Raw genomic sequence first — 230,686 nt, 5'->3', positions numbered from 1 at the left:
GAAACTTCAATTCGACAGGGATTTTATATGGTGTAATTGCCGGAATTGATGCTTGGAAGGATGCAGGATTATCATTGGAAATTAACGAAGAACCGGATTGGGACAGCGGAACTATTTTTGGAACAGGAACTTCCGGAATTGATAAATTTCGCGAAAGCATTTATAAAATAGATGATTTACAAACGAGAAGACTGGGAAGTACAGCCGTAGCGCAAACAATGAATAGTGGTGTGAGTGCGTATCTGGGTGGAAAATTAGGACTTGGAAATCAAGTCTCTACTAATTCTTCGGCCTGCACGACTGGCACCGAAAGTATTTTAATGGCGTATGAACGCATCAAATCAGGGCAGGCAAAACGTATTTTAGCCGGAAGTACCAGTGATTCCGGCCCGTATATTTGGGGCGGATTTGATGCTATGAAGGTATGTACTTTTAAACATAATGAAACACCAAAACAGGGTTCTAGACCAATGAGCACAGCTGCTTCCGGATTTGTTCCCGGAAGCGGAGCAGGTGCTTTGGTCTTAGAAGATTTAGAAAGTGCGATTGCACGTGGCGCACGAATTTATGCGGAAGTTTTAGGTGGAAATATCAATTCAGGAGGGCAGCGCGGTTTAGGAACCATGACTGCACCAAATCCGGTTGCGGTGCAAAGATGCATTCAAAATGCTTTGACAAATGCCGGAATTTTAGCCAGTGAAATTGACGCAATCAACGGTCATCTGACAGCCACTTCCAAAGATAGTCTTGAAATTCAGAATTGGAGTGAGGCTTTAAATCGAAAAGGAATTGATTTTCCATACATCAATTCTTTAAAGTCGATGGTTGGACATTGTTTAAGTGGCGCCGGTAGTATTGAAAGCGTGGCTTCGGTACTGCAATTGCATCACGGATTTATTTTCCCGAATATCAATTGTGCCGATTTGAATCCAGAAATAACAGCACTAATTGATGAATCAAGAGTTCCACGACAACGACTTGATATAGAAATAAATACATTAGCAAAAGCCAGTTTTGGTTTTGGTGATGTGAATGGGTGTGTAATTTTTAAAAAATTTAAAAATTTAAAAAATGAACCGTAAATTCCCCAATTTGTGGTAATTTTTTTGGCGTTAGAAAACGAAATGTACTTAAGTGCTGTAAAATCAATATTAATTATGAACAAACAAGAAACTATTCAGGAGCTAAAAGCCATTGTAAAACCATATATTCTGAATCAAGAAGCTTTTGACTCACTCACTGAAGATACGGATTTCATCAATGATTTAAAGATAAACTCCGCTAATTTAGTAGATGTTATTTTGGATATAGAGGAAAAATATAATATTTTGATTGATAACGAATCAATGGAACGCATGATAAATGTAAAAGCAGCTATGGCTATTATTGAAACCAAATTAGCTGAAAAAAGTAGTGAATCACCAGAAAAATGATAGGAAATGACCTTGTCGATTTGGCTTTAGCCAAAAAAGAAAGCAATTGGCAACGTAACCGCTTTTTAGATAAAATATTTACTAAAAACGAACAGCTGTTAATTTCTAATGCCGTAAATCCAGAAGTAATGGTTTGGAATTTATGGTCCAGAAAAGAGGCGGCTTATAAAATCTACAATAGGGAAACAGGAATTCGAGGTTTTTTTCCTTTGCAACTGGAATGTTTTTACGAAAACACAACATTAGGAACTGTTTGTATAAAAGGAAAAATATATTTTACCCAAACTAAAATAGATCAGGATTGCATTCATACCATTGCTGTTGCCGGGAAAGAGTATTTCAAAAAAATTGAAAACTTGAATTCCGCCGATGCTATCTTTAAAAAAAATGGAATTCCTTACCGTATTGATGCGCATTCAAAAATGAAGAAACCCGTTTCCATCAGCCATCACGGTCGTTTTTGGAAAGGAATAACCCTATGATTTTTTTGCAAAAAGCACTTTTTTTTTCATACAATAGGGCGAGATTTATAAACAATGGTTACATTTGAACCTGTTGCAATTTTAAAAACAACAAAAAGTATCTTTTATAACGTATAGCAATTTATATTTAATGCAAATCATTCATAAAATAGACGATTTTCTATTTACGCTTTTCCCGAAATTAGTCGGGGGGGGGGTAATTCATTATTAATCAGTGAATTAGAATCGTATTATACTTTTGGTTCTTTTGCCCCAAAAGTTTCCATTACTGAGGATTGGGTTACCATAACCATTGACACTTCGGCAATCCTGCTTCAAGAAAATGATTTCCGCAAAACGGTAGTCCTTTGTGAAAAAGGAAACTATCAAGAAGCAAAACCCATTTTACAAAATCTTATCGAGAACAATCCTACCAATTCGGAATTCCATCGAATTATGGGACAAATCCTGTCTGATCAAGGTCATCAGGATGCAGCGATAAATAGTCTGATTGATGCATTGCGCTGGGATTCTAAGAATCATTGGGCGTTGCTGATGATGGGAAATATTTTTGCTAAGTTCAAGAATGATATTCCTACGGCAATGTTGTACTATGATCAGGCTTTGGTGGTGAATCCAAAAGATGCTATTACAATGAATAACATTGGAGCAAACCTTATGCAACAAGGGAAGTTGGATGAATCCAAAAAATATTTTTTGGAAGCTATAAAAATAAATGATCACTATCCAAATACTCATTTTGCTCTTGGAATGTTAGCCGAAATTCAAAATGATTTAGAATCCGCTTTTGACAGTACTTTGAAAGCTATAAAATGCAATTCAAATAAAGATATACTGTACAAGAATTCAGTAAATCAGGCTTTTGATGTTGCGAATAAAATTATTTCTAACACTGATGGGAATTCGCTTTTTGCAGAATACAAGCATCAATTAGAATTTGATTGCGGAAAAGAAATTGATGTTCTAGTAGATTCTGAAATTCCAACGGCAGCCAAGATTGAGTTTGCTGAAAACTACAATCGGATTAAGCACATCGTTCGGTATAAACCCAATTATCCTGCCGTAGCACACTTGGTTCTGCACGAATTAGCACATCTTGATTTTGTAATTCAAGCGAGAAAACGGGGATTAAATCAGCTTTTTACGGCTACTCCACAAAACAGAGCTGTTTTTTTGAAAACGGTACAACCTACTATTGCCAAGTTGCATGGAATGAATATTCCAGAGCAATCGATTACTCAATTCTGTACTGGTTTATTTGACGGGTTAAATTTGCAAGCCTACAATACTCCAATAGATTTATTCATTGAGGATTTTATATACAACGAATTTCCCCAATTGAGATCGTATCAATTTCTGTCGCTTTACGCTTTGATTCAAGAAGGCTTGAAAGCCGTAACTGATGTGACTGTTATTGAACTTTCGCCTGCAACACTACTTTCTAAATCTAAGATTTACAACTTGGTAAATGCCTTACAGTTTAAAGCATTATTTGGTTTAGATTTTATAAACGATTTTAATGCCACTCCAGCCGAATTACGCAAAGCCGAAGATTTTTATGCTGAATTTCTCGAATACAAAGACAATCGTAAACCTGCCGAAGAATATGAATTGGTACAACATTGGGCCGAAGATTTACAGATTGACTCTTATTTTGAATTGGAAAATGAGGACGAATACCGCAAACGATCTGATGTAGATACTTTTATTGAAAAATTAGAAAAAGATCCTTTTGGTCTACACGACGATACTGCTTTCAAAGAGAAGGAAATGGAACAGTTTCTCAAAAACCAAGAACATATTGGGACTAATATGGCAGTCACGATGTTTATGGTTGATGCTTTGCAGTATTTTAAGGATGTACCGCTAGAGGAAGTCAAGAAAATAGCCTTTGAAATCGCAATGCAAGGGACACAAGGTTTTGACCCAAATCAAAAAAACTACATCGTAGGTAGCATTCCAAACAAACGGTTTTCGGGTTATCACATTTTAGCATATTATTATGTGAGTTGGATGTTAGCTGTTCCTGAAATGGTTTCTCAGTTGCAATTGCCTTTTGAAGAGGAATATAAAGTAGCATTGACACTTTTTAAATCGAAATAAAATGAATGATATTCCGAGCATTATTCAAGAATTAATAAAATTTAGAAATGAAAGAGATTGGGAACAATTTCATAATTCGAAAGATTTGGCTTTAGCTCTATCTATTGAAGCAGCGGAATTAAATGAATTGTTTCTGTGGAAAAAAGCAGAAGATGTAAATATTGATAAGCTAAAACAAGAATTGGCAGATGTTTTTGCATACGCTTTTTTGTTAGCCGAAAAATACAATTTAGATGTAAAAGAAATTGTACTTCAAAAGATTACGCAAAATGCAGCTAACTATCCAATAGATAAAGCAAAAGGGAACGCAACCAAATATGATGAATTATGATGCAATCATTTGAATTGTCTATTGAGGTTTCTGAACAATATGATTTTAATAAAGATTCATTGCCTAAAATAGCTCAAAATCCTTGGGTAAAAAATCAATGGCCTTTGGTTTACTTTATACAAAATGAAACTAAACGAATTGCCTATGTAGGAGAATCAACAAATGCTTCTAGTAGAATCAAAAATCACCTGGCAAATCCAAAAAAAGCAGATGCATTTACAAAAATTTCAATAATTGGGAGTGATAAATTCAATAAATCAGCAACTCTTGATATTGAATCAAACTTGATTCAATACATCACTTCTGAAGGAACTTACGAACTTCAAAATGGAAATTACGGTTTAGTCAATCATAATTATTACCAACAAGATTTGTACAAAGATCTTTTTAAAGAAATTTGGAAAAAACTAATTGATAAAAAGATAGTTAGCAAGTCACTGGAAGATGTTGAGAATTCAGAACTTTTTAAATATTCCCCTTATAAATCTTTAAATGAAGATCAATATAGTTCTGTTCTTCAAATTCTTGATGGATTGTGTATCAAAAAATCCAATAGAATTTTTATAAAAGGGAGTGCTGGAACTGGAAAAACAATTTTGGCTACTTATTTAATTAAATTACTTAATTCAGATATTTCGGATGCTAATTTTGAAGATTTTAGTGATGAAGAGCTCAAGGAGATCAATTTCATTATTGCTTTTCAAAATAAATATCCAAAAGCAAAAATTGGATTGGTTATCGCCATGACTTCTTTAAGAGAATCATTACAAAATGTTTTCAAAAAAATTCCTGGTTTAAAAGCGTCTATGGTTTTAAATCCATCGGATACCTTTAAACTCAATGACAAATATGATTTATTAATAGTAGACGAAGCGCATCGGTTACGGCAATATAAAAATATAAGTTGGATGGGAGCCTTCCGGAAAAATAATCAAAAATTAGGATTAGATGACACCGGAACAGAGCTAGACTGGATAATTGCGAATAGTAAGAATCAAATTTTCTTTTATGATTCAGCGCAATCAGTAAAACCTTCCGATATAAATGAGGATCAATTTACCAGACTTTTGAATCAAGATGATACTTTGAAAATCGAGTTAACGTCTCAGATGAGAGTTAAAGGCGGAAATGATTATATTCGTTTTGTAGATCAATTACTTCATGTAAATCGCTTGGAGAAAACTATTTATTCACCAAATGAGTATGAGTTAATTGTTTTTGATTCTTTAAAAGATCTTTATAGCGAACTTGCAAAGAAGGAAGAAATAAATGGGTTGTGTCGTTTAGTTGCTGGATATTCTTGGCCTTGGTTATCCGAAAAAGATAAAACTGTAATGGATATTGAAATTGATGGTTTACAATTTCAATGGAATCAAACCCCTAAGGACTGGGTTAATTCACCAAATGCTTTTAAAGAAGTTGGCTGTATTCATACGACACAAGGATATGATTTAAATTATACAGGAGTTATTTTTGGGAAAGAAATAATTTTCAATGAATTCACACAAGAAATTGAAATTAATCCGAAGTTGTATTTTGATAAAAATGGAAAAAAAGGGATCTCAAATAAAGATGATCTTAAGGCTTACGTAATAAATATATACAAAACTATAATGTATCGAGGAATCAGAGGTACTTATGTTTATGCTTGTGATACTTCTTTAAGAAACTATTTAAAAAAGCATATTGATGTTTATAAAAAAGATTTTCCGTTCAGAATCGTACCTTTTGAGGAGGTAAAACCGTTTGTGAATTCAGTTCCATTAGTAAATATTTCAGCTGCAGCAGGTTCATTTAGCGATTTACAAGTTCATTCTGATTTTGAATGGGTCGAGTTACCCTTTAATACTTCAGTAAAAGAAGGCTATTTTGTATGTAAAGTAGTGGGCGAATCGATGAATAAAATAATTCCTAATGGCTCCTACTGTTTGTTTAAAAAAGATAGTGGTGGCAGTAGAGAAGGAAAAATTGTTTTAGTTGAAAGCACTGGCATACAAGACGCAGATTTTGGTTCAGGATATACAGTAAAAGAATATCATAGTCAAAAGAATATTGGTACTGAAAATTGGAGGCATGAATCCATATCGTTGAAACCATTATCTTTTGAATCAGAATATGAAAATATAGTATTAGATTCAGACAATTTAGTTGATTTTAGAGTTAAGGGAATTTTTATTTCGGTATTGTCTTAAATTTTTAAATAGTAAAGTTTAATTCCTCCAAAATGCGCTAAAAGGACAAAATTGAAATGCTATAAATGGAGCTACATATGTGATTTCCCCTTCGTCGGAATGACAATACTTTATAGAAATAGAGGCAAACCTAGTAATAATAAGGTGTTTAAAATCAATTGTATGCAATATAGCAACCAAAATTTAAATCACTTAATCCCCAGTCTTGATTTTAATTTCAAAAACAACAAAGCGGTTTTATAAGCATCCTCAGCAGCTGAATTCCGTTCACTTACCGGAATATTATAAGCCGCACAAAGTTCCTCCAGAGAAAATTGTTTGTCATTGATATCAAGTAGTTTTCTGTGCATGACATCAATATCCAGTGCCTCATTTTTTAATCTGCCGCAGTCTAGTCTTTCCAAGGCCGCATTGATCATTTCCACATCAAAATCAATGTGATGCCCAACTAAAATGGAGTTCCCAATAAATTCAATGAATAATTTTATGGCATCTGCTTCTCCTAATTTTTTCATTTTACTTTCTACCAAAAACGTATTAGAAAGTCCATTATCATGAAAAAATTTATACTGTAATAAAACAGCTTCAAAGTTATCACCTATGACAATACTATTATCAATTACTGAAAAAGAGCCTATTGATAAAATAACATCTTTATCTGGATTCAAACCAGAAGTTTCTGTTGATACCACCACAAAGCGGGATGACTTTTTCTCAAATTTAGAAAGATAGGTTTTCCAAAAATCAGGATATTCTTTATTAATCTTTTTTATCCAGTCTAACATAATTATGAAAATTGAGTAAGTTGAAATTTACTTTTTATTAATTCTTCCAGTTCTCTCATAGGGAGTAAAGCATTTTTCAGTTTTTCTCGGTCAATTTTTGATAATTCCTCCAAATTTATAAATTGGCCTGAATCATCATTTTTTAACCCTTCTAAGGTTCGGAATTTTGATAAAGTCAAAAAGGCTTCGGCACAATTGAGATAAATTTCAGCATGTTTGGGATCCGTAATTGATAATTGTTTGAATCGTTGAAACGTATTGTTAATTCCTCGGATGTCGAAACTCAAAGTAAACAAACGGGCGCCATCAATCAATGGCATTAAAGCCTTAGTTTTAATATCAAATTTATCTTTATTTCTACCTTCTTCTTCGACATTGAATTTTTTGAAAAAACTAAGTGGAGCGTTTTTTCTTAAGGCATCATTTCCTAAGAAATCAAAAAATAACGTATTGTTTTTGGCATTTTTGAAGACTACATTACTTATCGCATCTTCAATTTTTTGCTCTCCAAAAATAATTTCATAATCAAAGAAAATACTGCTCAAATCAGTGCTGTTCTCACCGGGAGTATTCATCCAGCTGTCATATTGTTTGATCCAGTCCGTCAATGATTTACACCAAAGCATAGTACTTCCCATGTGACCATTTGGACAGAATTCATAGCCGATTTTTTCTAGAGTGGCTGTGGTTTTTTTTCCAAGTTTAAGAAAATAGTCTTTTACGTCACGATATTTATCAGCAGCCACATCTTCAAAAATCAAAATACTATCTTGATCCGTTAATAAAAGCTGTTCTTTTCGTCCTTGACTGCCAATACTTAACCATGCAAAACGGGCAGGAGGGGAACCTAAATCCAAAATGGATAATTCCACCGAGCGTTTAATGACTGCCAAATTAATTTCGCTGGCAATATTAAAAACGTGTGATAGCGGAATATTTTTAGAAATTGAAGTCTGAATCAGATCTGTTAATCGTTCCCGTATTTGTTTTAGTTCTTTTGGTGATTGACACCGTTTGATTTCTTTTATTAAAACTCCGGGATTATTAGCTTGAGCCACAATCAAATCGTGCTCAGAAATGATTCCTTTCACACTGGATTTATCCGTTCCATCCTGAGTTACACACAAATGAGTCACATTGTGTTTTAGCATCAGTAACTGCGCTTCTGCCAGAGAAACGTTTTCAACCACCGTGATAACAGGGGAGGACATAATTTTATCTACTGTAACGGTTACTGGATATCTGCCGGTAGCAATTTTTGATCGCATATCCGCATCAGTAATAATGCCCAAAGGGATAGTATTATCACATACGAGGATATTGTTTTTTAACGATTCGGTCATTATTTGAGCCACGTCTTTTACAATTGCTGTACTGGTCGTTTTTAAGGGAGCTGTATTATAGGCTAGCGATTGAAAATATTGCATTTCAGATTGCTGATCCGAATAGAATACATTATCAGAAATTAATTTTCCAATTAAATTTTCTTTATCTTTTGGATTTCGGGTGTTTACGGCAAAACTTTCTAATAAAAAGTTTAAAACTTCAGAATTATTAGCTACAAAAGGCCTGAAAGTAGCAATGGGAATAGCATAAACAATGCTTTCTTCTCTTGCTTTGGCCGTCATCATATAATTATTTTTGGCAAAAAAGGGACGCAGGCCAAAAATATCGCCTTCGGTACATTTATTTAATAGCGTTTCCTCAGCATCTGCTATGACCGATAAATTGATAACACCGGAAGCCACCACATAAAAACTGTCATGCAAAAGATCATTTATTTGAAATAATGTTTTGTGTTTTTCTAAATTTACAACGCGAATATTTGCTGCTATTTCAGATAATTCTTCAAAAGTTAAGTAGTTAAACGGTGGGTATGCTTTTAAAAAGTCAGCAATGTGCTCAGCAATTGAATTCATAATTTATGGAATAAATAAGTATCGATTGTAAAAATAACAAATTTAAAAATTATAACACCGCCATTATTGTGGCAAAACAATTAAATTATAAAATCCTTAATCTTTTCATAAAATAAGTATGGATTTAAAGGAATTAAAAGCTACTTGTTTTACTTTTATACGATAACTAAAACATTTTAAATCATGAAATTATTTAGAAAAATGCATTTTTCGTTTATTGCCTTATTAATTGTAAATTGTATAGCTGCTCAAGGAAAACCTACCAGCAGCAAAGAAGTAGCCACAGGGAAAATTAATGGTGCTACAATTACCCTCAATTATGGGAGTCCATCAGTCAACGGAAGAGAAATTTGGGGAAAATTAGTTCCGTTTAATAAAGTTTGGCGTGCCGGAGCAAATGACGCAACAACATTTGAAACAGATAAAGAGTTGACAATTGAAGGTACTAAATTGCCAGCCGGTAAATACTCTTTTTTTGTTATACCAAATGAAAAAGAATGCGTGCTTATTTTTAATAAAGAAGCCAAACAGTGGGGAGCATATAAGTATAAAGAAAAAGAAGACCAACTACGTATTACCGTTAAGCAAGAAGTTGCTGCTTCAGCTGCTGAAAAATTAGTTTATACGATCCGTGCTAATACTGTTGTTTTGAGCTGGGGCAATTGGAATATACCTTTTTCTGTAAAATAAAATGTGACTAAGTAATAACCATGGTATAATGTCGTATTTTAAAATCAGGATAAAATTATGTAACAATATGATTTAAAGCTATTTTACTTAAAGTTAATTCTTTTGACTTTACGACTTTTAAACTTTCGACTTACTTAAGTGTAACTAATCCCAATTAATTATTCCAGTCATGAAGTACCTGAGTTACCCTGGATTTCTATTTAATTACAAAAAAAATGATGTAATTCGTGGCATACTTTTTTAGAAATAATTTTTTAATAAATTTAGTACGATTTGCGGATTGTCACGAAATAAGTAATAACTATGGTATAATGTCGTATTTTAAAATCAGGATAAAATTATGTAATAATATGATTTAAAGCTGTTTTACTTAAAGTTAATTCTTTTGACTTTACGACTTTTAAACTTTCGACTTACTTAGAATTACTTTTAAATAGGAGGCTGTCTCAAAAAGACAGCCTCTTTTTTTTATAAAAAATTTTCTAAAATGTTTAAATTAAGTTTTTCTTAATGTAATTGAAACTGGTTACAGCAGATTCTATTGGATTTGGTTTGTAGTTAGATTCGTGTTCCAAAAAGAAACGTTTCAGTCCGGCACGTTCCGCCTGAGCAAAAATTCCCTTGAAATCTATTGTTCCTGTGCCAATTTCTGCATTCCAATCCGGATTTACTTTATCCATATCTTTTACGTGCCACATTTTGAAACGTCCCGGATATTTTTTGAATAATTCCAATGGATCATGTCCAGCACGAATTACCCAGTATAAATCCATTTCAAAATCAACCAAGTTTTTATCCGTTTCGTTTAATAAAATTTCATATCCATTCGTTGAACCGAATTTAGTAAATTCGAAATCGTGATTGTGATACGCTAATTTTAAACCTCCAGCTTTACAAAGCTCACCCACTTTATTAATTTGTAAGGCTAATTTTTTATAGGCATCACCAGTAGTTCCGCGCAATTCTGAAACGATGTAAGGTACTGTTACATATTCACTTCCTAAATAGTTGGCTGTTTCAACATAGGATTGTACAAGATCAGTTGAACCGTCTTTGATCATCGAATTAAAATCAAAATGATTACTCGTGGCTTTTAGACCATTATCATCTAATATTGATTTAAAATCGCGGACCGAAGTTCCAAAAAAGCCATTGTCTACTGAATAACCAAAAGTTTCTACTTCAGTAAATCCAGCTTTTCCAACTTGTGCTAAAACACCTTTAACATCTTTGGGTAACGTATCACGCAGTGTCCATAATTGAATCCCAATGGCTCTTTTTTTAGAGTCAAAAGCAAATGAAGGAGCAATTGCTAATGCACCTAATGCTAAACCAGCATTAATTAAAAATTCTCTTCTTTTTATCATGGGTTATTTTTTAGAGTAGTTAAATATCACAAATTGCTATGGCCTGTTTCAATGAAGCCAGTTTGTCCGGGTTTTTAGGTACAAATTCTTGACCCACAAATCCCTTAAAACCAGTTTTTGCAATTGCTTTCATAATTGCAGTGTAATTTAGTTCCTGAGTATCATCAATTTCATTTCGTCCCGGAACGCCGGCGGTATGATAATGTGTAATGTAGTGATGGTTGTCTCTTATGTTTCTAATCACATCTCCTTCATCAATTTGCATGTGATAAATATCGTAAAGCAATTTGAAATTCTCAGAGTTCAAACGTTTCGCTAATTCCACTCCCCAAGATGTTCGGTCACATTGGTAATCTTTATGATCAATTTTGCTGTTTAGTAATTCCATTACTAAAATCACATTATGCTTTTCAGCCAATGGAATTAGTTTTTGCAAACCAACAATACAATTGTTCCAACCTTCTTCATCTGTTTTGCCTCTTCGGCTTCCGCTAAAACAAATCAGATTTTTATAACCGGCTTTTGCCACCAGTGGAATCATTTCCATATAATTTTTCAAGAGTGTCTCATGAAATTTAATATCATTAAAACCATCCAATAAATTAATTTCTGCACCGTTGCACATTGTGGAAACAAGATCATATTTCTTCAATGTTGACCAATCTTTAGGACCTACTAAATCAATCCCGGTAATCCCTATCTTTTTGGATTCAATGCAAAGCGTATCTAAATCTATGTCATTAAAACACCACCGAGAAACGGAGTGATTTATATTTCCTTTCAATTTACCCAATGGTGTTGCTGTTTCCTTTTTTGGCATAGCCAAAGCAGAAAATCCAGCAGGAATTCCCATCGCAACTGTTCCGGCTACTATTCCTTTTATGGCAGATCTTCTATTTAAATTAGCACTCATTTTTAATTTTTATACAGCAGAAGTGGATTCTTCTCCTTTGTTTTTTTCATTAAATAAAAGTGCAAAAAGTAAGAATACAGCAAACGCAATTCCAGCAGGAATAATCCACACCATTTGCCAGTTTACAGCCCCATCTGCCATTTTATAATTGTCCGTTATCCATCCTGCAACTGCAAAACCAATTAACATACCAACTCCGTAAGTGGCTAAAGTTATTAAACCCTGAGCAGCACTTTTGTATTTTTCTCCCGCTTTTGAATTGGTGTAAATTTGACCCGAAACGAAAAAGAAATCATAACAGATACCGTGCAGCGCAATACCTATAATAAGCATAAAGCTTAAATCATTTCCATTGCCATAAGCGAATAAAACATAACGAATTGCCCATGCTAACATCCCGATTAAGATCGTTTTTTTGAAACCAAAACGGGTAAAAAATACAGGAATCAATAATAAGAATAATGCTTCGGATATTTGACCTATTGCCATTTTTCCAGTAGGATTTTCAACGCCTGATTCTGTCAAAAATGGATGTGCATTTTGGTAATAAAAGGCAAGAGGTATACAAATCAGGATTGACGATATAAAAAAGATGGCGAAGTTTTTATCTTTCAGCAATTTTAAAGCATCAAGACCTATGATATCTCCAATTTTTATTTTTTCTTCACTTACTTTTGGTGGTGTTTTTGGTAAAGAAAAACTGAATATACCTAAAATTAAAGCGGCTATTTCTGCTAAAAGGAAGGTGTTTTTAAGAAATCCTTGAGAAATTGCTTCCGCAGTATCCCAATGAAAAACAAAACTAATAGCTAATCCTGCAATAACCCATCCTATAGTTCCCCAAACTCTAATGTTGGCAAACTCTTTTTCCGGATCTTTCATTTGGTTAAAAGCTACTGAATTCACTAATGCTAATGTTGGCATGTATAAAATCATATAACTCAAAACGTAAGTATAAAACATTCCGACTTCTTCTGATTGATACATTTGATACATCAAAAATGCACCTGCGAGATGAAGTATTCCTAAAATTTTCTCCGCATTAAAATAACGGTCAGCGATCAAACCTATAATAAAAGGAGCAATAATTGCACCCCAAGATTGTGTAGAAAAAATGGCTGCAACAACTGGTCCTTCTGCATCTGAAAAATTAAATTTTAAAAATGTTCCCAATGTTACAAACCATGCGCCCCAGATAAAAAATTCTAGGAACATCATTATGGATAATTTAATTCGGATGGTACTATTCATTAGTCAGTGGTTTTTTATTTTTTGGTTTTGGTTGTTTTTTTATTTTTTAGAGATCAATTACATACCCGCTTCACATCCGGTTGTAATTTTCATAGTATTCCATTCTTTGATCATAATGTTTCTGAACCATACATTATCTCCATGATCTTGTAGTGCAATTTTACCTTTTTTGAATGCAGCAAAACCTGGCCAAGTAGCAAATTTACTTCCGGCTACCAATGTTTTAAAATTAGCATCCCAAAGCGTAGTTTCAACTACTTTTACGCCATTCAATAACATTGTCAGTTTTCCAAATTTACATACTATGTCAACAGAATTCCATTCTCCTACTGGTTTTACTGGTTCTGAGGTGCTTTTTATTAAATCATATAAATCACCTGAACGGTGTTTTTCAATTTTTCCGTCAGAATGACCGTCATTGTCCAATACTTGCATTTCCAGACCCGTTTCATAAGTATTTTTGAATTTTGTTAAATCCTCGTTTACATAAAAAATAATACCGCTATTGGCATTTTCCGCGACTTTCCATTCTAGTTTTAGATGAAAATTCTCGTATACTGCATTAGTTACCAAATCGCCTCCTTGACCGTTTTGGGCAGCTGTAGGATCAAAATGCAACACACCCTCTTCCGCTTTCCAACCGGAACCAGCTGTTGTTTTTCCGTAACTGTGCCATCCCGTTGTGGATTGTCCGTCAAATATGGATTTAAATCCTTTTGGTATGGGCGCTTGCTGTGCATTTGCGGTTTGAATCAGTATCATAACAAGTAATGAAGTACAAATATTTTTAATCATTTTTGAATTTTTGAATTAATAATTAATCTTGCTTATAAAGTTAAAGCTTTCCAACCTTGACGATAATCCCGTTTCACAAATTGGTTCACTTCATCAAAATTTGTAATTCTCATGGCATCATTATCCCATAATAATTTTGCGGAACGTCCTGGGTACACTTCTTCTCCAAGCTCTTCTCGCATCACATCGTATCCTCTGATCGCAAGATTTGCCATCAATAAAGCTTCAGTTAAAGGACCGGCAATTTCAAAAGGAGAACTTAATTCTTTTTTTCCATAACCAGCAATAGCGGCTTCAATCCACTGCTTGTAATGTCCTCCTGAACCATCGATCACTCTTGCATATTTTTGAGCAACTTGTAGATTTTCATTTTTGCTTAGAGGAAGCAAACGTGGATTTAAACCGTAGGTATCACACATCATTTTTCCTTTTGTTCCTGTGAATAAGGTACCATTTCCACCGTCTCCAAAAATTTCATTCGAACCTAATTCGGAAGGTCTTTCCGGCTGAATTCCACCATCCATCCAGTGTACTGCAACGTCACCGTTTGTTTTCTCCGTTTTTGGAAAAGTTAAGGTAACATGACTGGAGGGAGGACAACTCTCAGGAAAATATCCTCTTTGAAACTCATCTACATATACTGAACCTACACTACATTGAACATCTTTAGCATATTTTAAATTTAATACACTAAAAGGTGCTTCTAACAAGTGACAGCCCATATCGCCTAATGCACCTGTTCCATAATCCCACCAACCGCGCCAGTTAAAGGGCACTAATTTATTTACATACTCTTTGTAAGGAGCTGTTCCCAACCATAAATCCCAATCTAATTCTTTTGGAATATCCGCTTTATTAGCAGACCAAGGAATCCCTTGAGGCCAAACCGGACGGTCTGTCCAAGCATGAATCGTGTGAACATCGCCTATTAAACCTGCTTCATACCATTCTTTCATTATTCTGGTACCATCATTCGAGGCACCTTGATTTCCCATTTGGGTTACCACTTTATATTTTGTAGCAGCTTGTGTCAAAATTCGAGCTTCGTAAATATCATGTGCCATAGGTTTTTGAACATACACATGTTTTCCTAATTGCATAGCAGCAAGTGCTTGAATAGCATGATTATGATCTGGAGTTGAAACTGAAACGGCATCGAAATTTTTATGTTCTTTGTCTAACATTTCACGCCAATCGGTATAAAATTTAGCTTTAGGAAATGCATTTACACTTGCAGCTGCTCTTCTGGTATCTACATCACATAAAAACGATATATCCGCTTTTCCACTTCTGGCAAACATACTGACATCAAATTTACCTTGTCCACCAACACCAATACTGGCTATTGATAAACGATCACTTGGCGCAACAAATCCTCTTCCTAGAACGTGACGGGGAACAATCATAAAAGCTGCTGCAGCTATAGCGGTTGTTTTTATAAAATCACGACGGTTATTTGTAATTTTATCTTCTTCTTTTTGTTTCATTATTTTAATCCAGTTTAGTTTATAGCAAAAAATTGTGTAACATCATGATTTTATTTTCGACATTCTAGAATTATATTGACTCTTTAAAAGCGCCTTTTAATTTACTTTTTTAAGGATAAAATATACTTTGCCATAGAATTTGCCTCATTCTTTTTCAGTGAAGCATGCGCAGACATGGGAATTGAACCCCAAACCCCAGAGCCACCTTTTATTATTTTACCGGATAAATAGGCAACATTTTTATCATTTAAAGCATATTTTTTAGCAATGTCTAAGTAGGAGGGACCAATTAGTTTTTTGTCTAATTTATGACATCCGATGCAATCGGATTTAGCTATTAATTTTTCTCCTTCAGAGGTTTGAACAACAAGGTTTGATTGCGCAGTAGTTTCAATATATTTTTCTTCTGAATTATCATTAGAAAATGAGGTTAAACTAATTAGTGCAACCCCAAAAAAGAAATATTTTAATTTCATTTTATTGTATTTAAGTTTTTATAATCCTAAGTTTTTTTTGTTAAAAGCCAGATTTGTTTCTACTGCAGCAAAATCATCAAATGCTTTATCAGTAACTTTTATAATATGATTTTTTATAAATTCAGCACCTTCACGCGCTCCATCTTCCTGATTTTTAATGCAGCATTCCCATTCCATTACTGCCCATCCTTTGAAATCATATTGGGCTAGTTTGCTGAATATCGTTTTAAAATCAATCTGACCATCGCCTAGAGAACGATACCGTCCGGCACGATTTGCCCAGCTTTGGTAGCCTCCAAAAGTACCTTGCTTTCCTGTAGGATTAAACTCGGCATCCTTTACGTGAAATGCTTTAATCCGTTCATGATAAAAATCGATATATTGGATGTAATCTAATTGTTGTAAAACAAAATGCGATGGATCGTACAACAAGCAAGCTCTGGAGTGATTATTCACCGCTTTCAAAAACATTTCATAGGTTTCCCCATCAAATAAATCTTCTCCGGGATGAATTTCGTAACAAAGGTCAACACCATTTTGATCAAACTCATTTAAAATGGGCAACCAGCGTTTAGCCAATTCGGCAAAACCATCTTCCACTAAACCCGGAGGTCGTTGTGGCCAAGGATGAAAATACTGCCAAAGTAGAGAACCACTAAAAGTGGCATGTGCATTTAACCCTAAATTTTGAGATGCTTTAGCCGCATATTTCAATTGTTGCACAGCCCATTCTTGCCTTGCTTTAGGATTTCCATGTACATTTACTGGTGCAAATGCATCAAAAAAGTCATCATAAGCAGGATGAACAGCCACTAACTGCCCTTGTAAATGGGTTGATAATTCAGTGATTTCTAGTCCGTAAGAAGCAATTGTTCCTTTTAGTTCATCCGCATAGGTTTTACTTTCTGCCGCTTTTTGTAAATCAATAAAACGGGTATCTAATGTTGGCATTTGAATCCCTTTAAAGCCTAAATCAGCAGCCCATTTACAAATCCCATCTAAGGAATTAAAAGGAGCTTTATCATCAATAAACTGTGCTAAAAAGACCGCAGGCCCTTGAATTGTTGTCATAATATTTGGTATATAAGAGGTCTACGAATTCCTAATAAATTACAAAACGTAGGGAGTCCATTTTTTATCCGATTGTGATGATGCGACTACGTTATCTATAAATGCCATTCCTCTCACTCCATCTTCAACAGAAGGAAAGTCTAACATTTCAGGAGTAGGTGTTGTACCATCTAATTTGCAGTTGAGGGTTAAAGCAAAGTTGCGATAAATATTAGCAAATGCTTCTAAATAACCTTCTGGATGTCCGCCTGGAGTTCTACAATTGTGTGTTGCAAATGAAGATAAATGTGCATAATTGGATCCAGCTCTTAAAACCTGAGTTGGTTCATCTAACCACCTAACCGTTAAAGTGTTTGGATCATGTTGAAACCATTCGATTCCACCTTTTTCGCCATAAACTCTGATTTTTAAAGCGTTTTCTTCTCCAGCTGCTACTTGTGATGCTATTAAAACGCCTTTAGCACCATTGTCAAATTTCAATAGTACAGCTCCATCATCGTCCATTATGCGGCCTTCAACTAATGTGTTTAATTCTGCACAAACATCGGTAATTTTAGCTCCGGTGATATATTCGGCTAAATGAGAGGCGTGCGTACCAATATCTCCCATTACAGAACTTTTTCCGGATTTTTTAGGATCTGTTCGCCATGCAGCTTGTGCGTTTCCCTCTCTTTCGGATAGTGTACTTAACCATCCTTGGGGATATTCTACTAAAACTTTTCTAATTTTACCCAATTTTCCTTCGCTGACCATAGCTTTCGCTTGTTTGACCATTGGATACCCGGAGTACGTATGTGTTAAACAAAGTAGTAATCCTGTCTCTTCTACTTTTTGTTTCAATAGTTTTGCTTCTTCCAATGAAAAAGTCATTGGTTTTTCAATTACTACATTAAAACCATGCTCCAAAGCCATCATTGCAGGTGCAAAATGGGCAAAATTTGGAGTAACAATAGTAACAAAATCGATTCTTTCGTCAGCAGGTAAAGCCGCTTCCGCTTTAATCATTTCGTCATACGTTAAATATGTTCTTGATTCCGGAAGAAACAAGGCTTTACCAGATGCAATTGCGGTTTCTGGTTTTATACTTAATGCACCACACTTTAATTCAATTAGTCCATCCATATTGGCGGCTAAGCGGTGAATTGCACCTATAAAAGCATCTTGACCACCACCGACCATTCCCATTCTTAATTTTCTCATAATGATGAACCTAAATATTTCCTTTTTTTAATTCTTTTACTGCATAATCGCAGGCACGAGCCGTCAAAGCCATAAATGTTAATGATGGATTTTGACACGCAATAGAAGGCATACAAGAACCATCGGTAACAAATACATTACTAACTTCGTGCAATTGATTCCATTTATTTAAAACGGAATCCTTGGGGTCATTACCCATTCTGGCAGTACCCATTTCGTGTATAGCCATTCCAGGATAACAATCGTTATCATAGGTTTGCACATTTTTGATTCCAGATGCTTCCAGCATTTCTGCGGCATCATTCATCATATCTTCCCGCATTTTTGCTTCATTTTCTTTGTATTCACAATCAATAGCTAAAACTGGTTGTCCCCATTTGTCTTTTTTGCTATGATCGATGTACACTTTGTTTTCGTAATACGGCAGCATTTCTCCAAAACCACCTAATCCCATACTCCAGGAATCAGCAGGTAATGACATAGTCGATTTAAAGTTTTCACCAAAAGCCAATTCGGCAACTTCTTTATGCCAAGATCCTCTGCTGGCACCTCCTTGGTACCCAAAACCTCTTAAATAATCTCGTTTATCACCACCTACATTCTGATATCTTGGAATATAAATACCATTAGCTCTTCTTCCGTACGTGTATTTATCTTCAAAACCTTCAGCTGTTCCTTCTGCACCACAACGGAAATGATGGTCCATAAGATTATGGCCTAATTGTCCGCTGGCATTACCCATTCCATTCGGATGCGCTTCTGAAGTTGAATTTAATAAAAGGAATGTTGATCCTAAGGTGGATGCGTTTACAAAAACAATTTTAGCATAAAACTCCATGGTTTCATTTGTTTCTGCATCAATAACCATAACACCCTTTGCTTTTTTAGTGTCTTTATCATAAATAATATGATTCACAATAGAGTAGGGTCTCACGGTCAATCTATTGGTTGCCATTGCAGCAGGTAGTGTAGAAGATTGGGTGCTAAAATAGGCGCCAAATGGACAGCCTCGACTGCATAAATTTCTGTACTGACAGCTGCCACGCCCTTTGTGGGGTACAGTTAAGTTAGCAGTACGACCAATTGTAAGAATACGGGTTTTATTATAATGTTTTTCTAATCTTTCTTTAACTGATTTTTCAACACAATTTAAATCCATTGGAGGCAAAAATTTACCATCCGGTAATAGGGGCCAATTTTCAGCTTGCCCACTTATTCCTGCGAATTTCTCTACATAATCATACCACTTGGTAAGGTCTTTATATCGAATAGGCCAGTCATTTCCATGACCATCTTTGGCATTATCTTCAAAATTATGGTCACTAAAACGGTAACTTTGACGGCCCCACATTAAAGATTTTCCACCCACATGAAATCCTCTGTACCAATCAAAACGTTTGTCTTCTGTATAGGGACATTCCAAGTCATTCACCCACCATTTTTCGGTAGCTTCATTGTATGGATAATCTCTTGTTTGAACAGGATGGGTTCTTTTTTGTTCTTCGGTAAGCTTGCCAGCGCGTTCAAATTCCCATGGTGCTTTCATGGCCGATTCATAATCTTTGATGTGCTCAATATTCATTCCGCGTTCTAACATCAAAACTTTTAATCCTTTTTCGGTAAGTTCTTTTGCAGCCCAACCACCACTAATTCCAGATCCTACAACAATAGCATCATACGTATTTTCCTCTTTCAAATTGGTATTTATATTCACGGGTAGTATTTTTTATTTAATAAAATAGTTTATAACAAAAGGTTCTAGTAACAATTAGTTGGTTGCCCAAGCTTTTTGTCCGGGTTTGTAGTCTGCACTACCATCGTAGCGTCCCGGAACTGGAAGGTATTCGCGTGCTTGTGTACAACCTATTTCTGAAGAATAATAGCCAAGAAGAGTTAAATCTCTAGCAATCAAAAAGAATGAAGGTGCTTTATCAGTTGCAATTGCCTCATCTCGTAATGAAGTCATTAATTGCTGACGCTCTTCAACTGACATTGATAAGAAATTCTTATTGAAATCTTTAACGCATTTTGCTTGCATTTCCTGCATCCCGGAAGCAAAAATTTCTTGCATTTTTGCAGGATAACATTCTCTAATAATCATTGGAATAAAAGCACCCAATCCTGCAGCTTTTGCTCCTGCCGAAGAGGCTGTAGTAGGTATAATGATATCGGCAAATTCAGCCAAAATTTCTTCATCTGCAGCAGAAAAAGACACGCTATTTTTTTCTTTTTCAGGCAAAGTAAAACTTTCAAATAAAACGCCCATTGTTGTTGCTGAGATTGCGCTTCCCATCAAAAATGCAACGCTTTTAAGTGCTTCTCTTCTATTCATTTGCTAATTATTAAAATTATTGATTCTTCTTAATTTATTATAACATTACAATAATAAAGAAAAAAAAAACAGGTTAATTTTTTTTATGTTAAAATATTGAATAATTCCATATTTTTCAAATTATTAAGGGAATCACTTTCAAAAATTCATTAAACAGCAGTTGGAATCAATTAAATCAAGAAAAAAAAAATGTTTGAAGAAGCAAAAAAGAATAAAAAACGATTTTTAAATTATTTTTAATGTAAAATTAACAAGGTTTTAATTATAAAATATAACTGTATTTTCTTTTCACACCATTTCAATGTGTTAAAATGACGGTATTACTTAAATAACCATTCAAATAATCTACTATATATTTCCTGTTTTGTAGTAAAAAAGAAGTTTTTATATTTTAAAAATAGGAAGTAATTTAAATGTGCAACCCGCTAAAAAATGGAATTTTTTGAATGTTACAAAATGGAAGTATTATCTACCTTTCAAATAAACCTAAAGTGCCACCAACCCAATCTTTATCTTTATTGAATTTCACGCCAATCATCTCGCCACGGCTTAAGCGGACTAAGTTGCAGAGTAGAGTAGGTACGGCATCACCTTTTTTCCAAACACACAAGATTCGGACTTCAGCTTTTACTTTCCCTTCAGGAGCGTGTACAATAGGAAGATAATTTACTTTTTTTTGAAGAATATATAATTCTTTATCTACAACGGCTTCAATATCTTTTTTTGTGACATGAAAAATAACGCCCGTTCCTGAAAAAGAAAAAAGCGGTTTCAAAACATAGTTTTCTAAATCCTGAGGAATTACTGCCAAGTCACTCAATAGTGTCGTTTCAATACAATATTTTCCTTTTAAGAAAGGTAAAATAAATTTACTGATTCTGAAAAACCAGTTAGGATGTCCCGCCCATTCCACATCCAAATCATCTGAAAAACTAAAATTAAGTCTTAAATCTGTTCTCAAATCCAATTCATCAAAAATAACCCGATTGTAAATTCTTTTTACCAATATTTCATTGCCTGTTGCATTTTTGTAAAACAGTTGTTTTCCTTTTTTTATGAGTTCAGTAACACAAACTATAGGGATGCCAATGTCTCTTTTGCAGTAATAAAAATCAATCTTGGTATTTTGTTTTTCGGGTTCTATTTCAAGAAGAATAACATTTTCTTTTGGATGATAGTTGCAAATCACTTCTTCTAAAATAGTAAGATATTCCTGTGGTTCAATAGCATTAATAAATGGAGTTAATTCGTTAAGAAATGGATAATGATTTTTAAATTTTTCGTACAAATGCATTTGATAATTGTACAAAGAGGGGAATCCCTGTACTTCAATTAGTTTTGGAATAAGTACTCCGTCTTCTTCACAAATTCCAAAATCAATTGCTAAAAAGGTAGTATGTTCATCCTCATTAGGAACAGTATTATTTAGCTCTAATGATTTATTTGTAAGTGATTTAAAGTCGTTTTTCTGAATGAAAGCTATAACATCATTACAGCCTTCAATCAATTGTGCTTTAAGCTCCTTCGAAATAAAAAAGGGGGTTTCGCCTAACCGGAAAGTAGGCAGGTAATTAAAATCGGAAGCAATATCATCTTTGAATTCCTGATATTTTTTTTCTGTAAATTGAGTATTAAATAACTTCCGATATTTTGAAATCATTTTGAAATCGTATTAATTAGAAAGTGTCTTCTTTGTTTTTAGCAAGTCATTAATTGCTATTCGAAGGAAATTAGGAATCAAAGTTTCATTAGTTCTGTATATTTTATCATCATCTAATAAATCCTCCAGCATGTTTCTGAACTTCTTTTTTCCTTTCATATTCTTAATCTTTTCCTTTGCTTCTTTATTTCTTAAATGAGAAACAAAACTAATGGGATCCGCTTCCGGGTGAAATTGAGTACCCACAAAATAATCGGTAAAACGCACGGCCATAATTGCGCGTTCGTATTGTACATGATCCCTAATTTTCTCTAATGAAATAATTTTGGCTCCTTTTTTCGCAAAAATACTTAACTTGGGTTGAACCACTTGATAGTCTCTGGAATCTATCGCATAAAAAGGGTCTCCTAATCCCTCGAACAAGGGATCCACAAGTCCTTCTTTGGTTTTATGAATGGTCATCACCCCAAAAGAAGTGTCATTTCGTTTGGTAACCGTAGCCAATCCAAAATGCAAACACGCCATTTGAAAAGAATGACAAATGAACAAAACATGTTTTTTAATACTATTTTCAGTATTCCATTTATTCAAGGAATCGATAAATTCATAGTATTTTACATCCCAGTTTCCATCACCACTTAAGGGATTTCCGGGTCCTCCAGTTGAAATATAAATGTCAAATTTATTCTTGTCCGGCAATTCACATTTTACCCGAACATCAAATATTTCAAAACTAACAACGGGACTAAACCTATTGACAACATCAATAATACATCGCATTCCCTGGTTGGGTTCACCATTGTACATGTCCAGAAGGGCTATTTTTATAATTTTATTAGACATACTTTTTTTTAAAAAACAATGAACAAAGGTACTTTATATTTTATAATCCTTTCGTAAATTCTCCTGTTATGAAGTCAACCACACAGGAAAGATCGCCCGTTTCTTGAAAAATAGCCAGTTGCTTATCAGCACCGGTACCGTTTTTTAAAATTTCATGGACATAATTTATATCAGCACGACTTCCTAATTCATCCACCACATCATCAATGAAATCAAGCAGTTCCAGAATAAGCATTTTTGTTTCTACTTCTTTTTGCAAACCAAAATCGATCATACTATTCTCAATTCCGTAACGTGCCGCCCGAAATTTATTTTCTTTTATCAAAGCCAGTCGATACACATTAAAGCTAGTATTGTTCATGTTCAATTTGTAGAGTTTAGCTACAATTGCCTGAATAATAGCAACAATGCAAATGGTTTCATCCACTGTCAATGACATATCACAAATCCTGAATTCAATCGTATTGTAAAAAGGATGCAACCGTAAATCCCACCAGATTTTCTTTGGATTATCGATGCAATTAGTCTTTATTAATGTATCCAAATAATTCTCATACGAACTCACCGAATCAAAATATTCCGGCAAACCTGTCCTTGGAAACTTGTCAAAAACTTTCGTTCTAAAGGACTTATAACCTGTTTTTCTTCCCTCCCAAAAAGGAGAGTTCGTTGAAAGCGCAAAAATATGCGGCAAAAAATATGTGGCCTGATTCATTAATTGCAAGCCAATCTCCCGATTTTCAATTCCTACATGACAATGCATTCCAAAAATTAAATTTGAACGCGCTGCATCTTGCAATTCATTGACAATATCGTGATAGCGAGGATCATCAGTTATCGGTTGATCCTGCCATTTCGAGAAAGGATGCGTCCCGGCACCACCCACAATAAGATCTTGTTTGTCCGCTAATTCAACGATTTTAGAACGTAAAAACCGAATCTCATTTTTGGCATCATTCACATTATTGCAAATATTGGTACCCACTTCGACCACAGATTGATGCATTTCAGCCTTTACCTGCTCATTCAAAATGATCTTCGCACCATCTACAATTTTGGATAAATGCGACCGTAAATCTCTGGTTACAGGATCTATAATTTGATATTCTTCTTCTACACCGAGGGTGAAAACAGGTAATTTCTTTAACATAATTATTGTTTTAGTGTTCAGTCGCAGTCAAAGTTTACAGTCTGTTTACTGAATACTGTGACTGAAAACTATTTTACTGCATCTTTCATAAATGTTCCCCAAGTCAAATTCATCTTTCCGGATTTCTGTTTTTTTGCAGCAGCAATTGCCATTTTTGCAGCTTCCTCTACAACCCACTCAAAGTTTTCTGCACCTACCGAAGTTAATTCAGCATCTGGTGCTGGATTTCCAAAATCTATCGCATAGGGAATACCATCACGGACTGCAAATTCAACCGTATTAAAATCATAACCCAATCCTTTGCAAAGACGTAAAGTATAATCCTTAATAGTAGCTAATAATTTTTTATCCACAGGCGGCCCATCAAGTACATAACGCAAATGATGCGGATTTCTGGGTTCGTATTGCATAATCCTAACGGCTTTGCAACCCAAACAATAGACTCTGAAATACTCTGTAAAAACAATTTCTTCCTGTAGCATCATCACCAGTTGCCCCGTTTCCTTATGTTTCTCCCAAAATTCTTCGACATTTTCTAATCGATACACATTTTTCCAGCCACCTCCGGCATAGGGTTTCATATAAGCTGGAAAACCAATATAATGAAAAATTTCTTCCCAATCCATTGGGTATTTTAGGTTTCGGAATGATTTTCCAGTCGTATCCGTAGGATGTTCCGCCGATGGGAGAAGTACCGTATTAGGTAACGGAACTCCCAAAGTATCGGCCAATGAATTATTAAAAAATTTATCATCAGCACTCCACCAAAAAGGATTGTTGATCACATTCGTCCCTGTTAAAGCAGCATTTTTCAAATATGCACGATAGAAAGGGACATCTTGCGAAATGCGATCAATAATTACGGCATATTCTCCGTCTTGATTTTGAACTACTTTATCAATAACCACAGCTTCAGCTATGATTTCTTTTTCGTTTTTTGAATTGACACGATCTATGAAGGCTTGTGGAAATGTATCTTCCATTCCAAATAAAATTCCAATTTTTTTCATCTTGATATGTTTATAATTTTAAAAAAATTTTATTCTGGATAAATAATGTGGAAACATTTCGGTCCATACCGGCCAGTCGTGTTTTCGTTCCTGACGAATATCCAACCAATGATGAATGTTTCTATCGCTCAACACTTTACTTAGTTTTAAATTTGCATCAAAACAAATATCCCAATTAGACGTCCCAAGCACAATATCCATTTTCCATAATTCCGGATCATTAAGTCCATGTAAATAATCTTCCGGGCTGTTGTAAAACACATCATCGTCATGAAAACCATCCATAAAACTCTTGATATTAAAAGCGCCACTCATAGAAAACAAATGACTTACATAACCAGGATGTCTAAAAGCAAAATTTGCCGCATGATACCCGCCAAAACTGCAACCGGCAAGAGCCACTCTGCCTGAGGAGGTATTGTTCTTTATTTTTTCAACGATTTCGTGACAAATCATTTTATCGTACCTGACGTGGTTTTCTATACGATTTATAGGATATATATTTTTATTGTAAAAACTGTCTTTATCAATGCTATCAGGACAAAATATTTGGATCAAACCTTGTTCCAGATACCATTTTGCAGAATCAATCAATCCCATATCTTTATTTTCATGGTAACTCCCCATAGAAGTAGGAAATACAATTACAGGATATCCGGCATGTCCAAAAACCAACATTTCTATCGCTCTATTTAAATTAGGGGAATGCCATTTGAAATACTCTTCCTTCATGAAATTAGTTTTAACAATTATAATGAAAAAAATAACACAAAAATCAGATAAAATTATACTTAACCCATATTTATTATAAAAAAGATTAGGATTAATAAATTGGATCTAAATGGTAAAATTTGGATGAATAAAGAGCCGTTTTTTAAATTATAAACAACAAGGCAACGTGTTTTAAAAGCTCTATATTTTTAATTATAAGGTTTTTAGACCTAAAATAAGCCTTAGGATCTTTCCTATAATTACTATTTGATTAGAGAACCCTAAATTTCTAAAATAAGGAAGAAATAGCGCTAGTTGCTTTTATTAATTTCATACAGTGATACATGACTTTTTAATCGTTCTACAAGCATGCTCATCATTCTTTTATTGATATTGGAGGAGTTTTGTACATAAGCAGCATATTCATCGGCTGTAAATAAACCAATGATCATTCCTTTCAGAGAATTTCTAAACTTGATGTCTTTCTGGATTGCATTTTCCATGACGGATACTTTTTTATCAAGTGTATAACTGTAGAAATCAATTTTATTTTTGTTGACATAATTGAGGAAGGATGCTGCAAATAAGTCATTTTGCAACTTTAGAATGGGGCGTAACACCTCATTTTGAAATGATTCTTCTGTTGTGGATTGTGTGGTTACGGAACCTATTGTTTGTCCTCGGAATTCTTTTAAAAAAGTATCGCGTTCGTTCATGATTTTTTCTTTAAAAATAGAGAAAATAGCCGTAAGAAAAGTTTAATTTTACATTTATAAAGAAAAAATATGAAATTTCACACTAGAAAATGGGTAAAACCCGAAGATCTAAATCCTAACGGAACTTTATTTGGCGGTAAATTATTAGCTTGGATTGATGAAGAATTGGCTTTGTATACCATAATTCAATTAGAAAATACCAGAATCGTAACCAAATACATGTCGGAAATCAATTTTCGAAGTTCGGCCAGACAAGGTGATATTGTCGAAATTGGAATTGATGTTTTAAAATTTGGCACAACCTCACTCACGCTGAAATGCGAGGCACGAAATATGATGACACGCGAGACAATCATTACAATTGATCACACCACAATGGTTAACTTAGATGCGGATGGAAAACCTAAGGCACATGGAAAAACAGCAATTGAATATGTGAAAAACAGATTATTAATTTGATACGAAGTGCATTTATACTTTTTAAGTAAAAAAATTAAACCTGAGATTCACTTTCTGCAGTTGTTTCAAAAATTTCTAAATCAAAATATTTTATGGAAGCAATGATGTGATCAAATATATCCGACATGATGTATTCATAGTTTTCAAATCGCTTGTCATGTGAAAACGCATAAACCTCAAGCGGTACACCATGGGAAGTTGATTGTAACTGACGGCAAAGCATCAACATGTCTTTGTTTAATCCTGGATAATTGAACAGGTATTCCGTGATGTATTTTCGAAATAAACCTAAGTTTGTCAAATTTCGCCCATTAATAGCAATGGATTTGTCAATTTTATGTTTAGAATTATAGTCGTCTATTTCTAATTTTCGACTGTCAATATAATCCGATATTAGATGAATTTTTTTTAAATCATTTAATTCTGCTTCCTCTAAAAACCGAATGCTGCTTGTTTTTATCAGAATGTGTCTTTTGATGCGTCGGCCATCTGAATTCAGCATTCCGCGCCAGTTTTGAAACGAATCTGAACTCAAACTATAGGTTGGAATTGTGGTTGTGGTATTATCGAAATTTCGAACTTTTACCGTTGCCAGATTGATCTCGATGACATCTCCATCGGCACCAAATTTATCCATCGTAATCCAGTCGCCAATTCGAACCATATCGTTTATGGATACTTGAACACTAGATACAAAACCTAAAATGGTATCTCGGAATATTAATATGATTACCGCTGAAACGGCTCCTAAAATAGTTAAAAGCTCTTTTTTATCAATCTCAAATAATTTTGAAATGATTAATGTAATTCCAATTACCCACAACATAATCATGATTACCTGAATGAAACTGTCAATAGGTTTGTCGCTGTATCTTGGTTTTAGTTTTAAATAATCACGTAACGCATTGAAAATAGTTCGTATAATCCATAAAATCAGAATGATGATGTAGATTCCAACCAATTTCCCAAAAAAGCCTTCCCAATATTCAAATCGATCTAAAATTATTGGAACAGATTTGTAAATAAACAATAGTGGAATTAAATGTGCAATGTATTTAGCCGTTTTGTTAGTTACCAGCAAATCATCAAATTTGGTTTTGGTTTTTTGGGCAATAACGGCCATAATAGTAACTAAAACAAGTCTAAAAATTACGTAGATGACATACGCCAATACACACAAAACAATAATGTTCAGCACCAAGCTAAAATAAGAAGCCAGACTGTTCCCTAAGCCCCATTTCCTGAGTACTAGATATAGAAAAGTGAATATTTTTTCTATTAATTTATACATTTCGCAAGTATTTCTTTTCTATGTAAAAAGTCCCAAAAGGAGGAATTGACGCAATACAAATGATAAAATACTTTTTAAAATTCCACTTTTCACTAAACTTTAAAATTGTTGCCAAGATAATGTAAGCAGTAAATAATACGCCGTGAGCCATTCCAATGTGTTTGACATAAATAGGATCATTAAAAATGTATTTCATTGGCATAGCAAAGAAAAATAACAATAAGGCGGATATACCTTCTACTATTGCTGTAACCTTAAAAATCTTAAGCATTTATTTTTTTTTAAGTGATAATTGACAAAATTAAGGATTATCATTGATTTACCACGCATTGATTCCTAAAGTAAATTACTTTTGTAATCTTAAACTTTGATAATGAGCAAACGCGATTTAAAAAAATATGTAGCCGAATTGAATAAAGAACAACTCGAAGAGCAAATACTCGAATTGTACGAGAAATTCAGTTCTGTAAAAGTCTATTATGATTTTGTTTTTAATCCAAAAGAAGAAACGCTTTTGAAGGAATGCAAACTCAAAATTTCCAATGAATATTATCCTCTGAAAAAATCCGGAAGGCGTAGCAAACCTAAAACGAGGCGTTCCGTTGCCCAAAAATACATTAAGCACTTTACGCTTTTGGGAGTAGATCCTTTTGTAATTGCGGATGTAATGCTTTACAATATTGAAATAGCACAAACATTCTCATCAGAACAGGATATAAAGCAAGAATTATTTTTCAAAAGCATGTACAATTCCTTTCAGCAAGCCGTTGTTTTCTTGATTGCAAATGGAATACTTACTGATTTTAAACCCAGAATTAGTGCCATACACACTGAAACTATTTTGCAAAAATGGTACAATGAACCAGAATTTAATGCCATTTTAGAACGATTAGAATATTAAATCCTCACATAATTCAAATTTATTTAATCATTCCGTTTATTTTTAATAAAAATTGATACTTAAACTGTTTTTTAGGCGTATTTTTGCAAAAACCCAACAATAAGCAATGTCCCAAAACACTTTAGAAATAGAAATAGAAGACAAAAAAGAACTTTATGCGTACCAAAAAGGCGATATAGATGCCATCTTTGAGCGCATTGATAATGCACCGCCACAACACCATTTGTTATACCAATTGCCCACCGGTGGTGGAAAAACAGTGGTTTTTTCTGAAATTGTGCGCCGTTATTTATCGCAACATGATAAAAAAGTAGTTGTTTTGACCCACAGAATTGAGTTGTGCAAGCAAACCTCAAAAATGTTGAAAGGTTTTGATGTGAAAAACAAAATTATCAACAGTAAAGTAAAAGAACTTCCGGATCAAAACGATTATTCCTGTTTTGTAGCCATGGTGGAAACTTTAAAAAACCGAATCAACGATGAAAAACTGCATTTAGATAATGTAGGATTGGTAATCATTGATGAGGCACATTACAATTCCTTTCGTAAATTATTGAGCTCTTTCAAAAATGCTTTTATTTTAGGGGTAACCGCAACACCTTTAAGCTCAAATATCAAATTGCCAATGCATGAAAGCTACGATGAATTAATCGTAGGAGACACCATTAGTTCCTTGATTACAAATGGCTTTCTGGCCAAAGCAGTTACCTATAGCTATGATGTGGGTCTGACCTCCCTGAAAGTAGGGATCAATGGCGATTATACCGTAAAATCATCTGATGATTTGTACACCAATATGGCCATGCAGGAAAAGTTATTGCATGCCTACACGGAGAAATCATTAGGCAAGAAAACCTTGATTTTCAATAACGGAATCAACACCTCCTTATATGTATACGAAACGTTTAGAGAAGCCGGTTATGCCATTCGCCATTTAGACAACACCAGTAATAACGAGGAAAGAAAAGATATTTTACATTGGTTCAAGCATACACCTGATGCCATATTGACATCAGTGGGAATTCTTACTACCGGTTTTGATGAGCCTACCGTAGAGACCATAATCCTGAACAGAGCAACAAAATCGTTGACCTTATATTACCAAATGATCGGTCGTGGTTCCAGAAAATTACCTAACAAAGACATTTTCAATGTGATCGATTTAGGGAATAACGCCGCCCGATTTGGCCTGTGGAGTGAGCCGGTAAACTGGCAGCATATCTTTAAATCTCCGGAGTTTTACCTGGAAAACTTACGAGACGATACAGAAATAGAATTGTATTTTAAATACAGCATGCCACCGGAATTACGCGCTAAATTTACTAAAACAGAAGTAGTAACCTTTGATGTGGATGAAGAACACAAACTCATTATCAAACAAAATTTACGTTCCAAAGTAGTGCTAGAAAAATCCCTAGAGCAACATGCCGCCATGTGTGTGGATAATTCTGAAACCTTACAAGAAGCAAAAGCGCTGGGAAAAGAACTGGATGATGACATTGATTGTCGCATCAAGCGCTATTCAAAATGTTTGAGCCAGTGCAGTAAAAATTACCGCGAATGGCTAGTAGATGATTACAAATTGAAACTGGTATTATTGACCGGGAAAAAATACCGGGAAAAAATCATGAACGAACCGGATGAAGAGTAATATTTATTTTTCAAGGAGCTAATCCCGCTATTCGTTTCAATCTTTTATTTTTAAAGAAAAAATAAAAGGATTTTCACTGCTATCGGGGCTAAAATTACCGTTACAAAACAACTATTTTTTATAAAATATAAAATTCAAAAAAAATGCCAAAACAATTCTCTGATTTAGGAATTTCAGCACCAATAGTAAAAGCGATTACCGAATTGAAAATTGTTGTACCAACAGAAATTCAGCTAAAAACGATTCCGTTACTTTTGTCAAATACAACGGATATAGTTGGACTTGCTAAAACCGGTACCGGAAAAACAGCTGCTTTTGGATTGCCAATTTTACAATTAATAGATGTAAAATCACCTTTGATTCAAGCAGTAATTCTTGCGCCAACTCGGGAATTAGGCCAACAAATATTTAAAAATTTAGAGTCTTTTGCCACCTTTTTGCCTGAAGTTTCCATTGCAGCAACATGCGGAGGAATTCCAATCAAACCGCAAATAGAACGCCTTGCAACACCTACACATATTGTAGTGGCAACGCCCGGAAGATTAATTGATTTAATTCAGCGCAAAGCCATAAACTTAAAAGAAACCAGATTCCTCGTGCTCGATGAAGCCGATGAAATGGTGACTATATTAAAAGAAGGCTTAGATGAAATTATTGCTGAATTGCCAGCAGCGCATAAGACTTTTTTATTCTCGGCCACCATGCCCGGAAGCATAAAACAATTGATTCAAAACTATTTGAATAAAAACGTGGTACATGTCAGTGCCAATATGGAAACAGTAGGTAATCAAGGAATTGATCATCAATACATTGTGGTAAATCCTATTGAAAAACTGGACGTTTTGATGCATTTTCTGAATTCTAAAGAGGGTGAACGCGGTATCATTTTTTGTAAAACAAAAGCAGCAGTCAATAAATTAGCTAAAAACTTGGCTATCAATAGGTTTTCTTCTGGTGCATTACACGGAAGTTTATCGCAGGGAATTAGAGACCGAATCATGGAGCAATTCCGCGAAGGACATATCAATATATTAGTCGCAACAGATTTAGCAGCAAGAGGAATTGATGTAAAAGAAATTTCTTATGTAGTCAATTATCATTTGCCTGATGTGTATGAAGCATACGTACATCGTAGCGGTAGAACTGCAAGAGCAGGAGCAAAGGGACTTTCATTGACGGTATTGCAGCCGGAAGAAGTAGTTGAAATTGCTGAATTCGAAAAAGAATTGGGAATACAATTCAAAGAATTCAAAAAACCAACTCTTGCCAGTATTGAAGAAAATAATACGTTGTTATGGGCGAAGCAAATCTTCAAGACAAAACCCAATCATGACATCGCTACAGAATTAAAAGATAAAATAAAAACAGTTTTTCATCATTTGACGAAAGACGAACTAATAGAAAAGGTCCTGGCCAATCACTTGCTTCAAGCAAAAAATGAAGTCCTTTCAAAAACGGAGAAACCAATAAAAAAACAAAAAAGAATGAATTAATTCATTCTTTTTCATAAACTGTTAATGAGCTATTACAATTTCATCACCTGAAGTTGTAATGGTTTTTTTTATGTTTCGTTTTCCGATAATTAAAATAATCAATGCCAGTATTGTTGATGTTGTCATAATCAAAACCATTGGTAACATAGAGCTTTTTACAAAAACACCAACCGCAAAAGAGGCCAAAGCACCTAATCCCAATTGAATCGCACCCATCAAGGCAGACGCGCTTCCTGCATTTCTTGAAAAAGGAGCAAGAGTCAGTCCTGCTGTATTAGGATTAGAGATTCCTAAACACGCCAAGAATAAAAACAGCATGGCAATTGTTTCATACAAACCTAAAAGATCATTGATTGCTAATGTCAGAAATAAAACACTGATTACCGACTGTGTAATTAAGGCCCCAAAAATCATTTGTTCACTGGTAAATTTCCGTAATAAAAAAGAATTAAGCTGACTGGCGCTTATAAAACTCAAAGACATAAAGGCAAAAATCCAGCCATACGTTGTACCATCTACTTTGAAAATATCCATAAATAAAATAGGAGAGGCTGCTACATACGTGAATAAACCAGAAAAAGCGATTGCTCCTGTAAACGCATAGGTGTAAAATTGAGGCACTTTAACAATGCGTATAAAATTAGAAATAATTGGTTTTGGCTTTAATGAAATAGAAGTGTCCGGTTTGAAAGTATTAGGCAAAACAATTTGAGCCGCTACAAGAATTACAATTCCCATGCACATCAGTATAAAAAATACAGTATGCCAACCGTAATAAGTAGTAACATAACCGCCTACAGTGGGTGCCAGCATTGGTGAAAGCCCTACAACCAACATCAATAAAGAAAAGACTTTAGGTATCTCTTTTACAGGAAATAAATCCCGAACCATTGACACTGAGGCTACCGTAGCAGCACAGCTCCCAACAGCCTGAATGAATCTCAGCCCTATAAAAGTATCAATATCAGTGACAAATGCGCAGCCCAAAGAGGCTAATATGTAAACCAATAATCCAATAAAGAGCGGTTTTTTTCGGCCAAAACGATCTAATAACGGACCATAAAGTAATTGTCCAGCAGAAATTCCAATAAAATAACTGGATAATGTCATGGACACATTGGCAACAGAAGTATTCAAATCTTTAGCAATTCCGGCAAAACCAGGTAAATACATATCAATTGAAAATGGGCCAAGTGCGGTAAGAGAACCTAAAATGAGGATTAATTTAATGTATTTTTTTTTGTTCATTTCGGTATTATTCATTGAAGTCGCAATTTTTAATTTTTTGCAAAGGTAAATAATTAAGATGCGAATCAAACCACTTTGCACACTAATGTGATCTATGATAATGGACAAAGAGCTGCTAAATAAAATAAATTTAGCACTGTCATTGACCAGTAATGTGATAAAAGCAGAGTCAATACAATTTCTATAATTATACTTTAAAAACCAGCAATACTCCTGATAGAAATAATAGTCCTAAAATGATTCTTTTTATAAGCGCTTCATTAAGTTTTAAATAGACTTTTTTGCCCAAAAATAAAGCAAGAATAAGAAAAGGCACAACATAGAGGGAATTGTAAATTTGGTTCATAGTAATCACGCCACCTAAAACCAAAACAGGCATTCGCATCAGCGTAACCAGGCCTAAAGTACCAAACATGGTAGCCCTAAATGTCTTTATATCGTTAGTTTCATTCTGAACAATTATTACATATAAAGGACCTCCGGTAGAAAATAAACCAGAGAAGAAACCTCCTAGAAAACCCAAAAAGTGTTTCGTTTTTTTTAAAATCACTACTTTTTTTTTGACACGAAGACTATTTAATACAAATAGGATAATAAAAACACCCAACGCCTGCTTTAAGATCAGAGGTTTTCCATAAACTAGAACCACTATTCCGGTAAGCACTCCAAAAAAGGAAGAAAAAGCAATTTTTTTTAATAAGCTTTTGTCTATATGTTCCCATTCTTTATACACATAAATAGGAGAGGAGACCAAATAAAAAATAGAAAGATACGAAACTGCTTCAGATAAAGGCATGACTAACAACAAGAAAGGTAAAGCTATTAAAGCACCGCCGAAACCGATCATAGTTTGAATAAAAAATCCTGTGAAAATTCCAATTGTAAGTAGTAATAAAGTGTTATCCATGGTTCAAAAGTACTATTAGCACTATAAATATCTAAATTTAATCCATCAATAAACAAGTAATTTTCCGTTAAAAAGTTGTAATTTTAAGCATTTAAAACTTTTTTAATGGTTGATACTCTAGATTTAAAAATAATAAAGCAATTAGAAATAAACTCAAGAGCTTCCTATGTAGAAATTGGGAAACAAATTGGACTTTCACCTTCTTCCGTAAGAGAACGCATTCAAAAACTGGAGGATGCTGCTATTATACAGGGATATAAACTTCAGCTGAACAACCAAAAACTGGGATTTGGATTAGAGGTTTTTATTCTGTTCAAGTTATTTAGTGGAAAACTACAGCTGTTTTGTGATCAGCTGAAAGATTTTCCAGAGATAAATGAGGTTTTTAGAATTACTGGACCCCAAAACATTATTATGAACGTCGTTCTAGTTGATCAAATGCACCTACAACAATTTATTGATCGGCTTTTAGTTTATGGAGAGCCTACAACTCACTTGATTTTATCTGATTTAAATAAATAATATAGGATCGTCTGTTTCTTAAATCAAAAATTATTCCGTTACTATTAATAGTTTAGTTTTACGTTAGCTGCCAAAACCAAGGTAAAGCGTCGTAACACAAAGAAATACTTTAAAACCATTAAAATGGCCTATATTTAGATTAAAACAGCATAAATTATAACAAAATAATGTGATTTTAAGCTTTTGAGACGTATTTCTCTGAAATCGGAAATGGTGTCAGCCAATCGTAAAATTATTTATAGCAAAAGACTGTAAAAATGAATATCCTTCATGTTAAATAATTTAAGGAAGGATTGTAATCGTTTAATGTAACTAAACAGTGTAATTTTTTTGTCTAAATGTAGTGTGTCTTTTTTGCGCTATAATTTATAGTATGGAATATAATACGTCCAACAAGTTGTTAACAACTTTATCAACAAAAAACATAAACTGCAGTTTTCAGAAACGCAAAAAAAATAAAGAACATAAAAAAACCCCGTTTTATTGGGGTTCATTTATTTTACTTGTCTAATCCTTTATAAGGATTTTCATTATAAACCTCTTTACCATTTTTATACATTTCAATAAAATTTTTATTCTTTCCTTTTATCGAAAAATCAACTTTATAAACATCAGAACCAAGAACATAAAACGAACCTTTATTTATTAAATTTCCATTACCTAAGTTATACACAAATTGATAGTCCAATCTTTTATTATCAGACTGTAAAACAATCAAATAATCATCACAATCAATAGGTGAACGGTCATACTCGACATAACTCTCAGCCACTTCATTAGTTTCAGTATAAATGTTATTAACCATTTTAGGAATAGAGAAATCAGGATAATAACGATTTACCAATGCAAAAAAAGTAGATTGTTCTAAAGTTAAAGGTTCAAGAGTTGTGAAAAAAGTTTTCTTTTCTTGAGAATAAGAAAAACCAGTAAATAAAAGCAGCAACAATGTAATTTTCTTCATAATAATGATTTTTATAGGTTAAAGATTTATAAATACAAATTCAAAGATAGTGCCAAATTTAACATAACATTATAAATATTCCTACAGAGAATTAATAATATACCATAAAAAAAAACCTTTGTAACTTAATACAAAGGTTTATCTATTATAAATTTATCAAAATATTGTCTACCAAGATAAACACCCGTTTTCCGATTGTACACGTTTATGTAATGATAATCAAAACCTTCTTTCTCTAAAAGCTTATGAAGGTAATAAATAGACTTCATAAATTTATACTCTAAAGGATGCCTTGTTTTATCTTTATGAAAAACCCAACAAAGATAAGGTGTAGGTGTGTTATTTGCCATTATTGAAAATAATTTTTATATTAACTTATTTCACTCCCCCAACTATCTTATTAAACCTATAACCTTGAATTAAAGCACCAGCTAATGAAGAAACTTCTACATTATTAAATAAAATATATTGATTAATAGGCATATCAAACCAAGTCCCTAACACAGGCTCAGTAACCCGACAAACACCAAAAACTAACCTACCATAAAATAAAGTTTCACCTAAACTGCCACCATTGGGAAAAATAACACTAAAAGTATTGATAATAGGATCATTGTTTAAACCATCAATACAATAATCCTTTAAAAAAAGATACTCATTATTTTTAACATCTTGATTTTTATTTGGCAAAAAACCATCTTTTTGAAAACTCACGTATTTATTACTATAAGACATAACAACTACTTGCTCACTGTTCAAAAAAGAATTATCAGAAATTGAACCCAAATCAACAACGTTTGAATTAAGAAAAGATAACATATTAATATTATCAAAATTTTCAAATCCAATTCCATAACGTTGAATATTGTTCTGAAAAACAGCAAGTAAAAAAAAATCTTCATTAATTCCCGATACTTCAAAAGTAGTAATTTCCCCATCATCATAAAAAACAACTGATTTCGCTTTTACAATTCCGCTACGTGAAACGTACTGTACATAATTATTTAATTCTGGACTATTCATATTGTTTTATTTAAATAATGGAAGTTTTGTTTTGTACTCATTGTCTAATAATTCCTTTACATCATCGTTTAAATTGCGCCTAGTTAAAAAATAATAACACTTTGTTACTAAATCCCGACTTGATACATAATTAATTTTTTTTAATTCATTATATGCTTTTTCGTCATTTTCAGTCCATCCTTTTGGACTCCAAAAAGAAGAATCAAAAAAACCTACTTCTTTTGTTCTTACATTAGTTCCTAAATGAAAAGCTACATTTCGTGCAATATCTTGTAAATCAATTCTTGAAGTAATTGCATTCAAGCCTACTAGCTGAGTAATTGGATTTTCGTTTTGTGCCTGATATAGCTTTTCTTCTTCTTGTTGATTATTAACGGTTATACTTGTATTCGCATCTTTCAAATATCTTATCAAAAAAGGAACAACTAAAAACAAGCCCAGTATAACATACCAATAATCTTTTAATATTTGCAAAAAGCCCCCATTTTGAGAGCCGTTTTGCGTAGTTCTTTGCCTTTGCATAATTTTATTTTCGGGTTTTATTCCAAATAATTACTAGAGCTAAAAGACCCAAACCGATAAGAACAACTTTTTTATTATCCTCATAAAACTTTTTTAATTTATCTAACATGATTTTATTTTTTAATTTATTTAACGTTTTTTTCTCCCGTTTTTTATAGTGCTACGGTAAGCACTGTATAAAAAAAAAGAAATAAGGGAATAATTATAATATTATATTTCAACTTATTTTTTGAATTTATTACAACTCCATTAACTTCTTTTCTATTAATAATATCAATAGCGTCTAAAATATCTGAATCGACAATTAAAGAACCATCTTTACCATTTTCATGGGTTATAATAGCCCTCGAAATTTTAAGCAAAAACAAGAAATCAACTTCTTTTATTACAGAATCGGGATTAACACCAAGAGCAGAAGAAACAACACTAACATATTTATTCGTATCATTTTCAAAACTTGGAGCATACTCGGATATCAATTTTCTAACGGTATTTTTACCCTTTCCAATATCCCCAATTATATCAATTATCATTGCACGAATACCAAATTTAACCTCTTTAAATTGCTCAAATCTACCGTCTGTATTTTGCGACTTTAGTACTTTACCAGTCCAATTATCAGAAGTTATAACCAAATTACCCGGATTATTATTCCGAACACCCCTACTTAAATCTTTCCTACCTAAAAAACTACTCATCGTTTTTCAACGTTTTCAAAGTTTCCTTTGGTTTTTCACCATCAAAATCAATTTTTTCTAATTCCTGAGAAACTACCTCAATACCCTTAATGATAGCCATAACAACTGCGGAATATTTGACAATAAGCCCAATAATCCCAATAATACCTTTTAATTTATTCATTTTTTTCTTTTTTTAGTCTGCGTTTCTCAAAATGTTCTTTAAGCAAATCCAAACCCTCATGTAATATAAGGGGAAGAAATTTTAATAATAATTTTAACATCTTATTTATTTAAGAATGTACCTGAATAACCCCCATTTTTTGCTTTTGGATTGATAACCATTGCCATAGAATCAATAACAACCTTACCGCTTTTTTCTTCCATAGTTCCCCAATGAAATGAATTTGCGCCCGTTTTAGTGTTAGTCATTGTAACCGCTACACTACCAAACCATCCTTTATCTCCCAATTTACTTTTTGAAGTTGTAACGCATCTGATAGAAATTAATTCACCTTTAGAAAGTCTCCAACCACTGGTTAAATGTTGCTCTACCCCAGCATTAGGACCCGTTTTAGGAAAGTATTTTGTATGCTTTGCACCTGAATGTTTTACAATAGGTCTCTGAGGTGAATTATAATTCCCTCGAGAATTATTATTTCCCGAATAATTAGGACGATACGAGTCCGTATTTTGATTTTTATAATTTGACATTAGTTAAATAGATTTTTGATGTTTAATATAACATCAGTTATTTTTTTTAAGATTATAACAATCGAATCAATAATGAAGATTATCAAATAAATTCGACTGTTATTTTTTGGTTTTTCAGATTGCAATTATTAACGTCTTCTTGTATTTTTCTTTTTAGAAAAAACAAACTTCCAAAGAAGAAAGACGCTCAAAACCGATAAAAAACCAATAATCCAATTTTTGTATTTAAACCATTGCGACTGAATCCAAAGTTTAGACATAAAGGAATTTGCATCCTGAACAACAGGAATAGAAGCAACGGAATTTATAACATTAGTCCTATAGCTTGAATCTTGACTTTTTAAAATATCTTGTATTGGCTCAGGAATAGTATAACCAGAAGGAACTAATGTAGTATCAACTAATGATAAACCCTTTTTGGGGTCGCTTGTTGTAGCTACTCTTACAACATCCTCGCCAATTGCGGTAAAATTACCCGTAACACCTCTTACTAAATTTTTGAGGGAAACCACTCTTTTAAGTTTGCTCCCAATGCTTTTAAAGAATCCCATTTTATTCTACGTTTTTAACCGTTCTTACAACGAAATTAATAACCGCCCCTTGTGATTTGTTAATCTCTATCGAGTCAACACCTAATAACGGTAAACTCAAACGACTAGAAACGCCCTGAGAAACAGCCGTCCCATTGATTGCCTGAATGGGATCTATATCCCTAGATAAAGATTGCAGTTCAAACGGGAGATATTTAACAATTTGCCCATTAACGAATTTATAAGATAAATCACTAATTGAGGAATGAACCGTCATAATTGCCAAGTCAAAACCTAAAACATCAACTTTTTTACTGAATTCTTCACTAGCAACAGTTTTTTGTTCAAAATGGTATAATTGATTTGTTAAAGTTGGTTCTTCAATTCCGTACAAGTCATAAGTTTTAAGAGCGATTAAATCCTCTAAAACAATTTTAATACTTTCCTTTTCTGCTAAGAAAATACCACCATCAACAGCCAACTCACAAACAGCTATTGTCTCATAGATTGAATCTGATTGCGTAGCCTCTCCACCAAATGTACTGGCTAGTATAAAATCAACTAAAAGAACTTTATTAGCTAAAATCACATTAGAGCCGTTCCCCCTTTCAATATAAACACTTATTTTCTCAGTCGTTAATGCATCTAAGGCAAGACCATCAACAGCAATTATCAAAGAACCGATTGATTTTGTTATTGTAATCTCATCACTTTTTGTAACACCCGTAATACTTTTAATTTTCATTTTCTTTATTTTATATTAATATTCGTTTTATTCGAATACAAAGGTTTATGAAAAATGAAAAATGGATTAACGATTTTTAACGATTATTGACTAATTTTAATCATTATTAACGATTTTAAGGCAATATTCCGTATTTAATCAAGTCGGAAATCATTAAATAATTTCTTTTCAATTCCAAACTATCCAAAATGATTTGGTACTCTTTTCTTGCAGTATTATAACTAACTTCAAGCAGATACATTAATTGTGTTTTTGTTACTTTTTGACTAGTGTTTCGTGTATTCATACGTTATAAAAATAAAAATTGATGTTCAATAAAAAGGGAAGTATCAAAATAATTTATCAACTTTTCTTTTGACCTAAATTCGTGCAGATAAAAATGTAATTTGTTTTTAAACCAAAATAGGAGGGGTTTCTCAGTAGTCATATCCATATCCTCAAGCAATAAATTTAAAGCCACGATATAAGATATATCTTGATTATTACAGTAATATTCACGAAATAAAGATTTCGCTAAACGTTTTTTTATAGTAGTACTAGAAAGGACTATCTTTTTTAAGCGCTTAATTATCGGAATATTTTTTGAAATTTCAGATTGTAATTTTTCGAAATCAAAAAGAGGAACTAATTTTTCTTTATTAATTTGGCTTTTACCCGTATTTTCTCTTAATTCAAAGAAGCCTTTGGTAGCTATTTTTAGTAATTCGTATAAATTAGCTTTATCAAAGATACCCCAAGTAATAGACTGAGTAACATTATAATCTGCTTTTGAATGTTCATTTAATCCACGAAAAAAAGCAGAATTCAATTGATATTCAAAACGCCAAACATTATCGTTTTTTAAACCATTATTTTTATAGTATTCATTTATATACGGTTTTTCAGTTAGCTGAAGTGAAAGTGTTTTATTATAGCATCTTATAATTTTATCACTGGTTCTTTTACCCAATTGAAAGCCGTTAAGTATGGATTTGCCTTTAAAAGTCTCAAAATAAGATTGTAAATTTTTAGGTCTACCCGATATAAGATAATTACCATCAACGATATTATTATACAAATTTCGATACTGATAATTACTATCAGATTTATCAAGGCAAATATCAAGCCTATTAGTAGACTTCCACAAGTAATTCGTTTCATTACAGAATTGCATTAAGATATTTTTTAAAACTTCATTTGAAAGAGTATAAAAAAGGTTATTTTCTATCTGTAAATGCGCTAAATTTTCGCTAATAATACTAGAGCGAGGTTTACTCATAAATGTTCCAACTTTTAAATTTTGAAAATATAAATCAGAACGTATTTCAAAAATTGAAGTACCATAATCATAAGGCTTGAATCTGAATTCCGAAGCTTCGGGAAACTCCCCAAACAGATTACCATCGAGAGAAAGGATTAAATAATCAATATTTATAAGAGTAGTTTTTAAATTGTTAGTTTTTATTTTTGTTTTAATTTGGTGACGTTCTTTGTATGAAATCATCTTTTTTTAGTAGGTTTGGGTGAATTGGTTGCCGTTATACCCCACGGCAACAAGAAAAAAAATATAAGGACTTATTAAAACAGCTTATCAAACATTGAAAAATGAAGTTTTGATAAGTCATTAACTGTTAATCTATTTTTTGCAATAGATTCAATTATTTCTTTATCCATCATATGTAAATCAGTTTTTAAAGTTTCTGATTGAGTAAGAAAAATAAATTTTAACTTCTCATCAACTTGCTTAATCTCCCGAAGTATAAAGCCGTATTTATATTTAATTTGCTCAATATCAACAGTTTCAACAGGATATTTAGTATATTCTTTCAAATCAAGCGTTACACTAGCAATTTGAAAAAGTAAATTTTCTCTTTTTTGGGTTAATTCGTTAATTGTACACATAATTAAGCAGTTAAAAGGTTGTGTTTTAATAATTTAAGAAGTAGCGCTTTATCCGAAGCTTCAAACGGATTACAATAAAAAATAAATTCGTGAATTAACCGATTTTGACAAACCAAAAAACAATCCTTTTTTATCTCGATTGTAACACCTAATTTCGCACCACGTACACGAACGTGTAACATTCGAAAATTTGAATGTTCAGTTTTACAAAAAGGTCTTATTTTTTTTAGGAATGTTTTAGGTTTAAATGGTGTATCACGCATTTTTAAAACCAAGTCCAAAAGAAGGACATAATTTTCGAGAGAATCTCTTTTGATAGACATAATTTATTTGTTAGTAAGTAATACCACAAATGAACTATAATTTATATTATGTAAAATAGATTTTTTAATTATAATATAAACATAGTGTGCTTTAGAGATAAAAAAAACATCACCCAATCAAAGCCCTCTTTACCCTCTTTCTTTATTTTTATCTTTTTACAAAACAAAACGATATGTATAAAATCTTGGGCCAACTCAACAAAATCATTTTACAGAGTTTCACCAAACAGGGATTGGATTTGGCTAAAGCCAAGAAATTGCAAATCGCGATTATTGCTTTAAGTATTACGTAATCACACGAACCTTAAATTAGTATGTAATTGCTACAAAAATTTCATTTCCTTTGATTTTTGTCCTTCCATTCAAGAAAGCTAATTCCATCAGGAAATTGCATTGCACGATTTCACCACCTAATTGTTCCACCAATTCACAAACTGCTCTTGCGGTTCCTCCGGTTGCCAATACATCATCGTGAATCAGAATTCGGTCTCCTTTTTGAATTGCATCAATATGGATTTCTAAAGTATCGGTTCCATATTCTAAATCATACGTTGCTGAAATAGTTTCGTAAGGCAACTTGTTCGGCTTACGAACCGGAATAAAACCAACATTTAATTCTTGTGCAATCAACATTCCAAAGAAAAATCCACGACTTTCTACTCCTATTACCTTGTCAATTTTTTTATCTTTCAAGGATTCAACCAGTATTTCAAGACATTTATTCCTTGCTTCGGGATTAATTAGTAACGGAGTGATGTCTTTAAACAAAATTCCTTCTTTAGGAAATCCCTGAATATCACGTATATACTTTTTTAATGGCATATTTTTTTGTTTTTTTACAATTTTAGACTTGCAAATTACACATTTATACTTATATTTGCACCCGCTAAGACGCCTTAATTAAGACATCAATAGCAAAAAAAGGCCTTGTGGCGCAACTGAATAGCGCACTTGATTACGGCTCAAGAGGTTACTGGTTTGAATCCAGTCAAGGTCACGAAATATGAAAGTAGTCAACTTTCGAAGATACTAAAACCCCTGTAAATAGGGGTTTTTTCTTTTTTATCCCTACAATCTTTTATCATCTTTTATCATTTTTGTTACCCCCATTCTTACCCCTTTTGTAAATATATCTTTTAATGTTTAAAAACGGGAAAATTTTACGTGAAATCTTTATTCCATAAAATAGGGTCTGTTTTACTAAAAATCTTATATACTTTAAAACAGCTCGTTTTTACTTGAAATCTATATTCCCTGAAATAAGGTCTGTTTTACTAAAAATCCAATGTACTTTAAAACAGGTCAATTTTACTTAAAATCTTTATTTCGTAAAATAAGGTCTGTTTTACTAATAATCTGATTTACTTTAAAACAGGTAGTTTTTACTTAAAATCTTTATTCCATAAAATAAGGTCTGTTTTACTAATAATCTGATTTATTTATAAAAAGAGGAAAATCTAACATGAAATCTAAATTCTTCTAAAAAGAGGGTACATTTTACTAACACTTGTTTTTATTTCCCCAAAAAAAAAGAATATTTTACTGTAAATCGTTTTTTTGTAATTCGTTGGAAGCTAAAAAATTATGTTAAAGTTTTAAATACAAAACACTGTATAACTGATACTTAAGTTAATTATTTTATTTTTTTGTAATAATTTTCTTATTACTTTTATTCAAAAATTATGGCTACTGCCTATAATATAAGAAAAGAAAAATCATGATAAAACAAAATTTTACTGTAAAAGCAATTCTGCGAACGGATAAAAGAAAAATGGATGGAACATGTCCCGTGAACTATCGAATAACAATTAATTCTGTAGTCTTAAAATTAACATCTGGAGAATATTCCGAAGAATCAGATTGGAATGCTAAGGACGGCTTTTTTAAAGGTTCTAAATCAAGTATTCAAAATAGTCTGTTGGATAACGAAATGTGCCGAATTAAAGACTATCTAAGAGAGCAAAGGTCTATCGGAACTAATTTGGATATTCAGCTTGTAAAATCATTCTATTCCACAAAAGATAGCGATGACTTTTTCGAGTTCTACGACAAATTCTGCGAAAAAAAATTTACCGAATTGAGTGAAGGAACCCAATACCATTACGTTTTATTGCGAAAACGTCTAAAGCAATTAAATAAGGAAATTAAGGTAAGCCAAATTAATTTAAATTTCATAGAAAAATTTGATACTTTTTTAATTAAAAAATTTAATACTGGAAACCCTGGTAGATGGAGCAGACACAAAAATCTAAAAGCAGTTCTTGGTAATGCTTTAAAAAGCAATATTATTAAAAAAAATCCTTATGATGAATTCAAATTAACCCAAGAAGAAACTAAAATTGAGTATTTAATTAGAGCTGAGCTAATGTTAATTGAAAAAATTAGATTTAGTAGTTTCACCAGAGGAGAGGGACTTAATATCACTAGAGACATGTTTCTCTTTTCTTGTTACACAGGTTTAAGATATTCGGACGTAATTGGTCTTACTAAAAAAGATATTATAAACGGAGAAAGCATTTCTATGAGAATGCAGAAGACCCAAAATTTGGTGCAAGTTCCACTTACAGATAAGGCAAAGATGATATTAAAAAAGTATAACAATTCAGGTAAAGATGATATTTTTCCTAAACGATGTAACGTAACAGTTAATAGAGATTTAAAAATTATTGCTTCTTTGTGTAAAATAAAGAAAAAAGTACATTTTCATGTTGGTCGACATACCTTTGCTTCTACTTTAGCTAATGAAAATGTAAGCTCTTTTATAATAATGAAGTTGTTAGGCCATAAAGATATCAAAATGACACAAAGATATGTTGATAATAGTCTTGACGACATATCAAAAATGCTAAATACCATTAAAGCGTTTAAGAAAAATCCTTGAAGAACTCCTCAGGAGTAATTTTGTGGATTTCGAGAAGTTTGAAAAAGGTTGCTAATGTTATGTTACTGCCTTTTTCTACTCTCCAATATTGAACTCTATTTATTTCTTTATCGTAAGCAAAAATTTCTTGGCTATTATAACCTGAATCTATTCTAAGTTGCCTAAATTTTTGCGCAACTTTTTTTAATTCGGGCGATATTGTTTCTCTTGAATCTTTCATTTTTATAATGCTAAATTCTAAAAATTCTGCATTAAAGGTTACTGCATTAAATTAACCGCATATAGTTAATTTTTATATATTTGTTTTTATTTAACATTTTTAAATACACTAAAATTGAAAACTACATTTAATTGGGAAGGATTTTTAATCGCTTTAGTAGTCTTGTTTGTCGCTATACTATTAATAATAGTTTACACTATTCCAGTTAAAATGGCTAATAAAAGAGGTCGAAGTGGATTAGGTTGGTTTCTGTTTTCTTTCTTTTTTTCTCCACTTCTTGGTATGCTATTTTTAGCACTTTTAGGAGAAACTGATGATAGAAGACGTGAGAGAATAGAAGAAGACGAAGAGTTTAGAAATCAAACTCTAAATAAATCCATCAGCGAGATGAAAAAATGCACCCAATGTGCTGAACTAATAAAAAAAGACGCAATTGTTTGTAGATATTGTGGGACTGTAAAACCTAATGCAATCCAAGCAAATTCTGAAATTAGTTCCCTTGAAGAGTGGAAAAAAAACAATCCAAACGGAAGTCCAAATGAGTATTATAGCTTTTTGAAAAAAAAAGAAACTGTAATTCGTTCCATAGACAATTTAGGATTAAAAGAAAAAAAATCCTTTTATATTGACCCGATGATCAAATTATTTATCGCTTGTATGGTAATAATTGCGATTTTTAAATATGAATACATTGGGGAGAAAATTAGTCAAACCATAACATTTATTGCGGAAAAAACAAATATGGTAGAAGACCCTGACGGATTCAATAAAACATTTTTCTTCACTAGAGATTCTGAACTAGCATACATTAAAGAGTACGTGAAGTATGAATTCATTTTGATGCTTAAACATAAAAATTCTAAGTCTAATGATAAGGCAAGCGATGATTTAATTAATACAACCTTTTTAGTTTTAGTTGAAAACATGGCAAATCTAGCTACAGAAAAAGAAATGAACGAAGTTATAAGACTAAATTTGAGTATAAGTCAAGTCAAAAAGAAATTTAAAGAATTTAAAAAGAGTCAAGAGGCTGAATCAAATGAAAATGTTAATGCTAGTGCAAAACAATCTGTAACTAAAAGTTATGCAGAAAAAGTAAACTCTGCTGAACGTTATTATAACGGGCTAGGAAAATTAGAAACCTTAGATAAAATAATTTCGGACTGTTATATGCAGAATAGTAAGACTGACTTACCAGAGTATTCCGTAAGAGGTTCTATGTATCTTGATAAGGAAAAGAAGACAGTTACTGGGGAATTTAACATAATGACTGAGGTAGTAGAAGAAAATTTTAATAACACTGAAAAAGTTTTCACTATTATTTCTTGGACTTATTTTGTAAAAGACGAGGGGGGAAATAAAATTTTCATCTCCAAATACCCTATGATAACACACGCTAAGGATTTAAATGATGCACAGGATATCATTGATTTAGTAACACAAGATTCTAAAGATATAGTGGCTAAAAAATTAGGCAAAATTTCAGAAGAAGTTGAATTTCATGAGGGATATTCTAGTGGAGGATGTTAATAATTAAATAAAAAAAATAAAATGAAAAAACTTTTACTAGGAGCTATACTAACATTTAGCGTGATAAGTTGCACCGATTCAACTACGGATTCAGATTTGGTTACGGATTCAACCGTAGAATCTTTCGAAATTCATACAAAAGGATTAAAAGGCTGGCACGTAAAATTAGACGGGACAATTATCGACACCTACACCGAAGCGGATTTAATTCAATATTTCAAATATGTAAAAGGTTCTAAAAAATTTAGCGAATTTGAGATGCGATCAACAGGCTGGGACGAATTTATATCAGATATTGAAAAAATGGAAGGCAAGAGATTTTTCTTAACATACACGGAGCCAGCCAATGCAGATGGAGACCCTAATAATGCGAATATAGCATCTAAAGAGATATTTGATTTTACAAAAGCGGGGGTAGTTGTTAGAGAATTTGTAAACACAAAAGATAACTACAGCGATATAAAATATGAAATTGGGTCAAAAGATTTTGTCGAATTTTACTATTAAAAGAAATAATATAATTCAGTCTTTAACACTATGTAAATAACTCATAAAAAAAATAATTTTAACAATCGCCCTCATCCTCTATTTTGGAAATGCTAATTCTCAAATAAATAATCTATCGGATTTATTGCAAGTTTCAGGACTTTCAGTATATGGCTTAACTGAAAACTTACAAGGGCAATGGGAAATAAAAAGACCGACCGAGGACTACTCTAAAGATGGAAAAACAATAATCGGTAAATATACATACCTATATTCTGAAAATGCTAGGAATCAAAAAATACAAAGAGTAATAACTATGGCTACGGATTCCGATTTCAAATCTGAAAGAACTAATTTTGTTTGTAATGATAAGGAGTTATTGAAACGCATTATAAAGAATTTACCATCTTGGGGGTTTGAAATAAAACGAAGTAAGCCACATATGACGATTTATCACGATGGTAATAGTACTATTGGTATTACTGATGATTCTTATTCACAAGAACCTGTAGCTAAAGGATATTATAAAATATCGGTTTTCATACACTAATTTAATGGGTTAATTATTTGAACGAAATAATTGCTCTTTTGAAATTCTACAGTAAATTAAAAAAAAAACTTAAGTTCTTAAAAATAATTTATCCTCCTGATTTTTCCCAAACCTCCAATCGGAGGTTTTTTTATTCCCAAAAAACAAGAATGTTTTACTTAAAATTAAATTTTCCTAAAAACTTAAAACACTAACAATCTGATGATTAAAAAATAATTATTCAGTAATTGTATTTTAGAGCTATAACATTAGTAAAAGAGTGTTATGCAAAGTTCAAAAAAAGAAGAATTGTTAGCTGAAAAATTGATAAATTCGATTTCTAAATTGTTAGTAAAAAATTTAATCCGATCTGGAAATTTTATTTCAGAGAATGAATTAATAGACCGAATTGCGGAAAGAGTGTTTGAATTGCAAAACGAGGTAGCGAAAAAAGAGTGTGAATTACACACCTCCAAAGAGATTTGTATAATTTATAAGATTAGTCCAGCAACCTTGGAAAGATGGATTAGAAAAGGCTTAAAATACGAAAGCACTGGAGTCAAATCGAAAAGGTACTTTACAATAAAAAATATTGAAATTTTTAAAACAAAAAAACGATGATTGATAATATTCGATTCAATTTTAAATTTAAACCTGATGAAAATTGGTTAAGTAACCAAAAGATAAATCTATCCTTAAGAGAAGAATGGTCTAGCGGGAAGGGAAAAGGATTTACAGGAAAATTATTTTTGAATAATAGTGCAAAAAAACTAGAAAATGGTAAATCTAAACCTTACCTGCTAATTCAAATTAAACTTTTGGAAAATGATGAACTAAGAATTGTTATTAGTAATAGTTTAAGAAAATGGTTTTTTGATAAAGAAGTTATTGGAGATTTTAATAAAACTGAGTTTGAAAAGTGTTTAAATATTATTTCGGAAAAGTTAGAAGTACCCGAAGACATTTTGTTAGGCGCTAAAGTAACAAGAGCTGAGTATGGAGCCAATTTGGGTATGAGGGAAAAATACCGATGCTTTTTTGCATGCATACACTCCCACGATGATTTAAAAAAGAAATGCATATATGGGAACGAAACTATAGAATTTAAAGGTGAAAACAGAAGTGTTATATTTTATGATAAAATAACTGAACAAAAAGGAAAAACTTTTTCTGCTAAAAACGAAAAAAAAATAAATAATGTAAAATTATTACTTCGTTATGAAATAAAAGTAAAAAAAATGAGTGGAGCTCCAGAAAAACCTTTGATGGAATATTTATCAAAAATCATCGAGAATTGGGATTCAATTTTAGATTCATGGGTTATAGAATTAGAAAAAATAACTTTTGTAAAAAGTATGAATTCTAAAGTTTATGATTATCTCAAAAATGCTAAAATAAAGCCCATAACCCAGTACCTAGTCTATTTAGGTATGGAAAGTCTTGGGTTAGAAAAATGGAGGTTAATATTATCTGATCGAATGTACTCAAAAACAAGAAAAACTGCGATGAAGGCTCAGACCGATATTTATAATGATTTTAAATCCAAAATCGGCGAAGAAGATTTTGAAGTTATTTTTAAAGGAACGGTTAAAAATAGAGCGGATTATTTAAAAGCTTAACTATTTGTTTATATAATAGTAGTATTCTATACCCTAAATAAGGGATAGAACTAAATGACTATACTAACTGATATAAGACCTAAATAGCTTTAGGCGTCAGAGCCATATAAATTGTAATGCTAAAGCCATATAGAATCTGTATATACACAAGTAGGAACTTATATACACTTGAAGTCATTACGGATTTGACGAATTATATTGATTTCAGTTGGTTTACGGCTTGTTTATTATATTTGAGTATAAGATTAAGTGTAAGTAGATTTTGAATGCTTAGAATTGAGCTAACAATCCCGCATTACTTGATAATGGATTAATAAATAATATTGTAACCTAAAATAATGTACTATGTTTGAATATCAATTTACTGTTCCTATGAAAAGAGAACTATTAAATCCCCAAATTAAAAGGTTTGTAAATTCTCAAGAAGTGTACTATGAATATATTGAAACCAAAGATGGCTTTTCTTATTCGCTAGAATTTAGTACAGATATAAAAGTTAATAATTTTAAAAGAGAGTTGAATGAAAGATTTCCTAATATTTATTTATAAATAAACTTTCGATTCTCTTTAATGGCTTTCAAATAACATTTGTTTTTCTAGAGATAAAAGCTTTAAAATTACCCCTATAATTACCCCCGTCAAAAATAAATTGCTCTCATAGCCTATAATCTGTGGGCTTGCCGAGGTTTCGTTATAATCCAGTCAAGGTCACTTCAAAAATCCTTAAACATACTGATAATCAGTGGTTTAAGGATTTTTTACTTATAAATTTGTAGGGTTTTTGTATTATGGCTTTTTGAAGTTGGTGCCTATAGATTTGTAACTTCTTGGGAAACACAAAAATTTATGGTAAATCGGCAACTATTTTGCCAAAAATTTAAATCTTATAAAATATCTAAACTTCCTTTGCCTTCTCTAACTACAACTGGCTCATCACCCGATAAATCAATAATGGTGGATCCTATATTGTCTCCATAACCTCCATCAATAACTAAATCAACCAGGTTTTGCCATTTCTCAAAAATTAGTTCCGGATCCGTGGTATATTCTATCACATCATCTTCATCATGAATTGAGGTAGAAACAATAGGATTCCCTAATACTTTAACTATTTCTAGAGCAATCGCATTGTCTGGAACCCGAATTCCAACGGTTGTTTTCTTTTTAAATTCTTTAGGCAAGCTATTATTTCCAGGTAAAATAAAAGTATACGGCCCTGGCAACGCTCTTTTTAATAATTTGAAAGTTGCTGTGTCTATCTGCCTCACATAATCCGATATGTTGCTTAGATCATGGCAAACAAAAGAAAAATTAGCTTTATCCAGCTTTACTCCTTTTATTCTCGCTATGCGTTCCAATGCTTTGGTATTGGTAATATCACAACCCAAACCATAAACAGTATCCGTGGGATAGATCACTAAACCACCTTCTTTTAAAACCTTAACTACTTTGGCAATTGCTGCTTCATTAGGTTTGTCTTCGTATATTTTTATAAATTGAGCCATTTTTTTTAGTTTTTCATCCAATAATATCCAGTTTAGCAAAACGCAACAGTAATTTCTTTATTCCGCCTACTTCAAATTTGATTTCGGCTTTTTTGTCGGCTCCCACTCCTTCAAGGTTTAACACTTCGCCTTTCCCAAAACGTTCGTGCATCACTATATTACCAGCAACCAGTTTATTATCGAATAAATTAGCACTTCCTGAAGCAGCATTATTACTAACAGGTTTCAATTTACGAATATTTATATCCGATTTAGGTTCATTATCTGTATTATATTTGGTCGGCGAGGTTCCGTTAGCTGGTTTTGCCAGACGCAATCTAGATTTATCTACATCGCCAAAAATATCGCTGTCAATCATTGGTTTATACCTGTAATTATTTTCAGGAGGTGTAATGTATTCCAGATATTGACTGTCGATTTCCTCAATAAAACGCGACGGTTCACTATCAGTCAATTTTCCCCAACGGTATCGTGATTGTGCATAAGTCAAATACGCCTGATGCTCCGCACGGGTCAAAGCCACATAAAACAAGCGGCGTTCTTCTTCTAGTTCGCTTCTCGTACTCATACTCATGGCACTCGGGAACAAATCTTCTTCCATTCCCACTACAAAAACATGAGGAAATTCTAATCCTTTAGCTAAGTGAATGGTCATCAACGCCACGCGGTCTTCATCACTGGTGTCTTTGTCTAAATCAGTTGCCAGAGCCACATCTTCCATAAATTCAGACAAAGCGCCACGAGCTCCATCCACTTCTTTTTGGCCATCTGTAAAATCCTTAATACCGTTTAGTAATTCCTCAATATTCTGAATTTTAGCCATTCCTTCCGGTGTAGCATCTTTTTTTAATTCCTGAATTAATCCTGTTTTTTTGGCAACATGATCCGCTAAATAAAACGCATCCTGATTTTCATTTATAGCCTGAAAACTCTGAATCATCGTAACAAAATCTAATAGTTTTTGCTTGGTTCCGGAATTCAGTTTTAAATCAATTCGCTCTATGTTTTGCATCACTTCAAACATCGAACGTTTGTAGTGATTGGCTGCAATGGTTAGTTTTTCGATTGTTGTATTCCCAATCCCACGTGCCGGATAATTAATTACCCGAACTAAAGCTTCTTCATCTTTTGGATTAATAACCAATCGTAAATAACACAAAACATCCTTGACTTCTTTTCTTTGATAGAAAGAAAGTCCACCATAAATCCGGTACGGAATATCTCTTTTTCTAAGCGCATCTTCCATAGCCCGGGATTGTGCATTGGTCCGGTACAAAATGGCAAACGCACCGTTAGGCATTTGATTTTGCATTTTTTGCTCCCAAATCGTACTGGCTACAAAACGGCCTTCTTCGTTGTCTGTTAAACTGCGGTGAACCTTTATTTTGGGACCAAAATCATTGGCGGTCCAAACGATTTTGTCCAGTTTTACTTTATTTTTATCAATAATAGTGTTTGCTGCTTCAACAATATTCTTTGTCGAACGGTAATTTTGTTCTAGTCTGAAGGTTTTTACGCCTTCATAATCTTTCTGGAAATTCAGTATATTATTGATGTTTGCACCACGAAACGCATAAATACTTTGTGCATCATCGCCGACCACACAAATATTCTGAAATTTATCGGATAAAGCCCGAACAATAAGATATTGCGAGTGATTTGTATCTTGGTACTCATCTACCAAAATATAGCGAAAACGGTTTTGATATTTGGCCAGAACTTCCGGAAAACGAGTCAGTAATTCATTGGTTTTTAATAACAAATCATCAAAATCCATGGCGCCTGCTTTAAAACATCGGTCCACATAATTTTGATAAATTTCGCCCATTCGAGGTTTTTTAGACATTGCATCCGCTTCTTGCAAATCAGGATCATTAAAATATGCTTTTACCGTAATCAAACTGTTTTTGAAATTTGAAATTCGGCTTAAAACCTGTTTGGGTTTGTACACATCACGATCCAGTTGCATTTCCTTGATTATTCCGGAAATGGCACGCAATGAATCCTGAGAATCATATATGGTAAAGTTTGAAGGATAACCAAGATGTTCGGCTTCTGAGCGTAAAATTCGAGCAAAAACCGAGTGAAATGTTCCCATCCAAAGATTTTTTGCCTCTCCGGCTCCCACGATATCCGAAATTCTTTTTTTCATTTCTCGGGCCGCTTTATTGGTAAAAGTAAGCGATAAGATACTAAACGCATCAACACCCTGACTCATCAAATAAGCAATTCTGATAGTCAACACCCTCGTTTTACCGGAACCTGCACCCGCAATAATTATCATGGGTCCGTCTTTTTGCAAAACGGGTTCACGTTGGGCTTCATTAAGTTGATCGATATATTTGTGCATGGAAATTTTTAAGTTTTATTATGCAAAAATAGCGATTTTGAATGAGGTTTTCAGTACCAAAAAACAACAATTGGCTAATTCATTTTGCGACTCTTCTTAATAAGATATTCTTGTATTTATTATCTCAAAAATACATCGTACGCAAAACGGATTAAAGTCCCAACAACTACAACTAGAAAAAAAATCCGAATAAAACTATTTCCCTTGTTAATGGCTATTTTTGCTCCAATCCATCCGCCTAACGCATTGCTGGCAGCCATGGGTAGTGCAATTGCCCAAATAATTTTTCCTTTTAAAATAAACAAACATATAGAACCAAAGTTTGTCGCCAGATTCACCATTTTCGCATTTGCGGAAGCGTGCAAAAAATCGAAACCCATAATGGCAATAAAAGCCACAACCAAAAAACTTCCGGTTCCCGGTCCGATAAATCCATCATATAAACCAACTACAAAACTGATTCCGATAGCATTACAAATTTGAGTTCTTGAGGAATGATTTTTTTCAATATGTTGTCCAAAATTTTTCTTGGCGTACGTGTAAACAACTAAAAAAGAAAGAACCACCAATAATAACGGTTTCATGAAATCATTGCTCACATACGTCAATAAAGTAGAACCCAAAAATGCCGATGGAAAGGCCAAAAGCATCATAATCGACAATAGTTTCCAGTTCATATCTACCTTTTTTAGATATTGATATGCTGCAAAGGAAGTACCACTAAAAGCAGGAACTTTCAAGGTTCCAATTACGGTTGCAACAGGAAGATTCGGTAATAAAACCAATCCCATAGGCGTTTGTATTAATCCGCCACCTCCAACAATTGCATCAATAAATCCAGCAGCAAAGGCCGCAATACAAAGTAAAGCCAAAACGTAAGTCTCCATCATAGTATTCAATTAAAATATTCTTGTTACGAACAACAAAAATAGCATTCGGTTTCATTTATTGCTATTAAATAGAAATTGATTTATACTCAAAAAAGTATATTTTTGCTAAATAATTTTCACATCAAAATGGATTCTACAAAAATCATAGAAATTCTGGGCTACACAATACCTTCACTAATTACTGGAGGTGTTGCTTATTATTTATTTAACGCTTATTTCAAAGACCAACAAAATACAAGACGCTGGTTATTACAAAAAGACGCTCAAAAAGACTTATTGCCTCTGCGCTTGCAGGCTTATGAGCGTATGGCTTTGTTTATGGAACGGATCAATCCTTCAAAACTTTTAGTTCGAATTACCCCTCTTTCAGAAGATAAAAACGAGTATCGCAATTTTGTAATTGCACAAATCGAACAAGAGTATGAACACAATTTAGCACAGCAAATCTACATTTCGGATGAGTGTTGGTCCATTATTGTTACAGCCAAAAATGCAACCATTCAAATGATTCGTTTGGCAACAACTAATGAAAGAGTAAAAGACGCAAATAGTTTGCGGGAAATTATCATTGAAGATTTATTAGAGAAACCTTCTCCAAGCACTGCAGCATTGGCTTATATTAAAAACGAAGTGGGACAATTGTGGTAAGAGTTATTTTATATCACTCATAATTTCACTTTTAGTCAATGCGTATTCGTAACCTTGTTTCCACCATTTTTTCATTTCTGTTTTGTTAAAAAAAAGCGCATTATCAGTCAAATGCGTTGGAGTATAATAAAAATTTATGGTTACATTATTATTCTTTGCTGCCAATAGACCAATGGCAATGTCCTTTTTCTTTACCTGTTCGAGAACAGTCCCAAATAAATTTACCAATAAAGAGAAAGGGTTTCTACTGATAATTTTTTTACTAATTTGGGTTTCTGTTTGCAAGATAATGACATCAATTTCTGTTGCTCCTCGATTTATGGCTTCTCGAATTGGTACTAAATTGGTAAATCCACCATCGCCATAATCACTTCCTTTTTTATTAACCAAACTCATGAAGGGAAGATAATTACATGAAATCCAGATCCAATCACAAAACTCAGAATATTCAAAATCTTTAATTGACTTGTACTCCACTTCATTAGTGCTCAAATTGGAAACGGTAATGATAACATCTTTGCTCCCGGCTTTTAATTCTTTAAACTCTTCACGAGTAATGGATTTTCGAATTAATTTTCTCAAACTATGACTTTCTCCAAAAGTCTTACTCCCTCTGATGAGATTGATTAGTACATTAAAATGGTTTATCGAAATAACAAATACCCCATTTTTATTTTTTACAAAAAAAGGACGTCTACTAAAAATACTGGACTGATTTACAGAGGTAAAAATTTCTTTTATTTTTTCAATTTTATTTAAAGCCAAATGAGGAATCAGCAAACTTCCAGTTGAAGTTCCGACGAAAAGATCATATTTATCGGCTTCTTTTTCTAAAAGAAATTCTGCTACCCCGCCTGCAAATGCTCCTTTACTACCACCCCCTGAAATGACTAATGCTTTCATCTATTTTATATTGAAATAATAAATCTTATATTATTATCTCGTTAAAGTAATTAAAAAATCAATCTTTTCAATTGAAATTGCTCCTTTTCAATCAAATTTGGTAAAATCCTTTCGAATGAAAGCTGCATTTCTTTGTTTTTTAGCAAGGTTCTAATGTTGTCTCTCGCAAATTTTGAAAACTGCCACATTTGATGTGTTGATGCATTGATCAAGTTTTTCAAAACCGTGTCGTTTATTATTCCAAAAGTAAGAAGATTTTCCAAAGCATTTTGGCGTGTTGTCGCTTCATAAATTGAAGAAGAATAATTCACCAATTCCGTGATTAAATCCGTTTTGTCTGATGCATAATCTGGACTTGACAAGGCTAAGCTAAGCCACAAGGTTTTAAGATTATAATCATTAAAACCAATCCAGTCTTTGGATTTATCCAAATAAAGAGAGCGATATTCGGGGAAATTATTCCATAAATGATACAACGCTATTTCTTGGGTTTGATAGGAATGATCATCGAGTAAAGTCTCATATTGCAAACGGAAATCTTCGGGTATTTTAGTCAAAGTACTAGCTACTGCCTGACGCACTTGGAGATTTTCAGTTGTTAAAGCCAATGCCAGAAGTTCTTTTTTATCTTCCCATTTTTCATTTTTTAATTGATTTAAAATAACTTCTTTTACCAAAAAATAGACGTCAGATTGCATTGTTTTTTCAAGAAAATCCTTTTTCTCTGACAACGGTTTGTTTTTTAATTTATCGACTTCAAACAACGCCTGAATTGATTTATTTTTAAGCAATAAACTATTGGCTTGTTGTGTATTGAAAGCAGTAGTTTCAAGCCATACTTCACTAAATTTATCTAAATCATAACTTGATACTTTTTTGATTTCAGCAAAAAAATCTGTTGTATTCACATTTTGAAATGCATTTTTTTCCAAATAACTTTTTACCGCTTTTTTAAACGCCTTATCCCCTATTTCTTTGTGTAAAACAAAAAGTGCCCAAGCTCCTTTTTGATAAAAAGTCAATGAACTGGCTTTGGCATTCAAAACCGGAATGCTATCCGTTCTGGAAGCGTATTTTAATTGTGATGCCGACTCATATAATTTGGAATAAAAATAATCTTCTCCATAGATTTCCTTTTCGGCCAGCAACGCATAATAGGTCGCAAAACCTTCTTGTAACCAATGATGCTTGCTGCTTTCGGCCGTGACTAAATTCCCAAACCACTGATGCGCTAATTCATGCGCATTGACATTCGTGTAACTTCTGTCTTCAAAACCTGTAGAATCCACCACATAACGCATGTTGAAAAGCGTTGCTGATGTATTTTCCATTCCGGCATACAAGAAATCTCGAACAGGTGCTTGTTTGTAAATTTCCCAAGGATACTTCACTCCTATTTCCTTTTCTAAGAAATCAAACATTTTTTTAGAGTTGCGATAGGTTGGTTCAAATTTGGAAACGTCTTTTAGTGCCAAATACATTTCTAAAGGAATTCCAGAATTTGATTTCTCGATTTTTTTTTCAAATTTACCGATAGTAAGCATCAATAAATACGAACTCATTGGTTTCTGCATTTGGTATTGCCAAACCGAAAGTCCATCAAATCCAGATTTAAATCTCAAAGTTCCATTTGAAATTACCTGATACTCTTTTTTGAATATAATATTCAAATTGAAAACCACTTTTTCATTGACATCATCAAAACTCGGAAACCAATGACTGGTATATTTTCCTTGTCCTTGCGTCCAAATTTGTAAATTATCATTTGCTTCTGAACCCACGAAATACATCGTTTGTTTTGGCTTTGCCAAATACTGAAAAGTCAGGTTGTTTTTTCCATTTGTGAATGGAAATATAATTTGTAATTGTGTCTCAGTATTGCGAAAATTAATCGGTTTTCCGTTCAGTTTTACATCTGAAAATTCTATGTTTTGTGCATCAATTTTAATCGTGTCAATGGATTTCAAAACGTCAAAAATATAATCAACATCACCTGAAACTATTTTTTCAATTGGATTTACGGCAATTTTCCCTAAAACCGATTTAAAATCAACAAATTGGGTTTGTTGGGCAAATGTAAACGTGCAAATAAAAAAGAATAGGTATTTCATTATGATACATTTAATACTGTAATTTTCAAAGTTACGAAGGTTTCGCAAACTAAACCGCCAAATTTTGTAAGTTTGACTCCAGAAAAAACATGAAAATACATTGAAAAAGATAGCACTATTTAACTGGAGCAGCGGTAAAGATTCGGCTCTCGCCTTGTACAAAACATTACAAAATCCCGAAATTGAAATTGCTTGTTTACTCACAAGTGTAAACCAACAATATCAGCGTATTTCAATGCACGGTGTAAGAGTTGGATTATTGCAGCAACAAGCCGAAAGTATTGGATTACCGCTTGAAATTATGCTAATTCCCGAAATGCCCACGATGGAAGTCTACGAAAAGGTAATGCGCGAAACATTGGCAAAACTTAAAAACCAAGGTGTAACCCATTCTATTTTCGGAGATATTTTCCTAGAAGATTTACGTAAATATCGCGAAGATAAATTAGCCGAAATAGATTTTGAGGGGATTTTTCCGCTGTGGAAAATTCCGACTCTCGAACTCATTCAAGAATTTATAGGCTTAGGCTTTAAAACGATTGTAGTTTGTGTAAACGAACGATTTTTAAATAAAAGCTTTGTTGGTCGTGTTATCGACCAAGATTTCATCAATGATTTACCTGAAAATGTAGACGTTTGTGGCGAAAACGGCGAATTTCATACTTTTACTTTTGATGGACCTATTTTTTCCAAACCAATTGATTTCGAAATAGGAGAAGTTGTATACCGAAAATACGAAAAACCAGAAAAAGAAGATTCCTCGGATACCGCTTGCGACACGAGTGCTTCAGATGCATTTGATTTTGGGTTTTGGTATTGTGATCTGGTTGAAAAATAATCTATTTAATGGCTAATAAATTCAGTACTTTAGGATAGGCTTCATTTTTATAATTAAGGTTTTTAAAAAAAAAGTACCAAAAATTTTTAACTCCTGAGATCTCTTTCGCAAAAATGCTTCATAATCCTAAATTTAACCGCATCAAAATGTTCAATAAGCACTTATTAATTTACTTTTTTAACTAAAAGCGTAAAATAATATTTGACATCGTTTACACAGATATTCTTGAGATGATTCTTTTTGTAAAAGGTTGCGTCAAATTATAAATATTTTATTTCTAAAGTTAAAAATAGATTCTGAAACATCCTTGTTTTGACTCTAAAAAAATACCGCTAATTCGCAAATTTCAAATGGATGATAACATTTGAAAATTAGCGAATTAGCGGTTATACTAGATTTTAAAGTCTTATTATCTTTCCTCGTAAAGTTTCAGTAATTGCGTCACAGTATTCCAATTGCGGATTGTTGCAATAACGTTTAGCTTCTTCTCGATGTATTTTTGGTCGAATCGGGTTTTTCCGGCGCCAACAGCATATTTTATAAAAATTCTGCTGCCGTCAATACTGGCTTCATCCGGTTTGAACTGACTTATTCTCAAATCATTCATACCGCTACTTTGTAACGTAGTCGAAATAAAAGCCACATATAATTTCTTAGTATCAATATCTTTTTCCTTCAAGAAAGGATTGTTCTTGAAACATGCTTCTAAATCTGCAGAGCTAATGACTACAACCGGCACTTCATGACCAAAAGCCTTGAAAATTTCCTGCTTTATTTTGAATCCAACAGCAGCTGAACTTTCTTCTTCTGTATCTACAAAAACATTGCCCGATTGAATATACGTTTGTACATTTTGAAAACCAATGGCTTCCAAAGTTGTTTTTAGCGCCTCCATTTTTATCATACTGTGACCGGAAACATTTATGCCACGGAGTAATGCGAGATGAGTTGTCATTTATTACTTTTTTTTACGAAGGTATTGCGTTTGGTGTTAATTTCACAATTAAGTTAAGTTTTAACTTTACATTTTTAATAAAGCATTTTAGAATCAATTACACTTTCCAAATTTCCAAACAAAAAACTATCTTCGCACTATGCAACAAAACCTCCTACTCACTCCCATCGAATACTTGAAAGGCGTTGGTCCCAATCGGGGCGAATTGCTACGTAAGGAATTGGGAATTTATAAGTACGTGGATTTGGTTAATTTTTTTCCAAATAGATACATAGACAGAACGCGCTATTACAAGATTAACGAACTGCAAAATAATAGTGCCGAAGTTCAGATTATCGGTAAAATCATCAACATCAAAACTGTAGAATTTGGCAAAAACCAAAAACGATTGGTAGCGACTTTTGTAGATGATACAGGACAAATGGAACTCGTTTGGTTTCAAGGTCACAAATGGATTCGGGAGAGTTTAAAGCTCAATGAAATGTGTGTTATTTTTGGGAAATGCACCTCTTTTGGAAATGCGTTTAACATGGCGCATCCCGAAATTGAATTGATGACAGAGCATGAACAAAGTCTGCGTTCAGCGATGCAACCCGTGTATCCTTCGACAGAAACTTTGACTAATCGCGGAATTTCAAACCGGGTGATTAATAAACTGATGCAGCAATTGTTTCTGGAAACACAAGCGTTATTCACGGAAACTTTACCGGATTATTTGATTAACGAATTGAAGCTGATTCCTAAAAAAGCGGCTTTATTCAACATTCATTTTCCAAAAAGTGCTGATGTTTTAGCTAAAGCGAAATTCCGATTAATATTCGAAGAATTGTTCTTTATCCAATTGCAATTAATCACGAAGAATCTCATCCGAAAACATAAAATAAAAGGACATCCGTTTACAACTGTAGGCGAAAACTTCAATGATTTTTATCAGCATCATTTGCCTTTTCAACTGACAAATGCTCAAAAAAGAGTGATAAAGGAAATCCGAACCGATATGGGAAGCAACGCCCAAATGAACCGATTGCTGCAAGGCGATGTAGGTTCCGGAAAAACAATTGTGGCTTTTATGAGCATGCTTTTGGCGCTTGATAATGGCTTCCAAGCCTGCTTGATGGCACCAACAGAAATCCTCGCCAATCAGCATTTTATCGGTTTATCCGAATTGGCCGAAACTTTAAATATAAATATCCGAATCCTAACAGGTTCTACCAAAATAGCTCAACGCCGAATTATCCATGAAGAACTGGAAAACGGTACGTTACATATCCTTATCGGAACGCATGCTTTACTAGAAGATAAAGTAAAATTCAAGAATTTAGGACTGGCTGTAATTGATGAGCAACATCGTTTTGGCGTAGAGCAACGCTCTAAATTATGGAAGAAAAATGTGATTCCGCCACACGTTCTGGTAATGACCGCCACGCCTATTCCCCGCACTTTGGCGATGAGTTTGTATGGCGATTTAGACATTTCAGTAATTGATGAACTGCCTCCGGGACGAAAACCGATTCAGACCGTACATCGTTTTGACAGCAACCGTTTGAAGGTTTGGAAATTCCTTCGGGACGAAATCGCTTTGGGTCGCCAAATCTATATAGTGTATCCGCTCATCCAGGAATCGGAGAAAATGGATTTCAAGGATTTAATGGACGGTTACGAAAGTGTTTCCAGAGATTTCCCATTGCCACAGTATTCGATTTCAATTTTGCACGGAAAGATGAAACCAGCGGAAAAGGATGCAGAAATGAAACGCTTTTCAGAAGGGAAAACTAATATTATGGTTGCGACAACTGTAATTGAAGTTGGCGTGAATGTTCCTAATGCCAGCGTGATGATTATTGAAAGTGCGGAACGTTTTGGATTGTCGCAACTCCATCAGCTTCGAGGTCGCGTGGGTCGTGGTGCGGAGCAAAGTTATTGCATCCTGATGACAAGTCACAAATTGAGTTCTGACAGTAAAACCCGAATGGAAACGATGGTGCAAACAAACGATGGTTTCGAAATTGCGGAAGTCGACTTGAAGCTTCGTGGTCCGGGTGATTTGATGGGAACCCAACAAAGCGGCGTACTGAATCTTCAAATTGCCGATTTAGTTCGAGACAGAGATACTTTGGCTTTAGCCAGAAATTATGCTTTAAAACTTCTGAAAGAAGATGCAGGGATGCAAAAACCGGAGCATACCGCTTTGAGAGTTGTTTTCTTAGAAATGACAAAAAAGAAAAACATCTGGAATTATATTAGCTAACCTAAATTCTTATTTTGAGAATAATGTTCAACTTTTGTTTTTGATTAAAACTAAAACGGCGAGAAGTTGATATTTTATCTTGCTAACGTAATTTTTGATCGTATGTACTTTTGAATTTAGTTTCGTTAAATACTATTTTTTCTATTATCAATTAAACCATTTCCGTTTTTTGTAGTCCTACAATCTAATGAGTTTCTGAAAACATTTTTTTTAATGCTATATTTCTAAAATATTTAGAATTCAGAAACGTATTTTTTACGGACAAGACATTTGTATGTACAAACGTTAAATAAAAATTAACACCTCAATTAATTCATTTCTAAAACCTAAATTTGTCTTTAACTAAAAAAACTGAGACCTAATCTTACTTAATAACTATGAAAATTAAATACCTAGTTTATGCCTTGCTAACAATTGGAATCATTGGATTTATTGGTTACCGAATAAAAGAAAACAAAAGTAAAAGTGGCGATTCAAAAGATCAATCAGGAAACATCAAATCAATGAATGTCAGTGGAATTATTGTAGAGCCACAAACGTTTGATAATAATTTATCGCTATCTGGTTCTATTGAAGCCAATGAACAGGTTGAAATCCGGAGTGAAGTTTCAGGAATTGTTGAACGAATTTATTTTAAGGAAGGAAGTAGCGTTAGCAAAGGTCAAGTACTTTTTAAAGTGAATGATTTAGAGTTAAGAGCCCAATTGAGACAAGCATCTACTCGAGAAGGATTAGCTTCAGAAAATGCAAGAAGAGCACAATTATTACTTCAAAAAGAAGCCATTAGCCAGGAAGAATATGATTTAGCCCGAGCGGATCTAAAATCAGCAGAAGCCCAAACTCAGTTGATTCAAGTTCAAATTGCCAAAACATCTGTACGAGCGCCCTTCTCAGGAAAAATTGGTTTGCGTTCTATTTCTCCGGGGATTTATATTACACCTTCCATGTTGATTGCAAATCTTGTGAACACCAGCAAGCTAAAAATAACTTTTTCGATTCCTGAAAAATATGCTACACAAATTAAGAAAAACACCTCTTTACACTTTACAGTAGCCGGATCTAATAAAAAATATAGCGCTATGATTTATGCTATTGAGCCAAGAGTGTCTGTAGCTACCAGAACCATACAAGTACGAGCATTAGCAGAAAACAAAGACGGTAACTTATTACCGGGACTTTTTGCCGATGTAGAAATGCCTTTGAATATTATCAAAGATGCGATCTTAGTCCCAACAGAAGCGATCATTCCGGTTCAAAACGGTAAAAAAGTTTTTATTTCCAGTGGAGGAAAAGCAAAGCAAGTGATGGTCGAAACCGCCACCAGAACGGATGCTTCCATCTTAGTACTTTCAGGACTTAAGGCGGGTGATACTTTATTGACCAGTGGTATTATGTCCTTAAAAAATGATGTTCCTGTAAAAGTAACTGTCGCTAAAAATAATATTTAAGGTCAATACCCTTAAAATTAAATCCCTTTGTTTATTGGGATTAAAAACTAAATTAAAACAATGAGTTTATCAACTTTAAGTATCAAAAGACCTGTATTAACTATAGTAATGAACCTTTCCATTGTGTTATTTGGAATAATTGGATATAGTTTTTTGGGAGTCCGGGAATTTCCTTCTATTGATCCTGCGCAAATTTCGATTCGAACCAATTATGCCGGAGCAAATGCGGATATTATTGAGTCACAAATTACCGAGCCTATAGAAAAAGCAATCAATTCTATTGAAGGAATTCGAAATATTACTTCGTCGAGTACCCAAGGAAACAGCAGCATAACCATTGAATTTAATTTAGGTAAGGATCTTGAAGCTGCCGCAAATGATGTCCGGGATAAAGTATCTCAGGCAGTACGAAATTTGCCAGAAGACATTGATTCCCCTCCTGTTGTCTCTAAAGCAGATGCCGATAGTCGTGCTATTATTTCGATGACAGTTCAAAGTGATTCCAGAAATTCCCTAGAATTAAGTGATTATGCTGAAAATGTTATTGCCCAAAGATTAGAAACAATCCCAGGAGTCAGTGGAGTTCAAATTTGGGGACAACAGAGATTTGCCATGCGTTTATGGATTGATCCTGTCAAATTAGCCGCTTACGGATGTTCCGTAGCCGAAGTTAGAGATGCCTTAAATCAACAAAATGTAGAACTCCCTTCTGGAAAAATAACGGGCAATAATACGGAATTAACAGTAAAAACAGTTGGAAATTTATCTACAGCCGAAGAGTTCAATAATATTATCATTCGTTCCGAAGGAGCAAAAACGGTTCTTTTTAGTGATATAGGTACAGCGGTTTTAGGACCTGAAAATCTGGAAACAAAAATGACGCAATCCGGTTTACCGTTAGTAGGTGTAGCTATAGTTCCGCTTCCTGGTGCAAATTATTTAGATATTTCTAAAGAATTCTACAAAGAATATGATAAATTAAAAAAGGATTTACCCAAAGATATTAAATTAAACATTGTTATTGACAGCACTATTTTTGTAAAAAAATCCGTTATTGAAGTGGCTGAAACCTTATTAATTTCTATCATTCTGGTAATTCTGATCATTTATTTATTCTTTAGAGATTGGGCTATTGCCATTAGACCCTTAATTGACATACCGGTTTCGCTAATTGCAACGTTCTTCATCATGTATCTTTTTGGTTTCTCGATAAATGTACTGACTTTATTAGCTATTGTTCTTGCTACAGGGCTGGTCGTTGATGATGGAATTGTTGTCACGGAAAATATTTTTAAGAAGGTCGAAGAAGGGATGTCTCCAATTGAGGCAGCTATAAAAGGCTCTAATGAGATCTTTTTTGCTGTAATCTCGATTTCAATTACTTTAGCAGCCGTATTTTTACCGGTAATTTTTCTGGAAGGATTTGTTGGGCGGCTATTTCGGGAGTTTGGCGTCGTCATAGGAGCCGCAGTATTAATTTCGGCTTTTGTCTCATTAACATTAACACCTATGTTAAATGCCTATTTGATGAAAGGCGGGGAACAAAAAAAATCAAAATTCTATATTTATTCGGAACCATTTTACCAAAGATTGAATAGTGGTTATGCCAGTGCGTTAAGTACTTTTATGAAACGAAAATGGATCAGTTTTCCCATTCTTATAGCTTGTTTTGGATTAATATATGTATTTTTTAATTTATTGCAAAAAGAAACTGCTCCTTACGATGACCGTAGTGCTCTTGTCATGAGAATGACAACTCCTGAGGGTTCGTCCTACGAATACACGGACCGCTTTATGCAAGAATTATCACAATTAGTAGATGATTCTATTCCGGAAAAAGAGGTTGCTTTGGTAATTACATCACCGGGATGGGGTTCCTCCTCTGTAAATAGTGGAATGATTCGACTGGCACTCTCAGAAACAGGGGAACGAGAAAAATCTCAAAAGGAAATTGCAGAAAAATTAAACCGATTAACAAAAAAATATCCCGAAATTAAGACTTCAGTTATTGAAGAACCTACTATTGCAGTAAACAGACGTGGAGGTCTACCGATTGAATACATTATTCAGGCACCTAATTTTAAACAATTAGAAAAAAAGATTCCTGAATTTATGGATGAGGCTGCCAAAAACCCTACGTTTTCGGTTACCGATGTAAACCTAAAATTTAACAAACCCGAAATCAATGTTACTATTGATCGGGAAAAAGCGAAAAGTTTAGGTATATCTGTTATGGATATTGCACAAACCTTACAACTATCTTTGAGCGGACAGCGTTTTGGTTATTTTATGCGCAATGGAAAACAATATCAGGTCATTGGACAATTTGAACAAGAAGATCGATCCAAACCTTTGGATCTAACTTCTATGTATGTAAAAAATAGTAGTGGAGAATTAATCCAAATGGATAATGTTGTTAGTATTCAAGAACAGAGCAATCCGCCACAATTGTACCACAATAACCGATACATGTCAGCCACTGTAACTGCCGGATTAGCACCGGGAAAAAGTATCAGTGATGGAATTGATGCCATGAATGAAATTAAAGCGAAAGTACTTGACGACACTTTTACCACTGATTTAGGGGGCGAATCCAGGGATTATGTAGAGAGTAGTTCTAATACCTCTTTTGCTTTTGGATTGGCTTTACTGTTAATATTTTTGATTCTGGCAGCACAATTTGAGAGTTTTATCGATCCTTTAATTATTATTTTGACAGTTCCAATGGCTGTTGCAGGTGCTTTATTCTCCCTTTGGTTGTTTGATCAGACGTGGAATATTTTCAGCCAAATTGGAACGGTAATGCTTATTGGATTAGTCACGAAGAATGGGATTTTGATAGTTGAGTTTGCCAATAAACTGAGAGAAGAAGGAAAACCAAAACTGGAGGCTATTTTAGAAGCTTCTGAATCCAGACTTCGTCCTATTTTAATGACTAGTTTAGCTATTTCATTGGGAGCTTTGCCTATTGCCTTATCTTTAGGAGAAGCATCTACCAGTAGAATTGGAATGGGAGTTGTCATTGTTGGCGGAACAATTTTCTCTTTAATTCTAACTTTATTTGTAATCCCTGCCATGTACTTAATGTGGTCTAAAGCTCGAAAACATTATCCTGAATTTGATCATATTGAAGAATATGAAAAAGAAGTTCAATAATTTGAACGGAGCTACAAATGACAAGGATTTATCTGTGATAAAAAAAACAATTATGACAAACACTAAAATACTCTTTCGCAGTTTAATTTTAATTTTCTTTTGTATTTTAAATACCCAAGCACAAGAAGTGCTAACATTGGAAAGCGCCATAAAGATAGCTTTGGAAAACAATTACGAAATAAAAATTGCAGCCAATAATTTAAAAATAGAAAAAACAAACGTAGCGGTTGGAAATGCAGGAATGCTACCCACCGTAACAGCTTCTGTAGTGGACAATAACAGCGTTCAAAATAGTTCCCAAACCAGGCAAGACGGAGCAGAAACGAAATTAGACAATGCTAAAAATAACAGTTTGAGTTATGGTGTAGGTCTGAACTGGACCATTTTTGACGGATTCCGAATGTTTGCCCGAATGAACCAGCTCAAAGAGTTACAAAAACTTGGGGAAGCCCAATTAAAGCTGACCTTAATTACTAAAATTAGTGACGTAAATGCTGCTTATTATGATTTAGTGCAGCAACAACAACAATTGGCCGCTTTGGATACGACAATTGTTATTTCAAATCAGCGATTAATTTTGGCACAAAACCGATTTACAATCGGAAAAGCATCTAAATTAGAGGTTTTGAATGCTCAGGTAGATTTAAATACTGACCAAGTCGCACTTTTAAGACAAAAAGAACTCTATGCTAACAGCAAAATCCTGCTGAATCAAATTATGGCCAGAGATCTTAAAATTAATTTTAAAGTAATCGATGTACTTGCAGTAGACCGACTGTTATTTCTTCCGGAACTTACTGTGCTGGCCGAAAAGCAAAATCCACAATTAGAAGCTCAGATCATCAATAAAAGAGTAGCTGAATTGCAATTGAAGCAAATCAAAGCAGGACGTTATCCTACAATCAGAGTTAATACGGCCTATAACTTTTCAGAAAGTCAATCCAGTCTTGGTTTCGTCACACAATCGCAATCCAGAGGTTTTAATTATGGCTTTACAGCAACATTAAACCTGTTTGATGGCTTTTCTCAAAATAGAAATGAAAAAATAGCGAAAATTCAAATTGAAAATTCCAAAACATCAATTCAGCAACAAAATTTGATCCTAAATGCTCAATTGGCAACCTCCTATCAAACCTATTTGACCAATTTAGAATTGATAACATTAGAAGAAAAAAATCAAGCAATAGCCCAACAGAATTTGACTATAACTTTAGATAAATTTCGCATTGGAACCATTACCACTCTAGAATTCAGAACCGCACAATTGAATTATGTTAATGCAAAGGTTCGCTATAGTAACGCCCAATTTCAAGGCAAATTATCTGAAATTGCACTTCGAGAATTGGCGGGAAATCTTATTTTTTAATTTGACAATAATTCACAATTTTGTTCTTTTTTCCATGGCTCAATTTTCAAATTTTAAGGGCAAAACGAATGGTAGTTTACAGTAAAAATTTTGATTCCTTATTTAGAACCAGAAAGTTCATTTTAGTTTATTTTTGCAAATAAAAAATCTGAATGACTTCGTATAACCCTAAAGATTGGATTAGTTTTATTTTCCATTTAAGCAAAGCCGATACTTTTCGGAAATTGATACCAATGATGCTACTTATTGGTGTTTATTCCGGTATAATAGGGTATTTGGAAATTGAATATTGGCATTTGCCGGATAACAGTCCCGTAAAAAACATTTCAATAATGCACGGAATGTTGGGTTTTGTAATTTCATTATTATTAGCCTACCGAACCAATACAGCTTATGATCGCTGGTGGGAAGGAAGAAAATTATGGGGATCATTGGTAAATAACAGTCGTAATTTATCTATTAAATTGTCTGCAATGTTGCAGGACGAAAAAGATCGTAATTTCTTTCGCAAAATAATTCCCGGGTATGCCTCAATTTTACACAAACATTTAAACGACCGTGACACCAGCCTGCAACTTTTTGACGATTTGGATTTAGACATTGATCATCAGAAACACAAGCCTAATCAGGTCGCAAAAATGATGTTTCAAAAAATCAATGATTTGTATGTTTCTAAAAAAATAACAGGCGACCAACTCTTGATTTTAAATACTGAAGTTCATTCGTTTACTGATATTTGTGGTGCTTGTGAACGTATAAAAAACACTCCTATCCCCTATTCATACAGTGCTTTTATCAAAAAATTTATTTTTATTTATGTACTGACTTTGCCTTTTGGATACGTGTTCAGTTTGGGATATTATGTAATTCCGGTTGTGGTATTTATCTTTTATGTTTTAGCAAGTTTAGAGCTGATTGCCGAAGAAATTGAAGACCCTTTTGGCATGGATGCCAATGATCTGCCCACTAAAAAAATGGCGGAAAACATAAAAAAACACGTCGAAGAATTAATTTAAATATTCCATAAATAGCACTAAAATTTAAGTTATTTACTTTAAATTTAGACTTTTCCTTTTTTAAAGTTTAAATTTATGAATAGTAATCGTACCTTCATCAACCCACCACATTTATCAAACGAGAAATCGTTAAAAACATTAGTGGAGAACCGAACGGTTTACTCTTTGAACCATTGCGAACTAAATCTTTTTGAAACTTATGAATCATCGGCATTAGTCCCTCTAAAATTTAATGATTTTGTAGTGACTAGCATGCTCAGAGGTAAAAAAGTGATGCATCTTTTTGATGATCCGAGCTTTGTGTACTTACCAGGAGAAACAGTAGTGATTCCCTCAAATGTAGAAATGAAAATTGATTTCCCGGAGGCTACAAGAAAAAATCCAACACAGTGTTTGGCTTTGGCCATAGAGCAAACTAAGATTATAGATACCTTACAGTTTTTGAACGAACGGTATCCTAAAGACGGAAACGACCAATTTTGGCAATTAAACGACCAAAATTATTTTTTCTACAACAATGTAGAACTGGCAGCTACCATTAATAAATTAATCAAAGAATGCATGAGTATTTAATTGGTGCAACAAACTTTCCCCCAATATAATTATCATATTTTGCCTTAAATTCTGGTCTTTGTGCTACGTTATCCATATTGTTATCTGTTTATATTTTATCAAAAATAGTTACCTATTTCTCTTTAGAATAGCACAATTCATTCAAGTAATAGCATTAAATTTAAATATGTGTTTTTTTAACCTAATTTTATTGTTTAATTCACATATAATTATATTTAAGATTCCTTTATCTGTATTTTTGGTACGTAGTCAATCCATATAAATGAGTTGTAAAAAACCAAAAAAATTGTTTCTTACTCCAAACTGCAATCCTTATATTTGCAGTCTCATTAAAATTAAAAGATGAAAATATCTTACAACTGGTTAAAACAATTTATTAAAATAGACTGGAAATCCGAAGAAACTGCAGCATTACTAACTGATTTAGGGTTAGAAGTAGAAATTGTTGATAAATACCAATCCGTAAAAGGCGGATTAGAAGGCATTGTTGTAGGACACGTGCTTACGTGCATCCAACATCCGGATGCTGACCGATTAAAAATTACCACAGTCGATTTAGGAAATGGCGTTCCTGTACAGATTGTATGTGGTGCCACTAATGTTGCTGCAGGACAAAAAGTGCCGGTTGCTACTATTGGAACCACATTATATGACGCCTCGGGAATTGCTTTTATAATAAAAAAAGGAAAAATTCGCGGACAGGAAAGTCACGGAATGATTTGTGCAGAAGATGAACTAGGACTAGGCGATAGCCATGACGGAATTATGATACTGGACGATGCTTTAGCAGCAGGAACTCCTGCATCCACCGTTTTTAAAATTGAAAATGACGAAGTTTTCGAAATTGGATTGACACCCAATCGTGCTGATGCCATGAGCCATTTGGGAACTGCTCGGGATTTGAGAGCAGGAATGCTGCAAAGCGGTGTCAATGTAGAACTGATCACCCCTTCGGTAAGTAATTTTAGAGTAGATAAAAGAACCTTAAAAATTGATATTGATGTCAAAGAGTCTAAACTGGCTCCTAGATATTGTGGTGTAACCATTTCTGGTATAGAGGTAAAACCATCACCAGCTTGGTTGCAAAACCGATTGAAAGCTATTGGAATCAATCCTAAAAATAATATTGTAGATGTAACCAATTATGTTTTACATGAGCTGGGTCAACCACTTCATGCCTTTGATGCTGCAAAAATTAATGGAAAGATACTCGTACAAACACTTCCTACCGGAACTAAATTCATTACTCTTGATGATGTAGAAAGAACCTTACACGAAGAAGATTTAATGATTTGTGATGAAAAAGGACCTTTATGTATTGCCGGTGTTTTTGGCGGAAAAAAATCAGGAGTAGGTGAACATACCAATTCTATTTTTCTGGAAAGTGCTTATTTTAATCCCGTAAGTATTCGTAAAACAGCGAAAAGACATCAATTGAATACGGATGCTTCCTTTCGATTTGAAAGAGGAATTGACCCAACCATTACCGCATACGCCCTAAAAAGAGCAGCTCTATTAATACAAGAAGTAGCAGGAGGCGAAATAACATCTGATGTTGTGGATATGTACCCAAAAAAATTGGAAGACTTTTCAGTGTTTTTAAATTTTAGTAAAGTCGCTAAAATAATTGGTCAGGAATTACCAAAAGATACGATCAAACAAATCTTAGCGTCATTAGAAATTAAAATCAATAGTGTTTCTGACGCAGGTTTAGGTTTAACCATTCCGGCTTACCGGGTTGATGTACAAAGAGAAATTGATGTAATTGAAGAAATATTAAGGGTTTACGGTTACAATAACATTAAATTTTCAAAAAAATTGAATGCTACTGTTTCTAATTCTCCCAGAAACGAAGACTATAAGATACAAAATCTGATTGCCACACAATTAAATTCTCAAGGATTTAATGAGATGATGGCTAATTCGCTGACGACCGCTTCTTATGTAGCGCTGAGTGAAATACTTAAAGAAGAACATAACGTAACAATGCTGAATCCGTTAAGTGCTGATTTATCAACAATGCGACAATCCCTGTTATTCTCCGGATTAGAGGCTGTTTCCTATAATATTAATCGTAAAAATTCCGATTTAAAATTATTTGAATTTGGAAAATCATACCACAACTATCTTGCTGGTTATGAAGAGAAAAAACATTTGACTTTATTTCTTTCCGGAAACAGAAATCAAGAAAATTGGACTAACGCTCAAAAACCCTCTGATTTCTTTTTGTTCAAAGGCTATGTCCATGGGATCCTTTCAAGATTAGGGATTCAAAAAACACAAAATTTACCTGTTACATCTGATATTTTTTCTGAAGGAATTGCAATTGGATGTCACAAAGATACTTTGGTAGAATTTGGGGTGGTAAAAAAATCAATATTGAAGCATTTTGGAATCAAACAAGAAGTATTTTTTGCAGATTTTAATTGGGCTCTAATTTTAAAATTAATTTCTGCGAAGATAAAATATACCGAGATTCCAAAATATCCGGAAGTGCGCAGGGATTTGGCTTTGCTTATAGATCAAAACATAACTTATGAAAGTATTTATAACATTGCACGTCAGACAGAAAAAACACTTTTAAAAGACATTAATTTATTTGATGTATATCAAGGTCAAAATCTTCCTGAAGGGAAAAAATCATACGCTTTAAGTTTCGCTATCCAAGACTGTTCTAAAACACTGACGGATGCGCAAATTGACAAAATTATGAGCAAGTTGCAAAATAATTTTATAACTGAACTCGGAGCCACTTTGAGATAAGTTCAATTTTATCTAAGTAAAATATAATCCCGATGCTAAAAAACTTAGTATCGGGGTTTTTTTATAACAAAAAAGCCCTGCAAATTGCGAGGGCTCTTAAGACTAACAAAATATCAACCTCTAATCAAAAATTATTGTTTAGGTAATACAACTGCATCAATAACGTGAATCACACCATTAGATTGGTTCACATCAGCAATTGTTACTTTAGATTTTCCTCCATTTTCATCCGAGATATATAAATCTTTACCTTTCATCCAAGCAGTTAAGTTTCCGCCACTAACTGTTTTTAAGGTTGCTTTTCCTTTTCCCATTTTAATTGCTTTAGCAATATCTGAAGCATTCATTTTTCCAGCTACAACATGGTACGTAAGTATTGTTTGTAACATCTTTAAGTTTTCTGGTTTTAACAATGTAGTTACAGTTCCTGCTGGTAAATTATCAAACGCAGCATTTGTTGGGGCAAAAACGGTGAATGGTCCTGTACTTTGTAATGTTTCAACTAAACCAGCTGCTGTTACAGCTGCAACTAAAGTAGTATGGTCTTTAGAGTTTACCGCATTTTCAACAATATTTTTAGTTGGATACATCGCAGCTCCTCCAACCATTACACTTTTTTGAGCGAAAGATGTAGCTCCAAATACTAATGTCATTAATGCAATTGATAAAAATTTTCTAGTTTTCATATTTTTTTTTTTAAAGTTATATAAAAGCATTTACGCACTATTATTACTTTTGGTTTTAAAAAAATAAAAATATTTTTCAAAATATTGATTTTCAAATAATTATATTTTTTTAATAGTGTTATGAAAATGAAACGAAGTAAAATAGCCCAGATGGCAGCAAGTATCCTTTTTATGGTGCTACCCAAAGTTATTTTTTAAAAATTAGTACTGCACAATAAAAAGATACTGCGAACAGCGGGACGATTGTGGATGGTGAACTTATATGTTATGCTCCTTAAAAAGGAAGCAAAAAAAAGCCCCACATTACTGTGGAGCTTTCTATTTTCAAAAAATCAAGAAATTATTTTTTCTCTGACTTTTCCATTTTAGCTTTTAATGCTGCTAATACATCATTACTATCACCTAAAGTTGATGCCGAAGCATTGTTTGTAGATGCTGAAGATGATGTGTTTTCAGTAGCTGCTTTCACATTTTTCTCTTCTTCTTCACGGAAGATAGCAGTGTGAGAGGCAACTACTCTTTTGAATTCTTTGTTGAATTCGATAACTTTGAAATCAGCTGTTTCGCCTTTTTTCAATTTCTTTCCGTCTTCTTTTTCAAGGTGACGTGTAGGAATGAAAGCAACGATATCATCACCAAATTCTACAGTAGCTCCTTTGTCAACAATTTCAGAGATTTCACCGTTATGGATTGTTCCAACTGCAAATGAATCTTCATATTGATCCCAAGGATTAGCAGTAGTTTGTTTGTGACCTAAAGATAATTTACGTCCATCAACATCTAATTCTAATACTACTACATCAAGTTTTTCACCAACATTTACAAATTCAGATGGGTGTTTGATTTTCTTTGTCCAAGATAGGTCTGAGATGTAAATCAATCCATCAATTCCTTCTTCTAGTTCTACGAAAATACCAAAGTTTGTAAAGTTTCTAACGATACCTGAATGTTTAGAACCTACAGGATATTTAGAAGTGATATCAGTCCAAGGATCTTGAGACAATTGTTTGATACCTAATGACATTTTACGGTCATCTCTGTCTAATGTTAAGATAACTGCTTCAACAATATCTCCTACTTTTACGAAATCTTGAGCAGAACGTAAATGAGTAGACCAAGACATTTCAGAAACGTGGATTAAACCTTCAACACCTTCAGCCACTTCAATAAATGCACCGTAATCAGCGATTACAACTACTTTACCTTTTACTTTGTCTCCAATTGCTAATTTAGCATCCAGAGCATCCCAAGGGTGAGCGTTTAATTGTTTCAATCCTAATTGAATTCTTGTTTTTTCGTCATCGAAATCAAGGATTACAACATTTAATTTTTGGTCTAATTCCAATACTTCAGATGGGTGGTTGATTCTTGACCAAGAAAGGTCAGTAATGTGAATCAATCCATCAACTCCACCTAAGTCAATAAAGACACCATAAGAAGTAATGTTTTTAACAACACCTTCTAATACTTGTCCTTTTTGCAATTGACCGATGATTTCTTTTTTCTGGATTTCGATATCCGCTTCAATAAGCGCTTTATGAGAAACAACAACATTTTTGAATTCGTGGTTGATTTTTACCACTTTGAATTCCATCATTTTGTTTACATATACATCGTAGTCTCTAATTGGTTTAACATCAATTTGAGATCCTGGTAAAAACGCTTCAATTCCGAAAACGTCAACGATCATACCACCTTTAGTTCTGCATTTTACAAAACCATTAACGATTTCTCCTGTTTCGTTAGCCGAAATAACTCTATCCCATGATTTGATAGTACGTGCTTTTCTGTGAGACAATACTAATTGACCTGTTTTATCCTCACGGATGTCAATTAATACTTCAACAGTATCACCTACTTTTAAGCTTGGGTTGTAACGGAATTCGTTCAATGAAATAACACCTTCCGATTTTGCGTTGATATCAACAATAACGTCTCTATCTGTAATTCTAACAACTGTTCCATCTACTACTTCTTCTTGATCCGTAGCGATAAATGTTTTTGAAACTAGTTCTTCAAATTCTAATAAGTTTTTTTGATCCACTGCATCAATACCTTCTTCAAAGTTGTGCCAGTTAAAATTTGCTAAAAACTCTTCTTGTGATTTTACTTGTTCAGACATGCTGATTGAAAATTTGTATTCTGTATTCTCTCGAGTTTCTTAATGTGCTAGAAAACAACAGAAGTTGTTTGTATAATTAAGTAATACCTAAAGGAAACTCTTATTCACCAAAAGGACTGCAAAAGTAACACATTTATCTTAATTTGCAAAATAATTTAAATGCGATAATGTCTTGGTTTTTAGGAGCAGTACGTTTTGGGGTTTTTATGACGATTACTCCCGCTTTCCGCTATATCTTTTATACAGTATCCAGCCTTTTGAAGGCTGGATACTGTATAAAAGGATGCCGCTTCACTCGGGGCTAGTTATGTAAATATTTGATTACCAGCATAAAAAAACCGATAGCTATTTTTAGTTATCGGTTTTTTTTATTTTTCTTTCCTTTCTAATGACTTACATTTTCAAAATCTACAGGATTGTGTTTGTGCTTGAATAAAACGGCAAAAGCCAAGGCAATTATCAGTGCATACATAGCAAAAGCCAACCAAATGGTATGCCAGTCTTTCATAAAAATGGCTTTACTAAACAATCCATCAGCCGTAATTGTATTCCCTTGAGCAGTCACAAATTCTAACATCTTTGAATTTGTCGTTTCTGTTTCCAGAAAACCAGCCAAATCTGTAGTATTATTAAATGATTTTGTAAAGTATTTATCAATAGCCCATCCCGAAGTAAAACTTCCTAAAACCGCTCCAAAACCATTGGTCATCATCATAAACAATCCTTGTGCCGAAGAACGATTTTTTGGATCTGTGGTGGTTTCAACAAATAATGATCCTGATATATTAAAGAAATCAAATGCCATTCCGTATACCACACAGGACATAATAATCATCCACAACCCGTCTGTAGGATTGCCGTAAGCAAATAATCCAAAACGCAATACCCAAGCCAGCATACTGATCAACATCACTTGTTTGATACCAAAACGTCTTAGAAAAAAAGGAATCGCAAGAATAAATAAAGTCTCCGATATTTGAGAAATCGACATGATAATAGTTGAATATTCCACTACGAAAGAATCAGCATATTTTGGAAAATGTTTGAATTCATCCAAGAAAACATCTCCGTACGCATTTGTTAATTGTAAAGCGCCTCCTAAAAACATGGAGAAAACAAAGAACAAAGCCATTTTATAATCTGCGAATAACTTAAAGGATTCTAATCCTAGTGTTTCCATCACAGAAGCATTCTCTTTAGACAAGCGCTGCGGTTTACATTTGGGTAACGTAAAAGAGTAAATTCCCAAAAGTACCGCTGCTAAACCTGCAATATAAAATTGATATTCCGTTGCTTTATTTCCGGTCAAATTAGTGATCCACATAGCAACAATAAAACCGATTGTTCCCCAAACCCGTATTGGAGGGAAATTTTTGATTACATCTTTATTGTTTAATTTTAGAGCCGTGTAAGAAATTGAGTTACTCAAAGCAATCGTTGGCATATAAAAACACATTGCTAAAAGCATACTATAAATAAAGGTTTCCGGAGTAGTAACTTGTGGGATAAAAAATAATACTGCAGCATACAAAATATGAAGAATTCCATATAATTTCTCAGCATTTACCCATCGATCAGCAATAATTCCGGTTAGTGTCGGCATAAATAAAGAAGCAATTCCCATAGTTCCAAAAACCAATCCAAATTGAGTTCCTTCCCAATTCTTGGTGCCAAACCAATAATTTGCAATGGTAATCAACCAAGCTCCCCAAACAAAAAACTGAAGAAAACTCATTATTACCAATCTATTTTTAATTCCCATGCGATGAATTGTTTTTTTTATTTTAAAAAATTTACAAGGCGTAAATCTACTATTAAAAATTAAATCTGCAACTAATTATATCGTTTTAGTAATTTCATTTACTAATTCTAAAACAAGCTCAAATTGCTCTTTACGATTTAAATGTGAATTGTCAATTTCTATAGCATCATCGGCCATTATCAAGGGAGAATCTTCCCGGTGAGTATCAATATAATCCCGCTCTTCTACATTTTTGAGAACTTTTTCATACGTGATACTATCGCCCTTTTGAACTAACTCGTCATAGCGTCTTTTTGCTCTTGTGCTTGCACTGGCGGTCATGAATATTTTAAGCTCGGCATCCGGAAAAACAACGGTACCTATATCTCTGCCGTCCATAACAATTGCTTTGTCTTTTCCCATTTCTTTTTGCTGTTCGACTAATTTACTGCGAACCTCAGAAACTTCGGCTACTTTACTGACAAAACTAGACACTTCAATCGTTCTGATTTCAGTTTCGACATTCACATCATTCAAATACATTTCGGCAAAACCCAAATCAGTATTGAATTTAAACTGCAACTTAATATTTGACAAACTATTAATCAATGCTTGTTTATCAAAAAAAGTGGCGTTAACATATCCTTTTTGCATCGCAAAAAAAGTAACGGCACGATACATTGCTCCGGTATCTACAAATACATATCCAAAATGATTTGCGAGTTGTTTGGCTAAAGTACTTTTTCCGGTTGATGAAAAACCGTCAATCGCAATGGTGATTTTTTTGTTCAAAATGTAAAATTTAAAGTTCAATGTTATATCAAAATCATTCTTGAAAATTAATTGTCAATCCAAAAAGGCTTGTATTTCCTGCTAAGGTATATCTTGAATATGAATAATTAAATTTAAGTTTATTTAATTTAAGTCCAAAACCCAATGAAATTCCTGAAAAATTACGTTTCTCGACAATACGTAATTCTTCGGCTCGTCTAAAATTATATCCCAATCGCAAATTAAGGGCTCTTTTAGGAAAAAGCTCTACTCCCATAATTACATGACGCAAAGCATTATTTACAAATGACACCTTCTCTTCGGTTGATTCTCCATTAAATGAAGATGTAGCTCTAGCTGGATTTGAAAAAGCAATATTCCATTGCTGTAAATTCTCTAAAGTAAGATGCCAGCGAATAGGGACATTTTCTAATTCCTGTGACACTCCTGCGATTATTTCTAGTGGCAGTTTTTCATTTGTACCATTATACGTTGAAAACTGTGTGCCTATATTTCGAATGGCCAAAGCCCAATTGACATCATTTTTTTCATCAATAAAAAGAGCGCCTATATCTAACGCACCACCAAAAGAATTATAAATGTCTAAATTTGAAGAAATCAATTTAGCGCTCGCACCAATATGAATATTCGTATAGGGAATATTATAGGCATACCCGAAAGAAAGCGCTATTTCACTTCCAGTAAATGCTGCCGTAGGCTGGCCATTTTCATCAAATCCTTCAAAATTACCATAATTTACATAATTTATACCCGCCTGAAAGGTCTGTAAATGACGATCGTATGTATACGCGTACGAAGCAGTTCCATAAGTCACTTCATTAAAGTAGCTCCCGTAATTCAAAGCCAGATGATTGTCCATTTCTGCATTTATAGTAGCCGGATTAAAATGGACCTGATTGACATCCTCATCATAAATTGTAATCACTTTCCCGCCTAAAGCTGCCTGTCTTGGTGAGGTCACTAAATTTAAAAACTGATAGGTGTACTTCCCTCCTATTTGACTGTAAGACACAGCACAAACAAAAATAAAAGAGTACAGATATAGTTTTTTTAGCATGCTTTAAATTGGAGTTTGTATAAGTAAAACGCAACTGCGAAGATAAAATTATAAATACAATAAATGGCAACTTTAAAACTGGTAATTACAAATAAAAAAATCCAAATTCCTTTGCTTGAAAATCAAGTTTTAGAAGTTGGATTTTAAATTTAGAATTTGTTTTATTACAAATCCTTAGCGTTTTTAACCTTTTGATCAGTTAGAGCATATTTCAATACTTCGCTCATTTCTTTTACATAATGAAAAGAAAGTCCTTCCAGATATTCAGGTTTTATTTCATCAATATCACTCTTATTTTCATGACACAGAATAATTTCTTTAATATTGGCTCTTTTTGCAGCCAAAATCTTTTCTTTGATTCCGCCTACTGGCAACACTTTCCCACGTAAAGTAATTTCTCCTGTCATGGCTAGGTTTTTCTTCACTCGTTTTTGTGTAAATAACGAAACTAAGGACGTCAGCATTGCAATTCCTGCACTTGGTCCGTCTTTTGGAGTGGCTCCTTCCGGAACGTGTAAGTGAATGTTATATTTAGAAAGCAGCTCTGAATCCAATCCTAAAAATGATGCATTGGCCTTGATATATTCTAAAGCAATGGTGGCAGATTCTTTCATTACTGTACCCAAGTTTCCGGTAATTGTCATGGTTCCTTTTCCTGGGGAAAGCAACGATTCTATAAACAAAATATCACCGCCAACAGAGGTCCAGGCCAAACCAGTTACTACTCCGGCAACATCATTATTCTCGTATTTATCTCTTTCTAGCCTTGGAACACCTAGCGTTTTTATGATATCGTCATCCGTTACTTTTTTATTATACGCTTCCTCCATTGCAACGGATTTTGCTGCGTTACGGATTACTTGAGCAATTTTAGCTTCTAGGCCACGAACTCCGGATTCACGTGTGTATCCTTCGACAATTTTTTCTAATTGTTTTTTACCAATAGTTAAATCTTTGGTTGTCAAACCATGTTCTTTCAATTGTCTTGGAAACAAATGCTGACGTGCAATTTCTACCTTTTCTTCAATCGTATAGCCTGACATTTTGATGATTTCCATTCTGTCTTTCAACGCAGGTTGAATCGCAGCCATATTATTCGATGTAGCAATAAACATCACTTTAGACAAATCATATCCCATTTCAAGGAAATTATCATAAAAAGAATTGTTTTGTTCCGGATCTAAAACTTCCAATAATGCTGATGACGGATCACCTTGGTTGCTGTTTGATAATTTATCGATTTCATCCAAAACAAAAACAGGATTTGAGGTTCCGGCTTTTTTCAAGCTTTGGATAATTCGTCCAGGCATGGCACCTATATACGTTTTTCTATGTCCGCGAATTTCCGCTTCATCACGCAACCCACCAAGAGAAATTCTAACATATTTTCGGCCTAAAGCTTCTGCAATAGAGCGTCCAATAGATGTTTTTCCAACTCCGGGAGGTCCTGTCAAGCAAATAATTGGGGATTTCATATCATTTCGCAATTTTAAAACTGCCAAATGTTCTATCATTCTTTTCTTAACATCTTCAAGACCAAAATGATCTCTATCTAATATTTTCTGTGCTCTTTTTAAATCGAATTTATCATTAGAATATTCGTTCCAAGGCAATTCCAAAAACAACTCCAGATAGTTTCTTTGAATACCAAAATCAGGCGCTTGGGGATTCATGCGACGCATTTTAGACAATTCCTTATCAAAATGTTTTTTGGTTTTCTCGTCCCATTTTTTGGTCAAGGACTTCTGTAACATTTCGTCCATTTCCTCTTCCTGAGAAACGCCACCTAATTCTTCCTGAATGGTTTTCATTTGCTGGTGCAGGAAATATTCACGCTGTTGTTGGTCTAAATCAAACCGAACTTTAGACTGAATATCATTTTTTAATTCGAGTTTTTGCAACTCAATATTCATGTAGCGAAGTGTTTCTAAAGCCCTTTCTTTCAATTCATTAATCGCCAATAAATCTTGTTTTTCTTTAACTGTCAAATTCATATTCGAAGTCACAAAGTTGACTAAAAACGATTGGCTTTCAATATTCTTGATCGCAAAAGTAGCTTCACTGGGAATGTTTGGACTTTCTTTTATAATCTGAATCGCTAATTCTTTGATTGAATCCAGAATGGCAACAAATTCAGTATCGTTTTTCTTAGGTCTTTTCTCTGGAACTTCCTTGATTTTTGCAGTAATATAAGATGTTTCATCAATAACAGTCTCAATCTCAAAACGTTTTTTACCTTGAAGAATTACCGTTATATTCCCGTCAGGCATTTTCAGTACACGTAAAATACGGGCTACCGTACCTATTTTATGAATATCTGCTTTGGTTGGGTCTTCATCTTCCTCATTGATTTGAGCAACAACTCCAATAGTTTTCCCTGCAGCGTTAGCGTCATTGATCAATTTAATCGATTTATCGCGTCCCGCAGTAATTGGTATTACAACTCCTGGAAATAAAACCATATTCCGCAAGGGCAATATAGCCAATAATTCAGGTAAAGCCTCATTGTTCATTTCCTCCTCGTCTTCGGGAGTCAAAAGTGGAATTAAATCTGCTTCCGAATCAAATTCCTGAAGTGACAGATTGTCAATAGTAAGTATTTTATGATTTGACATATATTTATTTAAGTCTTTTTGTCATTAAAAATTTTCATTTGCCAAGTAAATATATGATATCATAGTATTAATTTAAATAAAATCGTTGTATGACACTAATAATTTGTACAACCCTAAAAGAGACAATCATTATGCCAAAGTAAAAGCAAATTAATTTTATCTTCCTACAAATAATTCGAAAGATATATCTTTCTTTTTTTTTTAGCTTTTTTCAACACTTGATTCGCATGGGTAAATATTACCTATGAAATGTCTTTGATAAATAGGAGGAAGTGTTAGTTTTTGATTCAGTCAGACTGCTAAAAAATTTTTCAAATAAAAAAAGGACAAAGAAGAATTTTTCTTCCTTGTCCCTTATGGTGGGCAATGAGGGGTTCGAACCCCCGACCCCCTCGGTGTAAACGAGGTGCTCTGAACCAGCTGAGCTAATTGCCCTAAACAATGTAGATATTTTCATATCCTTATTGCGAGTGCAAATATACAGCTAGAAATCGTATCTGCAAGCAAAAAAGTAAAAAAAATCAATAAAATAGTGACTCAGTTTTCTTTCGTGCTCTATAATAGCACTTTATCTTTGTAATGAAAAACTAGTATTTTTTTGTATTCATTCGCTATAGTCTTACATTTGCGACATAAACAATAGATAATGGCCAGGTTCAAAGAAAACGATTTACCAAAATCAAAAATTACTGCAAGTTCACTCCAAAAAGCAACTGTAATATTTCAATATGCAGGAAATCACCGATGGAAATTTTATGTAGGATTAGTTTTTTTATTATTCACTGGAGCGACTGCTCTTGCTTTTCCTAAGTTGATGGGAATGCTAATTGATTGTGTGAAAAACAAAGATAATACTCAAGCTAACATGATTGCGGGTGGTTTAATTGTAATCTTATTTCTTCAGTCCATTTTTTCGTTTTTTAGATTGTATTTATTTGTCAATTTTACGGAGAATACTTTAGCTAATCTACGATTATCACTGTACAGCAATTTGGTAAAACTACCTATGTCTTTCTTCTCGCAAAAGCGTGTTGGCGAATTAAACAGTAGAATCAGTTCAGATATTACCCAGATACAAGATACTTTAACATCTACTATAGCCGAATTCTTAAGACAATTCATTTTAATTATTGGTGGCGTTCTTTTATTGGCCAATGAAAGCATCAAATTGACATTATTGATGTTGTCCGTAGTGCCGCTAGTGGCTGTTGCTGCGGTTATTTTTGGGCGATTCATCAGGAAATATTCAAAAAATGTTCAAGATAAAGTGGCCGAAAGTCAAGTAATTGTTGAAGAAACCATGCAAGGCATCAGTATTGTTAAGGCTTTTGCCAATGAGTGGTACGAAATTGCCCGTTACAACGGAAAAATAAAAGAAGTGGTTGCAATTGCCATCAAAGGCGGGAAATACCGAGGGTATTTTGCTTCATTCATTATTTTCTGTCTTTTTGGAGCTATTGTTGCCGTAGTTTGGTTTGGTGTTCGATTGAGTATTAGCGGAGAAATGAGCGTTGGCCAATTGATTTCGTTTGTGTTGTATTCTACATTTGTAGGTGCTTCTTTTGGCGGAATTGCGGAACTATATGCCCAAATCCAAAAAGCGATTGGCGCAACCGAACGTGTTTTTGAATTATTAGATGAAACTCCTGAAAAAATTAATTCGGTGCGTGATCCGGCTGCAATTGAAAAAATAAAAGGCAATGTCACTTTCAAGAATGTAGCGTTCAGTTACCATTCCAGAAAAGAAATTAAAGTATTAAAAGACGTTAGTTTTACCGCTAATTTTGGTCAAAAAATTGCTATTGTCGGACCAAGCGGAACCGGAAAATCTACTATTGCTTCCCTGTTATTGCGTTTTTATACGATTGACGAAGGAGAAATATTGGTTGACGGAAAAAATATTTATGATTTTGATTTAGAAAGTCTTCGTGGAAACATGAGTATTGTACCGCAAGACGTAATATTATTTGGCGGAACCATCAGAGAGAATATTGCTTATGGAAATCCCAATGCTACCGAAGAAGAAATTGTTACTGCTTCAAAACAAGCCAATGCCTATAATTTTATCGAAAGTTTCCCTGAAAAATTTGAAACAATTGTGGGAGAAAGAGGTATTAAACTTTCCGGCGGACAACGCCAACGTATTGCCATAGCCCGAGCATTATTGAAAAATCCAAGTATTTTAATTCTGGATGAAGCCACATCATCATTAGATAGTGAAAGTGAAAAACTAGTTCAGGAAGCCCTAGAGATTTTAATGCAAGGAAGAACTAGTATTATAATAGCGCACCGCCTATCGACGATTCGCAGTGCGGATCAAATTTTGGTCTTGGATAAAGGAAAAATCACAGAACAAGGAACACATCAGGAATTAATCGCTCTAGAAAATGGGATTTATAAAAATTTAAGTAATCTGCAGTTTAGCAATTTTTAGATTTCATAAATTTGACATTAAAAAACTCCATTCAATAAGCTGAATGGAGTTTTTTATTAAAATTTTTTATAAATTCTAATATAACTGAATACTAAAATCTGATCACTGACCACTTTCCTACTTCCCTTTTCTTCGATTGCGTTCTGCTTTTATCATTTCTAATTCACGACTCGTTTGTCCCGCTACGGAAGTATTTTCTTCCGCACGACGAATTAAGTACGGCATCACATCTTTAACTGGACCAAAAGGCAAATATTTAGCAACATTATAGCCATTAGCGGCCATATTGTAGCTGATATTATCGCTCATACCATACAATTGTCCAAACCAGATTCTGTCATCATTAGTTTTTATTCCTTTCTCCGTCATTAATTCCATTAGCGTATAAGTACTGGACTCATTATGGGTACCTGCAAAAACAGACATTACCTCTAAATGATCCGTCATATAGCGCACAGCACCATCATAATTTTCATCCGTAGCTTCTTTTGAAGCGCAAATTGGTGATGGATATCCTTTTTCAGCAGCCCGAACAATTTCCTTTTCCATGTACGCACCACGAACCAATTTCATTCCGATAAAAAAACCTTCTTTTATAGCCTGTTCATGTAATTTTTTCAAGTAATCCAAACGATCCCAACGGTACATTTGCAACGTATTGAAAACAATGGTTTTTTCTTTATTGTATTTGCGCATCATTTCGGTCACTAAATCATCAGCCGCATCTTGCATCCAACTTTCTTCACCGTCTATCAAAAGAGCAACATTTTTAGAATGAGCATCTTTACAAACTAAATCAAAACGAGCCATCACTCTATTCCATTCTGCCTGTTCTTCTGGAGTCAATGTTTGTTTTTCGCCCAATTTCTCATATAATTCAAAACGTCCAAAACCGGTTGGTTTAAAAACGGCAAAAGGAATGGCTTGGCGTTCTCTGGCAAATTCAATAGTTTTCAAGGTCATTTCAAGCGCGGCATCAAATTGATCTTCGGCTTCTTTTCCTTCTACAGAATAATCCAAAACAGAGGAAACTCCTTTGGTATACATTTTATCTACCACCGAAAGACAGTCCACTTCATTTATCCCACCACAAAAATGGTCAAAAACCGTAGCGCGAATCAAACCTTCAACAGGAAGATTGGCTTTAAGGGCAAAATTTGTAACCGCAGTTCCAATACGTACCAGAGGCTGATTAGCAATCATTTTGAAAAGAAAATAAGCTCTGTCAAGTTCCGTATCACTTTTTAATGAAAAGGCAACTTGAGTATTATTGAATATTTTTTCCATTATTTGTTAGATTTTTGTACAAATATAGACAGAGTTTTGAATATTATTTAGCAAAAAATGCCTTATTTTGCGGTTCCAATTAATCCATACAGATGCAATCAATTCAAGCCAACAGTTACCCGATACATTTTAACGAAAAAGGATATGAAGCAATAAACCTTCATTTAAAAGAAAATAAATACTCTAACCTATTTATTATTGTTGACAGCAATACTAATGAGTTTTGTCTGCCCCATTTTCTTCCTGTTCTGGAAACTGATCTTATAATTGAAATCATTGAATTTGATTGTGGGGAAGAAAATAAAAATATTGAGACTTGCGTCCAAATATGGAAAGTACTCACGGAACTTGGGGCTGACAGAAAAAGCCTTATCATTAACTTAGGCGGTGGCGTTGTCACTGATTTAGGTGGTTTTGTAGCATCAACCTTCAAACGCGGTGTTGATTTTATTCACGTTCCAACCACTTTACTCGCAATGGTCGATGCTTCTGTAGGTGGCAAAAACGGGGTGGATTTAGGAAATTTAAAAAACCAAATCGGTGTTATTAATGTGCCTAAAATGGTGCTTATTGATACTCAATATTTAGAAACAGTACCACAAAACGAAATGCGTTCCGGTCTTGCCGAAATGCTGAAACACGGTTTGATTTATGATAAAGAATATTGGGAGCAATTTTTAGATTTAAAGACTATAGATTTTGCTGATTTTGATGTATTAATTTACCGTTCAGTCGAGATAAAAAATGAAATTGTGCTGCAAGATCCAACCGAAAAAAATATCCGAAAAGCGTTGAATTTTGGTCACACACTGGGTCATGCCATTGAAAGTTATTTTTTGGAAAATGATAACAAAACAACTTTATTGCACGGTGAAGCCATAGCCGTTGGGATGATATTAGAGAGTTACCTTTCACTACATAAAAAACTGATCAATATAGAAGAATATTCTCAGATAAAATCCAGTATAAAGGCTATCTATACCGACATCGTTTTTGAAGAAAATGATATCAAACCAATCTTAGAATTACTGATTCACGACAAAAAAAACGAATATGGAAACATCCAGTTCGCATTGATAGAAGGTATCGGAAAAATAAAAATCAATCAAATGGTTGAAAATGAATTAATTCTTAAAGCCTTTCAGGATTATAAATCTTAATTATTTTTTATAAAAAGGATTGCATTGCGTATATAATATTTTTTACATTTGCAGTAATGAAAAAAAGTCAAAACAAACAAAATTATAGTTGTAATAAAACCCGAAACAATATCTCTTTTCTAAGAATATTGAAACGTTTTTATTCTATCAAAGGAAACTTTAGTTTTGATGTTTTTCAATACATGAAAGCAGATCACGAAAAACTTCAGATTATCTATGCAAATATTCGGGTTTGAATTATGGGTTTCTTTATTTTACAATATTTTAATCTATAAATTTATGACATCTAATGAATACAAAATATTCTGATTTAATCAATCAAACCTACTATTTTCCACAGGAAGAATTTACTTTAAACAAAGACAACCTTCAGTTTCATAATATCGATTTAATGAAATTGGTAGAACAATATGGCACTCCATTAAAATTCACCTACTTACCTCAAATTTCCAACAACATTAACAAAGCCAAAAGCTGGTTTCGTAAATCGATGGAGAAAAACAAATACGAGGCAAAATATTACTACTGCTATTGTACTAAAAGTTCTCATTTTGAATTTGTAATGAATGAAGCCTTTAAAAATAACATTCATATTGAAACGTCATCTGCTTTTGATATCAATATTGTTGAGAACTTACTGGCAAACGGAAAAATTAATAAAAGCACCTATGTGATATGCAATGGCTTTAAGAGAGATCAGTATATTGAAAATATAGCCCGAATAATAAATAATGGACATAAAAATGCAATTCCAATTATTGATAATTATGAAGAGCTTGATCTTTTACAAGAACAAATAAAAGGGAAATTCAAAATTGGAATTCGTATTGCTGCTGAGGAAGAACCTAAATTTGAGTTTTACACGTCAAGATTAGGAATAGGGTATAAAAACATTGTCAATTTTTACAAAAAACAAATTCAGGAAAATAAAAAATTGGAACTAAAAATGTTGCACTTTTTTATCAATACAGGAATAAATGATAATGCCTATTACTGGAATGAATTAGTAAAATGTATCAAAGTTTATATTGCATTAAAAAAAGAGTGCCCTACACTTGATGGACTGAATATTGGCGGTGGTTTTCCGATCAAAAATTCATTAGCATTCGAGTACGATTATCAATATATGATTGACGAAATTATCAATCAAATCAAAATTGCCTGCGATGAAGCCGAGGTTGAGGTTCCAAATATTTTCACTGAATTCGGGTCCTTCACAGTAGGAGAAAGTGGCGGTGCAATATACCAGATATTGTATCAAAAACAACAAAATGACAGAGAAAAGTGGAACATGATTGATTCCTCTTTCATCACAACGCTACCGGACACTTGGGCTATAAACAAACGTTTTATCATGCTGGCTGTGAATCGCTGGAATGAAACTTACGAAAGAGTTTTATTAGGAGGAATGACATGCGACAGCGATGATTATTACAACTCTGAGCAAAATATGAACGCAATCTATCTCCCCAAATACAACAAAGAAAAACCGTTATACATAGGATTTTTCAATACTGGGGCTTATCAGGAAACGATTGGCGGATACGGTGGCTTGCATCACTGTTTGATTCCGCAACCCAAACACATATTAATAGACAGAGACGAAAATGGTATTTTAGCTACTGAGGTTTTCTCCGAACAACAAACTTCCGACGATGTTTTGAAAATATTAGGGTACGACAAAAAATAAATAACAATTATTCAATATAAAAATTCGTTAAATTTGAAATACTAATTTTAACGAATTGATTTCTAAGTATTTAAATAAATAAAAATGAGCAAAGGACCAATCAGTCAGTTTATAGAAAAGCATTATTTGCATTTCAACTCTGCATCTTTAGTTGACGCCGCTAAGGCATATGAAGAACAATTAACCAATGGTGCAAAAATGATGGTGAGCATGGCTGGAGCTATGAGTACTGCCGAGATTGGTAAGATTTTTTCTGAAATTATTCGTCAGGACAAAGTGCATATTATTTCGTGTACTGGTGCAAATCTCGAAGAAGACGTGATGAATCTAGTCGCTCATTCTCATTATGAAAGAGTTCCTAATTACCGTGATTTGACTCCACAGGACGAATGGGATTTATTAGAAAGAGGATTAAATCGTGTAACTGATACTTGTATCCCGGAGCATGAAGCTTTCCGTCGTTTGCAAAAACACATTTACAAAATATGGAAAGATGCAGATGATAAAGGCGAAAGATATTTTCCGCATGAGTTTATGTACAAAATGTTGCTTTCAGGTGTTCTTGAAGAATATTATGAAATTGACCTAAAAGACAGCTGGATGTATGCAGCCGCTGAGAAAAATTTGCCTATCATTGTACCGGGATGGGAAGATAGTACCATGGGAAATATATTTGCATCCTATGTAATAAAAGGAGATTTAAAAGCTTCAACAATGAAATCCGGTATCGAATATATGGTCTTCTTGTCTGATTGGTATCCTAAAAACAGTACAAATGGTGTAGGTTTCTTTCAAATTGGTGGTGGTATTGCTGGAGACTTTCCAATATGTGTAGTACCAATGTTATACCAAGATATGGAAATGCATGACATTCCTTTCTGGAGTTATTTCTGTCAGATTTCAGATTCAACAACCAGTTACGGTTCGTATTCTGGAGCGGTGCCAAATGAAAAAATTACGTGGGGTAAATTAGACATTAAAACCCCTAAGTTCATTATTGAGTCCGATGCTACCATTGTAGCTCCTTTAATTTTCGCTTATTTATTAGATTTATAGAATATTTTATGAAAAGAGTAATTGTAGATTACGCCAAACTTACCAATGAAATTTTAAACCTATTGGTTGATAAATTTCCAGATGGTTATGATGATTCAAATATTATTAGTTTTAGAAACGCTAAAAACGAATTAGTTGAAGCAGTTGAAGTACGAACTGAAGATACCATTTATTTAGTAAAAGTGAGCACAAAACTGGCTGATAGAATTGAAAATTATGATGAAGATGATGAAATAATCATCGATGAAGTTGTTGAACCAATTAAAGGGCTTGATTTAGAGGACGATATGGATGATGATGACGAGGATGATGCTAATGATAAACCAGATACTGATTCAGGAGATGATGATGAAGATGCAGACGAAAAAGATTTTTCAGATGATGACGATGACGATGAAGAGGATTAATTAATCCCTTCTCAAATATATTTATTAAAAGGAACTCATTCACGAGTTCCTTTTTTTATAACTTTAGACTTCTAAATATACGCCAAAATGACTAATCAAATTTTATATGCCAAACTCAAAGAAAACTTTGGTTTTGAAAAATTTCGCCCAAACCAGGAAGAGATAATAAATTGTGTACTTTCCGGACAGGATACATTGGCAATTATGCCTACAGGTGGAGGAAAATCAATTTGTTTTCAATTGCCCGCATTGGTTTTTCCGGGAATTACAATCGTAATTTCTCCACTGATTGCTTTGATGAAAGATCAAGTAGATAGTCTGAAAGCAAATGGTATTGAAGCCTGTTTCATCAACAGTAGCCAAACTGAAAATGAACGTCAGTTTTATATCGAAAGGTTAAAATCGAATGTGATTAAATTAGTGTATATCGCTCCGGAAAGCCTGTCGTTTCTGGATAATCTTTTCAATAGTTTGACCATAAGTTTAATTGCTATTGATGAAGCACATTGCATTTCAGCTTGGGGACATGATTTTCGTCCTGCATATACTAATTTAGGATACCTCAAAAAGCGCTTCCCTTCTACTCCAATATTAGCTTTAACTGCAACGGCTGATAATGCTACACGTAAAGATATTAGCCAACAATTAAATTTGATAAATCCAAAAATATTTGTTGCTTCTTTTGATCGAAAAAATTTAAGTTTAGAAGTGCGTCCCGCTTTGGACAGAGTCAAACAAATTATAGATTTCATCCTAGAAAAGCCCAATGAATCGGGAATTATCTACTGTTTAAGCAGAAAAACAACAGAAGAATTGGCTGAAAAACTACAAAAAACAGGCGTGAATGCCAAAGCGTATCACGCAGGTTTAGACACGAAAATTCGTTCTAAAACACAAGATGAATTTATCAATGATGATTGCCAGGTGATTTGTGCTACCATTGCTTTTGGAATGGGAATTGACAAATCTAATGTACGCTGGGTCATTCATTATAACTTACCTAAAAATATTGAAGGCTATTATCAGGAAATTGGTCGTGCCGGTCGCGATGGATTACCATCAGAAACGGTATTATTCGAAAGTTATGGTGATCTGATTCAGTTGCAAAAATTTGCCTCTCAAGGTTTGAATGCTGAAGTGCAACTGGCCAAATTAGAACGAATGAAACAATATGCCGATGCGTTGAGTTGTCGCAGAAAAATATTGCTTTCCTATTTTGGCGAACTTGTCACAGAGAATTGTGGAAACTGTGATATTTGTAAAAATCCACCACTTTTTTTTGATGGAACGGTCATCGCTCAAAAAGCTTTATCGGCAATTATTCGGTTGAAGGAAATAGAACCATTACCAGTAATCATTGACTTTTTACGCGGTTCAAAAAATGCATATATTTATGAAAAAGAATACCAAAACCTGAAAACATACAGTGTTGGTGCTAATTTATCATGGTATGACTGGAATCAATATTTGATACAATTGATCAATTTGGGCTATTGTGAAATTGCTTTTCACCAGCAAAACAAAATCAAATTGACAGCGTTTGCAAAAAAAGTATTATTTGAAGGTGAGAAAGTACAACTGACCACAGTTCAAAAAATCAATATCGACAAGCAAGAAATTAAACAAACCAAATCCGTTGCAAATTCACTTTTTGAAACTTTACGTAAACTACGGTACGAAATTTCTAAGGAAGAATCTGTACCGGCTTATGTGATTTTCAGTGATGCGGCTTTACGCCAAATGGAAATTGAAAGACCGATGAGCGAAACAGAATTATTGGCAATTGACGGCGTTGGTAAAGCAAAACTAGAAAAATATGGCGATGCTTTTATAAAAGTTATCCAAGATTTCCAGAAAGCAAAAGGTGCTAAAAAGAAAAAAGAAGCCACAACCTACAAAGAAACATTAGAACTTTATACTACCGGATTCTCTGTAGAGGAAATTGCCCAAAAAAGAAAATTAGGTTTAAGTACAATTATGTCTCATTTAGCAAAACTGTATGTTGATGGAGCTAATATAGATTTGGATTCGCTTATCTCAAAAGAAGAAGTTTCTCAAATTGCTGAAGCGCAAATAAAACTGGAATCACCAAATGCCTTAAAACCTTATTTTGATTATTTTGAAGAAAAAATAGACTACGGAAAAATCCGGTTAGCATTAGCCATACTCGAAAAAGAAAAAGCTATACTTTAAACCTTAATATGATACAATCCTTTCTGGATTTTGTAAATTCTGAAACTGAAATATTCCCATCAAAAACCAAGAAGAAACTGATTTTGAAACATTGTTTAAAGAATTTCCCGGCATCACAAAAATTATTTTTAACGGAAAAGAAAGTCATAAATACTTTCTAAAAAAATTTGGTCAAATAAAAGGCATCACATATTATATGATGCCTTCCACAAATCCTGTAAATACTATGTCTTTTGAAAACAAGTTGAAAATTTGGTCAACTTGTTTTCAATAATTTATTAAGTACCTTTCTTCAAAAACTTTTTGATGGTGTTTTTGATGTCCAATCATAATAAAACCTATGGCTCGAACTGAAACAGCAGTATTTGAGGCAGTTCCAATTCTCTTTAATTGCTCTTCAGATAAACTTTTGAAAAGAAATAAATTCGAATGTCGCACTGCTGAAAATTCAGTTAGTAAATCTTGAATACTTCTATTGGCAGCTTCAGTATTATTTACATAATCATTTTCATCAAAACCAGGCAAAGCTGTTTGGTCATTTCTTGAAATTCGCAACGCACGATAGGCAAATATGCGCTCCGTATCAATTACATGCTGAATAATTTCCTTGATATTCCACTTCCCTTGCGCATATCTATAATCAAATTTATCCATTGGAATGTTTTGAATAAAATGGATAAAATCATGTAATGAAATTTCTAATTCTTCCATCAAATTTACGTCTCCCAAAGCATTTATATACGGAGTATAAAAAGAGGCATATTCGTTTTCGGGTAATTGAGTTGACTTCATATTTTATCGTTTAAGCGGAGTTTCTACTGGCATTAGTATTTCCAAAAAGGGAACGGGTTACAATTTTTTCGTATACTTGTATCAAAGCTTCGTCAGGGGTATTTTCTTTATTTAATTCATTGATACGCAATAAAGCATATTGTTGTATTGTTAATAGTGGCAGTACTATACGTTCTCTTATTTGAATTGATGCTTTACCATCTGGATAATTTTCCATAAGCTCTTTATGACCTGCAATTTTCAAAAGTAATCTTTTTGTTTCTAAAAATTCATCATAAATAATTTGCCAAAATGTTCCAAATTCAGGATCTTTTCTCATGTAAGCAGTCAATGGGAAAAATGATTTGGCCAATGACATCATACTGTTTTCTAATAAGGTTTTAACAAACAACGAATTATCGTATAAATCCTGAACTTTATCCCACTGATTTGTATCTTCAAAATGTTTTAAAGCTGTACCTACACCAAAAAACCCGGGTACATTTTGCTTCAATTGGCTCCAAGAACCTACAAAAGGAATCGCTCGTAAATCAGCAAAATCTAAATGTTCTGATTTACTTCTTTTAGAAGGACGACTTCCTATGTTTGTTTTAGCATAATATTTCAACGTACTCATCTGCTCTAAATAAGGAATAAATTTTGGATGATTTTTAAAGCTTAAATATTTCTCATATCCTAAACCAGCTAATTGATCCATTATGTTTTTTTCGTCCAAAGTCAATTCATTTTGACCTTTGCTGAAAACCTGATTGGTTACTCCGGCACTCAATAAATTTTCTAAATTGTAGCGACAGGAATCCAAAGTCCCAAAATTAGAACTAATCGTTTGACCTTGTACAGTAACCTGAATTTCGTTATTTTCAATATTAGGCCCCAATGAAGCATAGAACCTATGTGTTTTCCCTCCGCCACGCGCTGGTGGACCGCCTCGACCATCAAAGAAAATTACTTTTACACCATATTTTCTGGAAATTGCAGTAAGTTCTTCTTTGGCCTTGTAAATACTCCAATTCGCCATCAAATATCCTCCGTCTTTTGTACCGTCAGAAAAACCAAGCATGATGGTTTGCTTATTATCTCTGTTCGTTAAATGTTTTGCATAACCAGGATTAGTATATAATTTTTCCATGATAGCATGTGCATTTTGCAAATCATTAACCGATTCAAAAAGCGGAATAATATCAACGGGAGGATTTTCCCAATTGCTCAAACGAAATAACGCAAAGGTCTCCATCACATTAAGTGCACTTTCATTATTACTGATAATGTAACGGTTAGCGCCAAATTCTCCGTTTTTTTCCTGAATTGTTTTTATCGTTTGAATGGATTCGATTGTCAAACGCGACATTTCATTTGAAAACACAGTAGCATCAAGATTCCCACTTACATTTGATAAAATCGTAAACTTTTCTTTTTCTGTTAATTCAAAATAATTTTTCGGAAAAACAGAGGGATTTGTTTTTAAATAAAAATCCACTATATCTTTGAACACAGCATCATGAATTTTACTGTTCTGACGTATGTCTAATGACGCAAAATGAAATCCAAATAAATTTACTTTTATTAATAGCGCGTCCAATTCATCTAAATATAACGATTGATGCTGATCGATAATTATTTGTTTAATTTTATTTAATTGTGATTTGAATTCATCCAAAGTAATGAAAATTTCTCCTGTAGAATAAAATACAGACCTATAAAGTTTTTGTTCTAATTCAGTCACTAAAGTATCTACACCAGAGAAGGTTAGTTTTCTTTTTAAATTTCTAATTTCGATATAATAACACTTCAATATAGAAGTTCGCAAACGTTCCGCTACTTTCAGCGTTATTTCAGTAGTCACAAATGGATTTCCATCACGGTCGCCGCCTGGCCAAAATCCAAGTTTAATCAAAGGATTCTTTATGGAGTTGCCGTTAAAAATGTTTTTTTGCAAATACTGCACGATCTCGCCTGAAGTTTGATAAAAAACATTTTCAAGATACCAGATCAAACTTACTGCTTCGTCAAAAGGATTTGGTTTTTCGTTTTGAATAAAAGGCGTTTTTCCTAATTGAGCCAGTAACTGTTTGATTTCAAGCAAGTTATTTTTCCGAATCGCTTCGGTCAAATCAGTAATTATCCCAAGAACTGCTCCCGGATAAAATTGCGTAGGATGCGCCGTCAAAACTGTCCTTACATTGAAATCTTCCAGAAAATCAATCAATTCCTCTTCCTTGTCTTTTGCATCTGATTTTTCTTTGATATCTCTTAAAGATCCTCGTCCTTCCATATTATTAACAACTGGAAAAGCAGCATCTTCAATAGCATCAAACAAAACAATTTGGCGTTCGATATATTGAATAAAACGAAACATAATATCGATTTTTTCTGTTTCTGAAGGATCATGTAAATACCTTTTGGCAAAAAAATCAAAAATTTCTTTTGGAGTTTCTTGCTTTTTAAATCCTGTATCACAAATATCTGCAAACAAAGGAAGTAAAGCACCCGTATTATCTATGGAGTGAAATGGCAATGTTATAAAAACACTATTATAAATGTGATATTTAGAGAGGACATCTTGATTAAAACGTTCAAGTTTGGGTAGTGTGTACATAATTTTGTTGTAGTTGGTTGTTGGTTTAGTTAATTTTTCATAAAAAAACCTCAAGAACTAACTTGAGGTTATATTTATAATATAGTGCATTCAAGAGTAATTACATATTTTTGAAAATAGTATGCATCAAACGCTTCTTATCATTTATACTTTCCTCAAGGGAAATCATTGTTTCGGTTCTATAAACACCATCAATATCATCAATCATAAAGATCACATCTTTAGCATGCTTGGTATCTTTTGCTCTAATTTTACAAAAAATATTAAATTTTCCAGTGGTGACTGAAGCTACTGTTACAAAAGGAATTTCGTTGATACGCTCCAAAACAAACTTCGTTTGAGACGTATTATTTAGAAAAACACCAACATAAGCAATAAAAGAATAGCCTAATTTATCATAATCAAGCACTAATGAGGATCCCATGATAATACCGGCATCTTCCATTTTTTTCACTCTAACATGCACAGTTCCTGCTGAAATCAATAATTTTTTTGCAATATCCGTAAATGGAACTCTTGTGTTGTCTATCAACATATCTAAAATCTGGTGATCTACTTCATCTAAACGAAACTTACTCATAATTCTTTAATTAATATTATTAATTACTATAACAAAGTATAAAAATATACATAAAAACAACAAAAAGACGTAAATATTATATTTTTATCATTCCGTTAACAAATTTCACGTTATTATCTAAATAAAAATCAGCTTTTTGATTTAATTTAGGAATATCATTATAACCATCTTTGTATAAAGCTCCTTTAGCATCATATTCGAAATGACCAAAATAATCCTCTAAATCGCCTATTTGTGAAACATAGGCATTAAAACAGACCTGATTTTCAATTAACTCTTCTTTGTATTGTGCTGCAAAATTGGTGATAATTTCGATACCATCATAATTTATTTTGATGTTTTTATACATAAAATCATAAAAAACGACTTTATTCTGAGAAATACTCAAATATTTGTCAATTCCATTATCAACTATAACGTTTTCGGAGAGTATCCTAAAACTTGAAATTAAACTCATAAAAACGTATTTTCGTGTTTCTTCCCTTTGATAATCATTCTCAAAATGACCCGCTTCAAACAATAAAGTGGGCACTCCTAAAAACTGAAACGTGTCTCCAATGCAATTTATATTAAACGAATCATCAAAACGCCCAATCTGATTGGGAAGATAACGCTGTAGATCCTCATTTATTCCGGCAATCAAGTTGATCGCTTTCAACCTAGATTCATTTATATCTCGATTTTCATTATAGGAAGGTGCTAAAAAAGATACTGTTGCAGGTTTCCCGGTATCATCTACACCAAAAATAGTACGCTGATCATGCAAGTTAAAACAATAATCAGGCTCAAAGGAATCAAAAGCTGCCCTTAACAGCTTGCTTTCTGGTTGTGTCAGCGCTTGCGAATCGCGATTTAAATCAACTTTATTGGCGTTTTCTCTTGTGTATAATGTTGCACCGTCAGGATTCAACATCGGAATGGTGTAAAAAGTAAAGAAGTCTAATAATTGGTGTGCTAATGCAGAACCACTATGCAGTACATTAAAAAAATCGAATAGCGCTTTTGTAGTTGTACTTTCATTTCCGTGCATTTGGGACCACAGAAAAATTCTCGTTTTTCCTTTTCCAATTTCATACGAATAAATAGATTTTCCAAGAACTGATTTTCCTATAATTTGAAGTTGATTGTTCGTGTTTAATTTTTGCAACAAAGGCTCGATTGATGTTAAAGTGACGTACCGTCCACGAACGGATTCTTCCTTAAACTGATCGAATAATTCTTCTAAATTCATACCATTTTATTTGATTTACAAAAGTAAACATCTTTGCATTTACATTTGTAAACATTCAAAACAAAGAATATTTCAATACTGTAAACACTTTTCGCCAGTTAAACCAGGTAGAAAATCCGGCAAATGTTAACAATTGTTATAAATTTATTTTATAATAATTAGAATTTTGTTTATCAATTAATTATGTGTATTTATTAAAAGTATAACTTTAGTTTATTAGACTTTTAAAATACTATTTATACCTTTAATTTTGATACGTAAGCTTCTTTTGATTACATTTGTAACTAGTTAATTTTTACATTAATTTACAATGGTAAACATAGAAGATTTTATAAAAAGATTAGAGATTATACTGGACTACTACAATTTGAATGCCTCTTCTTTTGCAGATAAAATTGGTGTGCAACGCTCCAGCCTGTCTCACCTGCTTTCTGGGAGAAACAAACCAAGCTTGGATTTTATACTTAAAATTTTAGATGTTTTTCCTGATGTTGATTTGTATTGGATTCTGAATGGAAAAGGAACCTTTCCAAAAAATGCGGAAGAGTTTAACACTAGAGAAAGAATTATTAATCAGGTCTCTGAACAAAATATCCCTGCTCTGGCCAGTGATCAAATAATCTCTGAAAATTTATTTTCTGAACTAAAAAATACTGTTTTGATTCCTGCATTGGAAACTAAAAAAAGTGATCCAATAAATAGTCCTGGTGAAGCGGTTGCTTCTGAAATTGACACCATTGTTATCTTTTATAAAAATGGCTCTTTCAAGAGTTATGTTCCAAATTAAATAAATAACCCCAATTCTGATTTTAGAATTGGGGTTATCGATTAAAAAAGCATTTTTGAAAACAAAAATCTATTTTCTTAAGACAAAAATTGACGTTACACCCGCTTCCGCTCTCGCATTTACGGGAGCAAAATCACCCGAACCAACAGGAAAACTATACGTTAGTACTTGTCCTCCTGCATTTAATCTTTCAGCAACATATATGTTTTTTGTAACACTGTCATAAGCCACAGCCACAGGATTGCCTAAAAGTGAATTAGAACCATAAATCCGTACTTGATTCGTTACTGCAATTGTTCCCGCAGCAGCAGTTGAAGCGAAAACAGTTGAGAAATTTTTAATTATAATTAATCCACCATCAGTGGCTGAAGCAGCACTGGCAAATAATTTGACTATTGGTGTTGTAGTTAATAAATTGGTAAGCGTAATTTTCCCGGAGGTATTACTGGATGTCATCAAATTTAATTCTGCCGGGCTAGTATCAGAATCATTATTATTGTATCAAGCGAAAAATAAAACTAAAAATGCGGTACTAATAACCAAATGTTTCATGTTGTATATTTTAGAGTTTTAATACACTTACGAGAAATCAATTATATGGTTTTAACATTTTTTAAGTTTTTTTAAGAGTTATTCAAATGAGTATCCCTGTTCTGGAATTTTACCCTTGACTCCTATAAAATGTTTTTTCAAAACGGTTATATCGGCCTCAATATCTCCCGAAGGAAAAATAGGATTTCCTAAATTAATTTCTTTTTTTCCAAAATCAAATGCAATAGGAATTACAGGAACCTTTGCTTTTAAAGCAATGTAATAAAATCCTGTTTTAAGTTTGCTAATCTTTTTACGGGTTCCTTCCGGAGCTACTGCCAGACGAAAAACCTTTTTTCTTTGAAAAATAGCTGCAATAGAATCCACTTTATTCAACCCTCCTGTCCTATCAAGCGGTTCTCCACCCATGTATCTAAAATAAAATCCCAAAGGAAAACGAAACAATTCCTTTTTGCCTACCCAATTCATTTGTAAACCGGTTATTGCTCGGATAAAAACCCCTAAATAAAAATCATGAGCGCTGGTATGTGGCATTATCATCATGACACATTTCGTGATATTTGGATCAATACTACCCACTACTTTCCAACCCATTAGTCTGGAAAATATCCATTTGTATAATTGTTTCTTCATTCTTGCTTTCTTTCGTACAAAATAAATAATTAATATCTTATTTTTGGGTAAATCTATCATTAATGCTAAAAAAAATATTCAGCTACGTAATTCCTTTAACTATTTATCAAACTAAATCGGCTTTGAGCAAATCGATTGAGGTGACTTGGGCAAATGGGGAACTGGTCATGGATTCGCAAAACACAAATTATTCCTATGGCAGTTTGCAACGGATTCTGAGGTTAGGCTTAAAAAACATTGGATACAAAAAAATTGTGCCCATGGAGCATATTTTAGTTTTAGGTGTTGCTGGTGGAAGTGTCATCAAAACATTGGTAGAAGAAATAAAATACAAAGGAAAAATTACCGGTGTTGAAATTGATCCTGAAATAATTACAATAGCCAATGCCTATTTTGACTTGGATAAAACAAAAAATCTTACAATTGTAATTGAGGATGCTTTTGCATTTGTGTTAAAAACCCCTACTAAATACGATTTGATTATCATTGATATTTTCCAGGACACTACAATGCCTAATTTTTTATTTGAACCTTTTTTTACCAATAGGGTTTGCTCGCTTTTAAAAAGTCATGGTTTTATTCTTTTTAATACGATGTTATTAGATGAAAATCAAAATCAAAGAAATAAAAAATATGTAACTGAGTTTTACAAAAATCAATTTAAAATTAGAACTATTCCAAGAGTTGAAGTTCATAACGAACTTATTGTCATCGAGAAAATTGCCTAATCAAAACGGTTTTTCAGCTCTGAATTTTTAACATTTCCCTAGCTTTTTCTAGATCTTCTGGGGTATCAATACCAATACCAATGTGAGTAGTTTCGATCATTTTAATGCGTTTCCCAAATTCAAGATAACGCAATTGCTCTAGTTTTTCAGATGCTTCTAATGATTGCATGGGCAAACTATAAAAATCCAATAATGCTTGTTTTCTAAACGCATAAACACCAATATGTTGCAGGTACCGTACGCCTACATTTTTCGCTCTTGGATACGGAATAACCGATCGGGAGAAGTACAAGGCAAATCCGTTTTGATCCACCACAACTTTTACATTATTGGGATTATTAATCTCTGCTTCATTCGTGATTTCGCGCATCAACGACGCTAAATCTACTTTTTTATCCAAATCATTTCTAAAAATTTCAATCACTTTAGCTAAAGGTTCCGCATCAATAAAAGGCTCATCTCCTTGTACATTGACTACAATATCAACATCCAGATTTTCTATTGCTTCTGCAATTCGATCACTTCCGGATTCGTGTTCTTTGATGCTTCGAATAACGTTTCCTCCGTGAGTACGTATTTCGTCATAAATTAAATCGGAATCAGTTACTACAAAAACAGCATCAAATAATTTAGTATTTACAGCTGCTTCATACGTTCTTAAAATTACCGTTTTATCGCCTAAATCCTGCATTAGTTTGGCAGGAAATCGTGTCGAAGCGTATCGTGCGGGAATGACTGCTATTATTTTCATTTTTATTTTTTTATTTGCGTTTAAGAGTTTTATAGCCGTTACAGCTAGACTCTTTAAAGTATAAAATTACTTCATTATCCTAATCCACTCTTGCTAGCAGGCTACTAAGTTAGTCTGTTTTTATGAATTAGAAAAACGGCACTACATTCTCAGTGCTTAATTGTAGTGTTTTACATTAGTATGAGTTTTATTTTAAGAGTTATTCTTTTTTTTTATCCCATCACACAAGCCTCCTTTACTTGGATTGATACGCTACACTTATTTATATTTGGATTTTTATCTGATTTTTGTTTTTGTTTTGGTCAGTGACTTTTTGTGGCTCTATCATATTTTCATCTCCAATACAAAATACCGAAACAAATCAGGTTCTGGTTATTTTCCTTTGTCATCTTTCTATATGTGGTTTAATTTTACAAAATAGAATCAGTGAATACCTTTTTCGGAATGAATTTGGGGTCAAATACAATTTTATCGCAGTAAATTATCTGGTGTATACTAATGAAGTGATAGGTAATATTATGCAATCCTATCCTGTTATTCCCTTATTTTCTGCACTATTTATTTGTACAGGATTGGTCACTTATTTTAAAAGTAAAGAAATCAAAAAACTATCTTGAAAGCATTCCCGCTTTTGTACAAAAAATCAAAATTCCAGGAATTTACCTGCTTCTCTTCACATTATCGTTATTGGCAATTCCTGCTTTATCCGTTAAATAAAATTCTCAAAATATGTTTGTCAATTAATTAAAAAACCAGCCTATTATATAAATTTTATATGGCATTTATGAAAAGTGAACTTGAAGCCATTACTTTATGTTTTCTTCCTACTCCCGGCGAAAGTGTTATAAAAAGGAAAGACAATAAAAATAAATTCCCTACCGGAATGCTCTTTAAACAAAAAGGCTATACTGTAAAATTCATGTATGGCGGCGATTCCTTTTTTGACAATATGGGCGATTTCTTTTCAGGAAATGGATATGAAATTGTAGACAGAAAAACATTTGAACCCAACGAAATCACTTTTGCTAATATTTGGGACGTTTGCGATGAAGATATGTACAATAAAGCAATCACGGAAATAAACAAAGAAGCAGCGGCAAATAAGCCGTTTTTTAATCACATTATAACCGTGAGCAATCACAGACCATTCACGTATCCAAATGGAAAAATTGACATTCCCGGAGATGTAAAATCTCTTGATGGCGGGGTAAAATGTATTGACTATTATTCCCCTCAAACAAACCGTCAAACAATTTCAATTGACTTTGAAACCCAATCAAAAAGCAGCTACTGATTTTTAAATATTTTATGATCAAATACCGCTCACAAAAGAAAGAACGGATTTAGTAAATGAAATGATTTCGTATCATCAAACAGCCTCAGATATGTTAAAGAAAAAAAATATCAAAAAATTTATTAGCATAAAAAAACGGGTAAAATTGAAGTTTCACCCGTTATTTAATTGGAAATATATCGTTATTCTTTTTCGTTTGTTAAACCAAAAAGAGTTCCTTTTTCAAAAGTTTTCAAATCCTTTTTTAAAGTTTTACTATTGCGCTTTGTAAGTTCGGCAGTATCAAGAGTACTTAAATCTGGTTTTCCAGCATTAACCCAAGCCGTGTACCAAAAACTTGCAGTGGCTGTAATGGCTTTTTTCATTTGTTGTTCAACCATTCCGTTCAACTCCGTGTGCAATTTAGCAGCATACTCATCCGAATATAACATTCCTCCGTACTTGTTTTTGACAACATTTCCATCGGCATCCGTTACGTACATTTTGTTTTCAGCAGTTGCAGTTCTTAATTTTTTATCGGCCGCCAACAAAGGTTCCACTAAACTGTGCGTGTCAAAAACGATATCCCAAGTAGCTTTCTCCACATTGTCTAAATATATTCCTTCAGGTACATTTAATTTATACCCTTTGGCAAACAATTCCGGCAAACGGCTTTCCCATAAGGAATGAATTCCTTTTTGATTCGTGTTTTGTCCATCGTGATTGTCTGATGTATGCAACGGCATGTGTGCATCGGCAATATAATGGCCTAAATCCCCCGCAATAAATAAAATTTCATTTTTTCTTTTGTCCTTGAACGCTTTAGTCAATTTGACCATCATATCCTGAATATACCAAGGTAAAATTCCGTTTTTAGTCAAAAATTTCTCATCGTATTTCAGCTTCGCTTCTTCCATAGTTTTAGGAAACGTTTCCATAGCTCCAAAATTCTCCATGTCAAAATAATGACGGGGCGGCTCTGCTTTATCATTCAAAATATTTCTTCTCAAATCCGGAACAGTAGATTCTTGGGTAATGAAATCGATATGATTGTAAAAAAAGGTCTGCAATGGTTTTGGAAGTGCCATTACCGCCGCTCTATTGATTCGTTCATGACCAATAACGCCCCACGACAAAAGAAAAAGTGCAACTCCAAGAGCAGATAAAGTGATAAGTGTAGGTCTAATTTTAAAATTTTTCATTAAATTTATTTTTTTGAAGTACAAATGTATTTCTTTAAATCGTTATTAGAAAAAATTGAGTTTAAGATTCTGTTAATTAAAACAAGAAAACTACAACTATGTTTCGACATCAAGGAAAAAACAGAACTTTTATTCATAACCTACGTTTAGCCACTTTACTATCTTTTGTTGCCGGAATTGTAAATGTTACTGGAGTTTTATCCGTACACACGTTGACCACAAATGTTACGGGACATTTTGCCTATTTTGCCGAAGAAATAATGAAACAGAATTATATAGCTGCTATTACCTTTTTTGTATTTACTATTTTCTTCTTGTTGGGCGCTTTTACCTCTAATTTTTTAGCAGAATTAATTTCTAAAAAACATCCTGATTTATCCCACGTCATTCCTATTTCACTGGAAATGATTGTTTTGATTGGTATTGGTATTTTTGGACTAGCGTCTGAATTATCCAGCATTGAAGGAAAATGGATTGCTTTTTCGATGCTTTTTGCCATGGGAATACAAAACTCTTTGGTTACAAAAATCTCTCAGTCTACGGTTAGAACAACCCATTTAACGGGGCTTTTTACTGATTTGGGAATCGAACTGTCACAATTGTTTTTTTATAAAAAACCCGAAGAAAATAAAAAACTTAAAACAAGTATTTATCTCCGATTATCGATTATTATCTTCTTTTTCATGGGCTGTATTCTAGGTGGTTTTTTGTATAATTTACTAGGCATGAAAACACTTTTTGTTGCCGCAACCTTTTTATTGTTTGCGCTTTTGTATGATTATATCAGATTACAATTTCATGTGATCAAACGAAAAACCTTCCGTCATAAAACTATTTTAAATAAATAATTAAAATTAAAGTCGAAACTGCAATGAATGTCCAAAGCAAAACTCCCTGCACAAGCGGTTTTAATCCCACTGATTTCACTACATTCCTATTTAATCCGGCACCAATTAAAAACAAAGTTACCGTCAGGCCTATTTTGGCAACTGAAACTAAATGTGGTCCTGCACTCTTCATTTCTGGCAGATAGGTATTGGCAATCATTGCCAAAATAAACAATCCTATAAAATAAGGAATTTTTATTTTTCCAGATTTATTTTTGAAAATAAATGCGGTAATCAATGCTACAGGAATAATCCACAACGCACGGGCTAATTTTACTGTTGTGGCTATTTGCATGGCTTCAGGACCAAATTTACTCGCTGCTCCTACTACAGAACTCGTATCATGAATAGCAATAGCGCACCATAATCCAAACTCTTTTTGCGATAAATCCAGCCAATGACCTACTGCAGGAAATAAAAACAGCGCTACCGAATTCAGAATAAATATCACTCCCAAAGCAACTGAGGTTTGTTTTTCATTCGATTGGATTACGGGAGCAATAGCAGCGATTGCACTTCCTCCGCAAATTGCAGTGCCACAAGAAATTAAATGTGATGTTTTTGTATCCGTTTTAAACCATTTTCCTAAAAAAGTTCCTAAAATTAAAGTGCTCACAATAGAAGCAATTGTAAAATAAAAACCCTCTTTTCCGGCTGAAACAGCACTGTGAACATTCATTCCAAATCCTAAACCAACTACCGAAAACTGCAACAGATAATTAGTGGCTTTATGATTCAATTCTAAAAAAGGATGTCCAAAAAGGTTGGCAACAATCAATCCTAGTACCAAAGCAATTGGTGGAGAAATAAAAATTGTGGTGCAAAACAAAAGCAATGCAACGAAAATGAGTTGCTGCAATGTGGCATTTACTTTAAAAAAAATAAAAGATTCCTTCTGAATTGCTTTTTGATTCGTTTCCAATGTAAAGTTGTTGAATTAGTACAGTACAAAGGTGGAACGATAAAACTATTTATGCCAATCGCAAATTATAATCTGCTATAACTTTAAATTATAATGATTGGAGATATTCTGAATAAACAAATCGGATAATGAATCTGTTTTTCCTTGAAGCGTAATAATATAAAAGTATCGTTCTATAATCAGGTCTTCAATATCTAATATAGCCAATTCATTGTTTTGAAGTTCTTTTTTTATGGCATGAATCGATATAAAAGCCACACAATCCGAGTGCATTAAATAGGATTTTATACTTTCTGTACTTCCCAATTGCATTTCAATTTGTAGTTCGGATACTTTAATTTTAAATGGTTTCAACGCATGTTCAATAACTTCAAGTGTTCCTGAACCTTGTTCTCGCATTAAAAAACGCATCTTTTTAAGATCATCCTGAGTCACTTCATCACGACTTACTAACGGATTGGAACTCTTACAGACCAAAACCAATTCGTCTTTCAAAAACTCGGTATATTTAATAGATTTATTTTTGGATTGCCCTTCAACAATTCCTATTTCAATTTCTTTTCTTAATAAAGCGTTTTCTATTTGTTCCGTGTTTCCGTTGAGTAAACTTACTTTTACATCTTGCAATTTTTGATGGAAACGAGCTAAAAGGGGCGGAATTATATACTGAGAAATTGTAGTACTGGCTCCTAATTGCAACAATCCGGAACGTTGATTAATCAGTGTACTCATGTCAAAATTAATTTCGCGGTATACTTCAAAAATGTTTTTGGTGTGTTTCAATAATACCTCACCAGCAGTTGTCAATGCTATTTTAGAACCATTTCTGTCAAACAGTTTGATTTTATAGTCCTCTTCTAATTCCTGAATGTGTTTGGAAATAGCAGGTTGCGTAATAAACAATTCGGTTGCCGCTTTTGTAAAACTCAAACGATTGGCAACAGTATAAAATACTTTCAGTCTAAAATCCATGTTGTTTAATTGTATTAAAGTAATCCGTTGTGTTTTCGAACAAACCATTCGGTTGTCAGTAAAATTGAAATTAAAACCAATAACCACATCCAATCTATCAAAGGAGTTTTGGTAACACTACTCTTTTGTATCGTCTTGTATTCCTCATTTTCTAAAAGCGTTTTAATCAATACGTCTACTTGATCTGAAAAATACGCTTTTCCTTGTGTTTGCCCAGCTAATTGCGTCAATTTCTCCACGTCGGGATTAACAAATTGTTTTTCAATATCAAAATCAAGAATTTCAAAACTACTGGAATACGTCGTTTTAGAATTTAATTCTTTTACTGTAAAAGTATGAGAACCGGCTTTCAATCCGTCAAGATTGACTTTATAGGAATTATTCCCTTTTAATAAATCGTAATTTTTCGTTTGCTTGGTTTCGGTATTTTTTACCGTTATAGTCAAACGGGCTTTTTCATCAAACTCATAATTTTTATTGAAATACTGTGCCGTTATTTCAATGGCTTCACCGGAATTATAAAAACTTTCATGTTCAACAACCAATGATTTTTTAGAATTATTAGAAGCCAGAAATTGAATAATCTTATCCATGAAAACGTCATATTTTTCAAAAGATTGATTATTTACATGTGTTTGCAAGCGCCATTTCCAACTATTTTCACCCAAAAGATAAGTGGCTCGCCTGCCTTGATTTTCTGCAAAAACCAGTAAAGGCGCATTCGTATCTATTGTTCTGATTTTATATGAAAGCAAAACTGACACAACTCCTTTTGTAGTTACGGTTCCAAAAGCGTTTTGCAAAGGCGGTAAATCTTCAAACCCAATATTGTCCGCAGCAAACAAATTAAACTGTTTATTAAAAACCGACAAATACTCTTCTTTTTGTCCACTCATTTTAAAGCTCAAATTCTCCTGTTGCTGATTCAAAAAATTGAAATCGGTGTTGTTTCCAGTAATAATAAATGTATTAATTCCGGCAACTTTATTACTTTCAAAAATAGTTTTAAATTCAGTCGTTGGTTGGTATAAAATCAAAACATTATAATATTGTAATGTTTTGATTTCATTTGGTTTAATAATTATTACTTTACGCTGTACATTCGATTCAATAGCTCTTTTCATAGCCCCTAAATCGGGATGATTTATAGCTGAAATTATGGCAATATTTGTTTTTTGATCAATAACTTCAACTGCAAAATTCTTAGTGTTGTTATCTGTATTTTTTTCTTTTTCTTTTGATGAAATTGTAACTTTAAAAACCTGTAATCCTATTTTGTCAGCCGGCAAAAGTACGGGTACAGTTGCTGTCTTCTTGGATGGTGATAAGGTAATGGATTGTGTACTGAATACCGAATTCCCTTGTGAAATAACAAAATCAGCTGTTACACTTTTGGTTCCTGAATACTGCAAAAAAACTTCTACAGGAAATTTATTCTTATGAAAAGCATATTTATTAACGTTCAGTTGATTGATTTTTAAGTCAAATAATTTTGTTGTGTCGCCTAATATTACCGGATAAACTTTATTTAAGGGGTCAAAACTATAGACGTAATCATTCCCTGAAGTTTGGTTTCCATCTGTGATTAAAACTGTTGGATATACTGTGTTTTTATAAATGCTTTTTAGATTTTTGGCAACAACATCGATATTGGTTTGAGTTCCCTTAAAATTAAAAATTTCCGTAGGTTCAAAATCATCTGAAAACTGATACGTTTGCACATCGAATTTATCTTTCAAATCTGAGTTTAATTGTATTCTTTTATACAATTCTAATGCTTTTTCATTGGCATTCAAAAAAGAAATAGAACTGGAATTATCAACAACAATCGGTAAGGGTGTTTTTACCGTTTCGAAGGTATTTTTGGTTAGTATTGGATTAATCAACAACATTAAAATTCCAAAAATGGATAAAAAACGCAAAAAAGCCAAAAACCAACCGACTTTCGATTTGTTTTTGGCTTTGTAAATATATTGAAAAAATGACAAACCACCAGCTATTAGTAACGAAAGCAGTAATAATAGTAGCGTGTTTGTTGTCATTTATTCTTTATTAAAAGATTGAAGAATTTAATGATTAAAAATTAATTACGTAGTTCAAAAATCTTTAAATCTTTGAGTTTTACAATCTTATAATTAAATTTTAGGTAAGCATTCCTCCGCAAACATTCATAACCTGTCCCGTTACATACGCACTCATATCCGAAGCAAAGAAAAGACACGCATTAGCAACATCTTCAGTAGTTCCGCCACGTTTCAAAGGAATTCCATCTCTCCATCCTTTTACAACATCTTCATTTAACTTAGCGGTCATTTCCGTTTCTATAAATCCCGGAGCAATTACATTACAACGAATGTTACGAGATCCTAATTCCAATGCTACAGATTTAGAAAAACCAATAACTCCCGCTTTAGAAGCCGCATAATTCGTTTGTCCTGCATTTCCTTTCACTCCTACTACTGAACTCATATTGATAATTGAACCTGAACGTTGTTTCAAGAAAGTACGTTGAATGGCTTTAGTCATATTAAAAACCGATTTCAAGTTAACATCAATAACTTGATCAAAATCGCCTTCAGACATTCGCATCAATAGGTTGTCTTTAGTAATTCCGGCATTGTTTATCAGAATATCGACTGTTCCGAATTCAGCTAAAACCGCGTCTACAAGAGTTTGTGCTTCATTAAAATCGGCTGCATTTGATTGATATCCTTTGGCTTTAATCCCTAAAGCGTTCAATTCATTTTCAAGAGCCAAAGCTGATTCAACAGATGAACTGTACGTAAAAGCAACATTTGCCCCATTTTTAGCAAAAACTTCTGCAATTCCTTTACCAATTCCACGGCTTGCGCCAGTAATTATAACAACCTTTCCTTCTAGTAATTTCATGTTCTAAAATTAATTTAATATTTATTTGAAGCTATTCCTGCTATCCGTTTCAATCTTTTTCTCTTGTTCTCCTCCTCGCTTTTCAAACGAAATCGAACTGACAAGAAAAAGGATTTCCACTTCTATCAGGGCTAATTTACACTTGTCAAATATAGCAATAATTGTGGGTTGAAAAAAAAATACATCTTCAATTAAACCTTTTATAAAAAAAATTGTCCTAAAACTAAGTAAAACTGTTTGACATGATTAAAGCTTCAAAATGTTTAGATGTAATCATAATAAAATTACTAGATTTGAAATTGACTCTAATTATAAAAAAAAGTAAAAAAACAATCTAAAATACAAGAAACCCAAATAGAATCAACGACCTCATTTTTTAACTTAACCAATTGATATGAACAAGATCTCTTCCTTATTATTTTTTGTAGGATTACTCGTTTTTACAGCTTGTAGCAAAAATGAAAGCAATGAAACAACTGTGATTGCCGATTCCTATCCCAATGTGACTGCTACTTTTCCTGGTAAAATTGATTTAAATAATTTGAGTAATTATGCTAACCAAATTATCCCTTCTTACATAACTAAAGATAACACTGCAGGAAATCCAGTAACTGACAAAGGAGCTACATTAGGTCGGGTTCTATTTTATGATAAAAACTTATCCTCAAATAACACAATTTCCTGTTCTTCCTGCCACATTCAAGCAAATGCTTTTGGAGATGTGGCTATTGCCAGCGACGGAATAAACGGAAAGACCACCAGACATTCTATGAGATTGGTGAATTCTAGATTTTCAAGAGAAAACAAGTTTTTTTGGGACGAACGGGCAGCCACATTAGAGTTACAAACGACACAACCTATTCAAAATCACATTGAAATGGGTTTTAGCGGAACCTTAGGTGATGCAAACTTGACAGTACTAATTTCAAAATTGCAAAACATTGGGTATTACAAAGAATTGTTTAAATATACGTATGGCTCTGAAATCATTACTGAAAGCAAGATTCAGCTGGCTTTAGCGCAATTTATTAGAAGCATCCAATCCTTTGATTCTAAATATGATGCTGGAAGGGTATTAGTTGCAAACGACGGCCAACCCTTCACCAACTTTACGACACAAGAAAATCAAGGTAAAAATTTGTTCCTGGCGCCTCCGGTTTTTGACGCAACCGGAAACAGAACTTCTGGAGGAGTAGGATGTACAGTTTGCCATGCCGCACCTGAATTTGACATTGATCCCAATACAAAAAACAATGGTATTATAGGTATTTTAAACGCCCCGGGAATTGACATCACAAACACAAGAGCACCTTCATTGAGAGATCTGGTAAAACCAAACGGAAGTTCTAATGGTTTATTTATGCATACGGGAAATTTAACAACACTACAAAATGTTATTGGGCATTATGGAAGTATCAATTTAGCTCCCGGAAATACAAATTTGGATCCAAGATTAGCGCCAAATGGTTTTGGGCAAAAATTAAATCTTACTGCTCCCGAAGTTAATGCTCTTGTCGCTTTTATTCAAACATTATCAGGAACTAATGTATATGTAGATACAAAATGGTCGACACCATTTAAATAAAAAAAGCTCCAAATAGGAGCTTTTAAATTATTTAAAAAAACGGATTGTATTAAAAAGCTACATTCCATTTTGGTAATCTTCCATTTTCGTCTAGAAAGTTTTGTAAAACTTGTCCTTCTACGAATGTTGGAATCACTTTAGTTTTATCGTTGAATGTCTCATACCAAACCACTTCTAGCGTGCTGATCTCTTCAATTTTCATTTGCGCTGGCCAAGAATATTTTCTTCCTGTTTTAGCAAATTGGTGTCCTTCAACAATTTTTTCTTTTAGACCACCGTTTTTAATTTTCAAAGTTCCGTTATTTTGGACAGTTCCGGTAGAACCCACCATAATCAACTCTTTCTCTTCTGCTACGGAATATACTAAAAATATTCCAGATCCTTCTGAAGCATTACAAACTTCGGCTAAACTATCTTCTGTAGTGAATGAAAACTGATTGGTAACTTTGAATTTTTTTAACTCTTTATACATTTTTTTTATTTTAATTTGAATTGGCTTTAGCAAAAAAATACCCCACAAAATCGTGAAGTCCATTAGAAACCATTCGTTTATGTTTACTTTTATTAGGATTACATCTGAAAAACAGATTTATTTAATAAAGTGCAAAGATATTTCTTTAATTGAATTTATAATAAAAAAGCCCCACAAAATGTGAGGCTTTTAAAATATTTAATTAGAGTTTAGATTAACCTAAAACTTCTTTTACTTTTTTACCAATTTCCGCTGGAGAATCTACTACGTGAATACCACATTCTCGCATGATTTGCTTTTTTGCTTCAGCAGTATCGTCAGATCCACCTACGATTGCACCTGCATGTCCCATTGTGCGTCCTACTGGAGCGGTAACTCCTGCAATGAATCCTACAACTGGTTTACGGTTACCATCTGCTTTGATCCAGTGAGCTGCATCCGCTTCTAATTGTCCGCCAATTTCACCTATCATTACAATACATTCTGTTTCTGGATCGTTCATTAATAATTCAACAGCTTCTTTTGTTGTAGTTCCAATGATTGGGTCTCCACCAATACCAATAGCGGTAGTGATTCCTAATCCTTGCTTAACTACTTGATCCGCTGCCTCATAGGTTAATGTTCCCGATTTAGAAACAATACCAACAGTTCCTTTTTTGAAAACGAAACCTGGCATAATACCAACTTTAGCTTCACCCGGAGTAATTATTCCTGGGCAGTTAGGTCCTATTAGACGAGCATTTCTTTCTTTTACGTAACTATTTGCTTTTATCATGTCAGCCACAGGTATTCCTTCAGTAATTGCAATAATTACTTTTATACCTGCATCTGCAGCTTCCATTATTGCATCAGCAGCAAAAGCCGGTGGAACAAAAATGATTGTTGTATCAGCTCCTGCTTGTTCTACAGCATCTTTTACAGTATTGAAAACGGGTCTGTCTAAGTGAGTTGTTCCTCCTTTTCCTGGAGTTACGCCACCAACAACGTTAGTACCGTACTCAATCATTTGAGAAGCATGGAAAGTTCCTTCACTTCCTGTAAAACCTTGAACAATTATTTTGGAATCTTTATTAACTAAAACACTCATGATATATTTTTTATGTAGTTTTTAAAATTGTTATGCAAAAGTATAAAATAGTAAGCAGTAATCAGTGTTCAGTGTTCAGTTTTTTGACACTAAATTAGGATAATTGACTCATTTGATACCCTCTGTATAATTTATTGTCTTTTATTTCCCAAATAGCTATAAAATGTGCTAATAACATCTCTTCTCTAGGATTTTCAATTGTTTTGACAAAATGAGAATAGCGCACGGAAATTAAATTATTTTCACCAATAATATGGCTTATTCGAACTTTAGAACGAACATACGCTTTGCTTAAATCATTAGATAAATTTAATAAAGAATTATAATCCAACTGAATGAATCCTTTGCTGCTATTCCATTCTACTATTACTTCCGGGTGCAAATAATCTTTGATGACTTCGCTGTCGATTAAAGCATCTGATTTATAAAATTGTTGAACGATTTCTTTTGCAGACATATTATTTTAGTTTAGTAAGAATTTCTGGTATCTTTTTAATATTGGCCAGTTGCTTCAATTTTTCTCTTGATTCCTCAATTGGCGTTCCAAAATAGGATTTACCTCCTTCTACTGATTTTGTAACTCCGGTTTGTCCTAGAATAACAGCCTTTGCTCCTATTGTGATTCCGCTGGTAGTTCCTACTTGTCCCCATATTGTAACTTCATCTTCTATAATAACGCATCCGGCAATTCCGGTTTGTGAAGCAATTAAACATTTTTTCCCAATCACGGTGTCATGACCTACATGCACCTGATTGTCAATTTTTGTGCCTTCACCAATAATAGTATCGCCAGTAACACCTTTGTCAATTGTACAAAGCGCTCCAATTCCCACATTGTCTTTGATAACCACTCTTCCACCGGAAAGTAATTGATCGTATCCTTCGGGACGTTTTTTATAATAAAAAGCATCGGCACCCAAAATTGTTCCTGCGTGAATGATTACATTATCACCAATTACGGTATAATCATAAATAGAAACATTAGAATGTATCACACAATTTTCTCCAATGACAACATGATTTCCAATAAATGTATTGGGCTGTATTACAGTTCCTTCACCTATTGAAGCTGAAGCAGCTATTGAAACATTTGAATACTGAAAAGGTTTAAAGTGTTTTGTTAATGTGTTGAAATCCCTAAACGGATCATTAGAAATAAGTAATGCTTTTCCATCAGGACAAGCTACATTTTTATTGATTAAAACTATAGTTGCCGCTGAGTTTAACGCTTTATCATAATACTTAGGATGATCTACAAAAACAATATCACCAGATTCGACAACATGAATTTCATTCATTCCCAAAACAGGAAAATTAGCATCACCAACATATTCACAGTCGATGATAGTTGCAATTTCTTCTAAAGTATATACTTTTTGGAATTTCATTTTTTCATTTCTTTAGTCTCAGTTTTCAGTACCAGTTTTAATTCTTTACAACTCGAATTATCTACTGATACTGAAAACCTATAAAAACTACTCCTTTACACGTTCCATATAAGAACCTGATGCAGTATCTATTTTAATTTTATCTCCTTCATTGATAAACAAAGGTACATTTACAGTGGCTCCTGTTTCAACAGTTGCTGATTTTGTTGCATTTGTAGCAGTATTTCCTTTGATACCTGGTTCCGCATAAGTCACTTCAAGAATTACAGATGCCGGCATATCTACAGAAAGAGGTAAATCAGTCTCTGTATTGATACTTACCATTACATTTTCGCCTTCTTTTAATAATCCTGGGGAATCCAAAATATTTTTATTCAAGGAAATTTGCTCAAAGGTTTCTGTATTCATAAAATGGAATTCATCACCTTCCGGATACAAATATTGAAATTTATGATTTTCAACTCGAACTTCCTCAATTTTATGACCCGCAGAAAAAGTGTTATCCAATACTTTTCCGTTTGTTAAACTTCTTAATTTAGTTCTAACGAAAGCTGGTCCTTTTCCTGGTTTTACATGAAGAAATTCAATTATTTTGTAGATATCGTTGTTGTATTTAATACACAATCCGTTTTTAATGTCTGATGTAGATGCCATTTTTATTTTTATTTGTTGATTTGTTGATTCTTAATAATTTCCTGAATAGCCTTTCATTACACCTCTTGAGGAGTTTCGAATAAAATCAATGATTTCATCTCTTTCCGGCGTGGCCTCCATTTCAGCTTCAATAATACCTAAAGCTTGTGTGGTATTATAATTTTTTTGGTACAGAATTCTGTAAATATCTTGAATTTCTCTGATTTTTTCTGTTGTAAAACCACGTCTTCTTAATCCCACAGAATTAATACCTACATACGACAAAGGTTCTTTTGCGGCTTTGGTAAACGGGGGAACATCTTTTCTTACTAAGGATCCACCAGAAATCATGGCATGATCTCCAATATGGATAAATTGATGAATGGCAGCCAATCCTCCAATAACGGCATATTTACCAACGGTTACATGACCAGCCAGAGCGACTCCGTTTACAATAATAGCATTATCACCTATGTGACAATCGTGGGCAATATGCGCCGTTGCCATTACCAAACAATTATTACCTAAGGTAGTCTGTCCGGAGGCTATTGTTCCCCTATTGATGGTCACACATTCTCTTATGGTACAATTATCTCCAATAATTGCTAAAGAATCTTCTCCGCCAAATTTTAAATCCTGTGGAACTGCTGAAATTACTGCACCAGGGAATATATTACAATTTTTTCCTATTCTTGCGCCTTCCATTATGGTAACGTTAGATCCTATCCAAGTGCCATCCCCAATAACTACATTATTATGGATGGTTGTAAACGGTTCAATGACAACATTCTTGGCGATTTTAGCGCCGGGATGAACATATGCTAGTGGTTGATTCATATTCTTTGTTTAATCGTTTAACTGTTTAATCGATTAACCGAATACACGATTAACCAAATCAACAAAAAAATTACTGTTTCTTAGCAATTTGGGCCATCAATTCTGCTTCAGCAACCAGTTTTCCATTTGCATACGCATTTGCTTGCATATGACAAATACCTCGTCGGATTGGCGTAATTAAATCGCATTTAAAAATCAAAGTATCGCCTGGTAATACTTTGTGTTTAAATTTAACATTATCTATTTTCATAAAATAAGTCAAATAGTTCTCCGGATCCGGAACCGTGCTTAAAACAAGAATCCCTCCTGTTTGCGCCATGGCCTCCACAATTAAAACACCTGGCATAACCGGAGCTTCAGGAAAATGACCTACAAAAAAGTTTTCGTTCATGGTTACATTTTTCATTCCAACCACATGAGTTTCTGACATTTCGATAATTCTGTCAATCAATAAAAATGGGGGTCTATGAGGCAGAACTGCCATGATTTTATGAATGTCCATCAATGGTTCCTGATGTAAATCAAAAACAGGAACATAATTTCGTTGTTCAATTTTTATGATTTTAGCCATTTTCTTCGCAAATTGTGTATTGACAAAATGTCCTGGTTTGTTAGCTATTACCTTACCTTGTATTTTAGTTCCAATTAAAGCTAAATCACCTATTACATCAAGTAGTTTGTGTCTTGCCGCTTCATTCGGATAATGCAAAGTCAGATTGTCTAAAATACCATTTGGTTTAACCGTTATTTGCTCTTTTCCAAAAGCGAGTTTCAAACTTTCCATTGTAGTGGCTGATATTTCTTTATCAACATACACGATAGCATTATTTAAATCACCTCCTTTTATCAAACCGTTCTCTAAAAGAGATTCTAATTCATGCAAGAAACTGAAGGTTCTTGACTCAGATATCTCCGTTTTGAAATCAGAAATATTTTTCATAGTCGCATTTTGAGTTCCTAAAATTTTAGTCCCAAAATCAACCATTGCAGTAACGCAGTAATAATCACTTGGCATCACTAAAATTTCGCTGCCTGTGGCTTCATCAGTAAATGAAATAACTTCTTTTACTATATATACATTCCTTTTTGCACTTTGTTCTTCGATACCCGCTTTTTCAAGAGCTTCAACAAAGAATTTAGAGGAGCCATCCATTATTGGTAGTTCAGAAGCATTCAATTCTATGATGACATTATCTAAGTCACAACCCGTCAATGCCGCTAAAACATGTTCTGGTGTTTGAATTTTGACCCCTAACTTTTCTAAATTGGTTCCTCTTTGTGTATTTACTACATAATTTGCATCAGCTTCCACAATAGGTTGTCCCTCTAGATCTACTCGAACAAAAGTAAAACCATTATTGACTGGAGCAGGTTTAAAAGTCATTTTCACTTCTTTACCTGTGTGTAATCCAACTCCAGTTAGAGAGATTTCTGTTTTGATGGTCTTCTGTTTAACCATTTTTTCCATTTTTTTGGTTTAAAATTTGTTTTTTTAATTCTTCGATTTCTGCAACAATTTTGGGTAAATTCTTGAAATGAACGTACGATTTACTAAAATCATTGTACCCAAATGCGGGACTTCCTTGTAAGATTTCATTATCTTTAATATTCCTTCCTACACCACATTGCGCTTGAATTCGTACATTATTGCCAATGGTTAGGTGTCCAGAAATTCCAACTTGGCCACCAATCATTCCGTTTTTGCCAATTTTAGTTGAACCCGCAACACCGGTTTGCGCCGCTATTACCGTATTCTCCCCAATTTCAACATTGTGCGCAATTTGAATTTGATTGTCCAGCTTCACGCCTTTTCGTATAATAGTTGAACCCATTGTGGCTCTATCTATTGTAGTACAAGACCCAATATCAACATTGTCTTCAATAATAACATTTCCTATTTGTGGGATTTTAGTGTAAGTTCCGTCTGGATTAGGTGCAAAACCAAAACCATCTGAACCTATTATAGCTCCGGAATGTATCGTACAGTTATTCCCTATTATGGTCTCTGAATAAATTTTTGCACCAGCAAATAGAATAACATTATCCCCTACTACTACATTATCACCCAGAAAACAATTGGGATAAATTTTTACGTTTTCTCCTAAAACGACATTTTGACCTACATAACTAAAACTCCCTAAATATAAACTTTCTCCATATTTAACGCTGTCCGAAAGGAAAGAGGGTTGTTCTATCCCACTTTTATTTAATTTTACCTGATTGTAAAATTCTAATAATTTTGAAAATGCGGAATACGCATCAATCACTTTAATCAAAGTTGTAGTAATTGGTGCCTCTGCTATAAAAGTATCATTAACAATTGTTACAGATGCTTTAGTAGAATAAATATAATTCTGATACTTGGGGTTTGACAAGAAAGTTAGTGATCCTTCGATGCCTTCTTCGATTTTTGATAATCTAGAAACTTCTGCCATGGGATTTCCTACAACTTCACCTTCTAAAATCCCTGCTATTTGTTCTGCTGTAAATTTCATCCCGACAAAAATATAAAAAATAGGTTTTAAATACTGAATTTATAACAGTTGTTTTGGAAAACATATGTAATATTTAGTAACGGATTTAGATAATGATTTCAAATTCAATTGATCAGAGGCATCCACAACGTCTTCAATTGTTTTGTCTTTATTCAAAATCCGTATGGGTTCTGCCTGTTTGCTGTAAGCCTGATTTTTTATTTTTCCTCTAAAAATAAAATAGTTTGTTTCTTGTAAAGAAATATGATGCTCTGCTGCAAAACGTTCTTTCAACGGCTGTAATTCTTCCAAAGTGACTTTTTCACTCGTTAATTTTATCTTTAATAAATCACGGTTTACAATCATTTTACTTAAGGAGGATAGCGTAAAGTCATCCTGTTGCTGCCATGATTTCAAAGCACTAATGATATCAAAATCATCTAATTGTGCAAATAAATCTAACCTCCCGGCATCAAATGTGTCCATCGTAACTTTATTTTCCATAAAAAAGAACAACGGCTTGCTGCAAGGCAACTGTACTCCTTTTAATGTCAATTCTTTAGCTCTTTTTAGGACTTTCGTCAAAATTAACTCGGCCACTAAACTGGTTTTGTGTAAATAAACCTGCCAGTACATTAATCGTCTGGACATCAAGAATTTTTCAACAGAATAAATTCCTTTTTCTTCAATAACCAAAACATCATCCGCAACATTCATCATTTGGATCAATCGTTCTGAATTGACATTGCCTTCTGAAACACCCGAATAAAAACTATCGCGTTTCAAATAATCCATACGATCCATATCCAATTGGCTCGAAATAAGTTGCAACATAAATTTCCGGTCATATTCCCCCTTGAAAACCTGAATGGCTAGACTCAACTGGCCATTGAATTCCACATTTAACTGATTCATGAACAATAAGGAAATTTCCTCATGATGTACATCCTCAACGATACTTCTTTCCATAGCATGCGAAAAAGGGCCATGTCCTATATCGTGTAACAAAATGGCAATATAGAGTGCATTTTCTTCTTCAGGAGATATTGAAACCCCCTTAAAACGCAATACATCAACCGCTTTTTGCATTAAATGCATACAACCTAAAGCATGATGAAAACGGGTATGATTGGCACCAGGATATACTAAATACGACAAGCCCATCTGGGAAATACGGCGCAAACGCTGAAAATAAGGATGCTGTATTAAATCGTAAATTAAGGCATTGGGTATGGTAATAAACCCATAAATGGGATCATTGAATATTTTTAGCTTATTGATTTGACTCACTATAAGTTTTTTTTTAGGTCAACAAATATAAGTAATTTAGATTTCAAAAACAGAACAATGCTAATTGTGCTGTAGCGCTAAAAAAACGGAGCGTTTTAGCACTCCGTTGGTATTTAATTTTATATTTTTCTGATCCAAATATTTCGAAATTGATTTTTAGAATCATGATCCTGAAGCGAAATAACATCCTCTCCATGAGCCGAGGGATAATTATGCAAACCGATGTAAAGTGTCAACCCGTTTATTGTAGTATTATTTTGGACTAAAACACCATTCAAAAACACGGTAATTCTTGCTGGAGCATCAATTTTACCATCTGCTTTGAAACGAGGTGCCGTATATATTACATCATAAGCATTCCATTCTAATGGTGTTTTCACGGCGTTTACTAAAGGTGGATGATCTTTATAAATACTTCCGGCCTGGCCATTACTATAGGTTCTATTATTATAGGAATCTAATATTTGTAATTCATATCTGTTTTGGAAAAATACGCCACTGTTTCCTCTTGCCTGTCCCCCATCTAAAACAACATCCGGCGCGCTCCATTCCAGGTGCAGTTGACAATCCCCAAAAACCATTTTAGTTTGAATGGCTCCGGTACCCGGAACAACTTCCATATAATCTTGATCAACAATTTTCCATCCTGCCGGTTTATTTATATCTTTCTGGCTCACCCATTGTGCTAAATTTTTACCGTCAAATAAAATAATCGCATCCGAAGGCGCATTTCCAAGGGTTTTAGCCGGGGTAATACCTTTTACTTCTGGTTCCCAAATTTCAGTCATTTCTGGTTTCATTGACATTGGGGAAACCTCTGGCGGAGTATTTACATAGTTGTGTTGCGCCATAACTGCTGTTGCAGAGAATAAAGAAATCATTAATAAAGAGTTCTTGAAGTTTTTAGATTTCATAGTAAAATTCATTTGGTTTAATAAAATATGGATAAATGTTCACTTTTCAATATTAAGCATTTTTTTTTCACCAACTAACTTTTAATCTAATTATAACTAAATAAGAAATAAACTTTAGATTTTTATTGTAGAAGCAGTAACTTCATTAACTACAATTTGTTAAATAAATTAACATAGATTTAAGTTCGCTTAGTTCGGTAAATGCCGAACTAAATAGTACTTTTGCAAAAAAATTATGAACAATATTCCTAAAGAAAGAGAAGAACTTATAGAAATGTTCGGAATTCATTTTGAGTTACTGTATAATTTATCTCCGCTTGGCTCCAGAATTCTGGGACTATTAATAATTGATGGCTGCAAAAAAGGATTAACCTTTGAAGAAATAGTTGAAAAACTGGGCGCCAGTAAAAGTTCGATTTCTACAAACTTGAATCTGCTGCTAAAAATGGACAAAATAAATTATTATACGTTAACTGGTGATCGAAAAAAATATTTCAAATCCAGTCCATTTAGCGAAAGACTGACTAATTATCTAAAAATACTTGATTTTGAAAAACAAATAATCGAAAAATTGCAAGCGTACCGTGAAAAAAACATTTCATGTCCTGAAGAGCAGTGCAATCTGGAAAATACAAAAGCATACAAAAAACATGTAATAGAAGTCGAAGAATTATTGATTAAAACCATCCATAAATTCAAAGAAATAGAAAATAACAATAGTAAAATAATAATTAATCAATTTTAGTAAATAGTCCCAGATGAAAAAAAAATATTTTATAAGTGTAATTTTATTATCAATAAGCTTGCTCTCCTGCAAAAAAGAAACGGCTAAAACGGCTCCTTCTGTTATGTCCTACAAAGTGGTTGAGATAGCAACCTCTAATACAACTTTATTAGCTGAATATCCTGCGAGTTTAGAAGGCGTTACCGATATAGATATTCGTGCAAAAGTAGATGGATATATTCAAAAAATATATGTACAAGAAGGACAAGAAGTTAAAAAAGGGCAATTGCTTTTTAAATTAGAGACTCAAACAGCAACCCAGGAAGCTGGCGCTGCAAAAGCAAAAGTTGCGGCTGCTCAAGTGGAGGTAAATCGTTTAATCCCTTTGGTAGAGCGTGACATCATCAGTGATGTGCAATTAGAAACGGCTAAAGCAAATTTAGCTAGTGCTAAAAGTACATATCAAAGTATCGTTGCCAGAATTAATTATGCTACTATAAAAAGTCCTGTTAACGGAATTGTAGGAACTTTACCTTTAAGACTTGGAAGTTATGTAAGCAGCCAAACCGTTGAACCTTTAACCCGAATTTCGGATGTGAGCACGATTTATGCCTATTTTTCAGTAAATGAAAAAGAACAATTGGATATCATGATGAATACTCCAGGAAAGTCATTTCAAGAAAAAATAAACAAAATGGAAGCGGTAAATTTAATTTTAAGCAATGGGATGCAATATGAACAAAAGGGTAAAATTGAAACCTTTAGCGGACAAGCCAACACACAAACAGGATCGTTTAATGTACGAGCACGTTTTACAAACGGAAACAAATTGTTGCGTTCTGGAGAAAGTGGAACGATACAAATCCCTACACATTTAGAGGATGTTATTGTCATTCCTCAAAATGCAACATTAGAATTACAAGACAAACGCATTGCACTTGTTGTGGATAAAAACAACAAAGTGCAAGCAATCCCAATTGAAGTTCGCGCAATTCCTGGAGGTCAATTTTTTGTAGTGGATAGCGGATTAAATGTAAACGATAAAATACTTGTTGAAGGAGTGGGGATAGTAACTGAAGGAACCCTCATTAAGGCTGAAATTATTGATTTTAAAACTATCATCAATCCAACAAAAAAGTAATTCAGAAACTAATTATTGAATAAATAACAAAATATGTTTTCAAAATTCATTGACAGACCGGTATTGTCAACGGTGATCTCTATTATCATCGTAATTTTAGGAGTTTTAGGGTTAATCTCACTCCCTGTCTCACAATATCCAGAAATAGCGCCACCTACGGTAACCGTAGCAGCAAACTATCAAGGCGCCAGTGCCGAAGTTGTAATGAGCTCGGTAGTAATTCCATTAGAAGAACAAATCAACGGTGTTGAAGACATGACTTACATGACTTCTACATCAAATAATGACGGTTCAGCAGCTATTAATATTTACTTTAAATTAGGAACAAATCCAGATTTAGCAGCTGTGAATGTGCAAAATCGTGTTTCACGTGCTACACCTTTGTTGCCTCAAGAAGTTACAAGAGCCGGTGTAACAACTTCAAAGAGACAAAGCGACAATATTTTGATTTTATCTTTATACAGCGACAACCCGGATTATGATGATACTTTCCTTCAAAATTATGCTAACATCAATATTTTACCAAAAATAAAACGTGTAGCAGGAGTTGGAGAAGCAATGATTTTTGGACAAAAAGACTACTCGATGCGTATTTGGCTTAAGCCAGATGTAATGGGAGCTTATGGACTTGTTCCTTCGGATATTACAGCTTTATTGGCTGAGCAGAATATTGAAGCCGCTCCCGGTCAGTTAGGTGAAAGTAGTAACCAATCTTTTCAATATACATTAAAATACAAAGGGCGTCTGCAAGATGTAAAAGAGTTTGAAGAAATTATTATCCGTTCAACCCAAAACGGAGAAATCCTTAAATTAGGGGATGTTGCAAAAATTGAATTGGGGGCTGTAAATTACGCCAGTAATGCGTACACAAATGGAAACAAATCTGTTGCAATTGCTATTGCACAAACTGCAGGATCTAATGCACAAGAAGTAATTGAAGGTTCTTTAAAAGTGTTAAATGAAGCGGAAGTAAATTTCCCGAAAGGGGTAAAATATGCCACCTTAATTAATGCAAATGACTTCTTAGAAGAATCTATCACTAAAGTGATCTACACTTTGATTGAAGCCTTTTTATTGGTTTTTATTGTGGTTTTTATCTTCTTACAAGACTGGAGATCTACCCTTATACCAGCAATATCTGTGCCTGTTGCAATTGTGGGTACTTTCTTTTTCCTAAGTTTATTTGGCTTTACTATTAATTTATTAACTCTTTTTGCCTTGGTATTGGCTGTGGGAATTGTGGTCGATGATGCCATTGTAGTAGTTGAAGCCGTCCATGCCAAAATGGAAGCTGGGGAACATGATCCCAAAAAAGCAGCTCATAGTGCCATGCAAGATATTAGTAGTGCAATTATTTCTATTACCCTTGTCATGTCGGCGGTATTTATTCCTGTTTCTTTTATTAGTGGTTCAGCGGGCGTTTTCTACAAGCAGTTTGGAATAACTTTGGCTGTTGCAATTGTATTATCAGCTATTAACGCCCTAACACTTTCTCCTGCTTTGTGTGCCATTTTCTTGAAAGAACACGATAAAAACTCAAAGAAAAAAGGTTTTGCAGAACGCTTTTATACGGCATTCAATGTTGGGTTTGAAACAACAACCGCTAAGTATAAAAGATCTGTTGAGTTTTTTATAAAACGTAAATGGTTGGCTTTTTTAGGAATTGCCATTTTTGCAGGGATTTTTATCTTATTATTAAATATTACGCCAAAGGCTTTTGTTCCGGGTGAGGATACAGGAGCAATTCTTTCTGACGTTTCTCTTCCGCCCGGCACTTCATTAGAAAGAACCGAGGAAGTATTATTGCAAATTGAAAATAAAGTAAAAGATATTCCTGAAATAAAAGAAGTACTTCGTATTTCAGGTCGTAGTTTAATAAGTGGTACAGGTAGTAATTACGGAATGGTAATTGTAAAATTAAAAACTTGGGCTGAACGTAAAGATGCGAATCAGGAAATAAATGCAGTAATAGCTGAATTGTTTAAGCGTACGGCTTCTGTTAAAGATGCAAAAGTCCTCTATTTTGCTCGCCCTACACTTGTTGGTTTTGGTTTTACCAATGGTTTTGAATTTCAATTACAAGATCAAAAAGGAGGAACAATTGAGGAGTTGGATGAAGTAAAAAGTAAATTTTTAGGAGCTTTAAATAGCCGTCCCGAAATCAAATATGCAACTACCTCTTTTTCTCCAAATTATCCGCAATACCGAATTGATTTGAATGTTGCTACCATAAAGAAATCAGGGTTAACTGTCACGGATGTTTTAGGCACTATGCAAGGATATTATGGTGGCGTTTATGCTTCTAATTTTAACAAATTTGGAAAACAATTTCGTGTAATTTACCAATCTGAACCCGAATTTAGAAGTAATCCCGAATCGTTAAATCAAGTATTGGTCAGAAATAATACTGGTCAGATGGCTCCTATTTCACAATTTGTGACTTTAGTAAAAGTATTTGGCCCTCAGGCAATAGAACGTTTCAATTTATTCACTTCTATAAAAGTCACAGGGGCTCCAAATGAAGGTTTCAGCTCAGGTGATGCCATTAAAGCAGTTGAAGAAGTGGCAAGTCAAACCTTACCTATTGGTTATGGTTATGAGTTTTCAGGAATGACTCGTGAGGAAATAAGTGCTGGCGGTCAAACATTGTATATTTTCCTATTGTGTTTGGTTTTTGTATATTTCTTGTTAGCCGCTCAATATGAGAGTTATATGTTGCCTTTTGCGGTATTAATTTCATTACCAATTGGTTTAGCAGGAGCATACTTATTTGCTTATTTTTTCAATGTGAGTGATAATATTTACCTACAAATAACACTTATTATGCTTATTGGATTACTCGCTAAGAACGCCATTTTAATCGTCGAGTTTTCTGTAGATTCCAGAAAAAAAGGAATGAGTATCACCCAAGCGGCTATTCATGGTGCAGTTGCTCGTTTACGTCCTATATTGATGACATCATTTGCATTTATTTTCGGATTATTGCCTTTGATGTTAGCTAAAGGAGCTGGAGCTGTTGGGAATAATGCTATTGGAACTGGAGCAATTGGCGGTATGTTAATAGGAACCATTTTTGGTATTTTTGTAATACCGGTATTGTTTATCGTTTTCCAAACCTTACAAGAAAAAATTTCTACAAAACCACTTCCGATAACAAATCAGGAAACTGATGTCGCACTTTTAAATAAAGAAAATGAAGAATAAGTTAATTAAAATAGCAGTAGTTGTTATAACCGCTACTGTAATGCAGTCGTGCTTTGTTGCTAAAAAATATAACAGACCAGAATTAAAAACCGAAAATCTTTACAGAACTGAAGTTGTTTCAAATGATACCACTTCACTTGCTAATGTTGCTTGGGATCTCGTTTTTACCGATCCTCTTTTGCAAGGGTATATCAAAAAAGGGTTAAACAATAACCTGGATATCAGAATTGCAATGCAAAATATCCAAGCTGCCGAGGCTACCATGCGACAGGGAAAAGCAGGGTATTTTCCAACACTTTCTGTAGGTGCCGACTGGACGCATCAAGAGCTTTCTAAAAACAGTCAATTAGGTAACTTAATAAGCCGTGGTGGTGGTGCAACTAATGTGGATCAATACCAGTTTACAGGGAATCTTTCTTGGGAAGCAGACATTTGGGGAAAAATACGAAGCAACAAGCGCGCAGCAAATGCGGCCTATCTTCAAACTACAGCAGCGAATCAAGTGGTCAAAACACAATTAATTGCTACCCTTGCCGCAACCTATTATCAATTGCTTTCTGTTGACGCACAAATAAAATTAACAGAACGAACCTTGATTAACAGAAATCAAAGTATTGAAACAATTGTAGCATTAAAGGCGGCAGGAAATGTTACCGAAGTTGGTGTGAAGCAAACCGAAGCGCAAAAATATGCTACCGAAATTATCCTTGCTGATTTAAAGAATAATAGTATCATTCTTGAAAACACGATGAGCATTCTTATGGGTGAAGCTTCTGCCAAAATTGAAAGAAGCACTTTTGAAACACAATCCTTACAACCAACCATTACACTTGGTGTACCTGCTACGTTACTAAGAAACAGACCTGACGTGATTGCAGCAGAATACAACTTTATTTCGAGTTTTGAGCAAACCAATGTAGCTAAAAGTAATTTTTATCCAACGTTAAAACTTACTGCAACAGGAGGACTTCAGAGTATTGATTTGAAAGAATGGTTTAGCGCTAATTCCCTTTTTGCTAATGTAATTACGGGGTTGACACAACCTATTTTTAATCAAAGACAGATTAAAACCAGATTTGAAATTGCAAAAGCAAATCAGGAAAAAGCCTATCTTCAGTTTGAGCAGTCTTTGTTGACCGCCGGAAAAGAAGTTTCGGATGCATTGGCACAATACAACAATGAAACCTACAAACTCACCGTGAGGGGAAAACAAGTAGCTGCATTGAATAAAGCCACTGATTATTCAGATGAATTATTGACGTACGGACTAGCGAATTATTTAGAAGTTTTAACTGTAAAAGACAATGCTTTGAATGCAGAATTAAGCTTGATAGACAATAAATTCCAACAATACAAAGCCATAATTCAATTGTACAGAGCCCTTGGTGGGGGCTGGCAATAAGACTTACTTGATTAATTAGAATTGATTTCTGTTAGTTCCAGAACCACTGTTTATTGTATAAGCAGTGGTTTTGTCTTTTAATTCGGATTCCAATATTTAAGTAGTGGACTTTCTCAGTGAAAGAGTAAAGTATAAAAAAATACAAACCCAAACGTAAGAAGCGTAATTAATACGAATCCAAAGAACATATTTCTTTGGGACTCAATTACTGGTTTGTTGTCTTTATATAAACTCATTACCACTCCGTTAGCACCATATCCCAAAATAAATTTGCACGCTACTTCTTGATCGTTTTCAATTATTTTAAAATGATGTGTTCCTCCTGCTATAGAACGTTTCTCCGAAACTATTTTTCCGTTTAATAGTATAGTTTCTTTTGCCATAAAAGAATTAAAAACTTCTATCTTATTGTCTCCAAGAGTGATTGTTGTAAACTTCATTATTCAATTTGCTTTAGTATTTAATTACGTCCTTTCAAAGTATTATAAATCTCTGTTGTTGGGTAAAAGTATATAATTATCGAAGTAATAACTAGGACTGCACATTTAAATCAGAATTTTAAGGAATAAAACCATAATATAGACCTCAAAAATGTACTTATTATCTCATTGTCAGATGCAACCCCTATTTTTACAATAGTAAAAGTGAGTTGAGAATCATAATACAGTATTTACTTTTCGTTAAATTTAGTGTTAATATTAGAAAACCTTTATTTTTTTTAGTAAGTTTAAACATTAGATATTTTTTTACCTATTTTCAGGAAACTGTCTATTGATCTTTAATCTAATTTCAAGTACTTATGATAACATTAAACGTAAATAATAAAACCTATCAAGTTGATGTAAGTCCGGACATGCCTCTACTATGGGTAGTAAGGGACACACTGGGCCTGACTGGAACAAAATTTGGTTGTGGTGTTGCACAGTGCGGAGCATGCGTGTTGCATCTTGATGGAGAAGCAGTTCGATCCTGCGTAACTAAAGTCAGCAGGGCCGAAGGAAAAAAAATAACCACAATTGAAGGCTTGTCTTTACATAATGACCATCCAGCGCAACTGGCATGGAATGAAATGGATGTACCCCAATGCGGATACTGCCATTCCGGCCAAATCATGTCAGCTGCAGTGTTATTGAGAGAAAATCCAAAACCGACTGATAAGGATATTGATGACGCGATGTCAGGAAATATTTGTCGATGCGGAACCTATCCGCGTGTAAGAAAAGCCATTCATTTAGCCGTACAATTACAAGAAAAAGATAAAGGATAAAAAAATACTCAATATACTAAATCAACTTATTATAAGATAATCCTTTCTTAACATAATCAATTTACTATGGCTTCATTCCAAAAAAATAAAACGGCTGCTATTCTCTTTTTTTTGCTCGTTAGTGCAGTTGCATTAGGCTGGACACTAAAACCCGAGGATGAAAGTGAATATATAAATATTAATCCTACTGTAATCATCAAGGACAGCATTGCCTCTGTAAGAGCATTCCAAAAGGTTTATAAAGTTTTAATGAGTCCCCGCTGCGTGAACTGCCACCCTATTGGTGACGTTCCGTTGCAAGGAGAAGACAGTCATTTACATGTCATGGCTCCTAAACGCGGTATTGACGGAAGAGGATTATATGCCATGAAATGTACGAATTGCCACCAAACTCAAAATACACCTGGATTACATACACCACCAGGAAATTCAGACTGGCACTTGCCACCTGCTGATATGAAAATGGTTTTTGAAGGCAGAACAGCTCACCAGCTGGCTAAACAATTAATGGATCCATCTAAAAACGGACATATGGATATTAATAAACTCAAAAAACATGCTGATGATGCTTTTGTTCTTGCAGGATGGAATCCGGGCGAAGGGCGCAGCCTACCGCCACTGACCCATGCAGAGTTTAAAAAAGAATGGCTGACATGGCTAAATAACGGTGCATATGCTCCCGCCAAATAATTTCTAAACCAGAGTATTGTAAAATAAATAATTTCTAAAGTATGATGGATTCAAAAAACAATTTAGTAAATACAAGACGAAGCTTTCTCAAACTTACTGGTTTGGGTGGGGCTGCTCTTTGTATGGGGTTTTATTTACCCGGCGATACAGTTCCAACTTTAATAAAACCATCCGATTTAACAGCAGCTGATATTGAAATGTGCGCCTGGATACTCATCAATACCTCCGGAAAAGTAACCATAGTTAGTCACCGTGCCGAAATGGGTCAGGGTGCCTATCATTCCATTCCGCAAATTATAGCCGAAGAACTAGAAGTGAATTTAAAAGATATAGACGTAGTATTTGCCCAAGGAAATGAAAAAAAATACGGAAACCAGATTACTGGTGGTAGCTCAACCATAAGATCCGCGTACAAAAAATTACTAAAATTGAGCGCCACGGCACGTGAAATGCTGATTGCCGCAGCTGCGCTCCAATGGAATGTATCCGTTGACGATTGCTATGCCGAAGCAGGACATGTTATTCACAGGCCTTCTGGCAAAAAGAAACACTATGGTGAACTGGCAACCCAAGCTTCAAAATTAGAAGCTCCTAAAAATCCTAAACTCAAAAAAATATCCGAATATAAGCTTATCCGCCAGCCATTACACCGTTTGGATACGCCCATGAAAACAAATGGGACTGCTATTTTTGGCCTCGATAAAAAGATTCCAGGCATGCTCTATGCAGCCGTAGAACGAAATCCAAGACTTCGTGGAACAGTAAAAAGTTTTGATGATTCCGTGGCAAAAAAAATACCAGGGGTAAAACAGATTTTTGTGGTAAAAATGATGGTCCACAATACCATTCGGGAAGGAGTCGCCGTTGTGGCTGATTCGACTTGGGCAGCGATGCAGGGGAAAAAGGCTTTAATAGTTGAATGGGATGATACTGGATTTGAACATGTAAACAGTCCCGAAATATTCAAACGCCAGGAAGAATTTATAAAAACGAAGGAAGGATTGCCTCTTAAATCTCAAGGTGATCCTACTGCAATCATAGAAAAATCAAATAAGAAACTGGATGTAATCTACCAGACCCCATACCAATCCCATAGCTGTATGGAACCGCTGAATTGTATTGCCAATTTCCAAGGAGATACTGTAGAAATTTGGGGTCCGATTCAAGCACCTGGATGGGTTCAGGATTTTATAAGCACCCAAATGGGAATTGCAAAAGAAAAGGTAATTGTAAATATGACTTTCCTCGGTGGTGGTTTTGGAAGAAAAGCCTTTACCGATTATCCTCATGAAGCGGTATTGATTTCAAAAGAAATTGGAGCTCCGGTTCAGGTAGTTTGGACACGAGAGGATGACCTTAAGCAGGGCCCTTACCGACCAGGAATCTCTTATCGTTGTGAAGGTGTAGTAAAAGGCGGGAAAATTGAAGCGCTTAAATTTAGAATGGCAGGCCAAAATAACGACCACTGGAGTGGAGGAAAGAAAGACGTTCCTAATGATAGTACCAGCGAAGGATTCCTTGAACCCTATTATGCGAGTATCAAAAATTTAAGCATTTCAGATGTTCCCTTTGAAACACCACTACCAACAATGTGGTGGCGTTCAGTGTATGCTTCTACAAACGGATTTGCGTTTGAAAGTTTTATGGATGAAATGGCTGTAGAAGCTGGCGCGGATCCGCTGGATTTTAGAAGAGCTCATCTACAGGATGAGAGATGCCAAAAACTAATTGACAAAATGGAAGAAGTCTCCGGCTGGAAAAAAAGAAGTAAAAATGAAGGCTATGGTGTAGCCATCACTGAATGTTTCAAATCAACGGTAGGACACATTGTAAAAGTTTCAAAAAACGCCTCTGGAGGTGTAAAAATAGATAATGTTTGGGCCGTCATAGATTGTGGCTGGTATGTAAATCCGGATATTATTCGCGCGCAGGTTGAAGGTTCCATCGTCATGGGTCTGGGTGCGGCAACAATACATGAAATAACATTTAAGGATGGTATAGTAGAACAAAATAATTTTTATGATTACCCAATGCCTCGTATTACGGATATTCCACAAATAGAAGTGTATATTATAGACAATGAAGAAGATGCAGGCGGAGTTGGAGAACCCGGTCTTCCTCCTTTTGCACCAGCGTTGACAAATGCCATTTTTGACCTGACAGGCAAAAGAATACGAAAATTACCATTTAGTCTGGCAACGGTATAATGCCCTATTTTTTTACCTTTAAGGGTGATAGCAATTACAAGCTCTTTTTTAATTCCTATGCTCCGCAAAAGCAGATTCTTAAAAACTCACAAAAGAACTAAATAAGCATAAAACCTACTTTACAACACTAGTTTAAATGTCACTTATCCAAGAAAAAATCTATTTAGATAATAATGCAACAACGCGTATTGACGATCGGGTGCTTGATGCCATGCTTCCCTATTTCACTAATTTTTATGCCAATGCAAACAGTAGCCACCTGGCTGGATTAACGGTGAAAGAAGCAGTCGAACAGGCCAGATGGCAAACAGCGGAACTAATTCAAGCAAAACCAAACGACATTATTTTTACCTCAGGTGCAACAGAAGCAATAAATCTTGCAATCAAAGGACTTGCAAACGAAAAACGCAAACATATTGTTACTGTAATTACAGAGCACGAAGCCGTTTTAGATACTTGCCTTCACCTAGAAACCATCGGATACAAAGTCAGCTATTTAGGCGTCAATAAGGATGGTATTTTAGACCTAGACCTTCTTACAGCATCCGTGACCGAAGAAACTGCACTAGTAATTGTCATGATGGCAAATAACGAAACGGGGACACTCCAGGATATTAAAAAAATCGGGGAAATTGCTAAATCTAAAGGAGCCTATTTCCTGTGCGATGCCACTCAGGCTATAGGAAAAATTCCAATTAATGTCGTTGATTTAGGCATTGACCTTCTGTCTCTTTCTGCACATAAATTTTATGGACCAAAAGGCATCGGTGCATTATTTGTTTCCAAAAAAATAAAAGCAAAATTAACGGGTCAAATCACTGGAGGTGGTCAGCAAAACAGCAAACGAAGTGGTACTTTAAATGTTCCGGGAATCATCGGACTTGGCAAAGCCTGCGAAATTGCAAGCTTAGAAATGGAAAAGGACAGAGATAGGATAACAATAATGCGAGACTTACTTGAAAGGGAACTATTGAAAATACCCGCATCTTTTGTCAATGGTTCGCAAACAAATCGTCTTTACAATACGACCAATATTTGCTTTCGAGGCGTGAATTCTGAAAATCTTATTCTTGCTTTGCAAAATATTTCCGTTTCTAATGGTTCGGCCTGTTCGGCTGTTACATCAGAACCTTCACATGTCTTGAAAGCATTGGGTCTTACAAATGAAAATGCCTTATCTTCGATCCGATTTAGCTTAGGAAAATTCACGACTTTAGCAGAAATTGAATTGACAATTACTACCGTTTCCGAATTAACACGGCTATTAAAGTCATAAAATAGTATGTTCTAAATCGGATTTAATCCAAGTACGAAAATTAAATTCAGCTATTTATTTTCCACTGATGGGATTGGTCATTAAAAATTTCTTTTCCCCAAATCTGAAGTTCTGCTTTCACGCGTTCTACAATTTCATTACAGGCTTCCATGGCAATGTTTCTGTGCTTAGAAGAAGTGAAAACAAACAGGCATATTTCACCCGCATTGACCACCCCAAGACTGTGATGCACATGCATACAGCTCAACTCATATTTAGAAAATAGCTCTTCCCTGATTTCCTGCATTTTTTCTAACGCCATCGCTTCATAAGCACTATATTCAATAGCTTTCACTGTTTTGCCATCAACAACATCTTCCCGAATCTGACCCAGGAAAATACTGTGCGCTCCAATATTTTTTTTAGTCGCATGTTTTGCAATGCTATCTGCTATAAATAATGGAGGAATAGCTCCTTCAATGAAAATATTTTTGATTTTTTTGATCATTATTTAAGATCTTTTAATGCATTGATGCCGTCTTTTAAGTGGCTTATTTTTTTGGTAGTTCCAAATTTTTCTAATAAAAGTGCCCCTGCTATCAAGCTACGTTTTCCACTTTGGCAGAATAATAGAATCGTACGTTCACTAATTTCTGGAATTTTTTCACTCAGCCCGGATAAGGGAAGAGCACAATATTTGAAATCAGCTTTTGGAAGCTCGTCCTTTTCCCGGACATCAATTACAATAGTATCGTTATTGGAAACTTGGTCTAAAAAATCAATAACAGAAAGGGTTTCAATTTCGGTACTTGCGAGTCCGCAGAGCAAGTTATATTCTGTGGCTTCGAATGTTATTTCATCTTTTGGTATCAAATCAGAAACGGAAACTTCCATATTAATTTCAATGACATACAGTTCATAATTAAGCAAACTGAATGTAAGGAGTCTATTAACCAATACCTCCCCTATTCCTGTAAGTAATTTAATCACCTCCCCAGCCTGCATCAACCCGATGATCCCGGGTAAAACGCCTAAAACACCCGCTTCATTGCAATTTTGAACTTCATCCGGTTTTGGAGGTTTAGGAAACAAATGGCGGTAGTTCGTCTTGTTCTTATTTTCATCTTCAATATTAAAAACAGCCACTTGCCCTTCATATTGATAAATAGCACCAAAAACCAAAGGCTTCTCTAACAAGACACAGGCATCGTTTATCAAATAGCGGGATGCAAAATTATCAGTGCAATCCACTATAATATCATAGGCACGGATGAGTTTTATTGCATTTTTAGAACTAAGCGCAATGACATAGCCCGTAATACTAATTTCAGGATTGAGGCTTAGTAGTCTTTTGCATGCAACTGTGGCTTTGTCTTTACCAATGTCATCCGTCGTGTATAAAACCTGTCGTTGCAGGTTGCTTAAGGATATGATATCATGATCTACAATGCCAATGGTACCAATCCCAGAGGCAACAAGATACTGCAAGACGGGACATCCTAAACCACCCGCTCCTATCACAAGCACCTTGGCTTTCTCCAGTTTTTGCTGTCCTTTAGTTCCAAAATCTTGAAGTGAATAATGGCGGGAATATCGGGCGTTATAATTTTCCATATTATCCTCCTGAATAAGGTGGCATAAGTGCTACCGTATCATTTTGACCAAATAAAACATTTGTTCCTGCTAATTTCATGTTGACTGCTACCGCATATTTACGATCCGACAATTCTGGAAAAAGTTGCTCTAAAGCTTCTTTCATAGACACGATGTCAGTAGCGTGCAGGCAAATTTCTTTTCCCATAATCGCTGCAATCGAACCAAATGCTATAATTTTAATTTTCATATGTAGATAATATTTGCTAAGCCTGATTTTTCATGATTTTTTCAAATACGGGCGTTTGGGGAAATTACAATAAATCTATCTTTATCCAAAACATCTTAATGCAAAATTCCGCTAAACGTTCTGAATATTTTTTTAATTACGCGTTGTGATTCTGAATTATCAAACATTTATGAGCCATAAATCATCATTAATACTAGTGTCTGAATTTAAGCAAAATTAATTTTAAAAATCCTATATCTATACTTAAACCTATTAAGAATATAATTACTCCTAATTTACATATAACTAAGCTTTTGAAAACACTAATTTATAGGAAGCCAACAGCAAAACTACAGCCAGTACATATTTCAGAATAGTAGCATTAAATTTCTTAGAACCTAAATAAGCACCCAAAAATCCTCCGACCAAAGCTACACCAACAAACAGAGCCATATCTCCCGTGAATGTAATACCTCGTGTGAGCATACCACCTAGCCCCGCTAGAGAATTCACAAATATGAATGCCGCACTTATGGCCGCAGTCTGTTTTTGATTGGTCCATTGCAACAGTAATAAAAGGGGTGAAAGCAAAATACCTCCTCCAATACCAATCATTCCCGACAGCAAGCCCACGATTCCTCCACTAATAATTGCTACGGAAACAGTATGGGGCCTCAATTGACAATCTTCTACATTTTTGAAAAAGAAAAAACGAAGAATAGGAAAAAGCAATAACACTCCCAAAATTCGCTTGTAAACCGTTTCTTCAACGGTAATCATTCCGCCAATAAAGGCCATGGGAATCGACATTGCTGCAATTGGAATAAATATTTTCTTTGAGAAAAACCCACCGCGATAATAGTGTGAAAAAGAAGTTATAGAAACGAAAAGATTGAGCACTAAAGCAGTCGGTTTCATTTCTTCAGGAGCAATACCATAAAGTGCCATTAGCGCCAGATAGCCACTGGCACCACCATGACCGACCGAAGCATATAAGAAAGCAACAAAAAAAAGAATTATGTAAAATACTTCTATAGACATTCATTTAATGAGTTAGGGATAAATAGTAAAAATATTGTTTTTTTTGAAACAAGTATTATCCAGGCAGGAGATGAACGGCAACTTCTTCTCCGGCTAGGCAACCTTTTGATTCTTCCGGCAAAACAATAAAGCAATTCGCCTGAGCAAAAGAGTGCAAACGGAAAGATTCTTGTGCATGCAAGGGAGTTACTGTTCCATTGCTATACGAGGCCTTTAGAAAATGTGTTAATCCCGAAGCTTTAGGATAATCATGTGTAACCCTAGCGGTAATTTCCGTCAAGCTATTAGTCAAGCCCATACGATTTTCAAGTACTGGTAACACATACTCGTAAAAACAAGTCAGCGAAGACGAAGGATTTCCAGGAAGTCCAAAAATCAATTTGTCTTTTTTTGTTCCAAAAAACAAAGGCTTCCCGGGCTTCTGCTTGATTTTGTGAAATTGTTGCTCGACACCACACCGCTGCGCCACAAGAGGCACAAAATCATAATCGCCCACACTAACGCCACCGTTCAAAAGAACAATATCATGAGTGTCAAGCGCTTTTTGCAAAACGTCCTGTAATACTTCAATCTGATCTTCAGCAGTTTGTACTGTAATATCTCTGACGCCAATTTTATTTAAAACTGCTTTTAACTGAACGGAATTGGCTTCATAAACCTGACCAAAATCTAAAGGCCTACCTGGTTCTTGCAATTCATTTCCGGTAAGGATAATAGCCACTTTTGGAGGTGAATATACCCAAACTTCCGCACAGCCTATTCCGGCTAGAAAGCCTACTGCTGCCGGGGAAAGATAAGTTTCAGCCGCCATGGCAATGACTCCGCTTTCAACCTCTGCTCCTTTTAGTCTTACATTTGCTCCTTTCAAAAGTGTCTGGTCTTCAACTAGTAGTTTTCCGTTTTCAAGGCATATCCGTTCTTGCATTACTACGGTATCAGCTCCCTCCGGCAAAGGAGCGCCGGTAAATATTCTCGTAGCCTCACCTTTATTAAGTACCAGTTGTCTACTCGTACCAGCCGCCATTTCTCCTATAATGGTAAGAAGACTGTCCTTATCTTCATATTTGATAGCATAACCATCCATGGAAGATTGATGAAAATTTGGAATGTCTATCATGGCTTGAATGTCTCTTGCGGTCACTTGTCCATGAGCATATAGGAGTGCGACGAGCTCACTTTTTTTTGTCAAAGCTGCGCCCATAATTAGTTGTTTTGCTTCTTTTACAGAAATCATTTGGGATGGATCAGTTGTTCGTAATCTTCTATAGTGTCGATATCAACAGCCCCTTTTTCAAAGGGAATGCTGGCCACATCTTTTTTGTATTTTTCAATCATTTTTCGGGCTCCGGCATTACCAGAAAGCTGCATTAGCTCAGTAAAGTATTTTCTGCTGAACAAAACGGGAGTTCCCATCGTATTGGCATAACTAGAGGCAATAATACCTTTTCCGGTTTTTTTATGCTTTTCAATTAAACTGCGGAAAACAGCAGCATCAATATGAGGCTGGTCACAAACGGCCAAAATGCAGTGCTCAATGTCTAAATTAACAAGCAGCAACTCCTCCAAGCCTTTGCTTATCGAAGACCCCATGCCTTTTTGCCAATCAGGATTTCGGCAAATTAAAACCGAATTAACTTCTTTTTCAATAGCGGTGTTCTTTGAACCCATTACAACAATCGCTTTAGTGCTTACTTCGAGTATTTGTTCTACAGTATGAAAAAGTAAGGTTTTACCATTAAATTCAAGTAACTGTTTGGGCCGACCCAAGCGCGAGGAACTCCCCGCTGCCAATAGTACTATTCCTGTTTTATTTTCCATCAGCCGCCTATTGTAATCATACTTCTATTTTTAAGTTTACTGGCATCTATATCTTCAAAAACGCCACTAAATTGACCTCCTAAAGCTTTGGCCTTAGCCATAATAGTGTCTTCTATCAAAGGCAAAATTTCTTGACCGGCACGTAAAGCGCCAAGCAAATCGGTTTCCTCTTTAGAGAATAAGCAATTTTTTAATTTTCCATCAGCCGTCAGTCGCATGCGGTTGCAAGTTTCACAAAAAGGAGAACTCATTGTACTAATTACAGCAAAGGAACCCACATGACCCGGAATCATATATTTTTTTGAGGTATCGTTGGGTTCGGGCTGCACCGGAAGGACATCATATTTTGAAGCGACTTTCAACAAAATCTCTTGCAGGGTAAAAACTTGGTTACTCGTCCAGTTATTACCACTGAAAGGCATGAATTCGATAAACCGTACTTCGATTGTATTGTGTTGGGTCAGTGCTATAAAATCCAGAATTTCGTTCTCGTTGAGGCCTTTCATCACAACCACATTTATTTTCACACGAATCCCGTGCTGCAACAGCAATTCGATATTACTTCTGACACGATGATACAAATCTCTTCGGGTAATTTTCAAAAATTTATCGGCTTGCAAAGTATCTAAGCTGATATTTATCGCCTTAATATTTGCCGCTAAAAGCTCGTCTAGCATTTCATTTATCCGCACGCCATTGGTAGTAATAGCGAGTTCAACTCCTAATTTTCCCAAAGATTCTATAATCCGTGGAGCGTCTTTTCGTACCAAAGGTTCGCCTCCGGTCAGGCGAATTTTTTTTACGCCATTGGCCACGAATAATTTGGCGATGGTTTCGATCTCTTCAACCTGCATTAATTTAGAGGCTGGTGCAAAGGCATAATTTTCTTCTGGCATGCAATAAAAACAGCGTAGATTGCAATTATCAGTCAGTGAAATCCTGAGATAGTCGTGAACGCGTCCGAATGTGTCTTTTATCATAATCAAGTATTTTTAATCCCATTCGTAGCAGGATGTATTTTATTTTTTTTGTGTTTGAGCGAGTTCGCCGTTTTTCCTTCCATCACTGCTTTTATTTCTGCTACAACAGAAAGCGCTATTTCTTCTGATGTTTCCGCACCAATATCAAGGCCTATCGGACCATAGATTCGATCCAGCTGTGCTTTAGTTACCACAATTCCTTCGGCGCTCAAATCATCAAACATGCGGTTCAGTTTTGTCTTTGGACCTAATATTCCGATGTACATACAATCAGTTTCCAAAAGCAATTTTAAAACTTCCAGATCATATTTGTAGTTATGCGTCATCAGGACAAAGAAAGTCCGGGAGTCAATGCTGCTGTTTTCTACTAATTGCAGTGGCTTGGTTACAAGTATTTGCTTGGCTTCTGGAAAACGTTTTGCGGTTGAATGTGTTGCTCTTCCGTCACCTACAAGTACTTCCCAACCTAATAAATTAGCCATTTTTACTAATGGTTGCGCATCATTTCCTGCACCGGCAAGTACTAGCGAAACTGGGAGTGGGATGTATTCGATTAAAGCTTCATGTTCATGATCTTCTAGCTGTATTTTTTTTATAATCGATGATTTGCTATAAAGTACTTCCTTGAAAGCTACATGCAATGCCTTTAAATCAGTTCTTTGACTAATCACCAGATCTTCTCGGTACACTAATACAGTCCCTATTTGTACAGTATTCCGCTCCAAGGAAAACAAGGTCAAAACCACGGCTTCTTTGCGTTCTGCTACCGATTGTTCCAACAAGTAAATCGGATTACATACTGCACATTCATCGATGTATTCAAAAAGAATATGGACAATTCCGTTGCATCCTAATTGCACTCCAAAATCAGAATCGCTTTCATCACTGGTATCGTAGGTAATTAGCTTATTTTGTTTTTGGTGTATGGCCAGCAGTGCTTTTCGCAAGGCATCGCCTTCAAGGCATCCGCCGCTAATAGCACCGGTCAAAATACCGTCTTCTGTTACAAGCATGCGTGCGCCCGGCTGACGGTAAGAAGAGCCTTCTACTTTGACCACTGTTGCCAATGCTGTTTTTTTTCCACTCGCTTTGGCTGTTGAATAGGCTTTTAAAATATCTGTAACTTCTTTCATTAGTCTTTTTTTTAACGGCTTAGATTCTGTTTTTAAAATATTTTCTCTTAAAAATAAAAGAAATAACAGAGTAAGCGATACACAACATGAATGGAGTATCGTACAACAGAATATCACATTCAATTGTATAACCATCAGTTTCAATTTTTTAGCAATACGAGCCTAATGTACCGCTCCGATTGACTAATCAATTCCGAAATTTAATCAATTTATTATGGATATCAAACCTATTCACAACGAATCTAGGTTAAAAAAGCCTGTCACGAAGGAGTTTTTAGATAACACGGTAAGTGGTGTGCTGGTTTTAAATGATAAATTTGCCATTAGATTAGGCGAAAACAATACCAAACACATGTATTATATAGCTCAAATTTCATCTAAAATATAGCGTACAGTCAGACCCGGACGGAGTTTACGAACGATTAGGTACACCAAAAAATTAACTTAAAACAGAATTAAAGTGAATTGTAATTTTAAAAATTATAACGTAAATATGTTAAAAAATTATAATAACATTAGCAGATAGCAATTCCAAAAAAATGTAATTTGCCACTTTAATTTAGTTCTTTCGAACACCTGTTACTACAACTTATGGATAAAATAAAAATACTTTGGGTAGATGATGAAATCGACCTTTTGAAACCACATATATTATTTCTGGAAAAGAAAAATTACGAGGTTACGACCTGTAACAACGGACTTGACGCCATTGGAATTTTTGAAGAAAACAATTTTGATATTATTTTTCTGGATGAAAATATGCCTGGAATGAGTGGTTTGGAAACGCTGTCAGAAATGAAGGAGAAAAAATCTTCGGTTCCCATGATTATGATTACGAAAAGCGAGGAAGAATACATTATGGAGGAAGCCATAGGGTCAAAAATTGCCGATTATTTGATCAAACCCGTGAATCCAAATCAGATTTTGTTGAGTTTGAAGAAAAATCTGGATCATTCCCGATTGATTTCTCAAAAAACAACGCTGGATTATCAGAAAGAATTTAGAAAAATCACCATGGAAATGGCGATGGTGAATTCCTATGAAGACTGGATTGAATTGTACAAGAAATTGATTTTTTGGGAACTGGAATTGGAAAATATAGACGATCAGAGCATGATTGAAATTTTGGAATCCCAGAAAACAGAAGCCAATTCCCAGTTCGGAAAATTCATAGAGCGCAATTATGAGGATTGGTTTGCTCCAAAGGCCGATAAACCGGTTCAATCTCACACCTTATTCAAAGAATTAGTGCTTCCTGAACTCCAGAAAAAAGACAAGCCTATTTTGTTTGTCGTAATTGACAATCTGCGCTATGACCAGTGGAAAACCTTTGAAAGTGTAGTAGGAAATTACTATAAACTGGAAAAAGAAGTGCCTTACTATTCTATTCTTCCTACGGCGACACAATATGCGCGAAACGCTATTTTCTCCGGTTTAACCCCGCTGGAAATGGAAAAACAGTTTCCGAAATACTGGAAAAACGACCCGGAGGAAGGCGGAAAGAACCTTTTTGAAGCCGAATTTTTGACGGCGCAACTAAAAAGATTGGGTTTGAATATCAAGGAAGATTATTTTAAAATAACAAGTCTTGCCAGCGGAAAAAAATTATCAGAGGGATTTAAAGCACTAAAAGATAATGATTTAGTAACTGTTGTATATAACTTTGTAGACATGCTTTCCCATGCCAAAACAGAGATGGATGTCGTAAAAGAACTGGCCTCTGATGATAAAGCGTATCGTTCGCTGACCTTGAGCTGGTTTAAGAATTCTCCACTTTTAGAAATCATTCAACAAGCTCAAAAAATGGGTTTCAAATTGATTTTGACCACGGATCACGGAACGATAAACGTAAAAAACCCATCGAAAGTGGTAGGTGACAAAAACACTAGTTTGAACTTGCGGTATAAAACCGGACGCAGTTTGACATACGAACACAAAGATGTTTATGCTGTGAAAGAACCAAAAAATATTGGTTTGCCTACCATAAATATGAGCAGTTCGTATATTTTTGCAAAAAATGATTTATTTTTGGCCTATGTCAACAACTACAATCATTATGTGAGTTATTACAAAAATACGTATCAGCACGGGGGTATTTCATTAGAAGAAATGATTATTCCATTTTTGGTTTTTAACCCAAAATAAGTAGTCAGTATCCGTTTTTAATGTATAGCATGAACCTTAAACTTTAAACAATTTCACAAGAATGAATATCATTTTTTCTATTGACGAACTCGAGGAAGTGGCGCAAAAAATCATTACAAAGAATCCTAAAAAAGTGATTCTTTTTCATGGGGAAATGGGCGTTGGAAAAACAACTTTGATCAAGCGATTGTGTAAAACGCTTGGCGTAACCGGAGCAACGAGTAGCCCAACTTTTTCTTTAGTTAATGAATATGAAGCATTTGACAATCAGTTAGTTTATCATTTTGATTTTTACAGATTAAATACTGAAGTCGAAGCGCTGGATATGGGGATTGATGATTATTTGTATTCTGGTAATTGGTGCTTTATAGAATGGGCTGAGAAGATCCCAAATTTGATTCCGGAAACACATTCCGTTATAACTATTTCACTGCTTCCTGACGGAAAACGTTCTTTAACCTTAAGTTAAAAGTAAATATGAGTGTAGATAATACCGTTGAAATAATACCATTTGCCCCTGCTTTCAAAGAAGCGATAAAAACATTAAATCTGGAATGGTTACAAAAACATTTTTGGGTTGAACCCAAAGATGAAAAAATACTTTCGGATCCGCAAGGTCAGATAATTGACAAAGGCGGAATGATTTTTTATGCAAAATACAAGAATACCATAGTAGGAACAGTTTCCTTAATAAAAATCGATAATGCCACTTTTGAACTGAGTAAAATGGCTGTTACTGTTAGCGCACAAGGACTGGGAGTTGGCAAAAAATTAATGCTGCATTGCCTTGCTGTTGCCGAAACAAAAGGAATGGAGAAACTGATTTTATATTCGAACCGGAAATTACTATCGGCTATTCATTTGTATAAAAAATTTGATTTCGTAGAAGTACTGTTAGAAGATGGCGTTTATGAGCGAGCCGATATAAAAATGGAAAGAATCATTCACTGAGATTTAGTTGTCTTATAAACGAATTTATCAAGATTGAATTCGTATCGTTTATAAAACTTTTTACGTAAATTGTACCCTTAATTTAACAACATCAATGTCAATAACTATAACACCATTCACAAAACAACAGCTTTTACCTCAGGAGGAAAAACTGGAAATTGCAAGACAAAAAAGTGAACTTTTTATTGGTATTCCCAAGGAAACGAGTTATCAAGAACGTCGGATTTGTCTTACACCAGATGCTGTTACTTCAATTACGTATCACGGACATCGCGTAATGATTGAAGCTGGTGCGGGATTGAGTTCGAGTTATACCGACAAAGAATATAGTGATGCAGGTGCCGAAATCACAAATGACACCAAAAAAGTATTCAGTTGTCCTATGATTTTGAAGGTGGAACCTGCCACACTTACCGAAATTGAAATGATGAATCCGCAAACCATTCTGTTGTCAGCCATCCAATTAAAAACGCGTAAAAAAAACTATTTTGAGGCTTTAACCAAAAAGAAAATTACCGCATTGGCTTTTGAATACATCAAAGACGAAGACGGAACCTATCCTGCAGTAAAATCCCTGAGCGAGATAGCAGGAACTGCTTCTATCCTAATTGCTGCCGAATTGATGATTACTAATGAATTTGGAAAAGGACTATTATTCGGTAACATTACCGGCGTCCCTCCTACTGATGTGGTCATTCTAGGTGCAGGAACGGTGGGGGAATTTGCTGCCAAAACCGCTATAGGATTAGGAGCCAATGTCAAAGTTTTTGATAATTCTATCACCAAACTACGTCGTTTGCAGAATAATCTGAACCAACGAATCTTTACTTCTACCATACAACCAAAAGCTTTGCTAAAAGCATTGAGAAGGTGTGATGTAGCCATTGGTGCCATGCGAGGGAAAGATCGTTGTCCCGTGATAGTTACGGAGACCATGGTAGAACACATGAAAATTGGAGCCGTAATCGTAGATGTAAGCATTGATACCGGAGGATGTTTTGAAACTTCAGAAGTGACATCCCATGAAAAACCAACGTTTATCAAAAACAATGTATTGCATTATTGCGTACCCAATATTCCGTCCCGCTATTCTAAAACCGCTTCGCTCTCCATAAGCAATATCATATCGCCTTACCTAATGAAAATTGCTGAGGATGGAGGCATCGAGAGCGCTATACGTTGTGATAAAGGGTTAAAAAATGGCGTCTATATGTACCACGGAATCCTCACAAACAATGCTATTAGTGACTGGTTTGACTTACCCAATAACGACATTAATTTAATTGTTTTTTAAGAAAACTTTCTGCTACCTTTGCCAAAAATATAATTCATGAAGTTTATACATCGTTTTGCCTATTATCTTGTAGGTTTAGTTATAGGACTGTTTTTTGTAGCGTTAGTTTTCAGCGGCAAAGACACCCACTGCAATTATTTTCCAAACGCAAGAGTACTAAATGATTTAAGAAACAAACCCTTTTATTATTCCGATAAAGCTTCTCTTATTTTAGCTGAAAAATGGATTGATACTGCCGATATAAAAAATACATTGCAATTTGGAGATGTTGATTTTGACCAAAGTAATATTGATCTTAAGAAAGGAAAACTCTACCTTATAGAAGGTAAAACAATCAAAAACCAAGAAGTTACTTTGAAAGTAATTAATTATGCTGACAGAGCCGTTCTGGAAGATATAATAAAAAAATAATTACTCTTTTATTCAAACAAAAACAAATTCTAAAACCAGTACCATTAAAATCTTTTAAACCATTAAAAAATTTAGAAAATTAAGTTTTAAATCCTTAATTTCTTAATGGTTCAGAAAAATATAATTTAAGAATAGTTTAAAAGACTACTACCATTCTATTGGCTCTAAACCATTTCTTTTCAAATAAGAATTTGTTTTACTAAAATGTTTATTCCCGAACCATTTTCCCTGATTTGCACTCATAGGCGAAGGATGTCCGGATTCAAAAACCAAATGTTTATTTCGGTCGATTTTAAGTCCTTTTTTATGGGCGAAATTTCCCCAAAGTAAGAAAACAACATGCTCTTTTTCTCCCGAAATTTTTTGGATAACTGCATCCGTAAAAACATTCCATTTCAAGTGTTTATGGCTATTTGGGCTGTCTTCTCTCACGGTCAGCGAGGCATTCAACAATAAAACACCTTGCTTTGCCCAAGCTTCTAAATTACCGGCAGCAGGCATAAAAATAGTCCCTAAATCATCACTCATTTCGCGAAAAATATTGCGTAACGACGGCGGAATTCGGATGCCGTCATTCACAGAGAAACACAAACCATTCGCTTCGCCTTTACCATGATACGGATCTTGACCAATGATAACAATCTTTACATCTTTGAAACTGCAATAATTAAACGCTGCAAAAATCAATTCTTTGGGAGGATAACAAGTATGATTTTTATATTCCTCATCAACAGTTCCCATTAATTCCTGAAAATAGGATTTCTTGATTTCGTCTGATAAAATGGTTTTCCAAGAGGGATTGAGGTTAATTTGCATGTAATTTATTTTGCCGTAAAGTTCGCAAAGTTTTTCGCAAAGTACGCTAAAAAAATTAATGCATTTCACTTTGAATCTTTGTAACTTTGAACCTTTACAACTTAGATTATAAAATGATATCCATCACCGAAAAAACATTACAAGATTTACAATTTCCAACTGTTCTCGAAACCATTTCGACCATTTGTAATACTGACATTGGAAAACAAAAAGCATTAGAAATCACTCCATTTAAAGACAAGGAAACGTTGGTACAGGCATTAATGCAAACATCGGAATATGTTTCGTCTTTCCAAAATAACAATGCCATTCCAAATCATGGTTTTGATGCCATCACGTATGAGATAAAATTTCTGGCCATTGAAGACAGTTTCTTGGAAGTGGGCAGTTTTAGAAAAATCGCTACCATTTCATCAACGGTAAATTTCCTATTGAGTTTTTTGAGAAAATTCGAAGATTATTATCCAAATTTAAACGCAAGAGCAAACCAAGTTGAACTGACTAAAGAAATTATCACGATGGTCGATGAAGTAGTTGACAAATATGGTGAAATAAAAGACAATGCATCCCCGGATTTATTGAATATCCGTAGGAACATGAATGCGGTTCGCGGGAAAGTGAATCAAAGTTTTGGCACAGCACTGACACAATATAACTCATTAGGATATTTAGACGATATAAAAGAAAGTTTTGTACAAAACAGACGTGTTTTGGCCGTTTTAGCCATGTACCGTCGCAAAGTAAAAGGATCCATTCTGGGCAGTTCCAAGACTGGAAGTATTGCTTATATTGAACCGGAAGCTACCTTACAATATTCTCGTGAATTGAGTAATTTAGAATATGAAGAAAAAGAAGAAATCACCCGAATTTTAAAACAGTTATCTAATTATATTCGTCCTTTTTTACAGTTATTGATTGAATATCAGGATTTCTTGAGTGATATTGATGTAATTGCCGCAAAGGCAAAATATGCTAATAAAATCAACGGAATTTTGCCAACAATTACTGAGGAACGTCGTGTTTATTTTAGAGATGCGTACCATCCTATTTTATATTTGAATAATAAACAGAAAAACGAAATTACACACCCGCAAACTATTGAACTCAGTCAGGAAAGTAGAATTATTGTAATTTCCGGACCCAACGCAGGAGGAAAAACTATCTCCTTGAAAACCGTTGGATTATTGCAACTGATGCTACAATCCGGTATGTTAATTCCCGTTCATGAACGCAGTGAAACATTTTTATTTGATAGAATTTTAACAGATATAGGAGACAATCAATCTATTGAAAATCACTTAAGTACATACAGTTACCGATTAAAGAACATGAACTATTTCCTGAAGAAGTGTAATAGAAAAACTATGTTTCTTATTGATGAATTTGGTACGGGTTCAGATCCTGAATTGGGAGGTGCTTTAGCCGAAATTTTCTTAGAAGAGTTCTACCATCGGGAAGCTTTTGGGATTATTACCACTCATTATTCAAATCTAAAAATTCTGGCTAACGAATTGCCTTTTGCTACCAATGCCAACATGCTTTTTGATGAAAAATCATTAGAGCCTATGTATAAATTGGCATTAGGTCAAGCCGGAAGTTCATTTACCTTTGAAGTCGCTCTGAAAAACGGAATTCCTTTCAGCTTAATCAATCGGGCCAAAAAGAAAATTGAAGTTGGAAAAGTACGCTTTGATAAAACGATTGCCACCCTTCAAAAAGAGCGTTCAAAGATGGAAAAAACATCGCAAACCCTCAAGGAAGAAGAAACAAAAGCGCGTGAAGAAGGCAAGAAAATGGAGACTATCAATGTAAAAATCAAACAAAAACTAGAAAGCTATCAGGAATTATATGACAGCAACCAGAAAACGATTTACATTGGACAAAAAATTGAAGACATTTCAGAGAAATATTTCAATAATAAAAATAAGAAAGAATTGCTTGGTGAATTTCTTAAAATTATTGAAATAGAAAATTCAAAACGCAAAAAAGTAACTGTTAAAGAAACTAAAGCACTGATAGAAAAGAAAAAAGAAGTCATTCAAGAAGTTACGGTTCAAGTGGAGGAAATAAGAAAAGAAAAGAAAGAAAAGAAATTAAAAATCGTGGTTGAAAAACCAAAACCAACCTTAAAAGTAGGCGATCGCGTGCGAATGCTTGATGGAAAAGCAGTAGGAACCATCGATTCTATTGAAAAAAACAAAGTAACAGTGAACTACGGCGTATTTACTTCAAAAGTCAGTTTGGAAGCGCTGGAGTTTGTTGAAGCGGGGAAGAAGTAACCAGTATTCAGTTTGCAGTCTCATCACGTATTTCATCATTTTGATGAAGCAGAAATTTCAATCTAGTTGAATTATAAAATTTAAATTATGCTCAATATTCCTAAAGACAAAAAAATAATTCTCTTTGACGGCGTTTGCAATCTGTGTGATTCGGCGATGCAAGTGATTATTAAGCATGATACTAAAGATATTTTCCGATTTGTCGCCTTACAATCTGATTTGGGTCAAAAAATTATCAAACATTTGGGAGTTAATACACAAAAAACAGATAGTATTATTCTGTATCAGCCTGGTTTTGCTTATTATTATAAATCAGAAGCTGCTTTAGCAATAGCTAAAAACTTAGGTGGGCTATTTTATTTAACCACTATATTTTCGATATTCCCCACATCGTTCAATAATTACATTTATGATTATATCGCTGTAAATCGATACAAATGGTTTGGAAAAAAGGAAAGTTGTATGATTCCCACAAAAGAGTTAGAGGCTAAGTTTTTAGACTAAAAGACCAATTATAATAATTATCATGCCTTTTATTTTATGAGAAGCCTGAATTTGAACCAACTTAAAATAAATGGATCAAGAAAGACACTACACTTTTTTCTTGGGATAACGGAACTTTTATAATGGTTGTCAAATTTGGTTTAGTCAACGTAGAAATTTTTTAGCAGTTTTCATTATGATGAATTCCGACAGAACAAAAATTACAGAACAAAAAAAGAGGATGTCTATTAGTCATCCTCTTGCTGTTATTAACAAATTTCAGAAAGACTAACTTCTAATTAACTTTCTGTATTTCAATCGTTTTGGTGTTAAATCACCACCCAAACGTTTCTTTTTATTTTCTTCATATTCAGAGAAGCCACCTTCAAAACAATACACTTCAGAGTTTCCTTCAAAAGCTAGAATGTGTGTACAAATCCTATCTAAGAACCATCTGTCGTGAGAAATAACAACCGCACAACCGGCAAAACTCTCCAAACCTTCTTCTAATGCACGAAGTGTATTGATGTCCAAATCATTCGTAGGCTCATCCAGCAAAAGTACGTTTCCTTCTTCTTTCAAAGTCATTGCTAGATGCAAACGGTTACGTTCTCCACCGGAAAGCATAGAAACTTTCTTATTTTGTTCTCCACCACCAAAATTAAATCGTGACAAATATGCTCTTGAATTTACTTGTTTTCCGCCCATCATTATCAATTCCTGACCGTCAGCAAAGTTTTCCCAAATCGATTTATTAGGATCTATATTGGAGTGCGCTTGATCTACGTAAGCAATTTTTACGGTATCCCCAATTAAAAATTCCCCTGCATCTGGCTTCTCTTCGCCCATTATCATTTTGAAGATAGTTGATTTACCAGCCCCATTGGGTCCGATAATCCCAACAATTCCTGCTTGTGGCAACGTAAAATTTAAATTATCATACAATAATTTATCTCCATAAGCTTTAGCAACATTTTTGGCTTCAATTACATTCGTCCCTAAACGTGGTCCATTTGGAATATAAATTTCCAGATTTTCATCTAATTGTTTTTGATCTTCATTCAGTAATTTATCGTAGTTCTGCAAACGCGCTTTTTGTTTTGTTTGACGCCCTTTGGCACCTTGACGAACCCAATCCAACTCGCGTTCTAAGTTTTTTCTGCGTTTTGAAGCTACTTTTTCTTCTAATGCCATACGGCTTGATTTTTGGTCTAACCAAGAAGAATAGTTCCCTTTCCAAGGAATTCCTTCCCCTCTGTCCAATTCCAGAATCCAACCGGCCACATTATCCAAGAAGTATCTATCGTGCGTTACTGCAATTACAGTTCCGGCATATTGTGCTAAATGTTGTTCTAACCAAAGTACACTTTCGGCATCCAAGTGATTCGTAGGCTCATCCAAAAGCAATACATCAGGTTGTTGCAACAACAAGCGACATAAAGCTACACGACGACGCTCACCACCAGATAAATTCTTAATTGGCGTATCGCCTTCCGGAGTACGCAAAGCATCCATGGCAATTTCCAGTTTAGTATCGATTTCCCACGCTCCCAATGCATCAATTTTGTCTTGTAAAAGTGCTTGACGATCCATCAATTGCTCCATTTTATCGGCATTTTCATAGACTTCCGGCAAACCAAAACTATCATTGATTTTATTGAATTCTTCTAAAACTGCCATTGTTTCAGCAACTCCTTCTCTTACAATTTCAATAACCGTTTTAGTATCATCTAAAATAGGTTCTTGTTCTAAATACCCTACCGTATAACCCGGTGCAAACACTACATCTCCTTGGTAGTTTTTATCAACACCGGCAATAATTTTTAATAAAGAAGATTTTCCGGAACCATTTAAACCCAAAATACCAATCTTAGCTCCATAAAAGAAACTCAAATAGATGTTTTTAAGTACTGGTTTATCTGCTCCTTGATAGGTTTTACTCAATTTTGACATTGAGAATATCACTTTTTTATCGTCTGCCATCTCTATTTTTTTAATTTAAAATTATATTATCTATTTGCTCTTAAGTCTCATATCTACATTAAGAATAACTACTAAAGTCTGCCTTTAAGTGAACTAAACACCCAAGCATTAGCCAAAAAGCCAACACCTACAGCTGCAAATCCCCAGCCTGCTACGTCATCATATTTAAAAGCGCCTAATGCGATAAGCAATAAACCCATTACAATCATTATCAAAGTAGCCCAACCTAAAATAGTATTTTTATTCATTCCCATAATTGTGGTATTTATTTTTAATAACCCGAAGTTTCGGGAGTGCAAATATCGGAAATTTTTGTCCTTTAATTAAATATTTTATAAAGCATTTCTCGTAACAAATCAGAATGCGACATTGCATTGGCGCCAACACCCTTGCTTTTGACATCAATATCTCTTAAAGCACCAACAATCTGACTCACTTTTTTCATGGGATAGTTTTTCAAAGCCACATCATATTCTTTCAAAAAAAACGGATTCACGCTTAATACGGCAGCTACATTTTTAGGATTTCTGTCTTTCAAACCATGGTATTTTAGTAATTGGATAAAAAATCCAAAAACCAAACTGGTAGTCACCACCATTGGATTATCTTTTGGATTCTGGGCAAAGTTTTCAGCAATCGTATACGCCTTTAATTGGTTGCGTTCGCCAATTGCTTTTCGCAATTCAAATACATTAAAATCTTTGCTAAACCCTATATTTTCCTCAATATGTTTAGGAGTTATGGTACTTCCCGCTGGTAAAATAATTTGTAATTTTTCGAGTTCATTGTTTATTTTACTTAGATCCGTTCCTAGAAATTCCACTAGCATGGCACTGGCTTTAGGCTCTATAGCATACTTTTTACCTGCTAAAACACGTTTAATCCAGTCCCCAACTTGGTTTTCATACAGTTTTTTACTTTCATAAACCACTCCATTTTTAGTCAATAACTTGGTTAGTTTTTTACGTTTGTCTAGCGTTTTGTATTTGTAACAAAAAACTAAAACGGTTGTTGCCATTGGATTCTCAGCGTAGCTCTCCAGTTTGTCTATCGTGCGAATCAAATCCTGTGCTTCTTTGACAATTACCACCTGTCGTTCCGCCATCATTGGATAGCGTTTTGCGGTCGAGATAATATCTTCTATCGTAACATCCCTTCCGTATAAAACGGTCTGATTGAATCCTTTTTCTTCTTCTGTTAATATTTTATCCTCAATATAAGTCGCTAATTTATCAATATAATATGGCTCTTCTCCCATCAAAAAATAGAGGGGCCTGATGGTTCCGTTTTTTATATCATTTACAATTTTTAATACTTCATCCATTTTCTTTTTTGTTTGAAGTTTAAAGTTTAAAGTTTGTTGAATCGTATGAAACTTTACACCTTAAATTTTAAACAAAATAACTATTTTTGCTTCATGCAGCAATTAAATTTTTCTTCCTATACTTTTCGGTTCAAAAATAGCGAAAATAAAGTTTCTATTTTTGATGCAATCAGGAAAAAATTCATCATTCTTACTCCCGAAGAATGGGTTCGCCAGCATGTAGTTCAATTTTTATTGGAAGAAAAAAAATACCCAAAATCATTGATTAATGTCGAAAAAGTACTTAAAGTCAATGGCTTGCGCAAAAGATACGATGTTGTGGTTTTTAATCCGGATGGTTCTATTTTTATTTTAATCGAATGCAAAGCGCCTGAAGTAAAAATTACCCAAGCGACTTTCGACCAAATTGCAAGATATAATATGACACTAAAGTCTGAATTTTTAATGGTGACCAATGGATTGAATCATTACTTTTGCCAAATGGATTTTGAAAACGAGAGATATGCTTTTCTAGAGAATCTACCAAATTATAATAGTTAGAATATTAAACTTCTTAGATTGTAATGGTCTAAAATGTCGAAAAATCTGAAAATCTAAAAATCTGAATGAAAGTAGCTGTTGTCATCCTGAATTGGAATGGAATTTTATTATTAGAAAAATTTTTGCCGTCTGTGGTTAAATATTCACCGGAAGCTACCATTTATGTGGCTGACAATGCCTCTACAGATGATTCGATTTCTTATATAAAAGCTTTTTTTCCTTTGGTTAAAATTGTTAAAAACGAAAGCAATCTGGGTTTTGCCAGTGGCTACAATGAAGCCTTAAAACACATAGATGCTACACTATTTGCCTTGGTGAATTCTGACATTGAAGTGACTGAAAATTGGTTGCAACCGATACTTAAAACTTTTAGAAAAGAACCTGAAACTGCCATTATTCAGCCTAAAATATTAGATTTCAAACGCAAAGAATATTTTGAATACGCTGGTGCTGCCGGTGGATTCATTGATAAATTTGGATATCCGTATTGTCGAGGACGAATTTTTGACACCGTAGAAAAAGACTGTGGTCAGTATGATGACAACCGAGAAATATTTTGGGCTTCCGGAGCTTGTTTTTTTATCCGAAGTTCTGTTTATAAGGAATTAAATGGCTTTGACGGCGATTTTTTTGCACATCAAGAAGAGATTGATTTATGTTGGCGTGCTTTCAACAAAGGGTATAAAATAAAATACAATTATGAGTCCGTTGTTTACCATGTTGGCGGGGCTACTTTGCAACAAGGGAATTCCAAAAAAACTTTTTTGAACTTTAGAAATTCATTGTTAATGCTAACCAAAAATATCCCAAAAAATCAATTATTTTGGATACTTTTAATCCGAATGGTGTTAGACGGAATTGCAGGTTTACAATTTATTTTCAAAGGAAAGTTCAAACATTTTTTCGCAATACTAAAAGCCCACGGGTCCTTTTACAGCCTATTTTCATCACAATGCAAAAAAAGAGCAAAATTTCAAAAACAAAAATACTATACTACAAAAAGTATCGTTTACATTTATTTTATCAGGAATATCGTTGTTTTTAACGATTTATTTGGAATAAAATAAATATAAAAAAGTTAAATTTGTAATTAACATTAAAACTAAAACTAAACAATTTATGAAAAAAATAGTAATTGCCTTATCTGTTTTAGCTGTACTATCCTCATGTGTATCAAAAAAGAAATACACTGATTTAGAAGCTAGAAACAAAGAAACTCAGGATTTATTAAATACAGCAACTGTAAAATTAAATTCTTGCTTAGAAGAAAAAGCGGGTCTTATTGCTACCGTGAGTGGTTTGAAAGACCAAAATCAAGGTTTAATCAGTACTTCTAGAGACATGACTATTCTGTCTACTAAAGGAGCTGAAAATATTGAAAAAGCGTTAGAATCTATCAAAGAGAAAGATTTGAAAATTAGTAGAATGCAAGATGCTTTAACTAAAAAAGACAGTGTAACACTTGCGTTAGTTACTAGTTTAAAAAGTTCAGTAGGAATCTCTGATCCGGATATCGAAATAAATGTAGAAAAAGGAGTTGTATTTATCTCTATAGCTGACAAACTATTGTTTAAAAGCGGAAGTTATGAAGTGACTGATAGAGCCAAAATGGTTTTGGCTAAAGTTGCCAAAGTGGTCAATGATAAACCCGATTTTGAATGTATGGTTGAAGGACATACTGATAATGTTCCTTATAATGGTTCCGGTGTGATACTTGACAACTGGGATTTAAGTGTGAAACGTTCTACTTCTATTATTCGTGTTTTAACGAATCAATTGGGTGTTAAACCAGAGCAATTAATAGCGGCAGGAAGAAGTTCATATATTCCTTTAGTTGCAAATGATTCGGCTGAAAACAGATCTCGTAACAGAAGAACTCGTATTGTTGTTTTACCAAAAATTGATCAATTCTACGAAATGATTGAAAAAGAAATGAAAAAACAAAGACCATAATTTCATATTTAAATTGAAATTATAGAGGCTGTCTCAAAAAGACAGCCTCTTTTTTTATATAAAAAAATGACAAATGGACTTTTTTTATTTAATTGATTTACCTATTTTTAGGTTGTATTAATATAATTGCATGGCGGTTCAAAAAAACCACTTTTAAGGCATCTCATCAAACTACTATCAAACCATAGAATACGAAGAACAAAATTTATTCCGGGAGAAATAAACTCCTATTCCATACCCAACTACCTATGCTGATTTTATGCATAAGAAGGAAAATCACATGCTAAATGACCAACTCAAAGCGACTTATAATGCATGCTTTTCTTATTTCCAATCAAATACTTTATTCACGACACCATCCCCTTCCAACACGACAGACACAACCATTATATCCATACATTTTGTCCTGTATGCAAGCCGTTTTGGTTGTTTATGCAAAAAAGCAACTCCATGAGCTGCTTTTTACTTTTTTTACAACTTCATCTTCTCGAGAGTGAAATCGATTTTAGGAACTAGTAGGTTTTCTCTTTTAGAAATACAATCAAAAGAGACTGGCTCATTTTTATATTGAGACAGTCTATTTGTTATTGGAAAATAATCCAACTTATTTCTTATAATATTTCTTGTATTTTGGATAGGAAACAGCACCAAATAATGTTATTACTGCCAGTGAATACCAAATCCAGTTTAAGGAATGGGCTTCTCCACTCGCATAGGAATGCAATCCTACCAGATGAAAATTCACACCGTAATAGGTGAATAATATAGATATAAAAGCAAACATACTCATTAAATTGAATACCCATTTCCCGCGTAGTGATGGAACAAATCGGGCATGAATTACAAAAGCATAGACCATAATACTGATTAATGCCCAAGTTTCTTTTGGATCCCAGCCCCAGTATCGTCCCCAGCTTTCATTGGCCCATTGTCCTCCAAGGAAGTTTCCAATAGTCAACATTATCAAACCTATCGTTAAGGCTAATTCATTAATGTAAGTGATCTCTTGAATATTCAAATCCATTTTGGCTTTGTTTTTTTCATTGGTAAACAAAATCAGCAATAATGAAACCGTCCCCAAAATCATTCCTAACGCAAACGGTCCATAACTGGCCACAATTACCGCCACATGAATCATTAACCAATAGGAGTTCAGCACCGGTTGTAAATTTGCAATTTCCGGGTCAATCCAGTTTAGATTTGCAGCCCAAAGAATCATTGCGGTTACAAAAGCTGAAGAAGCCACAGTAAGTTTTGATTTTCTGTCGAAAGCCAAACCAAAAAACATGGTAGCCCAAGCAATATATATAATTGATTCATACGCATTACTCCAAGGTGCGTGACCAGAAATATACCAACGGGCAATTAAGCCCACAGTATGCAATGCAAAAAATAATCCTATAATAATATGCATTGTATTTACTGCTATAGCTAATGCTTTGCGCTCTTTGAAGATTTGCATAATTGTAAAAAACAACATCAAAATTGCCGCTAAAACATACCAATAAAAAAGTTTATTGAAAACATCATATTTATTATACAACACTTCTGATGTAATTCTTTCTTCACTTGGTCTCACTTTACTCCCAAAACGTTTTTGGAAACCATTGATACTTTCCAGCAATTCATCGGCAGTTTTGTAATCATTAGAAGTTGAAGCGTTTGCCAAAGAACCAAAATACAAAGGCAATACATTTTTAGTATACGTCGCTTCCATTCCTTTGAAACCAGCTTCGTTAAGTTCTAAATAAGAAACCCACTTGTTGTTTTTATCATCCGGAATAGGGAAAATTTTTAATATTCGACCGCTTAACGCTGATTCCATCAAATTTACTCTTTTATCGGTTTCGATAAAATCCTTTTCAAATTGATTGGGGTTAGCCGCTTTAAATGATTCTTCTAAATATTTAGAAAGTTTATAATTTCCCTTGGCATCAAAGAAAGCTACAAAAGGTGCAAATTTAGCTTTCTTATCAACCCCAATTATTTTTCTTAAACTGTCATTTCCTCTTCTTAAATGAATGATTGGAATCTCAATCCAATAGCTAGCATACTGAGTGATAGACAAGAAAACTTGATCTGAATTCATATCATTATAGGAATCACTCTGGCTTACTTTTCGCAATAATTCAGATGAAAACGTATTAATCGGTTTCATTCTACCGCCGCCGTCTTGAATTACAAGTCTACCAAATTTTGCGGCATGTTCTGCAGGAACTTTATATTTAGTAATTAAATCATTCAGTTCATCCTGATTCAATACTTTTTTGGTATGATTAGCGTGTGTTGCCGGGGCTGCTTCAGCTTCCGTGTGCGCATGTCCCTCGTGATCCGCATGGTCGTGTTCTTGTGCAAAACTGTTGAAACTAAATAGCAGGATTAAAATAGTCAGCAATTTGGCTTTCTTAATTTTTACCACTTCTAATTTTCTCTTAATATCTGCAAAACGAGAATACTTAGTAAACATAATGGACATCATGGCAAAATATAGCATGAAATAACCACCATAAGTGATTGCTGTTCCCCAAAAATCGTGATTTACAGACAATATGGTTCCTTTTTCATCAGGATCAAACCCGGATTGAAAAAAGCGATATCCTTTATAATCCAAAACATTGTTCATATATATTCTGGCATCAAAAGGTTCTTTATCCTCAACAGTAACCTGACTTTCAAATGAAGAATAACTTTTCTCTGTTCCTGGATATTTTTGTGCAATAAAGTCATTCAATTTAATTTTAAAAGGCAAAACATACGCCTTACTTCCATAAAAAACCGAGTACTCTATATTCCCAATTTTCACTGAATTTACATCTCCTAATTTACCTTTGGAGCCTAAAACGGTTACTGTTTTTTCTTGTCCCTCAGCCGTTATTTTTACTGTTAGTGCATCTTCATGATTTTTAGCTTTAAAATCATTATTAGATTCATAATCGATAACCCCTTTTACAGCAGGATCCGGGAGCACAAATCGCATTTCACCTATTGTGTATAACGAACGCATCATCAATGGTTGCGCGCTATCCTTAGTCACTTTTCCTTTTAGTTTATCTGCCATTCGCATAAAATCTCCTTCAAAAGGTGTTTGAATTGTATACGCGTTTCCTGTAGTATTGATATTTATGGCACCATCCGTAAATTTATTTAGCGAAAATAAAACATTATGAATATTTTGTACTTCGCCCTCTTTCAAGAAATGTTCATGACGACTACCATCTCCTGCTTCGACTAATTTCAAATACAAAATTCCTTTTGGATCAGGTTTGACATATTCTTTAGCTCCCATTATAAAATTTTCATATTCCACTTCAAATGGGGTATCAGCAAAAGTACCGGAAATGCTAAAATTATTACTAGTGGCAGGAGAAAGCAGTACCTGTTTTTCAAAAACCCGGCGTTTCATTTCTCCTTTAAATTCGCCATCTACAAAAAGTGTCAGGTAGGTTTTATCAGAAAAAATCTGATTTTCAGCGGCCCCTTCACGAATTGGCATCATTCCTTCATAACTGATGTATCGCGTTACAAAAGCACCAAGAATGATAAGAATAAAAGACAAATGCAACAATAAAGTAGCCCATTTTTCTTTCTTCAAGAGTTGATACCGCTTAATATTCCCGATGAAATTAATCACAAAAAATACGTGAATAGCCTCAAACCACCACGCATTATAAATTAAAATTTTTGCCGTATCCGTATTGTACTTACTTTCGATAAAAGTTCCTGTGGCCATGGCAACGGCATATGAAATAAACAGAAAGGCCATTAATCGTGTAGAAAACAAAAAAGAAAATATTTTTTTATCCATTTTTATGGGATTATGTTTTATAAAAGTGGTACAAAAGTACTTAAAAATGTTGACTTCTATATTCCTACATTTGTTAATTTAAACTAAAATTAAGTCTTTTTCAAGGAGGCTAAAGAACTTTTTTTTAGGCTGGTTTTTATTTGTAACCTTCCTGAAAATTGAATAATACACTTCATATTTTTTTTGCTAATTTTACCCCATGATCAAAGTAGTTATTATTGGCTCCGGAAATGTGGCACAGCATTTAATTGCGGCATTTCAAAATCCTCATAGACCAGGGACAGAAATAGAATTGGTTCAGGTATATTCGAGACAAATAAAAAGTGTTTCCCACCTAATAGACTTGGAAAAAGTCACTAATAATTTCAATACTTTAGTTGAAGCCGACATGTATATCATTTCAGTTTCTGATGATGCTATTGCTGAAGTTTCCTCTAATCTAGCTTTCAAGAATCGCTTAGTGGTGCATACTTCCGGGAGTGTTTCTTTGCATGCATTAGACGAAAATAATCGAAGAGGCGTTTTTTATCCTTTGCAAACGTTTACCAAAAACAAAACGGTCGATTTCAATATCATTCCTATTTGTTTAGAAAGCGAAAATGGGATTGATTATGAATTATTGGATAAAGTGGCCAAATCAATTTCAGGAACCGTTTATGCAATCAACTCTGAGCAACGAAAAGCCTTGCATGTGGTGGCCGTATTTGTGAACAATTTTACCAATCATTTGTACCAAATAGGTCAGGAAATCTGCCAGGAACATCAGGTTCCATTTGAAATCTTAAGACCTTTAATTGCAGAAACAGTTCGGAAAATAATGGTACTTTCGCCGCAAGAGGCACAAACGGGTCCTGCAAAACGCAATGACACTTCAACGATTGAAGCCCACGAAGCTTTTTTATCAAATGAAAATCATCTGACTATTTATAAAATACTAACACAATCAATACAAGAGAATGGCAAAAAGTTATAAAGAAATAATGAACGAGATCACTACTTTTATTTTTGATGTCGATGGGGTACTAACTGACAGCTCTGTTTTTGTAACTAATGAAGGAGAAATATTGCGCACCATGAATATTAGAGATGGATACGCTATGAAAGCAGCTATAGAAAGCGGGTTTAATGTATGTGTTATTTCCGGCGGAAGCAATGAAGGGGTTCGAGTCAGACTACGAAATCTGGGGGTTACAGACATCTATTTAGGTACGCCGGACAAAGTAGAAACTTTTAAAGAATATGTGGAACTTTACAACATTAAACCTGAAAACGTGTTATACATGGGCGATGATATTCCTGATTATCATGTGATGCAGTTAGTCACATTACCCACTTGTCCCCAAGATGCTAGCCCGGAAATCAAAGCTATTTCCCGTTATATTTCGCATAAAAACGGAGGAAAAGGAGCGGCCAGAGATGTCATCGAGCAAGTCATGAAAGCACAAGGGAAATGGATGGCACATTTTGACGGGAAGCATGATTAGTATTATTTTAAATGTTAAATTATAAATTTCAAATAACATCTGTGGTTCCTTTTTTAAAACTAATTCGATACCAGAACTTGCTAATACTTGCTTTTATGCAATTTGTTTTCAGGTATGGTTTTTTACACGTTCAGAATATTTCTTTGGCGTTATCGGATTGGCAGTATGGATTATTAATTTTATCAACTGCTTTGATCGCTGCAGGCGGCTATGTGATCAATGATATCTATGACCAAAAAACAGATACCGTCAATAAACCAAATGCTGTGATTGTGGGCAAAACCATTTCAGAAATTCAAGCCTATAATCTGTATATTTGGCTTACGTCAAGTGGGATAATGATTGGTTTTTATTTGTCGAATGTCATACGAAAACCAGGTTTTGCCTCTATTTTTATTTTGGTTGCCGCAACACTTTATTTGTATGCAACCAGTCTGAAACAAATGATGCTTATTGGTAATATCATTGTGGCTTTACTACTTTCTTTTAGTGTGATTATCATTGGAGTTTTCGATTTATTTCCTGCAACAACAATAAATAATCAGCAACAAATGGGCTTGTTTTTTTCTATCTTGATAGATTATGCTATTTTTGCTTTTGTTATTAATCTGCTTCGGGAAATTGTCAAAGATATAGAAGATACAGATGGCGATTATAATCAAGGAATGAGTACCTTACCTATTGTAATTGGAAAATCCAGAACGGCAAAAATAGTTTCCGGCTTAAGTTTGATCCCGCTATTTTTTATCGTATATTATATTCATCGGTACCTGTTAGAATTATTGTTTGCAACATTATATATGTTGTTATTTGTTGTAGGTCCGTTGTTTTATTTCACTTTAAAAATTTGGTCTGCAAAATCAAAAAGAGAGTGCCGAATCTTGAGTGTATTGTTAAAATGGATCCTTCTTTTAGGAATTTTATCCGTTATTGTTATTCGTTTAAATATAAAATATAATGCTTAAAAATAAATTAAAAAAATACACCCTTATTCTGGCTTCAGGATCGCCAAGACGGCAGCAGTTTTTCAAAGATTTGGACTTAGATTTTGAAATTCGATTGAAAGAAATCGAAGAAATTTATCCTCCTGAGTTAAAAGCGTACGAAATCACGAACTATTTGGCTGAATTAAAAGCCAGTGCTTTTGACGGTGAATTACAGTCCAATGAAATCCTAATCACCAGTGACACCATTGTTTGGTACAACAACAAAGCGCTAGGCAAACCAAAAGACGAACAGGATGCTTTTGAAATCTTGAAATCATTATCGAATGCTACTCACCAAGTAATTACTTCTGTTTGCTTTAAGACAAATGAAAAAGTAGTCCTGCTTCATGAAATAACAAAAGTCACTTTTAACACGTTGAGTGAGGAATCCATTCGCTACTATATAGAAAATTACAAGCCCTATGACAAAGCGGGTGCTTATGGTATTCAGGAATGGATCGGTTTTATTGGCGTTTCAAAAATTGAAGGTTCCTATGCTAATGTGATGGGAATGCCTACGGATAAAGTATATGACTACTTAACTAAATTAGACTGATTGCATTATGGATACATTTATATTTCACGAGTATTCCAGAGAACTGGTGGCCACAGGAATCCTGGGATTGCTGTTGATTTTTTTGAGAATTATTGCTGCAAAATTAGTACGCAGCTATGCTAAATCAAACCAAAAACTGGAGCATCGAACTAATTTAGTCATCAAATACATTCATTTATTTATAAATATTCTTGCAATTATAGCTGTCATACTAATTTGGGGCGTTCAGACAAAGGATATTATTATTGCACTTTCCTCTATTACCACCGTTGTAGGTGTCGCTATGTTTGCTCAATGGTCTATTTTGAGCAACATCACCTCTGGAGTTATTTTGTTTTTTTCTTTTCCGTTTAAAATTGGAGATACAATAAAAATTCATGACAAAGATTTTCCTATTGAAGCTCAAATTGAAGATATAGGGGCTTTTCATGTGTATTTGAAAACTATAGATGGAGAAAAAATCATCTATCCGAACAGCTTGCTTTTGCAAAAAGGAATTTCGATACTAAACAATTATGCCGATCAAAAAGAATTTACGGATTAGTTTACTTCTGCTGAACGAATGGTAAATCATCATCTTGCAAAAGATCCTATTGAAGTGGAAATTATATAACTATTGCTGAAAAATATATAATGTTTTACTTTTTTAAATGCTGGATATTTGTCAATTAGAAATAAATAATTTACTATTGAATTGTTTTTGTCTTTAAAAAAAAATAAAAAGATATGAATGACCTTTTAAAATTTCCATTTTACGCAAAACTTACGCTCGTTTTATTGAGCTTAATTGCTATTATTTTTATATTTTATATTGGTCAGGATATATTAGTTCCCATAATGATGTCCTTTTTATTTGCGATATTGTTGTATCCCATCGTTCAGTTTTTAAAATCTAAACTCTACTTTCCCCATGTGTTAGCCGTTATGCTGGCGGTACTGCTTTTTGTATTGCTTTTTTTAGGCCTTTTTGTATTTCTATCCTTTCAAATCAGTGATTTTGCAGATGATTTTGATAAAATTGAAAGAAACATAACTATTCATATTAGTAATATTCAACGGTTTCTCAGTGAACATTTCAATTTAAGTTCTTGGGAACAAAAACAATATCTGGATACAGCTACTGAAGATTCTATGGAAAAAGGGAAAGAAATCATTGGTACCACGCTATTGTCATTTACAGATACGCTACTAAATTTGACCTTAATCCCTATTTATACTTTTTTGATTCTTTTATACAGGACTCATTTTTTATTGTTTTTGTCTAAACTATTCAAAAAAGAGAATCATGAACAATTAAAAAATATTTTAACAAATATTAGAGTTGCTATAAACAGTTATATTGTAGGTTTAATTATCGAGACCATTTTAGTATCGGTAATGACTACTGTAGGATTTATTATTATTGGCGTGAAATATGCTGTTTTGCTGGGTGTTGTAACTGGAATTCTAAATCTAATTCCCTATATAGGAATCCTTTTTGCCGGAATTTTAAGCATTATTGCCTCATTGACTGGTTCTCCGGATTTATCCATAATTATTGGTATAATTGTGGTTACCATCTTTGTTCAATTAATAGATAATAATATCCTTGTCCCAATAATAGTAAGTTCAAAAGTAGAAATAAATGCTTTTATATCCATTATAGGAATCATTATTGGAGGAGCCATTGCGGGAATCGCCGGAATGTTTTTAGCATTACCCATAATTGCGGTTCTTAAGGTAATTTTTGACCGAATTGAGTCATTAGAACCTTGGGGGTATTTAATGGGAGATCATTTGCCCAAAACCTATACTTGGCATAGTATCAAATTACCGCTATTCGATTCAGATGCATCCTCTAAAAAAACCATAATTAAAACGGATCTTATAGTTCCTGTTTTTACTGAGACAACAACGGAAAACAATACAGAGAATAAAGCAGAAACTGACCTTAATAAAACAAGTGAGTCTATTTAAACCAATTGTTTATCAATGTTTTGCTGGTTTTTTCTTTCTCAATTTTTAAATTAATTTTGTATAATGACTAAAAAGCAAAAGCTGATTTTATTCTTTTTGATCGTCTGTTGCCACCTGATTTCTTTTTCACAAGTAAACCAGAAGGAAAAAGATTCCGCTGGCGTTTACAAAAAAATTCAATCCTATTCTAAAAAAAATAAGTTTACAACACTTGTTCATAAATTAGTTTTCAGGCCCGTAACTATAAAAAAAACAAAGAAAAAAGTAATTCCCAAAAAATACGAAACTTTTGAAGGAAAAACGATCAGAAATATTACTATTATCACTTTAGACCCTTTTGGGTATTCTGATATTGATACCGCCAGAGCCCCTAAAAACTGGGCCGAACGAACTGGAAACCGAATTCATATCAAAACAAAAAAACTCGCTATTAAGAATGTACTGTTAATAACAAAAAACACACCTTTCGATTCTTTATTAGTAAAAGAATCAGAACGATTGATTAGAGCTCAAAGATACATCAGTCGCGTTGACGTAACCCCACAATTAATTCAGAACAGCCCGGATTCAGTAGATGTCACCTTTCGGGTTTTAGATACATGGAGTATTATTCCCAAGGGATCCATTTCCAGTTCAAGAACTAATTTTGAACTCAATGATCGTAATTTTCTAGGCACTGGCCATGAATTCAAAAATGAATTCAAAAACAGATTCAGCGACGGAAAAAGCGCGTATGGATTGTCCTATAGCGTTCCTAACATCCAGAATACCTTCATTCAGACAACTCTGAATTACCGGATAGATTTAGACAATTACTACAGCAAAAGCCTCAATGTAGACCGTCCCTTTTACTCTGCTTTTACAAAATGGGCAGGGGGAATATACATAGACCAGCAATTTAGAAAAGACACCCTTGCTGATGTCAATTCCGTATTTACCTATCAAAATTTCAAATACAATTCGCAGGATTTATGGCTTGGACGTGCCTTTTCTATTTTTAAAGGAAGAACAGAAAACCAGCGCACCACAAATCTGATTCTGGCAGGACGTTTTTTAAATATAAAATATCTGGAAAGCCCAACTATCCTCTATGATGCCACTGATTTCTACTCTAGTGAAAAACTTGCTCTTTTCGGGATTGGTATTAGTTCACGTAAATTCGTGCAAGACAACTATATTTTCAAAAATGGAATTATAGAAGATGTCCCCATTGGCAAAATTTACAGCATCACTTCTGGCTATCAATATAAAAACAATTTGAGGCGTTTGTATCTTGCTGCCCGAGCGGCTTTTGGAAATTATTATAAATGGGGCTTTTTAAGTGCTAATGTAGAGATAGGTACCTTTTTTGAAAAATCAATTACGCAGCAAACCGCTTTTTCTTTTCAGGCAAATTATTTCACAAACTTGATGAGTCTGGGAAAATGGAAATGGAGACAGTTCATCAAGCCCCAGGTAATTATTGGTACAAACCGTGTCAATATTATTGGCGATCAGCTAAATATAAATGAAAATTATGGACTTCGGGGCTTTAATAGTGCTCAATATGGAACCCAAAAAGCACTCTTAACCATACAAACCCAAGCCTATGCGCCATGGGATCTTTGGGGATTTAGAATCAATCCCTATTGTAATTATTCCATTGCCGTACTAGGAAATCCTAATAAGGGATTGACTCAAAGTAAAGCCTATTCAAAAATTGGAATTGGATGTATTATCAACAATGATTTTCTGGTATTTAGTGCTTTTCAAATTTCGCTGTCCTACTATCCGTCCATTCCTGGAAATGGCGAAAATATTTTCAAAACAAATGCAATTGAAACAACTGATTTTGGTTTTCAAGATTTCGAACTGACAAAACCCCGTACCGTGCTTTACAAATAATACGCTTTATAAATATAAATTATTCCAAAAAAATATTCGCATAATACTAATATCCTTCGAAAACAGTTCAATTTGTATGGGATTATATTGAACACACTATCTACAGGACACTTTTTTTAGAAAATTACGATACAGTACACAATGAAGGGTGTGAATTATATAATTTAATACCTTAATTTTATAAGAAAAAATTATGTTTTATTGTTTACTTTTATTGTGTTAAAATTTTAACTAAAAACCAAACAAAATGAAAAAATTCACCTTTTATTTGATGATGATGGTATTATCAATTAGTGTTCTTCCAACACAAATGTTAGCCGCTGAAAAAAATCCAACTGTAATTTTAAATACTCCTAAAGAAGTGCCTGCAGAAGTAAAAGTTTTGCTTAATAGACTTGATGAAATAAAAGCGATGGATAAATCGTCTTTGACTTCAGTTGAAAAAAAAGAATTACGTAAAGAAGTACGTGCTATCAAAGCAGAATTAAAATCTACAGGAAATGGTATATACTTATCTGTAGGTGCAATTATAATCGTTATCCTTTTATTGATACTTTTATTGTAAATAAATTTATACCTGTAGAAAAAGGAAACGAATAATCGTTTCCTTTTTTTATGAAGTAAAATAACAAAGTAAATGTTAATTATTTGATATTGGCATAATTGTTGGTTTTACTTCAAAACGAGATAAAATAGTAACTAAAATTACTATCTAATAATTACTAATTAAAATTTCGAAAAATGAAAACATTAAAATTAATCATCGCAGGAATTATACTATTTGCATCCGCAAATACGATGCAAGCACAGGTTTCAGTAAATGTAAATATAGGTAGTCCACCAGCATGGGGGCCAGTTGGTTATTCAGCTGTAGATTATTATTATTTACCGGATGTTCAAGCTTATTATGATATACGAGCCACACAATTCATTTATTTTGGTGGAGGAAATTGGATTCGTTCAAGAAATCTACCTAATCAATACAGAAATTATAATCTATACAATGGTTATAAAGTAGTCTTGAACGATTACCATGGTTCAAGACCATACAGTAACTTTAAAACACACAAAGTAAAATACTACAAAGGATACAAAGGTAAACCACAAAAATCAATAGGTTCTAACCGCAGTAATAACAATAAAGTGTACAAAAGTAATGGGAATAACGGACATGGAAATAAAGGACATGGCAATAAAGGGGGAAAAGGAAATAATGGAAATGGAAAACATTAATACTGATTTCATAATAATTTATAAAAAGAGTCTCAGCAATGAGGCTCTTTTTTTTTAGAACATTAATCCTTAATTAAATGTTAATTTTTTTGTTTTGGCACAGTTGTTGGAATTTCACAAAAGTATCGCAATAACAAGTTATTATAAAAAAATATTACAAATTAAATATTTGAAAAAATGAGAACATTAAAATTAATCATCGTAGGAATTATACTCTTTGCATCAAGCACAATACATGCACAAGTCTCAGTAAATTTAAACATAGGTACTGCTCCATCATGGGGACCTATAGGATACGCAGAAGCTGAATATTATTATTTACCGGATGTTGAAGCTTATTATGATGTAAGAGCCACACAGTTCATTTATTTTGGTGGAGGAAGATGGATACGTTCCAGATATTTACCAAATCAATATAGAAACTATGATTTATATGATGGATATAAAGTAGTATTAAACGATTATCACGGTTCAAGACCTTATAGTAATTTTAAGAATCACAAAGTAAAATATTATAGAGGTTATCATGGAAGAGAACAAAGAAATATTGGGCACAACAATAATCGTCGCGTTTATGTAAACCAAAGGGGGAATGATAATCATAGAAGATATGATAATGATGACCGAAGAGAATATAAAAAACATGACAACCGAAATAACGGCAATGGTCATGGACATGGAAAGGGAAAAGGACATGATCGAGATTAGTCACACCTTAATTTAAAAAGAGAGAGAACCAAAATTGGTTCTCTCTCTTTTTAATTATTAAAGAAAACCAAAAATATTTCAGAAGAAATTATTTAATTCCTACATTTGAAGTTACTGCAATTAAATTTTAAAAAATGCAAAAAAAACACGCATCAGCTATTCTAATATTTCTCTTATGTTGCCAAATAACAATTGCACAAGAACCTCAAAAACCAAATTCTGTTGAAATTTATAATCAAATTCAAAAGCTTAATTTTCTAGGTTCCGTACTTTATATAGCCGCACATCCTGATGATGAAAACACCCAGTTGATCTCTTATTTATCCAATGAACAAAAGGCCAGAACCGGCTATTTGTCTTTGACACGCGGGGATGGTGGACAAAACTTAATCGGCACGCAATTGCGGGAATTATTAGGAGTAATAAGAACCCAAGAACTTATTGAAGCCCGAAAAATTGATGGAGGAGAACAGTTTTTTTCCCGTGCCAATGATTTTGGTTTTTCTAAAAATCCAACAGAAACATTAGAAATTTGGGATAAAAAACAAGTACTAGCTGACGTTATTTGGGCCATCAGGAAATTTCAACCCGATGTGATTATTAACCGATTTGATCATCGTTCGCCCGGAACCACTCACGGACACCACACGGCATCAGCAATGTTAAGCGTAGAAAGTTTTGACTTAGCGAATAACCCATCAATTTTTCCCGAGCAATTGCAATTTGTAACACCTTGGCAAACCAAACGACAGTTTTTTAATACGTCTTGGTGGTTTTATGGAAGTATCGAAAAATTTAATGCTGCCCATAAAACGAATTTAATTGCGCTGCAAACAGGAGTTTATTACGCTGGATTAGGAAAATCAAATCAGGAAATAGCCGCATTAAGTCGGAGCCGCCATCAATCCCAAGGGTTTGGTAGCACTGGAGCCCGTGGGGAGGAAACAGAATATTTAGAGTTTATAAATGGAGATGCTTTAAAAGATAAGAAATCACTTTTTGAAGGAATCGATACTTCTTGGAACCGAATAAAAGAGGGAAAATCAATCGGAGAATTATTGACAACTATTACCGCTGAATTCGACCATAATAATCCTTCGGCAAGCATTCCAGATTTGGCGAAAGCCTATGCTATGATGAAGGCTTTGGACGAAAATCAGTGGTCGCCACTGAAATCAGAAGCCATAAAAGAAATTATATCGGCCTGTTCTGGTTTGTATCTTGAAGCCGTTGCCCAAAATCAGGAAGCGACTCCCGGAAGCACTATTAAATTGAAACTCGAAGCCATTAATAGAAGCTCCGTACCCATACAATTAATAAGTGTGACTACTTTACCAAATCAAATTACGACACTTCAAAATCGCGAGTTAAAAAATAACATACTAAACACCATTAATTTAGATTTAAAATTACCCGAATCAATTAACTACACACAACCATATTGGTTAAAAGAAAAAGGAACAGTTGGGATGTACGCAGTAAAGCAACAACAAAACATAGGGATTCCAGATATTATTCGGGAAGTTAAAGTGATTTTTAATATTAAAATCAATGAGGTCGAAATTCCATTTGAACGAACCGTAGTGTATAAATACAACGATGATGTAAAAGGGGAAGTATATAATTATCTAGACATTGTTCCCGAAGTTACTACTTCAATTGTAGACAAAGTATTGCTTTTTAAAGACACAAAAAAGAAAGCTGTAGCCGTAAAAATTAAAACTGGAAAAGACTCCGTAAAAGGAATTTCACAACTTGAATTACCTGAAAACTGGGGTGTTTTTCCTAAATCGATTCCTTTTAACATTGAAAAAAAGGGAACGGAACAAATTGTTTATTTTGAGGTAACTGCACCAAATAAATCCGAAGAAGCTGTAGCCAAAAGCGTGGCGATAATTGACAATAAACAATTTGACAAAGAACAAATTATCATTAAGTATGACCACATCACAAAACAGCAAGTTTTAACATTGGCTGAAGCCAAATGCATTAAAACGGATTTAAAAACAAATGGTGAAAAAATCGCATACATTATGGGTGCCGGAGATGAAGTTCCCAGTAGCCTGACGCAATTAGGATATGCCGTAACACTACTTAAACCTGAAGAAATTACTCCTGAAAAATTAGAACTGTACGACGTAGTCATCACAGGTGTTCGTGCCTATAATATCTTGCCTGCACTGGCAAACAAACAAAATATACTTTTTGATTTTGTAAAATCCGGAAAAACAATGATCGTTCAGTACAATACTGCAGGAGATCTTGTTACCAATACTATTGCACCTTATCCCTTGAAACTCTCCCGTGACCGAGTGACCGAAGAAGATGCCGAAGTCCGATTCTTAGCGCCACACCATCCTGTTTTGAATTTTCCAAACCAAATTACAGCTACAGACTTTGAAGGCTGGAAACAAGAACAAGGTTTGTATTACCCCAATGAGTACGACAAAGCCTTTACTCCTATCCTATCTTCAAATGACAAAGGGGAAAGCCCTAAAAATGGTGCATTACTTATTGCTCCTTACGGAAAAGGACACTATATTTATACCGGCTTAAGTTTTTTTAGAGAATTACCTGAAGGCGTTACTGGTGCCTATAAATTAATTTCTAATATCATTTCGCTACAATCATCTGAAAAAATTCCTGTTCAAAAAATCAAGAACTAACCCACTTTAAAATGGAAACAAAAAAAATAAAAACCTGGAAGAAAAATTATACTTGGGTACTTGTAGCCAATGCAATATACATCCTGATCTTTTGTCTCATCATGAAATTATACGCTTAAATTATGCAATTATTTGATTGGATTATACTGATAGTAACTTTATTGTTCATTGTAATTTATGGTGCTTGGAAAACCAAGGGCAGTAAAAATGTAGAAGACTTTATTTTAGGGAGTAATGAAACACCTTGGCATGTTGTAGGACTTTCTGTTATGGCCACACAAGCAAGTGCAATTACGTTTCTTTCTACTCCGGGGCAAGCCTATCATGACGGTATGGGTTTTGTGCAATTCTATTTTGGACTGCCAATTGCTATGGTGGTAATCTGTGTCACCTTTATCCCTTTATACCACAAATACAAAGTGTATACAGCTTATGAATACCTTGAAAAAAGATTTGATTTGAAGACCCGTTCCCTAGCTGCCATCCTTTTCTTGTTCCAAAGAGGTTTAGGAACCGGATTGACCATATACGCTCCGGCAATTATTTTGTCCGCTTTATTGGGTTGGAATCTTACCTACATGAATATTATTATTGGTGTATTAGTTATCATTTATACTTTTTCGGGTGGAACCAAAGCAGTGAATGTAACTCAAAAACAGCAAATGTTTGTGATTATGTCCGGAATGCTAATCACTTTTTTTCTGATCTTGCATTATTTACCTAATGATATGACTTTCTCCAGTGCGTTGCATATTGCTGGGGCAAATGATAAAATGGATATTGTTAATTTCTCTTTAGATCCAGAGGAAAAATATACCTTTTGGAGCGGAATAACAGGAGGTTTTTTCTTGGCATTAGCTTATTTTGGTACCGATCAATCGCAGGTAGGACGTTATTTATCCGGACGATCCGTTCGAGAAAGCCAGATGGGACTAATCATGAACGGACTTTTAAAAGTACCTATGCAGTTCTTTATTTTACTGACCGGAGTTATGGTTTTTGTCTTTTTCCAATTCAATCCTGTTCCGTTAAATTTTAATCCAAATAATAAAGCCATGATTGAAAAATCAGCTTACAAAAGCGAATACAATGCTTTGGAGAAAAAATTAGACGATTTATCCGAAGACAAAAAAGTAATTAATCTTTTATACATCGACCAGCTCAATCAGGATTATGACAATCCAACCCTTAGGAAAGAATTAGTGACTTTATCCAATAAAGAAAAAGATTTAAGAGATCGTGCCAAAGAAATAATTCTGAAAGCTGATAGTAATAGCGAGACCAATGATAAAGATTATGTGTTTTTTCACTTTATTCTCAACTATTTACCCAAAGGGCTTATTGGTTTGTTACTGGCCGTAATTATTTCGGCTGCTATGTCCTCTACCGCTTCGGGATTGAATGCACTGGCCTCTACCACCGCAATTGATATTTACAAACGCAATCTAAAAGAAGAAAAATCAGAACGGCACTACCTGTATGCTACAAAATTCTTTACCTTATTGTGGGGAGTTATAGCCATACTATTTGCTTGTATTGGAACGCTTTTTGAAAATTTAATTCAACTGGTAAACATCATTGGATCCATATTTTATGGAACAGTCCTTGGAATTTTCTTAGTTGGTTTTTACATCCATAAAGTACAATCTAAAGCCATTTTTTATAGCGCTGTAGTAAGTCAGATTACTATTTTTATCATCTACTATTACGCCATTTATATTTTCCCGAGCGGAGAAGAAAAACTAGGTTATTTGTGGCTGAATTTCATTGGTGCAATGCTTACAATTGTAATTTCATTATTCTTGCAATGGACCATTTTTAGAAAACAGAGAGAGATAACAGCCTAAATAAAAAAATAACCGCAGATTCGCAGATTTTTATATTGATAATCCGTGAATCTGCGGTTATTTTTTTTACTTCAGAAGTTCTTATATAAAAATCTCTTCTTCCGCAGAAACGAGCAAGAGCGAACTGGCGAGTAATGATAATCCCATGGATACTATGCAAACATCTAATAAATTACACAGTCCAAAATTTCAAAAAAAAATCCCGTCTCTAAATGGAGACGGGATCTTCTTATATAAAACGTTAGAGTAATTAGTTTTTACTCCACTCTGTAATACTGTCTTTATTCATTTTCACGTAATCTTGGTTTTTAGCAATTTCAGCCGCTGCAAGTGATGCCTTAGCCGTTTCGATTGCTCCTTTTTTGTCCTCAAGTTTAGCTTGAATTAATGACTTCAATCTATTGTACCAGAAGGGTTTGTCTTTAGACATATCTAACGCTTTGTTTACATAAACCAATGCTTTTGCATTGTCGCCATTCGATTGGAATAAAAATTGAGCAGCAGAAAAATAATCTGCACTAGCTGGTCCAGCTAATGCTTTTTCGATGTTAGCCGTTGTTTTTTGTTGTGTTGGCACTTCAAATTTTAAAGCAGCATAGGAGTTCTCCCAATAGATTTCTAAAAAGGCAAAATTATTGTCTAAACCACTAATTCCAATAGTAAATGTTTCCACACTTTTATTCACTGTTTCAGGCTTAACAGTAGCTCTAAGCGCCACATTTTCTTCTTTCCACTCTTCTGGATTACCCCAGTTATCAGTAGTTTTATAAAATAGTATCTCCCAGCTTTCTATTTTCGGAATAGTATACAATGAATATTTTCCTTTTTTCAATGTTTTACCATCAATAATCACATCATCGCTAAAGGAAACAGTTGTATTTTCATTAGCTCCAGTTCTCCATACTTTTCCAAAAGGAATTAAATTTCCAAAAACGGATCTTCCTCTGGCACTTGGTCTTGAATAGTTAACTTCTACATCAGTCAAACCAACTGTTTGCATAAGCGTCATTTTCGGACTTGATTGAGGTGTTTTTAACTGAGCCTCAGCGCTGAAACCGGCCATAAATAAAGCCAGTGCAATGATTATTTTTTTCATATTATAATTTTTAAATGTTTTCCAAATTTACAAATTCAATGGCTTTGTACTGTTAATTATTCCTTAATTTAGATTGAATATTCCTAACTGCCTCAAAATCCAATTCGTTAAAATGATTAATCACTACATCTGCTTCCGATAAATCTTGTGCTTCAGAATGAATACTGTTGTAGCCCACACAAAAAATCCCAGCAGCTTTGGCCGCTTTTATTCCATTTGTACTGTCCTCAATAACGATACAATTTGCTTTTGGTGCAACTGATAAACTTGCCGCATGTTCAAAAATAGCCGGATGTGGTTTTGATTTAGGGAAATCTTCACCGCTTACCACATGTGTAAAATAATCATGCAACTTAAACCGGCTAAACACGCGTTCAATAGTCACTTTGGATGCCGAAGAAGCCAAAATCAATTGTATTCCGTTTTGGTGTAATTCTTTAATAAGATGTTCCACGCCTTGCAGTAATTCTAAATCTGCTTTACTATCAAACGCATCATTAAAAATAGTTCGTTTTCTTTGAATCAAATCTTCCACTTCATGTTCAATTTCAAAAACCTTTTTCAATTTTTGAAATATATTCCGAGTAGAATTTCCTGTAAATGAAGTGTACATTTCCTCCGTAACAGGAATATTCAATTCCTCAAATTGTTTGAAATAAGCATAACGGTGTACGGGTTCAGTATCGACAATTACACCATCCATGTCAAAAATTACGGTTTGTATCATTTTTGTTAAATTATTAGACTTTATAGATTTTAAGACTTCTTAACTTTTTAGAACGGAACATTAAAAAACTGAATTCTAACCATTATTTCTTAAGTAAATAACGAATCACGGTTTCTGCAGCATACAAACCAAATAATCCAGGCATGTAACTATTGGTTCCATAAAATGATTTTTTGAAATTAGATCCATCCGTCATTTTTAAACTCGTTTCATCTTGAATTTCCGACGAAAAAACCACTTTCAGTTTATCAATTTTAAATTCTTTCAATCGTCTTCGAATGGTTTTGGCAAAATAACAATTCACGGTATTGGTAATATCAGTCACTTTCACTTTTGAAGCTTCCATTTTCCCACCTGCACCCATACTACTGATGATTTTTACTCTTTTTCGTTTGGCTCCAATAATCAAATTCAGCTTTGGCGTCACACTGTCAATGCAATCTAAAACATAATCAAATTCCTCCGATACAATTTCGAAAGCACGCTCTGGCGAAAGAAATTCCTGTACACGCGTCAATTTTAATTCTGGATTAATGTCCATCAATCGATCCCCAACAACAGTAATTTTTGGTTGTCCTACAGTTGAATGTAAAGCAGGCAATTGTCGGTTTATATTGGTAATATCAACTACGTCACCATCAACAATAGTCATCGTTCCCACTCCTGCTCTCACCAAAAATTCGGCCGCAAAAGAACCAACACCACCCAATCCTACAACCAATATATTTGCCTTTTTTAAATTATCTAAACCTTCTTTTTTGAATAAAAGTTCGGCTCTCTCTGTCCATTCTGCCATTGTTTTTTGTTTAAAGTTTAATGTTTTTGAAAAATTCTTAAATCAAAAACTTCATTATAATTACTATTCACAAGTTCCTGTATTTCTTCCAGCGAAATTCCTCTGTATTTTGCTGCCAATTCATAAACTGCTTCAATCCCTTCGTCCACCGTATCTGTTTCCAAAAAAAATCGATTATCAGGAACGCTTTTAAAAACAGCTTCTAGGTCCTGATTTAGCAATAAATATTTCCCAAACGAAATATAAAATCCATTGTTCACTAATTGTTTAGCGACTTGGGCATTTTTGGAAAACCCATGAATCAGCATTGGAACTGAAATATTCAATTTTTTCGTAATTGCAATCACTTCCTGAAAAGCAGCGACACAGTGTATTACCACTGGTTTTTGATAGTGCTGCGCCAAAAGCAATTGCTTTTCGAAAACCAACTGTTGCAATTCCATTGAAACTTCGATGCGTTTGTCCAGTCCACATTCACCTACAGCGAGACAATTCCCCTCTTGTAATTTACTTTCGATTATCGCCAAATCATCTTCTATTCGTTCTTCAACGATAAACCACGGATGAATCCCGATGGAATAATACGGAATTGTTGCATCAAATTCCTGTGGATATTGATTCACTAATTCCAACACATTTGGTTGATTCGTATCTTTATGTGTATGCAGATTAAAGAAATCCATTAGTTGTGAAATTTTTTAACTCCCGCTTTTATCTCGATATTCAAATCATTTTCTAATGGTACTATTGGACAGGAATATGTAAAATTATACGCGCAATACGGATTGTATGACGTGTTAAAGTCAATCACAATAGCATCTCCTTTTGGGATTTTCAAATCAATGTATTTCCCGCCAATGTAACTTTCGTTTCCTGAAGTCAGATCTGAAAACGGTAAAAATAAATAGTCTTTATATTCCTCTTTTTTTGAGAGCTCCATATTCTTGTACACATTCAGTTTCAAATCCCGACCGTCAATTGTAAAAGAAAGCTCCCCATATTTTACATACAATGGTTTCCTGTCTGTTGACGTTTTCATTTCAAAAGGCTTCTCTTTTTTTGTTCTTACTAACTTAGCGACCACATAAAAAGTTTCGTTTGCAGGATAAAAATCAAGTGTTTTGAATTCCGCTAAATCTTTCGGAGTCAACGGACTTGTCTTTGCATCGGCATATTCTGAATTTAATTCCTTTTGAAATTTGGCTACAGCCGAAACGTCAAATTTATATTGGCCAAAGCCTAAATTCAATTGAATCAAAAGAAATAAAGTAAATAGCGTTCTCATGTTCTTATTTTTATGCAAAAATAGTTTAAAAGTTACTAGGACACAAAGACGCATCGGTACAAAGTTTTCTACCTTTGCAAAATATAACAAATACATGTTTCAAACTGCTTTTCAACGCTACATTAATAATTTCAAAGGCTTTACCAGAGAAATTTGGATTCTAACGCTCGTCACTTTTATAAATCGCGCCGGTACGATGGTTTTGCCTTTTTTATCTAAGTATTTAAAAGAAGATTTGAATTTATCCTACGCACAAGTGGGATGGATTATGGTTGCTTTTGGTTTTGGTTCTATGCTGGGATCTTGGCTTGGTGGCAAATTATCCGATAAAATAGGCTTTTATAAAATCATGGTTTTCAGTTTATTCACCAGCGGAATCCTTTTGTTTTTTGTACAATACATTCGGACCTTTTGGGGATTGTGCATTGGAATGTTTGTCATAATGACCGTTGCTGATATGTTTCGTCCCGCCATGTTTGTCTCCTTGGCGACTTATGCTAAACCTGAAAATCGTACCAGAGCACTGACTTTAGTTCGGTTAGCGGTAAATTTAGGCTTCACAGCTGGACCCGCTTTAGGTGGTTTAATCATTATGAATTTAGGTTACAGCGGATTATTCTGGGTGGATGGAAGTTCGTGTATTGTATCTATTTTAATTTTCACCCTACTGGTAAAAGAACGCAAAAAACCTATCGATTTAGCCTCCGCCAATATCGAAACTGAGATACCAGCCTCTGTTTTCAAAGACAGAATATTCTGGATCTTCCTTTTTGTTTGTTTCATAACAGCCATGCTTTTCTTTCAACTTTTCACCACTTTACCCTTATATCATAATGAAAAATTTGGATTAACCGAGTTTCAAAGTGGACTTTTATTGTCTTTAAACGGACTGTTAATTTTCTTTCTGGAAATGCCAATTGTAAGTTTCACTCAAAGAAAAGGCATCAGTATACTCAAAATTATTCTTTGGGGCGCATTGCTAATGTCATTGAGTTTTTATGTTTTACTCATCAATATGTGGGCTGGAATACTAATTGTTAGTATTCTTTTTATCACTTTTGGTGAAATGTTCATCTTCCCTTTCTCCAATTCATTTGCGCTAAGCCGAGCTCCAAAAGGGCATGAAGGCCGCTACATGGCTTTGTTTACTATGAGTTTCAGCTTAGCACACATTGCGAGTTCTAAGACAGGACTAGAAATCATAGCCGCTTTTGGCTACCAAGCTAACTGGTTTGTCATGGGAAGTTTAGGTATTTTAGCTGTGGTAGGTTGTATCTGGCTGCAAAAACTCGTTCAAAAAGAACACAATTAATTTCATTATCATTCTTTGGGCGTGACCCTATAAAAAAAAGGGGCTTATCAACAAAATCGTTATTAGCCCCTTTTCTTTATAGCGTCGGGTTATACGCGCTACTTCGGTAGCTAGCTTCTACCCCTCACGCAGTCTCCTTGTGATGATAACATTTTTGATTAAAAGGAGAATTAATTTCCAAAAAACTGCAAAAACACGTTAAAACTAAAAAAATAGTTAAAAAACTACATTTATAGTTTGATAACTAAAAAAATAGTTGTAGTTTTGGTTTAAATAAAAAATTATGCAAAAGTTAACCAACAAAGAAGAGGAAATCATGCACATTTTATGGAAGCTCAAAAAAGCATTCGTAAAAGAAGTCCTTGCAGAAATCACAGAAGATCAACCCCATTATAACACACTTTCAACCATTGTGCGCAATCTGGAAGAAAAAGGATTTGTGTCGCACAATGCCTTTGGAAACACACACCAATACTTTCCTATTATAAGTTTAGAAGATTATAGAAAACGATTCATGAATACTGCTATTGATAATTATTTCAACAGCTCATATAAAAATATGGTATCGCATTTTGCCAAAGAAGAGAAAATATCTGCAGCTGAATTACGGGAAATTTTGGCTATGATTGAAAGTCATAAAGAGGAAATATAAACTTTAGAGTAACAATATTAATTATGGAAGTATTTTATATTTATCTCATCAAATCCAGCGGATTAATTGCCTTGTTTTATTTGACGTATCATTTTATGTTGCGAAAAGAAACCTTTTTCACAAGCAATCGTTGGTTTTTGTTATTGGGATTATTCACTTCCATTCTTTTGCCGTTAGTTGTTTTTACTAAAACAATATGGGTAGAACCTACTCCTGTAAATTATGATTGGTCATCATTGCCCATAAGTACAATTATTGATGAAGACCACACGCAAGAATATATTTATCTGGCATTAGCAGTGCTGTACTGCATTGGCACATTATGCCTTTTCACTAAATTTGGTTTTGAATTTTACAGTTTACAAAAAATAGTAAAAGGAAAAACCATAAAACGTCAAGCGAATTTTAAATTTATAGACTTAAAAGACAATCTCGCTCCTTTCTCTTATTTTAATACTATCGTTTACAATTCGTCCTTGTACAGCAGCTCTGAACTAGAAAACATTTTGGAACACGAAAAAGTTCATAGTGAGCAAAATCATACTGTTGATGTATTAATTTCAAGATTGTTTTGTATTGTGTTTTGGTTTAATCCATTCATTTGGTTTTATAAAAAAGCAATTATCCAAAACTTGGAATTCATTGCTGACAGCGAAGCCACGAAAAAAATATCCGACAAAAAAGCGTATCAGTTGACGCTTTTAAAAATAACAACACACGAGAATTGTGTTGCCATTACAAATCATTTTTATCAATCATTAATCAAAAAACGAATCGTTATGTTAAACAAAAATCAATCAAAAAAATCGAATTCCTGGAAGTACACGCTTGTTCTTCCAGTTTTAGTAGCATTTGTATTTTTATTTCAAATTGATGTAATTGCTCAGGAGAAAGTAAAAGAAGAAACCATCAAAGTAGAATCAAAACATCCAGTTACTGCTGCTTTAGAAATTCAGCAAGAAAAAGACAGTATTAAAAAAGCTAAAGTACTTATAGTCAGTAGTTCTAAAAATGACAGTATTGATAAAAATACAGAGATTTTTATCGATGGAAAAAAAGTAAGTAAAGAAGAATTAGATAGAACGAATCCTAATGACATAACTACGATGGATGTTGTTAAGGAGAATAACAAATCTATAATTAGAATTGTAACAAAAGGTAAAACAGCAAAAAGTACAAATATTTTTAATTCTAATACACAAGTAACGGATTTAAGATTAGAAAATGTGAATCCCAATAGTTTAAAAATTCTTCAAAAACCAAAAACCACGTATACGGTTACAAAGATAACGACAGAAAAAAATGGTATTCCTGACGATGCAGAATATTTTATTGACGGAAAAAAAGTAAGCCCACTAGAGGCTGAAAGCATGAATCCAAATTATATTAGCTCAGTAAATATTCAAAAAGATGGTACTTCAGCTAAGAATTCAATCCGTATTATTACTAAAAGTTATTTAGATGGTAAAGAGATGATACCTGAGCCACCAACACCACCTGCTGCACCAACTTTTAAATCTAAAGCTGCAAAAGGCGACCCTGTTAAAAAGGATAATAAAGGTTGGGAGATCAATTTTGGAACATTTGCGCCAGAAGACAATATTAAGAGAATTCAAAATGATAAGAATGTAAACTATAAAGAAGCAGTTATAGTTATTAATGGAAAAATTAGTGATTATCAAGCTTTGGATAAATTAAAGCCAGAGGATATTTTTTCAGTAGGTGCACAAAAACCATCAAATGGACCCGAAAGCACAAAACAGAATGCGTTAAAAAAATATGGAGAAAAAGCATTAAATGGAATTATTGAAATTGAAACAAAAGAATTTCAAAAAAAATAAAATCCTCATAAAAACCCAGAAAGACGATCTAAATTAAAACCGTCTTTTTTTATATCTTTACATTAAACAAAATGATATGTATAAAATCCTAGCCCAAATTAACAAAGTTATTTTACCTAGTTTCACCAAACAGCGATTGGATTTGGCTAAAGCCAAAAAATGGCAAATGGCGATTATTGGTTTTAGATATTACGTAACCACACGTGCGCTGGATTAATACGTAATTGCGGCAAAAATTTCATTTCCTTTGATTTTTGCCCTTCCATTTAAGAAAGCTAATTCCATTAGGAAATTGCATTGTACAATTTCTCCACCCAATCTTTCGACCAATTCGCAAACTACTTTTGCCGTTCCTTCGGTGGCCAAAACATCATCGTGAATCAGAATTCGGTCTTCTGAAATTGGAAATTATGTCAGCCAATAATAAAATTATTTATAGCAAGAGACTTTTTAAATTACGATAAAAACATAGTCTACTTTATTGTTACCACTTCTCTGCTCCCAATAATTTTTTTCCCAATTCACTAAGCGCTGCCGTTTTATATTTGGTTTGTTCCCATTTACGGGGATCTCCAGGAAAGGCATATCCTTCAGGTGCAATTCTGTCTTTCCAGGAATTCACTCTCCATTGACGTAGTTCTTCATTTTCTTCTTCCGCTGGCATCATAGAAATATATTGTGCCATTCTCACTTTATCTTTTGTAATATTGGGGCGAATGCCATGCGGTTGTGAACTGTTAAAAATCAATAAATCTCCTGCTTCCATTTTTACTTTTACAAATTTGCCTTCAAATTCAGAGGTATCCGGTTGAAATCGATTTCTATCTTCCGGTTGTGTCAGTTTCCAAGTATCATAATTTCGATATAAATCAGGAATACATTGAAATCCTCCCATATTTTCATCCATTTGGTCTGCCAAAGCGAGAACTCCTTGTACGTTTTGAGGTTTTGTTTCAGGATCATAATCCCAATGTATAAATCCTTTGAAATCAAAATCCGGACGGACTGGTAAATTTAGATTTGCTCGGTCAATGGTTACCCATAATTTTTCCGTTCCCCAAATATCTACAAATGCATCGTATACTTTTTTCATTTGTCGATTATCCCATTGGTATTGATGATTGTACACTTCAACCATACCGCTATTGGTAAGTTCTTTCATTTGCATTTCGGCTCTTGGTGGCGCATACCAAGTTTCTGGGTCATTTTGATTTTTCTCTTCAAATTCCCACAGGAAATCGGCCATTTTTTTAGCGTTTTCTTTCGGAACAGCATTTTTTATTACAATATACCCGTTTTCAATCCAAAACTTCCAATCGGCTTCAGTAAGCAAACGCAGAGGTTTACCATTAGAGCGATCATTTAATTTTGTTGTGCTGGATTTTGCTGTCGATGGATTTCCCGGAATATCTTTGTGGGCATTGTTATGTGCCATTGTGGGAACCATTGTGGGAACCATTGTGGGAACCATTGATTGCTTATTCTTTTCCATAGTTATCTATTTCGTGTTATTACTATTCCAAAATTAGAAAAAGTGAACCTTAATTACTTTCACAAAATGTACTGCTATTTGTACAATATTGATTTATTTTAGTAACTTTAGACAAGTATATGTATTATATTGAACAATTATAGCAGTAACGAGGTATGAAAATAGTTTTTGAGGATATAAAAAGATTAGCCGGTAGTTCCTTTAGAATATTGGTCAATCCAAAATTGAATAATTTTTATTATTGGCATTTTCATCCTGAATTTGAATTGACTTTCATTGTAGCACCAAATGGAACACGACGCGTAGGTGACCATATTGGGGATTTTGAAGGAAGTGATTTGGTTTTTATAGGTTCTAATATTCCGCATTTGAATTTTGATTATGGAATTAAAACCGAATATGAAAAAGTAGTTTTACAGATAAAAGAAGATTTTTTCAAAAATGACTTTATCACCACTCCTGAACTAGCTTTCATTAATCAATTATTTGAGAACTCTAAAAAGGTGGTTTGTTTTCATGGAGCTGTAAAAGATGAAATTGGCAAAAGGCTTCAAAAAATTCATCTTTTATCACATTTTGAACAATTTATAGAAGTACTGTCCATATTTCAGATTTTAGCAACAGCAAATGAAAAGACACTATTACACGATAAACCATTTGAGAATCTGTACAATAACAAAGAACAAGTGCGATTAAAAGTAGTATATAAATTTATAGAAGAAAACTACCAAAGGGCTGTTTCTATTGAAGAAATCTCTCGTTTGACTCATTTATCCAAAGCCGCTTTTTGTCGTTATTTTAAAAAAATGACCCGATTGACTTTTACTGAATTTTTAAATCAGTATCGAATAGAACAAGCTAAAATACTTTTAAAAACTGATAAAAATGCAACAGAAACGTGCTTTGAGTGTGGTTTTGAAAGTCTGTCATATTTTAATAGAATTTTCAAAAAAGTAGTGGGTGAAAATCCGATACAGTTTAAGAAAAGATAAAAAAAGGTATGTTTCCTAAATTTCAGAAACATACCTTTTGTAATTTATTCCGTAATATTAAAACTGGCTACATAAAAGTTTTTATCTATTTCCAATTTTGAATTTTCAGTATTTACAGAAACACGTTGCCATTCTGTCTCTGGTTGTAGCAATTCTTCATTGCCATTCAGCGTTACTTTAACAGGCATGTTAAAACCTGACACACAATTTGTCCAGCGATATCCTAATTGATTATCCTTGAAAAAATATTCTACTGTAGGAATTCTGGTATCTCTTAAATACTGATTAAAAAAGGTAGCTAAATCGATTCCAACTTGCTGACTTAAATAATCTTCAATTTGTTTAGTCGATACCGTTTGATGGTAAAAAGTACTGTTCAAACCTCTTAATATTTTTCTCCATTTTTCATCATCATTTACAATTTGGCGTAAAGTATGTAGCATATTCCCTCCTTTTGGATACATATCACCAGATCCTTCTTTGTTTACACCATAGTTTCCTATAATCGGCTTATCATTGTTTATTCCCTTTCTGGTCCCTCGGATATATTCAAATCCAGCTTCTTTCCCATAATAATATTCTACAAAAAGGCTTTCAGAATAGTTTGTAAAACTCTCATGAATCCACATATCAGCAATATCTTTGTACGTAATATTATTGGCGAACCATTCATGTCCGGATTCATGGATAATGATAAAATCAAATTTTAATCCCCAACCCGTTCCGCTTAAATCCCTTCCTAAATAACCATTTTGAAATTTATTTCCGTAGGTCACTGAACTTTGATGTTCCATTCCTAAATACGGAGCTTCAACTAACTTGTAACTGTCTTCATAAAAAGGATATGGTCCAAACCAGTGCTCAAAAGCTTTCAACATCTTTGGAACATCCTGAAATTGTTTTTTGGCTTTCGCCAAATTGTCTCTCAAAACATAATAGGTACAGTCTAAATCGCCTTTTTCTCCCTTATATTTTTCTGAAAACGAAACATAATCTCCTATATTTATGTTTACACCATAATTATTGATAGGATTTGAGACATACCAATTATAGGTTTTGGTTCCGTCCTTTAATTGCTTAACACTGATCAGACGACCGTTAGATACATTTGTCAAATTTTCAGGAACATTTACACTGATCAGCATATTTTCCACTTCGTCATACATGTGGTCTTTGTTTGGCCACCAAACACTCGCACCCAATCCCTGACAAGAAGAAGCAATAAAAGAATTCCCATTAGCATCTTTTTTCCAAGTAATTCCTCCATCCCATGGCGGATTTACAGCAACTTTAGGTTTGCCTCCGTAAAAAACAGTCAACTTTTTTATGGCTCCTTTTGTTTGAGATGCAATCAATTCAATAAAAAATGCATTTCCTTCTCTTCTATATTTTAAAGCTACTCCATCCTGAATGACTTTATAAATTTCCATAGGATTTTGCAAATCAATTTGCATACTATTGTATTCCTGAACGACTTGATATTTTATTGTATTGGAACCTGAAATAGTACTGTCAGCAGGATTTACTTTAATATCAAGATGGTACTGTTTTACATCCCACCACGCTCTTTCTTTGGTGATGCTGCCGCGCAAAGTATCTTGTCTGGTAAATATTTCCTCTTTTTTTTCCAAAAGTCCTTGCGCATTTACACCATTAAAAATAAGGAAAGAGATCAAAATAAGACTGAATTGTTTTTGCATGGTGAATTTACTTTAGACAAAAATAAACTTTAAAACTCTATAATTAAACTTCCTGGAATTTATTTTCCAGGATAGATTTGGACATATTCTTGCAACAGCGTATTTTCTTTTCCACGAATTTCCATGATCACCTTATTGTTTTCAAAATCAAACTTCAGCAACCCAAAATTAATATCTTTGATCACTTCTCCTTTTACATAAGGATTTTCTTCGCCAGAAAAAGAAGCATAGGTATGGGTTAGTCCACTCGAAGTAAAATCGACTAAAGGATACGACAATCCGCGAACTTTTTTGGAAGAAAAAGTAGCAATATGGCGGTCACCAGAAATTATAAAGGTACCTTTTGCTTTCGTTGAAACAATCAATTGCTCTAGTTTTTCAATTTCATGGGGAAAATTTCCCCAAGCTTCAAAACCGTGTTTATTTGATAAAAATTGAATGCTGCTGACAATAACATTAAATTGTGCCTCAGAAGTTTGAAGTTCATTTTCCAACCATTTCCATTGTGCATTTCCTAACACCGTTCCTTCACCTGCTGTATTAGGTTGAAAACGTTTTTTTAAATCGGTGGCTTTAGTCAGTGCCGTTCTAAAAAAGCGAGAGTCCAATACAATGACTTTTATTTTATTTTCATTTACCTCAATAGTTTTAGCAGTATAAACTCCGTCTCTTTTTCGCTCAGAAGCGTTCTTTGAAGTGCCTAAAAAATCCAATAATAACTGTTGGCTTTTTCTTTTAAAGGGATATTCTTCCCCAGCGTCATTTGCTCCATAATCGTGATCATCCCAAGTTCCTAAAACTATTTTATCTTTAATAAAAGTTAGATAATCCGCGTCTTGTTTTTGAATTTCATAATTATTTTTAAGAAACTGCATATCTTCTGTATCCGAGTACACATTATCACCTCCCCAAATCCAAACGGAAGGATGATTTTTGTCTATCGCTGGCCAAAGTTCATTTTTAATCTTTTGATTGTCGCAGGAACCAAAAGCAATCGTAAAGTAAGTGTTTTGAGTAGGTTTATTAGTTTCAAGTACCTGTTGTGTATTCTGAATTTTACAACTAATAAGGGCAAAAAAGCTAAAAATAAAAAGTATTTTTTTCATGTGAAGGTATTATAAAATCTATTTAATTTAAAAAAATTTGTTGCTAAGGTATACTAATATGCTCAATTGAACTTTAAGTAAAGTTTAATAAAAAAGCGACTATCCAATTAAAATAGTCGCTTTTTCATTAGATTAAAACACAAAAATTAATGCAGGTGGGTTACTTTGCTTTGTTCTACTACAGCAGTAAAATCATTGGCTAAACGTTTGCCATACTCCTCTAGCAATTCTAAAATTCTTTCTTGATTATCTGATTTGACAATAAGTCCTGCATGATATTCTAAGGGTATTCTAAAGCAAACTTCCGGAGCTGAAAACGAAGATAAATTAGGATGCTGGAATTTTGTTAAAGTCAAAACGATTCCGGCATATCCTTTTTTTACTTTTGGTAAACTGTACTTCGTTCCTTTGACCAAAGCGTCTTCAATTGCCGCCCACTCTTTCCATAAATTAATATTCGAAGCTTCAGCAACCATTTCGGCCAAATGCGCTCCTCCTACTCGTGAAGAAGTTTCCAAGAAATAAATCTGTCCATCTTCATTACTTTTGATGAACTCTGTATGAGCGGCTCCATGTTTCAACCCAAAACCTTTCATCACTTGTTCATTTATTTTTTTTATCGCGATATCATCCTCTGATTTGTATTTACTATTTGCCGAACGGAAAACGCCGCCACCTTGAGATATTTCCATTGGTGTAGCTAAATATCTAGAAGTCAAACTGAAGATTACTTTGCTATCCGAAATCAAACTGTCACAATGATACACATCACCAGGTTTGAATTGTTCCAATAGATATTTGAATCTGTTATTCCCCATTTCGTTAATATGGATCCACAAACGCTCTTTGTCCTCTATTTTTATAATTCCTGTTGCAGAAGCTTCGGAACGTGGTTTCAAAACCCATGGAGCAGGAATAGCATCTGCAAAAGTATTGATGTCATGGTCATTAAACAAAGAACAAAAAGCAGGAATAGAAATTCCACAACTTTTGGCTCTCATTCGCATCGCTAATTTATCTCTAAAATAACGTCCCGTAGTTTGTCCCATCCCATCAATACGGAGGTTTTCCCTTAGATACGTGGCTTTTTCTACATCATAATCGTCTAACGCAACAATGGCATCTACTTTAGTAGTTTTCATAAAATTACCAACACCTAATAACAGATGTTCTAAATTCCAATCGACATCTTGGCCTTTCATATAAAAAATCTCATCAATATGTTGGTGTGGCCATGGCTTGTCTCTGAGTTTTTCGCTTGTCACTAAATAGACTTTGTTGCCTAATTTTTTTAAATTAATTAAAAAATCGGCACCTTTGAAATAATTTGAAATACAAAGAAAGGTTTTAGCGTTTTCCATAGGTTATAAATTTTCTATGAATTTAGTTAATAAATGAACACCATACGCTGTTGCATGCTTACTTTTAGCAAATTCATCCTCACCAAATGCCACTCCAGCTACATCAAGATGCGCCCAAGCGTTGTGTTCTTGGGTGAAATATTCTAAAAATTTGGCGGCACTTATGGCTCCGGCAACTGGTTTTCCGCTATAATTTTTCACATCGGCAATATCACTTTCTATGTCTGATTTATAAACATCCCAAAGCGGTAAAGGCCACAAACGCTCTCCTATTGCATCTCCGTTTTCTTGCAATTTCTTAGCCATTTCTGCATTGTTGGTAAACAAAGCACCACATTCATACCCAAAAGTACCCACGCTGCTTCCAGTAAGTGTGGCGATATCCACAATATATTCCGGTTTGAAATTTTTAATCAAATACGATAATCCATCGGCTAAAATGAGTCTGCCTTCTGCATCAGTATCAATTATTTCTATTGAATGTCCACTGTAACTGTGAATTACATCACTAGGTAAAAAGGACTTGCTGTCAACCGAGTTTTCGGCACAAGGAACAATAGCAGTTACTTTGACTGGCAATTGTAAATCGGCTATAAGTTGCATCGCCCCAAATACTGCCGCACCACCAGCCATATCACACTTCATGTGGACCATTCCTGCCGTTTTTATATTTAATCCACCAGTATCAAAGGTGATTCCTTTCCCCACCAATCCAACATGTTTTAGGTGTTTTACTTCAACAACAGGAGTATACTTCATAATGATAAATTGAGGTTCATTCTCGCTTCCTTTTCCTACGGCTAAAAAAGCGCCAAGACCTGCAATTTTAGAAGCTTCATAACCGAGAACTTCTACGTCAAACCCATATTTCTGCCCAGTCTCTTTAGCCCAATTCGACAAGTATTTTGGATTAATTGTATTCGGAGGCAAATCGACTAAATCATAGGTTGCTAGTTGCGCTTTGGCAATTTTAATTCCTTTTTTGGCTGTAGCCAAATGCTCTTTTTCAGATAATAAACTCAAGCTAAAATCTGGTTCTAAAAAAGGATGTACGCTTTTCTCCGATTTAAAATGACCTAAATCATACGTTCCCAAAAACAATCCTGAAATCATAGCTTCAACCTGATACTCAATAAATTGTTCGGGTATAACTAAAGCTACACTCAAACTTAAATTTTCTTTTTGTTTCGATGAAATACGGCGAAAAATAGTTTTTAACGATTTATAATCTATCGTTTTTCCCAAGCCAATAAAAACATACGTATTATCATTTTTTTCGGCCAAATAGTGTGTGTCTTTTTTACCAAAAAAAACTTTGGAAGCAATTTCCAATCCATTAAATGTAATGGGAACAATACTTTTTGAATAGGTTTCAAAAACCGGAATTAAAATTGTACCTGAAAAATCATCTGAATTTGTTATTGTACTTGTTCTCATTTATTCTTTTTTTATGGCTGTTGTTATTGGATGAAATTCAACATTAATGTCGTTTTTTTATCTATACTCTGTAATAGACGCGATAAATCGCATCTCTACACTTCTTTTTCATTAAAAAACAACCATTCAATTGCTTTTGGAAACTCGTCACTCCAGTAGGTTTCGCTATGTTTTCCCTGCTTGTTAATACTTAAATTAATATTCGATTTTTCTTTTACAAATTCACTTGAAATCAAACTATCTTTAAAACTTTTGATATGTTCAATCATCGTTATACTTTCATCGCCACCGGCATATAAATAGATTTTTGTATCTGCTGAATTAGCTTTTTCAGTATTGATTTTTAATTCAGGAACGACCCAAAGCGAGGGCGAAAAAATCATTAATTTCCCATACACTTCAGGATTTCTTAATCCACTAAAAATACTAACTAATCCACCCATTGAGCTTCCTCCAATTCCGGTGAATTCCCGTTCTTTTTTGGTTCTAAAATTGCGATCTACGTAGGGTTTTAATGTATCAGTCACAAAGCGAATGTATTTCTTGCCTTGTCCCTTTCCTAGAACAGTTTTCCCTACATTGTATTCTTTGATGCGATCTTCTTCGGCGTGTTCAATAGCAATAATTATAATTTTTCCGATTTTATATTCTGACATAACTGCCAGTTTTTTATCAATTTCCCAATTGCCAAATTCAGCTGATTCATTGAATAAATTTTGAGCATCCTGCAAATACATAACCGGATAACTTTCACTCGATTTGTCATAATCATGGGGTAATAACGCCCATATTTTCCTGGTTTTATTGAGTTGGGGAATTTCAAATTCATCCGAAATCAATTGCACTTGAGGTAAAAAAGATTGTTTAAAAGGCAACCAGTTTTTTCTCCATCTCTCAACGTGTTCTTTTTGAATGCCAGTATGTGCTAATGTAGAGCGATTTTCGGTACGATTCCCATGACTGTTAATCTCAACATCGCTCCAATCTCCTTTCGTAAATTTATACAAAAGCATCTCTGGATAATCAAAATCATGTGGGAATTTGTAATGATACGAACGGTTCCCTATCTTCTCCATCAGAAATTCGTTGTCCTGTGTGCGCCAATTATTAAAATTCCCTGAAATATAAACCGGCCGAGCGTCATCTTCATCAGTAGTTAGAATTATGTGTAGTCCAGTATTTAGTATAAAATTGTTTGCATCAGGATTAAAGGTGGTATTGTCTGAATTCATTACTTGTATGTGCTGCTTTAATTTTAAAATAAAAGTAAATATAGTGGATTGCTATTGGAAATAAAAGAAAAAAGAAAACCCAATAGCAAATGAATTTTCTATTGGGTTTTATGTATAAAAAGTAAGTATGCTAATTTTTCTTCTGACGGCTTTTTAAAACTGTTACCACATCATCTAACTTAAACCCTTTGGCTTGCAATAAGATAAGATAATGAAAAAGTAAATCAGCACTTTCACTCAAAAACAAATCATCATTGTCATCTTTGGCTTCAATAACCACTTCAATCGCTTCCTCACCTACTTTTTGGGCAATTTTGTTCATCCCTAATTTGAATAAAGAAGCAACGTAACTTTTTTCTGAATCTGCATTTTCTCTTCGAAGTTGGATTGTATCTTCTAAATCCGAAATAAAGCCATAATCTGCTTTGTTTTCGTCAGCCCAGCATGTATCTGTACCTTTATGACATGTTGGCCCTTCTGGTTTTACCTGAATCAATAGCGTATCATTATCACAGTCGTTTTTGATGTCAATCAGATTTAGAAAATTGCCACTTTCCTCGCCTTTTGTCCAAAGCCTTTGCTTACTTCGACTGTAAAAGGTTACTTTTTTAGTGTCTATCGTTTTTTGATACGCTTCGGCATTCATATAACCCAACATCAAAACCGTTTTGGTTTCACTGTCTTGAATGATTGCTGGAATTAATCCGTCTGTGTTTTTTGAGAAATCTATGTTCATGTTTTTAATTTAAAGATTGAAAAATTAAAGATTGAAAGATTATCTAATCCGATTTTCTTTTCTCTTTATTCTATTATCTGTTTCTATATCCTAACTTCGATATTATTATTTTTAAGGGCTGTTTTTAATGTTTTGATTTCAATTTCTTTAAAATGAAATACACTTGCGGCCAATGCTGCGTCTGCTTTTCCTCCCAGAAAAGTGTCCACAAAATGCTGTATGTTTCCCGCACCACCAGAAGCAATTATAGGGATATTAACTAATTCCGAAAGTGTTGCCAAAGCTTCGTTTGCAAAACCGTTTTTAGTTCCGTCATTGTCCATTGACGTGAATAAGATTTCACCTGCACCACGTTCTTCCACTTCTTTGGCCCAATCAAACAAATTCAATTCGGTAGGCACTTTTCCTCCTACTAAATGAACAATCCATTGCCCGTCAATTTGTTTGGCATCAATTGCAACCACTACACATTGACTGCCAAATTTTTGTGCCAAATCATTAATCAACTGCGGGTTTTTGACCGCTGAAGAATTAATAGAAACTTTATCCGCCCCGTTTTGCAACAAAATTTCAACATCTTCAACGGAGGAAATTCCACCACCAACAGTAAATGGAATATTAATCGTGGAAGCGACTTTACGAACCAAATCAACTAAGGTTTTTCTTCTTTCTTCCGTGGCAGAAATATCTAGAAAGACCAATTCATCCGCACCTTCATCTGAATATATTTTAGCTAATTCCACTGGATCTCCTGCGTCACGCAAGTCCACAAAATTAATACCTTTTACGGTTCTTCCGTTTTTAATGTCGAGACAGGGAATAATTCTTTTTGTAAGCATTATTGTTTTTATTACACAGAGATTCACGAAGTTTCACTAAGATTCACAAAATTCTTGGTGAATCTTAGTGTCATCTTTGTGTGTCTTTGTGAAACAATCTATTTTATTATATATTTTTCTAATTGTTTCAAGGAAATTCGTCCTTCATAAATTGCCTTACCAATTATTGTTCCTTCACAGCCTAATTCGGCTAGTTTTGGTAATTCGTCAAAAGTAGAAATTCCTCCCGAAGCAATTAATTTTATGCCATTGGATTCCGCCAACTTCTCGCCTCTCGACTGCGCTCGAGATGACGCGCTCGAAGTGACAGTGCATTGATTAATAATTTTTTTATATAAATCAAAGGATGGTCCTTCAAGCATACCGTCTTTGGCAATATCGGTACAAATTACATACTGAATTCCCTTATTTTGATACTCTTGTATAAAGGGAATCAATTCTTCATTAGAATCTTCTAACCAACCCGAAACGGCTACTTTTTCATTGTTGGCATCTGCTCCCAAAATAATTTTATCAGCACCGTATTCTGCAATCCATTTTTCGAATAGTTCTCTATTTTTAACGGCTATACTTCCGCCGGTAATTTGATTGGCACCACTTTCAAAAGCAATTTTCAAATCAGAATCGGATTTTAATCCACCACCAAAATCAATTTTCAATTTGGTTTTAGAAGCTATTTGCTCTAATATTTTATAATTCACAATTTGGCTTGACTTTGCTCCGTCTAAATCAACCAGGTGCAGGTATTCTATACCGTGAGCTTCAAATGATTTGGCCACTTCAAGCGGATTTTCATTGTATATAATTTTAGTATTGTAATCGCCTTTTGACAAGCGAACACATTTTCCATCAATGATGTCTATTGCGGGTATTATTCTCATTTATTTTTAATTTAAAGATTTAAAAATTGAATTATTTAAAGATTGGGAATGTTAATTAAAGAACTATTTGATTCTCTAATTTTTCAATCTTTGAATTTTTCAATCCTTTAATTTTAAGAAATTACCCAAAATTTGTTCTCCAACATCACCACTTTTTTCGGGATGAAATTGAGTTCCATAAAAATTTTCATTTTCCAATGCTGAGGAATATTCTAGCTCGTAATTAGTTGTAGCAATGGTTTCTGTACAAATAGGAGCATAAAAACTATGGACCAAGTACATGTATTCGTTCTCTGCAATTCCTTTGAATAAATCTGATTTCAAGTTGTAAATTTGGTTCCACCCCATTTGTGGTACTTTTACTTTTGGCGTGAATTTAATCACATCAATATCAAAAATTCCCAAACCTTTGGTATTCCCTTCCTCCGATTTGTTGCACATCAGTTGCATTCCCAAACATATTCCCAAAACAGGTTGTTTCAAGGTTGGAATCAAAGTGTCTAAACCACTTTCTAAAAGCATTTTCATTGCTGAACTTGCTTCTCCAACGCCTGGAAAAATAACTTTGTCTGCTGCTTTAATTTCGTCCGGATTATTGCTCAAAACAGCTTTGAATCCCAATCTTTCGATGGCAAACATAATACTTTGAATATTGCCTGCACCGTAATTTATGATTACTATTTTCATTTATATTGGTCTTAATGTTGTAAAGTCAAAAGTCATAAAGTCAATGCCGGAGCACTTTAAGACTTTTGTCTTTCGACTAAATTAAAGCATCCCCTTCGTACTTGGCAAAATCATCTTTTCCGTATCGCGCTTTACGGCTACTTTTATTGCTTTGGCAAAAGCTTTAAAAATAGCTTCAATCTTGTGATGTTCGTTCGTTCCTTCTGCCTTTATATTGATGTTGGCTTTCGCTCCATCGGAGAAAGATTTGAAGAAATGATAAAACATCTCTGTTGGCATTTTCCCCACCATCTCCCGTTTGAATTCGGCTTCCCAAACCAGCCAATTTCTGCCTCCAAAATCAATAGCTACTTGCGCTAAACAGTCGTCCATTGGCAAACAAAAACCGTAACGTTCTATTCCTAATTTATTTCCTAATGCTTTCGCAAAAACTTCTCCAAGTGCAATTGCTGTATCTTCAATTGTGTGGTGTTCGTCTACTTCCAAATCACCTTTTACAAGAATTTCTAGATCCATTTGTCCGTGACGCGCAATTTGGTCGAGCATGTGATCAAAAAAAGCAATTCCAGTTTCAATTTGACTTTTTCCAGTTCCATCAAGGTTTACGTTGATGTAAATATCCGTTTCATTTGTTTTTCTTTTTATTGAAGCGGAGCGTTCTTCTAATTTCAAAAACTCATAAATTACTTTCCAATCGGTAGTTTGCAAAGCAATAACGGAATCTAATTCCTCTCTTTTTGAAGCAATTTCGTCGCCTCCTAAAGCCTCGTCTGTATTAATAAAAATTGCTTTTGAACCCAAGTTTTTAGCTAATTCTACATCGGTAATTCGATCCCCAATTACAAATGAATTTGTTAAATCATACTCCGGATTATCAATGTATTTTGTCAACAAACCTAATGCAGGTTTGCGCGTTGGAGCATTTTCGTGCGGAAATGTTTTATCAATTAATACCTCTTTGAAAATAACGCCTTCATTTTCAAACGCTTTCATAATTAAATTATGCACGGGCCAAAAGTTAGCTTCCGGATGCGAATCAGTTCCCAAACCGTCTTGATTGGTCACCATAACGAGTTCAAAATCTAATTCTGCAGCAATTTTTCCCAAATATTGAAAAGCGTTTGGATAAAATTTTAATTTTTCAAAACTGTCTAATTGGTAATCATTTGGTTCTAAAACCATTGTTCCATCACGATCTATAAAAAGTATTTTTTTCATTAAAAAAAGTTTAAGGTTTAAGGTTTAAAGTTGTTTTAACACCTCAATTAATTTCATGTTTTCTTGTGTTGTTCCAACAGTTAAACGCAATGTATTTTCACAAAGTGGTTGGGTGGTTCGGTTCCGAATTACAATTCCTTTTGCAATCAATTGATCGTATCTTTTATTGGCATCATCCACTTTTACCAAAATAAAATTGGCTTCTGTAGGATAAATTTTTTCGACAAAATTAACATCAAGTAACGCTTTAAGTAATTCCTCTCTTTGTGCTATAATAGATTCAATTTCAGATTTTATCTTTTCCAGCTTGTCTAATCGTTCCAAAGCTCTTTTCTGAGTCAGTTCATTCACATTATATGGTGGTTTTATTTTATTCAAAACCGAAATTACTTCCGCAGATGCATAACAAATTCCCAATCTGATTCCTGCCAAACCGTACGCTTTTGATAGTGTTTGAGTAATTACCAAATTTGGATATTCGTCTAATTCATTAATCCAACTTTCTTTTTTTGAAAAGTCAATATACGCTTCATCAATTACTACCAACCCCTTAAAATTTTGAAGAATATACGCCACACTTTCATCCGAAAAAGAATTTCCGGTTGGATTATTTGGTGAACATAAAAAGATGATTTTAGTGGTTGCATCAACAGCTTCCATGATTTTCTCCATTTGCGGCTGAAAATCTTCTGAAAGCAACACTTCTTTGTTCTCTACTGCATTGATATTCGCCAAAACACCATACATTCCGTATGTTGGTGGCAAAGTGATTACGTTATCTGTTTTTGGTTCACAAAAAGCTCTGAATAACAAATCCAACACTTCATCACTTCCGTTACCAAGTAAGATTTGATTTGTTTTGACATTTCTTAGTTTAGCCAAAACCTCTTTTACACTAACTTGTTGTGGATCTGGATACCGATTTACACCATTTTCAAACGGATTTTCATTGGCATCAAGAAAAATCATATCTGCAGTATCAAAACCTTCAAATTCATCACGAGCTGAAGAATACGGTTTCAATTGCTTTACGTTTTCTCTAACCAAATTATTTATATCGAAATTATTTTTCATTTTCAATCGCTTTTAATCGTAATGTAACTGCATTTTTGTGCGCTTGCAATCCCTCCGCTTCTGCCATGATTTCAATAGCTTTCCCGATATTTTGTATGCCTTTTTGGGATATTTTTTGAAAAGTCATTGCTTTAGTAAAACTATCCAGATTTACACCGCTATAATTCTTGGCGTAACCGTTGGTTGGCAAGGTGTGATTCGTTCCTGAAGCATAATCACCGGCACTTTCAGGTGTATAATTTCCTATGAATACAGAACCCGCATTTTGAACGCCATTACTGTAAAAATCATCAAATTCTGAACAAATGATAAAGTGTTCTGGTCCATATTCATTGATTAAATCCAAAGCAATTTTATCATTTTCGACAAAAATTAATTTAGAATTAGCAATCGCTTTTTCAGCAATCGCTTTTCTTGGCAACGCTTTTATTTGGATTTGGATTTCAGCCTCAACAGCCTCAATTAACTTTCTGGAAGTAGAAACTAAAATTACCTGACTGTCCGCTCCGTGTTCCGCTTGAGATAATAAATCTGATGCTACAAAAGCTGGAACTGCTGTATCATCAGCCACAATCAATAATTCTGATGGACCGGCCGGCATATCAATTGCTACGCCAAACTGAGTTGCGAGTTGCTTGGCTACCGTTACATATTGATTTCCTGGTCCAAAAATTTTATACACTTTAGGGATCGTTTCCGTACCAAAAGTCATTCCGGCAATTGCTTGAATACCTCCTACTTTTAATATTTTAGTCACACCACATAAATTTGCAGCATACAATATTGCGGGATTTATAGCTCCATTTTTATCGGGAGGGGAACACAAAACAATTTCGTTACAGCCTGCAATTTCTGCAGGAACAGCAAGCATTAAGACTGTGGAAAATAAAGGTGCAGTTCCTCCTGGAACATACAATCCAATTTTTTGAATGGGTCTTTTTTCCTGCCAACAATTTACTCCTTCAATAGTTTCTACAGTTACTCTTTCTGTTTTTTGAGCAGTATGGAATTTTTTAATGTTTGACTTCGCAAGTGAAATTGCTTCTTTTAAGTCGGCAGAAATGGAAGCAATAGCCTCGTCAATTTCTGCTTTAGAAACTGCTAAATTTTCGATAATTGCACCATCAAAAAGCGAAGTGTATTTTGCAACAGCAAGATCACCTTTCTTTTGTACTTCCTTAAAAATTTCTTTTACTGTTGCTTCTATATCATCAACCGTTTTTGTAGGTCTTTCTAAAATGGAAGCCCAGCTTTCGGGTTTTGGATTGAATATTTTATTCATTTTTAATTTTATTCAAAGATTAAATGATTTAAAAATTGAAAGATTTTACTTTTAAATCATATCATTCATAATTCTACAAAACCATTTTCTCAATTGGACAAACTAAAATTCCTTCAGCTCCAGCTTCTTTCAATTGATCAATCACATCCCAGAAAGTGTCTTTGTCGATTACCGAGTGTACGCTGCTCCATCCTTCTTGTGCCAAAGGCAAAACGGTTAAACTTCGTAATACCGGAAGAATTTTTCCAACAGCATCAATTTTGTCATTTGGCACATTCATCAAGATATACTTCGATTTTCTTGCTCTTAAAACAGATTCAATTCTGAATTTTAAAGTGTCTATTATTTTTTGAGATTCAGGACTTACTTTTGGAGAAACAGCCAACACCGCTTCACTTTTAAAAATAACTTCAACCTCTTTTAGATTATTTTTAAATAATGTACTTCCACTGGAAACAATATCAACAATAGCATCAGCTAAACCAATGTTTGGAGCTATTTCAACCGAACCTGAAATCTGGTGAATATCGACATTTACACCTTTAGAACTAAAAAAATCAAGTACTGTTTTAGGGTAGGAAGTGGCAATACGCATACCGTCTAAATCCTGAACGGATTTGTAATCAAATGCTTTTGGTACAGCAACAGATACTTTACATTTTGAAAAACCTAATTTTTGAATTACTTCAATATCTCCGCCTTTTTCAACTAATAAATTATCGCCCACAATAGCAATATCCACAACTCCATCAATCAGATATTGAGGAATATCCGAATTTCTTAAATACAAAACTTCTAAAGGAAAATTGGATGCTTCTGCTTTTAATTGGTCGATTCCGTTATCAATTGAAATGCCTGCATCTTTTAGAATTTGAATGCTGTCTTCGTTTAAACGCCCTGATTTTTGAATTGCAATTTTTAATGTACTCATTTTGTTTTTTGTTTTTTTGTTTAAAATATTTTGATTGAGTACAAATATGGGGTAATAAAAAACCCGTTTGATGTACTCAAACGGGTTTTTAGAATATGATGATTTACACACATACCATTAACACATCGCTTGAGAGCAATAATGAAAATGATGATGATGCAATTGATTTGTAAACATTTTTGTCTGCTTTATTTTAATTCTTTTGCAAATATACGAGTTAAATTCTTTAGAAAGCAATTTTTATTTTAACTTAAATGCTAATTTTTGTTAAATGAATATTATTCTTTTTTTTTATTATATTCTTTTTTCACAGCTGTATTCTCATTCACGGGTGCAGAAACACCGCTGTCTTCACTAATTTCTGTATGACGAATTTCATCCCCAGAATTCCCTACTTTTATTGACAAAAATTGACACTATCACAAACAAAATATACGCCGTATTTTTTAACGAATCTTTCTTTAAAAACATTCCAGCTATCAAAATTCCAATTCCGAAAAAGGTTCCGATAATTAGAATTTTGTTTTCAACCATTTACAAATGAGTGTAATATGTATTTTGGTCTTGATTCCGTTTTCGGTCTCTGAATAAAAATAGTGCAGTTGAAAAGAATTAATATATGCATCTTTATTATTTTTTGTAAATTTAGGGTTTATTGCATTACAAATTTGAAAGCAATGGTAGCAATATTAGCCGTCAAATTATCACTTCGTTTGTAATGATTGAATCTAAAATCAATATTTTTTAAGCCAAATTTCCAAATTTTTCCTGCAGTAAAAATATCTGTATAATTAACGCCAAAACCGTATTGATTGGCATCAAATGTGGCTAAATCAGCATCCGAAGTATAAAATTTTTCTGTTGACAAATGCGTTTCATAAGGCGCATAATATTTAGAAGCCACTTGTGTATAATAGCGGTACATGGGAAAAACAGTAAACTTATCGGACAATTTCACAGGAAGTTCAATACTGGCGGTATGCGATTGTAAATCCCAGTTATCTGAATAAAAACGATAATAAGTTCGTAATATAAATCGGTCATTGATGTAATAATTCAAACGCGCTCCAACGGGAAGTTTAAAACGTGAATCCGGTAATCTTTCGATATCATCTGCTAATTTGTAAACTCCGGTGTTGCTTGGACTTTCGTAATTGCTTATGTATTGCGCTTGTCCAATGTAAAAATTGGCTTTGTCTGCAAAATAAATTCGGTGGTAAGGAGAAGACAATAATCCTTGTTGTTGCAATACATCAAAGAAAACGGAAACTTGTAATTTCTTAGTCAAAACCTGAGAAAACCCTACAGAAGCTGAAAATGAATTTCTGTTAACAGTAGTAACCTGTTTAAATGCAGACGGCAAGTAATCTGTTGAGGATACACCGTTCTGATCCAAAACTGATACACCAAAAAAATAGCCTTGATTTAAAAAATTTAAACCATACAATGAATATTCGTGCAGCTCCGTTGGATATATAGGTCTCCATTGATCTATATATGCATTTACTTTCAAACTCAATTCTGTATTTTTTTCATTAAAAAGACCAGTGATTCCGCCACCAAAACCAACTGAAGTGTAATCATATTCATTTGAAAAAGAAACATCTGTATTCCAAATAAAATTCCTGGAATCGCTACTATGACTGTAATTAGCAACAACGGATACTAACTCATCACTTCTTGAAGCACCAGATGAAGCTTGCCAAGGCGTTCCACTGGGTCCCGTAGCCGCCGCTTTACTGCCTGCTGTTGGATCATTAGCGCCTCTGCTGCCAGAAGCACCCGTAGAATTAAATGGATTTATATTACTGGACGAAGCTGATGAATAAGCTGATATTCCTAAATCAATAGTCAAGACATCATCCTCATTCAACGGCATTGCCACCACAATATTAGAAGCGACATCTGTAAGTTTCTCTGAACCAATACCCCCAGAAACAGCTGATCTTGATCCATCTTGCTCGTAATAACTCGCTAGAAAGTCCACTTCTGTACTTTCTAACACTCTTTTTTTAAAAACGGGTTCTTTACTATTTTCTTGAGAAAAAGCAGTTACAGTGATTAAGATAAAAAGAGATAAAATTTTTATTTTCATTTTCTAATGGATTGGAATTTACAATCTGAATTGATGCTTTAAATTAATTGCAACCACAGCCGCCACCTGATTTTCCACCATTGGCTCCGCCAGCAGCTTCACGATATACTTGAAAAGACGTTTCATACCGTTCCGCTGTTCGGGCAGAAAGCTTCATATCAGGATCAGTTATTTTCTCTTTTTCGTATTCTTTTATGGAACTGCACGATTGCAAAATCAAAAGTGTAAAAAATACAAAGGCTATTTTATGTTTCATGAGTGCATTTTGTTATTAATTATATTTTTTGATATCAATTCCATTTGAAGAGTGAATTTTGCCTTTATCGTCAACAATAATACATTCAATCCCTTTAATTTGATTTACTAAATCCAAGCCTACTTCTACTCCAAGTACAAAAATTCCTGTGGCCAACGCATCAGCGATTTCAGTCTGCTTGGAAAAAACAGAGACACTGACCACACCATTTGCCGGATACCCCGTTCTGGGATCAATAATATGCGAATAACGAATACCGTTAAAAATCACATATTTTTCATAACTGCCGGAAGTTTCCACCGCACTGTCTTCTATTGGGAACGTGGCAAAAATTTTATTCTTGTTCAAAGGGTTTACTATTCCTACAGTCCAAGGTTTTCCGTCCGGTTGTTTCCCCCAGGCATTAATATCTCCCGAGACGTTTATAATTCCGGAAAGACAGCCTTTAGAAAACAATAAATCTTTTACTTTATCAGCAATATAGCCTTGTCCAATGCCGCCCAAACCTAATTTCATTCCTTCTAATTTTAGAAAAATAGTCTGTTCTTTCTGGTTTAGAATAATATTTTTATACCCAATTTTTGCGACTGATTTTTTTATGGCTTCATCGGTTGGCATTACTTTCATGGAACCATCAAATTTCCATATTTTGTCCATGGAAGCATACGAAATATCAAAAGCACCATTGGTAATTTGGGAGATTTTAATGGCTCTTTCGACCAATTCAAAAACTTCAGCATCCACTTTTACTGGCTGTATTCCTGCATTGCGATTGATTTCGGAGATTTGCGTTGTTGGAATCCAATCGGAGATTAAATACTCAATTCGTTTTACTTCGGCTACAGCCAAATCAATATATTCGTTGGCCTTTATAGTATCACTTGCAACAGCGGTAACCTCAAAAGGACTCCCTAACATAAACAACTTTCTCTTATGCGTAATTTGCGAAGTCGCTAATGCCGTTGTGAATATAAAACTGAGTACGAGTATTTTTTTCATTATTTCTCAAAGGAATGAATGATTTGAATGTATTCTTGCGGAGTCACATTTTTGTAACCAGTAATTCCTAATACGGTCCCTGTTTTATCCAGTAACAGCACTAAAGGGAAATTTCCAGATTTGTTGTACTGCTCAGCTAATTTTTTATTGCTAGCTGTTAAATTAGCAGCCAGTAAATTTGCTTTTTTCTTAGGAAAATCAGCTTTGTATATGACCCATTTTTGCTCTGCCTCATTTTTAAAATCTTCTGACTTCCAGATTGTATTTTCTAGTTTAATACAAGGCGCACACCAATCAGATCCTGAAAACACAAGAAGGATATTTTTGTTTTCTTTGATTGCTTTTATTTTTGCATCATTAAAATCAGATTCCCAATTTTGAGAATAACCAAATGTTCCTAAGAAAAGAAACAAAATCAGCGTGTATTTTTTCATTTTAGGGTTGTTTTTATCTCTATAAAAGTATTTGTTTTCCCTAAACAACAATTTAGCAGAGAACAAAATTAAGACAGAATTAATTTAACAATAAGAGACTTAAGTAATAACCATGGTATAATGTCGTATTTTAAAATCAGGATAAAATCATGTAAAAATCTGATTTAAAGCTGTTTTACTTAAAGTTAATTCTTTTGACTTTACGACTTTTAAACTTTCGACTTACTTATAGCTCTTTGTTTTAATTTTATTACACAAAAACAGTCAGTGCTGTTCCTGCTAATGAAGTCTTGTACTCTTTTAAATTAGACGCTGCAGGCCCAATTGTAACTACTCCCTTACTGGTAAATTGAGAATTATGTCTTGGACAAACAAATTTGTTACCTGCTTCATCATAATTAACAATAACTCCCTCATGAGGGCATGCAGCAGAGACTGCTAGAAAATCACCTGCGTTGGTTCTAGCGATAATTATTCCTTGGGTTACTAAAAAACCTCCGTTTTTAGCTAAAGTCCCCATGCTTACATCAACTGTGAAATTTGAACTTGCTGAAGGTGTCGGGGTGGTGGTACCTGATGAATCTGAATTTGTATCATCAGAGCTACAACTCACGGCCATGCCAGCAATACAAGCAGGTAGTAAAACTGTTGCTGCTCCAAATCCTACTCTGGAAAAAAATTCTTTTCTAGTCATAATTATTGATATTAGTTTCTAATAATAATAGTTACGTAAAAAACTCAAGTTTAGTTTTTTATTGAAAAATATTATTTTAAGTACTTAGTTTTTAGTCCTTTTTTAATAAACTACCTCGGAGCAAAGTCCCAGAGGTAATAACTAAATAACTGCCACAGATTCACAGATTTTTAAAAATCTTTTTAATCCTTACAATCTGTGGCAAAAACTCTTTTTAATAATTGCGACAATATATCTTTCTTGCTACTTATAATCATTTAAAAAAAACTCTTTTATGATGATTTTTTTTAAGTTATTGTTGCCCAGATTTTGAGTTGGACTCAGCTAGTGCATTTTCAGGATTTACAAAATTGTTCTCAATCCACAAGTTTACCTGGTAATATACCAAAAACTAATTTTTTGCCTGATTGTAAAACCCAGTTTTTGATAGAGTGTTATGGCTGTGCTATTGTCTTCAATTACATGTAAATAAGGTATTTTATTTTGGTTAAAAATTTCATTTACTGTATGGGCAACTAATTGTTTGGCGTATCCTTTTTCGGTATGATTGGGATGTGTTACTACTGCGCTGACTTCGATAAAATCATTCATTTGCATGCGCTCACCACTCACGGCAACAAGTTTATTGTTTTTGAAAATACCATAATAATTGCCTAATAAAGCGGTTTTCTTTTTAAAATACCCTGGCTGCACCAAATTTACCAACGCATATAAAGCATCAATATGTTCGTCAGTCAGTTGTATGATTCGATCATTAACTAGAATGTCGATTGGATTGTAAACAATCATTTGAAGGCAAACCAATTCTTTATTAATCGTCAATAGATTTGAAAGTTCTGGTTTTTCTCCAACAATAAAGAAATTATCAACCATCGCAGCGTATTTATCGATAGACTTAGCAATAGCATCGCCTTTTTCAAAACCACCAAACGGGCAATAATCCGGAGGATAGAATTTTATATTGCCAGAATTCATAGCAAAATTTTGATGCGTTTCTAATAACGAAAACCAAACTGGATTATCTAATTTTTTATCGTTTTGTGTTTTCATAATAATTTAGTTTTTGAAAGTTGATCATCAATTTTACGTACTTTTTCATCCGTTAAAATTAACGTCATTTATGTTTCACTCTTTTTGCGGGTAATGTTAGTTCCTTCAATATAAAAATTAAAATTCATTATTAGTGCTCTAAGAACCGTACTGAATCTAGTTTTGAGCCTAATTTCAAGCTGAATCAATATCTTAAGATAAGAAAAGAGTATATTTGTCCTTGATCTTTAATGTTTAAAATTACTGACACTACCTTTTATAATTAAAATCCCTTGATTATTAAGCTATTATTGAAAAGCTACTAATGAAAATTGTACTAAAGAAGTGTTTTAAATTTAATAAATTAGGTTTACAAGCATCATTTAAAATGACTCTATAATAAACTTGATGCATTAAAGTCGTTTATTAGAGCGCACTCAGCACTTATATAAAAAATATCCTATGTACTTAGAGAGGTTTGAGATTAAAAAAAACATTCAAAAAACGGATGATAAAAATTTGTCCTTCCGGGTTTTTGACCTTGGGACAGCAAGTGCTGAAGATTATTTGAAACCACATAAAAAAGATCATTTTTGTATCATACTTGTGGAATCAGGAAGTATTAAAGTACATATCGAAGACAAAATTCATTTATTAAATTCAGGAAAAATTTCTATTCTGTTTCCGGATCAAATCCACTTTTTGTCAAATTTGTCAACTGATTTATCTGGCAAAATTATATTATTTGAAGAAGTATTGTTCTGTTCAGATATATTGAAAAATGAGCTCAGTGCCTATAATGTAAACTTATCGGCCCACCTTAATTGTACCGCACTTTCTAGCCTAGAATTTGAACAAGTCCTACCTATTATAAAGAACATACAGGATATTTATAATGCCCCTAGCCTAGTTAAAAAAGAGCAGGCCCGTTTTTATATCAAAATCTTCCTTTTGGGACTCATTGAATCAATCCATGGCCAACATCCTGTTTTACATCAGGACACTCAAGGTCCTGACCAGAATACCTATATAGCCTTTAAAAAACTTTTGAACCATCAATATAAAATTGAGCGCACTGTACAATACTATGCCTTAAAACTGGCTATCAGCACTAAAAAGTTAAATGCACTAAATAAAAAATATTCTGGCGAAACCGCAATAAATGCAATCCACAACCGGATCCTTACCGAAATTAAAAGACAATTACTGTTTACGGATCGCTCTCACAAAGAAATCGCATTTGACCTTGGGTTTAGCTCTCCATCAGCTCTTAATAAATTTGTAAGAGCTAAGCTAAAGGAAACGCCAACGGACCTTCAGAATGGCCTGGCGCAAATTTATACCGCATAGTCTTGTATATATAACATCCCTCCTTTCCTTCTGATCTATCTTTGCATCAGTAATTAATACTATTCAAAATAGAGATTAATTACTGTTGCAAAAAATCGATTACAGCTTTATTATTCTATTTAATTCTGAATAGAAAAAATTAAAATTATAAAGGCATCCTGTAATTTCAATCACGCAATACCTCACACACTCGAAAAAAAATCGATCAAAATTACCCAATTTCATTGGTGTACTAATTTGAATGATAGTAGGAGCGTATCGCTTATTTAAAAATAAAACAAAATGAATAGTAACACTTTGACAAACAAAAATCTGCATGTTATTTTGGAGGAAAACCTAAAATTAGCAAATGAGATTAATCCTCAAGAGATAAAGGTTTTGGTTAACGAAATTAAAGTAGCCAAACGAATTTTTGTAATGGCAGCAGGGAGAAGCGGACTTGCATTAAAAATGGCAGCCATGAGATTTATGCATTTAGGCTATACGGTATTCATAGTAGGAGAAACGAATACACCCGCCATTCTTGAAGGTGATTTGTTACTGCTAGCATCAGGATCCGGCACTACTTCTTCAGTACTCTCATCAGCGGTGAAAGCGAAGGCTCAAAAAGCAACAGTTATTGCGCTGACTGCCGATGCAGAAAGTAAATTAGCAGAAGTGGCAGACCATATCATATTCATAAAAGCGGCAACAAAAACTGACTTTGGGGCTTCGGTCTCCGAGCAGTATGCAGGCAGCCTTTTTGAACAGTTTATATTATTTATCCTGGAGAGCGTTTTTATGTCGCTTTGGCAAGAATCAAAGTTGACCAAAGAAGACCTATGGCCCAAACACGCCAACCTGGAATAACGATTTTTTTAATATTATTAATTTTTTTAAACATTTTAGACATGACAAAATTACAAGTCGCAATTGATTTACTTACTACAGAAGCAGCATTAGAACTAGCACACAAAGTAGCACCTTACGTAGATATTATAGAATTAGGTACTCCGCTTATTAAATCGGAAGGACTTAGTGTGGTAACAGCAATGAAAACTGCTTTCCCTGACAAATTAATTTTTGCAGACATGAAAATTGCAGATACCGGTTTTCTAGAAGCTGAGATTGCATTTAAAGCTGGAGCAGATCTAGTAACCGTTATGGGTGCTGTAGATGATGCAACTGTAAAAGGCGCGGTAGAAGCTGCAGCAAAATATGGTAAAAAAGTAGTAGTTGATACTATTGGAGTTAAAGATAGAGTACAAAGAGCAAAAGAAGTAACTGCTTTTGGAGTTGCTTTTGTTGAACTACACGCTGGTCTTGACGAACAAACATTAGCAGGATATTCTGTACAAACACTTATCAGTGAAGGTAGACTAGCAAAAGTTCCTTTCTCTGTAGCAGGTGGTGTGAATATTAGTACAATAAAAGATGTTGTAGCTGCTGGTGCAGATGTAGCTGTTGCTGGTGGTGCCATTTATGGTGCTGAAGATCCGGCTGCTGCTGCAAAAGCATTAAAAGAAGCTATAAATAGTGTTACTGTAGCCTAATAATTGACTAATTTTGGCTGGACTTTATAAATAAAGTCCAGCCTTTTTTTTTCTAATAATAAATTTACATACTAATTATGAATACATTCGATTTTGGCATAGTGGGCCTAGGAGTAATGGGTCGTAATCTACTCTTAAATATGGCCGACCAAGGTCATGCTGTAGCTGGCTTAGACTTAGATGATGATAAAGTTCTTTCTCTCACAGAAGAAGCGAATTCCCAACACCGAATCAAAGCCACAACAGCCGTCGAAGATTTTGTTGCACTTATCAGACAGCCAAGAGCTATCCTGATATTAGTACCAGCAGGAAAACCTGTTGATGCTGTCATTCAAAACCTACTGCCCCACCTGGATAAAGGAGATATTCTTATCGACGGCGGAAATACATATTTTACTGATACTGACCGTAGATATACAGAATTATCGGCCAAGGGAATCCACTTCTTTGGAATGGGAATCTCAGGAGGCGAAAAAGGAGCCCGTTTTGGCCCTAGCCTTATGCCCGGAGGTAATAAAGAAGCCTATGAAAGGCTACGTCCTATTTTTGAATCCATTGCTGCTAAAGTAAATGGAGAACCTTGCGTAGAATACTTAGGCAACGGATCTGCAGGAAACTACGTGAAAATGGCGCATAACGGAATTGAATATGGGATTATGCAGCTTATTTCAGAGGCATACGATCTTATGAAACGCGGATACGAACTAGACGACACTACAATTCAAAAAGTATTTGAAGAATGGAATAACACCGAACTCGAATCCTACCTGATTGAAATAACAGGACACATCCTGAAGAAAAAAGATACCGACGGCCAGATATTAATAAATCTAATCTCCGACTGGGCAAAATCCAAAGGAACAGGAAAATGGACTTCTCAAAATGCCATGGACTTAGAAGTTCCCCTTTCAACCGTAGATGCTGCCGTTGCAATGAGGGAAATGTCTAAAAATAAACCGGAAAGAATTGAGGCTTCCTCAAAATTAATTTGGAATGCAGAACAAACCAATACTGACTTGCCTGCAGCCATAGAAACACTTAAAGGGGCTTTATATTTTTCCATATTAATTACTTATGCCCAAGGATTAGCCTTGCTAACAAAAGCTTCAAAAGAATATAATTACGAATTGAACTTGGAGACAATCGCTAAAATTTGGCGTGGTGGATGTATTATTCGTTCGGTAGTATTGGAAGATTTCCGAAAGGCTTACGCCAAAAATAGTGAACTGAAAAACATACTGCTCGATGATAGCATAGCAAAGACCTTAAATGAGAATCAATCCAGCATAAGGAATACCGTTCAATTTGCCGTTCAAAAAGGGATACCTATTGCCGGTCTAATGAACTCCTTAGCGTATTTTGATGCTTATCGATCAGAAAACCTTCCTACTAATCTGATACAGGCATTACGCGACTACTTCGGGGCTCATACTTATGAGCGTACTGATACTAACGGTATATTTCACACCGAGTGGAATGACTAAATTTTAAATGGAACATAATGGATAATCTCAATACTATAAACCCAACCATCATTCTTGTTTTTGGGGCTACCGGTGACTTAGCTAAAAGAAAGCTTTTCCCCGCTTTTTATAATCTTTATCTTGATGGTCGTATGCCGGAAAAGTTTGAGATCATTGCCTTAGGAAGGGCCGAAAACAGTGATGCGCATTACCGAAACCATGTCAGTGAAAACCTAAATGAGTTTTCGAGAAATAAAATAGCCTCCGAAAAAGAGTTCGAACAATTTGCTTCTCATATTTCTTATTTGCAAAATGATATCGACAAAGAAGAATCATACGTGTTGATGAAACAAAAGTTAGACGCCATAGATGCGTCTTTTGGGGTACGTGCCAACCGACTTTTTTACCTCTCAATAGCACCTTCTTTCATTGAAACCATATCTAATAATATTAAGAAATTAGATCTTGCCGCGAATCCGGAACAGGATCGTATTATTATTGAAAAACCGTTTGGTTATGATAAAAGTTCTGCCGAGCTCTTAAATAAGCTATTGGCAAAAACCTTTGAAGAGGAACAAATCTACCGCATAGACCACTATTTAGGCAAGGAAACTGTACAGAACATCCTAGCTTTCCGCTTTGGAAATTCAATGTTTGAGCCGCTCTGGAACCGTAACTTTATTGATTCGGTACAGATTACGGTTGCCGAAGAAGTGGGTGTTGAAGACCGTGGTGGTTTTTATGAAGGTGCCGGAGCATTAAGGGATATGATACAAAATCACCTGATGCAAATTTTAACGATGGTTGCCATGGAAGCCCCCACTTCGTTACAAGCTGATGAGGTCAGAAACCGTAAAGCTGACGTTTTAAAAGCAATACGCCGTATAACTCCTGATGAAGTAGAACACTACACAGTGAGAGGCCAGTACGAAAAAGCTTCGATAAAAGGAAAACCGATAGCTGGATACCTGCAAGAAAAAGGGGTGAAGGATAATTCCATCACAGAAACATTTGTAGCAATGAAATTTTATTTGGATAACTGGCGTTGGCAAGGTGTTCCTTTTTACGTTCGAACAGGTAAAAGAATGAAGGAAAAACAATCCTCTATCGTTATACAATTCAAACCGGTACCCCATTCTACTTTTTCTTTTGGAAAAGAAGGAATGATGCCAAACCGATTAATCATAAACATTCAGCCCGCAATGGATATTAGACTGCAGTTTATGACTAAAAAACAAGGCTTGTCTCTTTCGTTAAAACCAGCTGAAATGGTTTTTGACTATTTTTCATGCTCTACCCAAGCAACTGAAGCCTATGAAACCCTTCTATTAGATGCTTTACAGGGAGATCCAACTTTATTCATGCGCTCCGATCAAGTCGAAGAAGCCTGGGATGTGGTAACATCCATTCAGGATGCTTGGGAAAACGATAAATTTTCAAGTCTACACAAATACGAAGCTGGAAGCTGGGGTCCTGAAGCGGCAAATGAATTACTTGCTCGTCAGGGGCATTCTTGGGCATCAAATACACTAGATGCCGAAGAAGAAAAGCTACGAAAGAAAGCAGAGAAAGCGGACAAGGCAGAAAAAGATAAGAAAGCAGTACAAACAAAACAAGTAGAAGTAGCAGCTGATGGTAAGAATTTTTAATACTAAGGAAGACATAACAAGCCAGGCTGCCAATATATTTGTAGCTGCTGCAGAAAAAGCAATACAGAAACGCGGTCGCTTTGTGGTAGCGCTTACCGGCGGTTCCTCACCTGTAGCTATCTATGCCCTTTTGGCAACAGCTTCCTACAAGACAAAAATAGATTGGGAAAAGATTTTTATTTTTTGGGGTGACGAACGCTGGGTACCGCTTGATGATGTACTTAGCAATGCAAAAATGGCTAACGATACGCTACTAAGTCTTGTAAATATACCAAAAAACAATATATTTTCAATGTATAGAGAAGGTGTTACTCCTGAGGATTATGCGTTGGAATATGAAAAATCTATTAAAAATATAACAGGCGAGGACGGACAATTTGACCTTATTTTATTAGGAATGGGCGATGATGGCCATACTGCTTCTCTTTTTCCAGGGCAAGCCGTATTGCAAGAACAGGATAAGTGGGTAGCAGCTTATTATCTTGAGTCTCAAACTATGTTTCGAATAACTCTAACTGCACCTCTTATTAATAGAGCGAAACAGATTGTAGTAGTGACTTTTGGAGAAAATAAAGCCTATGCCTTAAACGAAGTTTTATATGGAGCGTATAATCCCGAAAAATATCCTATGCAATTAATTAAACCATCGGATGGCGAATTATTGTTCTTGACCGATAAAGCTGCTACAAGTAAGGAAAAATAATTTAGTGCTAAATTACATTGCATTATTAAGTTGAGCGGTCTTGTTTAATTATCTTTAGCTACCACAATGCAAAAATATTTTTTTAATTTTATGACTATCCGTTACTAATACCATTGCGTTTTATTTTGTTATTTCGACGGACGAGAAATCACATCAGTTGCTCTCGTTATGTGATTTCTCCCTTTGGTCGAAATAACAAAAGAGCTAAGTTTCATTTGTAAAATGTAGTTTGGTACAAGTAACGGACAACCATATTTAATTTTATGTCTTTCTGTAATTACTTCTATTAAAAGAAAACTGGCACGGATTCCCGGGTTATACATAGATTTTTTAAAATGGAAAAGCGTAAAATCTGTAGTAAAAAAATATACTTTAGGTATCAGATAAACATATATATTTAAAATATGTTTATCGGCTTATTCATCATTATATTTTTAGTTTTGAACCAAACAAAACCTTCAATAAAAAGCCAAATTCAAAATCCGTTTTTCATTCAAATTGTTTATTTTTTGAGAAGGATGGTGTAGCGCTCTTACACGGTTAGATAAAATAAAATAATCTCAGATCATAACTAACTTACTCTACTGTTAGGACTCTAAGGAAAATATATACTTTAAAATTTTTTTTTATCAAAAATAAACACTAACTTTCTTAAAATCAATAAAATATATAATTCTAAAATTACCATTAAAAGTATCAAAAGACTACTATTTGATTGTAAATTCTCAATCCTTTTACAATAAAAAATAGGAAATTCCATTGTGTTAGTGGAAACACCAAATTAAATTAACTAAAAGATACCCTTTTTAGCAAAAACACACTGTTTAACAACACTTAATACAGGAAACGTAACGATTATTACTTTTGTTTTTATTTAAAGAACTGCTGAGTGCTATTGCTGTTTATTGTTTTATTTTCGATACACAAAAATATTATTTTATTTTTTTTATAACATTCTAAAAATGAATACTATAGATTAATATCTAATGGTATTCATCGGTTTTAAAGATCAATTACCCCTTAAGTCCACACCTATGATACCTATTAATGCCGTAATTATTACGAAAGAAAAAGACACTTTACAAATTATTAAAAAATTTGAAAAAGAAAACTTTATAATTCTTAAAATAGTAAACGAAACGAGCTCTATAATTGAAGGAATCAATAGTATACAATTACAAAAACCAGATCTCGTATTTTTAGATATTTCCTTTACAGATGATACTTTTTTTGATATGCTCAATGAATTAGAACAGAGTATTCCTAAACTGGTATTCATTTCTGCCGATAAACAAAATGCTGTAATCGCATTTAAACAAAATGCGATTGATTTTATTTTAAAACCTGTCGATTTTAATTCTCTTCTTTTAGCTGTATACAAAGCTATTAAAAGAATTAAAATGGAGCGATCCTATCAAAATCAGGTAATCAAGGCACTTGAGCTATTAAACTCATTAAATCAGCCAAACGATTATGTTGCGGTTTCCTCCTTGGATAAAATTGAACTCATTCCTATGTCGGAAATAATTTACTGTAAGGCCGAAGGAAGGTGCACTACTTTTTTTCTACAAAATGGCAAAAAAATCGTATCGAGTAAAAATTTAGGAGAATATATTACAATTCTCGATCCCAACTATTTTTTTAGAATTCACCACTCGTATATTATTAATCTGCGTCACATAGTGAAAATTTCTAAAAAAGAAGGCTATTTCTGCGAATTTCCTAATGGTGTACTTTTGGCTGTTGCCAAAAGACGGCAAGATGATTTTAATAAATTTATTAAACTTAAAGAATAACAATTACACAAAATTATAGGAGTTCTTTTTCGTTGTAAACTAATAAATATTTCCTGTATGACTGCACTTAAATACTAAAACCATGAAAACCGAGTTGAAAGCAAAATTCGAAAAAGTGCTATTAATTGATGATAATCCAATTGAACGCTACATTAATTCTAGAATAATTCTCCATAATAATTTTGGAAAAAAGGTTGTCGAGTTTTCACTTGCAAGGGAAGCACTGATATATTTAGAAGAAAATCAAGAAAGACATGGTCAGCTGCCTGAGATAATTTTTATAGATTTATATATGCCCCATTTTTCGGGTTTTGAATTTCTGGAAGCTTATGATAAATTTCCGCTTACTTTAAAAAATAAGGTTAAAGTATTTATTGTTTCAAACACGATTGATAATCATGATATTATTCGTGTTTGCAGGGACCCAAATGTAGTTTCCTTTCAGCAAAAACCTATTACACAAGAATTTCTGGATCGAATTATACTCAAATGATGCTAATTTTGAAACGTTTAAAAACAACTTGTTTTAAACCGCAAAGACACTCTTTTTTAATTTTCGAAACTAGTTCCATTCGTTTATAAATTATCTTTTTAAACCTTTTAAGAAAATACAATAAATGAACGCATAACTGTAGCAATAATACATTTTTATAAGAATTTTAATTATTAAAAATTCAAGTCCTTTTAGTTAATTTTAACTTTTTAATGTTTTTTTAAAGCCTTTAAAAAGCATGAACACAATAAAAACCAAGATTTTATTGAATTTTTATCAAATAATTCTTACTTCGGTTCCTTTTCACTTATGACTTAGTAGCCATCATTTATTACTTCTCGTTTTACATATATTAACGGACTAAATACATTTGCTCCGGAATTGGCACTTTTGCTAATACAAAACAAATTATTTAAACTGATTAAGGACCAGGGCAAAACCTGCACTTGCTTCTTAATTTTAACCCCAAATTATTTTACAATGAAAAAAATTACATCACTTTTATCTATTATGGCTTTGACTGCTGTGTTTAGTACAAGTGCTTTGGCACAAAGTGCACCAGCTACTGTAAATTCAGCTAATACCACTACAACTATTGTAGCTCCAATTGGAATTACTACTACGACCGCATTAAATTTTGGTTCCTTTGCAACTTTATCTACTGGGGGTACACTTGTTATGACTCCTGCAGCTGTTAGATCATCTACTGGAGGAGTTAAATTGACTTCTGCTACTGGATCTCCTGCTGCTGCTGCATTTGCAGTATCAGGTGAAGGAGCTTATGCTTATACAATTACATTGCCTACTAGTGCTCTTGAACTTACAACTGTAGCTACAGGTACAGGATTAAAAACTATGTCAGTTGCTTCTTTTGTAAGTTCAATTGGAACTTCCGGAACTTTAGTTTCTGGATCACAAGCCTTTACTGTTGGAGCTACGTTAACCGTTGGACTTGCACAAGCGGTCGGTACCTATGTAAATTCGGGTGGTTTTGCTGTTACGGTAAATTACAACTAAATTGAATAAAAAGGGTGCTTAGAAATAAACACCCTTTTTAATTAAATTTTAAGGAGCTTAATTCATTAAATAGAAAAACAAAATACCACAAAATTAAAACCCTCATGACTAAAAAAAGTATTCTTATTCTGGTTCTTTTTTTAAATTTTTCATTTCCTTTACTGGCCCAAGGAGATTTAATGGTATTCCCAAAACGCATTGTCTTTGACGGAATTCAAAGCCGGGTACAAAATGTTAATTTATCCAATACCGGGAAAGATACTACAACCTACAGATTATCCTACAGTCAGATTAAAATGGATGAAGATGGTAAATTCAATACGATAGAAGAACCAGAAGAAAATCAAAATTTTGCCTCACCTTATCTCCGTTATTATCCCAGAACTATCACTCTGGCACCTAATGAATCGCAAACCGTAAAAATCCAACTCATCAAAACCAGCGAATTAAAAGAGGGTGAATACCGCTCTCATCTGTATTTTCGAGGTGTTCCTAAAACGAAACTTTTAGAAAACGAAACCACTGCAACAGATACGATCAAGCCAAAAAGTATAGACATTCAATTAACACCTGTTTATGGGATTTTAATCGCCAATATTATTACGATAGGACAAGCAAATACGGCAGTGACCTTATCTAATTTGGCATTGCTGCCATCACAGGATTTATACTTGGATATTCACCGCACAGGCAATCAATCTGCTTATGGGGAACTGAATGTCAATTATATTTATCCTGAGGGAATTAGTACTAATGTGGGACTAATAAAAGGCTTTGCAGTATATGCTCCTGGAAATTTGCGCAAAACCAAAATTAAACTCAATACTATTCCAGGTATTGATTACAGCAAGGGAAAATTACAGGTGATCTATTCTACCCCAAATCAAGAAACTACTTATGCTGAAGCCTTCCTTAATTTGTCAGACAACGAAGAATATTCACTTGAAACGGAAATTAATAGTAATAAATAAGAATCATCTGTTTGTTAATTTTGTTTGTTTTTTGAAAACATTACGATAAAAAATACAATACCAAAACATCAAAATATTTTCAGATAAATTACGCCGTGAAAGACATCGTTTTTTTCTAAAACAAAGCATGATAATGAGATAAGTGCAATCGCAAAAGAATTATATTACAGATAAACCTTTTGATTTATATATTATTTAATAGAACAGAAAATTAATAATGCCAAAAATTCTTATAACAAGTATCGTTCTAATTATATTCGTATTAGACTTAAAAGTACCTCTAGGAGTAGCAATAGCTGTTTTGTATATAATTCCTTTAGTTATTTCATATACTTTAGACAAAGATAAAATAATAAGGCTTGCCATAATATGCACTATTTTAACACTTATTGATACCATTGATTACTACCATATCGAAATGTATTATAGTGTTTTTACTAACAAAATCTTATCCATTCTTTCTATCTGGATATCGTGCTTTATTATTCTACGATACAAAGAAATCTTGTTACAAAAAGATACAGAAAAACAGAAATACCTAAAATCCATTACTGAAATGCTTTTTCAAGTTTCCCATCAAGTTCGAAGTCCTATTTCTAGAATGCAAGGTTTGACAAATCATATTGATTCTAAAGCTATATCAAAAGAAGAGTTAGAAAGTTTAAGTATCTATTTAAAAGATTCTGTTACTGAACTTGACATCTTCACAAGAACTTTGACAGCTAGTTTAGAAAAAATCCGAATTCAAAACACTACTGATCAAACAAATTCTAATTAATATTCATAGACGCAACTCAGGCAGTTCTCTAAAAAAATAATTCCCTTTAGCAAAAGTACTTGCTACTCTTCGTTCTTTATGACTAAATTGTACAACATCATATCTCTATTCCTTTTCTCCATGATAGCCTTTTCTGCTACTGCACAAGAGGAAGATTGCGATGAAGTTTTAGTGCTGCTTCAGGTAAAATACATTGGTGCCACCGAAATTTCCTCGGTAATATGCGGATCTAAAGTCTATCTTTCGGTATCCGAAGTTTTGGATTATATTAAAATACGAAATATACCCAATTCTAATTTTACTACTATTGAAGGTTTTTTTATTAATCAAAATAACACCTTCAAAATTGACCAAAACACCAACACCATTAGCTACAAAGAGGAAGTTTACACCCTGAAACCAAGCGATTTTATTCGTACCAAAACAAATTTATTTTTAAACGCTTCTTATTTCAATCAAATATTTGGGCTAGAAAATAATTTTAGCTTTAGGAGTTTATCCGTTGAAATGGTCTCAAAACTCGAACTTCCCGCCATTAGAGAAGCCCGATTGCTAGAAATGCGCGATAACATCAACAAAATGAAAATGGAATTTAAAGCGGACACAACTATCGTACGTGACAAACCACTACTTCATTTTGGAACAGCTAATTGGGCTGTTAATACCATACAACAATCTGAAGGAAGTCATTCAGAACGATTACTCCTCAATTTAGGCGGCATTGTAGCTGGAGGTGAATTGACCACTTTGCTAAATTACACCAGCAACCAACCCATAGTGGCCAAAAACCAGTTTTATCGATGGCGCTATGTGAACAATGAAAACAAATATATTAAGCAGTTCACTTTAGGAAAAATTTCAGCTCCTTCCAAAGCGACAATTTTGTTTCCCATTATCGGAGCTCAGATCACGAATGCCTCTACCCAAATCAGAAAATCTTTTGGCACGTATATCTTGAGCGATCATACCCAGGCCAATTGGACGGTGGAACTCTACATCAACAATGTATTAATCGATTATCTTCAGGCAGATGCCAACGGTTTCTTTTCGTTCAACGTTCCTTTAATGTACGGTCGTACCGAAGTTACACTCCGATATTATGGACCTTGGGGCGAAGAGCAGTTATTTAGCAATCAATTTGTAGTTCCTGCTCTTTTCCTTCCAAAAAAGGAGGTAGAATACACGATCAGTTCCGGGATTATTGAGGATAGCAAAGGCAGTATTTTTACCAGTGCAAAAGTAAATTATGGACTTTCTAATCACGTCACTTTGGGAGGTGGAATAGAATATATTTCCTCTTTAGAATCGAATAAAAGTATTCCGTTTTTGAATTCATCCTTTCGACTCTCGTCTCAATTATTTCTTACGGCAAGCTATTATTCAAAAGTGCTGTATGATCTCAATTTGAATTATACGACACCCAAAAACCTTCGTTTTGACTTTGATTATAGTAAATACGATAAGAACCAACAAGCCGTTCGATTCAATTATTCCGAAATGCGGAAAGCAAGTATTTCCATGCCACATCGCAGTTCTTTTTTTTCGGGAACTTCCCGATTTACCATTCAAGAAAACCTATTTAGTACCACTAAATTTACCACTTCTGAATTTTTACTCTCGGGAAATTCATTTGGATTTAATTTTAATTTTACCACCAATGCCTTTTTTACCAAAAACCAAAAACCATCGGTATACAGCAATATTTCTACCTCATTCCAACTTCCTAAAAGATTTGTCCTTGTTCCCCAATTGCGCTATGGATATGATGCCAATGCCATGACGACATTGCAAACACAATTGAGAAAGCCAATTTTTAAAAAAGGCTATATTCAAGCCTCTTTAGATTATAATTTTAAGAATCAAAACAGTAGTTTTCAAATTAGTTTTACACATAATTTCGATCATATCAATACTGGATTTTCAAGTGTTTTTTATAAAAATAGTGCTTCTTTTTCGCAATCTGCCAGCGGAAGCTTAATCTTTGAACCCCAAGCTAATTTTGTACGTTTTAATAACCAAATAAGTGTGGGCAGAGCGAGTGTAAAATTCGTTCCGTTTTTAGACATCAATGGAAATGGAAAAAAAGAGGCCAAAGAACCTCTGGTAAAAGGAGTCCAGATCATAGTAATGGGCGGTGACCGTCAGCTCGTTAATCCCAATGGAACCACCATAATAACCGGATTAGAACCCTATATTAATAATTATGTGGAACTTAATACCGCCAAAGTTAATTCTATTGCTTGGCGCATAAATAACAAAACTTTAAATTGTATACTAAATCCCAATCAATTAAAAATAATTGAAATTCCGGTTGTGGTTGTGGGAGAAGTTTCCGGAATGGTGTATCGAAAAGAAAATGAGCAACTTCTGGGAACTGGAGGCTTAAAAGTCGCTATCTATGATTTACACGATACATTAATCGCCAGTATTCTTTCGGAACCCGATGGTTATTTTAGTTATTTGGGTTTAAAATCGGGACAATATGTTGCGAAAATGGATTCACTTCAATTGGAAAATTTACAGATGAAGGCAAGTCCCTCCTACCAGAATTTTGAAATCGATAATGGTATCGATGGTGCTTTTGTAGATACTTTGGAATTTGTACTCGAAAAAACAAAATAAGTAGATCTACATAATCTTTACCGGCGTCATACGAGAAGAATCCCCAATAACTTGTATTCAAAAAAGAGCCTGAAATTTTAAGCAAGTCGTTTAGTGTGTTCATAGCTATTTTTTTTACCGCAAATCCGCAAATTATATATTAAAAATTAAATAGAAAAATTTGCGAATTTGCGGTTGTTTTTAAAATTATTCCACAAAATTCTCATCTTTAAATCCGATCAAATATAATTTATTTTTGGCTCGGGTCATTGCGGTATACAACCACCGAATATAATCTCTATTGATGCCGTCCGGCAAATACGGTTGTTCTATAAAAACCGTATTCCATTGCCCACCTTGTGATTTATGACAGGTTATGGCATACGAGAATTTTACTTGTAAGCCGTTGAAATATTCGTTGGCTTTTACTTTTTGGAATTGATTGAATTTTGTTTGACCTTCGTAATCCTTCAGCACTTCCTGATACAATCGGTTGGATTCTTCATAGGTTAATGATGGCGATTCGCTTTTTATGGTGTCCAATAACAATACTGTTTCAAACGGGATCTGATTGGGATAATCAATCATTCTAATTTTTACTTTGGCAAACTTAAAACCATACAATTCTTTGATATTGAAAATTTCCAAGACTTCGATAATATCACCATTAGCAATAAAACCCGCTTCATCAGAATCTTTTAACCAGAAATAATTATTTTTTACTACCATCAGGAAATCACCTGTAGAAAGTTCGCTTTCTTTATCGAGGATTTTGGTTCGGATTTGTTCATTATATTGATTCGCTCTTTTATTGGAACGAACAATAAAAGCAGTATCTTCAATGCTATAATTACTGTAGGCAGAATTAATGGCGTCCTGAATATCATAGCCATCAGTTAGGCGCACAATATCTTTGAATTTTTTGACATCAAATTTGAATTCAGTTATAAAAGAATCCTTCAATAGTTCTCGAAGTTCCGTGGCATTGTGCAAAATTCCCGAATTTTCTTCCTGACGCATCACTTCGTCCAACTCAATATATTCGACTTCTTTATCGTAGTTAATACTTAATGTTTGAATGTCCAATGCGGGACTGATGTCTAAATTTACCGGAGGCAATTGAGCCGAATCTCCCAGTAAAATCATTTTGCAATTCGTGCCTGAATACACATAGGAAATCAAATCATCCAGTAGAGAACCATTTTCATAAAGCTTAGAATCGGAATTGGTGTCCGAAATCATCGAAGCTTCATCAACAATAAAAATCGTGTTGGTGTGTTTGTTTTGTTGCAAAGTAAATGAGACGCCACCTCCGGAAGATTTCTTAGGAAAATAGATTTTTTTATGAATTGTAAAAGCCGGTTTATCGGAATAATTAGCAATCACTTTTGCCGCACGCCCTGTTGGCGCTAATAAAACATACTTTTTATTGATTTCTACTAAACTATTTACAATCGTAGCTATTACGGTAGTTTTTCCGGTTCCCGCATATCCTTTTAAAACAAAAATGGTATCGTTATGCGTGTCCGTTAAAAAAATAGCTATTTTTTGAAAAAAAATATCCTGTTTGTGTGTCGGTTGAAAAGGAAATTTTTTTTGTAAAAGACTATAAAAAGAGGAGGAATTCATTTGGTATAATTTACATGCAAGGTAGAGAATGTTTTTTCAATTTCAATGTCAATAGCAATTTCAATTTTCAATTATTACTATTGATTTTGGCTATTGACATTGCAATTGATATTGTTATTGATTTTAAAATTTGTAAGTTTGCGTTGTTTAGAAAAAGCAATCTTATTATGAACATAGTCGAAAAAAATTATAAAAAACTTTCCATTCAAGTTTCATTGAAGGGACTTTCTTTTTGTACATTTGATATGCTGAACAACACTGTTATTTCATTCAATGAGATACATTTTGATCCATTTGACACCACTACCAAAATTGAAGATTTGTTTGCCAATGCCTTTCAGAATTATCCAGAATTAAAGGATACCTATGACGCCGTTCTGGTGATCCACAACAACAATCTTTCTACGTTTGTACCTACAGCACTTTTTGACGAAAACTTTCTAGGAAGTTACTTACAATACAATACAAAGGTTTTTGAAACTGATTTTTTTGCGTTTGATGAAATACCAAATAATCAAATGAATGCCGTCTATATTCCGTACGTGAATATCAATAATTTTTTTATTGATCAGTTTGGCTCTTTTGATTATAAACACGCCAATAGTATTTTAGTTTCGAAACTTTTGGTTGCCTCCAAAAACATTGACCAAAAAAAGATGTTTATTCATTTCAATTCAGGTCATTTTGAAATCATTGTGGTTCAAAACCAAAAATTATTGCTTTTCAATTCTTTTGAATACAGCACACCTGAAGATTTTATGTATTACATCTTATTTACAGCCGAACAATTGAATTTAAATCCAGAGAACTTTCAACTGGAAATGATAGGGAAAATTGAAACCGAGAGTGCTTTTTTCAAAATAGCTTACCAATACATTCGCAATGTTTTCCTAATTGATGTGGAAGATTTGCGATGGAACAATTATTTTTCTGAGGCCGAAAACAGAAATCATTTTATACTTTTCAACTCATGAGAATCATTTCAGGAAAATACAAAGGAAGACGCATTTTTCCGCCAAAAGGACTCCCAGTACGTCCCACTACCGATATGTCTAAAGAAGCATTATTCAATGTTTTGAACAACCATTTCAGTTTTGAAGGACTAAAAATATTAGATTTATTCTCCGGAACCGGGAATATCAGTTTCGAGTTTGCCTCTCGTGGCAGCACCCCAATTACCTCTGTCGATGCGGATTTTGGTTGTGTAAAATTCATCAAACAAGTGGCAACCGAATATGATTTTAATATAGCTGCTACAAAAAGTGATGTTTTTACCTATTTAGAACGGTGTAAAACTTCGTACGATATCATTTTTGCAGATCCACCTTATGCATTAGACCAGAATACTTTTGAAAAAATTGTTTCATTGATTTTTGAAAAAGAACTGCTCAATGAAGAGGGAATGATGGTAATTGAACATTCTAAATATACCAAACTGGATCACATGATTCACTTTTCATTTAAAAAAAGTTATGGTGGTTCCATTTTTAGTTTCTTCGAAATTGGCTCTGGCGAGGAAGATTCTGAAAACGAATCAGACCAAAACGATAGTGACGAAGAATAATCCCGGAAACAATTTTAAGACAATTGCTCCAATATTTGCTTATATATTGGAGTATCAACCCCGAATTTCAAACCTTCATTAACTACATATTCTGTCAAGGAACCCACTTCCGTTTTATTACCTGCTAATAGATCCCTGTGCATGGATGATGTATTGTCTTGTGGGGACTTCTCTAATTTAGCAATAGTTTGAGCAACAATGTCAATTGGCATCGCTAATCCTTTTGCTAAAGCAACAGCAGAAATCTCGTTTAATAATGAGCTATAAACTGCCTTATTTTCAGGATTATTTAAAATTCCTCCAATGTTTTGGTTCAAACATGAAGTTGCTGAAGCCAGAGCTGAAATAAAAATAAACTTTTCCCAAATCGTTTCTTCTATATTTTCAACAAGATAACTTTCAATATTTGCCTTTTCGAAGATAGATTGTAATTCTATTAACTTAGAAACCGGAGCATTTTTTGAACCAAAGAATAATTTTTCATAAGCACCAATTTTTTTGATCGCACCGGGAGCAACAATCATCGAAACAATATACACACAACCCTGTAATACATTATTTTCAGGAAATAGTATTTGTATGCGTGCCGTGGCATCAACGCCATTATATAAAGGAAGAATTATCGTATCTGGAGTGATACAGTTTTTTATAGATTCAAAACTTTTTTCGATATCATAGGTTTTAGTGGCGCAAATAAGGTAATCCAGCTCCCCAATTTCTTCTGGATCGTTAGAAACTAAACTAGGAAAAACAATGGTTTCACTCTCCTCTAAAATAATTTTCAAACCTTTTTGGGCTATTGCTTTTTGGGTTTCGCCACGAGCAATAAAGACAATTTCGATTGCATCCGACTCAGAATAAGCTTTGGCTAATAATCCTCCGAAATAACCGCCTACTCCACCTAATCCTAAAATTCCAATTCGTGTTATCATAAGCACTATTTAAAAAAGTAAACCATTAAGGAATTTAGAAAATTAAGCCGTGGAACTTAATGAAACTAATGTCTTAATGGTTTCCTTTTAGATTTTACAATCCTAAATTTTATTAAATCTTTTAACAAAAAAAATGCAGACCTATAAGCCGGATTCTGTCTCCGAATCCCGATAGCTATCGGGTCGGAGCCTTATCATTTATCTAGATCCCGCATTACTGCGTGACTCAAGCTATCTACCCTTCAACAACGGACGAGAAGCCCTTAAATGCTGATATACTTGATATTTCACCGCATAGAGTTTACCTGGTTTCACTACAGCATTACCTGTACATACTTTCTGTTGCACTTGTCCTAATCCAATTACTTGAACCGACGGGTGTTACCCGCTATGCTTCCCTTTGGTGTCCGGACTTTCCTCTCTTTTGATTGCTCAAAACAGCGATAAGGCGGTCTGCGGTGCAAAATTACAATATTTTTTCATGTATCGCCATTTTAGATTATTTACTTTAACATCCTTTTCGCAATGACTTAATAATAAATTAGTTACCTTTATAAATAATAATAAATCTTTCATTAATCATGAAACCAATGTACCATTATACCACCGTAATAGAAGCCTTAGAAGATCTAAAAGAAAAAGGTTTTACCTATGATTTTAATATTCATCAAGATGATATTAAATCTAATCCACATAAATTTGAAGTAAATCACGTCTACCGCTACGAAGGGGATACTGATCCTGACGAAGAATCAGTAGTATATGGAATCAGCTCTGATTCTGGTAAAAAAGGAGTTTTTGTAGCTGGTTTTTCGGCAAATTCAAATAATGACGCCGCAGTTGTTTTAGAAAAATTATGCATCGAAACCGGTGGACAATCCAAACTTTAGGTAACACATAATACCGTTAAAAAAAACACTTAAAAATCTGATTTTCTCTTCTATCTGGGCTAGGGAATTTGGGAAATAAAAACCATTTGAAAAATTATAAAATCTTTCAATACTTAAATTTTTCCATCTTTAAATTAAAACCTATATTTGCTTTCGAATAAAATTCTATGGAACAATTTGTAGTATCGGCCCGTAAATATCGTCCTCAAACATTTAAAGATGTTGTAGGACAAAAAGCCATTACCAATACTTTATTGAATGCCATAGAAAGCAATCACTTGGCTTCTGCCTTATTATTCACAGGGCCTCGCGGCGTTGGCAAAACGACATGCGCGCGTATTTTGGCTCGAAAAATAAATCAGCCCGGATACGATGATCCAAATGAAGATTTCGCTTTTAATGTTTTTGAATTGGATGCTGCATCAAACAACTCTGTTGATGACATCAGGAATTTGATTGACCAAGTTCGGATCCCGCCACAAACGGGACAATACAAAGTGTATATTATTGATGAGGTTCACATGTTGTCTTCCGCAGCTTTTAATGCTTTCTTGAAAACATTGGAAGAACCGCCAAAACACGCCATCTTTATTTTGGCAACGACCGAAAAAAATAAAATTATTCCAACGATACTTTCTCGTTGTCAGATATTTGATTTCAAAAGAATTACCGTAAAGGATGCCAAAGAACATCTTGCTGAAGTGGCTGCCAGTCAAGGCGTAAATTTTGAAGATGACGCTTTGCATATCATTGCTCAAAAAGCTGATGGTGCCATGCGAGATGCGTTGTCTATTTTTGACCGAGTAGTTTCTTTTTGTGGAAAAGAGTTGACACGTCAGGCCGTTACGGAAAACTTGAATGTGTTGGATTACGAAACCTTTATTAATGTAACAGATTTGATTTTGGAAAACAAAATTCCGGAATTATTAATCGCTTTCAACGAAATTCTTGCCAAAGGATTTGATGCACACCATTTTGTATCCGGATTAGCCTCTCATTTTAGAGATTTACTGGTTTCTAAAACACCTGCAACTTTATCTTTATTAGAAGTTGGAGAACAAGCACAACAAATGTATGGCGTGCAATCACAAAATTGCAGTCAAGATTTTCTCTTGAAAGGAATCGAAATAGCAAATGATTGTGATTTAAAGTACAAACTGAGTCAAAATCAACGACTTCTTGTTGAGCTTTGCCTTATGCAACTGGCCTCTATCACTTTTGATGGAGAAAAAAAAAAGTTGACCAATTTATAATTCCACCTACTTATTACAGGAAGAATGATTACGCTATAGTAGAAATTCAAAAAAACAATGGCAATAGCAATGAAAATGGCAATGTCAAAAATCAAGTTCCAGTTTCCAAATCCGAAACTGTTTCCCAGAACTCAGCCGAAGAGTTTAAACCTGAAGTTGTTCAACCTGAAACCCAAAGCCCAAAACCCATAACCCATAACCCATCAGGAAACGAGCCTAAGATTTCAGCTTTTTCGTTATCCAGTATTCGGGCAAAAAAAGCTTTAGAAGAAAGCAATAAAGGAATAATAAAAGAAGTTCTTAATTTGCCTACAGAAACTTTTAGCGAGACTGAAATGTTGCTGTATTGGAATAAATATGCACAACGCTTAGGAGAGAAAGGGTTTCGAATTATGGAATCACTCCTGCTTATTAATGATCCGGTATTAAGTGGAACTGCCATCACAATTGAGTTGCCCAATGAAGGATCAAAACTTGATTTTGAAAAAGAATTAAATGGGCTTTTGGGATATTTAAAAGGGCATTTACACAATCACGACATTACAATTGAAGTGATTGTAAATGAAAGTATTCAAAGCAGAAAAAATTTTAATGACCAAGACCGTTACAACAGACTTCATGAAATAAATCCAAATATTGATCTGTTACGAACAACATTTGGATTAGATTTAGATGCATAATACACATAATTTAGATTGGAAACTTAAATTTTATTGTAGTACATGGCTTTTACAATACCATCTGAAAGTCCAATTTTAGGAACATAAATATTTCTGGCACCACTCCATTTCATAGCATTCAGATAGATTCTGGTTGCAGGAATAATTACATCGGCACGATCCGGATTTAATCCCAGCTCAGATATTCTTTGCTCGTAACTAAGGGAATTCAGGAAAGCGTATTGTGAATTCATATAAATATACGACAAGGGCTTTTCTTGTATTTTTCCGGACATTTTAAAAAGCTTATTAATATTTCCGCCAGAACCTATTAAGGTAACTTCATCGTATTCCTGCGTATTTGTTTTAATCCATTTTTCTATTTCATCCCAGACTACATCGCAAACCATGTCATTTAATAAACGTACGGTTCCGGCTTTGAAGGATCTTGAATTTTTCATTTTTCCATTCGAAAACAATGTAAACTCCGTACTTCCGCCACCAACATCTACAAAAAGATAGGTTTGATCCGTCTTTAATAAATGATGTAAATCAGTAGAAGCAATTATGGCTGCTTCTTTTTTACCATCAATAATTTCAATTTTTATATCGGCTTTTTTCTTTATTATTGCCACAACTTCCTTACCGTTATAGGCTTCGCGCATGGCTGAAGTAGCAAAAGCCTTATAGGATTCTACTTTGTGAACTTTCATCAAAAGATTAAAAGCTTTCATGGCATCACACATTCTTTCAATATTTTCTTCTGAAATTTCACCAACGGTAAAGGCATCTTGCCCAAGACGAATAGGAACACGAACCAAGGAACTTTTGTTAAACTGTGGCTCTTTGCCTTCTTGTTCTACTATATTTGTAATTAGCAAGCGCATGGCATTAGATCCAATATCGATTGCTGCATATTTTTTTATTTTAATCATTTTGCTTGGATTCGTTATTCCTTATAAAAAATCATTATTCAATTTAATGTATCAAACAAATGATTACCGGGATGATACTACTTACTTTTTGGATGCTAGTTCTAACTTATTTTGGTAATATTTATAGGTCTCTAGTTGTGCCCTAAAAACAGGATTATGATTTCGTCCTCTGTATTTATTATCTAATTTATAGGAATGAAAACGAGCTTTTACGTTGCCTTTCCATCCGATATCAAAATTATCGATTAATTCATTTTTTATTTCCTGATCATAAATAGGACAGGTTACTTCGACACGGTCATCTAAGTTTCTAGTCATGAAATCTGCGGATGAAATATAAACTTCGGTTTGTCCGGCATTTCCAAAAATATAAACTCTGGAATGTTCTAAATAATTATCCACAATGCTTATGGCCTCTATGTTATTGCTCATTCCGGCAATACCGGGTATTAAGGAACAAATTCCTCTCACTTCAAGTTGAATTTTCACTCCTGCCCTGCTGGCTTCATATAACTTATCTATCATTGCAAAATCAGACAAACTATTCATTTTTAGTTTTATATGAGTTTTCCTTCCGGCTAATGCATGTGTAATTTCACGGTCTATTAATTTTACAAATCGAGTTCTTGTATAGTGAGGCGAAACAATCAGATGTTTGTAACGATTCACCCTGTAGTTAATGTCAAAAAACTCAAAGATCTTCATGATATCTTTCAAAATTTGTTGGTGACTCGTAAAAAGAGTCACATCAGTATAGACTTTGGCGGTAGATTCGTTGAAATTTCCTGTTGAAATAAAACCATATCGTTTTATCTTATCATTTTCATTTCTTTCGATGACACATATTTTACTGTGGACTTTTAGCCCTTTTATTCCAAAAATAAGTTCAATACCTTCTAATTGCATTTGTTCAGCATAGGAAATATTTGAAGCTTCATCGAAACGAGCTTGTAATTCGATTTGAACCGTTACTTTTTTTCCATTTTTAGCAGCATTAATCAGAGAGCTAATAATTTGAGAATTTTTAGCTAAACGATACAATGTGATTTTAATGGAAGTCACTTTTGGGTCTAATGCCGCTTCACGCAAAAATCGTGTGAGATAGGAGAAAGACTGATAAGGAGCATTTAATAAATAATCTCTTTGGCTAATTTTTTCTAAGATACTTCCTTCGAGACTTAGCCCAGGAATGGGTAAAGGATCATTCGTTTTGTACAATAAATCAAATCGCCCAAGATTAGGAAAATTCATATAATCCCTTCTGTTATGATATCTCCCTCCTGGAATAATACTATCTGTTGATTCAATTTTCATTTCATCAAGAAAAAACTGTAAGGTATCTTTTTCAATCAATTGGTCGTAAATAAAGCGAACTGGTTCTCCAATTCTTCGGTCTTTTACACTCAAGGATATCTTTTCGATCATGCTTTTACTTAAGTCACTATCGATATCCAATTGCGCATCTCTGGTAATTTTGATCATGTGTGCCGAAACACTTTTATAATCAAAAATATTAAAGATGCTGCTTAAATTATGTCGAATCACGTCATCAATAAGAATTACATATTGTTTTTCATTATCAGAGGGCAAAACCACAAAACGGTTAATTGTTTTAGGAATTTCGATAACGGCATAGCGAATCTCTGAGGTGTGATTCATTACCAACTTCACTGCCAGGTATCCGGATGTATCTTTTAGCAATGGAAATTCTGCTAAATCATTTAATATAATAGTGACTAATTCAGGACTTAATTTTTGGATAAAAAAGTCCTTCAAAAAAATTTCTTGTTGTGTGGAGATATCATTTTCCGTAATGATAAATATATTTTTTTTCTCGAGTTCCGATTCAATTACACTCAAAATTCGCAAACTTTCGGATTGCTGCTGGATAACAATTTCAGTGATATCTTTGACTAATTGTTGTGCTGAAATACCCCCAAGATATTTTTCTCCGGTTATCCCTGTTAAACTTAATCGTCTGATGGCGGCAAAACGAACTCTAAAAAACTCATCTAAATTATTGGAAAAAATACCTAAAAACCGCAATCTGTCTAGTAACGGAACTGAATTATCTCCAGCTTCCTGAAGCACTCTGGCATTGAATGCCAACCAACTTTTTTCTCTATCAATATATTTATGTGCTACTACTTTATTCATCTTAAATCTTTGGGGAATATAATTTTTTTTATTTTACCTTTTTTTATTTTTTTCCAATTTTCAGTATCAAATTCTAAGGATACAAATCCGGTTGTAGGAATATTTTCAACGAAAACATCTCCAAATTTATTCACGAAATTTGTAACTGCCCCGTTATGTCCAAAAAGAATAATATTTTCGAAACTGTTACTGCAGGATTTAATAGCTTTCTCAAGCTTTTTTTCATCAAAGGTATAAAGGTCGTCTTTGTAAATGATACAGTCAATAGGATAGGCTAAATTTTGAGCAAAAATTAACGCAGTGTCTGTTGCTCTTTTGGCTGTACTCGTCCAGATTAGATATGTTTTGGGTATAAAATGGCTAATATCCGAAGAAACAAGATGCGCATCTTGTATGCCTCTCTTTGTTAAAGCACGATCCTTATCGTGTAACGATACCTCCCAACTTGATTTTGCATGACGTACTATAATTAAATTTTTCATAATGTAAAATAATTTTGGGGTCTCTAAACATAAGAAATTAAATAATCAGATACAATTTACAAAAACTAAGTTTATTATTTAATTTTTTTTATTAAAAACTATGTTATTAGTATCAAAAAGAATCATTACAAGGTGCTTTTTAGTTGGTAAAAATGTTTTTAGTAAACAGTCTAAAAAATAAGTCACCTTAAATCAGTCTATTAGTAAATAGATGGTTAAATTATAAACAAAAATTACAAAACCTCTTTTTATGGCAAATAATTATATCCCTATATTATAAAAAATTAACTTTCTTTTCCGTTTTTTATCTTTTTTTTTTAAAATTTTACCTTTCATCGACTTTTTAAGTAGTTTATAGAAAAAAGAAACAAACCTGCTGTATTACCTATAATTTAGCTCTTTTAAACATTGCCCTGTTTAAAAAAACCTGAATATAATCACTCATACCTACATGAAAAAAATACTTTACCCCAAAAAATATCTTCTCAGATTTATCAAATTTTTTTGAAAAGTCCTTCACTCTAAATATATCATTCATCTTCATTAATGAATAGTCAGACTGACTTTGTAAATACTATTCAGTGTATTAACAGAACAAAGGACTAGAAAAATTTCATTTAAATACAATACAAATAATTGCCAGCAAAACATCATTCAAAAACAGAATGTATGTTATTTAAAAGTTCTGAAGGATAAAACAAAAATTAGGAATTTAAAAAACAAAAAATGAAAATAATTTTACTTTATACAATTACTATCGTGTTCATTTCATCAAATTTAAGCTCGAACAAATGTTCAGATTGGATTTCTTTTGGTCAAAGCAAAACGGAATCCTTACTATTTCTTAGAACTTGTGAAAATGAAAATGGCGATTCTGGATATTTTGAAATTAAGAATGAAAATGAAAAAGATGTAAAACTTACTTATGTTATTACTTTCAAAAATGGGGATCTTTTTACGGCTAACATTATGATACCTCTAGATGACAAAACAGCACAAATAGTTTGTTGGAATTGTTTAGAGTCTAAAGATAGTGGAATTGCTTCCTGGAAATTTGAAAACATTGTTTTTGAAGACCAAGCCGGCTACTAATATCATTTTGTTTTTCAACATTATTATGCTTTAAGACTTGAATTTGATTTTTAAAATTCAAAATAATACTCCTCAATTAATTAAAATTTGATTGTATGAAAACTAAAATTACTCTTTTTTTATTGGCTTTCTTTATGTCTGAAAGTCCTATACATTCTCAAACTAATCCCAACAAAACATTCGATGCAGGCTCTTATATTATTGATATGGGGCAAAACACTACAGTTGCCAAAGGTTTAAAGCCTTATGGCTTAGTTTACACTTTGATTCGCGATAAAAATGTACCAGTATACTGGTCAATAAACTCCTCAAAAGTTAAAGATGGTGCTGATTTTTCAATTGGATCTAAAGCCTATAAAGGGGGAACTTTTATAATTGCTGCTGAGGATGCCGCTATTTTAGGAACCCTTATTGCCACTTGGAGATCAAATGGGGTTGTTATTGATGGCCCGATTGCAGCACCCTTCACTGCACCCATATTTAATAAACTTACCAGCTGGCCAAGGGCACTACTAGACACCGAAAATGGTAGCCTAATAACTCCATATTATCTTAATGCCGGAATTCCATCAAGTTCTTATGTAACACAAAGTAACCCAACTCAACTTACAAGTTGTGGTGATATTTACGTACTGCCACATGCTGATCCACAGAATTGGTCTTCGGCGTATGTTATCGCACTAAGAAATTATATGCATAATGGCGGCTATCTTTGGGTAGGCTGTCATGCAGTAAGCGCATTAGACATAGTGAGTGCGGGGAATACAACTCCATTTAATTTTCTTACGGAAAAAGGTCTAGAGCCATGGGCAAATCACAATAAGCCAATCGTTGTTGGAACTTATAATCCATCCGCTAATGCTGATCCGGTGATGCAGTTTATTGGGAAAATGGATGCTTCACTACAAAATGGATCAGAACGAATCTATCTTCCAAAAGCAGAATCTTTATGGAGAAGTACTACTAAAGTAGCCATTTATCAAAACAATTATACGGACTCTGGTAGAAATTACACTTTCCCTGAAAATCCGGCTGCTCTTCTAGCTTATGGACCAACTTATGGTGATGCTACCAAGGGTATGGTAATGTATCAAGCGGCTCATGAATATAACAGTGGAACTACTGAATCTATGATTGCGGCTCAAAGATCATTTTTTAACTTTGTACTATTGGCTGGAATTAAACAACAAATTAATGTAAACCTTAACAGCTCTTTTCCAACTGCATTAACTCCTAGTCAAACGTATCCATTAATAGCAACTGTGACTGGAAATAAGGGAGCGGTTACCTATGAATGGTCCGCTATTGGAGGTGGGACTTTTTCAAGCACTTCAACAAACCCAACAACCTACATCGCTCCTTCTGTAATTGGGAACGTAGCACTCCAACTAAAAGTTACAGATGCCTGTGGTAGATCTAATTTTGTTTCCGCTTTTATGAATGGTGGTTCAATAGTAAGTTGTGCAGCAGAAGCTATTCTACCTTCAACTCCTACTTTTAAAAACAATTGCGGTAATGATATCATATTTACAGGTCTAACTATTAAAGAGCCTAATTCATCTTCAATTTGTAATACTACAAAAACTTACACGTGGTCTTATGTAGATTATACAACATGTAATCCAAGTGAAACTCCATATACCCGCAACTGGTCTTATACATATACAATAAAAGATTTAGTAGCCCCAATAATAAGTGCTGCCGGTCAAAATATTACAATTAATTCTCCGACAACACCTGTTTTTAGTCCGCCAACTGCAACTGATACTTGTGGAATAACCACAGTTAATATACTTTCTACCACTCAAACACCTGGCAGTCGACCTGGATTATACAGTACAACCAGAACTTGGGATGCATCCGACAACTGTGGGAATCGCAGTGATTCAGTAAGCCAGACTATAACAACAAATATTGTCCCAGCTCAATGTAATTCAGATACTCCACTTCCTTTTATTGATAGCACTTACGGTAACCTATTAGCAACAGCAAGTATCAACGGTGTGTGTGTGCTTTGTGCGGTTCCTAATGCTTCTAGGTTAATAGATACAGACTTGAATAATTTTGCAACTGCATTTGTAACTATTGGTGCAGCAGGTTCAGCAAATTATAGAGTGACAGACACAGATACGGATTATTCTGCTGGTACTTATGTAGGGTACAGGATTGATACTGGTAATTTATTGAGCTTAAATTTACTGGGCTCAATTACAATTAGAACATATCTGAACGGTACATTAAAAGAAATAGCTTCGGGTTCTTCTCTTTTGGGTGTAGGATTGCTTAACGGTTCAGGAAATAATTATGTAGTAGGTTTTAATACAACTCAAGATTTTGATGCGATTGAAATTTCTGTAGAAGGTTTGGCTAGTTTGTTAAATACTATTGATGTTTATTACCCGGTAATCCAAAACTATTGTACAGGTCCGGCTTTAAGTTGTAATACCGCATCGGCAATGAATCTTCCAGCTTATCCAGTAAGTTTAGAACCGTCACATACTGGCATTTCAGGCATAAGTTTAGGTACTATTTACGATGCTTCGAATGTCATTAGCGCTAATACAAATGATTATGCTACAATAACTTTAACAGCTGGTGTCGCTGCTTCGGGAAGTATTGCTGTAAAAGATCAACTAACGGATTATTCCGCGGGTACTTATGCTGGCTTTGAAATAGAAAACTCTAATTTGCTGAATGTTTCTGCCTTAGGGAATATTTCAATAATTACATACCTTAATGGAGTTCAGCAAGAATCTTTTTTGGGTAATAATTTGGTAGTCAATGGCTCTTTATTAAACAATCCTGGTCGGTATAAAGTGGGTTTTGTTTCAACAAAATCATTTGATGAAGTTCAGCTTTCCATTAACCAGACTTTGTCTCTGAATTTAGGTTCAACAAGAGTTTATAGTGCTGTTTTTGAAAATTTCTGTGCTGGGCCTGATTTGGTTTGTAATACACAAACAGCGATGTTAGCTCCTACTTATCCAGTTTATATTAATGGTATAAATACAGGTATTGATGGTTTAGTTTGTGCACTTTGTTCAATAAACAATGCAGACAATTTGATAGATCAGAATACTTCAAATTTTGCTCAAATAAATTTAACGATAAGTGTTGGAAACAGCGGTAGTATTTCTGTAAAAGATCAGGTAAAAGATTATCCTATAGGTTCTTTTGTAGGTTTTACAATAGAGAATCCTTCATTGTTGAATGTAAATGCACTCGACGCAGTCACTATAAGAACGTATCTTAATGGAGTTCTTCAGGAAACTAAAGTTGGAAATGCTGCTTTAGTTACGGTAGGAACCAATCTTTTGGTGGGAAGTAGTTTACAGACAATTGGTTTTGTTACAACTAAATCTTTTGATGAAGCTCGTATTACTATTACTATTACTAATACAGCAACAGTGAGTCTGGGAGTTGTGAATGTTTACAGTGCTATTTTCCAAAAATTGTGTCCGGTAATCTTAGAATGCAATAAAACATACGCATTGACGAATCCAATTTTTCCTGTAATCATTGATAGTGGAAAAACCGGTGTTGATGGATTGGCTTGTGTGGCCTGCGCAGTTAACAATACAAATAATGTATTAACAGCAAACACTACTGATTTTGCTTCGGTTTTAGTTACCGCAGGAGTAATTGCTCCAGCTTCTATAGCTGTTTTAGATCAGTTGTCTACTTATCCTGCGGGTAGTTATGCAGGATTTACAATAAAAGATTTGAATAGTTTGATCCAGTTAGATTTGTTCAATTCGTTAACTATTTCTACTTATTTAGACGGTGTATTTAGAGAGTCTAAAAGTGCATCACTATTGTTAAATCTATCTTTGACGATACCTCCGTATGACTCTGGTCCTGGAATCTATAATGTGGGTTTTCAGAGTACTCAATCTTTTGACGAAATCAGAATTAGTGTAGGGTCACTTGCGAGTGTAATAAATGATATTAATGTATACGGAGCATTTATCAACACAGCAAGTACTAGTGGCGGAACTTTGCAATGCGCTACTATTGTCGCTAATGATGATGCCGGAACGTCTGTAAATGGCGCCAACGGAGGAACAGCTTTCTCTAATGTTTTAATAAATGATACCTTAAATGGAGTCGCTGTTTTGGCTTCGCAAGTTGTCTTGACTACGGTTTCATCTTCGAATGCTGGAATAACGCTTTCTGGTACTAATGTGATTGTGGCTCCGGGTACGCCTGCGGGAAGTTACACTTTGGTATACCAAATCTGTGAAATTATAAATCCAAACAATTGTGATACTGCTACCGTTACTGTTACTGTTACTGCGCCTGCTATTGTCGCTAATGATGATGCTGGAACTGCTGTAAATGGTGCCAACGGAGGAACAGCTTTCTCCAATGTTTTAATAAATGATACCTTAAATGGAGTCGCTGTTTTGGCTTCGCAAGTAGCCTTAACAACCGTTTCGGCTTCGAATGCTGGAATAACGCTTTCTGGTACTGATGTGATTGTGGCTCCGGGTACGCCTGCTGGTAACTATACATTGGTGTACCAAATCTGTGAAATTATAAATCCAATAAATTGTGATACTGCCACCGTTAGCGTTACCGTTACTGCGCCTGCTATTGTCGCTAATGATGATGCTGGAACTCCTGTAAACGGTGCCAACGGAGGAACAGCTTTCACTAATGTATTGGTTAACGATACTTTGAACGGGGTCGCTGTTTTGGCTTCGCAAGTAGTCTTAACAACCGTTTCGGCTTCGAATACCGGAATAACGCTTTCTGGTACTAATGTGATTGTGGCTCCGGGTACGCCTGCCGGTTCTTACACTTTGGTATACCAAATCTGTGAAATTATAAATCCAAACAATTGTGATACTGCTACCGTTACTGTTACTGTTACTGCGCCTGCTATTGTCGCTAATGATGATGCTGGAACTCCTGTAAACGGTGCCAACGGCGGAACCGCTTTCTCCAATGTTTTAATAAATGATACCTTAAATGGAGTCGCTGTTTTGGCTTCGCAAGTAGCCTTAACAACCGTTTCGGCTTCGAATGCTGGAATAACGCTTTCTGGTAC

At 34.0% G+C, this 230,686-nt stretch carries 209 protein-coding genes, 2 tRNA genes, 1 other RNA gene and 3 pseudogenes (1 of these 215 only partly in view); 97 read left to right on the top strand and 118 right to left on the bottom strand.

Annotation, left to right across the window (positions count from 1 at the left end; all coding sequences use genetic code 11):
- The 6 genes from EKL95_RS06075 to EKL95_RS06050 all read left to right on the top strand — a co-directional run.
- Nucleotides 1-1,082 carry the 3' portion of a beta-ketoacyl-[acyl-carrier-protein] synthase family protein gene (locus tag EKL95_RS06075; protein ID WP_126563768.1) on the top strand. The gene continues 208 nt to the left of window position 1, outside the view, so 1,082 of the gene's 1,290 nt are visible here — the last part of the coding sequence; its start codon lies off the left edge, out of view; it ends in the stop codon at nt 1,080-1,082.
- Between the two features lie 75 nt (nt 1,083-1,157).
- The gene (locus EKL95_RS06070) at nt 1,158-1,433 is read left to right on the top strand and encodes an acyl carrier protein (protein ID WP_126451608.1); all 276 of its coding nucleotides are present in this window, start codon (nt 1,158-1,160) and stop codon (nt 1,431-1,433) included.
- On the top strand, nt 1,430-1,915 hold the full coding sequence (locus EKL95_RS06065) for a 4'-phosphopantetheinyl transferase superfamily protein (protein WP_126563767.1): 486 nt from the start codon (nt 1,430-1,432) through the stop codon (nt 1,913-1,915). The genes EKL95_RS06070 and EKL95_RS06065 overlap by 4 nt, the downstream gene beginning before the upstream one ends.
- A 435-nt stretch (nt 1,916-2,350) precedes the next feature.
- Complete coding sequence (locus EKL95_RS06060; protein WP_126563766.1) at nt 2,351-4,018, top strand: tetratricopeptide repeat protein; 1,668 nt, start codon at nt 2,351-2,353, stop codon at nt 4,016-4,018.
- Between the two features lies 1 nt (nt 4,019).
- Nucleotides 4,020-4,349 carry a nucleotide pyrophosphohydrolase gene (locus EKL95_RS06055; RefSeq protein WP_126459696.1) on the top strand — a complete coding sequence of 110 codons (330 nt, stop codon included), beginning with the start codon at nt 4,020-4,022 and terminating at the stop codon, nt 4,347-4,349.
- Entirely contained in the window at nt 4,346-6,541 is a 2,196-nt protein-coding gene (locus EKL95_RS06050; RefSeq protein ID WP_126563765.1) for a DNA/RNA helicase domain-containing protein, read from the top strand. The genes EKL95_RS06055 and EKL95_RS06050 overlap by 4 nt, the downstream gene beginning before the upstream one ends.
- A 188-nt stretch (nt 6,542-6,729) precedes the next feature.
- Here the strand turns inward: EKL95_RS06050 and EKL95_RS06045 are convergent, their stop codons facing one another.
- Together EKL95_RS06045 and EKL95_RS06040 are read right to left on the bottom strand one after the other, a co-directional pair.
- The gene (locus EKL95_RS06045) at nt 6,730-7,326 is read right to left on the bottom strand and encodes a 3'-5' exonuclease (RefSeq protein ID WP_126459690.1); all 597 of its coding nucleotides are present in this window, start codon (nt 7,324-7,326) and stop codon (nt 6,730-6,732) included.
- A 2-nt stretch (nt 7,327-7,328) separates the two neighbouring features.
- A complete protein-coding gene (locus EKL95_RS06040) occupies nt 7,329-9,245 on the bottom strand; it encodes a DUF294 nucleotidyltransferase-like domain-containing protein (RefSeq protein WP_126553251.1) in 1,917 nt (638 codons plus the stop codon).
- 183 nt (nt 9,246-9,428) lie between these two features.
- Here EKL95_RS06040 and EKL95_RS06035 point away from each other — a divergent pair, with 183 nt between their 5' ends.
- Nucleotides 9,429-9,935, top strand: coding sequence for a DUF2911 domain-containing protein (locus EKL95_RS06035; protein WP_126553253.1), 507 nt, complete (start codon nt 9,429-9,431; stop codon nt 9,933-9,935).
- 491 nt (nt 9,936-10,426) lie between these two features.
- Here the strand turns inward: EKL95_RS06035 and EKL95_RS06030 are convergent, their stop codons facing one another.
- The 16 genes from EKL95_RS06030 to EKL95_RS05955 form a co-directional block, all read right to left on the bottom strand.
- A complete protein-coding gene (locus EKL95_RS06030; RefSeq protein WP_126459684.1) occupies nt 10,427-11,302 on the bottom strand; it encodes a sugar phosphate isomerase/epimerase family protein in 876 nt (291 codons plus the stop codon).
- Between the two features lie 19 nt (nt 11,303-11,321).
- Nucleotides 11,322-12,215, bottom strand: coding sequence for a hydroxypyruvate isomerase family protein (locus EKL95_RS06025; RefSeq protein WP_126563764.1), 894 nt, complete (start codon nt 12,213-12,215; stop codon nt 11,322-11,324).
- Between the two features lie 9 nt (nt 12,216-12,224).
- Entirely contained in the window at nt 12,225-13,466 is a 1,242-nt protein-coding gene (locus EKL95_RS06020; protein WP_126563763.1) for a nucleoside permease, read from the bottom strand.
- A 57-nt stretch (nt 13,467-13,523) separates the two neighbouring features.
- Nucleotides 13,524-14,261, bottom strand: a complete 738-nt coding sequence (locus tag EKL95_RS06015; protein ID WP_126563762.1) for a DUF1080 domain-containing protein — start codon at nt 14,259-14,261, stop codon at nt 13,524-13,526.
- A 32-nt stretch (nt 14,262-14,293) separates the two neighbouring features.
- On the bottom strand, nt 14,294-15,748 hold the full coding sequence (locus EKL95_RS06010) for a Gfo/Idh/MocA family protein (protein WP_126553259.1): 1,455 nt from the start codon (nt 15,746-15,748) through the stop codon (nt 14,294-14,296).
- A gap of 101 nt (nt 15,749-15,849) precedes the next feature.
- The gene (locus EKL95_RS06005) at nt 15,850-16,224 is read right to left on the bottom strand and encodes a c-type cytochrome (protein WP_126459669.1); all 375 of its coding nucleotides are present in this window, start codon (nt 16,222-16,224) and stop codon (nt 15,850-15,852) included.
- Between the two features lie 18 nt (nt 16,225-16,242).
- Nucleotides 16,243-17,295, bottom strand: a complete 1,053-nt coding sequence (locus EKL95_RS06000; RefSeq protein ID WP_126553261.1) for a sugar phosphate isomerase/epimerase family protein — start codon at nt 17,293-17,295, stop codon at nt 16,243-16,245.
- Between the two features lie 39 nt (nt 17,296-17,334).
- A complete protein-coding gene (locus tag EKL95_RS05995) occupies nt 17,335-18,495 on the bottom strand; it encodes a Gfo/Idh/MocA family protein (protein WP_233584076.1) in 1,161 nt (386 codons plus the stop codon).
- Nucleotides 18,496-18,505: 10 nt separating this feature from the next.
- Nucleotides 18,506-20,209: a GMC oxidoreductase gene (locus EKL95_RS05990; RefSeq protein WP_126451623.1), complete on the bottom strand. Its 1,704-nt coding sequence runs from the start codon at nt 20,207-20,209 to the stop codon at nt 18,506-18,508.
- A gap of 54 nt (nt 20,210-20,263) precedes the next feature.
- Nucleotides 20,264-20,827: a gluconate 2-dehydrogenase subunit 3 family protein gene (locus EKL95_RS05985; protein ID WP_126451624.1), complete on the bottom strand. Its 564-nt coding sequence runs from the start codon at nt 20,825-20,827 to the stop codon at nt 20,264-20,266.
- 469 nt (nt 20,828-21,296) lie between these two features.
- On the bottom strand, nt 21,297-22,487 hold the full coding sequence (locus EKL95_RS05980; RefSeq protein WP_126563761.1) for a hypothetical protein: 1,191 nt from the start codon (nt 22,485-22,487) through the stop codon (nt 21,297-21,299).
- Between the two features lie 12 nt (nt 22,488-22,499).
- Nucleotides 22,500-23,330 carry a type 1 glutamine amidotransferase gene (locus tag EKL95_RS05975; RefSeq protein WP_126553265.1) on the bottom strand — a complete coding sequence of 277 codons (831 nt, stop codon included), beginning with the start codon at nt 23,328-23,330 and terminating at the stop codon, nt 22,500-22,502.
- Between the two features lie 40 nt (nt 23,331-23,370).
- Nucleotides 23,371-24,480 (bottom strand): carboxylate-amine ligase, encoded by a 1,110-nt coding sequence (locus EKL95_RS05970; protein WP_126459649.1) that lies wholly within the window; start codon nt 24,478-24,480, stop codon nt 23,371-23,373.
- A gap of 68 nt (nt 24,481-24,548) precedes the next feature.
- Nucleotides 24,549-25,490, bottom strand: a complete 942-nt coding sequence (locus EKL95_RS05965) for a RimK family alpha-L-glutamate ligase (protein WP_126459646.1) — start codon at nt 25,488-25,490, stop codon at nt 24,549-24,551.
- Nucleotides 25,491-25,508: 18 nt separating this feature from the next.
- The gene (locus EKL95_RS05960; RefSeq protein WP_126553267.1) at nt 25,509-26,222 is read right to left on the bottom strand and encodes an esterase family protein; all 714 of its coding nucleotides are present in this window, start codon (nt 26,220-26,222) and stop codon (nt 25,509-25,511) included.
- 290 nt (nt 26,223-26,512) lie between these two features.
- Complete coding sequence (locus EKL95_RS05955) at nt 26,513-26,917, bottom strand: glyoxalase (protein WP_126553269.1); 405 nt, start codon at nt 26,915-26,917, stop codon at nt 26,513-26,515.
- A 69-nt stretch (nt 26,918-26,986) separates the two neighbouring features.
- On the opposite strand from EKL95_RS05955, the gene EKL95_RS05950 reads away from it, so the two are divergent.
- Nucleotides 26,987-27,376, top strand: a complete 390-nt coding sequence (locus EKL95_RS05950; RefSeq protein WP_126451631.1) for an acyl-CoA thioesterase — start codon at nt 26,987-26,989, stop codon at nt 27,374-27,376.
- Nucleotides 27,377-27,410: 34 nt separating this feature from the next.
- On the opposite strand, the gene EKL95_RS05945 is transcribed toward EKL95_RS05950, so the two are convergent.
- Entirely contained in the window at nt 27,411-28,667 is a 1,257-nt protein-coding gene (locus tag EKL95_RS05945) for a mechanosensitive ion channel family protein (protein ID WP_126553271.1), read from the bottom strand.
- Nucleotides 28,660-28,938, bottom strand: a complete 279-nt coding sequence (locus EKL95_RS05940; RefSeq protein WP_126459634.1) for a DUF3817 domain-containing protein — start codon at nt 28,936-28,938, stop codon at nt 28,660-28,662. The genes EKL95_RS05945 and EKL95_RS05940 overlap by 8 nt, the downstream gene beginning before the upstream one ends.
- Nucleotides 28,939-29,040: 102 nt before the next feature.
- Between EKL95_RS05940 and EKL95_RS05935 the strand changes: the two genes are divergently transcribed.
- The 3 genes from EKL95_RS05935 to EKL95_RS05925 all read left to right on the top strand — a co-directional run bounded on the left by EKL95_RS05935 (nt 29,041) and on the right by EKL95_RS05925 (nt 32,712).
- A complete protein-coding gene (locus EKL95_RS05935; protein WP_126553273.1) occupies nt 29,041-29,568 on the top strand; it encodes a DUF6155 family protein in 528 nt (175 codons plus the stop codon).
- Nucleotides 29,569-29,674: 106 nt separating this feature from the next.
- On the top strand, nt 29,675-31,219 hold the full coding sequence (locus EKL95_RS05930; RefSeq protein ID WP_126553275.1) for a DEAD/DEAH box helicase: 1,545 nt from the start codon (nt 29,675-29,677) through the stop codon (nt 31,217-31,219).
- Between the two features lie 143 nt (nt 31,220-31,362).
- A complete protein-coding gene (locus EKL95_RS05925; protein ID WP_126553277.1) occupies nt 31,363-32,712 on the top strand; it encodes a DEAD/DEAH box helicase in 1,350 nt (449 codons plus the stop codon).
- A gap of 21 nt (nt 32,713-32,733) precedes the next feature.
- Here EKL95_RS05925 and EKL95_RS05920 read toward each other — a convergent pair whose 3' ends face one another.
- Together EKL95_RS05920 and EKL95_RS05915 are read right to left on the bottom strand one after the other, a co-directional pair.
- Nucleotides 32,734-33,960, bottom strand: coding sequence for a multidrug effflux MFS transporter (locus EKL95_RS05920; RefSeq protein ID WP_126553517.1), 1,227 nt, complete (start codon nt 33,958-33,960; stop codon nt 32,734-32,736).
- A 187-nt stretch (nt 33,961-34,147) separates the two neighbouring features.
- The gene (locus tag EKL95_RS05915; RefSeq protein WP_199736783.1) at nt 34,148-34,867 is read right to left on the bottom strand and encodes a sulfite exporter TauE/SafE family protein; all 720 of its coding nucleotides are present in this window, start codon (nt 34,865-34,867) and stop codon (nt 34,148-34,150) included.
- A gap of 105 nt (nt 34,868-34,972) precedes the next feature.
- Between EKL95_RS05915 and EKL95_RS05910 the strand changes: the two genes are divergently transcribed.
- Nucleotides 34,973-35,389 carry an Lrp/AsnC family transcriptional regulator gene (locus EKL95_RS05910; protein ID WP_126563760.1) on the top strand — a complete coding sequence of 139 codons (417 nt, stop codon included), beginning with the start codon at nt 34,973-34,975 and terminating at the stop codon, nt 35,387-35,389.
- 499 nt (nt 35,390-35,888) lie between these two features.
- Here the strand turns inward: EKL95_RS05910 and EKL95_RS05905 are convergent, their stop codons facing one another.
- From EKL95_RS05905 to EKL95_RS05865, 11 genes are all read right to left on the bottom strand, one after another.
- Entirely contained in the window at nt 35,889-36,350 is a 462-nt protein-coding gene (locus tag EKL95_RS05905) for a hypothetical protein (protein ID WP_126563759.1), read from the bottom strand.
- A 375-nt stretch (nt 36,351-36,725) separates the two neighbouring features.
- Nucleotides 36,726-37,373 carry a hypothetical protein gene (locus tag EKL95_RS05900; RefSeq protein WP_126563758.1) on the bottom strand — a complete coding sequence of 216 codons (648 nt, stop codon included), beginning with the start codon at nt 37,371-37,373 and terminating at the stop codon, nt 36,726-36,728.
- Nucleotides 37,374-37,379: 6 nt separating this feature from the next.
- Nucleotides 37,380-37,847, bottom strand: coding sequence for a hypothetical protein (locus tag EKL95_RS05895; RefSeq protein ID WP_126563757.1), 468 nt, complete (start codon nt 37,845-37,847; stop codon nt 37,380-37,382).
- A gap of 200 nt (nt 37,848-38,047) precedes the next feature.
- On the bottom strand, nt 38,048-38,593 hold the full coding sequence (locus EKL95_RS05890) for a hypothetical protein (RefSeq protein ID WP_126563756.1): 546 nt from the start codon (nt 38,591-38,593) through the stop codon (nt 38,048-38,050).
- A complete protein-coding gene (locus tag EKL95_RS14900) occupies nt 38,586-38,756 on the bottom strand; it encodes a hypothetical protein (RefSeq protein WP_158614845.1) in 171 nt (56 codons plus the stop codon). Before EKL95_RS14900 ends, EKL95_RS05890 begins: the two co-directional genes overlap by 8 nt.
- A gap of 101 nt (nt 38,757-38,857) precedes the next feature.
- Complete coding sequence (locus EKL95_RS05885) at nt 38,858-39,286, bottom strand: hypothetical protein (RefSeq protein WP_126563755.1); 429 nt, start codon at nt 39,284-39,286, stop codon at nt 38,858-38,860.
- A 128-nt stretch (nt 39,287-39,414) separates the two neighbouring features.
- Nucleotides 39,415-39,837 carry a hypothetical protein gene (locus EKL95_RS05880; protein WP_126563754.1) on the bottom strand — a complete coding sequence of 141 codons (423 nt, stop codon included), beginning with the start codon at nt 39,835-39,837 and terminating at the stop codon, nt 39,415-39,417.
- 1 nt (nt 39,838) lies between these two features.
- Complete coding sequence (locus tag EKL95_RS05875; RefSeq protein ID WP_126563753.1) at nt 39,839-40,561, bottom strand: hypothetical protein; 723 nt, start codon at nt 40,559-40,561, stop codon at nt 39,839-39,841.
- A 115-nt stretch (nt 40,562-40,676) separates the two neighbouring features.
- The gene (locus EKL95_RS14895; RefSeq protein WP_158614844.1) at nt 40,677-40,847 is read right to left on the bottom strand and encodes a hypothetical protein; all 171 of its coding nucleotides are present in this window, start codon (nt 40,845-40,847) and stop codon (nt 40,677-40,679) included.
- A 3-nt stretch (nt 40,848-40,850) separates the two neighbouring features.
- Entirely contained in the window at nt 40,851-42,044 is a 1,194-nt protein-coding gene (locus EKL95_RS05870; RefSeq protein ID WP_126563752.1) for a hypothetical protein, read from the bottom strand.
- A 74-nt stretch (nt 42,045-42,118) separates the two neighbouring features.
- Nucleotides 42,119-42,442: a hypothetical protein gene (locus tag EKL95_RS05865; RefSeq protein ID WP_126563751.1), complete on the bottom strand. Its 324-nt coding sequence runs from the start codon at nt 42,440-42,442 to the stop codon at nt 42,119-42,121.
- Between the two features lie 496 nt (nt 42,443-42,938).
- Here EKL95_RS05865 and EKL95_RS05860 point away from each other — a divergent pair, with 496 nt between their 5' ends.
- On the top strand, nt 42,939-43,058 hold the full coding sequence (locus EKL95_RS05860; RefSeq protein WP_197037188.1) for an SsrA-binding protein: 120 nt from the start codon (nt 42,939-42,941) through the stop codon (nt 43,056-43,058).
- Nucleotides 43,059-43,074: 16 nt separating this feature from the next.
- Here EKL95_RS05860 and EKL95_RS05855 read toward each other — a convergent pair whose 3' ends face one another.
- Nucleotides 43,075-43,587, bottom strand: coding sequence for an adenine phosphoribosyltransferase (locus tag EKL95_RS05855; RefSeq protein ID WP_126561571.1), 513 nt, complete (start codon nt 43,585-43,587; stop codon nt 43,075-43,077).
- Nucleotides 43,588-43,688: 101 nt separating this feature from the next.
- Between EKL95_RS05855 and EKL95_RS05850 the strand changes: the two genes are divergently transcribed.
- A tRNA-Arg gene (locus tag EKL95_RS05850) sits at nt 43,689-43,762 on the top strand.
- A gap of 720 nt (nt 43,763-44,482) precedes the next feature.
- Nucleotides 44,483-45,646: a site-specific integrase gene (locus tag EKL95_RS05845; protein WP_126563750.1), complete on the top strand. Its 1,164-nt coding sequence runs from the start codon at nt 44,483-44,485 to the stop codon at nt 45,644-45,646.
- On the opposite strand, the gene EKL95_RS05840 is transcribed toward EKL95_RS05845, so the two are convergent.
- Nucleotides 45,630-45,866, bottom strand: coding sequence for an XRE family transcriptional regulator (locus EKL95_RS05840; protein WP_126563749.1), 237 nt, complete (start codon nt 45,864-45,866; stop codon nt 45,630-45,632). The genes EKL95_RS05845 and EKL95_RS05840 overlap by 17 nt on opposite strands.
- Nucleotides 45,867-45,980: 114 nt before the next feature.
- On the opposite strand from EKL95_RS05840, the gene EKL95_RS15030 reads away from it, so the two are divergent.
- From EKL95_RS15030 to EKL95_RS05810, 6 genes are all read left to right on the top strand, one after another.
- Nucleotides 45,981-47,396, top strand: a complete 1,416-nt coding sequence (locus tag EKL95_RS15030) for a zinc ribbon domain-containing protein (RefSeq protein ID WP_199736782.1) — start codon at nt 45,981-45,983, stop codon at nt 47,394-47,396.
- Nucleotides 47,397-47,417: 21 nt separating this feature from the next.
- Complete coding sequence (locus EKL95_RS05830) at nt 47,418-47,903, top strand: hypothetical protein (RefSeq protein ID WP_126563748.1); 486 nt, start codon at nt 47,418-47,420, stop codon at nt 47,901-47,903.
- Between the two features lie 124 nt (nt 47,904-48,027).
- The gene (locus EKL95_RS14845) at nt 48,028-48,432 is read left to right on the top strand and encodes a hypothetical protein (protein WP_148103992.1); all 405 of its coding nucleotides are present in this window, start codon (nt 48,028-48,030) and stop codon (nt 48,430-48,432) included.
- Nucleotides 48,433-48,696: 264 nt separating this feature from the next.
- A complete protein-coding gene (locus tag EKL95_RS05820) occupies nt 48,697-49,032 on the top strand; it encodes a hypothetical protein (RefSeq protein ID WP_126563746.1) in 336 nt (111 codons plus the stop codon).
- Nucleotides 49,029-50,030 carry a hypothetical protein gene (locus EKL95_RS05815; protein WP_126563745.1) on the top strand — a complete coding sequence of 334 codons (1,002 nt, stop codon included), beginning with the start codon at nt 49,029-49,031 and terminating at the stop codon, nt 50,028-50,030. The genes EKL95_RS05820 and EKL95_RS05815 overlap by 4 nt, the downstream gene beginning before the upstream one ends.
- Nucleotides 50,031-50,375: 345 nt before the next feature.
- Entirely contained in the window at nt 50,376-50,579 is a 204-nt protein-coding gene (locus EKL95_RS05810; RefSeq protein WP_126563744.1) for a hypothetical protein, read from the top strand.
- Between the two features lie 335 nt (nt 50,580-50,914).
- Here the strand turns inward: EKL95_RS05810 and EKL95_RS05805 are convergent, their stop codons facing one another.
- The 3 genes from EKL95_RS05805 to EKL95_RS05795 all read right to left on the bottom strand — a co-directional run bounded on the left by EKL95_RS05805 (nt 50,915) and on the right by EKL95_RS05795 (nt 54,772).
- Nucleotides 50,915-51,535 (bottom strand): L-threonylcarbamoyladenylate synthase, encoded by a 621-nt coding sequence (locus EKL95_RS05805; protein WP_126561570.1) that lies wholly within the window; start codon nt 51,533-51,535, stop codon nt 50,915-50,917.
- Nucleotides 51,536-51,548: 13 nt separating this feature from the next.
- Nucleotides 51,549-53,885, bottom strand: a complete 2,337-nt coding sequence (locus EKL95_RS05800) for an ATP-dependent helicase (protein ID WP_126563743.1) — start codon at nt 53,883-53,885, stop codon at nt 51,549-51,551.
- Between the two features lie 119 nt (nt 53,886-54,004).
- Complete coding sequence (locus tag EKL95_RS05795; RefSeq protein ID WP_126553519.1) at nt 54,005-54,772, bottom strand: sulfite exporter TauE/SafE family protein; 768 nt, start codon at nt 54,770-54,772, stop codon at nt 54,005-54,007.
- Between the two features lie 129 nt (nt 54,773-54,901).
- Here EKL95_RS05795 and EKL95_RS05790 point away from each other — a divergent pair, with 129 nt between their 5' ends.
- Nucleotides 54,902-55,423 (top strand): hypothetical protein, encoded by a 522-nt coding sequence (locus EKL95_RS05790; protein ID WP_126514826.1) that lies wholly within the window; start codon nt 54,902-54,904, stop codon nt 55,421-55,423.
- Between the two features lie 3 nt (nt 55,424-55,426).
- On the opposite strand, the gene EKL95_RS05785 is transcribed toward EKL95_RS05790, so the two are convergent.
- Nucleotides 55,427-56,326: a patatin family protein gene (locus EKL95_RS05785; RefSeq protein ID WP_126459609.1), complete on the bottom strand. Its 900-nt coding sequence runs from the start codon at nt 56,324-56,326 to the stop codon at nt 55,427-55,429.
- A gap of 50 nt (nt 56,327-56,376) precedes the next feature.
- The gene (locus EKL95_RS05780) at nt 56,377-58,437 is read right to left on the bottom strand and encodes a M1 family metallopeptidase (protein WP_126563742.1); all 2,061 of its coding nucleotides are present in this window, start codon (nt 58,435-58,437) and stop codon (nt 56,377-56,379) included.
- Between the two features lie 100 nt (nt 58,438-58,537).
- On the opposite strand from EKL95_RS05780, the gene EKL95_RS05775 reads away from it, so the two are divergent.
- Complete coding sequence (locus EKL95_RS05775; protein ID WP_126561567.1) at nt 58,538-59,275, top strand: diphthine--ammonia ligase; 738 nt, start codon at nt 58,538-58,540, stop codon at nt 59,273-59,275.
- A 409-nt stretch (nt 59,276-59,684) separates the two neighbouring features.
- On the opposite strand, the gene EKL95_RS05770 is transcribed toward EKL95_RS05775, so the two are convergent.
- On the bottom strand, nt 59,685-60,230 hold the full coding sequence (locus EKL95_RS05770; protein ID WP_126563741.1) for a DUF1697 domain-containing protein: 546 nt from the start codon (nt 60,228-60,230) through the stop codon (nt 59,685-59,687).
- A 139-nt stretch (nt 60,231-60,369) separates the two neighbouring features.
- On the opposite strand from EKL95_RS05770, the gene recG reads away from it, so the two are divergent.
- From recG to pheT, 7 genes are all read left to right on the top strand, one after another.
- Nucleotides 60,370-62,478: an ATP-dependent DNA helicase RecG gene (gene recG, locus EKL95_RS05765; protein WP_126451461.1), complete on the top strand. Its 2,109-nt coding sequence runs from the start codon at nt 60,370-60,372 to the stop codon at nt 62,476-62,478.
- 377 nt (nt 62,479-62,855) lie between these two features.
- Complete coding sequence (locus tag EKL95_RS05760) at nt 62,856-63,926, top strand: efflux RND transporter periplasmic adaptor subunit (protein WP_126563740.1); 1,071 nt, start codon at nt 62,856-62,858, stop codon at nt 63,924-63,926.
- A gap of 60 nt (nt 63,927-63,986) precedes the next feature.
- Nucleotides 63,987-67,082, top strand: a complete 3,096-nt coding sequence (locus EKL95_RS05755) for an efflux RND transporter permease subunit (protein ID WP_126563739.1) — start codon at nt 63,987-63,989, stop codon at nt 67,080-67,082.
- Nucleotides 67,083-67,134: 52 nt separating this feature from the next.
- Nucleotides 67,135-68,448, top strand: a complete 1,314-nt coding sequence (locus tag EKL95_RS05750; RefSeq protein ID WP_126563783.1) for a TolC family protein — start codon at nt 67,135-67,137, stop codon at nt 68,446-68,448.
- Between the two features lie 152 nt (nt 68,449-68,600).
- Nucleotides 68,601-69,464: a bestrophin family protein gene (locus EKL95_RS05745; protein ID WP_126563738.1), complete on the top strand. Its 864-nt coding sequence runs from the start codon at nt 68,601-68,603 to the stop codon at nt 69,462-69,464.
- A 75-nt stretch (nt 69,465-69,539) separates the two neighbouring features.
- Nucleotides 69,540-70,037, top strand: a complete 498-nt coding sequence (locus tag EKL95_RS05740; RefSeq protein WP_233589383.1) for an AraC family transcriptional regulator — start codon at nt 69,540-69,542, stop codon at nt 70,035-70,037.
- 342 nt (nt 70,038-70,379) lie between these two features.
- On the top strand, nt 70,380-72,800 hold the full coding sequence (gene pheT, locus EKL95_RS05735; RefSeq protein ID WP_126459589.1) for a phenylalanine--tRNA ligase subunit beta: 2,421 nt from the start codon (nt 70,380-70,382) through the stop codon (nt 72,798-72,800).
- 131 nt (nt 72,801-72,931) lie between these two features.
- On the opposite strand, the gene EKL95_RS05730 is transcribed toward pheT, so the two are convergent.
- From EKL95_RS05730 to EKL95_RS05700, 7 genes are all read right to left on the bottom strand, one after another.
- Nucleotides 72,932-73,486, bottom strand: coding sequence for a fasciclin domain-containing protein (locus EKL95_RS05730; protein ID WP_126459586.1), 555 nt, complete (start codon nt 73,484-73,486; stop codon nt 72,932-72,934).
- Between the two features lie 340 nt (nt 73,487-73,826).
- The gene (rpsA, locus tag EKL95_RS05725; protein WP_126561562.1) at nt 73,827-75,608 is read right to left on the bottom strand and encodes a 30S ribosomal protein S1; all 1,782 of its coding nucleotides are present in this window, start codon (nt 75,606-75,608) and stop codon (nt 73,827-73,829) included.
- A gap of 385 nt (nt 75,609-75,993) precedes the next feature.
- Nucleotides 75,994-77,370: a nucleoside permease gene (locus EKL95_RS05720; RefSeq protein ID WP_126459580.1), complete on the bottom strand. Its 1,377-nt coding sequence runs from the start codon at nt 77,368-77,370 to the stop codon at nt 75,994-75,996.
- A gap of 75 nt (nt 77,371-77,445) precedes the next feature.
- Nucleotides 77,446-78,141, bottom strand: coding sequence for a (d)CMP kinase (gene cmk / locus EKL95_RS05715; RefSeq protein ID WP_126459577.1), 696 nt, complete (start codon nt 78,139-78,141; stop codon nt 77,446-77,448).
- A 34-nt stretch (nt 78,142-78,175) separates the two neighbouring features.
- The gene (porQ, locus tag EKL95_RS05710) at nt 78,176-79,198 is read right to left on the bottom strand and encodes a type IX secretion system protein PorQ (protein ID WP_126563737.1); all 1,023 of its coding nucleotides are present in this window, start codon (nt 79,196-79,198) and stop codon (nt 78,176-78,178) included.
- Nucleotides 79,199-79,362: 164 nt separating this feature from the next.
- Nucleotides 79,363-81,813 (bottom strand): endopeptidase La, encoded by a 2,451-nt coding sequence (lon, locus tag EKL95_RS05705; protein ID WP_126563736.1) that lies wholly within the window; start codon nt 81,811-81,813, stop codon nt 79,363-79,365.
- A 357-nt stretch (nt 81,814-82,170) separates the two neighbouring features.
- Nucleotides 82,171-82,248, bottom strand: a tRNA-Val gene (locus EKL95_RS05700).
- A 211-nt stretch (nt 82,249-82,459) separates the two neighbouring features.
- Here EKL95_RS05700 and EKL95_RS05695 point away from each other — a divergent pair.
- Nucleotides 82,460-84,247 carry an ABC transporter ATP-binding protein gene (locus EKL95_RS05695; RefSeq protein WP_126553307.1) on the top strand — a complete coding sequence of 596 codons (1,788 nt, stop codon included), beginning with the start codon at nt 82,460-82,462 and terminating at the stop codon, nt 84,245-84,247.
- Between the two features lie 117 nt (nt 84,248-84,364).
- Here the strand turns inward: EKL95_RS05695 and EKL95_RS05690 are convergent, their stop codons facing one another.
- Nucleotides 84,365-85,534, bottom strand: coding sequence for a proline dehydrogenase family protein (locus EKL95_RS05690; protein WP_126459563.1), 1,170 nt, complete (start codon nt 85,532-85,534; stop codon nt 84,365-84,367).
- 92 nt (nt 85,535-85,626) lie between these two features.
- Between EKL95_RS05690 and aroB the strand changes: the two genes are divergently transcribed.
- The 6 genes from aroB to recQ all read left to right on the top strand — a co-directional run bounded on the left by aroB (nt 85,627) and on the right by recQ (nt 92,040).
- On the top strand, nt 85,627-86,694 hold the full coding sequence (aroB, locus tag EKL95_RS05685) for a 3-dehydroquinate synthase (protein WP_126553309.1): 1,068 nt from the start codon (nt 85,627-85,629) through the stop codon (nt 86,692-86,694).
- Nucleotides 86,695-86,750: 56 nt separating this feature from the next.
- The gene (locus EKL95_RS05680) at nt 86,751-86,930 is read left to right on the top strand and encodes a hypothetical protein (protein WP_126459556.1); all 180 of its coding nucleotides are present in this window, start codon (nt 86,751-86,753) and stop codon (nt 86,928-86,930) included.
- A 53-nt stretch (nt 86,931-86,983) separates the two neighbouring features.
- On the top strand, nt 86,984-88,384 hold the full coding sequence (locus EKL95_RS05675; protein WP_126459553.1) for an arginine decarboxylase: 1,401 nt from the start codon (nt 86,984-86,986) through the stop codon (nt 88,382-88,384).
- Nucleotides 88,385-88,468: 84 nt separating this feature from the next.
- Complete coding sequence (locus EKL95_RS05670; RefSeq protein ID WP_126563735.1) at nt 88,469-89,440, top strand: deoxyhypusine synthase family protein; 972 nt, start codon at nt 88,469-88,471, stop codon at nt 89,438-89,440.
- An 8-nt stretch (nt 89,441-89,448) separates the two neighbouring features.
- The gene (locus tag EKL95_RS05665; RefSeq protein ID WP_126459544.1) at nt 89,449-89,847 is read left to right on the top strand and encodes a DNA primase; all 399 of its coding nucleotides are present in this window, start codon (nt 89,449-89,451) and stop codon (nt 89,845-89,847) included.
- A gap of 87 nt (nt 89,848-89,934) precedes the next feature.
- Nucleotides 89,935-92,040 carry a DNA helicase RecQ gene (gene recQ / locus EKL95_RS05660; RefSeq protein ID WP_126563734.1) on the top strand — a complete coding sequence of 702 codons (2,106 nt, stop codon included), beginning with the start codon at nt 89,935-89,937 and terminating at the stop codon, nt 92,038-92,040.
- Nucleotides 92,041-92,307: 267 nt separating this feature from the next.
- Here the strand turns inward: recQ and EKL95_RS05650 are convergent, their stop codons facing one another.
- The 4 genes from EKL95_RS05650 to EKL95_RS05635 all read right to left on the bottom strand — a co-directional run bounded on the left by EKL95_RS05650 (nt 92,308) and on the right by EKL95_RS05635 (nt 97,239).
- Nucleotides 92,308-92,832 (bottom strand): DinB family protein, encoded by a 525-nt coding sequence (locus tag EKL95_RS05650; protein ID WP_126563733.1) that lies wholly within the window; start codon nt 92,830-92,832, stop codon nt 92,308-92,310.
- A 10-nt stretch (nt 92,833-92,842) separates the two neighbouring features.
- A complete protein-coding gene (locus EKL95_RS05645; RefSeq protein WP_126563732.1) occupies nt 92,843-95,428 on the bottom strand; it encodes a phosphoenolpyruvate carboxylase in 2,586 nt (861 codons plus the stop codon).
- A 100-nt stretch (nt 95,429-95,528) separates the two neighbouring features.
- A complete protein-coding gene (locus tag EKL95_RS05640) occupies nt 95,529-96,008 on the bottom strand; it encodes an Lrp/AsnC family transcriptional regulator (RefSeq protein ID WP_072943262.1) in 480 nt (159 codons plus the stop codon).
- 76 nt (nt 96,009-96,084) lie between these two features.
- A complete protein-coding gene (locus EKL95_RS05635; protein WP_126553317.1) occupies nt 96,085-97,239 on the bottom strand; it encodes a M14 metallopeptidase family protein in 1,155 nt (384 codons plus the stop codon).
- 310 nt (nt 97,240-97,549) lie between these two features.
- On the opposite strand from EKL95_RS05635, the gene EKL95_RS05630 reads away from it, so the two are divergent.
- Nucleotides 97,550-98,026 (top strand): helix-turn-helix domain-containing protein, encoded by a 477-nt coding sequence (locus tag EKL95_RS05630; protein ID WP_126459528.1) that lies wholly within the window; start codon nt 97,550-97,552, stop codon nt 98,024-98,026.
- A 69-nt stretch (nt 98,027-98,095) separates the two neighbouring features.
- Here EKL95_RS05630 and EKL95_RS05625 read toward each other — a convergent pair whose 3' ends face one another.
- Both EKL95_RS05625 and EKL95_RS05620 read right to left on the bottom strand, forming a co-directional pair.
- The gene (locus tag EKL95_RS05625; protein ID WP_126459525.1) at nt 98,096-98,482 is read right to left on the bottom strand and encodes a hypothetical protein; all 387 of its coding nucleotides are present in this window, start codon (nt 98,480-98,482) and stop codon (nt 98,096-98,098) included.
- 174 nt (nt 98,483-98,656) lie between these two features.
- Nucleotides 98,657-99,211: a 1-acyl-sn-glycerol-3-phosphate acyltransferase gene (locus EKL95_RS05620; protein WP_126553319.1), complete on the bottom strand. Its 555-nt coding sequence runs from the start codon at nt 99,209-99,211 to the stop codon at nt 98,657-98,659.
- Between the two features lie 62 nt (nt 99,212-99,273).
- Here EKL95_RS05620 and EKL95_RS05615 point away from each other — a divergent pair, with 62 nt between their 5' ends.
- Complete coding sequence (locus tag EKL95_RS05615) at nt 99,274-99,939, top strand: spermidine synthase (protein WP_126553321.1); 666 nt, start codon at nt 99,274-99,276, stop codon at nt 99,937-99,939.
- Nucleotides 99,940-99,952: 13 nt separating this feature from the next.
- Here the strand turns inward: EKL95_RS05615 and kdsB are convergent, their stop codons facing one another.
- A complete protein-coding gene (gene kdsB / locus EKL95_RS05610; RefSeq protein WP_126553322.1) occupies nt 99,953-100,690 on the bottom strand; it encodes a 3-deoxy-manno-octulosonate cytidylyltransferase in 738 nt (245 codons plus the stop codon).
- Between the two features lie 796 nt (nt 100,691-101,486).
- On the opposite strand from kdsB, the pseudogene EKL95_RS05605 reads away from it, so the two are divergent.
- A pseudogene (locus tag EKL95_RS05605) lies at nt 101,487-101,915 on the top strand (LTA synthase family protein); the annotation flags it as partial.
- A 251-nt stretch (nt 101,916-102,166) separates the two neighbouring features.
- Here the strand turns inward: EKL95_RS05605 and EKL95_RS05600 are convergent.
- Nucleotides 102,167-103,165: a zinc dependent phospholipase C family protein gene (locus tag EKL95_RS05600; RefSeq protein ID WP_126563730.1), complete on the bottom strand. Its 999-nt coding sequence runs from the start codon at nt 103,163-103,165 to the stop codon at nt 102,167-102,169.
- 98 nt (nt 103,166-103,263) lie between these two features.
- Here EKL95_RS05600 and EKL95_RS05595 point away from each other — a divergent pair, with 98 nt between their 5' ends.
- Nucleotides 103,264-104,013 (top strand): YoaK family protein, encoded by a 750-nt coding sequence (locus tag EKL95_RS05595; protein ID WP_126563729.1) that lies wholly within the window; start codon nt 103,264-103,266, stop codon nt 104,011-104,013.
- Here EKL95_RS05595 and EKL95_RS05590 read toward each other — a convergent pair.
- The 4 genes from EKL95_RS05590 to fabG all read right to left on the bottom strand — a co-directional run bounded on the left by EKL95_RS05590 (nt 103,997) and on the right by fabG (nt 108,835).
- On the bottom strand, nt 103,997-104,974 hold the full coding sequence (locus EKL95_RS05590) for a YeiH family protein (protein WP_231507347.1): 978 nt from the start codon (nt 104,972-104,974) through the stop codon (nt 103,997-103,999). The genes EKL95_RS05595 and EKL95_RS05590 overlap by 17 nt on opposite strands.
- Before the next feature lie 75 nt (nt 104,975-105,049).
- Nucleotides 105,050-105,946 carry a LysR family transcriptional regulator gene (locus tag EKL95_RS05585; protein WP_126563728.1) on the bottom strand — a complete coding sequence of 299 codons (897 nt, stop codon included), beginning with the start codon at nt 105,944-105,946 and terminating at the stop codon, nt 105,050-105,052.
- 14 nt (nt 105,947-105,960) lie between these two features.
- Complete coding sequence (locus EKL95_RS05580) at nt 105,961-107,988, bottom strand: hypothetical protein (protein WP_126563727.1); 2,028 nt, start codon at nt 107,986-107,988, stop codon at nt 105,961-105,963.
- A gap of 100 nt (nt 107,989-108,088) precedes the next feature.
- A complete protein-coding gene (gene fabG / locus EKL95_RS05575; RefSeq protein ID WP_126459494.1) occupies nt 108,089-108,835 on the bottom strand; it encodes a 3-oxoacyl-[acyl-carrier-protein] reductase in 747 nt (248 codons plus the stop codon).
- A 394-nt stretch (nt 108,836-109,229) separates the two neighbouring features.
- Here fabG and EKL95_RS05570 point away from each other — a divergent pair, with 394 nt between their 5' ends.
- Nucleotides 109,230-110,420: a cytochrome-c peroxidase gene (locus EKL95_RS05570; protein WP_126563726.1), complete on the top strand. Its 1,191-nt coding sequence runs from the start codon at nt 109,230-109,232 to the stop codon at nt 110,418-110,420.
- Between the two features lie 49 nt (nt 110,421-110,469).
- Here EKL95_RS05570 and EKL95_RS05565 read toward each other — a convergent pair whose 3' ends face one another.
- From EKL95_RS05565 to EKL95_RS05520, 10 genes are all read right to left on the bottom strand, one after another.
- A complete protein-coding gene (locus tag EKL95_RS05565; protein WP_126563725.1) occupies nt 110,470-110,892 on the bottom strand; it encodes a hypothetical protein in 423 nt (140 codons plus the stop codon).
- 214 nt (nt 110,893-111,106) lie between these two features.
- Nucleotides 111,107-111,979, bottom strand: a complete 873-nt coding sequence (gene sucD, locus EKL95_RS05560; RefSeq protein WP_126451553.1) for a succinate--CoA ligase subunit alpha — start codon at nt 111,977-111,979, stop codon at nt 111,107-111,109.
- 94 nt (nt 111,980-112,073) lie between these two features.
- A complete protein-coding gene (locus EKL95_RS05555) occupies nt 112,074-112,436 on the bottom strand; it encodes a nuclear transport factor 2 family protein (RefSeq protein WP_126451552.1) in 363 nt (120 codons plus the stop codon).
- Nucleotide 112,437: 1 nt separating this feature from the next.
- The gene (locus tag EKL95_RS05550) at nt 112,438-113,367 is read right to left on the bottom strand and encodes a UDP-3-O-(3-hydroxymyristoyl)glucosamine N-acyltransferase (RefSeq protein WP_126459485.1); all 930 of its coding nucleotides are present in this window, start codon (nt 113,365-113,367) and stop codon (nt 112,438-112,440) included.
- An 87-nt stretch (nt 113,368-113,454) separates the two neighbouring features.
- Entirely contained in the window at nt 113,455-114,021 is a 567-nt protein-coding gene (gene efp, locus EKL95_RS05545) for an elongation factor P (RefSeq protein ID WP_126459482.1), read from the bottom strand.
- A 30-nt stretch (nt 114,022-114,051) separates the two neighbouring features.
- A complete protein-coding gene (gene lpxA, locus EKL95_RS05540; protein WP_126451549.1) occupies nt 114,052-114,837 on the bottom strand; it encodes an acyl-ACP--UDP-N-acetylglucosamine O-acyltransferase in 786 nt (261 codons plus the stop codon).
- 70 nt (nt 114,838-114,907) lie between these two features.
- Complete coding sequence (locus EKL95_RS05535) at nt 114,908-116,296, bottom strand: bifunctional UDP-3-O-[3-hydroxymyristoyl] N-acetylglucosamine deacetylase/3-hydroxyacyl-ACP dehydratase (protein ID WP_126460118.1); 1,389 nt, start codon at nt 116,294-116,296, stop codon at nt 114,908-114,910.
- The gene (gene lpxD, locus EKL95_RS05530) at nt 116,289-117,332 is read right to left on the bottom strand and encodes a UDP-3-O-(3-hydroxymyristoyl)glucosamine N-acyltransferase (RefSeq protein ID WP_126451547.1); all 1,044 of its coding nucleotides are present in this window, start codon (nt 117,330-117,332) and stop codon (nt 116,289-116,291) included. The genes EKL95_RS05535 and lpxD overlap by 8 nt, the downstream gene beginning before the upstream one ends.
- 39 nt (nt 117,333-117,371) lie before the next feature.
- The gene (locus EKL95_RS05525) at nt 117,372-118,601 is read right to left on the bottom strand and encodes an HD domain-containing protein (protein WP_126563724.1); all 1,230 of its coding nucleotides are present in this window, start codon (nt 118,599-118,601) and stop codon (nt 117,372-117,374) included.
- A 119-nt stretch (nt 118,602-118,720) separates the two neighbouring features.
- Nucleotides 118,721-119,515, bottom strand: coding sequence for a DUF1080 domain-containing protein (locus EKL95_RS05520; protein ID WP_231507346.1), 795 nt, complete (start codon nt 119,513-119,515; stop codon nt 118,721-118,723).
- Nucleotides 119,516-119,750: 235 nt separating this feature from the next.
- On the opposite strand from EKL95_RS05520, the gene EKL95_RS05515 reads away from it, so the two are divergent.
- From EKL95_RS05515 to EKL95_RS05500, 4 genes are read left to right on the top strand one after another with little or no spacing between them, the layout of a single operon-like run.
- Nucleotides 119,751-120,260, top strand: coding sequence for a GbsR/MarR family transcriptional regulator (locus EKL95_RS05515; RefSeq protein WP_126553340.1), 510 nt, complete (start codon nt 119,751-119,753; stop codon nt 120,258-120,260).
- 13 nt (nt 120,261-120,273) lie between these two features.
- A complete protein-coding gene (locus tag EKL95_RS05510; RefSeq protein ID WP_126553342.1) occupies nt 120,274-121,380 on the top strand; it encodes an efflux RND transporter periplasmic adaptor subunit in 1,107 nt (368 codons plus the stop codon).
- Nucleotides 121,381-121,413: 33 nt separating this feature from the next.
- Complete coding sequence (locus EKL95_RS05505; protein ID WP_126563723.1) at nt 121,414-124,584, top strand: efflux RND transporter permease subunit; 3,171 nt, start codon at nt 121,414-121,416, stop codon at nt 124,582-124,584.
- A complete protein-coding gene (locus tag EKL95_RS05500; protein ID WP_126561547.1) occupies nt 124,574-125,986 on the top strand; it encodes an efflux transporter outer membrane subunit in 1,413 nt (470 codons plus the stop codon). Before EKL95_RS05505 ends, EKL95_RS05500 begins: the two co-directional genes overlap by 11 nt.
- A gap of 113 nt (nt 125,987-126,099) precedes the next feature.
- Here EKL95_RS05500 and EKL95_RS05495 read toward each other — a convergent pair whose 3' ends face one another.
- Nucleotides 126,100-126,426, bottom strand: coding sequence for a hypothetical protein (locus EKL95_RS05495; protein WP_126459463.1), 327 nt, complete (start codon nt 126,424-126,426; stop codon nt 126,100-126,102).
- Between the two features lie 359 nt (nt 126,427-126,785).
- Between EKL95_RS05495 and EKL95_RS05490 the strand changes: the two genes are divergently transcribed.
- From EKL95_RS05490 to EKL95_RS05475, 4 genes are all read left to right on the top strand, one after another.
- Nucleotides 126,786-127,253, top strand: a complete 468-nt coding sequence (locus EKL95_RS05490) for a (2Fe-2S)-binding protein (protein WP_126563722.1) — start codon at nt 126,786-126,788, stop codon at nt 127,251-127,253.
- 66 nt (nt 127,254-127,319) lie between these two features.
- Nucleotides 127,320-127,943, top strand: a complete 624-nt coding sequence (locus EKL95_RS05485; RefSeq protein WP_126563721.1) for a hypothetical protein — start codon at nt 127,320-127,322, stop codon at nt 127,941-127,943.
- A gap of 41 nt (nt 127,944-127,984) precedes the next feature.
- Nucleotides 127,985-130,150, top strand: a complete 2,166-nt coding sequence (locus EKL95_RS05480; protein WP_199736780.1) for a xanthine dehydrogenase family protein molybdopterin-binding subunit — start codon at nt 127,985-127,987, stop codon at nt 130,148-130,150.
- Between the two features lie 136 nt (nt 130,151-130,286).
- On the top strand, nt 130,287-131,426 hold the full coding sequence (locus tag EKL95_RS05475; RefSeq protein WP_126563720.1) for a cysteine desulfurase family protein: 1,140 nt from the start codon (nt 130,287-130,289) through the stop codon (nt 131,424-131,426).
- Between the two features lie 46 nt (nt 131,427-131,472).
- On the opposite strand, the gene EKL95_RS05470 is transcribed toward EKL95_RS05475, so the two are convergent.
- The 8 genes from EKL95_RS05470 to EKL95_RS05435 all read right to left on the bottom strand — a co-directional run bounded on the left by EKL95_RS05470 (nt 131,473) and on the right by EKL95_RS05435 (nt 138,199).
- Complete coding sequence (locus EKL95_RS05470) at nt 131,473-131,913, bottom strand: molybdenum cofactor biosynthesis protein MoaE (RefSeq protein ID WP_126563719.1); 441 nt, start codon at nt 131,911-131,913, stop codon at nt 131,473-131,475.
- Nucleotides 131,913-133,019 carry a HesA/MoeB/ThiF family protein gene (locus EKL95_RS05465; protein ID WP_126563718.1) on the bottom strand — a complete coding sequence of 369 codons (1,107 nt, stop codon included), beginning with the start codon at nt 133,017-133,019 and terminating at the stop codon, nt 131,913-131,915. The genes EKL95_RS05470 and EKL95_RS05465 overlap by 1 nt, the downstream gene beginning before the upstream one ends.
- Before the next feature lies 1 nt (nt 133,020).
- Nucleotides 133,021-133,248, bottom strand: a complete 228-nt coding sequence (locus EKL95_RS05460; protein WP_126553358.1) for a MoaD/ThiS family protein — start codon at nt 133,246-133,248, stop codon at nt 133,021-133,023.
- Nucleotides 133,249-133,533: 285 nt separating this feature from the next.
- Nucleotides 133,534-134,268, bottom strand: coding sequence for a sulfite exporter TauE/SafE family protein (locus EKL95_RS05455; RefSeq protein WP_126451535.1), 735 nt, complete (start codon nt 134,266-134,268; stop codon nt 133,534-133,536).
- 55 nt (nt 134,269-134,323) lie between these two features.
- Nucleotides 134,324-135,502: a gephyrin-like molybdotransferase Glp gene (glp, locus tag EKL95_RS05450; protein ID WP_126563717.1), complete on the bottom strand. Its 1,179-nt coding sequence runs from the start codon at nt 135,500-135,502 to the stop codon at nt 134,324-134,326.
- Nucleotides 135,499-136,086: an NTP transferase domain-containing protein gene (locus EKL95_RS05445; RefSeq protein WP_126459437.1), complete on the bottom strand. Its 588-nt coding sequence runs from the start codon at nt 136,084-136,086 to the stop codon at nt 135,499-135,501. The genes glp and EKL95_RS05445 overlap by 4 nt, the downstream gene beginning before the upstream one ends.
- Nucleotides 136,086-137,066, bottom strand: coding sequence for a GTP 3',8-cyclase MoaA (gene moaA / locus EKL95_RS05440; RefSeq protein WP_126459434.1), 981 nt, complete (start codon nt 137,064-137,066; stop codon nt 136,086-136,088). Before moaA ends, EKL95_RS05445 begins: the two co-directional genes overlap by 1 nt.
- Nucleotides 137,067-137,068: 2 nt before the next feature.
- Nucleotides 137,069-138,199 (bottom strand): XdhC family protein, encoded by a 1,131-nt coding sequence (locus tag EKL95_RS05435; RefSeq protein ID WP_126563716.1) that lies wholly within the window; start codon nt 138,197-138,199, stop codon nt 137,069-137,071.
- Nucleotides 138,200-138,413: 214 nt separating this feature from the next.
- Here EKL95_RS05435 and EKL95_RS14890 point away from each other — a divergent pair, with 214 nt between their 5' ends.
- The 6 genes from EKL95_RS14890 to EKL95_RS05410 all read left to right on the top strand — a co-directional run bounded on the left by EKL95_RS14890 (nt 138,414) and on the right by EKL95_RS05410 (nt 143,000).
- Complete coding sequence (locus EKL95_RS14890; protein ID WP_156063247.1) at nt 138,414-138,587, top strand: hypothetical protein; 174 nt, start codon at nt 138,414-138,416, stop codon at nt 138,585-138,587.
- 203 nt (nt 138,588-138,790) lie between these two features.
- The gene (locus tag EKL95_RS05430) at nt 138,791-140,344 is read left to right on the top strand and encodes a PglZ domain-containing protein (RefSeq protein WP_126451530.1); all 1,554 of its coding nucleotides are present in this window, start codon (nt 138,791-138,793) and stop codon (nt 140,342-140,344) included.
- A 61-nt stretch (nt 140,345-140,405) separates the two neighbouring features.
- Nucleotides 140,406-140,813, top strand: a complete 408-nt coding sequence (tsaE, locus tag EKL95_RS05425; RefSeq protein WP_126561542.1) for a tRNA (adenosine(37)-N6)-threonylcarbamoyltransferase complex ATPase subunit type 1 TsaE — start codon at nt 140,406-140,408, stop codon at nt 140,811-140,813.
- 8 nt (nt 140,814-140,821) lie between these two features.
- Complete coding sequence (locus EKL95_RS05420) at nt 140,822-141,295, top strand: GNAT family N-acetyltransferase (RefSeq protein WP_126561541.1); 474 nt, start codon at nt 140,822-140,824, stop codon at nt 141,293-141,295.
- Between the two features lie 94 nt (nt 141,296-141,389).
- Nucleotides 141,390-142,589 (top strand): alanine dehydrogenase, encoded by a 1,200-nt coding sequence (locus EKL95_RS05415; RefSeq protein WP_197037185.1) that lies wholly within the window; start codon nt 141,390-141,392, stop codon nt 142,587-142,589.
- 36 nt (nt 142,590-142,625) lie between these two features.
- Nucleotides 142,626-143,000 (top strand): DUF4258 domain-containing protein, encoded by a 375-nt coding sequence (locus tag EKL95_RS05410; RefSeq protein ID WP_126563715.1) that lies wholly within the window; start codon nt 142,626-142,628, stop codon nt 142,998-143,000.
- Nucleotides 143,001-143,147: 147 nt separating this feature from the next.
- Here the strand turns inward: EKL95_RS05410 and EKL95_RS05405 are convergent, their stop codons facing one another.
- On the bottom strand, nt 143,148-143,816 hold the full coding sequence (locus EKL95_RS05405; RefSeq protein ID WP_126561540.1) for a uracil-DNA glycosylase: 669 nt from the start codon (nt 143,814-143,816) through the stop codon (nt 143,148-143,150).
- Nucleotides 143,817-143,929: 113 nt separating this feature from the next.
- Here EKL95_RS05405 and EKL95_RS05400 point away from each other — a divergent pair, with 113 nt between their 5' ends.
- Entirely contained in the window at nt 143,930-146,095 is a 2,166-nt protein-coding gene (locus EKL95_RS05400; protein WP_126563714.1) for an endonuclease MutS2, read from the top strand.
- 87 nt (nt 146,096-146,182) lie between these two features.
- Nucleotides 146,183-146,599, top strand: coding sequence for a thiol-disulfide oxidoreductase DCC family protein (locus EKL95_RS05395; RefSeq protein WP_126563713.1), 417 nt, complete (start codon nt 146,183-146,185; stop codon nt 146,597-146,599).
- 267 nt (nt 146,600-146,866) lie between these two features.
- Here the strand turns inward: EKL95_RS05395 and ettA are convergent, their stop codons facing one another.
- From ettA to holA, 3 genes are all read right to left on the bottom strand, one after another.
- The gene (ettA, locus tag EKL95_RS05390) at nt 146,867-148,561 is read right to left on the bottom strand and encodes an energy-dependent translational throttle protein EttA (RefSeq protein WP_126459410.1); all 1,695 of its coding nucleotides are present in this window, start codon (nt 148,559-148,561) and stop codon (nt 146,867-146,869) included.
- A gap of 71 nt (nt 148,562-148,632) precedes the next feature.
- Complete coding sequence (locus EKL95_RS05385; protein ID WP_126459407.1) at nt 148,633-148,815, bottom strand: CAL67264 family membrane protein; 183 nt, start codon at nt 148,813-148,815, stop codon at nt 148,633-148,635.
- 65 nt (nt 148,816-148,880) lie between these two features.
- Nucleotides 148,881-149,885: a DNA polymerase III subunit delta gene (gene holA, locus EKL95_RS05380; RefSeq protein WP_126459404.1), complete on the bottom strand. Its 1,005-nt coding sequence runs from the start codon at nt 149,883-149,885 to the stop codon at nt 148,881-148,883.
- A 93-nt stretch (nt 149,886-149,978) separates the two neighbouring features.
- On the opposite strand from holA, the gene EKL95_RS05375 reads away from it, so the two are divergent.
- The 3 genes from EKL95_RS05375 to EKL95_RS05365 all read left to right on the top strand — a co-directional run bounded on the left by EKL95_RS05375 (nt 149,979) and on the right by EKL95_RS05365 (nt 152,378).
- Nucleotides 149,979-150,425 (top strand): type I restriction enzyme HsdR N-terminal domain-containing protein, encoded by a 447-nt coding sequence (locus EKL95_RS05375; RefSeq protein ID WP_126459401.1) that lies wholly within the window; start codon nt 149,979-149,981, stop codon nt 150,423-150,425.
- 65 nt (nt 150,426-150,490) lie between these two features.
- Entirely contained in the window at nt 150,491-151,492 is a 1,002-nt protein-coding gene (locus EKL95_RS05370) for a glycosyltransferase family 2 protein (RefSeq protein WP_126451519.1), read from the top strand.
- Between the two features lie 52 nt (nt 151,493-151,544).
- The gene (locus EKL95_RS05365; RefSeq protein WP_126459398.1) at nt 151,545-152,378 is read left to right on the top strand and encodes a flagellar motor protein MotB; all 834 of its coding nucleotides are present in this window, start codon (nt 151,545-151,547) and stop codon (nt 152,376-152,378) included.
- A 604-nt stretch (nt 152,379-152,982) separates the two neighbouring features.
- On the opposite strand, the gene ccsA is transcribed toward EKL95_RS05365, so the two are convergent.
- Nucleotides 152,983-156,183 carry a cytochrome c biogenesis protein CcsA gene (gene ccsA, locus EKL95_RS05360; protein WP_126563712.1) on the bottom strand — a complete coding sequence of 1,067 codons (3,201 nt, stop codon included), beginning with the start codon at nt 156,181-156,183 and terminating at the stop codon, nt 152,983-152,985.
- A gap of 199 nt (nt 156,184-156,382) precedes the next feature.
- Here ccsA and EKL95_RS05355 point away from each other — a divergent pair, with 199 nt between their 5' ends.
- From EKL95_RS05355 to EKL95_RS05300, 12 genes are all read left to right on the top strand, one after another.
- The gene (locus tag EKL95_RS05355; RefSeq protein ID WP_126563711.1) at nt 156,383-157,156 is read left to right on the top strand and encodes a Rossmann-like and DUF2520 domain-containing protein; all 774 of its coding nucleotides are present in this window, start codon (nt 156,383-156,385) and stop codon (nt 157,154-157,156) included.
- On the top strand, nt 157,140-157,667 hold the full coding sequence (locus EKL95_RS05350) for a KdsC family phosphatase (RefSeq protein WP_126459389.1): 528 nt from the start codon (nt 157,140-157,142) through the stop codon (nt 157,665-157,667). The genes EKL95_RS05355 and EKL95_RS05350 overlap by 17 nt, the downstream gene beginning before the upstream one ends.
- 95 nt (nt 157,668-157,762) lie before the next feature.
- The gene (locus EKL95_RS05345) at nt 157,763-158,632 is read left to right on the top strand and encodes a geranylgeranylglycerol-phosphate geranylgeranyltransferase (protein WP_233589380.1); all 870 of its coding nucleotides are present in this window, start codon (nt 157,763-157,765) and stop codon (nt 158,630-158,632) included.
- Nucleotides 158,625-159,209: a Maf-like protein gene (locus EKL95_RS05340; protein WP_126553376.1), complete on the top strand. Its 585-nt coding sequence runs from the start codon at nt 158,625-158,627 to the stop codon at nt 159,207-159,209. Before EKL95_RS05345 ends, EKL95_RS05340 begins: the two co-directional genes overlap by 8 nt.
- Before the next feature lie 7 nt (nt 159,210-159,216).
- Nucleotides 159,217-159,753, top strand: a complete 537-nt coding sequence (locus EKL95_RS05335) for a mechanosensitive ion channel domain-containing protein (protein ID WP_126459381.1) — start codon at nt 159,217-159,219, stop codon at nt 159,751-159,753.
- A 182-nt stretch (nt 159,754-159,935) separates the two neighbouring features.
- Nucleotides 159,936-161,165: an AI-2E family transporter gene (locus tag EKL95_RS05330; RefSeq protein WP_126459378.1), complete on the top strand. Its 1,230-nt coding sequence runs from the start codon at nt 159,936-159,938 to the stop codon at nt 161,163-161,165.
- Nucleotides 161,166-161,228: 63 nt separating this feature from the next.
- Nucleotides 161,229-163,049 carry a hypothetical protein gene (locus EKL95_RS05325; protein WP_126563709.1) on the top strand — a complete coding sequence of 607 codons (1,821 nt, stop codon included), beginning with the start codon at nt 161,229-161,231 and terminating at the stop codon, nt 163,047-163,049.
- A gap of 247 nt (nt 163,050-163,296) precedes the next feature.
- Nucleotides 163,297-163,614 carry a hypothetical protein gene (locus EKL95_RS05320; RefSeq protein ID WP_126459372.1) on the top strand — a complete coding sequence of 106 codons (318 nt, stop codon included), beginning with the start codon at nt 163,297-163,299 and terminating at the stop codon, nt 163,612-163,614.
- A 176-nt stretch (nt 163,615-163,790) separates the two neighbouring features.
- Nucleotides 163,791-164,282, top strand: a complete 492-nt coding sequence (locus EKL95_RS05315) for a hypothetical protein (protein WP_126553381.1) — start codon at nt 163,791-163,793, stop codon at nt 164,280-164,282.
- 177 nt (nt 164,283-164,459) lie between these two features.
- On the top strand, nt 164,460-164,990 hold the full coding sequence (locus EKL95_RS05310) for a hypothetical protein (protein ID WP_126563708.1): 531 nt from the start codon (nt 164,460-164,462) through the stop codon (nt 164,988-164,990).
- Between the two features lie 134 nt (nt 164,991-165,124).
- Nucleotides 165,125-167,656 (top strand): PIG-L family deacetylase, encoded by a 2,532-nt coding sequence (locus EKL95_RS05305; protein ID WP_126563707.1) that lies wholly within the window; start codon nt 165,125-165,127, stop codon nt 167,654-167,656.
- Nucleotides 167,657-167,778: 122 nt separating this feature from the next.
- Nucleotides 167,779-169,503, top strand: a complete 1,725-nt coding sequence (locus EKL95_RS05300; protein ID WP_126563706.1) for a sodium:solute symporter — start codon at nt 167,779-167,781, stop codon at nt 169,501-169,503.
- A 250-nt stretch (nt 169,504-169,753) separates the two neighbouring features.
- Here EKL95_RS05300 and EKL95_RS05295 read toward each other — a convergent pair whose 3' ends face one another.
- The 5 genes from EKL95_RS05295 to EKL95_RS05275 all read right to left on the bottom strand — a co-directional run bounded on the left by EKL95_RS05295 (nt 169,754) and on the right by EKL95_RS05275 (nt 173,407).
- Nucleotides 169,754-170,599: a DUF2911 domain-containing protein gene (locus EKL95_RS05295; protein WP_126561532.1), complete on the bottom strand. Its 846-nt coding sequence runs from the start codon at nt 170,597-170,599 to the stop codon at nt 169,754-169,756.
- Between the two features lie 52 nt (nt 170,600-170,651).
- Nucleotides 170,652-171,326: an HAD family hydrolase gene (locus tag EKL95_RS05290; RefSeq protein ID WP_126563705.1), complete on the bottom strand. Its 675-nt coding sequence runs from the start codon at nt 171,324-171,326 to the stop codon at nt 170,652-170,654.
- 82 nt (nt 171,327-171,408) lie between these two features.
- A complete protein-coding gene (locus EKL95_RS05285) occupies nt 171,409-172,122 on the bottom strand; it encodes a ThiF family adenylyltransferase (protein WP_126451503.1) in 714 nt (237 codons plus the stop codon).
- A gap of 17 nt (nt 172,123-172,139) precedes the next feature.
- Nucleotides 172,140-172,805, bottom strand: coding sequence for a TatD family hydrolase (locus tag EKL95_RS05280; protein WP_126563704.1), 666 nt, complete (start codon nt 172,803-172,805; stop codon nt 172,140-172,142).
- Nucleotides 172,805-173,407, bottom strand: coding sequence for a DUF1684 domain-containing protein (locus tag EKL95_RS05275; RefSeq protein WP_126563703.1), 603 nt, complete (start codon nt 173,405-173,407; stop codon nt 172,805-172,807). The genes EKL95_RS05280 and EKL95_RS05275 overlap by 1 nt, the downstream gene beginning before the upstream one ends.
- Nucleotides 173,408-173,501: 94 nt before the next feature.
- On the opposite strand from EKL95_RS05275, the gene EKL95_RS05270 reads away from it, so the two are divergent.
- The 4 genes from EKL95_RS05270 to EKL95_RS05255 all read left to right on the top strand — a co-directional run bounded on the left by EKL95_RS05270 (nt 173,502) and on the right by EKL95_RS05255 (nt 177,429).
- Complete coding sequence (locus tag EKL95_RS05270; RefSeq protein WP_126553389.1) at nt 173,502-174,719, top strand: MDR family MFS transporter; 1,218 nt, start codon at nt 173,502-173,504, stop codon at nt 174,717-174,719.
- 283 nt (nt 174,720-175,002) lie between these two features.
- Entirely contained in the window at nt 175,003-175,371 is a 369-nt protein-coding gene (locus tag EKL95_RS05265; protein ID WP_126459340.1) for a BlaI/MecI/CopY family transcriptional regulator, read from the top strand.
- Between the two features lie 23 nt (nt 175,372-175,394).
- Complete coding sequence (locus EKL95_RS05260) at nt 175,395-177,212, top strand: M56 family metallopeptidase (protein WP_126563702.1); 1,818 nt, start codon at nt 175,395-175,397, stop codon at nt 177,210-177,212.
- Between the two features lie 76 nt (nt 177,213-177,288).
- Nucleotides 177,289-177,429 carry an SsrA-binding protein gene (locus tag EKL95_RS05255; RefSeq protein ID WP_091170625.1) on the top strand — a complete coding sequence of 47 codons (141 nt, stop codon included), beginning with the start codon at nt 177,289-177,291 and terminating at the stop codon, nt 177,427-177,429.
- Here EKL95_RS05255 and EKL95_RS05250 read toward each other — a convergent pair.
- Both EKL95_RS05250 and EKL95_RS05245 read right to left on the bottom strand, forming a co-directional pair.
- Nucleotides 177,426-177,605 (bottom strand): annotated as a pseudogene (locus tag EKL95_RS05250) (adenine phosphoribosyltransferase); the annotation flags it as partial. The gene EKL95_RS05255 and the pseudogene EKL95_RS05250 overlap by 4 nt on opposite strands.
- Before the next feature lie 91 nt (nt 177,606-177,696).
- The gene (locus EKL95_RS05245) at nt 177,697-178,704 is read right to left on the bottom strand and encodes a phytanoyl-CoA dioxygenase family protein (protein ID WP_126563701.1); all 1,008 of its coding nucleotides are present in this window, start codon (nt 178,702-178,704) and stop codon (nt 177,697-177,699) included.
- A gap of 155 nt (nt 178,705-178,859) precedes the next feature.
- Here EKL95_RS05245 and EKL95_RS05240 point away from each other — a divergent pair, with 155 nt between their 5' ends.
- Nucleotides 178,860-179,696: an AraC family transcriptional regulator gene (locus EKL95_RS05240; protein ID WP_126459331.1), complete on the top strand. Its 837-nt coding sequence runs from the start codon at nt 178,860-178,862 to the stop codon at nt 179,694-179,696.
- A gap of 44 nt (nt 179,697-179,740) precedes the next feature.
- Here EKL95_RS05240 and EKL95_RS05235 read toward each other — a convergent pair whose 3' ends face one another.
- The 20 genes from EKL95_RS05235 to EKL95_RS05145 all read right to left on the bottom strand — a co-directional run bounded on the left by EKL95_RS05235 (nt 179,741) and on the right by EKL95_RS05145 (nt 199,708).
- Nucleotides 179,741-181,396, bottom strand: a complete 1,656-nt coding sequence (locus EKL95_RS05235) for a M1 family metallopeptidase (RefSeq protein WP_126563700.1) — start codon at nt 181,394-181,396, stop codon at nt 179,741-179,743.
- Between the two features lie 59 nt (nt 181,397-181,455).
- The gene (locus tag EKL95_RS05230; protein ID WP_126563699.1) at nt 181,456-182,502 is read right to left on the bottom strand and encodes an alkaline phosphatase D family protein; all 1,047 of its coding nucleotides are present in this window, start codon (nt 182,500-182,502) and stop codon (nt 181,456-181,458) included.
- A gap of 146 nt (nt 182,503-182,648) precedes the next feature.
- Entirely contained in the window at nt 182,649-183,863 is a 1,215-nt protein-coding gene (locus tag EKL95_RS05225; RefSeq protein ID WP_126563698.1) for an acetyl-CoA carboxylase biotin carboxylase subunit family protein, read from the bottom strand.
- A 3-nt stretch (nt 183,864-183,866) separates the two neighbouring features.
- Entirely contained in the window at nt 183,867-185,300 is a 1,434-nt protein-coding gene (locus EKL95_RS05220) for a leucyl aminopeptidase family protein (protein ID WP_126563697.1), read from the bottom strand.
- 95 nt (nt 185,301-185,395) lie between these two features.
- Nucleotides 185,396-186,532 (bottom strand): alpha/beta hydrolase, encoded by a 1,137-nt coding sequence (locus tag EKL95_RS05215; RefSeq protein WP_126553523.1) that lies wholly within the window; start codon nt 186,530-186,532, stop codon nt 185,396-185,398.
- Between the two features lie 130 nt (nt 186,533-186,662).
- Nucleotides 186,663-187,268, bottom strand: coding sequence for a bifunctional phosphoribosyl-AMP cyclohydrolase/phosphoribosyl-ATP diphosphatase HisIE (gene hisIE, locus EKL95_RS05210; protein WP_126451645.1), 606 nt, complete (start codon nt 187,266-187,268; stop codon nt 186,663-186,665).
- A gap of 83 nt (nt 187,269-187,351) precedes the next feature.
- Nucleotides 187,352-188,107 carry an imidazole glycerol phosphate synthase subunit HisF gene (hisF, locus tag EKL95_RS05205; protein WP_126553403.1) on the bottom strand — a complete coding sequence of 252 codons (756 nt, stop codon included), beginning with the start codon at nt 188,105-188,107 and terminating at the stop codon, nt 187,352-187,354.
- A 98-nt stretch (nt 188,108-188,205) separates the two neighbouring features.
- The gene (locus tag EKL95_RS05200) at nt 188,206-188,988 is read right to left on the bottom strand and encodes a HisA/HisF-related TIM barrel protein (protein WP_126553405.1); all 783 of its coding nucleotides are present in this window, start codon (nt 188,986-188,988) and stop codon (nt 188,206-188,208) included.
- A 99-nt stretch (nt 188,989-189,087) separates the two neighbouring features.
- Nucleotides 189,088-189,675 carry an imidazole glycerol phosphate synthase subunit HisH gene (hisH, locus tag EKL95_RS05195; RefSeq protein WP_126563696.1) on the bottom strand — a complete coding sequence of 196 codons (588 nt, stop codon included), beginning with the start codon at nt 189,673-189,675 and terminating at the stop codon, nt 189,088-189,090.
- An 81-nt stretch (nt 189,676-189,756) separates the two neighbouring features.
- Nucleotides 189,757-190,893 carry a bifunctional histidinol-phosphatase/imidazoleglycerol-phosphate dehydratase HisB gene (hisB, locus tag EKL95_RS05190; protein WP_126563695.1) on the bottom strand — a complete coding sequence of 379 codons (1,137 nt, stop codon included), beginning with the start codon at nt 190,891-190,893 and terminating at the stop codon, nt 189,757-189,759.
- Between the two features lie 24 nt (nt 190,894-190,917).
- Nucleotides 190,918-191,967 carry a histidinol-phosphate transaminase gene (gene hisC / locus EKL95_RS05185; protein ID WP_126563694.1) on the bottom strand — a complete coding sequence of 350 codons (1,050 nt, stop codon included), beginning with the start codon at nt 191,965-191,967 and terminating at the stop codon, nt 190,918-190,920.
- Nucleotides 191,957-193,249 (bottom strand): histidinol dehydrogenase, encoded by a 1,293-nt coding sequence (hisD, locus tag EKL95_RS05180; RefSeq protein WP_126563693.1) that lies wholly within the window; start codon nt 193,247-193,249, stop codon nt 191,957-191,959. Before hisD ends, hisC begins: the two co-directional genes overlap by 11 nt.
- Nucleotides 193,250-193,322: 73 nt before the next feature.
- Nucleotides 193,323-194,180 (bottom strand): ATP phosphoribosyltransferase, encoded by an 858-nt coding sequence (hisG, locus tag EKL95_RS05175; protein WP_126553413.1) that lies wholly within the window; start codon nt 194,178-194,180, stop codon nt 193,323-193,325.
- Nucleotides 194,181-194,458: 278 nt separating this feature from the next.
- Nucleotides 194,459-194,587, bottom strand: a complete 129-nt coding sequence (locus tag EKL95_RS15285; protein ID WP_255416224.1) for a hypothetical protein — start codon at nt 194,585-194,587, stop codon at nt 194,459-194,461.
- A gap of 245 nt (nt 194,588-194,832) precedes the next feature.
- A complete protein-coding gene (locus EKL95_RS05170; RefSeq protein WP_126563692.1) occupies nt 194,833-196,275 on the bottom strand; it encodes a DUF3570 domain-containing protein in 1,443 nt (480 codons plus the stop codon).
- A 43-nt stretch (nt 196,276-196,318) separates the two neighbouring features.
- Nucleotides 196,319-196,531 (bottom strand): DUF4266 domain-containing protein, encoded by a 213-nt coding sequence (locus EKL95_RS05165; protein WP_126451655.1) that lies wholly within the window; start codon nt 196,529-196,531, stop codon nt 196,319-196,321.
- Between the two features lie 15 nt (nt 196,532-196,546).
- On the bottom strand, nt 196,547-197,530 hold the full coding sequence (locus EKL95_RS05160; RefSeq protein ID WP_126563691.1) for an FAD:protein FMN transferase: 984 nt from the start codon (nt 197,528-197,530) through the stop codon (nt 196,547-196,549).
- Nucleotides 197,530-197,964 (bottom strand): thioredoxin family protein, encoded by a 435-nt coding sequence (locus EKL95_RS05155; protein WP_126459286.1) that lies wholly within the window; start codon nt 197,962-197,964, stop codon nt 197,530-197,532. Before EKL95_RS05155 ends, EKL95_RS05160 begins: the two co-directional genes overlap by 1 nt.
- Nucleotides 197,965-198,214: 250 nt before the next feature.
- Nucleotides 198,215-198,658: a ubiquinol-cytochrome c reductase iron-sulfur subunit gene (locus EKL95_RS05150; protein ID WP_126563690.1), complete on the bottom strand. Its 444-nt coding sequence runs from the start codon at nt 198,656-198,658 to the stop codon at nt 198,215-198,217.
- Between the two features lie 369 nt (nt 198,659-199,027).
- Complete coding sequence (locus EKL95_RS05145) at nt 199,028-199,708, bottom strand: GNAT family N-acetyltransferase (protein WP_126563689.1); 681 nt, start codon at nt 199,706-199,708, stop codon at nt 199,028-199,030.
- A 441-nt stretch (nt 199,709-200,149) separates the two neighbouring features.
- On the opposite strand from EKL95_RS05145, the gene EKL95_RS05140 reads away from it, so the two are divergent.
- The 12 genes from EKL95_RS05140 to EKL95_RS05085 all read left to right on the top strand — a co-directional run bounded on the left by EKL95_RS05140 (nt 200,150) and on the right by EKL95_RS05085 (nt 214,061).
- Nucleotides 200,150-201,037, top strand: coding sequence for an AraC family transcriptional regulator (locus EKL95_RS05140; protein ID WP_126459275.1), 888 nt, complete (start codon nt 200,150-200,152; stop codon nt 201,035-201,037).
- 282 nt (nt 201,038-201,319) lie between these two features.
- On the top strand, nt 201,320-201,886 hold the full coding sequence (gene hxlB / locus EKL95_RS05135) for a 6-phospho-3-hexuloisomerase (protein ID WP_126459272.1): 567 nt from the start codon (nt 201,320-201,322) through the stop codon (nt 201,884-201,886).
- Nucleotides 201,887-201,927: 41 nt separating this feature from the next.
- Nucleotides 201,928-202,569 (top strand): 3-hexulose-6-phosphate synthase, encoded by a 642-nt coding sequence (gene hxlA / locus EKL95_RS05130; RefSeq protein WP_126563688.1) that lies wholly within the window; start codon nt 201,928-201,930, stop codon nt 202,567-202,569.
- Nucleotides 202,570-202,646: 77 nt separating this feature from the next.
- Nucleotides 202,647-204,053 carry an NADP-dependent phosphogluconate dehydrogenase gene (gene gndA, locus EKL95_RS05125; RefSeq protein WP_126563687.1) on the top strand — a complete coding sequence of 469 codons (1,407 nt, stop codon included), beginning with the start codon at nt 202,647-202,649 and terminating at the stop codon, nt 204,051-204,053.
- A gap of 17 nt (nt 204,054-204,070) precedes the next feature.
- Nucleotides 204,071-205,681: a glucose-6-phosphate dehydrogenase gene (gene zwf, locus EKL95_RS05120; protein WP_126459263.1), complete on the top strand. Its 1,611-nt coding sequence runs from the start codon at nt 204,071-204,073 to the stop codon at nt 205,679-205,681.
- Nucleotides 205,665-206,384, top strand: coding sequence for a 6-phosphogluconolactonase (pgl, locus tag EKL95_RS05115; RefSeq protein ID WP_126561509.1), 720 nt, complete (start codon nt 205,665-205,667; stop codon nt 206,382-206,384). Before zwf ends, pgl begins: the two co-directional genes overlap by 17 nt.
- 1,034 nt (nt 206,385-207,418) lie before the next feature.
- Nucleotides 207,419-208,180: a LytR/AlgR family response regulator transcription factor gene (locus EKL95_RS05110; RefSeq protein WP_126563686.1), complete on the top strand. Its 762-nt coding sequence runs from the start codon at nt 207,419-207,421 to the stop codon at nt 208,178-208,180.
- An 82-nt stretch (nt 208,181-208,262) separates the two neighbouring features.
- Nucleotides 208,263-208,673: a response regulator gene (locus EKL95_RS05105; protein WP_126459254.1), complete on the top strand. Its 411-nt coding sequence runs from the start codon at nt 208,263-208,265 to the stop codon at nt 208,671-208,673.
- Nucleotides 208,674-209,153: 480 nt separating this feature from the next.
- Nucleotides 209,154-209,690 (top strand): DUF4402 domain-containing protein, encoded by a 537-nt coding sequence (locus EKL95_RS05100; RefSeq protein WP_126563685.1) that lies wholly within the window; start codon nt 209,154-209,156, stop codon nt 209,688-209,690.
- A gap of 104 nt (nt 209,691-209,794) precedes the next feature.
- Nucleotides 209,795-210,661 (top strand): molecular chaperone, encoded by an 867-nt coding sequence (locus EKL95_RS05095; RefSeq protein WP_126563684.1) that lies wholly within the window; start codon nt 209,795-209,797, stop codon nt 210,659-210,661.
- Between the two features lie 217 nt (nt 210,662-210,878).
- Nucleotides 210,879-211,439: a hypothetical protein gene (locus tag EKL95_RS05090; RefSeq protein WP_126563683.1), complete on the top strand. Its 561-nt coding sequence runs from the start codon at nt 210,879-210,881 to the stop codon at nt 211,437-211,439.
- 120 nt (nt 211,440-211,559) lie between these two features.
- On the top strand, nt 211,560-214,061 hold the full coding sequence (locus tag EKL95_RS05085; RefSeq protein ID WP_126563682.1) for a hypothetical protein: 2,502 nt from the start codon (nt 211,560-211,562) through the stop codon (nt 214,059-214,061).
- 186 nt (nt 214,062-214,247) lie between these two features.
- Here the strand turns inward: EKL95_RS05085 and EKL95_RS05080 are convergent, their stop codons facing one another.
- Nucleotides 214,248-215,669, bottom strand: coding sequence for an ATP-dependent RecD-like DNA helicase (locus EKL95_RS05080; protein WP_126459238.1), 1,422 nt, complete (start codon nt 215,667-215,669; stop codon nt 214,248-214,250).
- A 167-nt stretch (nt 215,670-215,836) separates the two neighbouring features.
- Between EKL95_RS05080 and EKL95_RS05075 the strand changes: the two genes are divergently transcribed.
- Both EKL95_RS05075 and EKL95_RS05070 read left to right on the top strand, forming a co-directional pair.
- Nucleotides 215,837-216,643, top strand: coding sequence for a DUF3822 family protein (locus EKL95_RS05075; protein ID WP_126563681.1), 807 nt, complete (start codon nt 215,837-215,839; stop codon nt 216,641-216,643).
- A complete protein-coding gene (locus EKL95_RS05070; RefSeq protein ID WP_126451673.1) occupies nt 216,640-217,233 on the top strand; it encodes an RsmD family RNA methyltransferase in 594 nt (197 codons plus the stop codon). Before EKL95_RS05075 ends, EKL95_RS05070 begins: the two co-directional genes overlap by 4 nt.
- A 14-nt stretch (nt 217,234-217,247) precedes the next feature.
- On the opposite strand, the gene EKL95_RS05065 is transcribed toward EKL95_RS05070, so the two are convergent.
- Complete coding sequence (locus EKL95_RS05065) at nt 217,248-218,165, bottom strand: ketopantoate reductase family protein (protein ID WP_126459232.1); 918 nt, start codon at nt 218,163-218,165, stop codon at nt 217,248-217,250.
- A 128-nt stretch (nt 218,166-218,293) separates the two neighbouring features.
- Nucleotides 218,294-218,625: RNase P RNA component class A (rnpB, locus tag EKL95_RS05060), an RNA gene on the bottom strand.
- A gap of 121 nt (nt 218,626-218,746) precedes the next feature.
- Between rnpB and EKL95_RS05055 the strand changes: the two genes are divergently transcribed.
- The 3 genes from EKL95_RS05055 (at nt 218,747) to EKL95_RS05045 (ending at nt 220,988) form a co-directional block, all read left to right on the top strand.
- Nucleotides 218,747-219,055, top strand: coding sequence for a hypothetical protein (locus EKL95_RS05055; RefSeq protein WP_126459229.1), 309 nt, complete (start codon nt 218,747-218,749; stop codon nt 219,053-219,055).
- 167 nt (nt 219,056-219,222) lie between these two features.
- Nucleotides 219,223-220,308, top strand: coding sequence for a DNA polymerase III subunit gamma/tau (dnaX, locus tag EKL95_RS05050; RefSeq protein ID WP_126563680.1), 1,086 nt, complete (start codon nt 219,223-219,225; stop codon nt 220,306-220,308).
- 305 nt (nt 220,309-220,613) lie between these two features.
- Nucleotides 220,614-220,988 (top strand): DNA polymerase III, encoded by a 375-nt coding sequence (locus EKL95_RS05045; RefSeq protein ID WP_231507343.1) that lies wholly within the window; start codon nt 220,614-220,616, stop codon nt 220,986-220,988.
- A 23-nt stretch (nt 220,989-221,011) separates the two neighbouring features.
- Here EKL95_RS05045 and EKL95_RS05040 read toward each other — a convergent pair whose 3' ends face one another.
- The 3 genes from EKL95_RS05040 to EKL95_RS05030 all read right to left on the bottom strand — a co-directional run bounded on the left by EKL95_RS05040 (nt 221,012) and on the right by EKL95_RS05030 (nt 224,541).
- Nucleotides 221,012-221,902: a Ppx/GppA phosphatase family protein gene (locus EKL95_RS05040; RefSeq protein WP_126553444.1), complete on the bottom strand. Its 891-nt coding sequence runs from the start codon at nt 221,900-221,902 to the stop codon at nt 221,012-221,014.
- Nucleotides 221,903-221,983: 81 nt separating this feature from the next.
- Nucleotides 221,984-224,059, bottom strand: coding sequence for a polyphosphate kinase 1 (ppk1, locus tag EKL95_RS05035; RefSeq protein WP_126563679.1), 2,076 nt, complete (start codon nt 224,057-224,059; stop codon nt 221,984-221,986).
- Nucleotides 224,056-224,541, bottom strand: a complete 486-nt coding sequence (locus EKL95_RS05030) for a SixA phosphatase family protein (RefSeq protein ID WP_126459221.1) — start codon at nt 224,539-224,541, stop codon at nt 224,056-224,058. The genes ppk1 and EKL95_RS05030 overlap by 4 nt, the downstream gene beginning before the upstream one ends.
- Before the next feature lie 726 nt (nt 224,542-225,267).
- Here EKL95_RS05030 and EKL95_RS05025 point away from each other — a divergent pair.
- Nucleotides 225,268-225,633, top strand: coding sequence for a hypothetical protein (locus EKL95_RS05025; RefSeq protein ID WP_126459218.1), 366 nt, complete (start codon nt 225,268-225,270; stop codon nt 225,631-225,633).
- A 95-nt stretch (nt 225,634-225,728) separates the two neighbouring features.
- Nucleotides 225,729-230,686 (top strand): annotated as a pseudogene (locus EKL95_RS14885) (hypothetical protein); the annotation flags it as partial.

It is taken from the genome of Flavobacterium sp. LB2P53 (genome assembly GCF_003970305.1).
Classification (GTDB): Bacteria; Bacteroidota; Bacteroidia; order Flavobacteriales; family Flavobacteriaceae; genus Flavobacterium.
The sequence above is the reverse complement of the archived record's forward strand: the minus strand, read 5'-3'. Positions and strand labels throughout refer to the sequence as shown.

Excerpts from the sequence above, each read along its gene's own strand:
- EKL95_RS05640 (WP_072943262.1), bottom strand. The coding sequence starts at position 96,008 with ATGAGTAAGTTTCGTTTAGATGAAGTAGATCACCAGATTTTAGATATG.
- EKL95_RS14895 (WP_158614844.1), bottom strand. The coding sequence starts at position 40,847 with ATGAATACACGAAACACTAGTCAAAAAGTAACAAAAACACAATTAATG.
- EKL95_RS05165 (WP_126451655.1), bottom strand. The coding sequence starts at position 196,531 with ATGAAACATAAAATAGCCTTTGTATTTTTTACACTTTTGATTTTGCAA.
- EKL95_RS05925 (WP_126553277.1), top strand. The coding sequence starts at position 31,363 with ATGCCAAAACAATTCTCTGATTTAGGAATTTCAGCACCAATAGTAAAA.
- EKL95_RS05400 (WP_126563714.1), top strand. The coding sequence starts at position 143,930 with ATGATATCCATCACCGAAAAAACATTACAAGATTTACAATTTCCAACT.
- EKL95_RS05780 (WP_126563742.1), bottom strand. The coding sequence starts at position 58,437 with ATGAAATACCTATTCTTTTTTATTTGCACGTTTACATTTGCCCAACAA.
- EKL95_RS05730 (WP_126459586.1), bottom strand. The coding sequence starts at position 73,486 with ATGAAAACTAGAAAATTTTTATCAATTGCATTAATGACATTAGTATTT.
- EKL95_RS05415 (WP_197037185.1), top strand. The coding sequence starts at position 141,390 with ATGTCAATAACTATAACACCATTCACAAAACAACAGCTTTTACCTCAG.
- hxlB (WP_126459272.1), top strand. The coding sequence starts at position 201,320 with ATGAATAGTAACACTTTGACAAACAAAAATCTGCATGTTATTTTGGAG.
- EKL95_RS05555 (WP_126451552.1), bottom strand. The coding sequence starts at position 112,436 with ATGTCTGCAAAAGAAATCGTTCAACAATTTTATAAATCAGATGCTTTA.
- ccsA (WP_126563712.1), bottom strand. The coding sequence starts at position 156,183 with ATGGATAAAAAAATATTTTCTTTTTTGTTTTCTACACGATTAATGGCC.
- EKL95_RS06030 (WP_126459684.1), bottom strand. The coding sequence starts at position 11,302 with ATGATAAAAAGAAGAGAATTTTTAATTAATGCTGGTTTAGCATTAGGT.
- EKL95_RS05295 (WP_126561532.1), bottom strand. The coding sequence starts at position 170,599 with ATGAAAAAAATAATCATTGCACTGGCTTTATTTATGGCCGGTTTCAGC.
- kdsB (WP_126553322.1), bottom strand. The coding sequence starts at position 100,690 with ATGAAAATAATAGCAGTCATTCCCGCACGATACGCTTCGACACGATTT.
- EKL95_RS05270 (WP_126553389.1), top strand. The coding sequence starts at position 173,502 with ATGTTTCAAACTGCTTTTCAACGCTACATTAATAATTTCAAAGGCTTT.
- EKL95_RS06040 (WP_126553251.1), bottom strand. The coding sequence starts at position 9,245 with ATGAATTCAATTGCTGAGCACATTGCTGACTTTTTAAAAGCATACCCA.
- EKL95_RS05740 (WP_233589383.1), top strand. The coding sequence starts at position 69,540 with ATGAATAGTAATCGTACCTTCATCAACCCACCACATTTATCAAACGAG.
- EKL95_RS05870 (WP_126563752.1), bottom strand. The coding sequence starts at position 42,044 with ATGATTTCATACAAAGAACGTCACCAAATTAAAACAAAAATAAAAACT.
- EKL95_RS05830 (WP_126563748.1), top strand. The coding sequence starts at position 47,418 with ATGAAAAAACTTTTACTAGGAGCTATACTAACATTTAGCGTGATAAGT.
- EKL95_RS05230 (WP_126563699.1), bottom strand. The coding sequence starts at position 182,502 with ATGAAAAAAATACTTTTTATTTTTAGCTTTTTTGCCCTTATTAGTTGT.
- EKL95_RS05675 (WP_126459553.1), top strand. The coding sequence starts at position 86,984 with ATGAATACAAAATATTCTGATTTAATCAATCAAACCTACTATTTTCCA.
- EKL95_RS06045 (WP_126459690.1), bottom strand. The coding sequence starts at position 7,326 with ATGTTAGACTGGATAAAAAAGATTAATAAAGAATATCCTGATTTTTGG.
- tsaE (WP_126561542.1), top strand. The coding sequence starts at position 140,406 with ATGAATATCATTTTTTCTATTGACGAACTCGAGGAAGTGGCGCAAAAA.
- EKL95_RS05505 (WP_126563723.1), top strand. The coding sequence starts at position 121,414 with ATGTTTTCAAAATTCATTGACAGACCGGTATTGTCAACGGTGATCTCT.
- EKL95_RS05105 (WP_126459254.1), top strand. The coding sequence starts at position 208,263 with ATGAAAACCGAGTTGAAAGCAAAATTCGAAAAAGTGCTATTAATTGAT.
- EKL95_RS05940 (WP_126459634.1), bottom strand. The coding sequence starts at position 28,938 with ATGCTTAAGATTTTTAAGGTTACAGCAATAGTAGAAGGTATATCCGCC.
- EKL95_RS05945 (WP_126553271.1), bottom strand. The coding sequence starts at position 28,667 with ATGTATAAATTAATAGAAAAAATATTCACTTTTCTATATCTAGTACTC.
- pheT (WP_126459589.1), top strand. The coding sequence starts at position 70,380 with ATGAAAATATCTTACAACTGGTTAAAACAATTTATTAAAATAGACTGG.
- gndA (WP_126563687.1), top strand. The coding sequence starts at position 202,647 with ATGAATACATTCGATTTTGGCATAGTGGGCCTAGGAGTAATGGGTCGT.
- aroB (WP_126553309.1), top strand. The coding sequence starts at position 85,627 with ATGCAATCAATTCAAGCCAACAGTTACCCGATACATTTTAACGAAAAA.
- EKL95_RS05565 (WP_126563725.1), bottom strand. The coding sequence starts at position 110,892 with ATGTATAAAGAGTTAAAAAAATTCAAAGTTACCAATCAGTTTTCATTC.
- EKL95_RS05100 (WP_126563685.1), top strand. The coding sequence starts at position 209,154 with ATGAAAAAAATTACATCACTTTTATCTATTATGGCTTTGACTGCTGTG.
- EKL95_RS05350 (WP_126459389.1), top strand. The coding sequence starts at position 157,140 with ATGGCAAAAAGTTATAAAGAAATAATGAACGAGATCACTACTTTTATT.
- EKL95_RS05355 (WP_126563711.1), top strand. The coding sequence starts at position 156,383 with ATGATCAAAGTAGTTATTATTGGCTCCGGAAATGTGGCACAGCATTTA.
- EKL95_RS06005 (WP_126459669.1), bottom strand. The coding sequence starts at position 16,224 with ATGAAATTAAAATATTTCTTTTTTGGGGTTGCACTAATTAGTTTAACC.
- EKL95_RS05310 (WP_126563708.1), top strand. The coding sequence starts at position 164,460 with ATGAGAACATTAAAATTAATCATCGTAGGAATTATACTCTTTGCATCA.
- EKL95_RS05480 (WP_199736780.1), top strand. The coding sequence starts at position 127,985 with ATGATGGATTCAAAAAACAATTTAGTAAATACAAGACGAAGCTTTCTC.
- EKL95_RS05395 (WP_126563713.1), top strand. The coding sequence starts at position 146,183 with ATGCTCAATATTCCTAAAGACAAAAAAATAATTCTCTTTGACGGCGTT.
- EKL95_RS05510 (WP_126553342.1), top strand. The coding sequence starts at position 120,274 with ATGAAAAAAAAATATTTTATAAGTGTAATTTTATTATCAATAAGCTTG.
- EKL95_RS05240 (WP_126459331.1), top strand. The coding sequence starts at position 178,860 with ATGAAAATAGTTTTTGAGGATATAAAAAGATTAGCCGGTAGTTCCTTT.
- EKL95_RS05755 (WP_126563739.1), top strand. The coding sequence starts at position 63,987 with ATGAGTTTATCAACTTTAAGTATCAAAAGACCTGTATTAACTATAGTA.
- EKL95_RS05970 (WP_126459649.1), bottom strand. The coding sequence starts at position 24,480 with ATGTTAAAGAAATTACCTGTTTTCACCCTCGGTGTAGAAGAAGAATAT.
- EKL95_RS05365 (WP_126459398.1), top strand. The coding sequence starts at position 151,545 with ATGAAAAAAATAGTAATTGCCTTATCTGTTTTAGCTGTACTATCCTCA.
- EKL95_RS05865 (WP_126563751.1), bottom strand. The coding sequence starts at position 42,442 with ATGTGTACAATTAACGAATTAACCCAAAAAAGAGAAAATTTACTTTTT.
- EKL95_RS05630 (WP_126459528.1), top strand. The coding sequence starts at position 97,550 with ATGGTAAACATAGAAGATTTTATAAAAAGATTAGAGATTATACTGGAC.
- EKL95_RS05985 (WP_126451624.1), bottom strand. The coding sequence starts at position 20,827 with ATGAATAGAAGAGAAGCACTTAAAAGCGTTGCATTTTTGATGGGAAGC.
- hisH (WP_126563696.1), bottom strand. The coding sequence starts at position 189,675 with ATGAAAATAGTAATCATAAATTACGGTGCAGGCAATATTCAAAGTATT.
- EKL95_RS05790 (WP_126514826.1), top strand. The coding sequence starts at position 54,902 with ATGGATTCTACAAAAATCATAGAAATTCTGGGCTACACAATACCTTCA.
- EKL95_RS05915 (WP_199736783.1), bottom strand. The coding sequence starts at position 34,867 with ATGGATAACACTTTATTACTACTTACAATTGGAATTTTCACAGGATTT.
- EKL95_RS05385 (WP_126459407.1), bottom strand. The coding sequence starts at position 148,815 with ATGGGAATGAATAAAAATACTATTTTAGGTTGGGCTACTTTGATAATG.
- EKL95_RS05320 (WP_126459372.1), top strand. The coding sequence starts at position 163,297 with ATGAAAAAATTCACCTTTTATTTGATGATGATGGTATTATCAATTAGT.
- EKL95_RS05325 (WP_126563709.1), top strand. The coding sequence starts at position 161,229 with ATGACTAAAAAGCAAAAGCTGATTTTATTCTTTTTGATCGTCTGTTGC.
- EKL95_RS06025 (WP_126563764.1), bottom strand. The coding sequence starts at position 12,215 with ATGAGTGCTAATTTAAATAGAAGATCTGCCATAAAAGGAATAGTAGCC.
- EKL95_RS05950 (WP_126451631.1), top strand. The coding sequence starts at position 26,987 with ATGAAATTTCACACTAGAAAATGGGTAAAACCCGAAGATCTAAATCCT.
- EKL95_RS05515 (WP_126553340.1), top strand. The coding sequence starts at position 119,751 with ATGAACAATATTCCTAAAGAAAGAGAAGAACTTATAGAAATGTTCGGA.
- EKL95_RS05455 (WP_126451535.1), bottom strand. The coding sequence starts at position 134,268 with ATGTCTATAGAAGTATTTTACATAATTCTTTTTTTTGTTGCTTTCTTA.
- hisG (WP_126553413.1), bottom strand. The coding sequence starts at position 194,180 with ATGAGTACATTAAAAATTGCAATTCAAAAATCAGGGCGTTTAAACGAA.
- EKL95_RS05650 (WP_126563733.1), bottom strand. The coding sequence starts at position 92,832 with ATGAAGTCAACTCAATTACCCGAAAACGAATATGCCTCTTTTTATACT.
- EKL95_RS05860 (WP_197037188.1), top strand. The coding sequence starts at position 42,939 with ATGTATAAAATCTTGGGCCAACTCAACAAAATCATTTTACAGAGTTTC.
- EKL95_RS05025 (WP_126459218.1), top strand. The coding sequence starts at position 225,268 with ATGAAAATAATTTTACTTTATACAATTACTATCGTGTTCATTTCATCA.
- EKL95_RS05840 (WP_126563749.1), bottom strand. The coding sequence starts at position 45,866 with ATGAAAGATTCAAGAGAAACAATATCGCCCGAATTAAAAAAAGTTGCG.
- EKL95_RS05475 (WP_126563720.1), top strand. The coding sequence starts at position 130,287 with ATGTCACTTATCCAAGAAAAAATCTATTTAGATAATAATGCAACAACG.
- ettA (WP_126459410.1), bottom strand. The coding sequence starts at position 148,561 with ATGGCAGACGATAAAAAAGTGATATTCTCAATGTCAAAATTGAGTAAA.
- EKL95_RS05095 (WP_126563684.1), top strand. The coding sequence starts at position 209,795 with ATGACTAAAAAAAGTATTCTTATTCTGGTTCTTTTTTTAAATTTTTCA.
- EKL95_RS05075 (WP_126563681.1), top strand. The coding sequence starts at position 215,837 with ATGAACATAGTCGAAAAAAATTATAAAAAACTTTCCATTCAAGTTTCA.
- EKL95_RS05645 (WP_126563732.1), bottom strand. The coding sequence starts at position 95,428 with ATGTACACACTACCCAAACTTGAACGTTTTAATCAAGATGTCCTCTCT.
- EKL95_RS05245 (WP_126563701.1), bottom strand. The coding sequence starts at position 178,704 with ATGGAAAAGAATAAGCAATCAATGGTTCCCACAATGGTTCCCACAATG.
- EKL95_RS05900 (WP_126563758.1), bottom strand. The coding sequence starts at position 37,373 with ATGAATAGTCCAGAATTAAATAATTATGTACAGTACGTTTCACGTAGC.
- EKL95_RS05615 (WP_126553321.1), top strand. The coding sequence starts at position 99,274 with ATGCTAAAAAAAATATTCAGCTACGTAATTCCTTTAACTATTTATCAA.
- EKL95_RS05955 (WP_126553269.1), bottom strand. The coding sequence starts at position 26,917 with ATGAACGAACGCGATACTTTTTTAAAAGAATTCCGAGGACAAACAATA.
- EKL95_RS05410 (WP_126563715.1), top strand. The coding sequence starts at position 142,626 with ATGAAGTTTATACATCGTTTTGCCTATTATCTTGTAGGTTTAGTTATA.
- EKL95_RS05290 (WP_126563705.1), bottom strand. The coding sequence starts at position 171,326 with ATGATACAAACCGTAATTTTTGACATGGATGGTGTAATTGTCGATACT.
- EKL95_RS05500 (WP_126561547.1), top strand. The coding sequence starts at position 124,574 with ATGAAGAATAAGTTAATTAAAATAGCAGTAGTTGTTATAACCGCTACT.
- EKL95_RS05595 (WP_126563729.1), top strand. The coding sequence starts at position 103,264 with ATGTTTCGACATCAAGGAAAAAACAGAACTTTTATTCATAACCTACGT.
- EKL95_RS05030 (WP_126459221.1), bottom strand. The coding sequence starts at position 224,541 with ATGAAAAATTTAATTATAGTACGTCATGCAAAATCAAGTTGGGAGGTA.
- EKL95_RS05665 (WP_126459544.1), top strand. The coding sequence starts at position 89,449 with ATGAAAAGAGTAATTGTAGATTACGCCAAACTTACCAATGAAATTTTA.
- EKL95_RS05470 (WP_126563719.1), bottom strand. The coding sequence starts at position 131,913 with ATGATCAAAAAAATCAAAAATATTTTCATTGAAGGAGCTATTCCTCCA.
- EKL95_RS05150 (WP_126563690.1), bottom strand. The coding sequence starts at position 198,658 with ATGACTAGAAAAGAATTTTTTTCCAGAGTAGGATTTGGAGCAGCAACA.
- EKL95_RS05535 (WP_126460118.1), bottom strand. The coding sequence starts at position 116,296 with ATGGTTAAACAGAAGACCATCAAAACAGAAATCTCTCTAACTGGAGTT.
- EKL95_RS06055 (WP_126459696.1), top strand. The coding sequence starts at position 4,020 with ATGAATGATATTCCGAGCATTATTCAAGAATTAATAAAATTTAGAAAT.
- zwf (WP_126459263.1), top strand. The coding sequence starts at position 204,071 with ATGGATAATCTCAATACTATAAACCCAACCATCATTCTTGTTTTTGGG.
- EKL95_RS05375 (WP_126459401.1), top strand. The coding sequence starts at position 149,979 with ATGCAGCAATTAAATTTTTCTTCCTATACTTTTCGGTTCAAAAATAGC.
- EKL95_RS05785 (WP_126459609.1), bottom strand. The coding sequence starts at position 56,326 with ATGAAAGCATTAGTCATTTCAGGGGGTGGTAGTAAAGGAGCATTTGCA.
- EKL95_RS05465 (WP_126563718.1), bottom strand. The coding sequence starts at position 133,019 with ATGGAAAATTATAACGCCCGATATTCCCGCCATTATTCACTTCAAGAT.
- EKL95_RS05625 (WP_126459525.1), bottom strand. The coding sequence starts at position 98,482 with ATGACATCCAGTAATACCTCCGGGAAAATTACGCTTACCAATTTATTA.
- EKL95_RS05975 (WP_126553265.1), bottom strand. The coding sequence starts at position 23,330 with ATGTCTAATAAAATTATAAAAATAGCCCTTCTGGACATGTACAATGGT.
- EKL95_RS05570 (WP_126563726.1), top strand. The coding sequence starts at position 109,230 with ATGAACAAGATCTCTTCCTTATTATTTTTTGTAGGATTACTCGTTTTT.
- EKL95_RS06070 (WP_126451608.1), top strand. The coding sequence starts at position 1,158 with ATGAACAAACAAGAAACTATTCAGGAGCTAAAAGCCATTGTAAAACCA.
- recQ (WP_126563734.1), top strand. The coding sequence starts at position 89,935 with ATGACTAATCAAATTTTATATGCCAAACTCAAAGAAAACTTTGGTTTT.
- EKL95_RS06020 (WP_126563763.1), bottom strand. The coding sequence starts at position 13,466 with ATGAATAGTACCATCCGAATTAAATTATCCATAATGATGTTCCTAGAA.
- EKL95_RS05635 (WP_126553317.1), bottom strand. The coding sequence starts at position 97,239 with ATGAATTTAGAAGAATTATTCGATCAGTTTAAGGAAGAATCCGTTCGT.
- EKL95_RS05065 (WP_126459232.1), bottom strand. The coding sequence starts at position 218,165 with ATGATAACACGAATTGGAATTTTAGGATTAGGTGGAGTAGGCGGTTAT.
- EKL95_RS05340 (WP_126553376.1), top strand. The coding sequence starts at position 158,625 with ATGCTTAAAAATAAATTAAAAAAATACACCCTTATTCTGGCTTCAGGA.
- EKL95_RS05335 (WP_126459381.1), top strand. The coding sequence starts at position 159,217 with ATGGATACATTTATATTTCACGAGTATTCCAGAGAACTGGTGGCCACA.
- EKL95_RS05880 (WP_126563754.1), bottom strand. The coding sequence starts at position 39,837 with ATGGGATTCTTTAAAAGCATTGGGAGCAAACTTAAAAGAGTGGTTTCC.
- EKL95_RS05345 (WP_233589380.1), top strand. The coding sequence starts at position 157,763 with ATGCAATTTGTTTTCAGGTATGGTTTTTTACACGTTCAGAATATTTCT.
- hxlA (WP_126563688.1), top strand. The coding sequence starts at position 201,928 with ATGACAAAATTACAAGTCGCAATTGATTTACTTACTACAGAAGCAGCA.
- EKL95_RS06050 (WP_126563765.1), top strand. The coding sequence starts at position 4,346 with ATGATGCAATCATTTGAATTGTCTATTGAGGTTTCTGAACAATATGAT.
- EKL95_RS05485 (WP_126563721.1), top strand. The coding sequence starts at position 127,320 with ATGGCTTCATTCCAAAAAAATAAAACGGCTGCTATTCTCTTTTTTTTG.
- EKL95_RS05810 (WP_126563744.1), top strand. The coding sequence starts at position 50,376 with ATGTTTGAATATCAATTTACTGTTCCTATGAAAAGAGAACTATTAAAT.
- EKL95_RS05875 (WP_126563753.1), bottom strand. The coding sequence starts at position 40,561 with ATGAAAATTAAAAGTATTACGGGTGTTACAAAAAGTGATGAGATTACA.
- EKL95_RS06065 (WP_126563767.1), top strand. The coding sequence starts at position 1,430 with ATGATAGGAAATGACCTTGTCGATTTGGCTTTAGCCAAAAAAGAAAGC.
- dnaX (WP_126563680.1), top strand. The coding sequence starts at position 219,223 with ATGGAACAATTTGTAGTATCGGCCCGTAAATATCGTCCTCAAACATTT.
- EKL95_RS05920 (WP_126553517.1), bottom strand. The coding sequence starts at position 33,960 with ATGAACAAAAAAAAATACATTAAATTAATCCTCATTTTAGGTTCTCTT.
- EKL95_RS05670 (WP_126563735.1), top strand. The coding sequence starts at position 88,469 with ATGAGCAAAGGACCAATCAGTCAGTTTATAGAAAAGCATTATTTGCAT.
- EKL95_RS05070 (WP_126451673.1), top strand. The coding sequence starts at position 216,640 with ATGAGAATCATTTCAGGAAAATACAAAGGAAGACGCATTTTTCCGCCA.
- EKL95_RS05155 (WP_126459286.1), bottom strand. The coding sequence starts at position 197,964 with ATGAAAAAATACACGCTGATTTTGTTTCTTTTCTTAGGAACATTTGGT.
- EKL95_RS05445 (WP_126459437.1), bottom strand. The coding sequence starts at position 136,086 with ATGGAAAATAAAACAGGAATAGTACTATTGGCAGCGGGGAGTTCCTCG.
- EKL95_RS05110 (WP_126563686.1), top strand. The coding sequence starts at position 207,419 with ATGATACCTATTAATGCCGTAATTATTACGAAAGAAAAAGACACTTTA.
- holA (WP_126459404.1), bottom strand. The coding sequence starts at position 149,885 with ATGGATGAAGTATTAAAAATTGTAAATGATATAAAAAACGGAACCATC.
- EKL95_RS14900 (WP_158614845.1), bottom strand. The coding sequence starts at position 38,756 with ATGAATAAATTAAAAGGTATTATTGGGATTATTGGGCTTATTGTCAAA.
- EKL95_RS05315 (WP_126553381.1), top strand. The coding sequence starts at position 163,791 with ATGAAAACATTAAAATTAATCATCGCAGGAATTATACTATTTGCATCC.
- EKL95_RS05490 (WP_126563722.1), top strand. The coding sequence starts at position 126,786 with ATGATAACATTAAACGTAAATAATAAAACCTATCAAGTTGATGTAAGT.
- EKL95_RS05040 (WP_126553444.1), bottom strand. The coding sequence starts at position 221,902 with ATGATTAAAATAAAAAAATATGCAGCAATCGATATTGGATCTAATGCC.
- EKL95_RS05815 (WP_126563745.1), top strand. The coding sequence starts at position 49,029 with ATGATTGATAATATTCGATTCAATTTTAAATTTAAACCTGATGAAAAT.
- EKL95_RS05080 (WP_126459238.1), bottom strand. The coding sequence starts at position 215,669 with ATGAATTCCTCCTCTTTTTATAGTCTTTTACAAAAAAAATTTCCTTTT.
- EKL95_RS05720 (WP_126459580.1), bottom strand. The coding sequence starts at position 77,370 with ATGGGAATTAAAAATAGATTGGTAATAATGAGTTTTCTTCAGTTTTTT.
- EKL95_RS05055 (WP_126459229.1), top strand. The coding sequence starts at position 218,747 with ATGAAACCAATGTACCATTATACCACCGTAATAGAAGCCTTAGAAGAT.
- EKL95_RS06015 (WP_126563762.1), bottom strand. The coding sequence starts at position 14,261 with ATGATTAAAAATATTTGTACTTCATTACTTGTTATGATACTGATTCAA.
- EKL95_RS05695 (WP_126553307.1), top strand. The coding sequence starts at position 82,460 with ATGGCCAGGTTCAAAGAAAACGATTTACCAAAATCAAAAATTACTGCA.
- hisC (WP_126563694.1), bottom strand. The coding sequence starts at position 191,967 with ATGAAAAATAATTTCGATATAAATAATTTGGTTAGAGAAAACGTAAAG.
- EKL95_RS05090 (WP_126563683.1), top strand. The coding sequence starts at position 210,879 with ATGCCAAAAATTCTTATAACAAGTATCGTTCTAATTATATTCGTATTA.
- EKL95_RS06000 (WP_126553261.1), bottom strand. The coding sequence starts at position 17,295 with ATGACAACAATTCAAGGGCCTGCGGTCTTTTTAGCACAGTTTATTGAT.
- EKL95_RS05140 (WP_126459275.1), top strand. The coding sequence starts at position 200,150 with ATGTACTTAGAGAGGTTTGAGATTAAAAAAAACATTCAAAAAACGGAT.
- sucD (WP_126451553.1), bottom strand. The coding sequence starts at position 111,979 with ATGAGTGTTTTAGTTAATAAAGATTCCAAAATAATTGTTCAAGGTTTT.
- EKL95_RS05800 (WP_126563743.1), bottom strand. The coding sequence starts at position 53,885 with ATGCACAAATATATCGATCAACTTAATGAAGCCCAACGTGAACCCGTT.
- EKL95_RS05265 (WP_126459340.1), top strand. The coding sequence starts at position 175,003 with ATGCAAAAGTTAACCAACAAAGAAGAGGAAATCATGCACATTTTATGG.
- EKL95_RS05745 (WP_126563738.1), top strand. The coding sequence starts at position 68,601 with ATGACTTCGTATAACCCTAAAGATTGGATTAGTTTTATTTTCCATTTA.
- EKL95_RS05420 (WP_126561541.1), top strand. The coding sequence starts at position 140,822 with ATGAGTGTAGATAATACCGTTGAAATAATACCATTTGCCCCTGCTTTC.
- EKL95_RS05905 (WP_126563759.1), bottom strand. The coding sequence starts at position 36,350 with ATGAAGAAAATTACATTGTTGCTGCTTTTATTTACTGGTTTTTCTTAT.
- EKL95_RS05170 (WP_126563692.1), bottom strand. The coding sequence starts at position 196,275 with ATGAAAATAAAAATTTTATCTCTTTTTATCTTAATCACTGTAACTGCT.
- hisF (WP_126553403.1), bottom strand. The coding sequence starts at position 188,107 with ATGCTTACAAAAAGAATTATTCCCTGTCTCGACATTAAAAACGGAAGA.
- EKL95_RS05305 (WP_126563707.1), top strand. The coding sequence starts at position 165,125 with ATGCAAAAAAAACACGCATCAGCTATTCTAATATTTCTCTTATGTTGC.
- lpxA (WP_126451549.1), bottom strand. The coding sequence starts at position 114,837 with ATGAATCAACCACTAGCATATGTTCATCCCGGCGCTAAAATCGCCAAG.
- lon (WP_126563736.1), bottom strand. The coding sequence starts at position 81,813 with ATGTCAAATCATAAAATACTTACTATTGACAATCTGTCACTTCAGGAA.
- EKL95_RS05550 (WP_126459485.1), bottom strand. The coding sequence starts at position 113,367 with ATGAAATTCCAAAAAGTATATACTTTAGAAGAAATTGCAACTATCATC.
- EKL95_RS05845 (WP_126563750.1), top strand. The coding sequence starts at position 44,483 with ATGATAAAACAAAATTTTACTGTAAAAGCAATTCTGCGAACGGATAAA.
- porQ (WP_126563737.1), bottom strand. The coding sequence starts at position 79,198 with ATGCTAAAAAAACTATATCTGTACTCTTTTATTTTTGTTTGTGCTGTG.
- EKL95_RS05405 (WP_126561540.1), bottom strand. The coding sequence starts at position 143,816 with ATGCAAATTAACCTCAATCCCTCTTGGAAAACCATTTTATCAGACGAA.
- EKL95_RS05160 (WP_126563691.1), bottom strand. The coding sequence starts at position 197,530 with ATGAAAAAAATACTCGTACTCAGTTTTATATTCACAACGGCATTAGCG.
- ppk1 (WP_126563679.1), bottom strand. The coding sequence starts at position 224,059 with ATGAATAAAGTAGTAGCACATAAATATATTGATAGAGAAAAAAGTTGG.
- EKL95_RS05995 (WP_233584076.1), bottom strand. The coding sequence starts at position 18,495 with ATGAGAAAATTAAGAATGGGAATGGTCGGTGGTGGTCAAGATGCTTTT.
- EKL95_RS05275 (WP_126563703.1), bottom strand. The coding sequence starts at position 173,407 with ATGAGAACGCTATTTACTTTATTTCTTTTGATTCAATTGAATTTAGGC.
- EKL95_RS05890 (WP_126563756.1), bottom strand. The coding sequence starts at position 38,593 with ATGAGTAGTTTTTTAGGTAGGAAAGATTTAAGTAGGGGTGTTCGGAAT.
- EKL95_RS05300 (WP_126563706.1), top strand. The coding sequence starts at position 167,779 with ATGCAATTATTTGATTGGATTATACTGATAGTAACTTTATTGTTCATT.
- EKL95_RS05520 (WP_231507346.1), bottom strand. The coding sequence starts at position 119,515 with ATGAAATCTAAAAACTTCAAGAACTCTTTATTAATGATTTCTTTATTC.
- EKL95_RS05885 (WP_126563755.1), bottom strand. The coding sequence starts at position 39,286 with ATGTCAAATTATAAAAATCAAAATACGGACTCGTATCGTCCTAATTAT.
- lpxD (WP_126451547.1), bottom strand. The coding sequence starts at position 117,332 with ATGAAATTTACAGCAGAACAAATAGCAGGGATTTTAGAAGGTGAAGTT.
- fabG (WP_126459494.1), bottom strand. The coding sequence starts at position 108,835 with ATGAAATTACTAGAAGGAAAGGTTGTTATAATTACTGGCGCAAGCCGT.
- glp (WP_126563717.1), bottom strand. The coding sequence starts at position 135,502 with ATGATTTCTGTAAAAGAAGCAAAACAACTAATTATGGGCGCAGCTTTG.
- EKL95_RS05285 (WP_126451503.1), bottom strand. The coding sequence starts at position 172,122 with ATGGCAGAATGGACAGAGAGAGCCGAACTTTTATTCAAAAAAGAAGGT.
- hisB (WP_126563695.1), bottom strand. The coding sequence starts at position 190,893 with ATGAAAAAAATACTTTTTATAGATCGTGATGGAACAATGGTTTTAGAA.
- EKL95_RS05910 (WP_126563760.1), top strand. The coding sequence starts at position 34,973 with ATGGTTGATACTCTAGATTTAAAAATAATAAAGCAATTAGAAATAAAC.
- rpsA (WP_126561562.1), bottom strand. The coding sequence starts at position 75,608 with ATGTCTGAACAAGTAAAATCACAAGAAGAGTTTTTAGCAAATTTTAAC.
- EKL95_RS05460 (WP_126553358.1), bottom strand. The coding sequence starts at position 133,248 with ATGAAAATTAAAATTATAGCATTTGGTTCGATTGCAGCGATTATGGGA.
- EKL95_RS06060 (WP_126563766.1), top strand. The coding sequence starts at position 2,351 with ATGGGACAAATCCTGTCTGATCAAGGTCATCAGGATGCAGCGATAAAT.
- EKL95_RS05280 (WP_126563704.1), bottom strand. The coding sequence starts at position 172,805 with ATGGATTTCTTTAATCTGCATACACATAAAGATACGAATCAACCAAAT.
- EKL95_RS05935 (WP_126553273.1), top strand. The coding sequence starts at position 29,041 with ATGAGCAAACGCGATTTAAAAAAATATGTAGCCGAATTGAATAAAGAA.
- EKL95_RS05680 (WP_126459556.1), top strand. The coding sequence starts at position 86,751 with ATGAAAAAAAGTCAAAACAAACAAAATTATAGTTGTAATAAAACCCGA.
- EKL95_RS05620 (WP_126553319.1), bottom strand. The coding sequence starts at position 99,211 with ATGAAGAAACAATTATACAAATGGATATTTTCCAGACTAATGGGTTGG.
- hisIE (WP_126451645.1), bottom strand. The coding sequence starts at position 187,268 with ATGAACATAGATTTCTCAAAAAACACAGACGGATTAATTCCAGCAATC.
- EKL95_RS05795 (WP_126553519.1), bottom strand. The coding sequence starts at position 54,772 with ATGGAGACTTACGTTTTGGCTTTACTTTGTATTGCGGCCTTTGCTGCT.
- EKL95_RS05255 (WP_091170625.1), top strand. The coding sequence starts at position 177,289 with ATGTATAAAATCCTAGCCCAAATTAACAAAGTTATTTTACCTAGTTTC.
- hisD (WP_126563693.1), bottom strand. The coding sequence starts at position 193,249 with ATGAATAAAATATTCAATCCAAAACCCGAAAGCTGGGCTTCCATTTTA.
- efp (WP_126459482.1), bottom strand. The coding sequence starts at position 114,021 with ATGGCATCTACATCAGACATTAAAAACGGATTGTGTATTAAATACAAC.
- recG (WP_126451461.1), top strand. The coding sequence starts at position 60,370 with ATGCAACAAAACCTCCTACTCACTCCCATCGAATACTTGAAAGGCGTT.
- EKL95_RS05235 (WP_126563700.1), bottom strand. The coding sequence starts at position 181,396 with ATGCAAAAACAATTCAGTCTTATTTTGATCTCTTTCCTTATTTTTAAT.
- EKL95_RS05690 (WP_126459563.1), bottom strand. The coding sequence starts at position 85,534 with ATGGAAAAAATATTCAATAATACTCAAGTTGCCTTTTCATTAAAAAGT.
- EKL95_RS05430 (WP_126451530.1), top strand. The coding sequence starts at position 138,791 with ATGGATAAAATAAAAATACTTTGGGTAGATGATGAAATCGACCTTTTG.
- EKL95_RS05855 (WP_126561571.1), bottom strand. The coding sequence starts at position 43,587 with ATGCCATTAAAAAAGTATATACGTGATATTCAGGGATTTCCTAAAGAA.
- EKL95_RS05580 (WP_126563727.1), bottom strand. The coding sequence starts at position 107,988 with ATGACAACAAACACGCTACTATTATTACTGCTTTCGTTACTAATAGCT.
- EKL95_RS05370 (WP_126451519.1), top strand. The coding sequence starts at position 150,491 with ATGAAAGTAGCTGTTGTCATCCTGAATTGGAATGGAATTTTATTATTA.
- EKL95_RS05200 (WP_126553405.1), bottom strand. The coding sequence starts at position 188,988 with ATGAGAATAATACCCGCAATAGACATCATTGATGGAAAATGTGTTCGC.
- EKL95_RS05750 (WP_126563783.1), top strand. The coding sequence starts at position 67,135 with ATGACAAACACTAAAATACTCTTTCGCAGTTTAATTTTAATTTTCTTT.
- EKL95_RS05495 (WP_126459463.1), bottom strand. The coding sequence starts at position 126,426 with ATGAAGTTTACAACAATCACTCTTGGAGACAATAAGATAGAAGTTTTT.
- EKL95_RS05760 (WP_126563740.1), top strand. The coding sequence starts at position 62,856 with ATGAAAATTAAATACCTAGTTTATGCCTTGCTAACAATTGGAATCATT.
- EKL95_RS05585 (WP_126563728.1), bottom strand. The coding sequence starts at position 105,946 with ATGGATTTTAGACTGAAAGTATTTTATACTGTTGCCAATCGTTTGAGT.
- EKL95_RS05220 (WP_126563697.1), bottom strand. The coding sequence starts at position 185,300 with ATGAGAACAAGTACAATAACAAATTCAGATGATTTTTCAGGTACAATT.
- EKL95_RS05085 (WP_126563682.1), top strand. The coding sequence starts at position 211,560 with ATGATAGCCTTTTCTGCTACTGCACAAGAGGAAGATTGCGATGAAGTT.
- EKL95_RS05930 (WP_126553275.1), top strand. The coding sequence starts at position 29,675 with ATGTCCCAAAACACTTTAGAAATAGAAATAGAAGACAAAAAAGAACTT.
- EKL95_RS05435 (WP_126563716.1), bottom strand. The coding sequence starts at position 138,199 with ATGAAAGAAGTTACAGATATTTTAAAAGCCTATTCAACAGCCAAAGCG.
- EKL95_RS05805 (WP_126561570.1), bottom strand. The coding sequence starts at position 51,535 with ATGGCTCAATTTATAAAAATATACGAAGACAAACCTAATGAAGCAGCA.
- EKL95_RS05960 (WP_126553267.1), bottom strand. The coding sequence starts at position 26,222 with ATGAAGGAAGAGTATTTCAAATGGCATTCCCCTAATTTAAATAGAGCG.
- EKL95_RS06035 (WP_126553253.1), top strand. The coding sequence starts at position 9,429 with ATGAAATTATTTAGAAAAATGCATTTTTCGTTTATTGCCTTATTAATT.
- moaA (WP_126459434.1), bottom strand. The coding sequence starts at position 137,066 with ATGATAAAAGACACATTCGGACGCGTTCACGACTATCTCAGGATTTCA.
- EKL95_RS05260 (WP_126563702.1), top strand. The coding sequence starts at position 175,395 with ATGGAAGTATTTTATATTTATCTCATCAAATCCAGCGGATTAATTGCC.
- EKL95_RS05215 (WP_126553523.1), bottom strand. The coding sequence starts at position 186,532 with ATGAATTCAGACAATACCACCTTTAATCCTGATGCAAACAATTTTATA.
- EKL95_RS14890 (WP_156063247.1), top strand. The coding sequence starts at position 138,414 with ATGGATATCAAACCTATTCACAACGAATCTAGGTTAAAAAAGCCTGTC.
- EKL95_RS05225 (WP_126563698.1), bottom strand. The coding sequence starts at position 183,863 with ATGGAAAACGCTAAAACCTTTCTTTGTATTTCAAATTATTTCAAAGGT.
- EKL95_RS06010 (WP_126553259.1), bottom strand. The coding sequence starts at position 15,748 with ATGAAACAAAAAGAAGAAGATAAAATTACAAATAACCGTCGTGATTTT.
- pgl (WP_126561509.1), top strand. The coding sequence starts at position 205,665 with ATGGTAAGAATTTTTAATACTAAGGAAGACATAACAAGCCAGGCTGCC.
- EKL95_RS05770 (WP_126563741.1), bottom strand. The coding sequence starts at position 60,230 with ATGACAACTCATCTCGCATTACTCCGTGGCATAAATGTTTCCGGTCAC.
- EKL95_RS05145 (WP_126563689.1), bottom strand. The coding sequence starts at position 199,708 with ATGAAAACACAAAACGATAAAAAATTAGATAATCCAGTTTGGTTTTCG.
- EKL95_RS05600 (WP_126563730.1), bottom strand. The coding sequence starts at position 103,165 with ATGAAAAATTTTAAAATTAGACCTACACTTATCACTTTATCTGCTCTT.
- EKL95_RS05820 (WP_126563746.1), top strand. The coding sequence starts at position 48,697 with ATGCAAAGTTCAAAAAAAGAAGAATTGTTAGCTGAAAAATTGATAAAT.
- EKL95_RS05965 (WP_126459646.1), bottom strand. The coding sequence starts at position 25,490 with ATGAAAAAAATTGGAATTTTATTTGGAATGGAAGATACATTTCCACAA.
- EKL95_RS05330 (WP_126459378.1), top strand. The coding sequence starts at position 159,936 with ATGAATGACCTTTTAAAATTTCCATTTTACGCAAAACTTACGCTCGTT.
- EKL95_RS05980 (WP_126563761.1), bottom strand. The coding sequence starts at position 22,487 with ATGATTTCAAAATATCGGAAGTTATTTAATACTCAATTTACAGAAAAA.